The sequence below is a fragment of the Enterobacter mori genome, from assembly GCF_025244905.1.
Lineage (GTDB): Bacteria > Pseudomonadota > Gammaproteobacteria > Enterobacterales > Enterobacteriaceae > Enterobacter > Enterobacter mori_A.
On sequence record NZ_CP104285.1, the window covers coordinates 1,554,377 to 1,783,966 of the forward strand.

General features: G+C 55.6%; 217 protein-coding genes, 4 tRNA genes, 1 other RNA gene, 3 pseudogenes and 1 riboswitch (2 of these 226 only partly in view). Of the genes and pseudogenes, 130 read left to right on the forward strand and 95 right to left on the reverse strand.

Going from position 1 to position 229,590, the window contains the following annotated elements; translation table 11 throughout:
- From pflA to ycaO, 4 genes are all read right to left on the reverse strand, one after another.
- Positions 1-387, reverse strand: the 5' portion of a protein-coding gene (pflA, locus tag N2K86_RS07275; protein WP_010429226.1) for a pyruvate formate lyase 1-activating protein. 354 nt of this gene lie to the left of the window's left edge; 387 of the gene's 741 nt are visible here — the first part of the coding sequence; its start codon is at positions 385-387; the stop codon falls past the left edge of the window.
- A gap of 203 nt (positions 388-590) precedes the next feature.
- The gene (pflB, locus tag N2K86_RS07280) at positions 591-2,873 is read right to left on the reverse strand and encodes a formate C-acetyltransferase (protein ID WP_089597765.1); all 2,283 of its coding nucleotides are present in this window, start codon (positions 2,871-2,873) and stop codon (positions 591-593) included.
- A gap of 51 nt (positions 2,874-2,924) precedes the next feature.
- Positions 2,925-3,782 (reverse strand): formate transporter FocA, encoded by an 858-nt coding sequence (focA, locus tag N2K86_RS07285; protein ID WP_260660985.1) that lies wholly within the window; start codon positions 3,780-3,782, stop codon positions 2,925-2,927.
- 404 nt (positions 3,783-4,186) lie between these two features.
- Complete coding sequence (ycaO, locus tag N2K86_RS07290) at positions 4,187-5,947, reverse strand: 30S ribosomal protein S12 methylthiotransferase accessory factor YcaO (RefSeq protein ID WP_260660986.1); 1,761 nt, start codon at positions 5,945-5,947, stop codon at positions 4,187-4,189.
- Positions 5,948-6,074: 127 nt separating this feature from the next.
- On the opposite strand from ycaO, the gene N2K86_RS07295 reads away from it, so the two are divergent.
- The 13 genes from N2K86_RS07295 to N2K86_RS07355 all read left to right on the forward strand — a co-directional run bounded on the left by N2K86_RS07295 (position 6,075) and on the right by N2K86_RS07355 (position 21,005).
- Positions 6,075-6,767 carry a DUF421 domain-containing protein gene (locus N2K86_RS07295; protein ID WP_260660987.1) on the forward strand — a complete coding sequence of 231 codons (693 nt, stop codon included), beginning with the start codon at positions 6,075-6,077 and terminating at the stop codon, positions 6,765-6,767.
- A gap of 162 nt (positions 6,768-6,929) precedes the next feature.
- Entirely contained in the window at positions 6,930-8,018 is a 1,089-nt protein-coding gene (gene serC, locus N2K86_RS07300; protein ID WP_260660988.1) for a 3-phosphoserine/phosphohydroxythreonine transaminase, read from the forward strand.
- A gap of 68 nt (positions 8,019-8,086) precedes the next feature.
- Entirely contained in the window at positions 8,087-9,370 is a 1,284-nt protein-coding gene (gene aroA / locus N2K86_RS07305) for a 3-phosphoshikimate 1-carboxyvinyltransferase (RefSeq protein WP_260660989.1), read from the forward strand.
- A gap of 185 nt (positions 9,371-9,555) precedes the next feature.
- The gene (gene cmk, locus N2K86_RS07310) at positions 9,556-10,239 is read left to right on the forward strand and encodes a (d)CMP kinase (protein ID WP_010429248.1); all 684 of its coding nucleotides are present in this window, start codon (positions 9,556-9,558) and stop codon (positions 10,237-10,239) included.
- A 111-nt stretch (positions 10,240-10,350) separates the two neighbouring features.
- Positions 10,351-12,024 (forward strand): 30S ribosomal protein S1, encoded by a 1,674-nt coding sequence (gene rpsA, locus N2K86_RS07315; RefSeq protein WP_010429251.1) that lies wholly within the window; start codon positions 10,351-10,353, stop codon positions 12,022-12,024.
- 170 nt (positions 12,025-12,194) lie between these two features.
- On the forward strand, positions 12,195-12,482 hold the full coding sequence (gene ihfB, locus N2K86_RS07320; RefSeq protein ID WP_003858233.1) for an integration host factor subunit beta: 288 nt from the start codon (positions 12,195-12,197) through the stop codon (positions 12,480-12,482).
- A gap of 213 nt (positions 12,483-12,695) precedes the next feature.
- A complete protein-coding gene (locus tag N2K86_RS07325) occupies positions 12,696-14,960 on the forward strand; it encodes a ComEC family protein (protein WP_260660990.1) in 2,265 nt (754 codons plus the stop codon).
- A 36-nt stretch (positions 14,961-14,996) separates the two neighbouring features.
- A complete protein-coding gene (gene msbA / locus N2K86_RS07330; RefSeq protein WP_260660991.1) occupies positions 14,997-16,748 on the forward strand; it encodes a lipid A ABC transporter ATP-binding protein/permease MsbA in 1,752 nt (583 codons plus the stop codon).
- Positions 16,745-17,722, forward strand: a complete 978-nt coding sequence (gene lpxK, locus N2K86_RS07335; RefSeq protein WP_260660992.1) for a tetraacyldisaccharide 4'-kinase — start codon at positions 16,745-16,747, stop codon at positions 17,720-17,722. The genes msbA and lpxK overlap by 4 nt, the downstream gene beginning before the upstream one ends.
- Before the next feature lie 44 nt (positions 17,723-17,766).
- A complete protein-coding gene (locus N2K86_RS07340; protein ID WP_260660993.1) occupies positions 17,767-18,996 on the forward strand; it encodes a winged helix-turn-helix domain-containing protein in 1,230 nt (409 codons plus the stop codon).
- 45 nt (positions 18,997-19,041) lie between these two features.
- Positions 19,042-19,224: a protein YcaR gene (gene ycaR / locus N2K86_RS07345; protein WP_260660994.1), complete on the forward strand. Its 183-nt coding sequence runs from the start codon at positions 19,042-19,044 to the stop codon at positions 19,222-19,224.
- Entirely contained in the window at positions 19,221-19,967 is a 747-nt protein-coding gene (gene kdsB / locus N2K86_RS07350) for a 3-deoxy-manno-octulosonate cytidylyltransferase (protein ID WP_260660995.1), read from the forward strand. Before ycaR ends, kdsB begins: the two co-directional genes overlap by 4 nt.
- A gap of 144 nt (positions 19,968-20,111) precedes the next feature.
- Positions 20,112-21,005: a YcbJ family phosphotransferase gene (locus N2K86_RS07355; protein WP_260660996.1), complete on the forward strand. Its 894-nt coding sequence runs from the start codon at positions 20,112-20,114 to the stop codon at positions 21,003-21,005.
- Here the strand turns inward: N2K86_RS07355 and elyC are convergent.
- Positions 20,982-21,761, reverse strand: a complete 780-nt coding sequence (gene elyC, locus N2K86_RS07360; RefSeq protein WP_260660997.1) for an envelope biogenesis factor ElyC — start codon at positions 21,759-21,761, stop codon at positions 20,982-20,984. The two genes, N2K86_RS07355 and elyC, sit on opposite strands and share 24 nt — an antisense overlap.
- A gap of 124 nt (positions 21,762-21,885) precedes the next feature.
- Here elyC and cmoM point away from each other — a divergent pair, with 124 nt between their 5' ends.
- From cmoM to N2K86_RS07395, 7 genes are all read left to right on the forward strand, one after another.
- Positions 21,886-22,665, forward strand: a complete 780-nt coding sequence (cmoM, locus tag N2K86_RS07365) for a tRNA uridine 5-oxyacetic acid(34) methyltransferase CmoM (protein WP_212473691.1) — start codon at positions 21,886-21,888, stop codon at positions 22,663-22,665.
- A 3-nt stretch (positions 22,666-22,668) separates the two neighbouring features.
- Positions 22,669-23,991: a chromosome partition protein MukF gene (gene mukF, locus N2K86_RS07370; RefSeq protein WP_006809372.1), complete on the forward strand. Its 1,323-nt coding sequence runs from the start codon at positions 22,669-22,671 to the stop codon at positions 23,989-23,991.
- Complete coding sequence (gene mukE / locus N2K86_RS07375; RefSeq protein ID WP_003858208.1) at positions 23,972-24,676, forward strand: chromosome partition protein MukE; 705 nt, start codon at positions 23,972-23,974, stop codon at positions 24,674-24,676. The genes mukF and mukE overlap by 20 nt, the downstream gene beginning before the upstream one ends.
- Complete coding sequence (gene mukB, locus N2K86_RS07380; RefSeq protein ID WP_260660998.1) at positions 24,676-29,124, forward strand: chromosome partition protein MukB; 4,449 nt, start codon at positions 24,676-24,678, stop codon at positions 29,122-29,124. The genes mukE and mukB overlap by 1 nt, the downstream gene beginning before the upstream one ends.
- A gap of 178 nt (positions 29,125-29,302) precedes the next feature.
- Positions 29,303-31,126 carry a L,D-transpeptidase gene (gene ldtD / locus N2K86_RS07385; protein ID WP_260660999.1) on the forward strand — a complete coding sequence of 608 codons (1,824 nt, stop codon included), beginning with the start codon at positions 29,303-29,305 and terminating at the stop codon, positions 31,124-31,126.
- 175 nt (positions 31,127-31,301) lie between these two features.
- On the forward strand, positions 31,302-31,853 hold the full coding sequence (locus tag N2K86_RS07390) for a YcbK family protein (RefSeq protein WP_185805582.1): 552 nt from the start codon (positions 31,302-31,304) through the stop codon (positions 31,851-31,853).
- A 20-nt stretch (positions 31,854-31,873) separates the two neighbouring features.
- The gene (locus tag N2K86_RS07395; RefSeq protein WP_089598364.1) at positions 31,874-32,521 is read left to right on the forward strand and encodes an MBL fold metallo-hydrolase; all 648 of its coding nucleotides are present in this window, start codon (positions 31,874-31,876) and stop codon (positions 32,519-32,521) included.
- Between the two features lie 50 nt (positions 32,522-32,571).
- On the opposite strand, the gene N2K86_RS07400 is transcribed toward N2K86_RS07395, so the two are convergent.
- The 4 genes from N2K86_RS07400 to pncB all read right to left on the reverse strand — a co-directional run bounded on the left by N2K86_RS07400 (position 32,572) and on the right by pncB (position 38,380).
- The gene (locus N2K86_RS07400; RefSeq protein WP_202774146.1) at positions 32,572-33,762 is read right to left on the reverse strand and encodes an amino acid aminotransferase; all 1,191 of its coding nucleotides are present in this window, start codon (positions 33,760-33,762) and stop codon (positions 32,572-32,574) included.
- 184 nt (positions 33,763-33,946) lie between these two features.
- Positions 33,947-35,005 carry a porin OmpF gene (gene ompF / locus N2K86_RS07405; protein ID WP_313771640.1) on the reverse strand — a complete coding sequence of 353 codons (1,059 nt, stop codon included), beginning with the start codon at positions 35,003-35,005 and terminating at the stop codon, positions 33,947-33,949.
- Between the two features lie 605 nt (positions 35,006-35,610).
- Positions 35,611-37,011 carry an asparagine--tRNA ligase gene (asnS, locus tag N2K86_RS07410; RefSeq protein WP_260661000.1) on the reverse strand — a complete coding sequence of 467 codons (1,401 nt, stop codon included), beginning with the start codon at positions 37,009-37,011 and terminating at the stop codon, positions 35,611-35,613.
- A 166-nt stretch (positions 37,012-37,177) separates the two neighbouring features.
- Positions 37,178-38,380, reverse strand: a complete 1,203-nt coding sequence (gene pncB, locus N2K86_RS07415; protein WP_260661001.1) for a nicotinate phosphoribosyltransferase — start codon at positions 38,378-38,380, stop codon at positions 37,178-37,180.
- A 254-nt stretch (positions 38,381-38,634) separates the two neighbouring features.
- On the opposite strand from pncB, the gene pepN reads away from it, so the two are divergent.
- Positions 38,635-41,247 carry an aminopeptidase N gene (pepN, locus tag N2K86_RS07420; protein ID WP_260661003.1) on the forward strand — a complete coding sequence of 871 codons (2,613 nt, stop codon included), beginning with the start codon at positions 38,635-38,637 and terminating at the stop codon, positions 41,245-41,247.
- Between the two features lie 51 nt (positions 41,248-41,298).
- Here pepN and ssuB read toward each other — a convergent pair whose 3' ends face one another.
- From ssuB to ssuE, 5 genes are read right to left on the reverse strand one after another with little or no spacing between them, the layout of a single operon-like run.
- Positions 41,299-42,069 (reverse strand): aliphatic sulfonates ABC transporter ATP-binding protein, encoded by a 771-nt coding sequence (ssuB, locus tag N2K86_RS07425; RefSeq protein ID WP_260661004.1) that lies wholly within the window; start codon positions 42,067-42,069, stop codon positions 41,299-41,301.
- The gene (gene ssuC / locus N2K86_RS07430) at positions 42,066-42,857 is read right to left on the reverse strand and encodes an aliphatic sulfonate ABC transporter permease SsuC (RefSeq protein ID WP_023311016.1); all 792 of its coding nucleotides are present in this window, start codon (positions 42,855-42,857) and stop codon (positions 42,066-42,068) included. The genes ssuB and ssuC overlap by 4 nt, the downstream gene beginning before the upstream one ends.
- Before the next feature lie 9 nt (positions 42,858-42,866).
- The gene (ssuD, locus tag N2K86_RS07435; protein ID WP_010429320.1) at positions 42,867-44,012 is read right to left on the reverse strand and encodes an FMNH2-dependent alkanesulfonate monooxygenase; all 1,146 of its coding nucleotides are present in this window, start codon (positions 44,010-44,012) and stop codon (positions 42,867-42,869) included.
- Positions 44,009-44,971, reverse strand: a complete 963-nt coding sequence (locus tag N2K86_RS07440) for a sulfonate ABC transporter substrate-binding protein (protein WP_260661006.1) — start codon at positions 44,969-44,971, stop codon at positions 44,009-44,011. Before N2K86_RS07440 ends, ssuD begins: the two co-directional genes overlap by 4 nt.
- A complete protein-coding gene (gene ssuE, locus N2K86_RS07445; protein WP_010429323.1) occupies positions 44,964-45,539 on the reverse strand; it encodes an NADPH-dependent FMN reductase in 576 nt (191 codons plus the stop codon). Before ssuE ends, N2K86_RS07440 begins: the two co-directional genes overlap by 8 nt.
- 248 nt (positions 45,540-45,787) lie before the next feature.
- Between ssuE and pyrD the strand changes: the two genes are divergently transcribed.
- Positions 45,788-46,798 carry a quinone-dependent dihydroorotate dehydrogenase gene (pyrD, locus tag N2K86_RS07450; RefSeq protein WP_126543613.1) on the forward strand — a complete coding sequence of 337 codons (1,011 nt, stop codon included), beginning with the start codon at positions 45,788-45,790 and terminating at the stop codon, positions 46,796-46,798.
- 165 nt (positions 46,799-46,963) lie between these two features.
- The gene (gene zapC / locus N2K86_RS07455) at positions 46,964-47,506 is read left to right on the forward strand and encodes a cell division protein ZapC (RefSeq protein WP_260661007.1); all 543 of its coding nucleotides are present in this window, start codon (positions 46,964-46,966) and stop codon (positions 47,504-47,506) included.
- Here the strand turns inward: zapC and N2K86_RS07460 are convergent.
- On the reverse strand, positions 47,503-48,612 hold the full coding sequence (locus tag N2K86_RS07460; protein WP_260661008.1) for a YcbX family protein: 1,110 nt from the start codon (positions 48,610-48,612) through the stop codon (positions 47,503-47,505). The genes zapC and N2K86_RS07460 overlap by 4 nt on opposite strands.
- Positions 48,613-48,710: 98 nt before the next feature.
- Here N2K86_RS07460 and rlmKL point away from each other — a divergent pair, with 98 nt between their 5' ends.
- The 6 genes from rlmKL (at position 48,711) to rmf (ending at position 56,635) form a co-directional block, all read left to right on the forward strand.
- Complete coding sequence (gene rlmKL / locus N2K86_RS07465; protein ID WP_260661009.1) at positions 48,711-50,819, forward strand: bifunctional 23S rRNA (guanine(2069)-N(7))-methyltransferase RlmK/23S rRNA (guanine(2445)-N(2))-methyltransferase RlmL; 2,109 nt, start codon at positions 48,711-48,713, stop codon at positions 50,817-50,819.
- 12 nt (positions 50,820-50,831) lie between these two features.
- Positions 50,832-52,739 carry an ABC transporter ATP-binding protein gene (locus N2K86_RS07470; RefSeq protein WP_260661010.1) on the forward strand — a complete coding sequence of 636 codons (1,908 nt, stop codon included), beginning with the start codon at positions 50,832-50,834 and terminating at the stop codon, positions 52,737-52,739.
- Positions 52,740-52,751: 12 nt separating this feature from the next.
- Entirely contained in the window at positions 52,752-54,005 is a 1,254-nt protein-coding gene (pqiA, locus tag N2K86_RS07475; RefSeq protein WP_260661011.1) for a membrane integrity-associated transporter subunit PqiA, read from the forward strand.
- Positions 54,006-54,009: 4 nt separating this feature from the next.
- Positions 54,010-55,650, forward strand: coding sequence for an intermembrane transport protein PqiB (pqiB, locus tag N2K86_RS07480; RefSeq protein WP_260661012.1), 1,641 nt, complete (start codon positions 54,010-54,012; stop codon positions 55,648-55,650).
- Positions 55,647-56,213, forward strand: a complete 567-nt coding sequence (pqiC, locus tag N2K86_RS07485; protein WP_260661013.1) for a membrane integrity-associated transporter subunit PqiC — start codon at positions 55,647-55,649, stop codon at positions 56,211-56,213. The genes pqiB and pqiC overlap by 4 nt, the downstream gene beginning before the upstream one ends.
- A 254-nt stretch (positions 56,214-56,467) precedes the next feature.
- A complete protein-coding gene (rmf, locus tag N2K86_RS07490; protein WP_010429337.1) occupies positions 56,468-56,635 on the forward strand; it encodes a ribosome modulation factor in 168 nt (55 codons plus the stop codon).
- Between the two features lie 71 nt (positions 56,636-56,706).
- On the opposite strand, the gene fabA is transcribed toward rmf, so the two are convergent.
- Complete coding sequence (gene fabA, locus N2K86_RS07495; protein ID WP_010429339.1) at positions 56,707-57,225, reverse strand: bifunctional 3-hydroxydecanoyl-ACP dehydratase/trans-2-decenoyl-ACP isomerase; 519 nt, start codon at positions 57,223-57,225, stop codon at positions 56,707-56,709.
- A 68-nt stretch (positions 57,226-57,293) separates the two neighbouring features.
- On the reverse strand, positions 57,294-59,054 hold the full coding sequence (locus tag N2K86_RS07500) for a Lon protease family protein (protein ID WP_260661014.1): 1,761 nt from the start codon (positions 59,052-59,054) through the stop codon (positions 57,294-57,296).
- A 186-nt stretch (positions 59,055-59,240) separates the two neighbouring features.
- Here N2K86_RS07500 and matP point away from each other — a divergent pair, with 186 nt between their 5' ends.
- Positions 59,241-59,693, forward strand: coding sequence for a macrodomain Ter protein MatP (gene matP, locus N2K86_RS07505; protein WP_010429344.1), 453 nt, complete (start codon positions 59,241-59,243; stop codon positions 59,691-59,693).
- A gap of 64 nt (positions 59,694-59,757) precedes the next feature.
- Here matP and ompA read toward each other — a convergent pair whose 3' ends face one another.
- Together ompA and sulA are read right to left on the reverse strand one after the other, a co-directional pair.
- Complete coding sequence (gene ompA / locus N2K86_RS07510) at positions 59,758-60,813, reverse strand: porin OmpA (protein WP_010429345.1); 1,056 nt, start codon at positions 60,811-60,813, stop codon at positions 59,758-59,760.
- A gap of 355 nt (positions 60,814-61,168) precedes the next feature.
- On the reverse strand, positions 61,169-61,678 hold the full coding sequence (gene sulA / locus N2K86_RS07515) for an SOS-induced cell division inhibitor SulA (protein ID WP_260661642.1): 510 nt from the start codon (positions 61,676-61,678) through the stop codon (positions 61,169-61,171).
- Positions 61,679-61,895: 217 nt separating this feature from the next.
- Here sulA and N2K86_RS07520 point away from each other — a divergent pair, with 217 nt between their 5' ends.
- Positions 61,896-62,522: a TfoX/Sxy family DNA transformation protein gene (locus tag N2K86_RS07520; RefSeq protein WP_042719042.1), complete on the forward strand. Its 627-nt coding sequence runs from the start codon at positions 61,896-61,898 to the stop codon at positions 62,520-62,522.
- On the opposite strand, the gene yccS is transcribed toward N2K86_RS07520, so the two are convergent.
- Positions 62,479-64,641 carry a YccS family putative transporter gene (yccS, locus tag N2K86_RS07525; protein WP_260661015.1) on the reverse strand — a complete coding sequence of 721 codons (2,163 nt, stop codon included), beginning with the start codon at positions 64,639-64,641 and terminating at the stop codon, positions 62,479-62,481. The genes N2K86_RS07520 and yccS overlap by 44 nt on opposite strands.
- Before the next feature lie 18 nt (positions 64,642-64,659).
- Positions 64,660-65,106, reverse strand: coding sequence for a YccF domain-containing protein (locus N2K86_RS07530; protein WP_100165146.1), 447 nt, complete (start codon positions 65,104-65,106; stop codon positions 64,660-64,662).
- 123 nt (positions 65,107-65,229) lie between these two features.
- Here N2K86_RS07530 and helD point away from each other — a divergent pair, with 123 nt between their 5' ends.
- Positions 65,230-67,284, forward strand: a complete 2,055-nt coding sequence (helD, locus tag N2K86_RS07535; protein WP_260661017.1) for a DNA helicase IV — start codon at positions 65,230-65,232, stop codon at positions 67,282-67,284.
- A gap of 43 nt (positions 67,285-67,327) precedes the next feature.
- Here the strand turns inward: helD and mgsA are convergent, their stop codons facing one another.
- Together mgsA and csgI are read right to left on the reverse strand one after the other, a co-directional pair.
- Positions 67,328-67,786 (reverse strand): methylglyoxal synthase, encoded by a 459-nt coding sequence (gene mgsA / locus N2K86_RS07540; protein ID WP_008499922.1) that lies wholly within the window; start codon positions 67,784-67,786, stop codon positions 67,328-67,330.
- An 80-nt stretch (positions 67,787-67,866) separates the two neighbouring features.
- The gene (csgI, locus tag N2K86_RS07545) at positions 67,867-68,529 is read right to left on the reverse strand and encodes a curli synthesis inhibitor (RefSeq protein ID WP_260661018.1); all 663 of its coding nucleotides are present in this window, start codon (positions 68,527-68,529) and stop codon (positions 67,867-67,869) included.
- 171 nt (positions 68,530-68,700) lie between these two features.
- On the opposite strand from csgI, the gene N2K86_RS07550 reads away from it, so the two are divergent.
- Positions 68,701-69,114, forward strand: coding sequence for a CoA-binding protein (locus N2K86_RS07550; RefSeq protein WP_260661019.1), 414 nt, complete (start codon positions 68,701-68,703; stop codon positions 69,112-69,114).
- A 35-nt stretch (positions 69,115-69,149) separates the two neighbouring features.
- Here N2K86_RS07550 and hspQ read toward each other — a convergent pair whose 3' ends face one another.
- Both hspQ and rlmI read right to left on the reverse strand, forming a co-directional pair.
- On the reverse strand, positions 69,150-69,467 hold the full coding sequence (gene hspQ / locus N2K86_RS07555) for a heat shock protein HspQ (protein WP_010429359.1): 318 nt from the start codon (positions 69,465-69,467) through the stop codon (positions 69,150-69,152).
- A gap of 60 nt (positions 69,468-69,527) precedes the next feature.
- Positions 69,528-70,718, reverse strand: a complete 1,191-nt coding sequence (rlmI, locus tag N2K86_RS07560) for a 23S rRNA (cytosine(1962)-C(5))-methyltransferase RlmI (RefSeq protein WP_260661020.1) — start codon at positions 70,716-70,718, stop codon at positions 69,528-69,530.
- Between the two features lie 222 nt (positions 70,719-70,940).
- Here rlmI and N2K86_RS07565 point away from each other — a divergent pair.
- Positions 70,941-71,036: pseudogene (locus N2K86_RS07565) on the forward strand (AraC family transcriptional regulator); the annotation flags it as partial.
- Between the two features lie 11 nt (positions 71,037-71,047).
- Positions 71,048-71,329, forward strand: coding sequence for an acylphosphatase (gene yccX / locus N2K86_RS07570; RefSeq protein WP_260661021.1), 282 nt, complete (start codon positions 71,048-71,050; stop codon positions 71,327-71,329).
- On the opposite strand, the gene tusE is transcribed toward yccX, so the two are convergent.
- Entirely contained in the window at positions 71,326-71,655 is a 330-nt protein-coding gene (tusE, locus tag N2K86_RS07575) for a sulfurtransferase TusE (RefSeq protein WP_260661022.1), read from the reverse strand. The genes yccX and tusE overlap by 4 nt on opposite strands.
- A gap of 88 nt (positions 71,656-71,743) precedes the next feature.
- A complete protein-coding gene (yccA, locus tag N2K86_RS07580) occupies positions 71,744-72,403 on the reverse strand; it encodes an FtsH protease modulator YccA (RefSeq protein WP_260661023.1) in 660 nt (219 codons plus the stop codon).
- 269 nt (positions 72,404-72,672) lie between these two features.
- Between yccA and N2K86_RS07585 the strand changes: the two genes are divergently transcribed.
- Complete coding sequence (locus tag N2K86_RS07585) at positions 72,673-74,301, forward strand: ABC transporter substrate-binding protein (protein WP_260661024.1); 1,629 nt, start codon at positions 72,673-72,675, stop codon at positions 74,299-74,301.
- A 144-nt stretch (positions 74,302-74,445) separates the two neighbouring features.
- Positions 74,446-74,533: transfer RNA gene (locus N2K86_RS07590), tRNA-Ser, on the forward strand.
- Between the two features lie 171 nt (positions 74,534-74,704).
- Here the strand turns inward: N2K86_RS07590 and N2K86_RS07595 are convergent.
- A complete protein-coding gene (locus N2K86_RS07595; RefSeq protein ID WP_260661025.1) occupies positions 74,705-75,541 on the reverse strand; it encodes an alpha/beta fold hydrolase in 837 nt (278 codons plus the stop codon).
- A 297-nt stretch (positions 75,542-75,838) separates the two neighbouring features.
- Between N2K86_RS07595 and N2K86_RS07600 the strand changes: the two genes are divergently transcribed.
- Positions 75,839-75,926 (forward strand) — tRNA-Ser (locus N2K86_RS07600).
- 44 nt (positions 75,927-75,970) lie between these two features.
- Here the strand turns inward: N2K86_RS07600 and N2K86_RS07605 are convergent.
- Genes N2K86_RS07605 through hpxO form a run of 3 tightly spaced genes read right to left on the reverse strand, consistent with a single transcriptional unit; the run spans position 75,971 to position 79,124 of the window.
- Positions 75,971-76,906 carry a PDR/VanB family oxidoreductase gene (locus tag N2K86_RS07605; RefSeq protein WP_260661026.1) on the reverse strand — a complete coding sequence of 312 codons (936 nt, stop codon included), beginning with the start codon at positions 76,904-76,906 and terminating at the stop codon, positions 75,971-75,973.
- Between the two features lie 11 nt (positions 76,907-76,917).
- Entirely contained in the window at positions 76,918-77,952 is a 1,035-nt protein-coding gene (gene hpxD / locus N2K86_RS07610) for a molybdenum cofactor-independent xanthine hydroxylase subunit HpxD (RefSeq protein WP_260661027.1), read from the reverse strand.
- Between the two features lie 17 nt (positions 77,953-77,969).
- A complete protein-coding gene (hpxO, locus tag N2K86_RS07615) occupies positions 77,970-79,124 on the reverse strand; it encodes an FAD-dependent urate hydroxylase HpxO (protein WP_260661028.1) in 1,155 nt (384 codons plus the stop codon).
- Positions 79,125-79,363: 239 nt separating this feature from the next.
- On the opposite strand from hpxO, the gene uraD reads away from it, so the two are divergent.
- Together uraD and uraH are read left to right on the forward strand one after the other, a co-directional pair.
- Entirely contained in the window at positions 79,364-79,864 is a 501-nt protein-coding gene (gene uraD, locus N2K86_RS07620; RefSeq protein WP_260661029.1) for a 2-oxo-4-hydroxy-4-carboxy-5-ureidoimidazoline decarboxylase, read from the forward strand.
- Positions 79,861-80,184, forward strand: coding sequence for a hydroxyisourate hydrolase (uraH, locus tag N2K86_RS07625; RefSeq protein WP_126543634.1), 324 nt, complete (start codon positions 79,861-79,863; stop codon positions 80,182-80,184). The genes uraD and uraH overlap by 4 nt, the downstream gene beginning before the upstream one ends.
- On the opposite strand, the gene guaD is transcribed toward uraH, so the two are convergent.
- On the reverse strand, positions 80,164-81,480 hold the full coding sequence (gene guaD / locus N2K86_RS07630) for a guanine deaminase (protein ID WP_260661643.1): 1,317 nt from the start codon (positions 81,478-81,480) through the stop codon (positions 80,164-80,166). The genes uraH and guaD overlap by 21 nt on opposite strands.
- Before the next feature lie 102 nt (positions 81,481-81,582).
- On the reverse strand, positions 81,583-83,079 hold the full coding sequence (locus tag N2K86_RS07635) for an NCS1 family nucleobase:cation symporter-1 (protein ID WP_260661030.1): 1,497 nt from the start codon (positions 83,077-83,079) through the stop codon (positions 81,583-81,585).
- A gap of 144 nt (positions 83,080-83,223) precedes the next feature.
- Here N2K86_RS07635 and N2K86_RS07640 point away from each other — a divergent pair, with 144 nt between their 5' ends.
- From N2K86_RS07640 to puuE, 3 genes and pseudogenes are all read left to right on the forward strand, one after another.
- Positions 83,224-83,940: a GntR family transcriptional regulator gene (locus N2K86_RS07640; protein WP_260661031.1), complete on the forward strand. Its 717-nt coding sequence runs from the start codon at positions 83,224-83,226 to the stop codon at positions 83,938-83,940.
- A pseudogene (locus N2K86_RS07645) lies at positions 83,940-84,813 on the forward strand (aspartate/glutamate racemase family protein); the annotation flags it as partial. The gene N2K86_RS07640 and the pseudogene N2K86_RS07645, both read left to right, overlap by 1 nt.
- Positions 84,734-85,633, forward strand: a complete 900-nt coding sequence (gene puuE, locus N2K86_RS07650; RefSeq protein ID WP_407065281.1) for an allantoinase PuuE — start codon at positions 84,734-84,736, stop codon at positions 85,631-85,633. The pseudogene N2K86_RS07645 and the gene puuE, both read left to right, overlap by 80 nt.
- A 69-nt stretch (positions 85,634-85,702) precedes the next feature.
- On the opposite strand, the gene hpxZ is transcribed toward puuE, so the two are convergent.
- From hpxZ to hpxW, 4 genes are read right to left on the reverse strand one after another with little or no spacing between them, the layout of a single operon-like run.
- Entirely contained in the window at positions 85,703-86,089 is a 387-nt protein-coding gene (hpxZ, locus tag N2K86_RS07655; protein ID WP_260661033.1) for an oxalurate catabolism protein HpxZ, read from the reverse strand.
- On the reverse strand, positions 86,086-87,483 hold the full coding sequence (locus tag N2K86_RS07660) for an AtzE family amidohydrolase (protein ID WP_260661034.1): 1,398 nt from the start codon (positions 87,481-87,483) through the stop codon (positions 86,086-86,088). Before N2K86_RS07660 ends, hpxZ begins: the two co-directional genes overlap by 4 nt.
- Entirely contained in the window at positions 87,480-87,668 is a 189-nt protein-coding gene (gene hpxX / locus N2K86_RS07665) for an oxalurate catabolism protein HpxX (protein ID WP_260661035.1), read from the reverse strand. Before hpxX ends, N2K86_RS07660 begins: the two co-directional genes overlap by 4 nt.
- Positions 87,669-87,678: 10 nt before the next feature.
- Positions 87,679-89,262 (reverse strand): oxamate amidohydrolase, encoded by a 1,584-nt coding sequence (gene hpxW / locus N2K86_RS07670; RefSeq protein WP_260661036.1) that lies wholly within the window; start codon positions 89,260-89,262, stop codon positions 87,679-87,681.
- A 143-nt stretch (positions 89,263-89,405) separates the two neighbouring features.
- Between hpxW and hpxU the strand changes: the two genes are divergently transcribed.
- From hpxU to hpxK, 7 genes are all read left to right on the forward strand, one after another.
- Positions 89,406-90,245: a MurR/RpiR family transcriptional regulator HpxU gene (gene hpxU / locus N2K86_RS07675; protein WP_260661037.1), complete on the forward strand. Its 840-nt coding sequence runs from the start codon at positions 89,406-89,408 to the stop codon at positions 90,243-90,245.
- A gap of 191 nt (positions 90,246-90,436) precedes the next feature.
- Positions 90,437-91,219, forward strand: a complete 783-nt coding sequence (locus tag N2K86_RS07680) for a transporter substrate-binding domain-containing protein (RefSeq protein WP_260661038.1) — start codon at positions 90,437-90,439, stop codon at positions 91,217-91,219.
- 4 nt (positions 91,220-91,223) lie between these two features.
- The gene (locus N2K86_RS07685) at positions 91,224-91,889 is read left to right on the forward strand and encodes an amino acid ABC transporter permease (RefSeq protein WP_260661039.1); all 666 of its coding nucleotides are present in this window, start codon (positions 91,224-91,226) and stop codon (positions 91,887-91,889) included.
- Positions 91,889-92,545 carry an amino acid ABC transporter permease gene (locus N2K86_RS07690; protein WP_080328162.1) on the forward strand — a complete coding sequence of 219 codons (657 nt, stop codon included), beginning with the start codon at positions 91,889-91,891 and terminating at the stop codon, positions 92,543-92,545. Before N2K86_RS07685 ends, N2K86_RS07690 begins: the two co-directional genes overlap by 1 nt.
- Positions 92,526-93,263, forward strand: a complete 738-nt coding sequence (locus N2K86_RS07695) for an amino acid ABC transporter ATP-binding protein (protein WP_260661040.1) — start codon at positions 92,526-92,528, stop codon at positions 93,261-93,263. Before N2K86_RS07690 ends, N2K86_RS07695 begins: the two co-directional genes overlap by 20 nt.
- Before the next feature lie 13 nt (positions 93,264-93,276).
- Complete coding sequence (locus N2K86_RS07700; RefSeq protein ID WP_260661041.1) at positions 93,277-94,518, forward strand: pyridoxal-phosphate-dependent aminotransferase family protein; 1,242 nt, start codon at positions 93,277-93,279, stop codon at positions 94,516-94,518.
- Positions 94,515-95,741, forward strand: coding sequence for an allantoate amidohydrolase (hpxK, locus tag N2K86_RS07705; RefSeq protein ID WP_260661042.1), 1,227 nt, complete (start codon positions 94,515-94,517; stop codon positions 95,739-95,741). The genes N2K86_RS07700 and hpxK overlap by 4 nt, the downstream gene beginning before the upstream one ends.
- Here the strand turns inward: hpxK and N2K86_RS07710 are convergent.
- A complete protein-coding gene (locus N2K86_RS07710; protein ID WP_041910574.1) occupies positions 95,738-96,853 on the reverse strand; it encodes an ABC transporter ATP-binding protein in 1,116 nt (371 codons plus the stop codon). The genes hpxK and N2K86_RS07710 overlap by 4 nt on opposite strands.
- 321 nt (positions 96,854-97,174) lie before the next feature.
- Here N2K86_RS07710 and N2K86_RS07715 point away from each other — a divergent pair, with 321 nt between their 5' ends.
- From N2K86_RS07715 to N2K86_RS07740, 6 genes are all read left to right on the forward strand, one after another.
- Positions 97,175-98,389: an extracellular solute-binding protein gene (locus N2K86_RS07715; protein WP_041910573.1), complete on the forward strand. Its 1,215-nt coding sequence runs from the start codon at positions 97,175-97,177 to the stop codon at positions 98,387-98,389.
- Positions 98,390-98,446: 57 nt separating this feature from the next.
- Positions 98,447-99,751: a carbohydrate ABC transporter permease gene (locus tag N2K86_RS07720; protein WP_041910572.1), complete on the forward strand. Its 1,305-nt coding sequence runs from the start codon at positions 98,447-98,449 to the stop codon at positions 99,749-99,751.
- A gap of 11 nt (positions 99,752-99,762) precedes the next feature.
- Complete coding sequence (locus N2K86_RS07725; RefSeq protein WP_260661044.1) at positions 99,763-100,614, forward strand: sugar ABC transporter permease; 852 nt, start codon at positions 99,763-99,765, stop codon at positions 100,612-100,614.
- A gap of 2 nt (positions 100,615-100,616) precedes the next feature.
- On the forward strand, positions 100,617-101,819 hold the full coding sequence (locus N2K86_RS07730) for a glycoside hydrolase family 53 protein (protein WP_260661045.1): 1,203 nt from the start codon (positions 100,617-100,619) through the stop codon (positions 101,817-101,819).
- 29 nt (positions 101,820-101,848) lie between these two features.
- Positions 101,849-103,906, forward strand: a complete 2,058-nt coding sequence (locus N2K86_RS07735; RefSeq protein WP_260661046.1) for a beta-galactosidase — start codon at positions 101,849-101,851, stop codon at positions 103,904-103,906.
- A gap of 131 nt (positions 103,907-104,037) precedes the next feature.
- Positions 104,038-104,280 (forward strand): glucose PTS transporter subunit EIIB, encoded by a 243-nt coding sequence (locus N2K86_RS07740; RefSeq protein WP_072250618.1) that lies wholly within the window; start codon positions 104,038-104,040, stop codon positions 104,278-104,280.
- 104 nt (positions 104,281-104,384) lie between these two features.
- Here the strand turns inward: N2K86_RS07740 and N2K86_RS07745 are convergent, their stop codons facing one another.
- Complete coding sequence (locus N2K86_RS07745; protein ID WP_260661047.1) at positions 104,385-105,650, reverse strand: maltoporin; 1,266 nt, start codon at positions 105,648-105,650, stop codon at positions 104,385-104,387.
- 269 nt (positions 105,651-105,919) lie between these two features.
- Here N2K86_RS07745 and N2K86_RS07750 point away from each other — a divergent pair, with 269 nt between their 5' ends.
- Positions 105,920-106,996, forward strand: a complete 1,077-nt coding sequence (locus N2K86_RS07750; protein WP_260661048.1) for a LacI family DNA-binding transcriptional regulator — start codon at positions 105,920-105,922, stop codon at positions 106,994-106,996.
- A gap of 42 nt (positions 106,997-107,038) precedes the next feature.
- Here the strand turns inward: N2K86_RS07750 and N2K86_RS07755 are convergent, their stop codons facing one another.
- On the reverse strand, positions 107,039-108,040 hold the full coding sequence (locus N2K86_RS07755) for a magnesium transporter (protein WP_260661049.1): 1,002 nt from the start codon (positions 108,038-108,040) through the stop codon (positions 107,039-107,041).
- A gap of 60 nt (positions 108,041-108,100) precedes the next feature.
- Positions 108,101-108,270, reverse strand: a riboswitch (M-box (ykoK) riboswitch).
- A 160-nt stretch (positions 108,271-108,430) separates the two neighbouring features.
- Between N2K86_RS07755 and N2K86_RS07760 the strand changes: the two genes are divergently transcribed.
- Positions 108,431-108,934: a DedA family protein gene (locus tag N2K86_RS07760; RefSeq protein ID WP_260661050.1), complete on the forward strand. Its 504-nt coding sequence runs from the start codon at positions 108,431-108,433 to the stop codon at positions 108,932-108,934.
- A gap of 1 nt (position 108,935) precedes the next feature.
- On the opposite strand, the gene N2K86_RS07765 is transcribed toward N2K86_RS07760, so the two are convergent.
- Positions 108,936-109,685: an SDR family oxidoreductase gene (locus tag N2K86_RS07765; protein ID WP_260661051.1), complete on the reverse strand. Its 750-nt coding sequence runs from the start codon at positions 109,683-109,685 to the stop codon at positions 108,936-108,938.
- Between the two features lie 100 nt (positions 109,686-109,785).
- Here N2K86_RS07765 and N2K86_RS07770 point away from each other — a divergent pair, with 100 nt between their 5' ends.
- On the forward strand, positions 109,786-110,145 hold the full coding sequence (locus N2K86_RS07770; RefSeq protein ID WP_260661052.1) for a winged helix-turn-helix transcriptional regulator: 360 nt from the start codon (positions 109,786-109,788) through the stop codon (positions 110,143-110,145).
- Between the two features lies 1 nt (position 110,146).
- Here N2K86_RS07770 and N2K86_RS07775 read toward each other — a convergent pair whose 3' ends face one another.
- Positions 110,147-110,941, reverse strand: coding sequence for an SDR family NAD(P)-dependent oxidoreductase (locus tag N2K86_RS07775; RefSeq protein ID WP_260661053.1), 795 nt, complete (start codon positions 110,939-110,941; stop codon positions 110,147-110,149).
- A gap of 125 nt (positions 110,942-111,066) precedes the next feature.
- The gene (locus tag N2K86_RS07780) at positions 111,067-111,510 is read right to left on the reverse strand and encodes a winged helix-turn-helix transcriptional regulator (protein ID WP_260661054.1); all 444 of its coding nucleotides are present in this window, start codon (positions 111,508-111,510) and stop codon (positions 111,067-111,069) included.
- Positions 111,511-111,662: 152 nt separating this feature from the next.
- Here N2K86_RS07780 and agp point away from each other — a divergent pair.
- Positions 111,663-112,903: pseudogene (gene agp, locus N2K86_RS07785) on the forward strand (bifunctional glucose-1-phosphatase/inositol phosphatase).
- Positions 112,904-112,936: 33 nt separating this feature from the next.
- Here agp and N2K86_RS07790 read toward each other — a convergent pair.
- Positions 112,937-113,164, reverse strand: coding sequence for a YccJ family protein (locus N2K86_RS07790; protein WP_008499832.1), 228 nt, complete (start codon positions 113,162-113,164; stop codon positions 112,937-112,939).
- Between the two features lie 20 nt (positions 113,165-113,184).
- The gene (gene wrbA / locus N2K86_RS07795) at positions 113,185-113,781 is read right to left on the reverse strand and encodes an NAD(P)H:quinone oxidoreductase (protein ID WP_006809323.1); all 597 of its coding nucleotides are present in this window, start codon (positions 113,779-113,781) and stop codon (positions 113,185-113,187) included.
- Between the two features lie 391 nt (positions 113,782-114,172).
- On the opposite strand from wrbA, the gene N2K86_RS07800 reads away from it, so the two are divergent.
- The gene (locus N2K86_RS07800; RefSeq protein WP_059354485.1) at positions 114,173-114,343 is read left to right on the forward strand and encodes a general stress protein; all 171 of its coding nucleotides are present in this window, start codon (positions 114,173-114,175) and stop codon (positions 114,341-114,343) included.
- Between the two features lie 117 nt (positions 114,344-114,460).
- Positions 114,461-115,381: a DMT family transporter gene (locus N2K86_RS07805; protein ID WP_260661055.1), complete on the forward strand. Its 921-nt coding sequence runs from the start codon at positions 114,461-114,463 to the stop codon at positions 115,379-115,381.
- A gap of 110 nt (positions 115,382-115,491) precedes the next feature.
- Here N2K86_RS07805 and rutG read toward each other — a convergent pair whose 3' ends face one another.
- From rutG to rutA, 7 genes are read right to left on the reverse strand one after another with little or no spacing between them, the layout of a single operon-like run.
- On the reverse strand, positions 115,492-116,814 hold the full coding sequence (rutG, locus tag N2K86_RS07810; protein WP_260661056.1) for a pyrimidine utilization transport protein G: 1,323 nt from the start codon (positions 116,812-116,814) through the stop codon (positions 115,492-115,494).
- 21 nt (positions 116,815-116,835) lie between these two features.
- Entirely contained in the window at positions 116,836-117,327 is a 492-nt protein-coding gene (rutF, locus tag N2K86_RS07815; RefSeq protein ID WP_407065274.1) for an NADH-dependent FMN reductase RutF, read from the reverse strand.
- A gap of 12 nt (positions 117,328-117,339) precedes the next feature.
- On the reverse strand, positions 117,340-117,930 hold the full coding sequence (locus N2K86_RS07820; RefSeq protein WP_260661058.1) for a malonic semialdehyde reductase: 591 nt from the start codon (positions 117,928-117,930) through the stop codon (positions 117,340-117,342).
- A 9-nt stretch (positions 117,931-117,939) separates the two neighbouring features.
- Entirely contained in the window at positions 117,940-118,740 is an 801-nt protein-coding gene (gene rutD, locus N2K86_RS07825; protein ID WP_260661059.1) for a pyrimidine utilization protein D, read from the reverse strand.
- Positions 118,741-118,747: 7 nt separating this feature from the next.
- Positions 118,748-119,134, reverse strand: a complete 387-nt coding sequence (rutC, locus tag N2K86_RS07830) for a pyrimidine utilization protein C (RefSeq protein ID WP_010429508.1) — start codon at positions 119,132-119,134, stop codon at positions 118,748-118,750.
- Between the two features lie 11 nt (positions 119,135-119,145).
- Entirely contained in the window at positions 119,146-119,835 is a 690-nt protein-coding gene (rutB, locus tag N2K86_RS07835) for a pyrimidine utilization protein B (protein ID WP_260661060.1), read from the reverse strand.
- Entirely contained in the window at positions 119,835-120,926 is a 1,092-nt protein-coding gene (rutA, locus tag N2K86_RS07840; RefSeq protein WP_032638703.1) for a pyrimidine utilization protein A, read from the reverse strand. Before rutA ends, rutB begins: the two co-directional genes overlap by 1 nt.
- Before the next feature lie 245 nt (positions 120,927-121,171).
- Between rutA and rutR the strand changes: the two genes are divergently transcribed.
- Complete coding sequence (rutR, locus tag N2K86_RS07845; RefSeq protein ID WP_260661061.1) at positions 121,172-121,810, forward strand: HTH-type transcriptional regulator RutR; 639 nt, start codon at positions 121,172-121,174, stop codon at positions 121,808-121,810.
- On the opposite strand, the gene N2K86_RS07850 is transcribed toward rutR, so the two are convergent.
- Both N2K86_RS07850 and putA read right to left on the reverse strand, forming a co-directional pair.
- Complete coding sequence (locus N2K86_RS07850; RefSeq protein ID WP_260661644.1) at positions 121,807-122,202, reverse strand: lysozyme inhibitor LprI family protein; 396 nt, start codon at positions 122,200-122,202, stop codon at positions 121,807-121,809. The genes rutR and N2K86_RS07850 overlap by 4 nt on opposite strands.
- Positions 122,203-122,303: 101 nt before the next feature.
- Positions 122,304-126,266 carry a trifunctional transcriptional regulator/proline dehydrogenase/L-glutamate gamma-semialdehyde dehydrogenase gene (gene putA / locus N2K86_RS07855; RefSeq protein ID WP_260661062.1) on the reverse strand — a complete coding sequence of 1,321 codons (3,963 nt, stop codon included), beginning with the start codon at positions 126,264-126,266 and terminating at the stop codon, positions 122,304-122,306.
- A 422-nt stretch (positions 126,267-126,688) separates the two neighbouring features.
- On the opposite strand from putA, the gene putP reads away from it, so the two are divergent.
- Both putP and N2K86_RS07865 read left to right on the forward strand, forming a co-directional pair.
- Positions 126,689-128,197: a sodium/proline symporter PutP gene (putP, locus tag N2K86_RS07860; RefSeq protein WP_260661063.1), complete on the forward strand. Its 1,509-nt coding sequence runs from the start codon at positions 126,689-126,691 to the stop codon at positions 128,195-128,197.
- Between the two features lie 72 nt (positions 128,198-128,269).
- Complete coding sequence (locus N2K86_RS07865) at positions 128,270-128,689, forward strand: DUF3574 domain-containing protein (RefSeq protein WP_260661064.1); 420 nt, start codon at positions 128,270-128,272, stop codon at positions 128,687-128,689.
- 70 nt (positions 128,690-128,759) lie between these two features.
- Here N2K86_RS07865 and N2K86_RS07870 read toward each other — a convergent pair whose 3' ends face one another.
- Complete coding sequence (locus N2K86_RS07870; protein ID WP_260661065.1) at positions 128,760-129,944, reverse strand: NupC/NupG family nucleoside CNT transporter; 1,185 nt, start codon at positions 129,942-129,944, stop codon at positions 128,760-128,762.
- Positions 129,945-130,195: 251 nt separating this feature from the next.
- On the opposite strand from N2K86_RS07870, the gene efeU reads away from it, so the two are divergent.
- The 4 genes from efeU to phoH all read left to right on the forward strand — a co-directional run bounded on the left by efeU (position 130,196) and on the right by phoH (position 134,774).
- Positions 130,196-131,029, forward strand: a complete 834-nt coding sequence (efeU, locus tag N2K86_RS07875) for an iron uptake transporter permease EfeU (protein ID WP_028012665.1) — start codon at positions 130,196-130,198, stop codon at positions 131,027-131,029.
- Between the two features lie 40 nt (positions 131,030-131,069).
- Entirely contained in the window at positions 131,070-132,197 is a 1,128-nt protein-coding gene (gene efeO, locus N2K86_RS07880; RefSeq protein ID WP_260661066.1) for an iron uptake system protein EfeO, read from the forward strand.
- 5 nt (positions 132,198-132,202) lie between these two features.
- Complete coding sequence (gene efeB, locus N2K86_RS07885; protein ID WP_260661067.1) at positions 132,203-133,486, forward strand: iron uptake transporter deferrochelatase/peroxidase subunit; 1,284 nt, start codon at positions 132,203-132,205, stop codon at positions 133,484-133,486.
- A 499-nt stretch (positions 133,487-133,985) separates the two neighbouring features.
- Positions 133,986-134,774, forward strand: a complete 789-nt coding sequence (gene phoH, locus N2K86_RS07890; protein ID WP_008503509.1) for a phosphate starvation-inducible protein PhoH — start codon at positions 133,986-133,988, stop codon at positions 134,772-134,774.
- 153 nt (positions 134,775-134,927) lie between these two features.
- Here the strand turns inward: phoH and N2K86_RS07895 are convergent.
- The 3 genes from N2K86_RS07895 to N2K86_RS07905 form a co-directional block, all read right to left on the reverse strand.
- Positions 134,928-135,015: transfer RNA gene (locus tag N2K86_RS07895), tRNA-Ser, on the reverse strand.
- 136 nt (positions 135,016-135,151) lie between these two features.
- Positions 135,152-135,829 carry an isochorismatase family protein gene (locus N2K86_RS07900; RefSeq protein ID WP_260661068.1) on the reverse strand — a complete coding sequence of 226 codons (678 nt, stop codon included), beginning with the start codon at positions 135,827-135,829 and terminating at the stop codon, positions 135,152-135,154.
- A gap of 20 nt (positions 135,830-135,849) precedes the next feature.
- The gene (locus N2K86_RS07905) at positions 135,850-136,710 is read right to left on the reverse strand and encodes a pirin family protein (RefSeq protein ID WP_260661069.1); all 861 of its coding nucleotides are present in this window, start codon (positions 136,708-136,710) and stop codon (positions 135,850-135,852) included.
- A gap of 109 nt (positions 136,711-136,819) precedes the next feature.
- On the opposite strand from N2K86_RS07905, the gene N2K86_RS07910 reads away from it, so the two are divergent.
- A complete protein-coding gene (locus N2K86_RS07910; protein WP_260661070.1) occupies positions 136,820-137,725 on the forward strand; it encodes a LysR family transcriptional regulator in 906 nt (301 codons plus the stop codon).
- Positions 137,726-137,852: 127 nt separating this feature from the next.
- On the opposite strand, the gene N2K86_RS07915 is transcribed toward N2K86_RS07910, so the two are convergent.
- Both N2K86_RS07915 and N2K86_RS07920 read right to left on the reverse strand, forming a co-directional pair.
- A non-coding RNA gene (locus tag N2K86_RS07915) (RtT sRNA) lies at positions 137,853-137,991 on the reverse strand.
- A 45-nt stretch (positions 137,992-138,036) separates the two neighbouring features.
- A tRNA-Ser gene (locus N2K86_RS07920) sits at positions 138,037-138,124 on the reverse strand.
- Positions 138,125-138,356: 232 nt separating this feature from the next.
- On the opposite strand from N2K86_RS07920, the gene ghrA reads away from it, so the two are divergent.
- From ghrA to N2K86_RS07940, 4 genes are all read left to right on the forward strand, one after another.
- Complete coding sequence (gene ghrA, locus N2K86_RS07925; RefSeq protein ID WP_260661071.1) at positions 138,357-139,295, forward strand: glyoxylate/hydroxypyruvate reductase GhrA; 939 nt, start codon at positions 138,357-138,359, stop codon at positions 139,293-139,295.
- A gap of 84 nt (positions 139,296-139,379) precedes the next feature.
- On the forward strand, positions 139,380-140,117 hold the full coding sequence (locus tag N2K86_RS07930; RefSeq protein WP_260661072.1) for a phosphatase: 738 nt from the start codon (positions 139,380-139,382) through the stop codon (positions 140,115-140,117).
- A gap of 19 nt (positions 140,118-140,136) precedes the next feature.
- The gene (locus N2K86_RS07935) at positions 140,137-140,691 is read left to right on the forward strand and encodes a TorD/DmsD family molecular chaperone (RefSeq protein ID WP_260661073.1); all 555 of its coding nucleotides are present in this window, start codon (positions 140,137-140,139) and stop codon (positions 140,689-140,691) included.
- A gap of 96 nt (positions 140,692-140,787) precedes the next feature.
- Positions 140,788-141,270, forward strand: a complete 483-nt coding sequence (locus N2K86_RS07940; RefSeq protein ID WP_143350036.1) for a DUF1097 domain-containing protein — start codon at positions 140,788-140,790, stop codon at positions 141,268-141,270.
- A 43-nt stretch (positions 141,271-141,313) separates the two neighbouring features.
- Here the strand turns inward: N2K86_RS07940 and csgG are convergent, their stop codons facing one another.
- Genes csgG through csgD form a run of 4 tightly spaced genes read right to left on the reverse strand, consistent with a single transcriptional unit; the run spans position 141,314 to position 143,661 of the window.
- Positions 141,314-142,147 (reverse strand): curli production assembly/transport protein CsgG, encoded by an 834-nt coding sequence (gene csgG, locus N2K86_RS07945; RefSeq protein WP_010429561.1) that lies wholly within the window; start codon positions 142,145-142,147, stop codon positions 141,314-141,316.
- Between the two features lie 26 nt (positions 142,148-142,173).
- A complete protein-coding gene (gene csgF, locus N2K86_RS07950) occupies positions 142,174-142,590 on the reverse strand; it encodes a curli production assembly/transport protein CsgF (RefSeq protein WP_010429564.1) in 417 nt (138 codons plus the stop codon).
- A gap of 26 nt (positions 142,591-142,616) precedes the next feature.
- Positions 142,617-143,006, reverse strand: coding sequence for a curli production assembly/transport protein CsgE (gene csgE, locus N2K86_RS07955; protein WP_260661074.1), 390 nt, complete (start codon positions 143,004-143,006; stop codon positions 142,617-142,619).
- Between the two features lie 4 nt (positions 143,007-143,010).
- Complete coding sequence (gene csgD, locus N2K86_RS07960; protein ID WP_010429571.1) at positions 143,011-143,661, reverse strand: biofilm master transcriptional regulator CsgD; 651 nt, start codon at positions 143,659-143,661, stop codon at positions 143,011-143,013.
- Between the two features lie 758 nt (positions 143,662-144,419).
- On the opposite strand from csgD, the gene csgB reads away from it, so the two are divergent.
- From csgB to ymdB, 5 genes are all read left to right on the forward strand, one after another.
- On the forward strand, positions 144,420-144,875 hold the full coding sequence (gene csgB / locus N2K86_RS07965; RefSeq protein ID WP_260661075.1) for a curli minor subunit CsgB: 456 nt from the start codon (positions 144,420-144,422) through the stop codon (positions 144,873-144,875).
- 39 nt (positions 144,876-144,914) lie between these two features.
- The gene (gene csgA, locus N2K86_RS07970) at positions 144,915-145,364 is read left to right on the forward strand and encodes a curli major subunit CsgA (protein WP_260661076.1); all 450 of its coding nucleotides are present in this window, start codon (positions 144,915-144,917) and stop codon (positions 145,362-145,364) included.
- Between the two features lie 60 nt (positions 145,365-145,424).
- Positions 145,425-145,757 (forward strand): curli assembly chaperone CsgC, encoded by a 333-nt coding sequence (csgC, locus tag N2K86_RS07975; RefSeq protein ID WP_238459505.1) that lies wholly within the window; start codon positions 145,425-145,427, stop codon positions 145,755-145,757.
- 164 nt (positions 145,758-145,921) lie between these two features.
- Complete coding sequence (locus N2K86_RS07980) at positions 145,922-146,242, forward strand: type 1 fimbrial protein (protein WP_260661077.1); 321 nt, start codon at positions 145,922-145,924, stop codon at positions 146,240-146,242.
- Between the two features lie 77 nt (positions 146,243-146,319).
- Positions 146,320-146,862, forward strand: coding sequence for an O-acetyl-ADP-ribose deacetylase (gene ymdB / locus N2K86_RS07985; protein WP_260661078.1), 543 nt, complete (start codon positions 146,320-146,322; stop codon positions 146,860-146,862).
- 36 nt (positions 146,863-146,898) lie between these two features.
- Here the strand turns inward: ymdB and mdoC are convergent, their stop codons facing one another.
- Positions 146,899-148,035: a glucans biosynthesis protein MdoC gene (mdoC, locus tag N2K86_RS07990; protein ID WP_260661080.1), complete on the reverse strand. Its 1,137-nt coding sequence runs from the start codon at positions 148,033-148,035 to the stop codon at positions 146,899-146,901.
- A 273-nt stretch (positions 148,036-148,308) separates the two neighbouring features.
- Between mdoC and mdoG the strand changes: the two genes are divergently transcribed.
- The 3 genes from mdoG to N2K86_RS08005 all read left to right on the forward strand — a co-directional run bounded on the left by mdoG (position 148,309) and on the right by N2K86_RS08005 (position 152,677).
- Positions 148,309-149,844 (forward strand): glucans biosynthesis protein MdoG, encoded by a 1,536-nt coding sequence (gene mdoG / locus N2K86_RS07995; RefSeq protein WP_010429591.1) that lies wholly within the window; start codon positions 148,309-148,311, stop codon positions 149,842-149,844.
- A complete protein-coding gene (gene mdoH / locus N2K86_RS08000) occupies positions 149,837-152,365 on the forward strand; it encodes a glucans biosynthesis glucosyltransferase MdoH (protein WP_260661081.1) in 2,529 nt (842 codons plus the stop codon). The genes mdoG and mdoH overlap by 8 nt, the downstream gene beginning before the upstream one ends.
- An 84-nt stretch (positions 152,366-152,449) precedes the next feature.
- Positions 152,450-152,677, forward strand: a complete 228-nt coding sequence (locus N2K86_RS08005) for a YceK/YidQ family lipoprotein (protein WP_010429597.1) — start codon at positions 152,450-152,452, stop codon at positions 152,675-152,677.
- 7 nt (positions 152,678-152,684) lie between these two features.
- Here N2K86_RS08005 and N2K86_RS08010 read toward each other — a convergent pair whose 3' ends face one another.
- The 3 genes from N2K86_RS08010 to N2K86_RS08020 all read right to left on the reverse strand — a co-directional run bounded on the left by N2K86_RS08010 (position 152,685) and on the right by N2K86_RS08020 (position 155,439).
- A complete protein-coding gene (locus N2K86_RS08010) occupies positions 152,685-153,059 on the reverse strand; it encodes a MysB family protein (protein WP_100167059.1) in 375 nt (124 codons plus the stop codon).
- Between the two features lie 86 nt (positions 153,060-153,145).
- A complete protein-coding gene (mdtG, locus tag N2K86_RS08015; protein WP_260661082.1) occupies positions 153,146-154,375 on the reverse strand; it encodes a multidrug efflux MFS transporter MdtG in 1,230 nt (409 codons plus the stop codon).
- Positions 154,376-154,512: 137 nt separating this feature from the next.
- Positions 154,513-155,439, reverse strand: a complete 927-nt coding sequence (locus N2K86_RS08020) for a Kdo(2)-lipid IV(A) acyltransferase (protein WP_260661083.1) — start codon at positions 155,437-155,439, stop codon at positions 154,513-154,515.
- Positions 155,440-155,658: 219 nt separating this feature from the next.
- Between N2K86_RS08020 and trhO the strand changes: the two genes are divergently transcribed.
- Positions 155,659-156,708: an oxygen-dependent tRNA uridine(34) hydroxylase TrhO gene (trhO, locus tag N2K86_RS08025; RefSeq protein ID WP_260661084.1), complete on the forward strand. Its 1,050-nt coding sequence runs from the start codon at positions 155,659-155,661 to the stop codon at positions 156,706-156,708.
- A gap of 37 nt (positions 156,709-156,745) precedes the next feature.
- On the opposite strand, the gene N2K86_RS08030 is transcribed toward trhO, so the two are convergent.
- From N2K86_RS08030 to mdtH, 9 genes are all read right to left on the reverse strand, one after another.
- On the reverse strand, positions 156,746-157,324 hold the full coding sequence (locus N2K86_RS08030; RefSeq protein WP_260661085.1) for a YceI family protein: 579 nt from the start codon (positions 157,322-157,324) through the stop codon (positions 156,746-156,748).
- Position 157,325: 1 nt separating this feature from the next.
- Complete coding sequence (locus tag N2K86_RS08035) at positions 157,326-157,892, reverse strand: cytochrome b (RefSeq protein ID WP_260661086.1); 567 nt, start codon at positions 157,890-157,892, stop codon at positions 157,326-157,328.
- Positions 157,893-158,118: 226 nt separating this feature from the next.
- Positions 158,119-158,232, reverse strand: coding sequence for a DUF2770 family protein (locus tag N2K86_RS08040; RefSeq protein WP_260661087.1), 114 nt, complete (start codon positions 158,230-158,232; stop codon positions 158,119-158,121).
- Between the two features lie 50 nt (positions 158,233-158,282).
- Entirely contained in the window at positions 158,283-159,401 is a 1,119-nt protein-coding gene (gene solA, locus N2K86_RS08045) for an N-methyl-L-tryptophan oxidase (RefSeq protein ID WP_260661088.1), read from the reverse strand.
- Positions 159,402-159,517: 116 nt separating this feature from the next.
- Positions 159,518-159,772, reverse strand: a complete 255-nt coding sequence (gene bssS / locus N2K86_RS08050; RefSeq protein ID WP_260661089.1) for a biofilm formation regulator BssS — start codon at positions 159,770-159,772, stop codon at positions 159,518-159,520.
- Between the two features lie 273 nt (positions 159,773-160,045).
- Complete coding sequence (dinI, locus tag N2K86_RS08055) at positions 160,046-160,291, reverse strand: DNA damage-inducible protein I (protein WP_260661090.1); 246 nt, start codon at positions 160,289-160,291, stop codon at positions 160,046-160,048.
- Positions 160,292-160,365: 74 nt separating this feature from the next.
- Positions 160,366-161,412 (reverse strand): dihydroorotase, encoded by a 1,047-nt coding sequence (gene pyrC / locus N2K86_RS08060; protein ID WP_221549650.1) that lies wholly within the window; start codon positions 161,410-161,412, stop codon positions 160,366-160,368.
- Positions 161,413-161,538: 126 nt separating this feature from the next.
- Positions 161,539-162,099: a lipoprotein gene (locus N2K86_RS08065; RefSeq protein WP_010429621.1), complete on the reverse strand. Its 561-nt coding sequence runs from the start codon at positions 162,097-162,099 to the stop codon at positions 161,539-161,541.
- Between the two features lie 124 nt (positions 162,100-162,223).
- Positions 162,224-163,432 carry a multidrug efflux MFS transporter MdtH gene (mdtH, locus tag N2K86_RS08070; protein WP_260661091.1) on the reverse strand — a complete coding sequence of 403 codons (1,209 nt, stop codon included), beginning with the start codon at positions 163,430-163,432 and terminating at the stop codon, positions 162,224-162,226.
- A 237-nt stretch (positions 163,433-163,669) separates the two neighbouring features.
- Here mdtH and rimJ point away from each other — a divergent pair, with 237 nt between their 5' ends.
- The 4 genes from rimJ to murJ all read left to right on the forward strand — a co-directional run bounded on the left by rimJ (position 163,670) and on the right by murJ (position 167,505).
- Positions 163,670-164,254, forward strand: coding sequence for a ribosomal protein S5-alanine N-acetyltransferase (gene rimJ / locus N2K86_RS08075; RefSeq protein ID WP_010429626.1), 585 nt, complete (start codon positions 163,670-163,672; stop codon positions 164,252-164,254).
- A gap of 9 nt (positions 164,255-164,263) precedes the next feature.
- Complete coding sequence (locus N2K86_RS08080) at positions 164,264-164,914, forward strand: YceH family protein (protein ID WP_260661092.1); 651 nt, start codon at positions 164,264-164,266, stop codon at positions 164,912-164,914.
- Positions 164,915-164,916: 2 nt separating this feature from the next.
- On the forward strand, positions 164,917-165,840 hold the full coding sequence (locus tag N2K86_RS08085; protein ID WP_260661093.1) for a Gfo/Idh/MocA family protein: 924 nt from the start codon (positions 164,917-164,919) through the stop codon (positions 165,838-165,840).
- Between the two features lie 129 nt (positions 165,841-165,969).
- The gene (murJ, locus tag N2K86_RS08090; protein ID WP_260661094.1) at positions 165,970-167,505 is read left to right on the forward strand and encodes a murein biosynthesis integral membrane protein MurJ; all 1,536 of its coding nucleotides are present in this window, start codon (positions 165,970-165,972) and stop codon (positions 167,503-167,505) included.
- Between the two features lie 59 nt (positions 167,506-167,564).
- On the opposite strand, the gene flgN is transcribed toward murJ, so the two are convergent.
- The 3 genes from flgN to flgA form a co-directional block, all read right to left on the reverse strand.
- The gene (flgN, locus tag N2K86_RS08095) at positions 167,565-167,990 is read right to left on the reverse strand and encodes a flagella biosynthesis chaperone FlgN (protein ID WP_260661095.1); all 426 of its coding nucleotides are present in this window, start codon (positions 167,988-167,990) and stop codon (positions 167,565-167,567) included.
- 4 nt (positions 167,991-167,994) lie between these two features.
- Positions 167,995-168,288 (reverse strand): flagellar biosynthesis anti-sigma factor FlgM, encoded by a 294-nt coding sequence (gene flgM / locus N2K86_RS08100; RefSeq protein ID WP_010429637.1) that lies wholly within the window; start codon positions 168,286-168,288, stop codon positions 167,995-167,997.
- A 93-nt stretch (positions 168,289-168,381) separates the two neighbouring features.
- On the reverse strand, positions 168,382-169,041 hold the full coding sequence (gene flgA, locus N2K86_RS08105; RefSeq protein ID WP_260661096.1) for a flagellar basal body P-ring formation chaperone FlgA: 660 nt from the start codon (positions 169,039-169,041) through the stop codon (positions 168,382-168,384).
- A 157-nt stretch (positions 169,042-169,198) separates the two neighbouring features.
- Here flgA and flgB point away from each other — a divergent pair, with 157 nt between their 5' ends.
- The 11 genes from flgB (at position 169,199) to flgL (ending at position 179,096) form a co-directional block, all read left to right on the forward strand.
- The gene (gene flgB / locus N2K86_RS08110) at positions 169,199-169,615 is read left to right on the forward strand and encodes a flagellar basal body rod protein FlgB (protein ID WP_010429643.1); all 417 of its coding nucleotides are present in this window, start codon (positions 169,199-169,201) and stop codon (positions 169,613-169,615) included.
- A 3-nt stretch (positions 169,616-169,618) separates the two neighbouring features.
- Entirely contained in the window at positions 169,619-170,023 is a 405-nt protein-coding gene (gene flgC, locus N2K86_RS08115; RefSeq protein ID WP_010429647.1) for a flagellar basal body rod protein FlgC, read from the forward strand.
- Positions 170,024-170,034: 11 nt separating this feature from the next.
- A complete protein-coding gene (gene flgD / locus N2K86_RS08120) occupies positions 170,035-170,745 on the forward strand; it encodes a flagellar hook assembly protein FlgD (protein ID WP_260661097.1) in 711 nt (236 codons plus the stop codon).
- A 26-nt stretch (positions 170,746-170,771) separates the two neighbouring features.
- A complete protein-coding gene (gene flgE, locus N2K86_RS08125; RefSeq protein ID WP_260661098.1) occupies positions 170,772-172,022 on the forward strand; it encodes a flagellar hook protein FlgE in 1,251 nt (416 codons plus the stop codon).
- A 20-nt stretch (positions 172,023-172,042) separates the two neighbouring features.
- Positions 172,043-172,798 carry a flagellar basal body rod protein FlgF gene (locus N2K86_RS08130; protein WP_010429655.1) on the forward strand — a complete coding sequence of 252 codons (756 nt, stop codon included), beginning with the start codon at positions 172,043-172,045 and terminating at the stop codon, positions 172,796-172,798.
- 11 nt (positions 172,799-172,809) lie between these two features.
- Positions 172,810-173,592, forward strand: coding sequence for a flagellar basal-body rod protein FlgG (gene flgG / locus N2K86_RS08135; RefSeq protein ID WP_000625853.1), 783 nt, complete (start codon positions 172,810-172,812; stop codon positions 173,590-173,592).
- A 57-nt stretch (positions 173,593-173,649) separates the two neighbouring features.
- Complete coding sequence (gene flgH, locus N2K86_RS08140; RefSeq protein ID WP_126543703.1) at positions 173,650-174,348, forward strand: flagellar basal body L-ring protein FlgH; 699 nt, start codon at positions 173,650-173,652, stop codon at positions 174,346-174,348.
- A 12-nt stretch (positions 174,349-174,360) separates the two neighbouring features.
- On the forward strand, positions 174,361-175,458 hold the full coding sequence (locus N2K86_RS08145; protein WP_238459521.1) for a flagellar basal body P-ring protein FlgI: 1,098 nt from the start codon (positions 174,361-174,363) through the stop codon (positions 175,456-175,458).
- Positions 175,458-176,411, forward strand: a complete 954-nt coding sequence (gene flgJ, locus N2K86_RS08150; RefSeq protein WP_221549659.1) for a flagellar assembly peptidoglycan hydrolase FlgJ — start codon at positions 175,458-175,460, stop codon at positions 176,409-176,411. The genes N2K86_RS08145 and flgJ overlap by 1 nt, the downstream gene beginning before the upstream one ends.
- Before the next feature lie 75 nt (positions 176,412-176,486).
- Positions 176,487-178,127, forward strand: coding sequence for a flagellar hook-associated protein FlgK (gene flgK / locus N2K86_RS08155; protein WP_010429667.1), 1,641 nt, complete (start codon positions 176,487-176,489; stop codon positions 178,125-178,127).
- Between the two features lie 15 nt (positions 178,128-178,142).
- Entirely contained in the window at positions 178,143-179,096 is a 954-nt protein-coding gene (gene flgL, locus N2K86_RS08160; protein WP_260661099.1) for a flagellar hook-associated protein FlgL, read from the forward strand.
- 76 nt (positions 179,097-179,172) lie between these two features.
- Here the strand turns inward: flgL and N2K86_RS08165 are convergent, their stop codons facing one another.
- Positions 179,173-180,387: an MFS transporter gene (locus N2K86_RS08165; RefSeq protein WP_260661100.1), complete on the reverse strand. Its 1,215-nt coding sequence runs from the start codon at positions 180,385-180,387 to the stop codon at positions 179,173-179,175.
- A 67-nt stretch (positions 180,388-180,454) separates the two neighbouring features.
- On the opposite strand from N2K86_RS08165, the gene N2K86_RS08170 reads away from it, so the two are divergent.
- Complete coding sequence (locus N2K86_RS08170; protein ID WP_407065276.1) at positions 180,455-181,432, forward strand: LysR family transcriptional regulator; 978 nt, start codon at positions 180,455-180,457, stop codon at positions 181,430-181,432.
- A gap of 40 nt (positions 181,433-181,472) precedes the next feature.
- Here the strand turns inward: N2K86_RS08170 and rne are convergent, their stop codons facing one another.
- A complete protein-coding gene (rne, locus tag N2K86_RS08175) occupies positions 181,473-184,631 on the reverse strand; it encodes a ribonuclease E (RefSeq protein ID WP_260661102.1) in 3,159 nt (1,052 codons plus the stop codon).
- 572 nt (positions 184,632-185,203) lie between these two features.
- On the opposite strand from rne, the gene rluC reads away from it, so the two are divergent.
- Complete coding sequence (gene rluC / locus N2K86_RS08180) at positions 185,204-186,151, forward strand: 23S rRNA pseudouridine(955/2504/2580) synthase RluC (protein ID WP_048956765.1); 948 nt, start codon at positions 185,204-185,206, stop codon at positions 186,149-186,151.
- Between the two features lie 99 nt (positions 186,152-186,250).
- Here the strand turns inward: rluC and N2K86_RS08185 are convergent, their stop codons facing one another.
- Entirely contained in the window at positions 186,251-186,835 is a 585-nt protein-coding gene (locus N2K86_RS08185; protein WP_211446007.1) for a Maf family protein, read from the reverse strand.
- 140 nt (positions 186,836-186,975) lie between these two features.
- Here N2K86_RS08185 and yceD point away from each other — a divergent pair, with 140 nt between their 5' ends.
- The 14 genes from yceD (at position 186,976) to ptsG (ending at position 199,302) form a co-directional block, all read left to right on the forward strand.
- Positions 186,976-187,497, forward strand: a complete 522-nt coding sequence (gene yceD, locus N2K86_RS08190; RefSeq protein WP_014883375.1) for a 23S rRNA accumulation protein YceD — start codon at positions 186,976-186,978, stop codon at positions 187,495-187,497.
- Positions 187,498-187,513: 16 nt separating this feature from the next.
- A complete protein-coding gene (gene rpmF / locus N2K86_RS08195) occupies positions 187,514-187,687 on the forward strand; it encodes a 50S ribosomal protein L32 (RefSeq protein WP_003857964.1) in 174 nt (57 codons plus the stop codon).
- Positions 187,688-187,767: 80 nt separating this feature from the next.
- Positions 187,768-188,802: a phosphate acyltransferase PlsX gene (gene plsX, locus N2K86_RS08200; RefSeq protein WP_010429690.1), complete on the forward strand. Its 1,035-nt coding sequence runs from the start codon at positions 187,768-187,770 to the stop codon at positions 188,800-188,802.
- A gap of 6 nt (positions 188,803-188,808) precedes the next feature.
- Positions 188,809-189,762: a beta-ketoacyl-ACP synthase III gene (locus N2K86_RS08205; protein ID WP_260661103.1), complete on the forward strand. Its 954-nt coding sequence runs from the start codon at positions 188,809-188,811 to the stop codon at positions 189,760-189,762.
- Positions 189,763-189,777: 15 nt separating this feature from the next.
- Positions 189,778-190,707 carry an ACP S-malonyltransferase gene (gene fabD / locus N2K86_RS08210; RefSeq protein WP_260661104.1) on the forward strand — a complete coding sequence of 310 codons (930 nt, stop codon included), beginning with the start codon at positions 189,778-189,780 and terminating at the stop codon, positions 190,705-190,707.
- Positions 190,708-190,719: 12 nt separating this feature from the next.
- A complete protein-coding gene (fabG, locus tag N2K86_RS08215) occupies positions 190,720-191,454 on the forward strand; it encodes a 3-oxoacyl-ACP reductase FabG (RefSeq protein ID WP_080327518.1) in 735 nt (244 codons plus the stop codon).
- Positions 191,455-191,608: 154 nt separating this feature from the next.
- The gene (gene acpP, locus N2K86_RS08220) at positions 191,609-191,845 is read left to right on the forward strand and encodes an acyl carrier protein (protein ID WP_003857954.1); all 237 of its coding nucleotides are present in this window, start codon (positions 191,609-191,611) and stop codon (positions 191,843-191,845) included.
- 91 nt (positions 191,846-191,936) lie between these two features.
- Positions 191,937-193,178 carry a beta-ketoacyl-ACP synthase II gene (gene fabF, locus N2K86_RS08225; RefSeq protein ID WP_023335279.1) on the forward strand — a complete coding sequence of 414 codons (1,242 nt, stop codon included), beginning with the start codon at positions 191,937-191,939 and terminating at the stop codon, positions 193,176-193,178.
- 121 nt (positions 193,179-193,299) lie between these two features.
- Positions 193,300-194,109 carry an aminodeoxychorismate lyase gene (pabC, locus tag N2K86_RS08230; protein ID WP_260661105.1) on the forward strand — a complete coding sequence of 270 codons (810 nt, stop codon included), beginning with the start codon at positions 193,300-193,302 and terminating at the stop codon, positions 194,107-194,109.
- Positions 194,110-194,111: 2 nt separating this feature from the next.
- Positions 194,112-195,134: a cell division protein YceG gene (gene yceG, locus N2K86_RS08235; protein ID WP_260661106.1), complete on the forward strand. Its 1,023-nt coding sequence runs from the start codon at positions 194,112-194,114 to the stop codon at positions 195,132-195,134.
- Complete coding sequence (tmk, locus tag N2K86_RS08240; protein ID WP_260661107.1) at positions 195,124-195,765, forward strand: dTMP kinase; 642 nt, start codon at positions 195,124-195,126, stop codon at positions 195,763-195,765. Before yceG ends, tmk begins: the two co-directional genes overlap by 11 nt.
- Positions 195,762-196,766 carry a DNA polymerase III subunit delta' gene (gene holB / locus N2K86_RS08245; RefSeq protein WP_260661108.1) on the forward strand — a complete coding sequence of 335 codons (1,005 nt, stop codon included), beginning with the start codon at positions 195,762-195,764 and terminating at the stop codon, positions 196,764-196,766. Before tmk ends, holB begins: the two co-directional genes overlap by 4 nt.
- A 10-nt stretch (positions 196,767-196,776) precedes the next feature.
- Complete coding sequence (locus N2K86_RS08250) at positions 196,777-197,571, forward strand: metal-dependent hydrolase (protein WP_260661109.1); 795 nt, start codon at positions 196,777-196,779, stop codon at positions 197,569-197,571.
- A gap of 297 nt (positions 197,572-197,868) precedes the next feature.
- Positions 197,869-199,302 (forward strand): PTS glucose transporter subunit IIBC, encoded by a 1,434-nt coding sequence (gene ptsG / locus N2K86_RS08255; RefSeq protein ID WP_010429721.1) that lies wholly within the window; start codon positions 197,869-197,871, stop codon positions 199,300-199,302.
- Between the two features lie 173 nt (positions 199,303-199,475).
- On the opposite strand, the gene fhuE is transcribed toward ptsG, so the two are convergent.
- On the reverse strand, positions 199,476-201,662 hold the full coding sequence (fhuE, locus tag N2K86_RS08260) for a ferric-rhodotorulic acid/ferric-coprogen receptor FhuE (RefSeq protein WP_260661645.1): 2,187 nt from the start codon (positions 201,660-201,662) through the stop codon (positions 199,476-199,478).
- Between the two features lie 351 nt (positions 201,663-202,013).
- On the opposite strand from fhuE, the gene hinT reads away from it, so the two are divergent.
- The 8 genes from hinT to N2K86_RS08300 all read left to right on the forward strand — a co-directional run bounded on the left by hinT (position 202,014) and on the right by N2K86_RS08300 (position 208,099).
- Positions 202,014-202,373, forward strand: a complete 360-nt coding sequence (hinT, locus tag N2K86_RS08265; RefSeq protein WP_010429724.1) for a purine nucleoside phosphoramidase — start codon at positions 202,014-202,016, stop codon at positions 202,371-202,373.
- Between the two features lies 1 nt (position 202,374).
- Positions 202,375-202,749: a YcfL family protein gene (locus N2K86_RS08270; RefSeq protein WP_260661110.1), complete on the forward strand. Its 375-nt coding sequence runs from the start codon at positions 202,375-202,377 to the stop codon at positions 202,747-202,749.
- 10 nt (positions 202,750-202,759) lie between these two features.
- Positions 202,760-203,407 (forward strand): penicillin-binding protein activator LpoB, encoded by a 648-nt coding sequence (lpoB, locus tag N2K86_RS08275; protein WP_089599887.1) that lies wholly within the window; start codon positions 202,760-202,762, stop codon positions 203,405-203,407.
- Positions 203,388-204,212 carry a thiamine kinase gene (gene thiK / locus N2K86_RS08280; protein WP_260661111.1) on the forward strand — a complete coding sequence of 275 codons (825 nt, stop codon included), beginning with the start codon at positions 203,388-203,390 and terminating at the stop codon, positions 204,210-204,212. The genes lpoB and thiK overlap by 20 nt, the downstream gene beginning before the upstream one ends.
- 11 nt (positions 204,213-204,223) lie before the next feature.
- Positions 204,224-205,249 carry a beta-N-acetylhexosaminidase gene (gene nagZ, locus N2K86_RS08285; RefSeq protein ID WP_260661112.1) on the forward strand — a complete coding sequence of 342 codons (1,026 nt, stop codon included), beginning with the start codon at positions 204,224-204,226 and terminating at the stop codon, positions 205,247-205,249.
- Positions 205,250-205,283: 34 nt separating this feature from the next.
- Entirely contained in the window at positions 205,284-205,826 is a 543-nt protein-coding gene (gene ycfP, locus N2K86_RS08290; protein ID WP_260661113.1) for an alpha/beta hydrolase YcfP, read from the forward strand.
- A 235-nt stretch (positions 205,827-206,061) separates the two neighbouring features.
- Complete coding sequence (locus tag N2K86_RS08295) at positions 206,062-207,366, forward strand: NAD(P)/FAD-dependent oxidoreductase (RefSeq protein ID WP_260661114.1); 1,305 nt, start codon at positions 206,062-206,064, stop codon at positions 207,364-207,366.
- A 193-nt stretch (positions 207,367-207,559) separates the two neighbouring features.
- Positions 207,560-208,099: a glycine zipper 2TM domain-containing protein gene (locus N2K86_RS08300; RefSeq protein WP_029485037.1), complete on the forward strand. Its 540-nt coding sequence runs from the start codon at positions 207,560-207,562 to the stop codon at positions 208,097-208,099.
- Positions 208,100-208,158: 59 nt separating this feature from the next.
- On the opposite strand, the gene comR is transcribed toward N2K86_RS08300, so the two are convergent.
- Positions 208,159-208,794, reverse strand: coding sequence for a TetR family copper-responsive transcriptional repressor ComR (gene comR / locus N2K86_RS08305; RefSeq protein ID WP_260661115.1), 636 nt, complete (start codon positions 208,792-208,794; stop codon positions 208,159-208,161).
- Positions 208,795-209,037: 243 nt separating this feature from the next.
- On the opposite strand from comR, the gene bhsA reads away from it, so the two are divergent.
- On the forward strand, positions 209,038-209,295 hold the full coding sequence (gene bhsA, locus N2K86_RS08310) for a multiple stress resistance protein BhsA (protein WP_006174713.1): 258 nt from the start codon (positions 209,038-209,040) through the stop codon (positions 209,293-209,295).
- A gap of 72 nt (positions 209,296-209,367) precedes the next feature.
- Here bhsA and ldtC read toward each other — a convergent pair whose 3' ends face one another.
- From ldtC to N2K86_RS08325, 3 genes are all read right to left on the reverse strand, one after another.
- Positions 209,368-210,333: a L,D-transpeptidase LdtC gene (gene ldtC / locus N2K86_RS08315; protein WP_260661646.1), complete on the reverse strand. Its 966-nt coding sequence runs from the start codon at positions 210,331-210,333 to the stop codon at positions 209,368-209,370.
- 142 nt (positions 210,334-210,475) lie between these two features.
- Positions 210,476-213,922 (reverse strand): transcription-repair coupling factor, encoded by a 3,447-nt coding sequence (mfd, locus tag N2K86_RS08320; protein WP_260661116.1) that lies wholly within the window; start codon positions 213,920-213,922, stop codon positions 210,476-210,478.
- 149 nt (positions 213,923-214,071) lie between these two features.
- On the reverse strand, positions 214,072-215,145 hold the full coding sequence (locus N2K86_RS08325) for an acyltransferase family protein (RefSeq protein WP_260661117.1): 1,074 nt from the start codon (positions 215,143-215,145) through the stop codon (positions 214,072-214,074).
- A gap of 257 nt (positions 215,146-215,402) precedes the next feature.
- Between N2K86_RS08325 and lolC the strand changes: the two genes are divergently transcribed.
- From lolC to cobB, 5 genes are read left to right on the forward strand one after another with little or no spacing between them, the layout of a single operon-like run.
- On the forward strand, positions 215,403-216,602 hold the full coding sequence (lolC, locus tag N2K86_RS08330) for a lipoprotein-releasing ABC transporter permease subunit LolC (protein ID WP_260661118.1): 1,200 nt from the start codon (positions 215,403-215,405) through the stop codon (positions 216,600-216,602).
- On the forward strand, positions 216,595-217,296 hold the full coding sequence (lolD, locus tag N2K86_RS08335) for a lipoprotein-releasing ABC transporter ATP-binding protein LolD (RefSeq protein ID WP_010429765.1): 702 nt from the start codon (positions 216,595-216,597) through the stop codon (positions 217,294-217,296). Before lolC ends, lolD begins: the two co-directional genes overlap by 8 nt.
- Complete coding sequence (gene lolE / locus N2K86_RS08340) at positions 217,296-218,540, forward strand: lipoprotein-releasing ABC transporter permease subunit LolE (RefSeq protein WP_260661119.1); 1,245 nt, start codon at positions 217,296-217,298, stop codon at positions 218,538-218,540. Before lolD ends, lolE begins: the two co-directional genes overlap by 1 nt.
- A 54-nt stretch (positions 218,541-218,594) precedes the next feature.
- Positions 218,595-219,506 (forward strand): N-acetylglucosamine kinase, encoded by a 912-nt coding sequence (gene nagK / locus N2K86_RS08345; protein WP_260661120.1) that lies wholly within the window; start codon positions 218,595-218,597, stop codon positions 219,504-219,506.
- A gap of 14 nt (positions 219,507-219,520) precedes the next feature.
- Positions 219,521-220,342: a Sir2 family NAD+-dependent deacetylase gene (gene cobB / locus N2K86_RS08350; protein WP_260661121.1), complete on the forward strand. Its 822-nt coding sequence runs from the start codon at positions 219,521-219,523 to the stop codon at positions 220,340-220,342.
- 34 nt (positions 220,343-220,376) lie between these two features.
- On the opposite strand, the gene potD is transcribed toward cobB, so the two are convergent.
- The 4 genes from potD to potA are packed head-to-tail and all read right to left on the reverse strand — an operon-like array spanning position 220,377 to position 224,185.
- Complete coding sequence (gene potD / locus N2K86_RS08355) at positions 220,377-221,411, reverse strand: spermidine/putrescine ABC transporter substrate-binding protein PotD (RefSeq protein WP_126543729.1); 1,035 nt, start codon at positions 221,409-221,411, stop codon at positions 220,377-220,379.
- Positions 221,408-222,199, reverse strand: a complete 792-nt coding sequence (potC, locus tag N2K86_RS08360; protein WP_193939989.1) for a spermidine/putrescine ABC transporter permease PotC — start codon at positions 222,197-222,199, stop codon at positions 221,408-221,410. Before potC ends, potD begins: the two co-directional genes overlap by 4 nt.
- A complete protein-coding gene (gene potB, locus N2K86_RS08365) occupies positions 222,196-223,053 on the reverse strand; it encodes a spermidine/putrescine ABC transporter permease PotB (protein WP_260661122.1) in 858 nt (285 codons plus the stop codon). The genes potC and potB overlap by 4 nt, the downstream gene beginning before the upstream one ends.
- On the reverse strand, positions 223,037-224,185 hold the full coding sequence (gene potA, locus N2K86_RS08370; protein WP_260661647.1) for a spermidine/putrescine ABC transporter ATP-binding protein PotA: 1,149 nt from the start codon (positions 224,183-224,185) through the stop codon (positions 223,037-223,039). The genes potB and potA overlap by 17 nt, the downstream gene beginning before the upstream one ends.
- A 237-nt stretch (positions 224,186-224,422) precedes the next feature.
- Here potA and pepT point away from each other — a divergent pair, with 237 nt between their 5' ends.
- Together pepT and N2K86_RS08380 are read left to right on the forward strand one after the other, a co-directional pair.
- Positions 224,423-225,646, forward strand: a complete 1,224-nt coding sequence (gene pepT / locus N2K86_RS08375; protein ID WP_260661123.1) for a peptidase T — start codon at positions 224,423-224,425, stop codon at positions 225,644-225,646.
- A 95-nt stretch (positions 225,647-225,741) separates the two neighbouring features.
- Positions 225,742-226,233, forward strand: a complete 492-nt coding sequence (locus N2K86_RS08380; RefSeq protein ID WP_260661124.1) for an REP-associated tyrosine transposase — start codon at positions 225,742-225,744, stop codon at positions 226,231-226,233.
- A 90-nt stretch (positions 226,234-226,323) separates the two neighbouring features.
- Here the strand turns inward: N2K86_RS08380 and N2K86_RS08385 are convergent, their stop codons facing one another.
- The 3 genes from N2K86_RS08385 to phoP form a co-directional block, all read right to left on the reverse strand.
- On the reverse strand, positions 226,324-227,445 hold the full coding sequence (locus tag N2K86_RS08385) for a ribosomal protein uL16 3-hydroxylase (RefSeq protein ID WP_260661125.1): 1,122 nt from the start codon (positions 227,443-227,445) through the stop codon (positions 226,324-226,326).
- Between the two features lie 91 nt (positions 227,446-227,536).
- A complete protein-coding gene (gene phoQ / locus N2K86_RS08390) occupies positions 227,537-229,000 on the reverse strand; it encodes a two-component system sensor histidine kinase PhoQ (RefSeq protein ID WP_211445989.1) in 1,464 nt (487 codons plus the stop codon).
- On the reverse strand, positions 229,000-229,590 hold the 3' portion of the coding sequence (gene phoP / locus N2K86_RS08395) for a two-component system response regulator PhoP (RefSeq protein WP_042718899.1). Its footprint extends 81 nt past the window's final position; 591 of the gene's 672 nt are visible here — the last part of the coding sequence; the start codon falls outside the window, past its right edge — the gene reads right to left on this strand; its stop codon occupies positions 229,000-229,002. The genes phoQ and phoP overlap by 1 nt, the downstream gene beginning before the upstream one ends.

Sequence of the window (229,590 nt, forward strand, 5' to 3'; positions counted from 1 at the left end):
GAGCATGACCAGATCGGTCACTTCGAGCAGTTCATCAATAACCGGATCGTAGCGGCGTACAAAGCCATTAGTGTCGAGACAGGTATGGATGCCTTCCTTGCGGCAGGCACGGAACCAGTCCCGGACAAATTCAGCCTGCAGAATGGCTTCACCGCCGGACGCCGTCACGCCGCCGCCGGACGCGTTCATAAAGTGGCGGTAGGTCACCACCTCTTTCATCAGATCTTCAACGGTCACTTCTTTACCGCCGTGGGTATCCCAGGTGTCACGGTTATGGCAGTAGAGGCAGCGCATCAGGCAGCCCTGGAAAAAGGTGATAAAGCGGATACCCGGGCCATCGACGGTGCCACAGGATTCAAAGGAGTGAATGCGACCAATAATTGACATTGCGGTGATATCTCCAGCATCGGCCCGTCCGGGACCTGAGTATGCACAGCTCAAAACCGGCTGTGTTAAGTCTGTTTTGGCTGTTATCCATCAAGTATAGATAGCGGACAAAAGAGACTGAGGCGGAGAGGGTGCTAAAAAGGCCCCACTTGCGTGGAGCCTTTATTGTACGCTTTTTAACGCGTTATTTCAGTCAATTCCAGTTAAATGGACTGAGTGAAAGTACGGGTGATAACGTCCTGCTGCTGTTCTTTAGTCAGGGAGTTAAAACGTACTGCGTAGCCAGATACGCGGATGGTCAGCTGAGGATATTTCTCAGGGTGTTCCATCGCGTCGAGCAGCATTTCACGGTTCATCACGTTCACGTTCAGGTGCTGACCACCTTCGATGGACGCTTCGTGGTGGAAGTAACCATCCATCAGACCCGCGAGGTTAGTTTTACGCACTTCGTCGTCTTTACCCAGCGCGTTTGGCACGATAGAGAAGGTGTAAGAAATACCATCTTTCGCGTAAGCAAACGGCAGTTTAGCAACGGAGGTCAGAGAGGCAACAGCACCTTTCTGGTCACGACCGTGCATTGGGTTAGCACCTGGGCCGAATGGCGCGCCAGCACGACGACCATCTGGGGTGTTACCGGTTTTCTTACCATACACAACGTTAGAGGTGATGGTCAGAACAGACTGAGTCGGGATAGCGTTACGGTAAGTGGTCAGTTTCTGAATTTTCTTCATGAAACGTTCTACCAGGTCAACCGCCATGTCATCAACGCGAGAGTCGTTGTTACCAAACTGCGGGTATTCACCTTCGATTTCGAAGTCTACAGCCAGGCCGTCTTCGTCACGAATTGGTTTAACTTTCGCATATTTGATTGCAGACAGGGAGTCAGCAGCAACGGACAGACCAGCGATACCACACGCCATAGTGCGGACAACGTCACGGTCGTGCAGCGCCATCAGAGAGGCTTCGTAGCTGTACTTGTCGTGCATGTAGTGGATAACGTTCAGTGCAGTGACGTACTGTTTAGCCAGCCAGTCCATGAAGTGATCCATGCGGTCCATCACTTCGTCGAAGTTCAGAACGTCGCCTTTGATCGGCTCAGACTTAGGACCAACCTGCATTTTCAGTTTTTCATCAACGCCGCCGTTGATTGCGTACAGCATGGTTTTCGCCAGGTTTGCACGCGCACCGAAGAACTGCATTTGTTTACCAACAACCATTGGGCTTACGCAGCAAGCGATAGCGTAATCGTCGTTGTTGAAGTCCGGACGCATCAGGTCATCGTTCTCGTACTGCAGAGAAGAAGTGTCGATGGACACTTTAGCGGCGAATTTCTTGAAGTTCAGAGGCAGTTTTTCAGACCACAGAACGGTGATGTTCGGCTCCGGAGAAGGACCCATGGTGTACAGGGTATTCAGGAAGCGGAAGCTGTTTTTGGTTACCAGAGTACGGCCGTCAACGCCCATACCGCCGATTGATTCTGTTGCCCAGATTGGGTCACCGGAGAACAGCTCATCGTATTCAGGGGTACGCAGGAAGCGAACCATACGCAGTTTCATGACCAGATGGTCAATCATTTCCTGAGCGTCTTGCTCGGTGATTTTGCCTGCTTTGATATCACGTTCGATGTACGCATCCAGGAAGGTGGATACGCGACCGAAGGACATTGCTGCACCGTTCTGAGACTTAACCGCGGCCAGGTAGCCGAAGTAGGTCCACTGGATAGCTTCCTGAGCGTTGGTAGCAGGACCAGAGATATCGCAGCCATATTTAGCAGCCATCTCTTTGATCTGGCCCAGTGCGCGGTGCTGTTCAGCGATTTCTTCGCGCAGACGGATAGTCGCTTCCAGGTTTACGCCGTTTTCCAGGTCAGACTGCAGGGAAACGAACTGTGCGTATTTGTCTTTCAGCAGGAAGTCGATACCGTACAGCGCAACGCGACGGTAGTCACCGATGATACGGCCACGGCCATACGCATCTGGCAGACCGGTCAGAACGCCAGATTTACGGCAGTTCAGAATGTCTTTGGTGTAAACATCGAATACACCCTGGTTGTGGGTTTTGCGGTATTCGGTGAAGATTTTTTTCAGCATTGGGTCCAGCTCGCGGTTATACGCTTTGCAGGAACCTTCAACCATTTTGATGCCACCGAACGGGATGATTGCGCGTTTCAGTGGTGCTTCAGTCTGCAGACCAACGATTTTCTCAAGGGCTTTGTTGATGTAGCCAGCATCGTGAGAAGTGATGGTGGAAGCAACGGAGGTGTCAAAATCAACTGGCGCGTGAGTGCGGTTTTCCAGTTTAACGCCTTCCATTACGCTGTCCCACAGCTTGGTGGTCGCGTCAGTTGCGCCAGCCAGGAAGGATTCGTCACCTTCATACGGGGTATAGTTTTTCTGAATGAAGTCACGTACGTTTACTTCATTCTGCCAGTCACCTTTCGCAAAACCTTCCCAGGCTGTGGCTAACTTTTCATTAAGCTCGGACATGTAACACCTACCTTCTTAAGTGGATTTTTTATTTACTGCCTGAGACAACCCTTAATGATGGTCGTCGCCACGCAGGTAAATGACCCAGTATGTCAACCCAACTAACAGACCCCCACCGATAATGTTCCCGATAGTGACAGGGATCAGGTTATCAGTAATGAAGTTCATGATAGTCAAGTGAGAGAAACTTTCCGGATTTGAACCAATCGCAGTCCAGAACTCCGGGCTCGCAAAGTTGCGGATAACAATCCCCATTGGGATCATGAACATATTCGCAATACTGTGCTCGAAGCCGCTGGCAACAAACATCGCAACCGGCAGAACCATAATCATGGCTTTGTCCATCAGGCTACGACCCGAGTAGCTCATCCAGACGGCCAGGCAGACCATCAGGTTTGCGAGGATGCCGAGAGCAACAGCTTCGATAAATGTATGATGCATTTTGTGGTCAGCGGTTTGCAGGACGTTTAGCCCCCAGCCACCGTTGGCGGTCATGTACTCGCCAGAGAGCCACATCAACAGAACAAAGAGCAGACAGCCAATCAGGTTACCAACATAGACGTTTAGCCAGTTGCGCGCCAGTTGACCCCAGGTAATTCTTCCGCTGGCTTTCGCCACAACAATCAGCACCGTAGAGGTGAAGAGGTCGGCGCCGCAGATGACGCAAAGAATCAGACCCAGCGAGAAGCAAATGCCGCCAATCAGTTTGGCCATGCCGAAAGGCATCCCGGCAGTACCGGTGGTGGCAGTGATGTAGAAGACGAAAGCGATTGAGATGAACACACCGGCCGTGATCGCCAGATAGAACGTCTTCATCGGGTGTTTCGTTGCTTTATAGACACCTGCTTCTTCGGCAACTTTTGCCATTGCAGCTGGGAGTAAAAGATCAAAAGGGTTGTCAGCTTTCACACTAACTCTCTCTTTATTAAGTCGGCGACGAGATACTAACAAAGCATTATAGAAGAGAAATTGATATAGATCATATCTCGCCTGGCTTATAGGCCCGCAGTGTGTATGGATTTACAGCGAATGCGGAGTAAGTATTTGATTATCCGTATAAAAATAAATTTTAAAAGTTATGAAAAGAGTTGAATTATTTCGTTTGGCCTCCCGAAAACAGTTAATTAATATGGAGTATTTACCATAAAAAGTAACAATAAAGCGTGGGTAAATATTATTATATTCACCCATATTTAACTTTATTATTACAATCAACAGTCATTGCCGAAAAAATAAAAAACGGGGCAATGAAATTGCCCCGTAATATAGCCCAGACGATTGAATACGCCTACATCTGGTAATGTTATGTGCGCTTATTTTGACCAGTAAGCGGCTTTCGCCTTCTGTAATTTTTCATACGCTTTCAGCAGCGACTGATGCGCCGGGAAGGCTTTCAGATCGCTATCAACAGCCTGCAGGCCATAGAATGGCGCTTCGCCGCTCAGCGCCGCGCTGGCTGCTTCGACCGCGTCTGCACCGTACATACGAACAAAGGCATTCAGGTACTGCAGAGGTTCACGATCCTCTTCCTGCGCGAGCAGCAACAGCGTCTGAAGACAGCGGTAGTAGTTGGTGCGCTCGGCTGAGAAGACGGACTGGTTGAACTCCATGGTCCACTCGGTCCAGGCCAGGGCCTGATCCAGATCGCCACCCGCGAGAGCCAGCATCGCTTTCAACTCACCAATACGCAGGGTGTACCAGCCGTTGTCTTTACCGGTCGCCAGACCCAGCAGTTCACGCACGCGGGTGAAGTCATCGTGACCTTCCTCATCCAGTTGGGCGATCAGGTTCAGATAATCTTCTTTTTCCCACTCGCTGCCCGGCAGAGCCAGCAGCGTTTCGCGCAGGTGCGCGCCCATGCTGTTATTTGCCAGCCACAGATCTTCAGCCGGGTAGATGTCGGACATGCCCGGAACAATAATGCGGCACGCGTAGACGCCGAGGTGTTCGTAGTCAGCAATATAGACGTCCTGGTCTTCCGCTTTGAAGATTGCCATCAGCGTGGCGAACTCTTCTTCCGTGGTACCGGCAAAACTCCAGTCCACGAACGGATAGTCTGCATCCTGCTTAAACATGTCCCAGGAGATCAAACCGCTGGAGTCGATGAAGTGGGTTTCGAGGTTGGTATGCTCGGCCACTTCTTCATCGTCAAAGGTTGGTGGGGTGAACACGTCGAGATCTTTCAGGCTACGGCCCTGCAGCAGCTCGGTGACGGTACGCTCCAGCGCCACGCCGAAGTCCGGGTGCGCGCCGAAGGAGGCGAAGCAGGTACCGTTGGTTGGGTTAAACAGCACCACGCAGATAACGGGATATTTGCCGCCCAGCGAGCCGTCATAGGCAAAGATTGGGAAACCTTCTGCTTCCAGCTTAGCGATGGATTCCACCACGCCCGGATAGCGCGCCAGCACGTCTGCCGGAATTTCAGGCAGGCTAATGGATTCGGCGATGATGCGGTTTTTGATGTGACGTTCGAAGACTTCAGACAGACCCTGCACGCGCGCTTCATTGCGGGTGTTACCGGCGGACATACCGTTAGACACATACAGGTTACCGACGATGTTCATCGGGATGTAAACGGTCTTTTCGTCAGACTGGCGGGTAAACGGCAGGGCGCAGATACCGCGATCCTCATTACCGGACTGCAGATCGATCAGCATGCTGGCAGTCAGTTCGTTATCTGGATCGTAGAACGCACGCAGGCGTGCGTCGAGAATGCCTTCCGGCAGTTCGTCATCTTCGGTCAGCGGGAACCATTTTTCGTTCGGATAGTGAACGAACGGGCCATTAGCGATGGTTTCGCCCAGCCAGAAGTCAGCGAAGAAATAGTTAGTGGACAGACGCTCAAAATACTCACCCAGCGCAGAGGCCAGTGCCGCTTTTTTTGTTGCGCCTTTACCGTTGGTGAAGCACAGGGCACAGTCTTTATCGCGAATATGCACGGACCAGACATGCGGCACCGGATTGAGCCAGGAGGCTTCTTCGATATTAAAGCCCAGGTCGGTCAGTTTCTGCTGGAAGCGAGCGATGGAATCTTCCAGTGCGGCGTCTTTGCCGGGGATAAACGTTTGAGTCATGGCGTTCACTTTTATCGTACGTAAAGCGCGCAATGATACGGGTTTTGCGTGACGGGTGCTATCTCCGGCGAAAATAAAAGCCTGAGCTATGCTTATAGCCAGTAACCTACTGTTAAGGCATAGAAAAATGAAAGCTTTCGATCTCCAGCGGATGGCGTTTGATAAAGTCCCTCCCGAGTTTTTAGGCGAAGTCGCGCTGCGCAGCCTGTATACCTTTGTACTGGTCTTCCTGTTTCTCAAGATAACCGGCCGTCGCGGCGTGAGGCAGATGTCGCTCTTTGAAGTGTTGATTATCCTGACGCTGGGATCGGCGGCGGGAGATGTCGCGTTTTACGACGATGTGCCGATGGTGCCGGTGTTTATCGTTTTTGTCTCACTGGCGCTTCTTTACCGTCTTGTGATGTGGCTGATGTCGAAAAGCGAAAAGCTGGAAGATTTTTTCGAAGGAAAGCCGGTGGTCATTGTGGAAGACGGGCAGCTAGCCTGGGAAAACGTGCAAAGCGCCAATATGACCGAATTTGAGTTCTTTATGGAGCTGCGTCTGAATAGCGTTGAACAGCTCGGTCAGGTGCGGCTGGCGATCATGGAAACCAACGGGCAGATCAGCGTCTATTACTATGCTGACGATGACGTTAAGCCCGGCCTGTGTATCCTGCCGGATATGTTGATAGAGAGGTTCAAGGTTGTACCTGAAACAGGGGAGTATGCTTGCATAAAATGTAGTCATGTTGTGGGAATGCATGCGGGCGATCGTCAATTGTGCCCCCGCTGTGCAAATCCGGAATGGACGAAGGTTAGCCGAGCCAAACGTATCACCTGACAGCCATTTTGTCGGTTTTGTGACGGCGAGGTGGTAGATTGTATTGTGTGACGATGAGCACATTTTCCCGGTCAAAAGTTTTAGACATTGCGGCGCGTGTCACTGAATGATAAAACCGATATCCACAGTTATAACTTATGGCTTTTAGCGTGGTGAGGGGAAATGGCTCAAGTCTTTAATTTCAGTTCAGGTCCGGCAATGTTACCGGCAGACGTGCTTAAACAGGCTCAACAGGAGCTGTGTGACTGGAACGGTCTGGGTACGTCGGTGATGGAAGTTAGCCACCGTGGTAAAGAGTTTATTCAGGTGGCTGAAGAGGCAGAAAAGGATTTTCGCGATCTGCTGAACATTCCCTCGAACTACAAAGTATTGTTCTGCCACGGCGGTGGGCGCGGTCAGTTTGCCGGTATCCCGCTCAACCTGCTTGGAGACAAAACTACCGCTGATTATGTGGACGCGGGCTACTGGGCGGCCAGCGCTGTCAAAGAAGCGCATAAGTACTGCACGCCAAATGTCATCGACGCCAAAGTGACCGTTGACGGCCTGCGCGGCGTTAAGCCGATGAGAGAGTGGCAAGTTTCTGATAACGCAGCCTATCTCCACTACTGTCCGAATGAAACCATTGACGGTATCGCCATCCACGAAGAGCCAAACTTTGGTGAAAACGTGGTTGTTACCGCGGACTTCTCTTCGACCATTCTTTCCACGCCGCTGGATGTTAGCCGTTACGGTGTGATCTACGCCGGCGCACAGAAAAATATCGGCCCTGCAGGGCTGACTATCGTAATTGTGCGTGAAGACCTGCTGGGCAAAGCACACAAATCCTGCCCGTCGATTCTCGATTACACCGTGTTGAACGATAACGATTCTATGTTCAACACGCCACCCACGTTTGCCTGGTACCTTTCCGGCCTGGTCTTCAAATGGCTGAAGCAAAACGGCGGCGTGGCGCAGATGGATAAGGTTAACCAGCAGAAGGCTGAACTGCTGTATGGCGTGATCGACAAGAGCGATTTCTACCGTAACGATGTGGCCATCGCTAACCGTTCCCGTATGAACGTGCCGTTCCAGCTGGCCGACAGCAATTTGGATAAAATCTTCCTGGATGAGTCCTTCGCTGCGGGTCTGCACGCGCTGAAAGGCCACCGTGTGGTGGGCGGCATGCGTGCCTCCATCTATAACGCTATGCCGCTTGAAGGCGTCAAAGCGCTGACCGATTTCATGATCGACTTCGAACGTCGTCACGGTTAATTTGCTGTTATTCACCCCCGCAGCATCCCTGCGGGGTTTTTATTATGTTGAGTTGAGAGTTTAGTTTCATGGAATCCCTGACGTTACAACCTATCGCGCGGGTAGATGGCACCATCAATCTGCCTGGTTCAAAAAGTGTCTCGAACCGCGCTCTGCTGCTGGCAGCTCTGGCAAACGGCACCACCGTCCTCACAAACCTGCTGGACAGCGATGACGTACGCCATATGCTCAATGCGCTGAAAGCGTTGGGCGTTCATTACACTCTCTCTGACGATCGTACCCGTTGTGAAGTCACCGGCAACGGTGGCGCATTACGTTCCGCTGAAGAGCTTGAGCTGTTTCTGGGTAATGCGGGTACCGCGATGCGTCCGCTGGCGGCAGCCCTGTGTCTGGGCAGCAACAATATTGTGCTGACCGGCGAACCGCGTATGAAAGAGCGTCCGATTGGCCATCTGGTCGATGCCCTGCGACAGGGCGGCGCGCAGATTGACTATCTTGAGCAGGAAAATTATCCACCACTGCGTCTGCGCGGAGGTTTTACCGGCGGTAACGTCGAGGTGGACGGCAGCGTTTCCAGCCAATTCCTGACGGCACTGCTGATGACCGCGCCGCTGGCACCGCAGGATACGGTTATTAGCATCAAGGGCGACCTGGTTTCTAAACCGTACATTGATATCACGCTGCACCTGATGAAAACCTTCGGCGTTGAGGTGGAAAACCAGTCTTATCAGCGCTTCGTGGTGCGCGGCGCGCAGCAGTACCAGTCTCCGGGCAACTACCTGGTTGAGGGGGATGCGTCATCCGCGTCCTATTTCCTTGCCGCGGGGGCGATTAAAGGCGGTACGGTAAAAGTGACCGGCATTGGGCGCAACAGCGTGCAGGGCGACATCCGTTTCGCTGACGTGCTGGAAAAAATGGGCGCGGTTGTCACCTGGGGTGATGACTTCATCTCCTGTACACACGGCGAGCTGAACGCCATCGACATGGACATGAACCATATCCCGGATGCGGCGATGACCATCGCCACGGCGGCGCTGTTTGCCACAGGGACCACCACGCTGCGTAATATCTACAACTGGCGCGTAAAAGAGACGGACCGCCTGTTCGCGATGGCGACCGAGTTGCGTAAAGTCGGCGCGGAGGTGGAAGAGGGCGAAGACTACATTCGCGTGACCCCGCCGGCAAAACTGCAGTTTGCGGAAATCGGCACCTATAACGACCACCGTATGGCGATGTGCTTCTCGCTGGTGGCGTTGTCCGACACGCCTGTGACCATTCTTGATCCGAAATGTACGGCGAAAACGTTCCCGGACTACTTCGAACAGCTGGCGCGCATTAGCACACTTGCCTGATACCCTCATGCCGCATCATCCGATGCGGCATTTCCTTACGCTTCCTGACGAACATTCCCGCTCATTTCTTCTACACTCTGCTTCTATCGTTCTGTAATTTGCACGCAAAGGTAACAGTTGTGCACGTTGGCGCGTATAATGCGCGGCGTTCATGTAAACGGTATGCCTTATTTAAGGAGAAAAAGATGACGGCACTTGCCCCGGTAATCACCATTGATGGGCCTAGTGGCGCAGGGAAAGGTACTCTGTGCAAAGCGATGGCAGAAGCATTGCAATGGCATCTTTTAGATTCGGGAGCAATCTATCGCGTGCTGGCTCTGGCTGCGCTGCATCATCATGTGGATGTAGCCTCTGAAGAAGCGCTGGTACCGCTGGCTGCGCATCTGGATGTGCGTTTTGTTTCGACTGATGGCAACCTTGAAGTGATCCTGGAAGGAGAGGACGTCAGCGGGGAAATTCGTACTCAGGAAGTCGCTAACGCGGCCTCCCAGGTCGCGGCCTTCCCGCGCGTTCGCGAAGCCTTGCTGCGCCGCCAGCGTGGTTTCCGTGAAGCCCCAGGTCTGATCGCCGACGGACGCGATATGGGAACGGTGGTATTCCCTGATGCGCCAGTGAAAATTTTCCTCGACGCCTCTTCGGAAGAACGTGCGCAACGCCGCATGCTTCAGTTGCAGGAAAAGGGGTTTAGTGTTAACTTTGATCGCCTTTTATCCGAGATAAAAGAGCGCGATGACCGCGATCGTAACCGCGCCGTCGCCCCACTTGTTCCTGCAGAAGATGCATTAGTGCTGGATTCAACCAGTTTAACTATTGAGCAAGTGATTGAAAAAGCGCTACAATATGCGCGCCAAAAACTGGCACTCGCGTAATCGCGACCGATTTAGCAGTACCCCCGCTGCAATGGATTGACGGCGGGTATGTGAAACAACCCCATCCGGCACGGAGCCAGGTGGACGTTAATATTAACCTGAAGATTAAACATGACTGAATCTTTTGCTCAACTATTTGAAGAATCCTTAAAAACAATCGAAACCCGTCCGGGTTCCATCGTTCGTGGTGTTGTTGTTGCTATCGACAAAGACGTAGTACTGGTTGACGCCGGTCTGAAATCTGAGTCCGCCATTCCGGCAGAGCAGTTCAAAAACGCCCAGGGCGAGCTGGAAATCCAGGTTGGTGACGAAGTTGACGTTGCTCTGGATGCAGTAGAAGACGGCTTCGGTGAAACCCTGCTGTCCCGTGAGAAAGCTAAACGTCACGAAGCTTGGATCACGCTGGAAAAAGCTTACGAAGAAGCTGAAACTGTGGTCGGTGTTATCAACGGCAAAGTTAAAGGCGGCTTCACTGTTGAGCTGAATGGTATTCGTGCGTTCCTGCCAGGTTCACTGGTAGACGTTCGTCCAGTCCGTGACACCCTGCACCTCGAAGGCAAAGAGCTTGAGTTCAAAGTAATCAAGCTGGACCAGAAGCGTAACAACGTTGTTGTATCCCGTCGTGCCGTTATCGAATCCGAAAACAGCGCAGAACGCGATCAGCTGCTGGAAAACCTGCAGGAAGGCATGGAAGTCAAAGGTATCGTTAAGAACCTCACTGACTACGGCGCATTCGTTGACCTGGGCGGCGTTGATGGCCTGCTGCACATCACCGACATGGCGTGGAAACGCGTTAAGCACCCAAGCGAAATCGTGAACGTGGGCGACGAAATCACTGTTAAAGTGCTGAAGTTCGACCGCGAGCGTACTCGTGTATCCCTCGGCCTGAAACAGCTGGGCGAAGATCCATGGGTAGCTATCGCTAAGCGTTACCCAGAAGGTACTAAACTGACTGGTCGCGTTACCAACCTGACTGACTACGGCTGCTTCGTTGAAATCGAAGAAGGCGTTGAAGGCCTGGTGCACGTTTCCGAAATGGACTGGACCAACAAAAACATCCACCCATCCAAAGTTGTTAACGTTGGTGATGTAGTGGAAGTGATGGTTCTGGATATCGACGAAGAACGTCGTCGTATCTCCCTGGGCCTGAAACAGTGCAAAAACAACCCATGGCAGCAGTTCGCGGAAACCCACAACAAGGGCGACCGTGTTGAAGGTAAAATCAAGTCTATCACTGACTTCGGTATCTTCATCGGCCTGGACGGCGGCATCGATGGCCTGGTTCACCTGTCTGACATCTCCTGGAACGTTGCAGGCGAAGAAGCAGTACGTGAATACAAAAAAGGCGACGAAATCGCTGCAGTTGTTCTGCAGGTTGACGCAGAGCGTGAGCGTATCTCCCTGGGCGTTAAACAGCTCGCAGAAGATCCGTTCAACAACTGGGTTGCACTGAACAAGAAAGGCGCAATCGTAAACGGTAAAGTGACTGCAGTTGACGCTAAAGGCGCAACCGTAGAGCTGGCTGACGGCGTTGAAGGTTACCTGCGCGCTTCCGAAGCTTCACGTGACCGCGTTGAAGATGCCACTCTGGTTCTGAGCGTTGGCGACGACGTTGAAGCTAAGTTCACCGGTGTTGACCGTAAGAACCGCGCAATCAGCCTGTCTGTTCGTGCTAAAGACGAAGCTGATGAGAAAGATGCAATCGCAACTGTTAACAAACAGGAAGATGCAAACTTCTCTAACAACGCAATGGCTGAAGCTTTCAAAGCAGCTAAAGGCGAGTAATATCAAGTTCTCACCATCATTTACGCTGTAACACATTTACAGCGAGAAGGATGAGGAGCAGACTTGACAGATTGCAGGATTCGTCCTGTAATCAATAACAAAGGGCGGCTACGGCCGCCCTTGTTTAATGAGCTGTTCAGCTAATTGGTTTGAAAGGAACCGGAGGAATCATGACCAAGTCAGAATTGATTGAAAGACTTGCCAGTCAGCAACCGCACATCCCTGCAAAGGCTGTGGAAGATGCTGTTAAAGAGATGCTGGAGCATATGGCCACCACTCTTGCCCAGGGCGAGCGCATTGAAATCCGCGGTTTCGGTAGTTTTTCTCTGCACTATCGTGCTCCACGTACCGGGCGTAACCCGAAGACTGGCGATAAAGTTGAGCTGGAAGGCAAGTACGTTCCGCACTTTAAGCCGGGCAAAGAACTGCGCGATCGCGCCAATATTTACGGCAACTGAGTTTTAGCCATCGTGGCTAAACTGGGTTTAAAAGAAAGCACCTGCGGGTGCTTTTTTTGTGCCTCTCGTCTGTGTTTTTGAATACGCCACGCATTTCCATTCTGGCTTTTCTGCAAACCGCTAAAAACGTTGCAGCGTCCGCCGTAACGCCATATTTCCCTCTCTGACGACACGCCACTCTCACGGCATACTGCCCGAAACAGGGAGGTATAAATGGGGATCCACATTGTCAGTGCTTGCGCCATTCTGGCCATTATTCAGCTCTATTGGTTACCTGTTTTACCGGAGCCAGAGAGCGTCCGAATGATGATTGCCGCAGGGATCGCGTTAGCCGCGCAGCAAAGAAGATGGCTAACGTTCTCAGGCATCGGGTTGCTCTTTTTCTGCTGGGGCGTATTAGCGGCGCAGGAGAGCGTTTGGCCCTTGAATCATCTCACGACAGGGCCGCAGCATGCGGAGGTGGTCATTACAGCAACCGACGGCGCAACAATGCATCAGGGAAACATTGTCAGCCTCAACGGAAAACGCTGGTGGGGCGTCACTGGGGTGACGCTGTATGGCAATTACCTGCCCCAAAAGGTGTGTGCCGGTCAACGCTGGGCTATGACGCTGCGTCTTAGAGCGGTACATGGTGAATTAAACGACGGTGGCTACGATTCGCAAAAAAATTCTTTTGCCCGACATCAAACGCTGAGCGGGCGTTTTACGCATGCTGAGGTTGTTGACGCACGCTGTAGCCTGCGTTCACGGTATCTGGGCTCACTGCAAAACGCACTTACAGCATACCAGTGGGGGCCGGTGATCCTTGGGCTGGGGATGGGGGAGCGCCTGAATGTACCGCACGAGATAAAAAATCTCATGCGCGAGACAGGAACAATACACCTGATGGCGATTTCGGGTCTGCACATCGCGCTGGCGGCGTCCATCGTCTGGTTACTGGCAAGAGGACTGCAATATTTCCTGCCGAGCCACGCTATCCATTGGCAGTTCCCCATGTTTGCAGGTCTGTGTTTTGCTGCTTTTTATGCATGGTTAACGGGGATGCAACCGCCCGCAATGCGCACGGTTGTCTCTCTCTCGGTGGTGGCTGCGCTGCGGATTAGCGGCCGTCAATGGTCTCCCTGGCAGATCTGGTTAGCCTGCGTGGCGGCAATTCTGATTTTTGATCCTGTTGCTGTTCTGTCGCAAAGTTTTGCGTTGTCGGCGTTTGCGGTCGCTGCATTAATTTTTTGGTACCAGTGGCTACCGCTTCCGAACGGGCACTGGAGCCGACGAATAAAACCTCTGGCAAATCTCATCCATCTGCAAACAGGGATGCTGTGCCTGCTGCTTCCGCTGCAGGTGCTGATATTTCATGGTTTCAGCCTGTCTTCATTCCTCGCGAATCTGTTTGCTGTTCCGCTGGTCACGTTTGTTTCCGTGCCGCTGATCCTTCTCGGTATGCTGCTCCATCTTTTCCCGCTGGCGTTACTGGAGAACGCTGTCTGGTATGCGGCCGATAAGTCTCTGGCAGGGTTATTCGGGTTGCTGACTCGCTTGCCGGACGGCTGGCAGGATGTCGATGAACGTTGGCAATATCTGACGCTGCTACCCTGGCTTGCCATTATCGGCTGGCGTTTTCGAAGCTGGAAAGTTCTACCAGCTGTTTGTCTGACAGCAAGTATTATGCTCGCACTTCCCTTGTGGCGAACGGATAAAACTGACAGCTGGACGCTGCACATGCTGGATGTCGGGCAGGGGCTGGCAATGGTGATTGAACGTCAGGGGAGGGCTATTTTGTACGATACCGGGCTGGCCTGGCCGGGGGGCGATAGCGGGCAGCAGTTGATCATTCCATGGTTACGCTGGCATCACCTTAAGCCAGAAGGGGTGATCCTGAGTCATGAGCATCTCGACCACGCGGGGGGGCTGACATCGCTGCAAAAAGCCTGGCCCGAAATGTGGGTCAGGAGTCCGCTGTACCAGGATGGACATCTTCCTTGTTTTCGAGGGCAGCGGTGGCAGTGGCAGGGGCTAACGTTCAGCGTTCACTGGCCGCCTGAAGAAGGGCACGCCAAAGGAAACAACCGCTCCTGCGTGGTTAAGATCGACGACGGTGAGCAGAGCATCCTGCTGACCGGGGATATTGAAGCACAGGCTGAAATGACAATGCTGAGCCACCGCTGGCGCTATCTTGCGTCTACACTCATTCAGGTACCTCATCATGGCAGCAACACCTCGTCTTCCATGCCGTTGGTGCAGCGTGCCGAAGGGAAAATAGCGCTGGCCTCTGCAGCCCGCTATAACGCGTGGCATTTTCCATCCGCGAAAGTGGTGCGACGCTACGGTAAAGAGGGATATACCTGGCTAGACACCCCTCATTCTGGACAAATATCGGTGACATTTTCACAACATAACAGGCAGATCCGACGCCTGCGAGAACACAATTTACCGCGTTGGTATCATCAGTGGTTTGGCGCGCCCGTAGATAACGGGTAGAATATGCGGCTATTTCAACAAATGCTGGTTTTTTGAATGCATAACGACAAAGATCTCTCCACGTGGCAAACGTTCCGCCGACTCTGGCCGATGATTGCCCCTTTCAAAGCAGGCTTGATCGTGGCGGGCGTAGCGTTAATCCTCAACGCGGCCAGCGATACTTTTATGCTATCGCTCCTCAAACCGTTACTGGATGACGGTTTTGGTAAAACGGATCGCTCAGTGCTGCTATGGATGCCGCTGGTGGTTATTGGGCTGATGATCTTACGCGGTATTTCCAGCTATATCTCCAGCTACTGTATCTCCTGGGTATCAGGAAAAGTGGTCATGGCCATGCGTCGCCGACTCTTCGGTCACATGATGGGCATGCCGGTCTCATTCTTTGATAAACAGTCTACGGGCACGCTGCTGTCACGTATTACCTACGATTCAGAGCAGGTGGCATCATCGTCCTCCAGCGCGCTGATTACCGTGGTCCGTGAAGGCGCATCGATTATCGGCCTGTTTATCATGATGTTCTATTACAGCTGGCAGCTGTCGCTTATCCTGATCGTGCTGGCACCGATTGTCTCCATTGCTATCCGCGTCGTCTCCAGGCGTTTCCGCAATATCAGTAAGAATATGCAGAATACGATGGGGCAGGTCACGACCAGCGCTGAACAGATGCTGAAAGGCCATAAAGAAGTGTTGATCTTTGGTGGTCAGGAAGTTGAAACCAAGCGCTTTGATAAGGTCAGCAATAAAATGCGTCTGCAGGGAATGAAAATGGTGTCGGCCTCCTCTATCTCCGACCCTATCATTCAGCTGATTGCCTCACTGGCACTGGCATTTGTTCTGTATGCAGCGAGCTTCCCGAGCGTAATGGAGACCCTGACAGCAGGGACCATCACCGTTGTATTCTCGTCCATGATTGCGCTGATGCGCCCGCTGAAATCCCTGACCAACGTGAACGCGCAGTTCCAGCGCGGGATGGCAGCATGCCAGACGTTGTTCAGCATTCTGGACTCCGAGCAGGAAAAAGATGAAGGTACGCGCGTGATTGAGCGTGCAAACGGAGACGTTGAATTCCGCAACGTGACCTTTACCTATCCAGGCCGCGAAGTGGCTGCGCTGCGTAATATCAACCTGAGGATTCCAGCAGGTAAAACCGTTGCGCTGGTGGGCCGTTCCGGCTCGGGTAAATCAACCATTGCCAGCCTGATGACGCGTTTCTACGACATTGATGAAGGCGAAATCCTGTTAGATGGACATGACCTGCGGGAGTATACCCTGCAGTCGCTGCGTAACCAGGTTGCACTGGTTTCTCAGAACGTGCATCTGTTCAACGATACGGTTGCCAACAACATCGCCTATGCGCGTACTGAAGAGTACAGCCGTGAGCAGATCGAGAATGCCGCACGCATGGCGTATGCGATGGACTTCATCAACAAGATGGATAACGGTCTGGATACCATCATTGGTGAAAACGGCGTGCTCCTTTCCGGTGGTCAGCGTCAGCGTATCGCCATTGCGCGTGCGCTGCTGCGCGATAGCCCAATCCTGATTCTGGATGAAGCGACGTCCGCGCTGGATACTGAATCTGAACGCGCTATTCAGTCAGCGCTGGACGAACTGCAGAAGAACCGTACCTCTCTGGTGATTGCGCACCGTCTGTCGACCATTGAACAGGCTGATGAAATCGTGGTTGTTGAAGACGGCGTGATTGTCGAGCGGGGTAGCCATGCCGATCTGCTCGCCCATCGTGGCGTCTACGCTCAGCTTCATAAGATGCAGTTCGGTCAACAATGATTGCGCGCATCTGGTCCGGTGAATCACCACTGTGGCGACTGCTTCTGCCGCTCTCCTGGCTGTATGGTCTGGTGAGCGGTGCCATTCGTCTGATGTACCGCCTGGGGCTGAAGCGCGCCTGGCGCGCACCGGTTCCGGTTGTGGTGGTCGGTAACCTGACCGCAGGTGGGAACGGCAAAACGCCGGTGGTGATCTGGCTGGTGGAGCAGTTGCAAAAACGCGGTATTCGCCCAGGGGTTGTATCGCGCGGCTATGGTGGTAAAGCGACGCACTATCCCCTTCTGCTTACGGCGGATACAACAACTGCCGAAGCGGGTGATGAACCTGTCCTGATCTCTCAGCGGACAGGTGTGCCGGTTGCGGTCTCACCGGTGCGCAGCGACGCCGTTCAGGCGCTTCTTGCCGGGCACGCGGTGGACATCATTATCACCGACGATGGCCTTCAGCATTACGCGCTAGCGCGTGATAAAGAGATTGTGGTCATCGACGGTGTGCGCCGTTTTGGCAACGGCTGGTGGCTGCCCGCCGGGCCGATGCGTGAACGCGCGTCGCGCCTTCAGTCCGTTGATGCGATCATTGTTAACGGTGGCCAGGCAAAGCCTGGGGAAATCCCTATGCATCTTCAGCCTGGCAGGGCGGTTAACCTGTTAACGGGCGAGCGTAAGGCGGTTGAACAACTGCCTGCGCTGGTGGCGATGGCGGGTATTGGCCACCCTCCGCGCTTCTTTGCGACGCTGGAGCAGTGCGGTGCCCGGCTGGAAAAACGCGTTCCGCTGGCCGACCACCAGGCGCTGGTGGAAGGTCAGGTAGACGCCCTGACCGTCCCCGGGCAGTCGCTGATCATGACCGAAAAAGATGCGGTGAAATGCCGCGCCTTTGCGAAAGATAACTGGTGGTATCTGCCGGTTGACGCTGAACTCAGCGGCGAGCAGCCGGAACACTTGCTCAAGGAACTGATTGCGTTGGTGCAGTAAAGGCTTACGCGGTTCTGGTGGTGCTTTGACTGACAGGAAAACGCATGTCTTTACCGCAACTCTCGCTAACAGCTGCACGTCATTTACACCTTGCCGCGCAGGGGCTGCTTAAAAAGCCTCGCCGTCGCGCACTACCCTCTGACATTCTCTCCACCGTGCAGCGCATGTCGTTGCTGCAAATCGATACCATCAACATCGTGGCACGAAGCCCTTACCTGGTGCTCTTCAGCCGCCTGGGAAATTATCAGCCGCAGTGGCTGGACAATGCGCTTAGCCAGGGTGAGCTAATGGAATACTGGGCACATGAAGCCTGTTTCCTGCCCCGCAGTGATTTCGCGCTGATTCGTCACCGCATGCTCTCTCCGGATAAGATGGGCTGGAAATATCGTCAGGAGTGGATGCATGAACACGCCGCTGAAATTGAGCAGCTTATCGCGCATATTCAGGAAAACGGTCCAGTGCGTTCGGCTGATTTTGAACACCCGCGCAAAGGCACCAGCGGCTGGTGGGAGTGGAAGCCGCACAAACGTCATCTCGAAGGGCTGTTCACCTCTGGAAAAGTCATGGTGATTGAGCGGCGTAACTTTCAGCGCGTATACGACCTGACGCACCGCGTGATGCCGCACTGGGACGACGAGCGTGACCTGCTTACGCAGGAAGCGGCCGAAGCCATCATGCTGGAGAACAGCGCCCGCAGTCTGGGGATTTTTCGCCCGCAATGGCTGGCAGACTACTACCGACTCCGTCAGCCCGCGCTAAAACCCTTGCTGGAGGTGTGGCAGCGCGAGCAGCGCGTCATACCTGTCACTGTCGAAACGCTGGGCGAGATGTGGCTGCATGCCGATTTGCTCCCGCTTTTACCTCAGGCGCAGGAAGGTAAGCTCCAGGCCACACACAGCGCGGTACTGTCACCTTTCGACCCGGTCGTCTGGGACAGAAAGCGGGCCGAGCAGCTGTTTAATTTCAGCTACCGGCTGGAGTGTTACACCCCCGCGCCAAAACGCCAATACGGCTACTTCGTTTTGCCTTTGCTGCATAAAGGGCAACTGGTGGGACGCATGGATGCCAAAATGCACCGCAAAACCGGGACGCTTGAAATCATCGCGCTGTATCTTGAAGACGGGGTTAAGGCGACGGCGACCCTGGAGAAAGGATTATCATCCGCCATTAGCGAATTTGCGCGCTGGCAAGGGGCGAGCAGCGTGACGCTGGGCCGTATGCCGGACGGGCTGTTTACGACCTGCCGAAGTGGTTGGGAAACAGACACTCCCTGAAAAGGGAATGTGTTAAGCTTTAGCGATAACCCATACGGAGGAACTATGGATCACCGTTTACTTGAAATTATTGCCTGCCCGGTGTGCAACGGCAAACTCTACTACAGCCAGGATAAACAAGAACTGATTTGCAAGCTGGACAGTCTGGCTTTTCCGCTGCGGGACGGTATTCCGGTCCTGCTGGAAAATGAAGCCCGTTCCCTGGTGGCAGAAGAGAGCAAGCTATGAGTTTCGTTGTCATTATTCCAGCGCGCTATGCATCAACGCGTCTGCCGGGTAAACCGTTGGTAGATATCAACGGCAAGCCAATGATTGTGCATGTCCTGGAGCGTGCGCGTGAATCGGGTGCTGACCGCGTCATCGTGGCAACCGATCATCCGGACGTGGCACAAGCGGTTGAAGCGGCGGGCGGTGAAGTGTGCATGACTCGCGCCGATCACCAGTCCGGCACTGAGCGTCTGGCGGAAGTGGTTGAGAAATGTGGTTTCAGCGATGATACGGTCATCGTCAACGTGCAAGGCGACGAGCCGATGATCCCGGCGGTTATTATTCGCCAGGTGGCGGAAAATCTGGCGCAGCGTCAGGTTGGCATGGCCACCCTCGCGGTACCCATTCATCATGCTGAAGAAGCATTTAACCCGAATGCAGTGAAGGTGGTCATGGATGCCGAGGGCTATGCGCTCTATTTCTCACGCGCGACCATCCCCTGGGATCGCGATCGCTTTGCGGTATCAAATGAGACCATCGGTGATTCATTCCTGCGCCACATTGGGATCTACGGCTACCGTGCGGGCTTCATTCGCCGCTATGTCAACTGGTCACCGAGCCCGCTGGAGCATATTGAAATGCTGGAGCAGCTCCGCGTGCTCTGGTATGGCGAAAAAATCCACGTAGCCGTTGCCAAAGAAGTCCCCGGAACGGGCGTTGATACGCCGGAAGATCTTGAGCGCGTTCGCGCCGAATTGCATTAATCTTCTTGCCTCCATCCCTCCTTTCGGGGGGATGTTCTCACCCCACAATTTTTCCTTTCTTACCCATTATTGATCTCTTCCGGGTGACATACGTTGCTCACGCGCTCATTATAAAAGCAGTAGACTTAATGGGGGTAATCTCATATGGAACAGCTGCGTGCCGAACTGAGCCATCTGCTTGGCGAGACGTTGAGCCGAGTCGAGTGTGTGAATGAAAAGGCGGATACCGCACTTTGGGCGCTGTATGACAGTCATGGAAACCCAATGCCTCTCATGGCCAGAAGCTTTACTTCACCCGGCGTCGCCAGACAGTTGGCATGGAAAATGTCGATGCTGGCAAGGGAGGGTACGGTGCGAATGCCGACGGTTTACGGTGTCATGACGCATGAGGAACACCCCGGCCCGGATGTCCTGCTCATTGAGCGCCTGCGCGGCGTCTCTGTGGAAGCCCCGGCGCGCACGCCGGACCGCTGGGAACAGCTGAAAGATCAGATCGTCGAAGCGTTACTGGCCTGGCACCGGCAGGATAGCCGCGGGCTCGTCGGCCCGGTCGACAGCACCCAGGAAAACCTGTGGCCGCTCTGGTATCGTCAGCGGGTCGAAGTGCTGTGGGGAACGCTTAACCAGTTCAACAACACCGGTTTAACCATGCAGGACAAACGCATTCTGTTTCGCACCCGCGAGTGCTTGCCTGCGCTGTTTGAGGGCTTTAACGACAACTGCGTGCTGATACACGGCAATTTTACCCTGCGCAGCATGCTGAAAGATCCCCGCAGCGACCAGCTGTTGGCGATGGTTGGGCCGGGCATTATGCTCTGGGCACCGCGCGAGTACGAACTGTTCAGACTCTGCGACAGCGCCTCTGCGGAAGGTTTGCTCTGGCACTATCTGCAACGGGCACCTGTCGCGGAGGCATTTCTCTGGCGGCGCTGGCTCTATTTGCTCTGGGATGAAGTGGCGCAACTGGTGAATACCGGACGGTTCAATCGCGCCAACTTCGACCTGGCGACAAAATCACTCTTGCCCTGGCTCGCATGACGCGCCTTTCAGCCATTGCCAGAGGCGTCCGAGCGTCTCGTAACCGACACGGTCGCTGTGCATCAACCAGACCGGGGACGGGATTGCTCGTTCCCACGGGTTAAGCGGCGCGTTGATCGCTATCTGGTTAGCCGGTGCGGGTAGGGGATGTAATCCCTGTTTCTCGAAGAATATCATTGCCCTCGGTAAATGCGACGCCGATGTCACGAGCAGGAACGGCACATCGCCGATGGCCTGCTTCACCGCGGCGGCTTCCTCTTCGGTGTCTTTTGGGCTGTCCAGGGTGATGATAGACGAACGCGGCACGCCCAGTGATTCAGCGACGCGTGCGCCGGCCTCCGCCGTACTCACCGGGTTTGTTTGTGCGGCGGCTCCGGTGAAGATCATTTTCGATCCCGGATTAGCAAGCCACAGGCGGATACCTTCGTTCAGGCGCGGCAGGCTGTTGTTGATCAGATTAGAGCTGGGTGCCCAGTTCGGATCCCAGGTATACCCACCACCCAATACCACGATGTACTCCACTTTCTGATTTCCCTGCCAGGTCGGGTACTTATTTTCGATAGGGCGTAACAGACCATCCGCGACCGGCTGCAGGCTCAGCAGCAGCAGCATCAGCCAGCCGAGCGTGATAAGCGTTTTGCCACTTTTCTGAAAGCGACTGAACCACACCAGTGCCAGCCCCAGCGCGATGAGAAGCAGCAGCAGGGGAAGGGGAAGCATCATGCCTCCGATGTATTTTTTTAGGGTAAAAAGCATCCTTTTTGGTTCCTTTTTTAACCATACAGCAGGCGATTACCCGTGATATTACACCAGAGTGGTTCATTCTCCGCGCGGGTGTGACAAAATAGCGGTTTTGCAGTGAGCGAGTGGAACCTTCCCAATGCGGGATCGCAATTTTGATGACATCGCGGAAAAGTTTTCGCGCAACATTTATGGCACCACCAAAGGTCAGCTTCGTCAGACGATCCTCTGGCAGGATCTGGACAAGCTGTTGGCGGAGATGGGTGACCGACGGTTGCGCGTGCTTGATGCCGGTGGCGGGGAAGGTCAGACTGCAATTCTGATGGCGCAGCGGGGGCACCACGTCACGCTTTGCGATCTTTCTGCCGAGATGGTTACTCGCGCCGAACGCGCGGCAGAAGAGAAAGGTGTGAGCGACAACATGCATTTTATACATTGCGCCGCTCAGGACATTCCCCAGCATTTGGAAACGCAGGTTGATCTGATATTGTTTCATGCTGTACTCGAATGGGTCGCGGAACCGCAAGCCATGTTAAAAACGCTGTGGTCGATGTTGCGTCCGGGCGGTGCGTTATCGCTAATGTTCTACAATGCAAACGGTCTGCTGATGCGAAACGTGCTGGTGGGCAATTTTGGCTACGTGCAGCAGGGGATGTATAAAAAGAAACGGCGCACGCTATCGCCGGATTTCCCACGTGAACCGCAGCAGGTCTATGGCTGGCTGGAGGAGATTGGTTGGGAGATCACCGGTAAAACAGGCGTGAGGGTGTTTCATGATTATCTGCGTGATAAACAAAAACAGCATGACTGTTTAGACGCCTTAACAGAAATAGAAACGCGGTATTGCCGCCAGGAGCCTTATCTGAGCCTTGGTCGCTATATACACGTCACCGCGCGCAAGCCGCAGAAGCAAGGATAATCTATGAGTGAATTTTCCCAGACAGTCCCCGAACTGGTTGCCTGGGCCAGGAAAAACGATTTCTCCATCTCGCTGCCGGTAGACAGACTCTCCTTCCTGCTGGCGGTTGCCACGCTGAACGGCGAACGGCTGGATGGTGAAATGAGCGAGGGTGAACTGGTGGATGCGTTCCGCCATGTCAGTGATGCGTTTGAGCAAACCAGCGAAACCATTAGCGTGCGTGCCAACAACGCAATCAACGATATGGTGCGTCAACGTCTGCTGAACCGCTTTACCAGCGAGCAGGCGGAAGGAAACGCCATTTATCGTCTGACGCCTCTGGGGATCGGCATTACCGATTACTACATTCGCCAGCGCGAGTTTTCGACGCTGCGTCTCTCCATGCAGCTCTCGATCGTGGCGGGCGAGCTTAAGCGCGCCGCCGACGCGGCAGATGAAAACGGTGACGAATTCCACTGGCACCGCAACGTTTACGCGCCGCTGAAGTACTCGGTGGCTGAGATTTTCGACAGCATCGATCTGACCCAGCGTCTGATGGATGAACAGCAGCAGCAGGTGAAAGACGATATCGCTCAATTGCTGAATAAAGACTGGCGTGCAGCCATCTCCAGCTGTGAACTTTTATTGTCAGAAACCTCCGGTACGCTGCGTGAGCTGCAGGATACGCTGGAAGCCGCAGGCGACAAGCTTCAGGCCAATCTGCTCCGCATCCAGGATGCGACCATGGCGCACGACGACCTACACTTTGTCGACCGTCTGGTCTTCGATCTGCAAAGCAAACTCGATCGTATTATTAGCTGGGGCCAGCAGTCGATCGACCTGTGGATCGGCTACGACCGACACGTGCATAAATTTATCCGTACCGCGATCGATATGGATAAAAACCGCGTCTTCGCTCAGCGTCTGCGTCAGTCGGTACAAACCTATTTCGATGCCCCGTGGGCGCTGACCTACGCGAATGCCGACCGTCTGCTGGATATGCGCGACGAAGAGATGGCGCTGCGTGATGAAGAGGTTACCGGTGAATTGCCACCGGATCTGGAATACGAAGAATTTAACGAAATTCGCGAACAACTTGCGGCGATGATCGAAGAACAGCTCGCTGTCTACAAAACCAGACAAGCACCGCTGGATCTTGGTCTCGTGGTGCGCGACTATCTGGCGCAATATCCTCGTGCGCGGCACTTTGACGTTGCCCGCATCGTAGTAGACCAGGCGGTGCGCCTGGGCATCGCGCAAGCAGATTTCACCGGACTGCCGCCGAAGTGGCAGCCGATCAACGATTACGGAGCCAAGGTACAGGCGCATGTCATTGACAAATATTGAACAAGTGATGCCAGTGAAGCTGGCACAGGCGCTGGCGAATCCGTTATTTCCGGCGCTGGACAGCCAGCTGCGTGCCGGTCGTCACATTGGTCTTGACGAGCTGGATAATCACGCTTTTTTGATGGACTTCCAGGAATACCTGGAAGAGTTTTACGCGCGCTACAACGTGGAGCTGATTCGCGCGCCGGAAGGGTTTTTCTACCTGCGCCCGCGCTCAACCACGCTGATCCCGCGTTCCGTGCTCTCCGAGCTGGATATGATGGTCGGCAAAATTCTCTGCTACCTCTACCTCAGCCCGGAACGTCTGGCGAATGAAGGGATTTTCACTCAGCAGGAACTCTACGATGAACTGCTGTCGCTGGCAGATGAAAGCAAACTACTGAAGCTGGTGAACAACCGTTCGACAGGTTCCGATCTTGACCGTCAGAAATTACAGGAAAAAGTTCGCTCTTCCCTGAACCGTCTGCGTCGTTTGGGCATGGTCTGGTTTATGGGCCATGACAGCAGCAAATTCCGCATTACGGAATCCGTCTTCCGCTTTGGCGCCGACGTGCGCGCGGGTGACGACGCCCGTGAAGCGCAGCTGCGCATGATCCGCGACGGTGAAGCGATGCCGGTGGAAAACCATTTGCAGCTCAATGATGAGCATGAAGAGAATCAGCCGGATAGCGGGGAGGAAGAGTAATGATTGAACGCGGTAAATTTCGCTCACTAACGCTGATTAACTGGAACGGCTTCTTTGCCCGAACCTTCGATCTGGATGAGCTGGTGACGACGCTCTCCGGCGGTAACGGTGCGGGTAAATCCACCACCATGGCGGCATTTGTGACGGCGCTGATCCCCGATTTGACGCTGCTGCACTTCCGTAACACCACCGAAGCGGGCGCGACAAGCGGCTCTCGTGATAAGGGTCTGCACGGTAAGCTGAAGGCCGGTGTCTGTTATTCGGTGCTGGACGTCATCAACTCCCGTCACCAGCGCGTTGTGGTGGGCGTGCGTCTGCAGCAGGTTGCCGGTCGCGACCGTAAAGTGGATATCAAACCGTTCGCCATCCAGGGGCTGCCAACGTCCGTGCAGCCGACGGCGCTGCTGACGGAAACCCTGAACGAACGCCAGGCGCGCGTACTGACGCTGCAGGAGCTGAAAGACAAGCTCGAAGCCATCGAAGGCGTGCAGTTCAAACAGTTCAACTCCATTACCGATTACCACTCCCTGATGTTCGACCTGGGCGTGGTGGCGCGACGTCTGCGCACGGCATCAGACCGTAGCAAATACTACCGCCTGATCGAAGCGTCTCTGTACGGCGGTATCTCCAGCGCGATTACCCGCTCCCTGCGCGACTACCTGCTGCCGGAAAACAGCGGCGTGCGTAAGGCCTTCCAGGATATGGAAGCCGCGTTGCGTGAAAACCGCATGACGCTGGAAGCCATTCGCGTTACCCAGTCTGACCGCGACCTGTTTAAACACCTTATTAGCGAAGCCACTAACTACGTGGCGGCGGACTATATGCGTCACGCCAACGAGCGCCGCATTCATCTCGATCAGGCATTAGAGTACCGTCGTGAGCTGTTTACCTCGCGTAAACAGCTGGTGGCCGAGCAGTACAAGCACGTCGAAATGGCGCGCGAGCTGGGTGAGCACAACGGTGCCGAGGGTGACCTGGAAGCGGATTACCAGGCCGCCAGCGATCACCTGAACCTGGTGCAGACCGCACTGCGTCAGCAGGAAAAAATCGAGCGCTATGAAGCAGACCTCGATGAGCTGCAAATTCGCCTTGAAGAGCAAAACGAAGTGGTGGCTGAAGCCGCCGACATGCAGGAAGAGAACGAAGCCCGTGCCGAAGCCGCCGAGCTGGAAGTGGATGAGCTAAAAAGCCAGCTTGCCGATTACCAGCAGGCGCTGGACGTGCAGCAGACGCGTGCTATTCAATACAATCAGGCCCTGCAGGCGTTACAGCGCGCCAAAGAGCTGTGTCATTTGCCTGACTTAACGCCAGAAAGCGCCGATGAATGGCTGGATACTTTCCAGGCAAAAGAGCAGGAAGCCACTGAGAAACTCCTGTCACTCGATCAGAAAATGAGCGTCGCACAAACGGCGCACAGCCAGTTTGAACAGGCTTACCAGCTGGTGGTGGCGATTAACGGTCCGCTGGCGCGTAATGAAGCCTGGGACGTCGCCCGCGAACTGTTGCGCGACGGGGTGAACCAGCGCCATCTGGCTGAGCAGGTTCAGCCGCTGCGTATGCGCCTCAACGAGCTGGAGCAGCGCCTGCGCGAGCAGCAGGAAGCCGAGCGTCTGCTGGCGGAATTCTGCAAGCGTCAGGGGAAAAATTACGATTTCGACGAGCTTGAGGCTTTGCATCAGGAGCTTGAAGCGCGTATTGCGGCACTTTCAGACAGTGTATCCAACGCCAGCGAACAGCGTATGACGCTGCGCCAGGAGATGGAGCAGCTTCAGTCCCGCTCGCAAAAACTGTTGCAGCGTGCGCCGGTCTGGCTGGCAGCTCAAAGCAGCCTGAGCCAGCTTAGCGAACAGTGCGGCGAAGAGTTTGAGTCCAGTCAGGAAGTGACAGAATACCTCCAGCAGCTACTGGAGCGCGAACGCGAAGCGATTGTTGAGCGTGACGAAGTGGGTGCCCGCAAGCGCGACGTCGATGAAGAGATTGAACGCTTAAGCCAGCCGGGCGGTGCGGAAGATGCGCGCCTGAATACCCTGGCAGAGCGTTTCGGCGGTGTACTGCTGTCCGAAATTTATGACGATGTTGGCCTGGATGATGCGCCGTACTTCTCCGCGCTGTATGGCCCGTCGCGTAATGCAATTGTCGTCCCGGATCTGTCGCTGATTTCTGAGCAGCTGGCAGGACTGGAAGATTGCCCGGAAGATCTCTACCTGATCGAAGGCGATCCGCAGTCGTTTGATGACAGCGTATTCAGCGTCGACGAGCTGGAAAAAGCGGTGGTGGTGAAAATCGCTGACCGTCAGTGGCGCTATTCTCGCTTCCCGGAACTGCCGCTGTTTGGCCGCGCCGCGCGTGAAAACCGTATTGAAAGCCTGCACGCCGAGCGTGAAACGCTCTCTGAACGCTTTGCAACGCTGTCGTTTGACGTGCAGAAAACCCAGCGTTTGCACCAGGCATTCAGCCGCTTTATCGGTAGCCATCTTGCCGTGGCCTTTGACGCGGATCCGGAAGCAGAAATTCGCAAGCTCAATACCCGTCGTGGTGAACTTGAGCGCGCGATTGCTAATCATGAAAGTGACAACCAGCAGAGCCGCGTCCAGTTTGAACAGGCGAAAGAGGGCGTCGCCGCCCTTAACCGCATCCTGCCGCGCCTGAATCTGCTGGCTGATGACACGCTGGCTGACCGCGTAGATGAAATCCAGGAACGTCTGGATGAAGCGCAGGAAGCCGCGCGTTTTGTACAACAGCACGGTAATCAGCTGGCGAAGCTGGAGCCGGTCATCTCCGTTCTTCAAAGCGACCCGGAGCAGTTCGAGCAGTTAAAAGAAGATTACGCCTGGTCACAGCAGGTGCAGCGTGAAGCGCGTCAGCAGGCGTTTGCCCTGACGGAAGTGGTACAGCGTCGCGCCCACTTCGGCTACTCCGATTCAGCAGAAATGCTGAGCGGAAACAGCGATCTGAATGAAAAGCTGCGTCAGCGCCTGGAGCAGGCTGAAGCCGAGCGTACCCGCGCGCGTGAAGCCATGCGTACGCATGCCGCACAGCTGAGCCAGTACAGTCAGGTCATGGCCTCGCTGAAAAGCTCCTTCGATACCAAGAAAGAGCTGTTGAACGATCTGCACAAAGAGCTGCAGGATATTGGCGTTCGTGCCGACAGCGGTGCGGAAGAACGTGCGCGCATTCGTCGCGATGAACTGCACAGCCAACTGAGCAACAACCGAGCTCGCCGCAATCAGCTCGAAAAAGCGCTGACCTTCTGCGAAGCGGAGATGGACAACCTGACGCGTCGCCTGCGCAAGCTGGAGCGCGACTATCACGAAATGCGTGAGCAGGTTGTCACCGCGAAGGCGGGCTGGTGTGCGGTGATGCGCATGGTGAAAGACAATAACGTTGAACGTCGTCTACACCGTCGCGAGCTGGCCTATCTTTCCGGGGACGAACTGCGTTCCATGTCGGATAAAGCGTTGGGTGCACTGCGTCTGGCGGTGGCGGATAACGAACACCTGCGCGACGTGCTGCGTATGTCGGAAGATCCGAAGCGTCCTGAGCGCAAAATCCAGTTCTTCGTGGCCGTTTATCAGCACCTGCGCGAACGTATTCGTCAGGATATCATCCGTACCGACGATCCGGTCGAAGCCATCGAACAAATGGAAATCGAGCTGGGTCGCCTGACGGAAGAGTTGACCTCCCGCGAGCAGAAGCTGGCTATCAGCTCCCGCAGCGTGGCGAACATCATCCGTAAGACCATTCAGCGCGAACAGAACCGTATCCGCCAGCTGAACCAGGGCCTGCAGAGCGTGTCGTTTGGTCAGGTTAACAGCGTGCGTCTGAACGTGAACGTACGTGAGGCTCACTCTACGCTGCTGGACGTGCTGTCTGAACAACACGAACAGCACCAGGATCTGTTCAACAGCAACCGTCTGACCTTCTCTGAAGCGCTGGCGAAGCTGTATCAGCGCCTGAACCCGCAGATCGATATGGGCCAGCGTACGCCGCAAACCATTGGTGAAGAGCTGCTGGATTACCGTAACTATCTGGAGATGGAAGTTGAGGTTAACCGGGGTTCCGACGGCTGGCTGCGTGCGGAATCGGGTGCGCTGTCGACGGGTGAGGCTATCGGTACCGGTATGTCGATTCTGGTGATGGTTGTCCAGAGTTGGGAAGATGAAGCGCGTCGTCTGCGCGGTAAAGACATCTCGCCATGTCGCCTGCTGTTCCTTGATGAAGCGGCGCGTCTTGATGCCCGCTCCATCGCTACGTTGTTTGAACTTTGCGATCGCCTTGATATGCAGCTCATCATCGCAGCACCGGAAAACATCAGCCCGGAAAAAGGGACGACTTACAAACTGGTACGTAAAGTATTCCAGAACAGCGAACACGTACACGTTGTCGGGTTACGCGGTTTTGCACCGCAACCACCAGAGTCATTACCGGGTACGGCAGACGCCTCCTGAGGTGTTTTGTTACAAAGCGCGGCGCAGTAGCGCCGCTTTTTTTTTACTCTTAGCTTGTGCTTACGGCTGCGTTATCTTTAAACTTCTTTACATAAGGTAAGCCAACAGCAATTGTGCCTACCTATAATGAAAGAAAGCCCCAATGTGATGGGCGTGTCGTGAAAACAGGGGGCAAGGGATGTTGCTAAAGAAAAATCGTGGTCGTCAGCTGTCAGTGCTAAGTTTGTGTCTGGCAATGACGTTTGCTCCACTGTTCACCGCGCAGGCTGATGAGCCTGAGGTTGTACCGACTGACAGCTCTGCAACAATGGGTTCTCAGCCGACGTCGTTGTCACAGCCGCTGGAGCAGTCTCCAGCAACGGCCATTATGGCCGGTATTACGCCGCTACCTGAAGGTATCGACACAGAGTCTGTTCGTCAGCAGCTGCAGTCCGGGCTGCCGTCAGGATATACACCTGCCTACATTAATCAGCTCACGCTGCTTTATGCCGCGCGTGATATGAAGCCGATGTGGGAAAACCGTGATGCGGTGCGTGCTTTCCAGCAGCAGCTGGCAGAGGTGGCGATTGCTGGTATTCAGCCGCAGTTTACAACGTGGGTTGAACTTCTGACCGATCCTTCCGTGACCGGGCAGGCGCGTGACGTGGTTCTCTCAGATGCCATGATGGGGTATCTCCAGTTTGTGGCGGGTATTCCGGTAAATGGCAATCGTTGGTTATACAGCGAAAAACCGTACAAACTGGCGACGCCAGCCCTGTCGGTCATAAACCAATGGCAACTGTCACTGGATAATGGCGACCTGCCGCGCTTTATCGCAAGCCTTGCGCCTGCACATCCGCAATACGCCACAATGCACCAGTCGCTGCTTGAGCTGGTTGCGGATTCGCGTCCGTGGCCGCAACTCCGGGCGACCGCGACGCTGCGTCCGGGGCAGTGGAGCAGTGATGTTCCTGCACTGCGCGAAATTCTCAAACGTTCCGGCATTCTGGATAATGGGCCAAAAATTGCGCTTCCTGGCGATGACGGTCAAAGCGTGGCCGTGAGCCCGTCGGCACCGGTAAAAGAGACCAGCGTAGCTCCGCTAAGCTCAAAGCCTGCCGCGTATGACCGCGAGCTGGTTGCGGCAGTTAAGCAGTTCCAGTCTATTCAGGGGCTGGGTGCCGATGGCGTAATTGGTCCGTCAACACGCGACTGGCTGAATGTTTCTCCGGCACAACGGGCGGGCGTACTGGCGCTGAATATCCAGCGTTTGCGCTTGCTGCCAGGCACGCTGTCTACCGGCATCATGGTGAATATACCGGCGTATTCGCTGGTCTACTACCAGAACGGGAGCGAAGTGCTGGCTTCGCGTGTGATTGTCGGGCGTCCCGATCGTAAAACGCCAATGATGAGCAGCGCGCTGAATAATGTGGTGGTTAACCCGCCGTGGAACGTCCCGCCAACGCTGGCTCGTAAGGATATCCTGCCTAAGGTCTGGAACGATCCAGGGTATCTGGAACGCCACGGGTATACCGTGATGCGCGGCTGGAACAGTAAAGAGGCGATAGATCCCTGGATGGTCGACTGGTCAACGATAACGGCGTCGAATTTACCGTTCCGCTTCCAGCAGGCTCCGGGCGCCCATAACTCGCTGGGGCGCTATAAATTCAACATGCCAAGTTCAGATGCAATCTATCTGCATGATACGCCGAACCACAACCTGTTCCAGAAAGATACGCGCGCGCTCAGTTCAGGTTGCGTTCGTGTGAATAAGGCCTCTGAGCTGGCGAATATGCTGCTGCAGGATGCGGGCTGGAACGATACGCGGATTTCAGATGCGTTGAAACAAGGTGATACCCGTTACGTTAATATTCGACACAACATTCCGGTCAATCTTTACTATCTGACGGCGTTTGTCGGCGAGGACGGGCGCACCCAGTACCGTACAGATATTTACAATTATGATCTCACTGCGCGATCCGGCGCACAAATTTTGCCAAAAGCTGAACAATTAATCAGGTAAATGAAGTAGTTCGGGCAAATTGATTGTCGTAAGTTATGGTGAATACGGGGCGATCTGGCTGTAAGCCGCGTATTCACTGGGGTTGGGCGCCTTGACGTAAGCTGTTTTGACAGTTAAGGTGCCCTTCGTGCGCTAAGCATATTTACGATTTCATTGACCTGTAGACCTGATTATCATGGACAAATTTGACGCTAATCGCCGCAAATTGCTGGCGTTAGGTGGTGTTGCGCTCGGCGCAGCGGCCATCCTTCCGACGCCAGCATTTGCCACCCTCTCGACACCACGTCCGCGTATATTAACGCTCAACAATCTTCATACCGGTGAGTCGCTTAAAGCGGAGTTTTTCGATGGCAGAGGCTATATTCAGGATGAATTAGCAAAACTTAACCATTTTTTCCGTGATTTCCGCGCGAATAAAATAAAAGCCATCGATCCTGGACTATTTGATCAGTTATTCCGCCTTCAGGGCCTGCTGGGAACCAGCAAGCCGGTGCAGCTCATTTCAGGATACCGTTCACTCGATACCAACAATGAACTGCGCGCCCACAGCCGTGGGGTAGCGAAAAAAAGCTATCACACTAAAGGGCAGGCAATGGATTTCCACATTGAAGGCGTTTCGTTAGCCAATATTCGCAAAGCCGCGTTATCTATGCGCGCAGGTGGTGTAGGATATTACCCACGTAGCAACTTTGTGCATATTGATACCGGGCCGGTTCGGCACTGGTAATAACGAAACACAGGAGCAGTATGAACTATCGTATTATTCCGGTTACCGCGTTCTCCCAGAACTGTTCATTGATCTGGTGCGAGCAAACCAAACTGGCCGCGCTTGTTGATCCCGGCGGTGACGCTGAGAAAATCAAGCAGGAGGTCGCAGCAAGCGGCGTCACGCTGATGCAGATTTTGCTCACTCATGGTCATCTTGACCATGTAGGTGCTGCGGCTGAACTGGCTGAACACTACGGTGTGCCGGTGATCGGCCCGGAAAAAGAAGATGAGTTCTGGCTGCAGGGATTACCCGCACAAAGCCGCATGTTTGGCCTTGATGAGTGTCTGCCATTGACGCCCGATCGTTGGTTAAACGAAGGAGATCGCGTTACCGTAGGGAATGTGACTTTACAGGTGTTGCATTGTCCTGGGCATACGCCAGGCCATATCGTCTTCTTTGATGACCAGTCACGTCTGCTGATTTCCGGCGATGTCATTTTCAAAGGTGGCGTAGGACGCAGCGATTTCCCGCGCGGCGATCACGGACAGCTGATTCAGTCGATTAAACAAAAGTTATTGCCGCTGGGTGATGACGTAACGTTTATCGCAGGACACGGTCCGATGTCGACGCTGGGCTATGAACGGCTCCATAACCCGTTCCTTCAGGATGAAATGCCTGTCTGGTAACCAGAATAAAAAAAAGCCTGCATTATGCAGGCTTTTTTTATGGGCGCAAATTACAGTACGGCGACAATCGCTTCGCACAGTGGCGCCATGTTGTCAGGCGTCATGCCTGCAACGTTCACGCGGCCAGATGCTACGGCGTACACGCCAAACTCTTCACGCAGACGCAGAACCTGCTCTTTAGTCAGGCCGCTAAACGAGAACATGCCGTTCTGTTTGATGATAAAGCTGAAGTCGCGGTCCGCGCCTTTCTCAGCCAGAGTATTCACGAACAGCAGGCGCATGCGCTGAATGCGCTGGCGCATATCGTTCAGCTCTTGTTCCCAGATCGCGCGCAGGGCATCGTTGCTCAGGATGGTGGCAACAACAGACGCACCGTGTGCCGGTGGGTTAGAGTAGTTAGCGCGGATCACGGACTTCATCTGGCTGAACGCACGATCGACGGTCTCTTCGTTTGCCGCGACCAGCGTACAGGCACCTACGCGCTCATTGTACAGGCCGAAGTTCTTGGAATAGGAACTCGCCACGATCAGTTCCTGATGCACGGCTGCGAACGCGCGCAGGCCTTCCGCATCTTCTTCCAGACCACGGGCAAAGCCCTGATAGGCGAAGTCAAACAGCGGCAGCCAGCCTTTCTCCACGGACAGCTTAGCCAGGTGTTCCCACTGTTCCAGCGTCGGGTCGATACCGGTTGGGTTATGGCAGCAACCGTGGAACAGCACCACGTCACCTGCCTGCGCTTCGCTCAGGCTTGCCAGCAGGCCGTCAAAGTCGAGAGCGTGGTTTGCCGCGTCGTAGTAAGCATATTCACGCACTTCCAGACCCGCAGAGTTAAAGACGCTCTTGTGGTTTGGCCAGCTTGGGTTGCTCACCCATACGCGCTTAACAGAGGTGTTTTTCGCCAGGAAATCCGCCGCAACGCGCAGCGCGCCGGTACCGCCAGGGGTTTGTGCTGTGCGAGCGCGTTTGCTGCTCACAATTTCGCTGCCTTTACCGAACAGCAGTTCCTGAGTGCAGCGACCAAATTCAGGGATACCATCAATACCGAGGTAGTTTTTGGTGGTTTCGTTTTCCAGCAGATACTGTTCAGCTTTTTTAACGCTGGTCAGGACCGGGGTTTTGCCGGTTTCATCTTTATATACACCAATACCCAGGTTGATTTTGCCAGGGCGGTCGTCGGCACGAAACAGATCGGCCAGGCCCAGAATAGGGTCGGCAGGAGCGGCGGTAATGTTCTCAAACATGACGAAGTTCCATTGTGATTACAGAAGTGAAATCCGCTATCAGGTTAACGGTAGATTTACAAAATGCCAACCGTTTGCGACGAAAAGCGTGCGGCTTTTCAAAAGACGCCATTATTTTCTGTCGGGCATAAAAAAACAGGGCCGAAGCCCTGTTCATTAAGCATATAACAAAGTGGTGTACTGATTAGAACTGGTAAACCAGACCTACAGCAACGGTATCATCGCTGTTGATGCCCAGCTTGTTGTCGTTTTTCAGCTGGTTGATCTGGTAGTCAACATAGGTGGACATGTTTTTGTTGAAGTAGTAAGTCGCACCGATGTCGATGTAGTTGATGTAGTCTTCGTCACCGATACCTTCTACGTCTTTCGCTTTAGATTTGTAGTAAGCGATGGATGGACGCAGGCCGAAGTCGAACTGGTACTGAGCGACAACAGAGAAGTCCTGAGATTTGTTAGCGAAGCCGTTGCTGCCCAGACGAGCCGCGTTACGCATTTCGCCGTACAGCGCTGCCAGGTAGATGTTGTTCGCATCGTATTTCAGACCGGTTGCCCACTGCTCAGCTTTATCGCCTTCGCCCCACTGCAGGGTCTGCTGGTTGTTGGTACGGTCAGCCGCGCCGTAAGCACCGACGATGCCGAAGCCGTCGAACTCATAGCTCAGAGAGGTTGCCCAGCCGTCACCGTTAGAACGTACTGCGTCAGTGCGCTCATTTTTGCCCAGGTACTGAACGCCAAAGTTCAGACCGTCAACCAGGCCGAAGAAGCCGCTGTTACGGTAAGTCGCCAGACCACCGGTACGACCAGAGAAGAAGTTGTCGCTTGCGCCAGTGTCGCCACCGAATTCTGGCAGCATATCGGTGATACCGATTGCATCATAGACCAGACCGTAGTTACGACCGTAGTCGAAGGAGCCTGCGTCACCGAATTTCAGACCTGCGAATGCCAGACGGGTTTTGTTACCGGACTGTGCATCAGCGCCTTCAGAGTTGTTACCCTGGAAGTTGTATTCCCACTGACCGTAGCCAGCCAGCTGGTCGTTGATCTGGGTTTCGCCTTTGAAGCCCAGACGAGCATAAGTCATGTCGCCATTGTTGCCGTCATTATCAGAGAAGTAATGCAGACCAACAGCTTTCCCGTAAAGATCTAATTTGTTGCCGTCTTTGTTATAGATTTCTGCAGCGTTTGCTGCACCGGCTACCAGCAGGGCAGGGATAACCACTGCCAGGATATTGCGCTTCATCATTATTTATTACCCTCATTGGTTTTTTTATGACACTCGCCACTGCCGTCAATAAATTCTGTCAATAAATATTTCCGGAACTATTGATGAGAGTTAGGTGTCTTTATGTATCTGACAGGCATCTTTCCATTCATAGAACCGTTTCGCTAGCCTGAAAGTGCTACAATTCTCAAGATTGAGTTACAAAAAGAAATAATGTGTAACTAAATGTGTGTTTTTGGGGACTTTGTGAACCATCTCAAATTTCAGAGAGGCTTGGTTAATTAAGAGGCGGTTTTATTCCTATATATATGAATTGCTTATATTTAATTTGGCTAAAGGCAATTCATATAAACAGCAATTAAACGGCTCATCTTTTCTTATGACCGCGAAAGGACTTCTGGATGGCTGTGAAATTGAATAAAAAATATGCTATTGCTTGAGAATTAAATAATCACAATAAGACTGTGGGGTATTTTTTATTCATAGATATTTCATGGAAACAAAACGTAACAGCTAGTGCTTTTGACGGGGTTGTCTTTTAAAGAGGCTGACTTTGCGCTGACATAAACTGACATTGCAGAATAAAATAATGGCCAGCATGTGCTGGCCATTATCATTGATGCGGGTTAGAAGCTTGCGTTACGCGGCGTACGTGGGAACGGAATCACATCACGGACGTTCTGAACACCGGTTACGTAAGCAATCAGACGCTCAAAGCCCAGGCCGAAGCCTGAATGCGGAACAGTACCGTAACGGCGCAGATCGCGATACCAGCTGTAGTCAGCCGGGTTGAGACCCATCTCTTCCATACGGGAATCCAGGACGTCCAGACGCTCTTCACGTTGCGAACCCCCGATGATCTCACCGATGCCTGGTGCCAGGACATCCATTGCGGCAACGGTTTTACCGTCTTCGTTAAGGCGCATATAGAAAGCCTTAATGTCTTTCGGGTAGTTTTTCACGACAACCGGTGCTTTGAAGTGTTTCTCTGCCAGATAGCGCTCGTGCTCAGAAGAAAGATCCACGCCCCAGTAAACCGGGTTCTCGAACTTCTCGCCGCACTTCTCGAGGATGGCAACCGCATCGGTGTAATCCACCTGCGCGAAGTCAGCGGAAACAAAGCGCTCCAGACGGGCAATCGCGTCGTTATCCACGCGCTCAGCGAAGAATTTCATGTCGTCTGCACGTTCTTCCAGAACGGCTTTAAACACGTATTTCAGCATGGCTTCCGCCAGGCCTGCCACATCATTGAGATCGGCAAAGGCCACTTCTGGCTCCAGCATCCAGAATTCCGCCAGGTGGCGGCTGGTGTTGGAGTTTTCTGCGCGGAAGGTTGGGCCAAAAGTGTAGATCTTCGACAGCGCACAGGCATAGGTTTCACCGTTAAGCTGGCCGGATACCGTCAGGAAGGCTTCTTTACCAAAGAAGTCTTTGTCGTAATCCACTTTACCTTCCGGCGTACGCGGCAGGTTTTCCATATCCAGCGTGGAAACGCGGAACATCTCACCCGCACCTTCAGTGTCGGACGCGGTGATCAGCGGCGTGGATACCCAGAAGTAACCCTGCTCATCGAAGAAACGATGCAGCGCCTGCGCCAGCGTGTGACGAACGCGGGCCACCGCACCGATCAGGTTGGTGCGTGGACGCAGGTGTGCCACTTCGCGAAGGTACTCAATGCTGTGGCGTTTTGCTGCCATCGGGTAGGTATCTGGATCTTCCACCCAGCCGGTGACTTCAATCGCAGAAGCCTGAATTTCGAAGCTCTGTCCCTGACCCGGCGATGCGACAACCACGCCAGTGACGATGACGGAACAGCCCGTTGTCAGGTGCAGAACCTCATCATTGTAATTGGGCAGAGAATTATTAATGACGGCCTGTACAGGATCAAAGCAGGAACCGTCATAGACGGCGAGGAAGGAGATGCCAGCTTTAGAATCTCGGCGGGTACGCACCCATCCGCGCACGGTGACTTCTTGGTCAACGGCGACACGGCCCTGGAGTACGTCGGCTACAGGCACAACGCTCATAATATTCTCTCTGTTAATTGTCGGAAATGATAAACACTTGTCCGCCCTTATGGGGGGATATCTATGTTACCTGGCATCCGCCATCAGACAAGCAGATTTCGCAGTCTTAAGAGAAGAAATAAGAAATAAATAAGAAGTGGGGAGCCTTTACGGCTCCCGAAAGCGGTTAACTGGCTTTTTTAACCTGAGGCAGATCGAAGGCTTTGCGCAATGCGCGGACAAAGGCCTTGTCATGACAGATGGTTTTGCCCGGACTATCAGAGAGTTTTGCCACCGGCTTGCCGTTACATTCCACCAGCTTTATGACGATGTTCAGAGGTTTTACCTGTGGAATATCGCAGGTCAAACGGGTGCCAATACCAAAGCTCAGATTCACTCTGGAGGAGAAGTGGCGGTAAAGATCAACCGCTTTGGCTAAATCAAGGTTATCAGAGAAGACCAGGACTTTCGTCATCGGGTCAATGCCCAGCTTCTCGTAATGGGCAATGGCCTTTTCACCCCATTCCACCGGGTCTCCGGAGTCATGGCGTAAACCCTGATAACGCTCAGCAAATTCAGGACCGAAGTCGCGCAGGAAGGCATCCATCGTGATGCAGTCGGTGAGGGCGATCCCCAGTTGATTCGGATACTCATCCAGCCATGCGGCCAGAGCCGCGCGCTGGCTATTGGCAAGGTCAGGGCTGATCTGCTGATGCGCCTGGAACCACTCGTGTGCCTGAGTGCCCATTGGCGTCAGGTCCAGACGACGCGCAAGGTCGTAATTACTGGTGCCCACAAACCACGGCTCCTGCTGAAGACGTTTAACGATAGCCTGCTGTACTTCGCGAGAAAAACGGCGGCGAGTGCCAAAGTCCATCAGGCGGAAGCGGGACATATCCATACCTTCGGTCAGGTGGGAAAATTCAACCAGCTTATTTTCCAGTGAGGCAACCGCCTGCTCGACGCCGGTTTCCGGCGAACGGTAGCGGTGGGCTAACTCGCTGATCACGGCCAGCAGCGGCACTTCCCACATGATCACTTCACGCCACGGACCTGCAAGGCGGATATTCAGCTTGCCATTATCATTAGTCACCGTGACCTGCTCTGGCTTGTAGCGGAAGTCGCGCAGCCAGGTAAGGTAGTCAGCTTTAAAGAAGGGCAGGCCGGAAAGCCAGTGATATTCGTCGTCCTGCAGCGCCAGATGCTGCATAGCATCGACCTGTTCACGAATGGAATCCGCGTAGATACCCAGCAAGTCGTCGCCCCGGCAGCGAAACTCCGCCGCAACATGAACGTCATGGTAATGGTGGAAAACGGCTTGCTGCATATGCAGTTTATACGCGTCGGTATCCAGCAACGTATGCAGAACCGGAGAAGCGAATTGAGTCATAGGTGCGCTGTAGCATCCTCTCACGGGAGCGTTTAGTACAATAAACAACTCCGGAGTATACCTGTTTTAGTGATTTATTGAACCCCGATCACAACATAAGCGCTCTTTATGGTCGAGAGCATTTCGTGCCCCGTGTTATACAAATGTAGCGAAAAAAGCGTTTCTGCCTGAAAAGATGAACATTCTGCATAGCGCGTTTTACACAACAGGAATATATTGAAACGTTACTCGACAAACGATGCATAAGGTTTTCTATGACACAACAGCCACAAGCCAAATACCGCCACGACTACCGTGCGCCGGAATACCTGATTAGCGATATCGATCTGACTTTTGACCTGGATGCCACAAAAACCGTTGTGACGGCGGTAAGCCAGGTGACGCGCCACAGCGCGACGGCCGTACCGCTGCGTCTGGATGGTGAAGACCTGACGCTGGTTTCCTTACATATTAATGATGAACCCTGGTCAGACTATAAAGAAGAAGGCAACCAGCTGGTCATCGACAACCTGCCGGAACGCTTTACGCTGCGCATCGTGAATGAAATCAGCCCAGCCGCCAACACGGCGCTGGAAGGGCTCTACCAGTCAGGCGTAGCCCTGTGTACCCAGTGTGAAGCAGAAGGCTTCCGCCACATTACCTGGTATCTGGATCGTCCGGACGTACTGGCGCGCTTTACCACCAAAATCATTGCCGATAAAACCTTATATCCGTTCCTGCTCTCCAACGGTAACCGCGTGGGGGAAGGCGAACTGGAGAATGGCCGTCACTGGGTGCAGTGGCAGGATCCGTTCCCGAAACCGTGCTACCTGTTTGCGCTGGTAGCGGGTGATTTCGATGTCCTGCGCGACACCTACAAAACCCGTTCTGGTCGCGACGTGGCGCTGGAATTGTTTGTTGACCGCGGCAACCTTGACCGCGCGCCGTGGGCGATGACCTCGCTCATCAACTCCATGAAGTGGGACGAAGAGCGCTTCGGCCTCGAATACGATCTCGACATTTATATGATCGTCGCCGTCGACTTCTTCAATATGGGCGCGATGGAGAACAAAGGTCTTAACGTCTTTAACTCCAAATACGTGCTAGCGCGTACCGATACCGCCACCGACAAAGACTACCTTGATATCGAACGCGTCATCGGGCACGAATATTTCCATAACTGGACCGGTAACCGCGTCACCTGCCGCGACTGGTTCCAGCTGAGCCTGAAAGAGGGCTTAACCGTCTTCCGCGACCAGGAGTTCAGCTCCGATCTGGGCTCCCGCGCTGTGAACCGCATCAACAACGTGCGCACCATGCGCGGCCTGCAGTTTGCGGAAGATGCCAGCCCAATGGCGCACCCGATTCGTCCGGATAAAGTCATCGAGATGAACAACTTCTACACCCTGACGGTGTATGAAAAAGGGGCAGAAATCATTCGTATGATCCACACCCTGCTGGGCGAAGAGAATTTCCAGAAAGGGATGCAGCTCTACTTCGAGCGTCACGACGGCAGCGCCGCCACCTGCGACGACTTCGTCCAGGCGATGGAAGACGCGTCCAACGTGGATCTGTCCCATTTCCGCCTCTGGTACAGCCAGGCCGGTACGCCTGTTGTGACCGTCAAAGACGACTACAACCCGGAAACCGAGCAGTACACCCTGACCATCAGCCAGCGCACACCGCCAACGGCCGAGCAGGCAGAGAAACAGCCGCTGCACATTCCGTTCAGCATTGAGCTGTACGATAACGAAGGCAAAGTGATCCCCCTGAAGAAGGGCGGTCACCCGGTACACAGCGTGCTTAACGTCACCCAGGCGGAGCAGACGTTTATTTTCGATAATGTTTACTTCCAGCCGGTACCTGCGCTGCTGTGCGAATTCTCTGCGCCGGTAAAACTGGAGTACAAGTGGAGCGATCAGCAGCTGACGTTCCTGATGCGTCACGCGCGCAATGACTTCTCTCGCTGGGATGCAGCGCAGAGCCTGCTGGCAACCTATATCAAGCTGAACGTGAACCGTTATCAGCAGGGCCAGCCGCTGACGCTGCCGGTTCATGTTGCGGATGCCTTCCGCGCGATCCTGCTGGACGAGAAAATTGACCCGGCACTGGCGGCTGAAATTCTGACCTTACCGTCCGCGACTGAAATCGCCGAGCTGTTCGAGATTATCGACCCGATTGCGATTGTCGCAGTCCGTGAAGCGCTAACCCGGACGCTGGCTGCCGAACTGGCGGATGAGTTGCTGGCCATTTACAACGTCAACAAGCTGGATGCGTACCGTGTTGAGCATGCAGATATCGGCAAACGTTCCTTGCGCAATACCTGTCTGCGCTATCTGGCCTTTGGTGAGGTGGAACTGGCGAACACGCTGGTCAGCAAGCAGTATCACGAAGCCGATAACATGACCGACGCGCTGGCTGCGCTCGCCGCAAGCGTTGCCGCCGAGTTGCCGTGCCGTGATGCGCTAATGCAGGAGTACGACGACAAATGGCATCAGGATGGTCTGGTGATGGACAAATGGTTCATTTTGCAGTCCACCAGCCCGTCTGCCGATGTGCTGAGCACCGTACGTCGCCTGCTGAAACACCGCTCGTTCACCATGAGCAACCCGAACCGCGTCCGCTCTCTGATTGGCGCGTTTGCCAGCAGCAACCCGGCCGCGTTCCACGCCGAAGACGGCAGCGGTTATCAGTTTATGGTGGAAATGCTGGCCGAACTGAACAGCCGTAACCCGCAGGTGGCGTCACGTCTGATTGAGCCGCTGATCCGCCTGAAACGCTACGATGCGAAGCGCCAGGCGAAGATGCGCGCCGCGCTTGAGCAGCTGAAAGGGCTGGAAAACCTGTCCGGGGATTTGTACGAGAAGATAGCTAAGGCGCTGGCCTGACAGAAAGCTTTACCCTCCCTCTCCCTGTGGGAGAGGGCCGGGGTGAGGGCATCAGGCATTAGCCTTGGCTCGCTGTAACTCTGTACCCCCGCGCTTCATCACCCGATCCAACACTTCCGCCTCCAGCTCCGCAAGTTTTGCCGAGCCCACGCGGCGAGGGCGCGGGATATCCACCGTCAAATCCAGACCAATCTTCCCGTCTTCTATCAGCAGCACCCGGTCCGCCATCGCGACGGCCTCGCTCACGTCATGCGTCACCAGCAGTACCGTAAAGCCATGCTCCTGCCACAGGGACTCAATCAAATCCTGCATTTCAATCCGCGTCAGCGCATCAAGCGCGCCGAGCGGTTCATCAAGCAACAGCAGGCCGGGACGGTGAATCAACGCGCGCGCCAGCGCCACGCGCTGTTTCTGTCCCCCTGACAGCGCAGCAGGCCACTCGCCTGCGCGGTTTTCCAGCCCGACGGCGGCCAGCGCCTGACGTGCGTTATCCCGCCAGTTGCCCTTCAGACCGAGACCGACGTTGTCGATAACCGTTTTCCACGGCAGCAGGCGCGCGTCCTGAAACATCATGCGCGTATCGTCCTGAATATTGGCCAGCGGCGTTGTCCCTGCCAAAATTTCACCGCCGTTGGGAGCTTCCAGCCCAGCCAGAAGGCGTAGCAGCGTACTCTTGCCGCCGCCGCTGCGTCCGACAACGGCCACAAATTGTCCGGCGGGAATATGCAGATCCAGCCCGTTGAGAATAGTATTTTCGCCGTAGCGTTTGGTGACGCCGTTAAGCAGTAACGGCGTCCCCTGGTTCAGTCGTGCAGTATTCATGCTTTTGCCTCCTGAAGGGTATAGGCCGGGTTCCAGCGTAGCCAGCTGCGCTCCAGCCACTGGGCGCTGACGTCGGCGAGTTTGCCGAGCAGGGCGTAAAGGATGATGGCCACCACCACCACGTCGGTTTGCAGGAATTCACGGGCGTTCATCGCCAGGTAGCCGATACCGGAGTTAGCTGAAATGGTTTCCGCCACAATCAGCGTCAGCCACATCAGACCGAGCGCAAAACGCACCCCAACCATAATCGAGGGCAGGGCGCCCGGCAGGATCACGTGTATAAAGAGAGAAAAACCGGACAAGCCATAACTTCGCGCCATCTCGACCAGACCGCGATCGATATTGCGGATGCCGTGCCAGGTGTTGATGTAAATCGGGAACAGCGTGCCCAGCGCCACGAGGAAGATCTTGGCGCTCTCATCAATCCCAAACCACAGGATAACCAGCGGGATCAGCGCCAGATGCGGCACGTTGCGCAGCATCTGTATAGACGTATCCAGCAGCCGCTCACCCCAGCGCGAAAGGCCGCTGATCAGACCCAGAACCAGACCGATGCTGCCGCCGATGGAAAACCCAATCACGGCGCGCCAGGAACTGATCGCCAGATGTTGCCAAAGCTCTCCGCTCACGCTCAGCGACCAGAACGCTTCTACGACGCCCTCCGGAGAGGGCAGAATGCGGCTCGACAGCCAGCCGGTGGACGACGCGAGCTGCCAGAGGGCCACAATGCCGACGGGTAAAAACCACGGCGCGGCGCGCAGCAGCCATTTTTGTGAGGTGGCAGACATGGTCACTCCTTAGCTCTGCGCGGCTTTGCGTGGAATAAATTCGTTCGCCACGGCTTCGCCCTGAAGCTGGAGTTGCTGCGGCTGCGGAATTTCCGGGATGGCGACATCCAGATGAGGGAACAGCAGTTCGCCCACTTTGTAGGCTTCTTCCAGATGCGGGTAACCGGAGAGGATAAAGCTGTCGATGCCCAGGTCAGCGTATTCATTAATCCGCGCGGCCACCGTTGGGCCATCGCCGACCAGCGCTGTACCTGCGCCGCCGCGTACCAGACCGACACCCGCCCACAGGTTCGGGCTGATCTCCAGGTTCTCGCGCTTGCCGTTGTGCAGAGACGCCATCCGGTGCTGCCCGACGGAGTCGGTTTTAGCAAACGCGGCCTGCGCCTTCGCGATGGTCTCATCGTCCAGATGCGAGATCAGACGGTCGGCAGCCTGCCAGGCTTCTTCATTGGTTTCGCGGACAATCACATGAAGGCGAATACCGAAACGCACCTTGCGACCGTGGGCTGCCGCTTTGGCGCGGACCTGGGCAATTTTTTCTTTCACCAGCTCAGGCGGCTCGCCCCAGGTCAGGTAGAGATCGACCTGCTCGGCGGCCAGATCCTGGGCCACATCCGACGATCCGCCGAAATAGAGGGGAGGGCGCGGCTGTTGCACTGGCGGGAAGTAGAGTTTCGCATCGCGAACGTGAATATGCTTGCCTTCGAAGGTGACGGTTTCACCTTCCAGCAGGCGTCGCCAGACGCGGGTGAATTCGGCGGAGGCTTCGTAGCGCTCCGTGTGATCGAGGAACACGCCATCGCCCGCCAGCTCCTGCGGATCGCTACCGGTGACAAGGTTAAACAGGGCGCGACCGTTGGACAGTCTGTCCAGCGTTGCCGCCTGACGCGCCGCAACGGTGGGGGAAACCACGCTTGGACGTAAGGCGACCAGGAACTTCAGACGTTGAGTGACCGGGATCATCGATGCGGCGACCAGCCATGCATCCTCGCACGAACGTCCGGTTGGGATCAGCACGCCGGTGAAACCGATTCGGTCCGCCGCCTGCGCAATCTGCTGCAGATAGCCATGGTCTACCGGGCGTGAGCCCTCTTCTGTACCAAGATAGTGCCCATCACCGTGGGTGGGTAAAAACCAGAAAAGATTCAGACTCATGATTTAGCTCCTTCTTTGCCAGCGGGTTGCCAGATGCGGTCACGAATATCGACCTTTTTGGGTACCAGACGATTTTGATAGAAGAGGTCAGCGGTTTGTTGCTGAAGGGCCGCGACGTGCGCGTCAACCGGTGTAATGGTGGTCGGCGGACGATGGTTGAGATAGCTCGCGATAACCGGCTCCGGTAGACCCATGGTTTTTGCCAGCAGGGTAATGCTTTCCTGACGCTGGCTCTGGGTCAGGGCATCGGCCTGGGTAAAGGTATCCAGAACGCCCTGAATGAATGCGCCGTTTTTCTCCGCGTAAGGACGTGCAGCGAGATAGAACGAACCGGTTTGTTTCAGCGTGGTGCCATCTTTCAGCACCCGCACGCCACCCTGCAGTAAGGCTGCGGAGTAATAAGGATCCCAGATGGCCCAGGCATCCACGTTCTTCTGCTGGAATGCGGCGCGCGCGTCGGCAGGCGTCAGGTAAACGGGCTGAATGTCGGTGAACTTAAGCCCGGCCTCTTGCAGGGCGCGCAGCAGCAGGTTGTGTGAGCTGGAACCTTTCTGGAAAGCTACTTTATGGCCTTTAAGATCGGCAACGCTTTTAATGTCGCTATTTTCAGGTACCAGAATGACCTCGGCTTTCGGTTTAGCGGGTTCGACGCCCACATAGACCAGATCGGCCCCGGCAGCCTGAGCAAAGATAGGCGGAATATCACCCGTGCTGCCCAAATCGATACTCCCGACGTTCAACGCCTCCAGCATCTGTGGGCCTGCAGGGAACTCCACCCAGGAGAATGTGGTGTTCGGGAAGCGTTTTTCCAGAAGCTGGTGGCTTTTCGCCAGCACCATGCTGACGCTGCCTTTCTGATAGCCGATGCGCAGGCTTTCCGGTGCGGTTTCCGCCGCATAAGCCAGCGACGACAGAGCCATCAGCCCTGCCAGCCCGATGCGTGTCAGTGTCTTAAACATGAGCGACTCCTTGCGACGGATTAAAAGCGGGAACCTGGATATCCCGACGATGCAGCGCATGCCAGAACGTTTCCAGTGCGGCATCAAGGCGGGTTTGCAGATTCGGCGTAAAGTGGGGTTTGTGTTGATAGTCGATGACCTGTGAATCATCTGCGAAAACGCCATGCAGGATCTCCTGCGCTTTCAGGGCATTCAGCACCGGTTTCAGGGCGTAATCCACGGCCAGTAAATGGGCAACCGTACCGCCCGTAGCCAGCGGCAGCACCACTTTGCCGTCCAGCGCGCGCTCCGGAAGCAGGTCGAGCAGGGTTTTCAGTGCGCCAGAAAAAGAGGCTTTATAAATGGGAGTCGCCACAATTAAGCCATCTGCCCCCTTGAGTTGCTCGATCAGGGTTTTAAGCGCGGGGCTGTCGAAACGGGCATAGAGCAAATCTTCAGGTTCGAAGTTATGCAGATTCCAGTGGCACACTTCCACATCCAGAGCAGTGAGTTTTTCACGGGCATATTCCAGCAGAGCGCTGGAACGCGAGGGGAACCGTGGACTACCGGCCAGGGTGATGACGCGCATGTTTGCTCCTTATAACTAATTGTTTGCTTTTATCTAACATTCATAACAATTTTAAGGAGTGTGACATCGCCGGGTTATTCCACTAAATGATTTATCTGCAATTTAAATGCGAAAAAGTGCATAAGAAATCGGCGTGGAAGTAAACGTTTGCGTTTTGCGCGACTTTTTTGCCGCAGGTCAATTCCCTTTCCGGGCGGGATCGCACATAATCCCCTCCCGGTTTGCACACCGGGAATCCAGGAGAGTTCATGTACTACCCCTTCGTTCGTAAAGCCCTTTTCCAGCTCGATCCTGAGCGCGCTCATGAATTTACATTCCAGCAATTACGTCGTATTACAGGCACGCCTCTGGCTGCTTTGGTGCGTCAAAATGTGCCGGAAAAACCTGTCCAATGCATGGGCCTGACCTTTAAGAATCCGCTGGGCCTGGCGGCCGGTCTGGATAAAAATGGCGAATGTATTGATGCCCTGGGCGCGATGGGGTTTGGCTCCATCGAAATCGGTACCGTTACGCCGCGTCCGCAGTCGGGTAACGACAAGCCGCGTCTGTTCCGCCTGGTAGAAGCTGAGGGTCTGATCAACCGTATGGGCTTCAACAACCTTGGTGTCGATCATCTGGTGGAGAACGTTAAAAAATCCCATTTTGATGGCGTATTAGGCATCAATATTGGTAAAAATAAAGACACGCCGGTAGAGCAGGGCAAAGATGACTATCTGATTTGTATGGAAAAAGTCTATGCCTATGCCGGTTATATTGCGGTGAATATTTCTTCACCCAATACCCCAGGCCTGCGTTCATTACAATATGGCGACGCGCTGGACGATCTTCTGAGTGCCATTAAAAATAAACAAAACGAACTCCAGGCGATCCACCATAAATATGTTCCGGTCGCGGTTAAGATCGCGCCGGATCTTTCTATTGAAGAATTGATCCAGGTTGCCGACAGTTTAGTGCGTCATAATATTGATGGAGTGATAGCAACCAATACGACGCTCGATCGTTCTCTCGTTCAGGGAATGAAAAACTGTGACGAAGCGGGTGGGTTAAGTGGCCGTCCGGTACAATTAAAAAGTACGGAAATTATTCGCGCACTGTCTGCTGAATTACAGGGACGTCTGCCCATTATTGGCGTGGGCGGTATCGACTCTGTTATCGCTGCCCGCGAGAAGATGGCTGCCGGGGCATCACTGGTGCAAATTTATTCCGGCTTTATTTTTAAAGGCCCGCCATTGATTAAAGAAATCGTTACTCATATCTAATCTTTTCTCCTAATCAGACAACCAGGGCTTTATTTCCGGCCCTGGTTGTTTTATATTCCGTCACTGTTGCTTATTTAGTCATTATAGTCTTTTATTAATGGTGTTATAAACGAGGCGGCAAACAGGACATTTTTAGTACAGGACGTTTGGGGACGGGAGAGACACATGCGAATTAAACCTGACGATAACTGGCGCTGGTATTTTTGCGACGAGCATGATCGAATGATGCTCGATTTAGCCAATGGCATGTTGTTTCGTTCACGTTTTCCGCGTCGAATGTTAACCCCGGACGCTTTCTCGCCGTCAGGCTTTTGCGTGGACGATGCTGCGCTTTATTTCTCCTTCGAAGAAAAATGCCGCGACCTGACGCTCTCAAAAGAACAGCGCGCTGAGCTGGTCCTGAATGCGCTGGTGGCCATCCGTTTCCTGAAACCGCAAATGCCAAAAAGCTGGCATTTTCTTGCACACGGCATGAGCTGGACCCCGGCAACGGGCGATGCGGCAAGCGTCAATCTGAGCGATACCGCAGAAGAGGTGAATTTACTGGTCGTTGAACCCGGTGAAAACGCCGCGCTCTGTTTGTTAGCGCAGCCCGGCGTGACCATCGCCGGGCGAGTTATGCAGTTAGGAGATGCGATTAAAGTCATGAATGACAGGCTGAAACCCCAGCTGCGCGTTGATTCGTTCAGCCTTGAACAGGCCGTTTAAGCTTCCAGCTGGACGGACGTTTTCGGCACACAACTGCAACATAAAATCGTACCGTCATCACCTACCGCCGATTTCTTCAGCGCTGTAACTTCACCCTCGACCAGTTTGATTCGACAGCATCCGCAAATACCTGCCCGACAGGAGTAAGGTACGCGGATCCCTGCCTGTTCCAGTTGCTCAAGTAATACCTGCTGATTGTTGCCACGGATAACTTTACCCTGCCAGTGAATATCGACCCCTGACGAGGGTGCGGACTCGATATCAACAAACTCCTCTTCCTGGCTGGAACCATAAATCCTGGCGGGACCACGGGTGAGGATTTCTACTTCGTCACCGACGCGGATCACACCGCTGGAGCGTGGAATGAGGTTCTGACCGAAATCCACATCACCGTTGTCCTGGGCGGTACGGAATGACTGCAACGTTTTCAACGGTTCGCCGGAAGGATGTTTTTGGCCTTTTTCTGGGCTGACAGTGGTGAAAATGCAGCGACTACAGGGCTTCACCACGTCGAAAATAACGCTGCCAATTCGGATCACCTTCCAGGTATCTTCGTCCCAGGCGTCTGAACCCGTCACCACCAGGTTCGGACGGAACTGTTCCATCTGAACGCTGGCTTTGCAGCGGCGCTGTAAATCACGCAGCGAGGCTTCGTTGGTCAGCAGGAACGGGAAGCCATCGGCGAAGGAGAGGGGAACGGCGTCATGGCGCTTCACGCGACGCGTCAGTTCAGGCCCAACCCAGCGCAGCTGCACGTCGCGGGAGAAGAAACCGCTCAGCCAGCGGTTAATTTCATCCGGAGCGATGCGCGCGGTAAAATGATTTCCCCACACTTCCGTCGGCGCGTCGACAGGTGCAAAATCGGCAAAGCGAATCACTACGCTGGAACCGTCCGGCGCGGTCAGGTGCAAACCATCATGAAGAGGGGAAGGGGTAAAGCGAACCATCTGCGGGAACTGGCGTGCGGTAATAAACGTACCGTCAGGCTCGGTGACCATAAAAATGCGATCGAAGGCGAATCCGCTCATGTCGGCCAGCGCGTGAGAGACGCCGATGCCGCGCATGGATTTCACCGGATGAATAAAAAGCCTGGATAACGTCGCCACTGCACACTCCCACAAATGAAAATAAGCCTTCAACTTTATGACATACACGCCATATTAGCTATAATGCGCGACAATTTTCTAAGAGTAAAAGTGACGATATGAATTCTCTGTTTGCCAGTACGGCCCGTGGGCTGGAAGAGCTGTTAAAAACTGAACTGGAAGGCCTGGGCGCGCAAGAGTGTCAGGTGGTTCAGGGTGGTGTCCATTTTGAGGGCGACACGCGGCTTATTTACCAGAGCCTGATGTGGAGCCGTCTGGCGTCGCGCATCATGCTGCCGATGAAGGAGTGCAAGGTCTATAGCGACCTGGATCTCTATACCGGCGTACAGATGATCGACTGGACAGAGATCTTCACGCCAAATGCCACCTTTGCGGTGCATTTCAACGGCGTGAATGACGAGATCCGCAACAGCCAGTACGGTGCCCTGCGCGTAAAAGACGCCATTGTGGACTGCTTCACGCGTAAAAATAAGGAACGACCAAACGTCGATCGCGAAAATCCGGATCTGCGTATTAACGTCTGGCTGAACGGCGACACGGCGAGTATCTCTCTCGATCTGAGCGGCGCGGGTCTGCACCTGCGCGGCTACCGCGATCGTACCGGTATGGCGCCAATTAAAGAAACGCTGGCCGCCGCCATCGTAATGCGCTCCGGCTGGCAGCCGGGCACGCCGCTGCTCGACCCAATGTGTGGTTCCGGTACGCTGCTGATAGAAGCAGCCATGCTGGCAACTGACCGTGCGCCGGGGCTGCACCGCGGTCACTGGGGCTTTAAAGGCTGGGCACAGCACGATGAAGCACTCTGGAAAGAGGTCAAAGACGATGCGCAGACCCGCGCGCGTAAAGGCCTGGCGGAGTACACCTCCCACTTCTACGGTTCGGACAGCGACCCTCGCGTCATTGAACGTGCGCGCAGCAACGCCCGTCGCGCCGGTATCGGTGAGCTGGTCACCTTCGAAGTGAAAGATGTGGCGAACCTGACCAACCCGCTGCCAAAAGGTCCGTACGGCACCGTCATCAGCAACCCGCCATACGGCGAGCGTCTGGACAGCGAGCCGGCGCTGATTGCCCTGCACAGCCTGCTGGGCCGCAATATGAAAGATTACTTCGGCGGCTGGAATCTTTCCCTGTTTAGCGCCTCACCGGAGCTGCTGAGCTGCCTGCAGCTGCGCGCCGATCGCCAGTTTAAGGCGAAAAACGGACCGCTGGACTGCGTGCAGAAAAACTACCATCTGGCAGAAAAAGCGGCAGACAGCAAGCCGTCCGGCGTGGCGGAAGATTACGCCAACCGCCTGCGCAAGAACCTGAAGAAATATGAGAAGTGGGCGAAGCAGGAAGGGATTGAATGCTACCGCCTGTACGACGCCGACCTGCCGGAGTACAACGTGGCGGTTGACCGCTACGCGGACTGGGTGGTGATTCAGGAATATGCGCCACCGAAAACTATTGATGCGCAAAAAGCGCGTCAGCGTATGCTGGACGTTATTGCGGCAACCATCGCCGTGCTGGGCATTACGCCGAACAAACTGGTACTGAAAACCCGCGAGCGCCAGAAGGGCAAAAACCAGTATCAGAAGATGGGCGAGAAGGGCGACTTTATCGAAGTGGGCGAGTACAACGCACGCCTGTGGGTAAACCTGACCGACTATCTTGATACCGGCCTGTTCCTTGACCACCGTATCGCGCGCCGCATGCTGGGTCAGATGAGCAAGGGCAAAGATTTCCTCAACCTGTTCTCCTACACCGGCAGCGCCAGCGTGCATGCGGGTCTGGGCGGCGCGCGCAGCACCACCACCGTGGATATGTCCCGCACCTATCTGGAATGGGCGGAGCGTAACCTGCGTCTGAACGGCCTGACCGGACGCCAGCATCGCCTGATGCAGGCCGACGTGCTGGGCTGGCTGCGTGATACCGACGAGCAGTTCGATCTGATCTTTATCGATCCGCCGACCTTCTCCAACTCCAAGCGTATGGAGGATAGCTTTGATGTTCAACGCGATCACCTGCGCCTGATGACCGACCTGAAACGCCTGCTGCGTAAAGGCGGCACCATTATGTTCTCGAACAACAAACGCGGCTTCCGCATGGATCATGAAGGCTTAGCCACACTGGGACTGAAAGCGCAAGAAATCAGCCAGAAAACGCTGTCTCAGGACTTTGCCCGTAACCGTCAGATCCATAACTGCTGGTTAATCTCAGCGGTCTGAAAGGAAATATAAATGTCACTAATTAGCATGCACGGCGCCTGGCTGTCTTTCAGCGATGCGCCCCTTCTCGACGATACTGAACTGCACATTGAAGATAACGAACGTGTTTGTCTGGTAGGCCGTAACGGCGCGGGTAAATCCACGCTGATGAAGATCCTGAACCGTGAGCAGGGTCTGGATGACGGCCGTATCGTTTACGAACAAGATCTGATTGTTTCTCGACTGCAGCAGGATCCACCGCGTAACGTGGCGGGTACCGTCTACGACTTCGTGGCGGAAGGGATCTCTGAACAAGCCGAATACCTGAAGGGCTATCATGAAATTTCGCATCTGGTGATGACCGACCCAAGCGAAAAAAATCTTAATGAAATGGCGCGCCTGCAGGAACTGCTGGATCATCACGGCCTGTGGCAGCTTGAAAGCCGTATCACTGAAGTGCTGGACCAGTTAGGTCTGGATGCGGATATGGAGCTGGCATCACTTTCCGGAGGTTGGCTGCGTAAAGCGGCACTGGGTCGCGCGCTGGTCAGCGGTCCGAAAGTCCTGCTGCTGGACGAACCGACCAACCACCTGGACATTGAAGCCATCGACTGGCTGGAAGGGTTCCTGAAGACCTTCAACGGCACCATCATCTTCATTTCGCACGACCGTTCGTTTATCCGCAACATGGCGACCCGCATTGTCGATCTCGATCGCGGCAAACTGGTGACCTATCCTGGCGATTACGACACCTATCTGCTGGAAAAAGAAGAAAACCTGCGCGTAGAAGAGCTGCAAAACGCTGAGTTTGACCGCAAGCTGGCGCAAGAAGAGGTCTGGATCCGCCAGGGTATCAAAGCCCGCCGTACCCGTAACGAAGGCCGCGTACGTGCGTTAAAAGCGATGCGTAACGAGCGTAGCGCCCGCCGTGAGGTGATGGGTAGCGCGAAGATGCAGGTGGAAGAGGCATCCCGCTCGGGCAAAATCGTCTTTGAGATGGAAGACGTGAATTACCAGGTAGACGGCAAAGTGCTGGTAAAAGACTTTTCCGCTCAGGTTCAGCGTGGCGACAAGATTGCCCTTATTGGCCCTAACGGCTGTGGTAAAACCACGCTGCTCAAACTGATGTTAGGCCAGCTGCAGGCTGATAGCGGTCGCGTTCACTGTGGTACGAAGCTGGAAGTGGCCTACTTCGACCAGCACCGTGCGGAGCTTGATCCGGACAGAACGGTGATGGATAACCTCGCTGAAGGTAAGCAAGAAGTGATGGTTAACGGTAAGCCGCGCCACGTGCTGGGCTACCTGCAGGACTTCCTGTTCCATCCGAAACGTGCAATGACGCCGGTACGCGCGCTGTCTGGCGGCGAGCGAAATCGTCTGCTGCTGGCACGTCTGTTCCTGAAGCCTAGTAACCTGTTGATTCTCGATGAACCAACCAACGATCTGGATGTCGAAACGCTGGAATTACTGGAGGAGTTAATCGACGGTTATCAGGGAACCGTGATGCTGGTGAGCCACGATCGTCAGTTTGTTGATAACACCGTGACCGAGTGCTGGATTTTTGAAGGTGAAGGTCGGATTGGTCAATACGTGGGCGGTTATCATGACGCGCGTGGACAACAAACCCAGTCGCTGCTGCAAAAACAGGCAAAATCCAAAAGTTCACCGGAACCGGTCATAGCAAAAGCAGAAACTGTCAAAAAATCTCCTGCTAAAATGAGCTATAACCTGCAGCGCGAACTGGAAGGCTTACCTCAGCGTCTTGAAGAACTGGAAGCAGCTCTTGAAACGCTGCAAATCCAGGTTGCTGATGCGTCATTCTTTACGCAGCCGCACGACTATACTCAGAAAATATTGGCTGAACTGTCCGCGGCTGAAAAAGCCCTGGAAGAAGCATTTGAGCGCTGGGAGTACCTCGAGTCTCTGAAAAACGGCGCATAACAGGGATTAACTATGTGTGACCAGCACCACGCCGACAGGCATATATTATGCTCGCAATGCGATATGCTCGTGGCGTTGCCAGAGCTTGGTCACGGACATAAAGCCCTGTGTCCACGTTGCGGCGCAACGTTGACGACGGAGTGGGACGCGCCCAGGCAGCGTCCCACTGCTTATGCCCTTGCTGCATTGTTCATGCTGCTGCTTTCCAATCTCTTCCCCTTCATCTATATGAAGGTCGGTGGGATGACAAGCCAGGTGAATCTGCTTGAAATCCCGTGCGTAATGTTCTCGGAAGATTACGCCAGCCTTGGCACCTTTTTTCTGCTGTTTGTCCAGATAGTCCCGGCGTTTTGCCTGGTCGTTATTCTGTTGCTGGTCAACCGCGTCAGGATGCCCACCGCCTTAAAAATCAGACTCGCGCGTATCCTTTTTCAGCTCAAAAGCTGGGGAATGGCCGAGATCTTTCTGGCGGGGATTCTGGTCAGTTTCGTCAAGCTGATGGCCTATGGTGATGTTGGAATTGGCAGCAGTTTTATTCCCTGGTGCCTTTACTGTGTATTACAGCTGCGCGCCTTCCAGTGCGTGGACAGGCGATGGGCGTGGGATGACATCGCGCCAGCACCGACGCTTGCGCAGACGGTGAAGGTCGGGGTGCCCGGTATCCGTCAGGGTCTGCGCTCTTGCTCATGCTGTACCGCCGTGCTGCCCGCCGATCTCAACGTGTGTCCGCGCTGCGAAATGAAAGGTCACGTTCGTCGTAAAAATAGCCTGCAGTGGACGATGGCGTTGCTGGTCACGTCGATCATGTTCTATCTGCCCGCCAATATTCTGCCGATTATGATCACCGATTTGCTCGGTGACAAAATGCCCTCGACGATCCTCGCCGGGGTAATACTGCTGTGGGGCGAAGGATCCTATCCTGTCGCCGGCGTGATTTTCATTGCCAGCATTATGGTGCCTACCCTAAAAATGATCGCCATTGCCTGGTTGTGCTGGGACGCAAAAGGCCACGGCAAACGCGACAGCGAACGCATGCACCTGATCTACGAAGTTGTTGAATTTGTTGGCCGCTGGTCAATGATTGATGTGTTTGTGATTGCCGTTCTCTCTGCGCTGGTGCGCATGGGAGGGCTGATGAGTATTTATCCCGCAATGGGAGCGCTAATGTTTGCGTTGGTCGTCATTATGACCATGTTTGCGGCCATGACCTTCGACCCTCGTTTATCGTGGGATCGTGAGCCCGAGTCAAGCCATGAGGAAGAGTAAGAGCATGGAAAATAAGAGTGGAGAGGCGAAAGTGCAGAAGGTCAAGAACTGGTCTCCGGTGTGGATTTTCCCCATCGTAACCGCGCTGATCGGTGCATGGATCCTGTTTTATCATTACAGCCATCAGGGACCGGAAGTGACGCTTATCACCACCAATGCAGAAGGTATTGAGGGGGGCAAAACCACCATCAAAAGCCGCAGTGTGGATGTGGGCGTGGTGGAAAGCGCAACCCTGACGGATGATTTAACGCACGTTGAAATCAAGGCGCGTTTAAATTCCGGTATGGAAAAATTGCTGCATGGCGACTCGGTTTTTTGGGTGGTTAAACCGCAGGTAGGACGTGAGGGGATCAGCGGGTTGGGAACGCTGCTGTCCGGCGCCTATATTGAGCTGCAGCCGGGTAAGAAAGGGAGCCAGCCGGAACAATACGAGCTGCTGGACTCTCCGCCGCTTGCGCCACCGGATGCGAAAGGCATTCGCGTGATCCTGGACAGTAAAAAAGCGGGCCAGCTCTCGCCTGGCGATCCCGTGCTGTTCCGCGGCTATCGCGTGGGTTCAGTTGAAACCAGTACGTTTGACCCGCAAAAACGCACCATTAGCTATCAGCTCTTCATCAATGCGCCAAACGATCGTCTGGTTACCAGCAACGTCCGCTTTTGGAAAGACAGCGGGATCGCGGTAGATCTGACCTCGGCGGGTATGCGTGTCGAAATGGGCTCCCTGACCACGCTGTTTGGCGGTGGCGTCAGTTTTGATGTGCCTGAAGGGCAGGATTTGGGCCAGCCGGTTGCAGAGAAAACGGCGTTCAGACTCTTTGACGATCAAAAAAGTATTCAGGATGCGCTGTATACCGACCATATCGACTATCTGATGTTCTTTAAGGATTCGGTACGTGGCCTGCAGCCGGGGGCTCCCGTTGAGTTCCGGGGAATTCGTCTCGGTACGGTTGGGCAAGTGCCGTTCTTTGTACCAGGACTCAAGCAGATGCTGGATGATGATTACCGCATTCCGGTCCTCATCCGTATCGAACCCGAGCGTCTGATCAATCAGATTGGTGAAAACCAGGACATCGGTGAACATATTACCGATCTCATGAACCGTGGCCTGCGCGGCTCGCTGAAAACCGGTAACCTCGTCACCGGTGCGCTGTATGTGGATATGGATTTCTATCCTAAAGCGCCGCCGATTACCGGTATACGTGAATTCGGTGGCTATAAAATTATCCCTACGGTCAGCAGCGGTCTGGCGCAAATCCAGCAGCGTCTGATGGAGACCCTGGATAAGATTAACAATCTGCCACTGAATCCGATGATTGAAGCCGCAACGGGATCGTTGCATCAGAGTCAGGCTACAATGCAACGTCTGCAGACCACGCTGGATAATATTAACAAGCTTACCGCAAGCCAGAGCATGCAGCAGCTGCCGCAGGATATGCAGAAGACACTGCGTGAACTCAACCGCAGTATGCAGGGCTTCCAGCCGGGTTCAGCGGCGTACAACAAGATGGTGGCCGACATGCAACGTCTTGATCAGGTCTTACGTGAACTGCAGCCGGTGCTGAAAACGCTCAATGAGAAGAGCAACGCACTGGTGTTCGAAGCGAAAGATAAAAAGGATCCTGAGCCGAAGAGGGCTAAACAATGAAAAAATGGCTAGCGATTGCAGGAGCGATGGTACTAACAGCCTGTAGCTCGGGTAGTGATAACAAAAGCTACTATCAGTTACCGCTGACGACCCAGGTTGGAACGCAGAGCACCGCCTCGCAGGGCAACCGCCTGTTATGGGTGGAGCAGGTAGCGGTGCCGGATTATCTGGCGGGTAACGGCGTGGTGTATCAAACCAGCGATGTTCAGTACGTGATTGCCAACAATAACCTGTGGGCCAGCCCGCTGGACCAGCAGCTGCGCAATACGCTGGTGGCGAATCTCAGCAGCCAGCTTCCCGGCTGGGTTGTCGCGTCGCAGCCGCTGGGAAGCGACCAGGACACGCTTAACGTCAACGTGACGGGTTTCCACGGCCGGTATGATGGCGTTATCGTGGTGAGTGGAGAGTGGCTGTTGAATCATCAGGGACAGCTGATTAAGCGTCCGTTCCATCTGGAAATGAAGCAGCAAAAAGATGGATACGATGAGATGGTGAAAGTGCTTGCCCAGGGCTGGGCACAGGAGTCTGCGAGTATCGCCAGAGAGATTTCCAGACTGCCATAAGTAAAATTCATCGACAAAAGCCGCCGTCAGATATTCGCTGATTGCGGCTTTTTTTTCGTTTTGGCTTCAGGTTGTTACTTGTGCTGCATCACATTTTTTGTACAAATGATCTTCTGCTTAGCTCACAAATATGACACCCGTATGAATTTTGAACGTTGACGCTGAGCCTAATTCGGGTTATTCGTTAACTGTGCTTGCACACTTTGCAATCACTGTTTTCTTTCCACCAGACAAAAGAATGAGGGAAACGAGGCATGAAGAGACAGAAACGAGATCGCCTGGAAAGGGCTCATCAACGTGGTTATCAGGCTGGCATCGCCGGACGTTCTAAAGAAATGTGTCCCTATCAGACTTTGAACCAAAGGTCTCAATGGTTAGGGGGCTGGCGAGAAGCCATCGGAGACAGGGCAGTACTTGCTTGATAGCGTCTCTTTAAAAAAGAAACCTCCGCAGAGCGGAGGTTTCGCCTTTCTGAAGCAGCTAAAAGCTGGGCTTAGAAAGCAGAGGTATCCTGGAACAGACCCACTTTCAGATCGTTCGCAGTATAAATCAGACGACCATCTACCAGCACTTCACCATCCGCCAGGCCCATGATCAGACGACGGTTAACGATGCGCTTGAAGTGGATACGGTAGGTCACTTTCTTCGCGGTAGGCAGTACCTGACCGGTGAATTTCACTTCACCCACGCCCAGCGCGCGGCCTTTGCCTTCGCCACCGAGCCAGCCCAGATAGAAGCCAACCAGCTGCCACATCGCATCGAGGCCCAGGCAGCCCGGCATTACCGGATCGCCAATAAAGTGGCAACCGAAGAACCACAGGTCCGGGTTGATATCGAGTTCTGCTTCTACGTAACCCTTATCGAAGTTACCGCCGGTTTCGGTCATTTTCACGACACGGTCCATCATCAGCATGCTTGGGGCCGGTAACTGTGGGCCTTTAGCGCCAAACAATTCACCACGACCAGAGGCAAGAAGGTCTTCTTTTGTATAGGATTCGCGTTTATCTACCATGTTCTCAGTAAGCCTTATTTTAGTGAAGGACGCAGGATAGCTAACACGTGTACGCTGAACAAGTCCGATCAGTTCGAACTAAACCAACTTAACCAGCGTAACGGCCAGGGATAACGATGACGAGCATCCGGCTGTGTTGCCTGAGCAATGCGCTCCTGAATGGTCTGCATCAGAGTAGTTTGACCCTCGCCATCCCATACCAGGTTTGTCAGTAAGGGTAGTGCATCCTCAATGCCTTCGATGGCCCACAGGGTGAATTGTTCCTGTTCCACCGCATCAAGCAGTGCCTGGCTCAGGCTCAAATGGCGCGCGTTTGGCGCAGGGATAATAACGCCCTGTTTGCCGTTTAGCCCACGCTGCTGACAAATGGAGAAGAAACCTTCGATTTTTTCGTTCAGACCACCGACTGGCTGGGCGCGGCCAAATTGATCCACGGAGCCCGTAATGGCGATGTTCTGATTAATCGGGACTTCCGCCAGGGCGCTGATTAAGGCGCAAAGCTCGGCCATTGAGGCGCTATCGCCATCGACTTCACTGTAGGACTGCTCGAACGTCAGGGACGCAGAGAAGGGGATCTGCTGCTCAAGCTGCAGCTCGGACATCAGGAAAGCCTGCATGATCATCATGCCTTTAGCATGAATGTTTCCACCCAGCTCCGCTTTCCGCTCAATATCCGTAAATTCACCGTCGCCAATGTGAACAACACAGCTGATACGGGAAGGTTCGCCGAAAGCACGAGGGTGACCGGGAAACTCAATCACGGACAAGGCGTTAATCTGACCGATTCGTTCGCCTTCGGTCTCGACCAGAATCTGTTCCAGCAGGATTTCATCCTGCATGCGGTCCGCAAGATAGCCTTCGCGCCACTCCCGCTGGGCAAGCATCTGAGTCAATTGTTCGCCTGTGAAAACGCCTTGGCCGCTGATCACACCCACTTCACGCAGCTGTTTGCCGATCCAGAGTGGGCAAAGCGGCAGGGTTTCCTGGTCTCCGGTATAGCGAACCGCCTCACGGATAAGACCTGACCACGCGTCAGCGGCAGGAGTTGGCAGAGCAAAGCGTTTTGCCACCGCCATTACCCACTGGCACCACTGCGCCATATCATCCGCATCGGCAATTTGAATGTTGTCTTCGTATTCGCTGTAAACCGCCTGATCCGCCAGCTCTGGCTCCATTTCCTGGAAGTCGGCCAGAGATTCACGATCGCCCGTCAGCACAACGGTTAAAGAGAGCGGCATTGACGGGATGGATACAGGCAGAGGGCGAGACTCGTCATAGCCTATCCAGTCGAAGCGCTGCTGGCTAACGATCGTTTTCAGACGCATCCACAGCAGCGGTTGCGACATCAGGGTGCGCAGAGAAATAATAAGTACGCCGCCATTTGCGCGATGCACCAGCCCAGGCTGCAGGGAGAGCTCACCGTTAAACTGACGAAGACAACCAAACAGTTGTTCTGCTTCGACCCAGTTTGCGGTAACCACTTCGCCCTGCGCTGCAAAACGGTCATCAGCCTGCGTAGCGGGGGCGAAAGTGACATCATGCCCTGTGATACGATACTCGCCGCCGAAAACAGCATTCGCTTCCGGTTTAAGCTCGCGCATGGCATCACCCAGAAGCGTCAAATACTCGGCTTCTTCCGGGGCTTTGAGCAGCATGAAGGGAGATGTCGCCCATGGGCTTAACACCTGCTCCAGTGCGTAATGCAAACGCGGTTGTGTATCGCTAAGTATGAATTCGTGTTCTTGTGCGAGGTCTGGCTGTGCAAACAGTTCCTGATAGCTCTCGGTATCCGGAACCAGGTCACGCCATGCTAGTTTCGTAATGGTCAAAGTTGATGTTTTTTAGTCAGATGTAAAACCGTGGAGTATACCGTAAGCGGGGGGCTCTTCCCAAGCAGGATTGGGGATTTCGGTGAGTGAATCTCAAGCGATGTTTCACAGGATATGATTTCTTTTCAGCAGATTGCCAAAAAACTGATATTCTGAACAGAGTTACGTGGTAACACTGAGATCGCAATGAAATATCAACAACTGGAAAATCTCGAAAGCGGCTGGAAATGGAAGTACCTGGTCAAAAAGCACCGTGAAGGGGAGCTGATCACCTGCTACATCGAAGCCAGCGCTGCGCAAGAGGCCGTGGATATTTTGCTGACCCTCGAAAATGAACCGGTACAGGTGAATAGCTGGATTGAGAAGCATATTAATCCCGCCCTGTTAAACCGGATGAAGCAAACTATCCGTGCACGGCGAAAACGGCATTTTAATGCTGAGCATCAGCACACCCGTAAAAAATCAATCGACCTGGAGTTTATGGTCTGGCAGCGTCTGGCGGGGCTAGCGCAACGGCGAGGGAAAACGCTGTCGGAGACCGTGGTACAACTGATTGAAGATGCCGAGCATAAAGAGAAGTATGCCAGCCAGATGTCCACGCTGAAGAACGATCTTCAGGCTTTGCTGGGTAAAAAGTAGTTTCTTATTTTTCTTCAGACAATAAAAAACCCCGCATGGCGGGGTTTTTTTATAAGACGATAACTTATGCCGCAGGCTGAGTTACAACGTCTTTGATACCTTTAACTTCGATCTCAACGCGACGATCTGGTGCCAGGCAGTCGATCAGTGCAGCGCGAGCTTTCACGTTGTCACAGGTAGAACCGGTCACTGGGTTAGATTCGCCCATACCACGTGGGGAGATCTTGTTAGCTGGGATACCTTTAGATACCAGGTAATCAACTACAGACTGAGCACGTTTCTCAGACAGTTTCTGGTTGTAAGCGTCAGAACCGATACGGTCGGTGAAGCCCAGAACCACTACAGAACCATCTTTAGGATCCAGGTTGCTCAGCTGGGTGTACAGCTGATCCAGTGCCTGCTGACCTTCTGGTTTCAGGGTAGCTTTGTTGAAGTTGAACAGAACGTCAGACTTCAGAGTGAAGTGCTTGGTCTGTACTTCTGGAGCTGGAGCCGGAGCTGGAGCTACGATTGGTGCAGCATCTTCCTGCTGACCGAAACGGTAAGAAACACCAACGCTCAGCATGCCGTTGTCTGGACGAACGCCAACGGTAGCACCGTCACCAATGTTGTTAACCCACTGGTATTCCAGACGGGTAGCGATATCACGGGTCATAGCCCACTCAACGCCACCAGCGAATACTGGGGAAACACCGGTGTCATGGTCGTCGCCAGCGATGCTGTTGCTGGAGTCTGCACGCCATACCATGCCGCCCAGACGGGTGTACACGTCCAGATCGTCAGTTACTGGGTAACCCAGTTTAGCGGTGAGCTGTACGCCTTGAGCTTTAAAAGCGCCGTTTACGTTGTCGCCTTTGTATGGCATACGACCTAACCAGTCGTAACCCATTTCAAAACCAACATACGGGTTAACCTGATAGCCACCGAACGCGCCTGCACCCAGCTGGCTCTCGTGAGTCGGGCCATCGTTGTTCAGGCTGCTGTTGTACCAGCCGGTGTCATGGAACTGAGACCAGCCCAGTTTACCACCTGCATACCAGGTATTATCTTTCGGAGCGGCCTGCGCTACGGTAGCGAAGCCAGCCAGTGCCACTGCAATCGCGATAGCTGTCTTTTTCATTTTTTGCGCCTCGTTATCATCCAAAATTTGCCATGAAGATCTCTGCAGAGAAATCACGGTTAAATCCTTCACCGGGGGGCGTGGTCAAATATAAATCTACCGATATCTTCGGCTTAGGCCGAGCACCCCTGGCGATGTAAAGTCTACAACGTAGATGAAAACTTACAAGTGTGAAGTCTGTCAGGCATATGAAAAAAAAAGTTCCGTATACCTAATATTTAACATTTTTTGAACGAAAATTGTGCAGCAAAATTAACGAGAACCGCTCCAGACAAGCCTTGCCGAAGATTTGACGCGTTGAACTATTTCTGCATCTTATGGTCGAAAAAAATTCCAGGAAAAGTCCTAATTTCACTCAATGATACAAATTTGAGTGAATTTTTAGCCCGGAATGTTGTCCTCTGCGATAAGAATCTGCACGAACCGGTCGCATAATAAACCCCATCGCGTGACCTTCTTCCGCTGCTTCCGTCAGTCTCAGGTGTTCCTCTTCCGACAGTTCATCAGGCAGCCATCCGATCACCACACTGTAATTCCCTGTACGTAAGGCCCGGATCATTGAATCTACCGTATCGCAGGGTGAGAGTTGGTTAATCTGCATCACTTTCGCCAGCGGCAGGCCCGCAGACTGAACCCACTCGCGGCTCAATTTTTGTTGTGGCGTCAGCCAAAGCTGCCAGCGTGATTGCTGACCAAGCTGCTGCAACAGCGGCAGTAATAAGAGTTGCGTCAACAGAGGCTGGTCTTCACGATAAACCACTTCACTGATAAGCCCTGTAGAATCACGCCCGACGGATTTCTGCGCGACATTGCCAGCGGTAGAAGAGAGAGATGTTGAGCGATTTGCATAGCCTGAAGTGTACATATTCATTCCAGCCCTGTAGTTACTGTATGGATATACAGTAACCCCTGTATGCATAAAGATCAACCTCATTTTCGGAAAGAGACTCGCAAATTTCACCCATTCTTGGTGCGCCATAAAAAATCATCTTGCCCTCCAGCAATAAGTTGCCTATTTTCCTGCTAACGGATCCGTTAGTGATAAATATCGTTGTTAATAATTGATTTTTAATGGAATTATCATGAAAAAGATATCTTATGAGCGGATTTATAAATCGCAGGAATACCTCTCACCGTTAGGCGAAATTCATCATCGGGCGCTATTTGGTGGGTACACCCTGGCGGTGGATAATGCGGTGTTCGCGATGGTGTCGGAGGGTGAACTCTACCTCCGAGCCTGTGAAGAAAGTGCCAGGTATTGTGTCAAAAACGCCTCTTCGTTTCTGACGCTAATGAAACGAGGCCGTCCCGTCCTGCTTAATTACTATCGGGTGGACGACGGGCTTTGGCAGGACAGGGACAAATTGCTCCAGCTTTCCTCCTTTGCTCTCGACGCGGCAAGGAAAGAGCGCTGCCAGCGCCATCAGCGCAACCGGCTAAAAGATCTTCCGAATCTGACCTTTCAACTTGAGGTGCTGCTTTTAGAAGCAGGCATCACTAATGAGGAAACCTTACGGGAACTGGGTGCCAGGAAATGCTGGCTGAAGATGAGGTCCAAAAACAAGGCCTTAAGTATTAAGGTGCTGTTCGCGCTGGAAGGTGCCATTGAAGGGCTACATGAAGCGGCGCTCCCGGCCGACATTCGCCGGGAGCTGACAGAGTGGTTTAATGCGCTGCCTGAGAGTCAGGAGCATCATTCCTCAAGGTAGCGATCTGCTGTTGTAGCCGGCAGATTTCCGGCAGCAGGGCAATCAGCAGGCCGATTTGCTGCAGGACCAGCGGTGCTTTGTTGTCGGCGCCCGGGTCAAGGTGGGCAATACGTTGGGCCAGTTCATCCAGCGATTGTTGAACGCGCGGCTCATCGGCTGGCCGATGATGTAGTGCATCATCGACGTAGCAGACAGCATCATCCAGTAAGGCGAGAATGCCCGGATTGGTCAGTTTCTCACGGTGTGCGCCCAACGTAGAAATATAGCTAGTGAACGTATGATTCAGACACAGCAGACGAAAAGCAGTTTCCCGAATTTCCGCGGTGGCGCGCGGTTCCGTGGACATGTTCGAGACCACCGACGCCAGTTCGGCATCGCTGTTATGCGCATCGCGCCGGGCAATGCGATAAGCAAGGCGGTTATCGCGACCCTGGTGGTATTGCTCAAGGATCGCATCAAGGTACCGGCAGTTTGCATTCATCGCCCTGTCTAACACGCGCGGCAGATTACGAAAACGCCAGTCGGGCCAGATGAAACTCACCGCCGCCCAGGCGATAGCGCAGCCAATGAGCGTGTCGATCACGCGGGGCAGGGCAACTTCAAACCCTTCACCCAGCAGGTTAAAGCACAGTAAAACCAGCAGCGTGATGAACATCGTCGCGTGGGCGTATTGCACATTACGGAAGGCGAAGAACAGCACGCCGGTAATGACGATCAGCACCAGTTGGCCCTCGATGGACGGCACGAAATAGAGCACCGGAAGGCCAATGGCGACGCCTACCAGCGTCCCAATAATACGTAACGCCAGGCGGTGGCGTGTGGCGTTATAGTTGGGCTGACAGACAAACAGGCTGGTGAGCAGGATCCAGTAGCCGTGATGTAAACCGGTTATTTGAATAAACGCGTAACCCACGCACAGCACCAGTGACATTCTCACCGCGTGACGAAACAGAGCGGATTCCGGCGTAAAATTGCGGCTCAGCCGCAGCCACATGCCGCTAACGCTATGCACACTGTCATCAGCAAGCTGATTATCGGCATCGTTGCCCGGCAAGGCCATCGCCTGTTCGGATTCAATGGTCGCCAGCTGAGCATCGATTGCCCGCAGGTTATTAAGCAAAAAACCCAGCGCTTTTATATGTTCCGGTGCGGTTCCACTGGCCTGCACGCGGTCGATGGCCGCATCAAGATGGCTAAACGCGCGCTCAAACCGCGGGTCATGCTGATAGGGCGTCCGCAGTAAAATTGAACGCGCTAGCTGCTGACACGCCTGAGATTGCATGGAAAGTAAGCGCTGGAATCGGAACATCACGTCGCTGTAGCGGAACGTTTCACGCAGGGCGGCATACTGAACGTGTGAAGAGCTGGCACGCTCATGGATGTCCTGCGCGGCAAAGTAGTAGTGAAGCGTTCTTCGCGTCCCGCGTTGGCCGCGGTCTCCGCGCAGGCGGGTCAGCAGGGAGGCTTTGGTCTGGTTCAGCGTGGCGACTAACTGGCCGTTTGCCAGCGCCAGATCGTAAAGAGGGGCCTGGCTTTCCTCTTCAATATCCGGGTCAAACAGCCGGGATTTCAGCTCCAGATAATGCGCCAGCTGCTCATAGCTGCGAGCAAGATTATCCTGCAGAGGGCGCACCGGGAAGATGAGGTGCCCTGTTAACGTCAGCAGGTTATACCAGATAGCCCCCAGCAATAGCAGCACAGGTTGCTGGTACCATTGATCGTACAGGGACACACCCAGCATGGTGTAAATAGCAATCAGCAGTGCGCCAAATGCGATGGTGGCATAACGCTGTCCAAGCCCGCCGAGCAGAATAAAGCCGCTGGTGGAGAGCGTAAGGCCTAAGGCAAACAGCCAGGGCCACGGGAAGAGCAGCTCGACAGATGCGGACGCAATAAAGAAACAGACAAGAGTGATAACCAGGTTGCGCAGACGCCCGGCCAGACGGTCATCGAGGTCCGCAAGCGCCCCCGCAACCACCCCTAACGTGAGCGGAATCGTGAGCTTAACGTCATTCAGCCACCACGGCAGGGCAACGGTGCCACAAAGGGCGATAAAAATTCTGACGTTATAAAGCCAGATGCTGTTCCAGGTATAATTGCGAAGCAGTGGGCTTAGCATGAGCGCGGCCAGTCCTTATTACTGAAAACGACGGCGAGCATTGGCCTCACGCGCGGCTTGCGCCACCTCAACCGGGACGACCCTACGTCCAACCGGCCACAGGGCAATGACGGCAATTTTAAAGTTAGCGATCCCAACAGGAATGCCAATGATTGTCACGCACTGGGCGATACCGGCAAAAATGTGCATCAGGCACAGCCACCAGCCAAAGAAAATCAGCCACAGAATATTCAGTACGGTGCCGCCGGTATTCATCAGCGCGTTTTTACCTTCCGGGTTCAGCTCATCAACGTGGACAGCCTCATTACCGTAGGGAATAAAGGAGAGTTTGGTGATTTCCCAGCAGGAGCGTGTCAGCGGCAGGGTAAAGATAAGCACGATGCTGACCAGAGTGGCAAAAAGCCAGGAAAGGGTGGTGGCAAAACCGCCCAGCACAAAATTCAACACATTCAGAACGGTACGCATAAACCCTCACTTCCTTTCGATAAAATTAACGCCCATTGATTGTAACGTTTTTTTAGGCTGGAGCACCTTAAAACTGGCAGTTAAACTATCAGGCAAATTATCTCTTCGTGGATCCGGCTGGATATGGAACTGAAAGCAACGTCAATGGGCAAACGCCTGGCTCAACACCCTTACGACAAGGTTGTGCTCCTTAACGCGGGAGTGAAAGTCTCCGGGGAACGCCACGAATATCTCATTCCCTTCAATCAAATGTTGGCGATCCACTGTAAGCGAGGGCTGGTGTGGGGCGAGCTGGAGTTCGTTTTGCCTGCCGATAAAGTGGTGCGCCTTCACGGCACCGAGTGGGGGGAAACCCAGCGTTTTCATCACCATCTGAATACGCTCTGGCAGCAGTGGAGCCAGGATATGAGCGTGATTGCCGCCCAGGTTCTGCAGCAGGTACTGGATGAAATCGCGAAGAGCGATGCCCAACACACGTGGCTCACGCGCCAGCAGACTGCGGGTCTGCAGCAAAAAATAAAACAGGCGCTGACTGCATTGCCGTTCCCGGTGGCGCGACTCAATGAGTTTGACAATTGCCGCGACGCATGGCGGAAGTGTCAGGCATGGCTGAGTGATATTGATAAAAGTCGCCTTGCGCATAACCAGGCCTGGACCGATGCCATGCTCACCCAATACGCTGATTTCTTCAGCACGGTCGAGTCTTCGCCGCTTAACCCTGCGCAGGCGCGTGCGGTGGTCAACGGTGAACAGTCTCTGCTGGTGCTTGCGGGTGCCGGGAGCGGTAAAACGTCGGTGCTGGTGGCTCGCGCAGGCTGGCTTCTGACCACTGGGGAGGCCGTTGCAGACCAGATTTTGCTGCTGGCATTTGGTCGCAAAGCGGCACAGGAGATGGACGAACGTATCCAGGCGAGACTGCATACCCAGGATATCTCGGCCAGAACGTTTCATGCGCTTGCGCTGCATATCATTCAGCAGGGCAGCAAGAAAGTCCCGTCCATCAGTAAACTGGAAAACGACACGCAGGCGCGCCAGACGCTGTTCATCAAAACGTGGCGGCAGCAGTGCAGCGAGAAAAAAGCACAGGCAAAAGGCTGGCGTCAGTGGCTGGAGGAAGAGCTGAACTGGGAGGTGCCGGAAGGCAGTTTCTGGCAGGATGACAAGTTGGCACGTCGGCTCGGCTCGCGTCTCGATCGTTGGGTCAGCCTGATGCGCATGCACGGTGGTTCACAGGCCGAGATGATTGAAAGCGCGCCGGAGGCGATTCGCGCGGTGTTTTCAAAGCGCGTGAAGCTGATGGCTCCGATGCTAAAAGCCTGGAAAACGGCACTGAAAGAGGAGAACGCCGTCGATTTCTCCGGGCTTATCCATCAGGCCATTATCATTTTAGAGAAGGGGCGTTTCGTCAGCCCGTGGAAGCACATACTGGTGGATGAGTTTCAGGATATCTCTCCGCAGCGTGCCGCGCTGCTCTCGGCGCTGCGGGCGCAGAACAAACATACGTCGCTGTTTGCGGTGGGGGATGACTGGCAGGCCATCTATCGCTTTAGCGGGGCGCAACTTTCACTGACGACAGCGTTTCACCACTATTTTGGCGAAGGCGATCGCAGCGATCTGGACACCACCTACCGCTTCAATGCGCGCATTGGCGAAATAGCCAACCGCTTTATTCAGCAGAACCCGCACCAGCTGACCAAACCGCTTAACAGCCTGACGCCGGGGGATAAAAAAGCGGTCACCCTGTTAACAGAAGATCAGCTTGAGCCGCTACTGGATAAACTGAGCGGCTACGCGAAACCCGACGAACGCATTCTGGTGCTGGCACGCTATCATCACCTCAAACCGGCCGCGCTGGAAAAGGCCGCTACACGCTGGCCGAAACTTCAGCTCGATTTTATGACTATCCACGCCAGCAAAGGGCAGCAGGCAGATTATGTGATTGTGGTGGGGCTTAAAGAGGGCAGCGACGGTTTCCCGGCCCCGGCCCGCGAGTCGGTGATGGAAGAGGCCCTGCTGCCGGTGCCGGAAGATTTCCCGGATGCGGAAGAGCGACGTCTGCTGTATGTGGCGATAACCCGCGCGCGTCATCGCGTATGGCTGTTGTTCAATAAAGAGGTGCCATCCGTGTTTGTCGATATTTTGAAGAGTATTGATGTGCCGGTAGCGAGAAAGCCGTAGCGGGATTGCCGGGTCAGGCGAAGCCGCCACCCGGCAAAAAAAGTTATTTCAATCTTTCGGAAAGATAACGCTGATAGTCCGGAATAAGGATATCAACCGGCGAGTTAAACTGCGGCGATTCGATGATGAAATCCGCCGTGGACAGGTTCGTCGCCACCGGAATATTCCACACCGTCGCCAGGCGCAGCAGCGCTTTAACATCCGGATCGTGCGGAACTGCGTTCAGCGGATCCCAGAAGAAAATCAGCACATCAATTTTCCCTTCCGAAATCTGTGCGCCTACCTGCTGATCGCCGCCCATCGGGCCGCTCAGCATGGCGTTCACTTCCAGCCCCGTTTCGCGCTGGATCAGATTGCCGGTTGTACCGGTCGCTGAGAGGGCGTGCTTTTCCAGCAAAGACTGATGGCGGCGAACCCAGTTAAGCAGCATTTGTTTACAGTGATCGTGCGCAACCAGAGCAATGTGTTTGCGTTCCGGGAGCGTGCGTGTTGTCAGTTCCATAATCATATCCATCAGGTTAACTGACTACACGATGACGGGAACCGCCTGATGCTGCAAGAGAAAGGCGTAAAAAATGTGGATTACGACGAAGGTTGTTGTTTTGCCCACTGCAAAAAGCGGGCGCGCGTATCGGGATCGGCCTGCTGGAACCAGAATTTCAGGCGTTGCTCCGTCAGCGTCTGGGACTGAGGCGGAATAACATCCAGCTCTGAAACACCGGATAACAGCGTACTGTCGTCGGCCATCATGGTGGCAAACTGCGGAAGAGAGGCGCGTTTACCCGCTTTGTTATAAGACTCGGTTGCGGCCTCGTAGTCCGTGCCTTTTGGCGAGGTGGTTAGCGCCAGAATATCAAGCTTCACCGGAATCGGCATCGAATCCCCATCCAGCAGCTCAACGCGCGGGGCTGCGTCAAAAGCAACGGACTCTTTTTCGCTTTCAAGCCGTGGCAGGGTAATGTTTACCTGACTGACCCGCTGGGTATTAAAGCTGATAATCAGTGGGGGAGAGATGTACATCCGTTGTTCATGATTCGCAAGGCCGATCGTTTTTTCTACCCGAAATACCAGCTGATGCGGCCCGTTATCCAGTTCGATGCTCTCTGCGCCACGCAATAATGAACTGGAAACTTTTTTCCCGTCCAGCACCAGCAGGTCAATATCAGTCGAGAGCCGAAGCGTGGTTGCAAAAACGCAAACCGGCATCACTAGCGCAATCACAGCAGAGACAATGCCGGTTTTCATAGGTGACTCCAGTTGAAAATTATGCTCGCAAGAATGTATCAAAATTTTTCGATAATCACGTTTACTAACATATAGACATAAATCACCGTTTTGCCCTCATACATCTGTATGGGATGAATGGTTGAGATGTGCGCTTTGGCGTACACTTTGAAAAAAGCCAGGAGAAAAAGCATGAGAGAGAATGATATCGCCGAGATTTTGACATCCACGCGCACGATTGCGCTGGTGGGTGCCAGCGATAAACCGGATCGTCCAAGTTATCGCGTGATGAAATACCTTCTCGATCAGGGCTATCACGTCATCCCCGTTTCGCCGAAAGTGGCGGGAAAGACGTTATTAGGCCAGCAGGGCTACGCCACGCTTAGCGAAGTACCGGAAAAAGTGGACATGGTAGATGTGTTTCGTCATTCCGAGGCGGCATGGGGCGTCGCGCAGGAGGCGATAGCCATTGGTGCGAAAACGCTGTGGATGCAGTTGGGCGTCATCAATGAACAGGCTGCGGTGCTGGCTCGCGAGGCGGGTTTACAGGTGGTTATGGACAGATGCCCGGCGATTGAAATCCCCCGGCTGGGGCTGGCGAAGTAAAAAAAAGGCCCGATTACCGGGCTTTTTTTACACGCTCAGTTGCGCAGGCGCGGCGCCTGCAACTGCTTGCGGATAGTCTGCGCTAATTCATCCATCGTGGGTTGCTCCGGATGTTCATCCTGCAGCTCACTGCTTAACTGCGCCTCAGCAAGATAGGTGTGAACGGGTTGCCCGTCGTCACCTTCCATCACCACGTGGTACCAGGGCGCGGCACGAAGCTCTGCATCAACCGCCAGCTCGTCGGCTGACGGTTCGTCAAGGGAATACTCCGGGTCGATATCCACGACCACACCCAAATACCCAAGCAAGGTGTGGCGGACCTGCTGGCCGATACCGAATTTGCTGGCAATCATAGTCACCTCCCGGGAAACATTACTTACACACGATGTGAGGGCAATATTTCTCTTTTCAAGTTACATGACGCGACAGGCAAACCCTTTCAGATAGAGCCCTTCCGGGTAGGTAGCGATCACCGGATGATCGGCCGCCTGACGGAACTGCTCTATAAATTGTACATCACGACCAGCATCTATTGCGGCATCGGCGATGATTTTCTGAAATAAATCTGTGGTCATCAGGCCGGAGCAGGAGAAGGTCAGCAGCACGCCGCCAGGGTTCAACAACTGGATAGCCAACATGTTGATATCTTTGTATCCACGGCAGGCGCCCATCAGCTGGCTTTTGTTTTCCACAAACTTAGGCGGATCCATCACGATGACGTCGAACTTCTCGCCCCCATCGCGATATTTACGCAGCAGCTTGAAGACGTCATCGCGAACAAACTCGGCTTTGCTCAAGTCCAGCTTGTTGAGCTCGACGTTCTGTTTCGCCACGTCCAGCGCTTCCTGCGAGGTGTCCACGCTGACAACCTGGGCACAGCCGCCCATCAGCGCTGAAACGGCAAAACCGCCGGTATAGGAGAAGCAGTTCAGCACGCGTTTGTCGGCAACATACTGACGCGTAGCCAGACGGCTATCGCGCTGGTCGAGGTAGTAACCTGTTTTGTGGCCACCCTGAATATCCACCAGCAGCTTCATGCCGTGTTCTTCAATCGGCAGCAGGGCAGGCGGCAGTTCGCCGGTCACAGGGCCTTGCGTCAGCTCCATACCCTCTTTTTTGCGCACCGCCACATCGCTGCGGTCGTAAATGGCGCACTGCGGGAACAGCGTTTGCAGCGCGCTAATCAGCGCGGCACGCTGATACTCAGCCCCGGCGCTCAGGAGCTGCAGCACCAGGAAGTTACCGAAACGGTCAATGGTGACGCCCGGCAGACCGTCGGACTCACCGGCAATCAGGCGGTAGCTGTCCAGCCCGTCGCGTTTTGCCAGCCATTCGCGCCACTGCTGCGCCTGCTGCAGGCGGCGGACGAAGAAGTCGATATCGATGGTTTCATCTTTATCGAAGGTCCAGACGCGGGCACGGATCTGGGACGCTGGCGAGTAAGCGCCTCGCGCTAACCATTTCCCCTGATGGTCAACGATATCAATGGTTTCACCGAGGCTGGCTTTGCCTTCCATACGGGCAACCGCGCCGGAAAAGACCCAGGGATGACGGCGCAGTAATGACTTCTCGCGCCCTTTGGCTAACACTAAACGTACACTCATAATTTGCTATTCTGTCGATTTCAGGAAATGGCGCGTAGATTACCACATTCAGCAAGGCGCAATCATCTGCGGATACCGTTGAGCGTTTCGGCACAAAATCAAATCGCTTAGGCACATTACGGCACTGCGGCGGGATAAGGATATTTCCCGCGAAGACAATGATGCTGCCCGCTGATGCCGGTAACCCAAATGGCGAAAAATCACCTGCTGGTGCTGTGCAAGGGCGAAATCGCATTACAATGTGGGTATCTTTCCAGCTCTCGTTTCACCGCACGTTTCCGGCAACACTATGGCTGTTTGCCGAAAACGCTACGTTAAGGAGAAGAAAAATGTCAAAAGTCTGCACCATTGCCTGGGTTCACGGCGTTGTTCAGGGCGTCGGGTTCCGCTACAGCACCCAGCGCGAAGCGGTTGAGCTTGGGCTAACGGGATATGCGCGAAACATGGATGACGGCAGCGTTGAAGTGGTCGCCTGCGGCGAAGCGGAGCAGGTCGACAAGCTGGTGGCGTGGCTGAAAGCGGGTGGGCCGCGCAGCGCGCGGGTTGATAAGGTCTTAACGGAACCGCATCAACCCGGTCGGGAATATATGAACTTCGGTATTCGCTATTAAATGCACTTTACCGGTTTAGGCAGGCCGGCAATTTTGGTGGCCTGTTTTGCCGGGCCTTTCGGGAACAGACGGTACAGATAGCGGCTGTTGCCTTTCTCTTCACCGAACTTATTAGCCATCGCTTTGACCAGCATGCGGATGGCCGGGGAGGTGTTGAATTCAAGATAGAACTCGCGGACAAAACGCACCACTTCCCAGTGTTCGGGGGAGAGGATGATACCCTCTTTCTCCGCAATCACCGCTGCCAGCGCTTCGCTCCACTGACCACTCTCTTTGAGATAACCGTCGTTATCGGTCTCGATCTCTTTGCCTTCAAAACTCAACATAATCATTCACGCATCAGTCAAAAACCGCAGCAGTGTATCAAAAAACAAAGCCCCGCATAAGCGGGGCCAGGTTTACATTGCTGTGGCTTTAATCGCGGCTGGCGAAGCCCAGGATGCTCAACAGGCTGACGAAGATGTTGTACAGCGACACGTAAAGGCTCACAGTCGCGCGGATATAGTTCGTCTCACCGCCGCGAATGATGTTGCTGGTTTCAAACAGGATCGCACCTGAAGAAATCAGAATAAACACGGCGCTAATCGCCAGGTGCAGGGCAGGCAGCTGCAGGAAGATGTTTGCCACCATACCCACCAGCACGACCACGACACCCGCCATCAGCATACCGCCGAGGAAAGACATGTCCTTACGGGTAGTCAGCACGTAGGCCGAGCAGCAGAAGAACACCAGCGCGGTACCGCCCAGCGCCATCCCGATAAGGTCGCCCATACCGGCAGACAGATATGCATTCAGCATTGGCCCCAGGATGTAGCCCAGGAAGCCAGTGAAGGCAAACGCAGACAGAATACCAACCGGTTTGTCAGCGGTTTTGTAGGTCAGGAACATCAGACCATACATCCCCACCAGCGTCAGGATCAGCCCCGGAGACGGCAGCATCAGCACGGTGCTGGCGGTGGCAATGATCGCAGAAAACGCCAGCGTCAGGCTAAGCATGAAATAGGTATTGCGCAGCACCTTGTGGGTACTGAGTAGCGATGTGCGGTCGCGTGAAGACGTAATTATACGATCCATGAGTCACTCTCTTATGACAGATGTAATTAACGGCAAGAATAGGAAACGGCGCGCCAGTCTCAAAGTGGTTTTACCCATCTTTACTCAGCACGTTAGCGCTGATGCTGGTTATTTCTTCTGTGAAAATCATTTCCCACAGGATGAACAGCGGATTGCGAATTTTATTCAGATCAACCTCTTATAGGTTACTGAAAAATATTGCCTTATTTCAATGCGGGCGCTAAGAGTTATTCCCGGATCGTCATAAAACAGACAATAAGGCGAAGGACATGAAACCACAAACACGCACTAACTTTACACTCTCTTTGTTAACCGCGGCCATACTGTGCACCAGCACGGCAAGCTGGGCGGCTAACGTGCCGGCAGGAACGCAACTGGCAGAGAAGCAGGAACTGGTCAGGAACAACGGCAGTGAACCTTCATCGCTTGACCCGCATAAAGTCGAAAGCGATGTCGAATTCAATATTATCAGCGATTTATTCGAAGGGCTGGTCAGCGTTTCTCCGAACGGTGATATCCAGCCGCGGCTGGCGGAGAAATGGGAGAACAAAGACAACACCGTCTGGACGTTCCATCTGCGTCCTGGCATCACCTGGAGCGACGGTACCGCCATGACTGCAGAAGATGTGGTCTGGAGCTGGCAGCGTCTGGTCGACCCAAAAACCGCCTCGCCGTACGCCAGCTATCCTGGCAACATGCACATCATCAACGCCGCAGAGATTGCGCAGGGTAAACAAGCGCCCGATAAACTGGGCGTGAAAGCCATCAACGACACCACGCTTGAAGTCACGCTCACCCAGCCAAATGCCGCTTTCCTGGCGATGCTGGCGCACCCCTCGCTGGTGCCAGTGGATAAAGTGCTGATTGGTCGTTTCGGAGATAAATGGACCAAACCCGAGCATTTCGTCAGCAGCGGTGCTTATAAACTGTCGCAGTGGGTGGTCAACGAGCGCATTGTGGCCGAGCGCAACCCGCGCTACTGGGATAACCCGCATACCGTTATCAATAAAGTGACGTACCTGCCCATTACCTCTGAAGCCTCGGATGTGAACCGCTATAAGGCCGGTGAAATCGACATCGTTTATACGGTGCCGATCAATCAGTTCGCGCAGCTCAAGAAAACGCTGGGCAGCGAACTGGATGTTTCTCCACAGCTTGCCACGTACTGGTATGAGTTCAACACCACTCGTCCACCGTTTAATGATGCTCGCGTGCGTAGGGCGCTGAACATGGCGCTGGATAAAGACATCATCGCGGAGAAAGTCTTAGGGCAGGGGCAACGTCCGGCGTGGCTCGTCAGCCAGCCGGATATCGGCGGTATCACGCTAAAAAACCCGGATTACGCCAGCTGGCCGATGGAAAAACGCATTGCCGAAGCCAAAAAACTGCTGGACGAAGCCGGTTTTAACGCCAGCCACCCGCTGAGCTTTAATCTGCTCTACAACACGTCTGAATCGCACCAGCGCATTGCCATCGCGGCCAGCTCAATGTGGAAGAAAAATCTCGGCGTGGAGGCGAAGCTGCAAAATCAGGAGTGGAAAACCATGCTGGATACCATGCACACCCACAACTTTGACGTGGTGCGCTACGCCTGGATTGCGGATTACGATGATGCGGCGACGTTCCTCAACAACTACCGTACCGGAGACAGCGAAAACACCAGCCAGTACAGCAACCCTGAGTATGACCAGGCGTTAGTCAATGCAGCGAAAGCGAAAACGCCGGAAGAGCGCGGCAAGTTCTACCAGCAGGCAGAGGATCTTTTAGGGCGCGACGTGCCTGCGATCCCGGTCTATCACTACGTGCGTACGCACCTGGTGAAACCCTGGGTGGGCGGATTCACGCCGGATAAGCTGGGGTACTACTACACCAAAGATATGTACATCAAGAAGCACTAAGCCTGAACGCTGCATTTTGTGCTGAGAAAATGGCCAATACGTTGTCAATTCAACCGATTAAACGCGTATTGGCTATTTTTAAAGCGAACGAATGCCGTGGCTCTTTACAGCACGCAGAGAGGTGTTTATAGTTCGCCTCACTTAGGAAGCGTGGCCGAGCGGTTGAAGGCACCGGTCTTGAAAACCGGCGACCCGAAAGGGTTCTAGAGTTCGAATCTCTACGCTTCCGCCAAACATAAACCCCAGGTTACTCGTTAACCTGGGGTTTTTCTTTTGGATTAGCCAAAATGTGTTCATCAGATAATCAGTTTTCCGCCCTTTCCGGGACGGGCTGGTTATCGCTGCGCTTAAACCTTACTGTAGGCAGGGTAAGCGCAGCGCCACCCGGCAAGAAAGGTGACGTCTAAGAGCGGATAAAGGCCAGAATGTCCGCGTTGATGGTATCCGCATGGGTGGTATGCATCCCGTGCGGGAAGCCCGGATAAATTTTCAGTACGCTGTTCGCCAGCAGCTTGTCCTGCAGTAGCGAGGCATTTTTATACGGCACGACCTGATCGTCGTCGCCCTGCAGCACCAGTACGGGCACCGTGATGGCTTTTAAATCCTCCGTCTGGTCGGTCTCTGAAAACGCCTTAATTCCCTCATAGTGAGCCCTGGCACTTCCGATCATTCCCTGACGCCACCAGTTCTGAATGGTGCCCTGCGACACGTCGGCCCCGTCCCGATTAAAGCCGTAGAAAGGACCGCTGGCGACGTCGAGGTAAAACTGGGCGCGGTTAGCCGCCAGCGCTTTGCGGAAGCCGTCGAAAACCTCAATGGGCGTCCCACCGGGGTTAGCGTCCGTTTTTACCATCAGAGGCGGGACGGCGCTGACGAGCACCGCTTTGGCGACGCGCCCCTGCGGTTGCCCGTACTGCGCAACATAGCGGGCGACCTGGCCGCCACCGGTGGAGTGGCCGACGTGCACGGCGTTGTGCAGGTCCAGGCTTTCAACCACGGCCGACGCATCGGAGGCATAATGATCCATATCGTGGCCTTCACTCACCTGATCCGAGCGCCCATGGCCACGACGGTCGATAGCGATAACGCGATAGCCTTCCGCAAGGAAGAAGAGCATCTGGTTATCCCAGTCATCGGCGCTCAAAGGCCAGCCGTGGTGGAAAACAATGGGTTGCGCCTCTTTTGAACCCCAGTCTTTGTAGAAAATGTTGACGCCGTCTTTCGTTGTTACGAATGCCATACCGCAAACTCCTCAGTTAAAGGCAAAATGATCGCGGGCTGAAAGGCTCGAATCCTCATAGCCCTGATTGATCCGGCTTTTTCACGTTCACCGTACCGGTAGAACGTTTAAAGTGTAGGAGAAATACTGGGAGTAGAAGGTTTCATTACCGTTTAAGGCAGCCATACACCCGCTGGCTGCGGGGGAACAGGCTTTACGTTTTACACCTCGGCTGAATAAGTGTTGCGCAGTCACGTAGAAATCGAAAAATTCCTGCTTTACATCGCGCCTGGAGGTGTTTATAGTGCGCCTCACTTTGGAAGCGTGGCCGAGCGGTTGAAGGCACCGGTCTTGAAAACCGGCGACCCGAAAGGGTTCTAGAGTTCGAATCTCTACGCTTCCGCCAAATTCGAAAACCCTGCGATAGCAATATCGCAGGGTTTTTTCGTTTTACAACGCAATCACCAGTTCCCCCGTATGGCTCCGCGAACAGCACAGCGCCACCAGCTGTTTTGGCGCGCCTTTTTCCGCCTCCGACTGCACGCTATCCCGGTGATCCACCACGCCGTCGACCACCGGCGTCAGGCACGCGCCGCAGATCCCCATTTCACACGATAGCGGAACGTCCACGCCGTTTTCCTGCAGCACCTGGGCGATAGTTTTATCCGCAGGCACCGGCCAACGCTCGCCGGTGGAGGCCAGTTTGACCGTAAAGATCTCGCCCGCGACACCGCTTGTGACAGGGGCTGCAGGCTGAAACGCCTCGCTGTGAAGATGGGCGTCATCCCATCCCTTCGCTATAGCCACCTCTCGCACTTTTTCCATAAAACCCGCTGGTCCACACACCCAGGCATGAAATCCCACCTCCGGCACCGGAAGATGCTCACCCAGCGTTGTACGCGGACTGGCGGTATGAATGATGCACTCACCGCACTGCGAGAGTTCGCGCGCAAACGCCGCGCTTTCGCGGTTTCTGATGTAATAGTGCAGCGTAAACGGTGTTCCGGCCGCCTTCATCTGCAGGGCCATCGCATACAGCGGCGTAATGCCAATGCCCGCCGCCAGCAGCAAAACCCGCTCTGCCTGAGCAAGCGGAAACAGATTGCGCGGGGCCGAGATCGTCAGCTTCTGCCCGGGACGCAGCGTCTCGTGAACGTAGCGCGACCCGCCGCGCGAGGCGGTTTCCCGGCCCACGCAGATAAGATAGCTCTCGTCCTCACAGGCCCCGGTCAGGGAATATTGGCGCACCACGCCGCAGGGCAGGTGGACATCAATGTGCGCGCCGGGCTGCCACGGCGGCAGTGCTTTACCGTCTTCAGACACCAGCCTGACGGCGAGGCTTTTGTCACCCTCACGCCACAGCCCGTCAACAATCACGCTCAGCATATCGGCCTCCGTCATACCAGGAAAAATTCGCCGAAGCCCATCTTCTTTAGTCCCCGGCGGTAGGCAATCGAGCTTTTATCCGCCGGGATATGAGCCTCCAGCGTCAGATCCAGCGGCAGGCTTTCCGGGCGCTGGGTTTCCACCATCAGCCGATCCTCTTCAAAAATCCGTAGGTTAAAGGCATGCACATCTTCCACCGGAATATGCAGGTCAAAATTGCGTGCAATAGGGGCGAACATGCGGGTCACGCGCGATGACACGGGCGACGCGGCGTTCATGATCGCCAGTCGCGATTCTCCCGGAAAATGAATCGTCAGCGTGGCGGTAAAGGGCAGATGCATTTCAAAATGGCGCAGCCACTGGAAGCCTTCCGGGGCCTGCACACCAGAACTGGCAGGATAGTTGCTCACGGAGCTCCAGTAATCGGCGACAAAGCCAAATGCGGTCTCGTGCGGCTGATAGGCGGGCACAAGCTGATTATCGGGATCGGCAAAGGTATCAGTATGGATCCACGCAAAGTGCGCCACGTCCAGAAACCCTTCCACCTGACGCCCGGCGAAGCCGTTCACCTCAAACGCCGGGCAGTTGATCTGCTGAAATCCGTCGTCATTCCAGTGCGGCATGGTGGGCAGCGGAGCAGGATTGTCCGGGTCAAAGGCCAGACAGGTCCAGATCAGCCCGAAGCGCTCCTCCACGGCGTAGTTAATCAGGTTCAGCTTCGCCGGAACGGGCTGGTCGGGGCTGGACGGAATACGGTTGCAGCGGCCGTCCTCCCCGAAGCGTAAGCCGTGATAGGGGCAGATAATCCCGTGCTCATCGTGAAAGCCGAGCGTCAGCGGCACGCCGCGGTGCGGGCAGACGTCACGGGCGACCACGACCTGGTCGTGGATCCGGTAAATCACCAGCTGTTCATCCAGCAGGGTCGCCTTGACGGGCGCCGGGCCGACATCGCAGGCGCGTGCAACCGGATGCCAGCATTTCGCCAGGCGCAGCCAGTCCTCTGGCTCAAACGTGCAGTGGGCGGGTGGAGTAGGTTCTCTTTTCATCGTTGTCCCTCTTGCGTTCAGCCTAACGGGCCGCCCTGAATGGTCTCGCACAGACCGTTGATGATGCGCTCTCCGGTCTCCTCTTTGAGCTCCTGATACCAGGCCTGCGTCAGCGCCATGTCTTTGCCGTGGGTGACGTCGCAGCGTTTACGCGCCTTCAGCACCAGGTCGCGCACCCGGTCACAGCGCAGCGCTTCGTACTGCCGCAGCGCCAGCGTAATGCTGTGATTTTCACGCAGGCATTCCCCCAGCACCACGGCGTCTTCCATCGCCGCGCAGCCGCCCTGGCCGATATCCGGCGTGGTGCTGTGCGCGGCATCACCGAGCAGCGCGACGTTGCCGCGGACCAGGCTGTCGAACGGCTCAATATCGTGGATTTCAATGCGGTTGGTGGTTTCAGGATCCAGCGCCGCGATAAGCTTCTGCACCGGCGGCGCCCAGCCGCGGAAGTAGCCCGTGAGATCGGCGAGCAGGGTAGTACGGTCCTCCGCCAGGCCCGCGGGCAGGGGCACATCAAAAAAGAAGTAAAACCGTCCGCTGGAGACGGGCATCAGCGACACGCGTTTTCCTTCGCCAACGAAGGTGGTCCACTGGTGAGCCGGGGCGATCTCTTCGTCAATCTTCACCAGCCCGTTCCAGTTTACGTACCCGGCGTAGCGGCGTTCCGGCGTATAGCCCAGCACATACGGGCGCACGGCAGAGTGGCTGCCGTCGGCGGCAATCAGAAAATCGCCTGTTGCCGTGGTGCCATCGGTAAAGGTCACGCTCACGCCTGCATCGTCTTCATGGACGTGTTCCACGCGCTTGCCGAACTGCACCTTGTCGCGACCCCAGAAGTCCAGCATTTCGCGCTGGAGTTCAGCACGCGAGACGGGGCAGGGACGCCCGCCGGTACGCTCAATCAGCGGGGCAAGGCTAAAGCGGGTCAGGGTCTCGCCGCGCCGGTAATCCTTGTAGGCCATAAAACGCATCGGACCGCCGTAGGTCTCGATGATGTCGCCCATGCCGAGGTGCTGCATGCATTTCACGCCGTTCGGCCAGATGGAGATGGCCGCCCCGACGGGCCTGATCTCGCTTACGGCTTCAAACAAGGTACAGTCGATGCCCGCTTTCTTCAGCGCGACGGCGGCGCTCAGGCCGCCAATTCCCGCACCAATAACGATTGCTTTCATGCTTCTCTCCTTTTGCAGGGTGTAAAAACATTCAGCAATTTGCGTACCAGGCTGCAGAGTGGCGAAAACGGCGTTGTGAGAGGTGAGTTTGCACTGCTAAGGTGCGCAAACGCGGTGAAGGTGCCTTTTTATGAACCAATAATTTCCTGTTCAGCCATACGGAATCGACTGTTTCACCGCGGCAACAAGAGTGGCGTGGTTTGTGCAACAACCCGGAGGATGACAATAAAGGAGACACTATGATCGCACTGCACGACTTCAATCATCTTCCTGAGATAGACGCTCTCGCGCTGCTCCACCCCTGCGTGGCGCTCCCCGGCTGGGCTGAGGCACTGGTTCGCGGGCGGCCTTACTCGAGCCGGAGTGAAGTGTTCAGCACGGCGAAAGCGCTGACGCAAAACTGGGACGACGCGGCGCTAGCGCAAGCCCTGAGCGCCCATCCGCGCATCGGGGAAAAGCCCGCAGGTTCACAGGCGGAGGCGGCGCTGTCGCGTCAGGAGCAGGGCGCGGTGAATGAAGGCGATGCTGACCTTGCCCAGGCGCTGCGCGAGGGGAATGCCCGCTACGAAGCTCGCTTCGGGCGCGTCTTTCTGATCCGCGCGAAGGGCCGCAGCGGCGAGGACATTTTACAGGCGCTGCACACGCGGCTTGAGAACAGCGATGCGCAGGAAATCCGTGCCGCGCTGGAACAGCTACGGGAAATTACGTTACTCCGTCTGGAAGGAGTCATTAGCGAATGAGCACACTCAGCACCCATATTCTGGATATCTCGACGGGTAAGCCCGCTGAGGGCGTGACGGTTCATCTCGAACGGGAGGGCGAAATCATGGCGACGGGCGTGACCAACGTAAATGGTCGTATCACCGAATTTGTCCCTTTCCTGCCAAAAGGCCGCTATCGGCTGGTGGCGGAGATCGGCGCGTGGTTTAGCGAAACCGGTCGCGATACGCTCTACCCCTGCGCGCAAATTGATTTTGTGACGGGAGAAACGGCGGGTGAGCACTTCCACCTGCCGTTTGTGATTGCGCCCGGCGGGTGGTCAACCTACCGGGGGAGTTGACCATACCCGTTCGCCGTTTACCCAGGTCTCGCTGATGTTGCGCTCGTCGCCCAGGGTCATCAGCACAAAAAGCTGCTCGTAGATATCCTGACAGCGGCGATTGCGCAGGCGCTGCAGCGGGGTTACGCCAGGATCGATAACCACGAAATCCGCCTCTTTGCCGGGCGTGAAGTTGCCAATCTTATCGTCCAGCCTGAGGGCGTGCGCGCCGCCCAGCGTGGCGTGGTAAAACGCCTCGCTGGCGCGCAGGCGATAGCTCTGAAGCTGGCCCACCTTGTAGGCTTCGCCCAGGGTGCGCAGCATGCTGAAGGTGGTGCCCGCACCGACGTCGGTGCCGATGCCCATCCGGACCTTGTGCTGCCAGCAGGCGGGCAGGCGAAACAGTCCGCTGCCGAGAAACAGGTTAGAGGTGGGGCAAAACGCCACCGCCGAGCCGGTGTCATGCAGACATTGCCACTCGCTGTGGTGAAGATGAATCGCGTGGGCAAACACGCTGCGCTCGCCGGTCAGGCCGTAGTGGTGATACACGTCCAGATAGCGCTCATGTTCCGGCCAGAGGTCGCTCACCCAGGCCACTTCGTTGGGGTTTTCGCTCAGGTGGGTCTGCAGCCAGGTGTCCGGGAACTCCTCTCTGAGCAGGCTGACCGCCGCCAGCAGTTCGGGTGATGAGGTCGGGGCAAAGCGCGGCGTAATCGCATAGCCCAGCCGGCCCCGGTGGTGCCAGCGCTGAATCAGCTCCCGCGTCTGCCGGTAGCTCTGCTTCGCGTCTTCGCTCAGGTAGTCCGGCGTGTGTCTGTCCATCATCACCTTTCCGGCGATAAGGCGCATGTTGAGGCGCAGGGCTTCGGTAAACAGCGCCTCGACCGATTCCGGATGCAGCGTGCAAAACACCAGTGCGGTAGTGGTGCCGTTGCTTACCAGCTGGTTAATAAAGAATTGGGCGATCTCTGTCGCGTAGGCCTCATCGGAAAACTGGCTCTCCACCGGGAAAGTGTAGGTGGTCAGCCACTCCAGCAGCTGTTCGCCAAAGGCGCCGATCATCTCCGTTTGCGGATAATGGACGTGGGTGTCGACAAAACCGGGCAGCAGCAGCCTGCCGCGCAGGTCGGTGTAGCCCTTGTGAGGGTCAAGATACTGCTCGCCCTCCTGCCACGGCATCTGCGCCAGAATTTTCCCGCTCTGTATAAACAGCAGCCCGTCCTCAAGGTAGCGCGCGTGCCGGGCAATCGCGTCTGCGCTGTCGCAGACCTGGGCAATATCAAAAAATGCGCCGCGGATCGCTGTCTGGTAATCCATCATGGTTCCTGCCTTTGTTTTTGCGTAGCGGGGTGATAAGGCGCAGCAAGAACGGTGCCAGAATGAACGGGCCGCAGATACGCTGCGGCCGGAAGGAGGGGATTACTCTTTTTGCGTCGCTACGCGGGAGCTGAACGACGTCGCACCTGCCGTCTCGCGATCTTCCCGCGCCAGCCAGCGGTAGGTCACGCCGCCGAGGAAGACGCCGATGAACCAGCTGAAGTTCGCCACCTCATGCAGGGCCGGGATAAAGCTAATCACCAGGCCCACGGCAACGGACGGGATCAGCGCGCCAATGGCTTTCGGGTTAAAGCCGTTGCGGTACCAGTATTTGCCCTTTGGCGTGTCGTCGAACAGATCGTCGACCGACACCTTGCCGCGTTTAATCAGGTAGAAATCGGCAATCAGAATGCCGAACAGCGGGCCGATGAACGCCCCGAGCACGTCCAGGGTGTAGTGGATAAGCTCCGGCGAGTTGAACAGGTTCCACGGGGTGAGCAGGATAGAACCGACGGCGGCAATCATTCCCCCGGTGCGGAAGCTGATTTTCTGCGGCGAGCAGTTAGAGAAATCAAACGCCGGCGAGACGAAGTTGGCGACGATGTTGATCCCAATGGTGGCGGTGATCATCGTCAGCAGGCCAATCGCCACGGCCAGATCGTTACCCACGCGGCTGACGGTTTCGATCGGGTCGGTGATCATGCGGCCAAACAGCGACTGGGTGCCGGAGACAATCACCACGGTGACGATGGAGAACAGCAGGAAGTTAAACGGCAGCCCCCAGCGGTTGCCGCGGCGGATCTCGCCCATGCTTTTCCCGTAGCGGGAGAAGTCGCCAAAGTTGAGCAGCGGGCCGGAGAAGTAAGAAACCACCAGCGCGGTCGCGGTGATCATCTGCCAGGTCTGCTCGCCCGCGCTCAGGGATTTGCTGGCGAGGGTGAAGGAAATACCGTCAAAACCGGTCTTGTATACAATCCATCCTGCGAGAGCCAGCATCACCACGTAGACCGCCGGACCGGCGATATCAATAAAGCGCTTGATGGCGTTCATGCCGTGCCAGAAGACCATCGCCTGCAGGACCCACATGATGGCAAAACAGATCCAGCCCAGAGTCGACAGGCCGAGGAACGCCCCGGAGGTGAGCGAAGAGAGCGACGGCCAGAACTTCAGCGCCACCAGCATCAGGGCATTGGCGGCCAGATAAGTCTGGATGCCATACCATGCAAAGGCGATAAGCCCACGGATCACCGCAGGAATATTGGCCCCGAAGACGCCAAACGCCTGACGGCAGATCACCGCATAAGGCACGCCCGCCATCTGGCTCGGTTTTGCCACCAGGTTGGCGCAAAGCTGCACAATGCAAATCCCCACCAGCAGGCAGAGCAGCACCTGCCAGCTTGCCAGTCCGAGCGTAAAGAAGCTCGCGGCGACAACATATCCCCCCATGCTGTGCACGTCCGACATCCAAAACGAAAAGATGTTGTACCAGCTCCAGTTCTGGTCACGCGTCGGTGCCAGATCCTCATTGCAAAGACGTGGGCTGTAGACCGCACCGGAATCAGCGGCCGTACCCTGCTGCGTGTTTTGACTGTTTGGCATGAAACCTGCTCCTGTGAATGAAAACCCGTTGAGTGGGAGTGCAGACGGTGTTGCAGGATCCAGGCCAAAATAATAAATCTTGTATGCAATATTTTATTTTTATGTATACGATTCGATAACGAAGAGTAAAAGACGGAGTGGTGAATGAACAACATAAACGCCCTGCAGACCGCGCCAGACCTGCATGACAAAGATGAATCCATCTTCCAGGCGCTGATGACCGCGATTGTCGAACATCAGCTGCTGCCGGGGAGCAAACTGCCGGAAGAGGCGCTGGCCGAGGTGTTTGGCGTGAGCCGCACGGGCATCCGTAAGGTGCTGCAGCGACTCGCGGCTGTGCAAATGGTCACTTTAACGCCCAAGCGTGGTGCACACGTCGCCAGCCCGACGGTGGAAGAGGCGCAGCACATCTTCCGCACCCGCGCCCTGCTGGAGGTCGCTAACCTGCCGGACGTGCTGGCCCGCTGCCAGCCGCCGCACCTTGCCGCGCTGGAGGCCATTATTCGCCAGGAGCAGCAGGCGCACGAGGCGTACGACGGCCCGGCGGCGATCCGCCACTCCGCTAATTTTCACATTCAGCTGCAGGCCATCTCCGGCAACCAGGTGCTCACGGAGATGGTGACCAGCCTGAGCCAGCGATCTTCGCTGGTGATTGCCACCTGGGGCGCGCCGTGGCGTCAGGGCTGTCGCTGCAACGATCACGAGCAGCTTGTGGATCTGCTGCGCCAGAAGGCGCTTGAGCCATTAAGCGATGCCCTAATGCACCATTTTGAACATATCGTCGCCAGCCTCTGCTTCGAGCGGGCGGGCGAGTGCCTGCCTGATTTTGCCCGGCTGTTCGCCGGCCACAAGGAGTCGTAATGTCATCTGTCTGTATACAAGTGATCAACCCTAACACCAGCCTCGCGATGACGGAAACCATCGGCGCGGCGGCCCGTGCGGTAGCGGCGCCGGGGACGGAGATCCTCGCGGTCTGCCCGAGCGCGGGGGTGCCGTCCATAGAAGGCCACTTCGATGAGGCCATCGCCGCCGTGGGGGTTCTCGAACAGGTCAAGCTCGGCAGACAGCAGGGCGTGGATGGTCACGTCATCGCCTGCTTTGGCGATCCGGGCCTGCTGGCGGCGCGCGAGCTGGCGCAGGGGCCGGTGGTGGGCATTGCCGAAGCCGCCATGCATATGGCGACGCTGGTGGCGACGCGCTTTTCGGTGGTCACCACGCTGCCGCGCACGCTGATCATTGCCCGTCATCTGCTGCACCAGTATGGCTTTCACGATCGCTGTGCGGCGCTGCACGCTATCGATCTCCCGGTGCTGGCACTGGAAGACGGCAGCGGTCTGGCGCAGGAGAAGGTGCGCGCGCGCTGTATACAGGCGCTGAAAGAGGACGGCTGCGGCGCCATCGTGCTCGGCTGCGGCGGCATGGCGACGCTGGCGCAGGAGCTGACCCGCGAGCTGCGCGTGCCGGTGATCGACGGCGTCAGCGCGGCGGTGAAGATGGTGGAGTCGCTGGTGGCCCTGGGGCTGTCGACCAGCAAGCACGGGGATCTGGCGTACCCGGAGAACAAAGCGTTAAGCGGGCATTTTCAGGCATTGAATCCATTTTAATTTTTTGGGGGGTGGCAATGGGGCTTTTTGAACAGGATTATCCGCGGGATCTGCGCGGCTACGCGGGCAACCCGCCGCACGCGCGGTGGCCGAATCAGGCGCGTATCGCCGTGCAGTTTGTGCTCAATTACGAAGAGGGGGCGGAAAACCACGTTCTGCACGGCGATGCCGGTTCCGAACAGTTCCTGTCGGACATCATCGGCGCGGCCAGCTACCCGGACAAACACATGTCGATGGACTCCCTCTACGAATACGGCAGCCGCGCCGGGTTCTGGCGGATCCACAATGAATTTCAAAAGCGCGGCCTGCCGCTGACGGTCTTTGGCGTGGCTATGGCGCTGGCGCGTCACCCGGAGATCGTTGAGGCTATCAGGGATGCGGATTATGACGTGGTCAGCCACGGCTGGCGCTGGATCCACTATCAGCACATGGACATCAGCCAGGAGCGCGAACACCTGCATAAAGCGGTGCAGGTGCTGACCGACCTGTTCGGCAAGCCGCCGACGGGCTGGTACACCGGGCGCGACAGCCCCAACACCCGCCAGCTGGTGGTGGAGCACGGCGGCTTCGACTACGACAGCGACTACTACGGCGATGATTTGCCCTTCTGGACGGTGGTGGCCTGCAGCGACGGCACCCGCAAACCGCACCTGATTGTGCCCTATACGCTGGATGCGAACGACATGCGCTTCGCGACCGCGCAGGGGTTTAACACCGCCGAGCAGTTTTATACGTACCTGAAGGACAGTTTTGACGTGCTGTACGAAGAGGGAGAAAGCGCGCCGAAGATGATGTCCATCGGCATGCATTGCCGTCTGCTCGGGCGGCCGGGGCGTTTTCGCGCGCTACAGCGGTTCCTGGATTACGTGCAGCAGCACGAGCGGGTGTGGGTTTGTACCCGCCAGCAGATTGCCGACCACTGGCGGGATGTGCATCCGTTTCAGAAGTAAGCGTGCCGTGTTTAGCCGGGTGGCGGCTGCGCCTTACCCGGCCTACAAGACCTCGTATTCCTGGTGGCATTACACCATCAAACTCACCTGCGCCGCCACGATGCGCCACCCGTAGGCAAACCGCACCCACGTCTGCTGCTGACGGCCAATGCGTTCCGTGCCCTCCCGGGTAAACTCGGTGCTGCACACGGCATAATTTTCACCGAAGGTGGTAATCACGGTGTGACGCAGAGTCCGCTGCAGCCCGGCGGCGGGACGCGCCGCGCGAAAGGCGCGGATTTCATCAATCCCGTACAGGTTTTCACCCGCCCCCAGACGCACCGTGTTTTTGTCGTGCCAGAACAGCTCGTCCAGCACCGCAACGTTGTTGCTGACCAGCGCGTCTTCATAGCGGTAAAACGCGGCGGTCACCTCGGCAACCACCCACGGCAGGTTAATGTCATCGTGATTTATCATGCTGCCACCTCCGCCGGACGGGCATCGGTGATGCCGCTCTCTTCCAGTACGTGCGCAACGCGCAGGCAGGCCTGCTCGTTAAACGGCGCCGCAATCAGCTGTAGGCCAATCGGTGCACCCTGGACGGTGCGCAGCGGAACGGTGGTCACCGGCAGGCCCAAAAATGATATCGGCTGGGTCAGCATCCCCATGCTGGCGCGGACGGGGAGCGGCTGGCCGTTAATCTCCATGGTCTGCTCACCCGCGAGCGTCGCGCTGCGCGGCGTTGCCGGAGCGATCAGCACGTCGGTCTGCGCGAACAGGGTGCTAAATGCCTGCCGGGCGTGCGCGCGAAACCGCTGGGCCTGAATGTACCAGGCGGAGGGGATCATCGCGCCCGCCAGCAGCCGTTCGCGGGAATGCGGCTCAAAACGCTCCGGCTCGCGGCGAAGCGCGGGCAGGTACTGGTTTCCCCCTTCGGAGGCGCTGATGATAAACGCCGCGGAGCGCGCCAGCTCGGCGTCCGGAAACTGCAGCTCATCCTGCGCGTCGAGCGCCTTCGCCACCCGCGCCACGGCGTCTCTTGCATCCGCATCGCACCAGGTGGTGAAGTAGCCGCCGAGCACCGCGCAGCGCAGGCCGTCCAGACCGCGCTCGAGCAGGGGGCGCGTCTGCTCGCGCGAGCTCTCTGCCTGAAAACCGTCGCTGCCGTCCCGCCCCTGCAGCGCGTCATACACGGATGCCAGGTCGCACACGCGGCGGGCAAAGGGGCCGATATGATCCAGGCTCGCGACAAACGGATGGCTGCCGGATCGCGACAGACGGCCAAAGGTGGGCTTCAGGCCATAGATGCCGCACAGGGAGGCCGGAACGCGAATCGAGCCGTTGGTGTCGGTACCGAGCGAAAAGTGCACCAGCCCGGCGGCCACGGCGGCGGCCGATCCGCCGGACGACCCGCCCGCAACGCGCCTCAGGTCGTGCGGGTTACGCGTGGTACCGTAGTGGCTGTTTTCTGTGGTGAAGCCGTAAGCGTAGGCGTCCATATTCACCATTCCGGTCAGCAGCCCGCCCGCGCTGCGTAGCTGGCGCACGGCGAAGCTGTCAGCGGCGGCGGCAGGGCGCTGGCTGAACAGCTCGGCCCCGGCAAGGGTGGTGTGACCGGCAACGTCGAACAGGTTTTTTACCGCGTAGGGCACGCCCGCCAGCGGCGGCAGGGGGCGCTTCTCGCGGCGCAGAGTGTCGATGCTCTCGGCCTCGGCGAGCATGCGTTCTTCCGTCACGGTGGTCCAGGCGTTGATCTGCGGGTTCACGCGCGCAATCGCCTCCAGCGTCTGGCGGGCAATCTCGCGAGCGCTCAGTTCGCCTGCGCTCAGCGCCTGCTGGATCGCGCTGATACTCATCTCGTGTAGCCTCATGCTTTGTATACTCCTGCGATCTCCAGACGGTCATCAAGCGGCAGCGCCATCAGCGGGGCGGCCAGGGTGGCAATGCGGCTGAACTGCAGCTGCAGCTCGGCACGGCGCGCATCGTCCAGCGTCACGCCGAGCACGGACTCCATTTGCGCCAGATACGCCTGCCAGTCGGGTTGTACGTTGTTCATTATTATCTCCTCAGAATCCGGCGGCCGCGCCGTTGCTGCGCGGGTCAAACGCCCCTTCGAACAGCCCGTTGGGGTGGCGGACAATCGCGCCCGCGTGGCCCATCGCTTCACTGAAGTCAGGGAACATTTCCACCTCATGTCCGAGAGCCTGAAGCCGTGAGACCGTCTCAGCGGTAAAGCGTCCTTCCAGCTTTAACGTGTCCGAGGTTTGTCCCCAGGTACGTCCCAGCAGCCAGCGCGGGCGGGAAATACTTTCCTGTAACGGCACGCCCTGAATCGCGTAGCGGGTAAAGAGCGCGGCCTGGGTTTGCGGTTGTCCGTCACCGCCCATCGAGCCGTAGACCATCACGCGTCCGTCTTTCAGCCGCGCCGCGGCCGGGTTCAGGGTATGGAAGGGCTGCTTGCCCGGCGCGAGGGCCAGAAAATGAGCGGGATCGAGGCTGAACGATGCGCCCCGGTTCTGCCAGACGATGCCGGTGTCCGGCAGCACCACGCCGCTGCCGAACTCGTGATAGATACTCTGGATAAACGACACGGCAAGCCCGCTGTTATCCATCACTCCCATCCACACCGTATCGCCGGGGCCTTTCCCGGTCCCCCACGGCGCGGCGCGGTTGCCATCAACTTTGTCGGCAAGCGCCTGAAGGGCGGCGGGCTCCAGCAGGCTCTGAACATCGGTTTGCAGCTCGCGCGGGTCGGTGATGTGGGCATCGCGCAGGCCAAAAGCCAGCTTGGTGGCTTCAACGATGCGGTGAATGGTGTCGGCGTCGTCGGCCTCCGCCATATTCAGGCGATCGGTGACACCGAGTATCGCCAGCGAGACCAGCCCCTGCGTCGGCGGGGCGTGGTTATAAATTTCCCCCTGCTGATGCTCCAGCTTCAGCGGCACGGTGCGCCGGGCAACGTGCGCGTGTAAATCGGCCAGCGTCACGGGCAGGCCCAGCGTCTCCATACCCTGCGCCAGCACCTCCGCCAGCGGGCCGCGATAAAAGCTGTCCAGACCGTCTTCCACCAGACGCGTCAACGTCGTGGCCATGGCGGGTTGGTAAAAACGGCTCCCGGCCTGCAGCGGCTTACCGTCCACCAGCCAGGTTTCTGCAAAACCGGGAACATCCTTCAGCTCGTCGAATTTACTGGCCGTGGCGTGGGCCTGAGATGCCGTGACCGGCGTGCCGTTTTGCGCATAGTCAATGGCATCGGCCAGCAGGCGGGCCAGCGGCAGCGCCTTGCCGGTCATCTCGCGCGAAACCTTCAGCGCCTCGTCCCAGCCGCTCACCGTACCGGCGACGGTCAGCGCCGCACGGGGCCCGCGATGGGGAATATGCGCCAGACCGTCGTAGGCGGCGAGCGTTGCGCGCGATCCCGCCGCGCCGCTGGCGTCAATGGCGACAGGTTCGCCTTCCGGCGGCACGATAAGCCAGAAGCCGTCGCCGCCCAGCCCGTTCATGTGCGGGTAAACCACGGCAACGGTGGCCGCCGCGGCGACCATCGCTTCTATCGCGCTGCCGCCTTCGCGCAGCACCGACAGCGCGCTCTGGCTGGCAAGATGGTGGGGCGCAACGGCCATGCCGTGCGTGGAGACATTACTTTGCATGAAGCATCCTCATAACCCTGAAAGTCACAAGGTGCTGCAAAAGCTGTTCCAATTCTGAAAGAAAAGTTTCAGTAAACTGGCACGCATAATGAATACGTATAATAAAAGGTACAATGTGATGAAACAAAAGTTACAGAGGCGCTATGGAACAACTGGATGAACGTCTGAAAGCACAGTACCCGTCGCTGTCGCCGCAGGAGCAGCGGGTGGCGGATTTTATATTCGACCATTTTGACGATCTGATTAGCTACAACAGCGCCGAGCTGGCGCAGCTGAGCGGGGTGTCGAAAGCCACGGTGAGCCGTCTGTTTAAGCGTCTGGGCTATGAGAAATATAAGGACATGCGCGACGAGCTGCGCACCCTGCGCCAGAGCGGGATGCCGCTCACCGATAACCGCGACGCGGTGCAGGGCAATACGCTGCTGGCGCGCCACTACAAGCAGGAGATGGCGAACCTGACCCAGTGGGTCAATGCCCTCGACGCGCAGCAGTTTGCCGACGCCATGGCCTGCATGGTGAAGGCGCGGCGCATTGTGATTATCGGCATGCGTAATGCCTATCCGGCGGCGCTCCACCTGCGTCAGCAGCTGCTGCAGGCGCGCGGTCAGGTGCTGGTCCTGCCTCAGCCGGGGCAGAGCCTGAGCGAGGAGCTGGTGGACTTAACGCCGGACGATCTGGTGGTCATGATGGCCTTTCGCCGCCGACCGCGCATCATTCGCCCGCTGATGCAGCAGCTTCAGAGCAGCGGTATTCCTGTGCTGCTGATGTGCGAGCCGCAGGCCCACAGCCTGTTTCCGCTGGCGAGCTGGCAGCTCTGCGCCCCGCTGGACAGCGTCTCGGCCTATGACAGCTACGCCTCAGTCAACAGTCTGATCAACCTGCTGGCGAACGCCTTCCTGCATGACATTCTCGATAAAGGCCGTCCGCGCATTCACGAGATCGCCTCCCTCTACCAGCAGCTGGACGAACTCGAGCAACGATAATGGGGCATCAGGCTGGTGCTTTGCATTAAAATGGTGCATGGCGGCGGGGCGAAAATGGAGAGCATTTTCGCCCCGCCCGCGTTTTATCAGGCTTTATGAGAAAAATCCCCGCTTCGGCTTATCTGGCACATTAGTTGCAAAATCACATTCAAAGAATCTTTTGTTTCATGTTAACGTTACGGGGAAGCACCATGAAAAAATTGTTGATTGCACTGGCCGGGGCCGCATGTCTCTTCACACAGCTGCCGGCAAAGGCTGACCAGCTTCAGGATATTGAAAAACGCGGCACTATCCGCATTGCCGTTCCGCAGGACTTCCCGCCGTTTGGCTCGGTAGGGACCGATCTGCAGCCGCAGGGCTATGACATCGACATGGCGCGCTATCTGGCCAAACAGATGAAGCTCAAGCTGCAGCTGGTGCCGGTGACCAGCGCCAACCGCGTGCCGTACCTGCAAACCGATAAGGTGGATCTGGTCATATCCAGCCTCGGTAAAAACCCGGAGCGCGAGAAGGTGATCGACTTCAGCCGCGCCTACGCGCCGTTCTTCCTCGGCGTGTTTGGTCCGAAAGGGGCCGAGCTGAAAGACGCCGCCGCGCTGAGCGGAAAAACCATCGGCGTGACGCGCGGGGCGGTGGAGGACATGGTGCTGACCGGCCTGGCGCCGAAAGACGCGAACGTGAAGCGCTACGAAGACAATAACACCACGCTCTCGGCCTACCTCTCCGGGCAGGTGCAGTACGTGGCAACCGGCAACCTCGTGGTGGCGGCCATTTCGCGCCAGAATGCGGACAAAGCCCCGGTGCCGAGCTTTATGCTGAAAGACTCGCCGTGCTTTATTGGCCTGAAGAAAAACGAACCGGCCCTGAAGGCAAAAGTGGACGCGCTGATTGAGCAGGGCATCAAGGACGGGACCCTGAACGGCCTGTCCGAGCAATGGCTGAAGGCTCCGCTGCCGGCAAGCCTCGGCGTATAAGTCTATGGCTGAGCAACTCGATTTTTCAGCGCTCTGGCCGTACTGGCCGGAGCTGCTGGCGGGGCTGTGGGTCACCGTTCAGCTGACGGTGATGGCAACTATCGGCGGGCTGGCGACAGGGATTTTCGGGGCGGCGATCCGCAGCGGACGCACCACCTGGTTCAGTCGGATCTGGGGCGCGTACGTGGAAATCATCCGCAACACGCCGTTTGTGGTGCAGCTGTTTTTCATCGTCTTCGGGCTGCCGAATCTGGGGCTGAAGATGACGGCGGGGGAAGCGGCGCTGCTGGCCATGGTGGTGAACCTTGGCGCCTACAGCACCGAGATTATCCGCGCGGGCATTCAGGTCACGCCGAAAGGGCAGTGGGAGGCCGGGCGCGTGCTGGGGCTCACCCGACTGCAGACCTTTATTCGCGTGGTGCTGCCGCCCGCGCTGCAGCGCATTTATCCGGCGCTGGTGAGCCAGTGCATCATCGTGATGCTCGGCTCGTCGGTGGTGTCGCAGGTCTCCTATGAAGAGCTGACCTTCGCCGCCAACCTGATCCAGTCCAGAACGTTTCTGAGCTTTGAGGTTTATCTGGTGACAACCGGCATTTACTTAGCGCTGTCGATAACCCTGCGCCAGCTGATGATGGCGGCAGGACGCAAATGGCTGGGGGTGAAGGCATGATGACCACCTTTACCGACTGGGACATTATTCGCAACCTGCTGCTGGCCGGACGCTGGACGGTGCTGCTCTCGCTGGTGGCGTTTGTCGGCGGGGCGGCGGTGACGCTGCCGCTCCTGCTGCTGCGCCTGACGGGCGGGCGCACGGTGAAGCGTATCATCCGCGGCTACATTGAGCTGTTTCAGGGCACGCCGCTGCTGATGCAGCTGTTCCTGGCCTTCTTTGGCGTAGCGCTGTTCGGCATCGACGTCTCGCCGTGGACCGCCGCCTCGCTGGCGCTGACGTTTTACACCAGCGCGTTTCTGCTCGATATCTGGTACGGCAGCATTCGCGCGTTGCCGAAAGGCCAGTGGGAAGCGTCGCGCTGCCTGGGGCTGACCTTCGGCCAGACCCTGTTTCGCGTCGTTGCCCCGCAGGCGCTGCGCATCGGCATCGCGCCGACGGTCGGTTTTGCTGTGCAGGTGATCAAAGGCACCGCGCTGGCGTCGATTATCGGCTTTATCGAGCTGACCAAGGCCGGGACCATGCTGACCAACGTGACCTATCAGCCGTTTAAGGTCTTTGCGCTGGTGGCGCTGGGCTACTTTATTCTGTGTTATCCGCTGTCGCGCTACAGCCGCTATCTGGAGACGAAATTCAATGCCTCTCATCACCATTAATCAGGTGCAGAAGTACTACGGCGATAACCACGTGCTCAAGGGTGTCGATCTGGATATCGACATGGGCCAGGTGATCTCCATTATCGGGCGCAGCGGATCGGGCAAAAGCACGCTGCTGCGCTGCATCAACGGCCTGGAAGGGTATCAGGACGGCAGCATCAAGCTTGGCGGCATGACCGTTACCGACCGGGATTCCCAGGCGCGCGAAATCAGCCGCTCGGTCGGGATGGTGTTCCAGAGCTTCAACCTGTTTCCGCACATGACGGCGCTGGAGAACGTGATGCTCGCCCCGCGTCGGGTGCTGAAGAAAAGCGCAGCCGAATGCCGGGCGCTGGCGCAGCAGATGCTGGAGAAAGTGGGCTTAGGCGATCGCCTGGATTACTACCCGTCGAGCCTCTCCGGCGGCCAGCAGCAGCGCGTGGCGATTGCCCGGGCGCTGGCGATGTCCCCTAAGGTTTTACTCTGCGACGAGATCACCTCCGCGCTCGACCCGGAGCTGGTGGGCGAAGTGCTCAAGGTGCTGGAGCAGCTGGCGGCCGAGGGGATGACGCTCATACTGGTTACCCATGAAATGAATTTTGCCCGCGAAGTGGGCGACCGCGTGGTGTTTATGCACCAGGGGAAAGTCTGGGAACAGGGCGACAGCAAAACGCTGTTCGCCAACCCGCAGACCACGGAACTGAAGCAGTTCATCTCCTCCGTGCGCGGCCTCAACTGATAAGGACTGACAAATGGATATCGCACGCTTTCCGCAAATCAACCCGCCTCAGCGCCTGCTGATGGGACCGGGCCCGATCAACGCCGACCCGCGCGTGCTGCGCGCCATGTCGAGCCAGCTGATCGGCCAGTACGATCCGGCCATGACCCACTACATGAACGAGGTGATGGCGCTCTATCGCGGGGTGTTCCGCACCGAAAACCGCTGGACGATGCTGGTAGACGGCACCTCCCGCGCGGGGATTGAGGCGATTCTGGTCTCCGCCATCCGCCCGGGAGATAAGGTGCTGGTGCCGGTCTTTGGCCGCTTCGGCCACCTGCTGTGCGAAATTGCCCGCCGCTGCCGCGCGGAGGTGCATACCATCGAGGTGCCGTGGGGCGAGGTATTCATCCCGGACCAGGTCGAGGATGCGATTAAGCGTATTCGTCCGCGCCTGCTGCTGACCGTGCAGGGCGACACCTCCACCACCATGCTCCAGCCGCTCGCCGAGCTCGGTGACATCTGCCGCCGCCACGACGTGTTGTTTTATACCGATGCCACCGCGTCGCTCGGCGGTAACGCGCTGGAGACCGACGCCTGGGGGCTGGATGCGGTCTCGGCCGGGATGCAGAAATGCCTCGGCGGCCCGTCGGGCACCTCGCCGATCACCCTGAGCCCGCGTATGGAGGAGGCGATCCGCCGCCGCAAATGCGTTGAGGAGGGCATTCGCACTGACGCCCATCGCGACGGCGACGACGAGATGATCTACTCCAACTACTTCGATCTCGGCATGGTGATGGACTACTGGGGACCGGAGCGGCTGAACCACCACACCGAAGCGACCACCGCGCTGTTTGGCGCCCGCGAATGCGCGCGGCTGATCCTGCAGGAAGGGCTGGATAACGGCATCGCCCGCCACAGGCTGCACGGCGATGCGCTGCTGAAGGGCATTCAGGCGATGGGGCTGGAGACCTTCGGCGATCTGAAGCACAAGATGAACAACGTGCTGGGCGTGGTCATTCCGCAGGGCGTCAACGGCGACCAGGTGCGTAAGCTGATGCTGGAGGATTTCGGGATTGAAATCGGCACCTCGTTTGGCCCGCTGCACGGCAAAGTGTGGCGCATTGGCACCATGGGCTACAACGCGCGCAAAGACTGCGTGATGACCACCCTGAGCGCGCTGGAGTCGGTGCTGAACTACCTGAAATTCACCACCACCCAGGGCGCCGCCATGCAGGCAGCGTGGGACCACTATCGCCGAGAGACGCCGCAATGAGCCCGGCGGCAGAACGGGTGATGGCGCGCGCCGATGCGCTGGCCGCCATCAGCGAAACCCCGGACGCGCTGACAAGGGTTTACCTCTCTACGCAGCATCTGCAGGCCAACCAGCTGGTCGGAGAGTGGATGCGCCAGGCGGGCATGACCGTCTGGCAGGACAGCGTGGGCAATATTTGTGGGCGCTATGAGGGTGCACAGGAAGGGGCGCAGGCGGTGCTGCTCGGTTCGCATCTTGATACCGTACGCAATGCGGGGCGCTACGACGGCATGCTTGGGGTGCTCACCGCCATCGAAGTGGTGGACAGCCTGCACCAACAGGGGCTGCATCTGGCCCAGGCCATTGAGATTGTCGGCTTTGGTGACGAAGAGGGAACCCGTTTTGGGATCACCCTGTTAGGCAGCCGGGGCATAACGGGCACCTGGCCGCAGGGCTGGCTGGAGACGTGTGATGCCAGCGGCATCAGCGTGGCGCAGGCGATGGTGCAGGCGGGGCTCGATCCCGCCCGCGTGGCGCTTGCGGCACGCCGTCAGGCCGATTTCAGCGCCTGTCTGGAACTGCATATCGAACAGGGCCCGTGTCTGGAGCAGGAAGGCCTGGCGCTGGGCGTGGTGGAAGCCATCAACGGCGCGCGCCGCCTAAACTGCCGCTTCACCGGCGAGGCCGGGCACGCGGGTACCGTACCGATGGCTCACCGTAAGGATGCCCTGGCCGCAGCCGCCGAATGGATGGTGCTGATCGAAAACACCACGCGACAGCAGGGCGGTAATCGGGTGGCGACGGTCGGGGAACTGCGCTGCCTGCCCGGTGCGGTCAACGTTATTCCGGGCGAGGTTGCGCTCTCTCTGGATATTCGCGGCCCGCAGGATGCCCCGCTTGACGCGTTGCTCGCGGAGCTGCTGGCGCAGGCGGAAACCATTGCCGCTCGTCGCGGGCTGAGCTTCAGCGCCGAGGAGTTTTACCGTATCGCCGCCACGCCGTGCGATGCGCGTTTGCAGGCGCTGCTGGGACAGGCCGTTGAATCGGTGCAGGGGCGCTCTTTATCGCTGCCGAGCGGTGCCGGGCACGACACCATCGCGCTGGCAGAACGCTGGCCGGTGGGCATGTTGTTTGTGCGCTGCAAAGGGGGCATCAGCCACCATCCGGCGGAATCGGTGATGGCTGAAGATGTCGCGCTGGCGATTGAGGCATTTAAGGGCGCGGTTGAGAGGCTGGCGAGCTAGGCCACCGAACGCACCGCATCTTCGATATCTGCACTGACGCGGACATCCTGTTCGTCAAAGACCATGCAGTGGCGATCGTCGAAGGCCACATCAATCTTCTGCCACGGGGCGAACTGCACGTCTCCTGGCAGCAAGATTTTAACGTTGTCGTGACCGTAGCACTGACCAAACAGGTAGGTGTTGTTCCCGAGTCGTTCCACCACTTCACAGTTAAATTCCAGTCCCGTACCCTGGCGAGTGTCGGTGGTCAAATGTTCCGGACGAATGCCCAGCGTCACCTGGCTTCCCGGCGTCAGCGGCGTGGTGGTCAGGGCAAGCGTCAGCGACTTCTGCTGCGACAGCCGCACCGTCAACGCGCCAGGCTGCCATGCTTCAACCGTGGCGGGCAGGAAGTTCATCTTCGGTGAGCCGATAAACCCGGCAACGAACTTGTTCACAGGCTTATAGTAGAGCTCCATCGGCGCGCCTATCTGCTCGACCTTGCCGTAGTTCATCACCACAATTTTATCCGCCAGCGTCATGGCCTCAATCTGATCGTGGGTGACATACACCATGGTGGTTTTCAGTTCCTGGTGCAGACGGGCGAGGTGCAGGCGCATCTCCACGCGCAGTTCGGCATCCAGGTTGGACAGCGGTTCATCGAACATAAAGACGCGCGGGTTACGGACGATAGCGCGGCCAATCGCGACGCGCTGGCGCTGGCCGCCGGAGAGCTGTTTGGGTTTGCGGTCCAGCAGGTGGGAAAGCTGCAGCGTTTTGGCGACCATCTCGACCTGATGTCTAATCTGATCTTTCGGTACTTTATTCACCTTCAGCCCGTAGCCCATGTTTTCGGCCACCGTCATATGCGGATAGAGCGCGTAGGACTGAAAGACCATCGCCACACCCCGATGGGAAGGGGCGACGTCGTTCATCACCTCGTTACCGATCAGCACTTCACCGTCGCTTATCTCCTCCAGCCCGGCAATCATGCGCAGCATAGTGGATTTGCCACAGCCGGAAGGCCCGACGAATACGGCAAACTCACCGTCCTCAATATCAAGATTAACGTTGTGGAGCGTGACGGTGTCGCCAAAGCGCTTGGTGACATTCCTCAATTGTATGTTCGACATCAGTGTTCCCCAGGTAAACCGCCGAGTATGTTTTACGTATAACAATTGTGTTCAACGTGGCCGGACGGTGCAATTTGTCTGCCTTGACTATAACTTCCAGCATTCATGCGCCCTATACAGATATTCCATTAATGTTATGACGATCACACAACTTACAGTTTTATGTAGAGTTATCATGATGTGAAGGGTAGCGTATAACCAACCAAAGGCATTTGGTGTCAGACGTACAACGCCAGTTTTATCGGGATATATAGCGGGGTTTGTAGGGCGTCAGATGCCATAACAACCATAAAATTGTTATACCTTCACATGAGGTTGATAATGAAAAAGAACATACTCGCTGCTCTGATCCTCTCTACGCTCGCGGTACAGGCTCACGCCACCGCGCAGCTTAACGTCTGGGAAGACATCAAGAAGTCGTCCGGTATTAAAGATGCGGTCGCGGACTTTGAAAAACAGTACGACGTGAAGGTCAACGTGCAGGAAACCCCTTACGCACAGCAGCTCGAAAAACTGCGTCTGGACGGCCCGGCAGGGATTGGCCCGGATGTGCTGGTCATCCCTAACGATCAGCTGGGCGGCGCCGTCGTGCAAGGGTTATTGACCCCCCTGAATCTGGAGGCTAAGCAGACCGAACAGTACACCCCGGCCTCGATTAACGCCTTCAAAATGGATAACGCCCTCTACGGTGTGCCGAAAGCGGTTGAGACGCTGGTGCTGATCTACAACAAAGATCTCATCGACAAGCCGCTCAACTCGCTGCAGGACTGGTATGACTTTTCTAAACAGCAGCGCGCAAAAAACCAGTACGGTCTGCTCGCCAAGTTCGATCAGATTTACTACAGCTGGGGCGCAATCTCCCCGATGGGAGGCTACATCTTCGGTCAAAACGGCAAAGGCGGCTATAACGCCAGCGACGTCGGCCTGAACAAGCCGGGCGCGGTAGAAGCCGTGACGTACCTGAAAAAATTCTACGCTGACGATATTTTCCCGGCCGGGATAGTCGGTGACAACGGCCTGAACGCTATCGACTCCCTGTTTACCGAGAAGAAAGCGGCAGCCGTCATCAATGGCCCGTGGGCGTTCCAGCCATATGAAGCGGCAGGCATCAACTACGGCGTGGCGCCGCTACCCACGCTGCCGGACGGCAAGCCCATGAGCTCCTTCCTCGGCGTAAAAGGCTACGTCGTTTCCACCTGGAGCAAGGACAAAGCGCTGGCGCAGAAATTTATCGAATTCATCAACCAGCCGCAGTACGTGAAAACCCGCTACGTGGCCACGCGGGAGATCCCGCCGCTGACCGCAATGATTGACGACCCGGTTATCAAGAACGACGAGAAGGCGAGTGCCGTTGCGGTACAGGCCGCGCGCGCCACCGCCATGCCGGGCATCCCTGAAATGGGCGAAGTCTGGGGGCCGGCCAACGCCGCGCTGGAGCTGAGCCTGACCGGCAAACAGGATCCCAAAGCCGCGCTGGACAGCGCAGAGAAACAGGTCCAGATGCAAATCGAAGCCATGCAGGCCAGCAACCAGTAATTTTCTGACGTCGCAGAACGGGAGGCCACTCTCCCGTTTTATTGAAAGGAGTTGTCTGTGAGTATCATCCCGGAAAATTTTGCCAGACCGCACGGGGCCGGGCGTCACGCCTGGACCGGCCTGCTGCTGGCGGTCATCCCCGGCTTCGGCCAGTTCTATCATCGCCAGTGGCTGAAGGGCGTTATCTTCCTGGTGCTGCTGGCCAGTTTTATCGGCGTTTTTGCCGATTTCCTGCGCGAAGGGCTTTGGGGGCTGGTGACGCTGGGGGAGGAAGTGCCGCGGGATAACTCCATCTTCCTGCTGGCAGAAGGGATCATCAGCGTACTGATCGCCGCATTTGGCGTGATGGTGTATTACCTGTCGATGCGCGATGCGTGGGTGAATGGCAGAAAACGCGATGAAGGGCTGGCGCTAAACAGCGTGCGAAAACAGTATCAGATGCTGCTGAGCGACGGCTTTCCGTATCTGATGATCACGCCGGGCTTTATTCTGCTGGTGTTTGTGGTGGTCTTCCCGATCCTCTTCGGTTTTGCCATCGCCTTTACTAACTATAATCTTTACCACACGCCGCCGGCTAAGCTGGTGGACTGGGTTGGGTTTAAGAACTTCATCAATATCTTCACGCTCTCCATCTGGCGCTCAACCTTCTTTGACGTCCTGCAGTGGACGGTTGTATGGACGCTGCTCGCCACCACGCTGCAATGTACCGTGGGCGTGCTGCTGGCTATCCTGGTGAACCAGAAAGACCTGCGCTTTAAGCCGCTTATCCGCACCATCTTCATTCTGCCGTGGGCGGTGCCGGGTTTTGTCACCATTCTGGTGTTTGCCGGAATGTTCAACGACTCCTTCGGTGTGATAAACAACGCCATTCTGGCCTTCTTCGGCATTGCGCCAAAAGCCTGGATGACGGATCCGTTCTGGACCAAAACGGCGCTGATCCTGATGCAGACCTGGCTCGGCTTCCCGTTTGTTTTTGCCATGACTACCGGCGTGCTGCAGGCGATCCCGGACGATCTGTACGAAGCCGCCACGATGGACGGGGCCAGCAGTGCGACCAAGCTGCGCACCATCACGCTGCCGCTGGTGCTTTACGCCATTGCGCCAATACTGATTACCCAATACACCTTCAACTTCAATAACTTCAACATCATCTACCTGTTCAACAACGGCGGGCCAGCGGTGGTGGGGTCCAATGCGGGTGGGACAGATATCCTGGTGTCGTGGATCTACAAGCTCACCATGTCGTCGTCGCAGTACGCGATTGCGGCGACCATCACTATCCTGCTGTCGATCTTTGTCGTCGGCCTGGCGCTGTGGCAGTTCCGCGCCACCAAATCTTTCAAAAACGACGACATGGCGTAAGGGACGTAACAATGGCTCAATCACAAAGTATTAAACGTGAGAAGTGGGTACGCCTCTCGCTCTCCTGGCTGGTTATCGTGCTGGTGTCGACGATTATCATTTACCCGCTGGTGTGGACGGTCGGCGCGTCGTTCAACGCAGGTAATAGCCTGCTCAGCTCCTCAATTATTCCTGAGAACTTTTCGGTGCAGCACTACGCCGACCTGTTTAACGGCCAGGTGAACTACATGACCTGGTACTGGAACTCGATGAAGATCAGCTTCCTGACCATGGCGCTGACCTTAATCAGCGTCAGCTTTACCGCCTATGCCTTTTCGCGATTTCGCTTTAAGGGACGCCAGAACGGGCTGATGCTGTTCCTGCTCCTGCAGATGATCCCCCAGTTCTCGGCGCTGATTGCCATCTTCGTGCTGTCGCAGCTTTTGGGCCTCATCAACAGCCATCTGGCGCTGGTGCTGATCTACGTGGGCGGCATGATCCCGATGAATACCTACCTGATGAAAGGCTACCTCGACGCCATCCCGAAAGACCTGGATGAATCCGCGCGCATGGACGGGGCCAGTAATTTCCGGATTTTCATCGAAATTATCATGCCGCTTTCGAAGCCGATTGTGGCGGTGGTGGCGCTTTTCTCCTTCACCGGGCCGCTGGGGGATTTCATCCTCTCCAGCACTATTTTGCGCACCCCGGACAAATACACCTTACCCATCGGGCTCTATAACCTGGTGGCGCAAAAAATGGGTGCCAGCTACACCACCTACGCGGCAGGTGCGGTATTGATTGCGGTGCCGGTCGCGATCCTCTACCTGGCCCTGCAAAAATACTTCGTCTCCGGCCTGACCTCCGGGAGTACCAAAGGATAATCATGAAAAGTCTCAAACCTGCTTTACTTGCCGTTTGCCTCTCATGTGGCCTTGCCGCGAGCGCGTTTGCTGCGGAGGCGGTGAAAACCCGTCCTTTTAACGCCATGCCGGCGGATTTTATTAAGGGGGCGGACATTTCGACCCTGCTGGAAGCGGAACAGCATGGTGCCAAATTTTATAACCAGCGCGGCCAGCAGCAGGACGCGATTGCGATCCTCAAAGCGAACGGCGTGAACACCGTGCGCCTGCGCCTGTGGGTTGACCCTAAGGATGCCGACGGCAACACCTACGGCGGCGGCAGTAATAATCTCGAAAACACGATTGCGCTGGCGAAGCGCGTGAAGGCGCAGGGCATGAAGCTGCTGCTCGATTTCCACTACAGCGATTTCTGGACCGACCCGGGCAAACAGTTCAAGCCAAAAGCCTGGGAGAAGATGGACTACCCGCAGCTGAAAACGGCGATCCATGACTACACTCGCGACACCATGGCCCGCTTTAAGAAAGAGGGCGTGCTGCCCGACATGGTGCAGATAGGTAACGAAATCAACGGCGGAATGTTGTGGCCAGAGGGAAAAAGTTGGGGGCAGGGCGGCGGCGAATTTGACCGCCTGGCCGGGCTGCTCAACGCCGCGATTGGCGGGCTAAAGGAGAACCTGACCGACGGAGAGCAGGTGAAAATCATGCTGCATCTGGCCGAAGGCACCAAAAATGACACCTTCCGCTGGTGGTTTGATGAAATTACGAAGCGGAACGTGCCGTTCGATATCATCGGCCTGTCGATGTATACCTACTGGAACGGCCCGATTAGCGCGCTGAAGTCCAATATGGATGACATCAGCAGGCGCTACAACAAAGACGTGATTGTGGTGGAAGCGGCCTACGGCTATACGCTGGAGAACTGCGATAACGCCGAGAACAGCTTCCAGGCGAAAGAAGAAAAGGACGGCGGCTATCCCGGCACCGTTCAGGGTCAGTACGATTATATTCACGATTTAATGCAGTCCGTTATTGATGTGCCTGACCGTCGCGGCAAGGGCATCTTTTATTGGGAACCGACCTGGATAGCCGTTCCGGGCACCACGTGGGCCACCAAAACCGGCATGAAATATATCCATGACGAGTGGAAAGAGGGTAACGCCCGCGAGAATCAGGCGTTATTTGATTGTCAGGGGAAAGTGCTGCCGTCAATAACGGTATTTAACTAGTTTTTATCTCCATTCAGGACGTTTTAAATATGAATAAATTTGCGCCTTTAAGTCCAAAGGTCGCGGCGTTATTGCATGGCGCCGACTACAACCCGGAGCAATGGGAGAATTACCCCGGTATTATTGAAAAAGATATCGCCATGATGCAGCAGGCGAAATGTAATGTCATGTCGGTGGGGATATTTAGCTGGGCGAAACTCGAGCCGCAGGAAGGAGAATATGATTTTGCCTGGCTGGACAGCATTATTGAAAAACTCTATGCGGCGGGCATTCATATATTTCTCGCTACGCCGAGCGGCGCGCGTCCGGCATGGATGTCGCAAAAATATCCGGAAGTTCTGCGCGTCGGGCGCAACCGCGTCCCCGCGCTGCACGGCGGGCGACATAACCACTGCATGTCGTCTCCGGTCTACCGCGAAAAAACGATGAACATTAACAGCCTGCTGGCGGCGCGCTATTCGCATCATCCGGCGGTACTGGGCTGGCATATCTCCAACGAGTACGGCGGCGAATGCCACTGTAGACTGTGTCAGGAACGCTTCCGCGACTGGCTAAAGGCGCGCTACAAAACCCTCGACGCGCTGAACCATGCGTGGTGGAGCACCTTCTGGAGCCATACCTACACCGACTGGTCGCAGATTGAGTCCCCCGCGCCGCAGGGGGAAGTGTCGATTCACGGCCTGAATCTCGACTGGCGCCGCTTCAATACCGCGCAGGTCACCGATTTTTGCCAGCATGAGGTGGCGCCGCTGAAGGCCGCCAATGCCGAACTGCCGGTGACGACCAACTTTATGGAGTATTTCTACGATTACGACTACTGGCAGCTGGCGAAAGCGATCGACTTTATCTCCTGGGACAGCTACCCGATGTGGCACAAGGAGAAAGACGAAACGCAGCTGGCCTGCTATACCGCCATGTACCACGACATGATGCGCAGCCTGAAGGGCGGTAAACCCTTTGTGCTGATGGAGTCCACGCCGAGCACCACTAACTGGCAGCCGACCAGCAAGCTGAAAAAGCCGGGCATGCATATTCTTTCCTCTATCCAGGCGGTGGCGCACGGGGCGGATTCGGTGCAGTACTTCCAGTGGCGTAAGAGCCGCGGGTCGGTGGAGAAATTCCACGGGGCGGTTATCGATCACGTGGGGCATCTTGATACCCGCGTCGGGCGTGAAGTGACGCGTCTGGGGGAGATGCTTGCGCGTCTGCCTGATGTGGTGGGGTGCCGCACCGACGCGCGCGTGGCCATTATCTTTGACCAGCAAAACCGCTGGGCGCTGGACGATGCCGAAGGCCCGCGCAACATGGGGATGGAGTACGAAAAAACCGTCAACGAACACTATCGTCCGTTCTGGGAAAAGGGCATCGCGGTCGACGTCATCGACGCTGACGGCGATCTGAGCCGCTACGCGCTGGTGATTGCCCCCATGCTCTACATGGTGCGCGAAGGTTTCGCCGAGCGGGCAGAAGCCTTTGTGGCCGCGGGCGGGCATCTGGTGACGACCTACTGGAGCGGGGTAGTGGATGAGACCGACCTCTGCCACCTCGGCGGTTTCCCGGGCCCGCTGCGCAAGCTCCTCGGCATCTGGGCGGAAGAGATTGACTGCCTGGGTGACGGAGAGCGCAACCTGGTTCAGGGGCTTGCGGGCAATGCGGCGGGCCTGCAGGGGCCGTATCAGGTCAGGCATCTGTGCGAGCTGATCCATACCGAATCCGCACAGGCGCTGGCAACCTACCGGGATGATTTCTACGCCGGTCGCCCTGCGGTGACGGTCAACCGCTTCGGCAAAGGCAAGGCGTGGCACGTGGCCTCGCGCAACGACCTGCCGTTCCAGCGCGATTTCTTCGCCGGGATTATTGACGAGCTGGCGCTGCCGCGCGCGGTCGAGGGGGATTTCCCACCGGGCGTGGTCGCGACGGCGCGTACGGATGGCGAAACCACGTGGGTGTTTGTGCAGAACTACACGGCCCAGCAGCAGCTCATCACGCTGCCGCAGGGGTACACCGACTGCATGAACGATGCCGCCGTTGCGGGCGATACCGTGCTGCTCCCCTGGGACAGCCGGGTGCTCAAGCGTAAAGCGTAGTTGATTTTCTCCCTCTCCCCGTGGGAGAGGGTTGGGGTGAGGGCATCAGACCGCACCGTCCTGGCAACAAGGCACAGAACGCCTGCTCTACGAGCGGGCATTTTTTTATCTACATAACAGAGAGGCGTATTATGGACAGTCAAATTACCCAGCGTTTAATTCCGGCATTTGGCGGCGACGATAATATCGAGCACGTCGAAGCCTGTATTACCCGCCTGCGCGTGACGGTAAAAGATTTAAATAAGGTCGATTCACAGGCGTTACAGAATGAGGGTGCGCTGGGGGTGATTATTATCGGCCAGCAGGTGCACGCTATATTCGGCAGGCAGTCTGATACATTACGGAAATTATTAGACGAACATTTTAATCAGTAAATATAAAAAAGGGATAGCCAACGTAATGGCTATCCCTGAGCAGAGATATAGGCTGCAAATAGCTGGAGATACAATAATGATTAACGCTTTTTAAAAATGAAAACTTACCACCAGGCTTCGACCTGTACCCCAAAGTTCCAGGTATTATTCGCGGTGCCATCTTCGAAGGATTGCCCTTTTTCGGAATCATTCAGGTAAGAGGCAAAGACGCGCAGTTCAGGACGCGACATAAAATCAGGTCCATCTGCCAGCCCCAGCGCGAGGGTGTACTTCTCGCCGCTCTGCTTGTACTTAGAGCCGTCGGTGTAGGTATCTTGCTGGTAGAATCCGCCCACTTCGCCAATCAAACGCACGTATTCGGTGAACTGATACTGCGCGCGCCCCACCAGCGATACCAGGCGGGATTTGTCCGTGTACTGCGTGGTGTCGTCCGCCGAGCCCCAGGTCAACACGTGGTTGAAGGAGAATTTGTCGGTAATCGGAATTAAGCCGGTGTTAATCACGCGGTAGCCGGTGGCGTCGTTGACGTAGTTCCACATGTCGTACCAGCCGCCACCCTGAGACACCATGTTCTGGGCCAGACCTTTATTGGCGTACTGCAGCACCAGCTTGTTATAGCCGCCAAACATATCCTGGCTGATCTCACCGGTGACCATCACGCCGTTATCGGCCTCGTACAGCCCGCCGTACTCTTTCTGCTTGTTGGTCGGGTTTGGCATGGCGTAATCAATGCCCACTTCCGTCCACGCGCCCGCCCACGGCTTCCAGCCCGCATAGCGAAGGTCGATGTAGTTGATGTTAACGTCGCTGTCGCCATCCACGCGATAGTCCACGTCGTTAGCATCGCCGCGGATCCACGCAACGGAGACTGCGCCCGGGCCAAGCGTGTAGTTCTCGATACCCGCACCGGAGCCGGAAATATTCCAGTATTTGGTATCAATGATGTGCAGGTCATGGCGCTGGTAGTAGCGCTTACCGCCCCAAATCGCCGCATTGGGATCCCCGGGGATCAGCCCCTTGATCTGCAGGTTAAGCTGGCGCAGGCCGAACTGGGCATCGTCATCTAAGGTGGTTTCATTGTCGTTGGAGCCGTCTGAGACCATGCTCACCATGCTGTCGAGATAGAAACTGACGTCGTTCTTTTTGTACACCTCGGAGCCCAGCTCCAGCTCGCCGTAGGTGTCGGCCTCGTTACCCAGACGGCCAATTTTGTTCTTTTGCCACTCCTCCATCCCACCATCCCGTGAGACGCCCACGCCGGAGCGAAGATATCCATGAAAATCAATCGGTACTGAAGACGCTGCAAACAGCGAAGGAGATGCCAGTGCGGCAGCCAACGCAACAGATACAGAGCGGATCGTCGTGTTCATTGTAACCCTCTTATTGTTTTGTAATACGTTCACAAATCCGCTGTCATAAAATGCCTAAACCCGCTAACTGGCAATTACGCGATCCTAAATGTGTGATTAACTGCAAATAAAATAGACAATTTTGTGACGAGTAATGAGATTGGACACAAATTATGTCATTGTGAGCGTCGTACTTTTTGATGGCGTTATGCCCACGGCGAGAGGGTGGTGAGCGTTTTTTTTCAGCACCCCTGTTACAATCAGCGCATAACAACATAAGGAACCGGACCATGAAGTCGAAAAGCGCAACGTTAGAGGACGTGGCACGCCATGCGGGCGTCTCCTATCAGACCGTGTCCAGGGTACTGAATAAATCTGCCAATGTATCCGACGCCACGCGCAGCAAGGTGGAGAAATCCATAGAGTTATTGCGGTATGTACCCAACCGACTGGCTCAGCAGCTGGTGGGCAAGCAGAGCCAGACCGTTGGGCTGGTGACGATTTCGCTGGCGCTGCACGCGCCTTCGCAGGTTGCGGCGGCGGTGAAACGCTATGCCAATGTGGAAGGTTACCAGGTTCTGATCTCCATGATTGATGAGAACGTCAACCACAGTATTCAGGATTCTATCAACGAGCTGAAATCCCAGCTGGTGAGCAAGGTGATCATCAACGTGCCGCTGGAGGCTGAAGCGGCGCAGAAAATCGCCACCGACAACGACGATATCGTCTGCCTGTTTCTTGATGTAGACCCGTACAGTTCCGTGTTTAACGTTTCGTTTAACCCGGCGGATGGCACCCGCGCCAGCGTCAAATATCTCTACGAACTGGGGCATCGGGATATTGCCCTGCTGGCGGGTCCGGCATCCTCCGTATCGGCGCAGCTGAGGCTAAAAAGCTGGATCGAAACCCTCAAGGGTTACGGCCTGGAGCCTGCGGCGGTGATCCGCGGAAACTGGGACGCTCAGAGCGGTTACGCCGGTGCCTTGCAGATGCTGCGTGAAGCGGGGCAATTTACCGCCGTGCTGGTGGCTAACGACCAGATGGCGCTCGGCGTGCTGAGCGCGTTCCATCAGCAGCAGATTTCAATTCCAGGCGAAAAGTCGGTAATTGGCTACGATGACACCTATGAAAGTGCGTTCTTCTACCCGGCGCTGACGACGGTATCGCTGGATTTAGATCTGCAGGGTAAAGAGGCGGTACGCCGCATACTGGACAGCGGTGAAGATAATGCCCAGCGTATGTCCTCGATTTTACCTGCTCGTCTGGTGGTGCGGCAGTCCACCGGGCCAAAAGGGGAGAAGGGGAAAAACCTGCAGGCGCTTGCCCAGCAGCTGCGTGAGATCGCGCATCAGCTCGGCGATGGTTAGCTGAGCGAGCACCTCATTCGAATGAATGAGGTGCTCACATGATCACTCCAGCCCCAACGTGTACTGGGCGATTTTGAAGTAGATAATCAGCCCCGTTCCGTCGATGAGCGTCGCGATAAACGGCGCGGAGACGACCGCCGGGTCAATGCCGCAGCGCTTGAGCACCATCGGGATCACCGACGACACAATCGCACTCCAGAGCGTAATGCACACCAGCGTCAGGCTGACGATAAGCGTGATTTCCAGCCCAATCCCCATCATCCAGGCGCGGATACACCCGGCAATCCCCAGCGTGACGGCAATCATCAGCGAGGTGGTCATCTCTTTACGCAGCACGCGGCCAACGTCGCGCAGACGCACTTCCCCCAGCGCCATGGCGCGCACCAGCGTGGAGGTGATCTGCGTCCCGCTGTTGCCGCCCGTGCCGATCAGCAGTGGAATAAAGAACGCCAGTGCGATGGCGGACTCCAGCGCCTCTTCAAAATGCTGGATCACCGAGCTGGTGTAGGCTTCCGCGACAAACAGCAGCAGCAGCCAGACGGAGCGTTTCTTCCACAGGCTGAAGGCGCTGGTTTCCAGATAGGGCTTCTCCAGCGGCAGCGTCGCCCCCTGAAGCTGAGCATCTTCGGTGACGTCATCTTCCAGCAGATGGGCGATTTCGCGCTCGGTCAGGCAGCCGACGAGCTTGCCGTGGGTGACTACGGGCACCACATCCGCGTCGCCGTGCGCCAGCAGTCCGGCAACGTCGGCTCGTTCATCCTCCGGTTTGACCTGCAAAAACTGCGAAATCATCAGCGATTTCACCGGCTGTACCGTGTCGGCGGTCTGCAGCAATTTACGCACGGCAATCATGCCCGCCAGGCGGCCATTGTCTTCAATAAAAATATGAGACGGAATATCGTCGTCTTTCAATTTTTCGAAGAATTGCTCGCGCGCCAGCGCCACGCATAATGAAATATCGAGGACAATAAAATCGGTATTCATATATTGCGCGATCGCGCTGTCATTGAATGCCAGGTTTTGGTTGTGAATAGCGTAAGACATAGTGAATTCCCTTTGAATAATAACATCTCTCAGGGGCGAGCAAGACAGGGCATGTCGAAGAGGAGATCCCCACGTCCTGGGTTCAGCACTGTACACCGTATCCCGTGAGGGAAGTTATACTGACAAAGCCTTGATTCGACAGTGCCTGTTTTACCCTGTGCCGGTTCTCTCGAACCCACCAGAGCGATAACGTGTATTTGTACAGGAGCCTCGCCATAACGAGATCGTTGTAAAACGTGAGGGATAATACGCTTATTTAATTTTACCGCTCAGAAAATTAAATAATGTTTAAGAACGGTTTAGGCGTATCTTTATTAATAAAGCGTTGAAGGTTTATTTAAGATAATTCATTTCTAATGGAGGATTAAATAATCAGCGGGGGAGAGGGAAATGGCGTGGTTTGATAATCTGCTGAATCATTTTGCGCTCTATCCGGCACATCTGTTCGCGCTGTTATTCGTGATGGCGCTGAGTAAATCGACGGTGCTGATCTCCTCCGTGCTGCCGCCCGCGTCGGTGATGCTGCTGGCGGGCATTACCGTCAGCCAGGGGAGCATGCATCCTGCGCTGGCGTGGCTCGCCGTAGCGATGGGGGCAACGGCGGGGTCGGTGCTGAATTACCATATCGGCCAGCTGATGGGGCATACCCGGATGGTCACGCGCTTCACGTCGAAGCATGCCGAAAAATTTTTACGGGTTCAGCATCAGTTGCAAAAGAACGGTGAAATCGCACTGTTTACGTCGCGCTTTCTGGCGGTGCTGCGTTACATCGTGCCGCTGGCGGCGGGGATGCTCAGGCTGAACGCAGTCAAAGTTTACGCCGTCAGCCTGCTTTCCGCCTGCGCGTGGGCGGCGCTGTATGTCGGCGCGGTCACCGGCATCAGCGCCTTTTGAATTACAAACTCCCCATTCCGCCGTCCACCAGCAGCTCCGTGCCTACCGTGTAGCTCGACTCGTCGGAGGCCAGATAGAGCGCGGCTTTTGCCAGTTCCGTCGTCGAGCCCATTCTGCCGAGCGGCACCAGTTTGATGACCTCTGCCATCATTGCGTTAAGCGCCTCTTCGCTTAGTCCCGTCTTCGTAAAGGCCGGGGTTTCCACCGGACCGGGGCTCAGGCCGTTGACGCGGATCCCGCGCGGCAGCAGCTCCGCCGACAGCGTTCGCGCCAGCGACAGCAGGGCGGCCTTGCTCGCAGCATATACGCTGCTGGTGGGCAGGCCGATGCGAGCGCTCACGGAGCCGCAAAGGATCACCGAGGACGGGTTATTCAGCAGCGGCAGCAGTGCCTGGATTAAAAAGAACGGTCCCTTCAGGTTGATGTTCATCAGACGGTCCCAGGCCTCTTCCTGCCAGGCTTCCAGCGGCGCGTGCGTCACGTCGCCGGCGTTGAGAAATACCGCGTCCAGGCGTGGCCAGCGGGCGGCGAGGGTTTCCGCCAGCGCTTTTTGCGAGGTGATATCTCCCGCATCGGTCGGGATCACCCAGGCCTTATCGCCCAGAATGCGCTCTGCTTCGGCGAGGGTGTCCGGGTTACGTCCGGTCACGGCGACGCGTGCCCCTTCAGCGATAAACGCCTGCGCGGTAGCGAGACCGATGCCGCTAGTGCCGCCGGTAATCAAGGTATACTTATCGGTTAAACGACCCATGTTCTTCTCCTGAAATGTCACTGGAGAAAGCACTATAGAAACGTTAGTATCGAAAGGAAACCAGGTACCAAATGGATACTAAAGAGGCAAGAGGTGTGCTATGGCAGAAATGCTGGAGGGGTGTTGCGAAAAAAAATCTGAGGCGTATACCTGCCCGATGACGCAGTTTGTGAACCTGATATCCGGTAAGTGGGCGATCCCGATCCTCTATCGCCTGATTGTCTTTAACTCGCCCGTGCGCTTTGGCGATCTGCTGCGTGCTGCTGCCCCCATCACCCAGAAAGAGCTGACGAAGCAGCTGCGCCTGTTTGAGCAGCGCGGGCTGGTGACGCGGACGGTCTACCCGGAAATCCCGCCGCGCGTGGAGTATCAGATCACCGGGCTGGGGTTAACCCTGCAGGACGCACTCTCGCCGCTGGCCGCCTGGATGAGCGAGTATGGCGACCAGCTTGAGCGTTAGGCTACTGTTTTACGTAGCGCGGTGCCGGAATGCCGGTGCGCGCGCTGTTGAATAGCTCAAGACGCGCCGCTTCGTAGCGCTCCCACAGGCCTGCGTCATGCATCGGCGGGATGGTGATCGGTTCGCCCTGATCCAGACCCGCCAGCGACGCATCCACCATATCGTCGGTGGTCATCACCGATCCTTCCGGCAGATCGTTCACCGTGACGCCCGAATGGCTCCAGATTTCTGTTGCCGTGGCGGCGGGCAGCACGGCCTGAATGCGCACGTTGCTGTCGGCAAATTCTTCCTGTAACCCGCGGGTAAAGCTCAGTACCCACGCCTTGGTGGCGCTGTAGAGCGCGCTGCCGGCGCGGACGTGCAGGGCCAGTACGGATGCGATATTGATCAGCGTGCCGCGGTTGTTCTGCGCCAGGTGGGGCAGGATGGCGTAGGTTAAACGCATCAGCGCCGTGGTGTTCAGGGTGTTGATGGCCTGATGCTGCGCCACCTCGCCCGCGAGGAACGGTGCCATCTGCGCGGTGCCCGCGTTGTTAATGAGCGTATCAATGGCGGTATTGCTGCGCAGCTCCTCTTCCACGGCGCGGATCCCGGTCTCGTCGGTGAGATCGGCCACCAGAATATCGACGGCCACGCCATAGCGTGCGCGCAGGTCGGCAGCGAGGGTTTTCAGGCGATCCTCGCGGCGGGCAACCAGCACCAGGTTAGCACCGCGAGCGGCAAGGCGATCGGCATAAACGGCACCAATCCCTGAAGAGGCGCCCGTAATCAGGGCAGTGGTGATTTGCGTAGTCATCGTGTGTTACCTCAAAGCAAAGTGGGTTGTTTGGTTTCAATATGAAACTGAATTAACTCTCTGCCATTTGGTTTTATAATGCAACCATTTTGGCGGGCATTTTGTGCTTTTGCCCTCGGGAAGGATCAGGTGGGGAGTTTAGCCACGATCTCTTCAGGCGTCAGTTCGCGCCCATCGTCGGCGATAAGCAGCAGTTTACGCAGGGGTTTACGCTGTTCGTTATCAACGAGTACGGTGCCGCATTCGTTTTCAGCAAACAAAAACTCATTCCCCCACTGGGACAGGGCCACCAGCACCGTCTGCAGGGCGCGCCCTTTATCGGTCAGGACATATTCCTGCCAGGCGCTGCCGTCGGACGCGGGCTGAAGCCGGAGGATCTCTTCGTCGACCAGCAGTTTTAGCCGCGTGGTCAGCATGTTTTTCGCGATACCGAGGCTTTTCTGGAACTCGCCGAAGCGCTTAATCCCGCGCAGCGCGTCGCGAACAATCAGCAGCGACCACCAGTCGCCGATGATATCCAGCGAACGGGCGACGGGGCAGGTGCTCTCTTCAAGGCGGGTACGTTTCACAGCGAATTCTCCGGTGGGGTGTGGTTTTATTATAAAACTAATTGGCGTACTCCGTAAGCACGTTAATCATCAGTTTGAGAAATGCTTCCCGGAAAATTGTCACGAATCTGTCACACTGAACGCGACATTTTAAAACGAGTGAGGAATTAGGGATGAGAAAAGCACTACTCGCGCTGGCAGTCGCCGGTTCCATTTCAGCAACGTTTGGCGTGCAGGCGCAAGAGACGCCGGAAGGGTATCAGCTGGAGCAAGTTTTAATCATGAGCCGTCACAACCTGCGCGCGCCGCTCGCTAACAACGGCAGCGTGCTGGAGCAGTCCACGCCGAAGCAGTGGCCGGAGTGGGAGGTGCCGGGCGGTCAGCTCACCACCAAGGGTGGCGTGCTGGAAGTCTATATGGGCCATTACATGCGCGAGTGGCTGGCGCAGCAGGGGATGGTGAAGACGGGAGAATGTCCAGCGGCGGATAGCGTTTATGCTTATGCCAACAGCCTGCAGCGCACCGTCGCCACCGCGCAATTCTTTATCACCGGCGCATTCCCGGGCTGCGACGTTCCCGTGCACCATCAGGAAAAAATGGGCACCATGGATCCGACCTTCAATCCGGTGATTACCGATAACTCGCCGGAATTCCGTGAAAAAGCCCTCAAGGCGATGGAGACGGAGCGGCAGAAAATGCAGCTCGCAGAAAGCTACAAGCTGCTGGAGCAGATGACGAACTACGCGGATGCTCCGTCCTGCAAAGAGAAAAAGGTCTGCTCGCTGGCGGACGCGAAAGATACCTTCAGCGCCGACTATGAAAAAGAGCCGGGCGTATCCGGGCCGCTGAAGGTAGGTAACTCGCTGGTGGACGCGTTCACGCTGCAGTATTACGAAGGCTTTCCTGCCGACCAGGTGGCCTGGGGCGAAATCAAGACCGACCAGCAGTGGCGCGTGCTGTCGAAGCTGAAGAACGGCTATCAGGACTCGCTGTTTACCTCAACCGAGGTGGCGCAAAACGTGGCGAAACCGCTGGTGAAGTATATCGATAAAACGCTGGTCACCGAGCAGGCGAAAGCGCCGAAGATCACCCTGCTGGTGGGGCATGACTCGAACATCGCGTCGCTGCTGACGGCGCTGGATTTCAAACCGTATCAGCTGCACGATCAGCAGGAACGTACCCCGATTGGCGGCAAAATTGTCTTCCAGCGCTGGCACGACAAAAATGCTAACCAGGAGCTGATGAAAATCGAGTATGTCTACCAGAGCTCGGAGCAGCTGCGTCACGCGCTGTGCTGTCGCTGGAATCCCCAGCACAGCGCGTGACGCTGGAGCTGAAGGGCTGCCCGGTGGATGCGAACAGCTTCTGTCCTGTCGATAAATTTAACGCGGTGATGAATAACGCGGCGAAGTAAAGGAGAACCCCCCGCTGCGGCGGGGGGAAACGCTTAGACGTTTTTACGTTCGATGGTTTGTTCGCCCCAGAAGAGCGAGTCTTTATCCGTTTTTTCGAAGGCGCGCACCAGCACCTCATCGTTACCTTCCTCCCAAATCTGCTCGGCCAGCTTTTCATCGTATTTCGCGACTTCAAAGATAGCTTCGGCAATCTCCGGAGAGGTGTTGCGTAAACTTGCCCATTCGCCCACGTGGTGAGCTTTGGATTCTTGAGTTGGCATGCTTGTCCTCCTGTTGGGTGTTAGCCGTTCAGTTTTTTGGCCAGACCCGCGACATATTCACCCTGATAGCGGGCGATAGACAGTTCTTCATTGCTTGGCTGACGTGAGCCATCTCCACCGGCAATGGTGGTTGCGCCGTAAGGCGTACCGCCGCGCACCTGGGAAACGTCAAACAACTCCTGCGCACCGTAGCCAATCGGCACAATCACCATCCCATGATGAGCAAGGGTAGTCCAGGTTGAGGTAATCGTCTGCTCCTGACCGCCGCCTGTGCCGGTAGAGCTGAATACGCTGGCGAGTTTGCCGTAGAGCGCCCCGGATGCCCAAAGCCCGCCGGTTTGATCGAGGAAGGTGCGCATCTGGCCTGACATATTGCCAAAGCGGGTCGGGGTGCCGAAGATAATGGCATCATAATCTGCCAGCTCCTGCGGGGTGGCGACCGGGGCGTTTTGTGTTTTTCCCCCGGCTTTTGCGAAGGCTTCCGCCTGCATGGTTTCCGGTACGCGTTTCACCACAACCTCAACGCCATCAACTCTGTTTGCACCTTCTGCTACCGCGTGAGCCATGGTTTCAATGTGTCCATACATGGAATAATAGAGCACCAGAACTTTTGCCATTTTGCATCACTCCTCGTTGGTTTTTCTGACAGCGGATCGCTGCGTTCTTTTAAAGATATGCCATCACAGCCAGACTGCAAAAATGAACGGCATTTCTTTGATTTATAACAATATGATTACAAAAAAGTCTTTGTAGTAAAATGAAACAACTTTCTGTCAGTCGAATTTTGAAATGATAAGAAAGGCTTATGAGTCACCGTCGCGTCGTCTCACCCAAAAGACTGAGATCATGTTGCAGAATATTACCTCTGGCTTGCTGGATAGCCGCATTCCACTAAGCTTAGTTTCACGCGGCACAGATAAAGGCACTGTCCTTGAGTCGCGAGGTGAAAGAATCCTCTTTTACTGAATGCAATATGATGTCTAATGTTTCATACTCTGGAGGTTAGAGATGGCAAACCATCGTGGTGGTTCAGGTAATTTCGCTGAAGACCGTGAAAGAGCATCAGAAGCAGGTCGTAAAGGTGGCCAGTCTAGCGGGGGGAATTTCAAAAATGACCCTCAGCGCGCATCAGAGGCTGGTAAAAAAGGGGGCAAAAATAGCCACGGCAGCAGCAAGTAACACGCCGGGTTGAACCCCTGCCGCCGGGATCCCCCGGCGGTTTTTTTATTTCTGCAACATTGAACTGTAACCAAAGGCAACGCACACTAGAGAATTGATCTAAATTGCGAGTGCCGCATGTCTGTCTCACGCTTCAAATTCTCCGTAAAACCGCAGGAAGCCATCCTCATTCTCATCACCATGTTCTGGGGCGGGACGTTCCTGGCCGTTCAGTACGCGGTGACCCTCAGCGATCCGTTCTTTTTTGTTGGCCTGCGCTTTGCGACGGCGGCGCTTGCCGTAGGGCTAATTTCGCTTAAAACGCTTCGGGGGCTGACGCTTAAAGAGCTTAAGGCCGGCGTGGCGATTGGGGTGGCGATAGCGATGGGCTACAGTCTGCAGACCTGGGGTTTACAGACTATCTCCAGCAGCAAATCCGCGTTTATTACCGCCATGTATGTGCCGCTGGTGCCGCTACTGCAGTGGCTCTGTCTCGGCAGAATTCCGGGCCTGATGTCCTGTATCGGCATCGTGCTGGCGTTTATCGGTCTGATCTTACTGGCCGGGCCGGAGAACAACCTGCTGGCGCTGGGGCCGGGCGAAATCATCACCCTGATTGGGGCGATTGCCATTGCGGCGGAAATTATTCTGATCAGCGCCTGGGCGGGCAAGGTGGACGTCAAACGGGTGACGGTGGTGCAACTCGCGACCGCGTCGCTGGTGGCGTTTGCGACAATGGTGCCGGCAGGGGAGTCCGTACCGCCGATGTCCACCGGGCTGGTTGTGGTCGCACTGGGGCTGGGGATCTTCAGCGCCATTATTCAGGTCACCATGAACTGGGCGCAGCGGAGCGTGTCGCCAACCCGGGCGACGGTGATCTACACCGGTGAACCGGTCTGGGCGGGCATTTTCGGGCGACTGGCCGGGGAGCGTCTGCCGCTGCTGGCCCTGGTAGGCGCGGCATTTATTGTCGCCGGGGTGCTGGTGAGCGAGCTAAAGCTAAAAAAACGACGTAAGGCGATTGCCGGAGTCGGCGCTGAACAAGGGGCAGATAGCTAACAACGTGCACGCTGCCCGTTTTGCCCGGCGGCGCTACGCTTGCGCGGGCCTACAACTGGCATGTAGGCCGGCTTAGCGAAGCGCCACCCGGCAAGAAAGCGGCACTGATTTTAGGTGGACGGAGTGATGGCTTCCCCTTGCGCTTCATCCCCTTTCCGACGGCTCAGCAGGGCGTTAAGCAGGATCGCGCCGAAGGTCGCGGTGCCAATCCCGCCAATCGTAAATCCGCCCAGCGTGAGGGCAAAATCGCCCGCGCCAAGCACCAGCGTGACCGCCACCATAATCAGATTGCCGTTCTGGCTGAGATCGACCCGATGCTGCACCCAGATGCGCGCCCCGGCCACGGCGATCAGCCCAAACACCACAATCGATGCCCCGCCGATAACCGGTGACGGAATGGTGTGGATCAGCGCGCCGAACTTCGGTGAGAAGCCGAGCAGTATCGCCATCACCGCTGCTGCGACGAAGACCAGCGTGGAGTAGACTTTGGTGACCGCCATCACGCCGATGTTTTCGGCATAGGTAGTGACACCGCTGCCGCCCACGGAACCGGAGAGCATGGTCGCCAGCCCGTCACCGACGAACGCGCGCCCCATATACGGATCCATACTGCGTCCGGTCATTCCCGCTACAGCCTTCAGGTGACCCAGGTTCTCCGCCACCAGGATAACGGCGACAGGCGCGATAAGCATCATCGCCTGAGTATTAAAGGTGGGGGAGGTGACCTGCGGCAGGCCGAACCAGGCAGCCTGGTGCAGCAGCGTAAAATCAACCGGTTTGCCCAGGCCAAAAACGTTCGCCAGCAGGGCATAAATCATACAGGCGACAATCAGCCCAACCAGGATCAGCAGTCGCTGGACCATACCTTTGGTAAACACCGCCACCACGCCGATGCACATCACCGTGATCACCGCCATCCAGCTTTCAAACGGCGAGGCGGAGACGCTCCTGACCGCAATCGGTGCGAGGTTCAGGCCAATCGCCATCACCACGGCGCCCGTCACGACGGGAGGCATCATTCGCTCTATCCAGCGCGTGCCGATCTTCATCACCACCAGACCAATCAGGGTGTACACCAGGCCGCAGGCGATGATGCCGCCGAGGGCCACGCTCAGGTTGGGGTTGATCCCCTGGCCGTTAAACCCGGTGGTGGCAATGACGACGCCCACAAAGGCGGCGCTGGAGCCGAGATAGCTGGGCACGCGCCCGCCGGTGACGAAAAAGAACAACAGGGTGCCGATACCCGACATCAGAATAGAGAGGTTGGGATCGAGTCCCATCAGCATTGGCATCAGTACCGTGGCGCCAAACATCGCAACCGCATGCTGGACGCCCATCACCATCGTCTGCCCGAGCGGGAGGCGTTCATCCGGCGCGACCACGCCTGCGTCTGTGGAGGTCGATTTCAACTGCCAGTGGGGAAATCCGAACATGGTCTGTCTCCTTAAGGCGGGTTAACAGGCGGGTCGCATAAGCGCGTGGTAGCCGCGGTCAAACCACACCAGCCCTTGCGGCGCGGGGTGGCGGATAATCGAAACAATGTCGCAAAACAGAATGTCGTGGGTACCGACGCTGACCACCTGGCTGATGCGGCAGTCAAACGAGGCCAGCGCGTCCTCAAGGCGCGGGCAACCCGTGTCGCCCGTCTGCCAGCGGGCGGCGGCAAAGCGTTGCTCCATCGGCGTTTTCCCGCCAAACAGGTTAGATAAAGGCTCCTGTCCGGCGCTCAGGGTATTCACGCAAAGGGTGCGGTTTTCGCTGAACGTCGGCCAGACGGACGCGCCGCGGTTCAGGCACACCAGCAGGGTGGGCGGTGAATCCGTGACGCTGCACACCGCGCTGGCGGTGAAGCCTGCCATCCCCGCGGGGCCGTCGGTGGTGATGATGTTGACTGCCGCGCCGACGCAGGCCATGGCGTCGCGAAAGGTTTGTTTATCCGGTGTCATCACGATCGCTCCTTACGCCAGCCCGCAGGCATCGTCGAAGGTCAGACGCGGCAGGCGCCCGTAAAGTTTGCTGGTATCGCCATAGCCAATGTTGATCAGCAGATTGCTTTTAAGCGTTGTGCCGGTGAAAAAGGTCTCATCGACTTTTTGGCGGTCAAAGCCCGACATCGGGCCGGTGTCCAGCCCCAGGGCGCGACAGGCGAAAATCAGGTATGCAGCCTGCATTGAGCTGTTGCGAAAGGCGGTCTCTTCCGCATGCGCGGGGCTGGTAGTAAACCAGCTCTTTGCATCGCCGTGCGGGAACAGCTCAGGCAGGCGCTCGTAGAACTCTCCGTCCCAGGCGACAATGGCCGTGACCGGGGCGGTGAGCGTTTTCTCGAGGTTGCCGCTGGAGAGCGCCGGGCGCAGTTTCTCTTTTCCTTCTGCACTTCGCACAAATACAATCCGCGCCGGGGAGCAGTTGGCGGAGGTGGGCCCCCATTTCATCAGGTCGTAGATTTCGTGCAGCGTTTCGTCGCTGACAGGAATATCCTGCCAGCCGTTATGGGTGCGGGCGCCGGTGAACAGCGTTTCCAGCGCGGCGGGGGTAATGGCTTCGCTCATCAAAGCTCCTTATAAAACGGGTTCAGGACTGTGCAGCAGGCTGGCAAGCCCGTTCAGCAGTAAGGTGTTAAAGGTGTCCGGCTCGGTGACGTTGCAGGCGTGCCCGCCCTGGCGCATCACCACGCTGTGGCTGTGCGGGATTGCCGCCTGCAGCTCAGACGAGCAGACAGCGGGCACCAGCCTGTCATCGGCAGAACAGATGATCTGTACCGGGCAGCGAATGCGTGCGGCAGGGCGTCTGAAGTCGGCTTTTTTCAGTGCGCTCAGTCTTCGCAGCAGATTGGTTTTGCCCTGGAAATGGGCCAGCGCCAGCGCTTCTTCTGCCTCCAGACGAGGCGCGCGGGCGGCCATCCAGTCTGCCGGGTAGAGAAACAGCGGCTGCGCCTCGACCCAGGCCTGCGCGCCGCCGGAATGCAGCAGACGTTCGCGAACGTCAAAACAGCGGCGGGTATGGGCGTTCAGGGTGAGCCAGCCGTTAATACACACCAGCGCAGAAAGCGCGTCGGGTTTGTCGATCGCCAACTGCAGGCCGACCAGCGCCCCCAGCGCGTGACCCACGACGCTGTAGCGGGCAATGCCGGCATCAGCCAGCGCCTGGGCCAGCTCGTCCGCCATCTGCGCAAGGCTGTATCCTTCCGGCAGGGTGTCGGGATTATTCCCCGTTCCCCGCTGGTCATAGCACACCACCTGATACTCCTTTTCCAGCGCGGCGAACTGGGGCAGCCAGTAGCTGCCGCTGCCCCCAAGACCGGCAATCAGCACTACCACGGGCGCGCCCTCGAACGGGGGCGGCGAGACGGAAAGTTTCATATCTGTCTCACTTAGCGATGTGCGCAACGGTGGCAATCTCAACCAGCGCCTCTGGCTTCACCAGCCCGCACTGAATGCAGAACCGGGCCGGCTTATCGCCGGGGAAGAACTCGGCGTAGATCTCGTTAATCGCGGCGTAGTTTTTCCAGTCGGTGATAAAGATGCTGTTGAAGGTCACGTCCTCCATCGTGCCACCCGCGGTTTCGATCACGGTTTTGATCGTCTCCAGTACGTGGCGGGTTTGCGCCTTTGGGTCGTTGATAAACACCACGTTGTTGTCTTTATCAAACGGCAGCGTGCCGGAGACATACACCACGCCGTCGGCAAGGGTGCCGGGAACAAACGGGGCAATGGGCGTGCTGGTGCCCGGCGGAATAATCACGGATTTTGGCATCAGGTGTCTCCTCAGGCGATGCGGGCGAGCGGGGGATTCAGGGCGTCGCAGAAATCCGCAACGTTACTGACCCAGCCAAAAAAGGTTTCGATATTGAACAGGGCCGCTTTCTGGGCGAATTCCGGCCCGGCCTGATGAGTCGCGTCTTCCAGCACCACGCCAAAATACTCGAGGAAAAAGCCGTCGCGCAGGGTCGACTCCACGCAGACGTTGGTCGCGATCCCGGTAAACACCAGGTGGCGAATGCTCCGGCTGCGCAGCAGGCTGTCTAGCGGGGTGTTGAAAAAGCCGCTGTAGCGCGGTTTCGGCAGGACGATATCGCCCGCCTGCGGGACCAGTTCGTCCACCAGCTGATAGTCCCAGCCGCCCTTCGCCAGCAGCTTGCCCTGCAGTTCGGGCCGCTTGCGCATGGTTTTCAGGGCGTTCGACTTGTGGAAGTTGGGCGAGCCGGGGCCGCCAGCTTCGACGTACTGGTCATCCCAGCCGTTCTGGAACCAGATAATGAGCATGCCCGCAGCGCGCGCGGCGGCGACGGCGGTTTTGATGTTTTCAATCACCGGCTGGGTAGTGGAGACATCGAACCCCGCCAGATCAAGATAGCCGCCCTGGCTGGCGTAGGCGTTTTGCATGTCCACCACGATCAGCGCGCTCTGCTGTGGCGCGAAGGTAATGGCTTCCGGGCGTGCGTTAAGGGTTGACATTACGCCACCTCCTTCGTGACGGCAGGGATGTGGGCGCGGCACTGCATCAGCGGCTGGATGCGCTCGCCGAAGGTTTCCACGCCGGTGAGGAAATCATCGAAGGTCAGCAGGACGCCTTCCGCGCCGGGTACGGCCGCCACTTCGTCAAGCATTCTGGCGACGCTGGCGTACGAGCCGACCAGGGTGCCCATGTTGATATTGACCGCAGAGGTCGGGTCGGCCATCTGACGAACGTTGGTGTCCGCGCCGGAGCGGGTATCCTTCTGGCTCTGCTCGGTGAGCCAGCTCAGGGCCTCCTCGTCGGCGCCGTCCTTATAGCGCTCCCATTTCGCGCGCGCGGCGTCGTCGGTTTCGTCGGCAATCACCATAAACAGCACGTAGGAGCCCACGTCGCGCCCGGTTTTGTCGGCGGCTTCTTTCATGCGCGCGGCGGTCGGTGCGAAGGCGGCAGGCGTGTTCACGCCTTTACCGAAGCAGAAGTTGAAGTCGGCGTATTTGGCGGAGAACTCCATCCCCGCGTCGCTTTGTCCGGCGCAAATCACCTTCATCGGCACCGAGGGCTGCGGGCTGACGCGGCAGTCGTTCATGGTGAAGAAGTCACCCTTGAAATCGCTTTTGCCGGTACCCCACAGATCGCGCAGGACCTGCACGTATTCGGTCAGGTAGTCGTAGCGACGCGAGAAGTAATCGTCACCCGGCCAGAGCCCCATCTGCTCGTACTCGGGTTTCTGCCAGCCGGTGACCAGGTTGACGCCAAAGCGCCCGCCGGAGATGGAGTCGATGGTGGACGCCATGCGCGCCACGATAGCCGGCGGCAGGGTGAGGGTGGCGGCGGTGGCGTAGATTTGGATCCGCGAGGTGACCGCCGCCAGTCCGGCCATCAGGGTAAAGGACTCCAGGTTGTGATCCCAGAATTCGGTTTTGCCGCCAAAGCCGCGCAGCTTGATCATCGAAAGCGCAAAGTCGAAATGGTAGTGCTCCGCTTTCTGCACGATGGCTTTGTTCAGCTCAAAGGTCGGCATGTATTGCGGTGCAGCGGTCGAGATAAGCCAGCCGTTGTTGCCGATAGGTACAAATACGCCAATTTTCATCACGAACCTCTCTTCATTACGTCGCAGGTGTAACGGTGTTTTTGCAAAGGGAGTGCCAGTTTTGAAAATGGCATTGTTATTAATGTGTTAAGCATTAGTTGACGGATTGATGTGGCTAAATGTGGACTAACTGGTCAAAAACATTGCACAGAAAACAGGCATTCATGCGCGATCGGAGTGCAGGATGTCGTGGCGAGACGGGGGTTTTGCTATGCTGAGTCCAACGCAGAATAAGGAGAGCGGGAATGACACAAGGCGCAGTGAAGACACCAGGTAAACGTTCGCAGGCGGTGAGTGCCAAGAAAAAGGCGATCCTCAGCGCGGCGCTGGAGACCTTTTCGCAGTTTGGCATCCACGGCACGCGCCTCGAACAGGTGGCGGAGCAGGCCGGTGTGTCCAAAACTAATCTGCTCTACTACTATCCGTCAAAAGAGGCGCTCTATATTGCGGTGATGCAGCAGATCCTCGATATTTGGCTCGCGCCGCTGAAGGCGTTCCGCGAAGAGCTGGCCCCGCTGGTGGCGATCAAAGAGTACATTCGCCTGAAGCTGGAGGTCTCGCGCGATTACCCGCAGGCATCAAGGCTGTTTTGTCTTGAGATGCTGCAGGGCGCGCCGCTGTTGCAGGCTGCGCTGACGGGAGATTTAAAGCAGCTGGTGGATGAAAAATCGGCGATTATCGCCGGATGGGTCGCCAGCGGAAAGCTGGCCCCCGTTGATCCGCAGCACCTGATCTTTATGATTTGGGCCTCCACCCAGCATTACGCTGACTTTGCGGCCCAGGTCGAGGCGGTGACCGGAAAAACGCTCCAGGACGAAGCGTTTTTCCACAGCACCCTGGAAAACGTGCAGCGGATGATTATCGAAGGGATCCGCGTGCGTTAGTTTCCCGGCGGGAGAGGGCAGCTTAAGTCGCCCTCTTCACACTGCATCAGCGAGGCCAGAAACGCTTCACGCTCCACGGTTTTCTCCGCCAGACACTGATTCACGATCATCGGCTGAACGCTGCCGCCTTCCGTCCCCGAACCGATAAACGCACAGTCCGCGTCGCGCAGGGCAATCCACGCCTGCTGCGCCTTTTTCAGCAGCTCGCGCTGGGGGGCTTCCGCACGCTTGATGGCGGCCTGATACGTCTGGTTGAGCTTTTTATCGGCAGCCTGATACTGCTGCGCGCTACAGGTATTCAGTTCAAGCTGAGTGGTCGCTTTGTCGCACTCGTCGGCCAGCGCGCTGGCGCTGAGCAGCAGTGCTGCGCCTGCAAGAAATACTCTTTTCATCATTCCCTCCGTGTAAAAAAGCCGGATGCGCTGCGCTTATCCGGCCTGGGGTGATTTTGTAGCCCCGGTAAGCGTAGCGTCACCGGGGAGAGTTTACACGATTAACCGATGGTCATCAGGCTGGCGTTACCGCCTGCCGCCGCGGTGTTGACGCTGAGCGAGCGCTCCACGTACAGACGCTCCAGCAGCAGGTTGGTTTCCCCGCGCGCAAAGCCCTGCACGGAAACGATGGCACCGCTGCGGGCCGCAACCTGCTCGCACAGTTCGCGCAGCTGGTCGGAATCACCGTGGTAAATCACCGCATCAAACGGCTGCGTCAGCAGCGCATCGGCCTTCGCAAAGCGAATGCGGGCCGAGACCGCTTTTGGCAGCTGTTTGGCGAGGTCGCGATGCAGCGCATCTTCCGGCCACAGCACTTCACACCCGGTTGCCATCGCGGCAGCCAGCTGCACCAGCGCGTCCTGCTCGTTATCGGCCACGCACAGTACGCGCTCGCGCGGCATCAGCGCCCAGGTGTTGCGTTCGCCGGTTGGACCCGGCAGCAGACGCTGGGTGCCCGCCTGCGCCAGTTCGCCGTACTGCTGGGCGACGGCACGCAGTTCAGAACGTTTTTCCGCCCAGGCGATCAGCGCCTCCAGCGGCTGGGTCAGCACGGTTTTCACCTGCGTATCCACCGGATAGTGTGCGTCCTGACGCGCCAGCGTTACGCCCAGCGCGTTCTCCGGACGGTTTGCCAGCAGACGGTACAGGTAGAGCGGGCCACCCGCTTTCGGACCGGTGCCGGAGAGACCTTCACCGCCGAACGGCTGCACGCCCACGACTGCGCCAACCATGTTGCGGTTGACGTACAGGTTGCCGACTTTTGCATTGCCGGTAACTTGCGCAATGGTTTCGTCGATACGGGTATGCACGCCGAGCGTCAGGCCATAGCCGGAGGCGTTGATCTGCTCAACCAGCTCGTTCAGGTTGTTACGGTTGTAGCGCACCACGTGCAGGACCGGGCCGAAGACCTCTTTTTTCAGCTCGTCGAAGCTTGCCAGCTCAATCAGCGTTGGCGGCACAAAGGTGCCGGTCCGCCATTCGCGGGCATCTTCGCTGTTCTCGCGCACCGCCTGGAACACCGGACGGCCTTTCGCGCGCATGGTCTGAATGTGGTTTTCGATGTTGGCTTTGGCTTCCGCGTCGATCACTGGCCCGATGTCTGTGGTGAGACGGCCCGGGTTGCCCATGCGGCATTCGGCCATCGCGCCGCGCAGCATCTTCAGCGTGTGGTCCGCGACGTCGTCCTGCAGGCACAGCACGCGCAGGGCGGAACAGCGCTGACCGGCGCTGTCGAACGCGGAGGCCAGCACGTCGACCACCACCTGCTCGGTGAGCGCGGAGGAGTCAACGATCATGGCGTTCATCCCGCCGGTTTCCGCGACGAGTGGAGTAGGACGACCTTGCGCATCCAGACGGGTTGCTATGTTGCGCTGCAGCAGAGAGGCCACTTCGGTCGAACCGGTAAACATGACGCCGCGCACTCGGTTATCGGAGGTCAGTTTGGCGCCGACGGTTTCACCGCGGCCCGGCAGCAGCTGAACCACGCCCGCAGGCACGCCGGCTTCCAGAAGAATGTTGATGCCCTGTGCGGCAATCAGCGGGGTCTGCTCTGCCGGTTTTGCCAGCACGCTGTTGCCTGCGGCAAGCGCGGCGGCAATCTGGCCGGTGAAGATCGCCAGCGGGAAGTTCCACGGGCTGATACACACAACCGGCCCCAGCGGACGATGGGTTTCGTTATCGAAATCATCGCGCACCTGACCGGCGTAGTAGTGCAGGAAATCGACCGCCTCGCGGACCTCGGCAATGGCGTTGCTGAAGGTTTTACCCGCTTCGCGCACCAGAATGCCGATGAGCGACTGCATCTGATCTTCCATCAGCACTGCGGCGCGTTCCAGAATGGCGGCACGTTCCTGCGGCGGCGTGGCGAACCAGATTGGCGCGTTGTTGACCGCGCTGTCCAGCGCCTGATCCACTTCCGCCTCGGTGGCTTCACGCACGTAGCCGACGATATCTTTTGGCTCTGCCGGGTTGATGACCGGCTGCATTTCCCCGTCCTCGACGGACTGCTCAAGGATCGGTTTCGCCTGCCATTTCTGCAGTGCGCTGTTGAGCAGGGCAGAGGAGAGGGACGCCAGACGATGTTCGTTGGCGAGATCCAGACCCGCAGAGTTGACGCGGCCTGCGCCATACAGCTCGCGCGGCAGGGCAATCTTCGGATGCGGCAGGCCAATCTGGCCTTCCTGCGCCGCCATCTTCTCAACGGCCTGCACCGGATCGGCCACCAGCTCGTCCAGCGGCAGGGTGGTGTCGGCAATGCGGTTAACGAAGGAGGTGTTCGCGCCGTTTTCCAGCAGACGACGCACCAGGTACGCCAGCAGAGTTTCGTGCGTACCCACCGGAGCATAGATGCGGCACGGGCGATTCAGCTTGCCGTCCGCCACTTTACCGGTGACCTGCTCGTACAGCGGTTCACCCATGCCGTGCAGGCACTGGAACTCGTACTGGCCCGGATAGTAGTTTTGTCCGGCCAGGCTGTAGATTGCCGCCAGCGTATGCGCGTTGTGGGTAGCGAACTGCGGATAGATCAGGTTCGGCACGCCGAGCAGTTTTTTCGCGCAGGCGAGGTAAGAGACGTCGGTGTAAACCTTACGGGTATAAACCGGATAGCCTTCCAGCCCGTCCATCTGGGCGCGCTTGATTTCGCTGTCCCAGTAGGCCCCTTTCACCAGACGGATCATCAGGCGACGGCGGCTGCGGCTGGCCAGGTCAATCAGGTAATCAATGACGAACGGACAGCGCTTCTGGTAGGCCTGGATAACAAAACCGATCCCGTTCCAGCCCGCCAGCTCCGGCTCGAAGCACAGTTTTTCCAGCAGATCGAGGGAGATCTCCAGACGGTCGGCCTCTTCGGCGTCGATGTTAATGCCGATGTCATACTGGCGCGCCAGCAGGGTCAGGGACTTCAGGCGCGGGTAGAGCTCTTCCATCACCCGGTCGTACTGCGCGCGGCTGTAGCGCGGGTGCAGCGCGGAGAGCTTAATGGAGATGCCCGGACCTTCATAAATACCGCGACCGTTGGACGCTTTACCGATGGCGTGGATCGCCTGCTGGTAAGAGACCATGTAGGCCTGCGCGTCGGCGGCGGTCAGCGCCGCTTCACCCAGCATGTCGTAGGAGTAGCGGAAACCTTTATCTTCCAGCTTGCGGGCGTTCGCCAGCGCTTCGGCAATGGTTTCCCCGGTGACGAACTGCTCGCCCATCAGGCGCATCGCCATGTCCACGCCCTTGCGGATCAGCGGCTCGCCGCTCTTACCGATGATGCGGTTCAGGGAGCGGGAGAGGTTGGCTTCGTTATGGGTCGAGACCAGTTTGCCGGTAAACAGCAGGCCCCAGGTGGCCGCATTGACGAACAGCGACGGGCTGCGGCCAATGTGGGAATGCCAGTTGCCGTTGCTGATCTTGTCGCGGATCAGCGCGTCGCGGGTGGCTTTATCGGGAATACGCAGCAGCGCTTCCGCCAGGCACATCAGCGCCACGCCTTCCTGAGACGAGAGGGAAAACTCCTGCAGCAGACCCTGAACCATCCCGGCGCGGCCGGTGGCGGTTTTCTGGTTACGCAGCTTGTCGGCTAACTGATACGCCAGGCTGTGCGCCTGTGCGGCAATAGCTTCCGGCAGGCGAGCCTGCTCCAGCAGCATCGGCACCGCGTCGGTTTCGGCGCGGCGGTAGGCGCCGGTAATGGCGGCACGGCTGACGGACTGCGGCAGGATCTGCTCGGCAAATTCAAGGAACGGCTGATGGTTCTCGTCCCCAGCGGCGGGCGCTTCCTCGCTTTCGTTTGCTGCACCGGCCAGCAGGGCAGGCAGCTCTGGCAGGCCCTCATCGCTCTCGAGTCTTTCGAGATAGTTAAAAATCGCCTGCTTAATTAACCAGTGCGGCGTGCGGTCAATGCGGGTTGCTGCGGTCTTAATCCGTTCGCGGGTCGCGTCATCCAGCTTAACCCCCATGGTGGTCATACCCATGCCAAAGCTCCTGTTGTTCTTTAATCGTGTTTGGTCGTTAGCGTGAAATATCCCCCATGTTGCAACTTTGTGCAACCGTGTTAAATGTGACCTGGTTTGCAACCCGGAAAATGAATGGATTGTTAACGAATGGTTAGCTGGAAAAACGCGCTGGCTTTTGGGCGGGAGGCCTGTTTTTATGCGGGAGTTAACACTTTTTAAAGGTGCAACCCGTAAAAGCGTGAGCGAGTGCAACCTATATGAAACTCGTATCAAACCAGGGATGAAATTGATGTAAATGCAGTGTTAAATCGTTTGTCAGCGGGATGCGCATACGGCAGGATAGCGCGCCCAACAGAAACACAAGATACATTCACCTCGTTCCGGTGATCATATAACAAGGCAGCCCGGATGGCTGTCGCTCGACATTTTGGAGAATTTGAATGGCTATTAGCACACCGATGCTGGTGACATTTCTCGTTTATATATTTGGCATGATCCTGATAGGGTTTTTGGCATGGCGTTCAACAAAGAACTTTGATGACTACATTCTGGGCGGACGCAGTTTAGGCCCAATGGTGACCGCACTCTCTGCGGGCGCTTCCGACATGAGCGGCTGGCTGCTGATGGGCCTGCCGGGCGCGATTTTCATCTCCGGTATTTCTGAAAGCTGGATCGCCATCGGTCTGACCGTCGGCGCGTGGATCAACTGGAAGCTGGTGGCAGGCCGTCTGCGCGTGCATACCGAGGCCAATAACAACGCCCTGACGCTGCCGGACTACTTCACCGGACGCTTTGAAGATAACAGCCGCATCCTGCGCATTATCTCTGCGGTGGTTATCCTGCTGTTCTTCACCATCTACTGTGCCTCCGGCATTGTGGCCGGTGCGCGTCTGTTCGAAAGCACCTTCGGTATGAGCTATGAAACTGCCCTGTGGGCCGGTGCGGCGGCAACCATCCTCTATACCTTCGTGGGCGGTTTCCTGGCGGTAAGCTGGACCGACACCGTGCAGGCGAGCCTGATGATTTTCGCCCTGATCCTGACCCCGGTGATTGTCATTTTCACCGTCGGCGGCTTTGCCGATTCGCTGGAAGTGATCAAGCAGAAGAGCATTGAAAACGTCGACATGCTGAAAGGGCTGAACTTCGTTGCCATCGTGTCGCTGATGGGCTGGGGCCTGGGCTACTTCGGCCAGCCGCATATCCTGGCGCGCTTTATGGCGGCGGATTCTCACCACACCATCGTTCATGCGCGTCGCATCAGCATGACGTGGATGATCCTGTGTCTGGCGGGGGCATGTGCGGTCGGCTTCTTCGGTATCGCGTACTTCAACAACAACCCGGCGCAGGCGGGCGCGGTGAACCAGAACGCCGAGCGCGTGTTCATCGAACTGGCGCAGATTCTGTTTAACCCGTGGATTGCCGGTATTCTGCTCTCCGCGATCCTCGCGGCGGTGATGTCCACCCTGAGCTGCCAGCTGCTGGTCTGCTCCAGCGCAATCACCGAAGACCTCTACAAAGCCTTCCTGCGCAAGGGCGCGAGCCAGAAAGAGCTGGTCTGGGTAGGGCGCTTTATGGTGCTGCTGGTGGCGCTGGTGGCGATTGCGCTGGCGGCCAACCCGGAAAACCGCGTGCTGGGCCTTGTGAGCTACGCGTGGGCGGGCTTTGGTGCGGCATTTGGTCCGGTCGTGCTGTTCTCCGTCATGTGGTCACGTATGACCCGTAACGGCGCGCTGGCGGGGATGATCATCGGTGCGGTGACCGTTATCGTCTGGAAACAGTTCGCGTGGCTGGGCCTGTACGAAATCATTCCGGGCTTCATCTTCGGCAGCATCGGTATCGTGGTGTTCAGCCTGCTGGGTAAAGCACCGTCTGCTTCTATGCAGAAACGCTTTGCTGAAGCCGACGCGCATTACCACTCTGCGCCACCGTCTAAGCTGCAGGCAGAATAATTTTCCCCTCACCCTAACCCTCTCCCCGAAGGGGAGAGGGGATAGTCCTTTCACCTATGTGAGTCTTCATCAATGAGAATGAAAACAGGGTTAATGGCGGCGGCATTATTGATGCTGGCTGGCTGTACCGCGCCATCGCAGCACGCGGCGGTCGAGAGCTGCAAAGCGGATAATCAGATGCAGCAAACCACGCTCTATTTCGGACTGAATCGTCCGGCCGGGGCGCAGATCACAGGCAACGAATGGCAGCAGTTTGTTGACCAGGACGTGACGCCACGCTTTCGCGATGGCTTAACGGTATTTGATGCCCGCGGGCAGTGGCTGGGGAACGACGGAAAAGTGGCGCGTGAGCCCAGCAAAGCGTTGATGCTGATCCACGGTAAAGACGCGCAGAGCGAGAAGAATATCGAAGCGTTACGCGGGATCTATAAGTCTCGCTTCGCGCAGGAGTCGGTGATGCGCGTCGACCAGCCGGTGTGCGTGCAGTTTTAATGAAAACGGCGGGATAACCCGCCGCTGTTGTACCGTAGGCCGGGTAAGCGAAGCGCCACCCGGCAATACATCAAAGCACCAACCCCGCAAAGCTCGCAGACAGCAGGCTCACCAGCGTCGCACCGTACACCAGACGCAGACCAAACCGCGATACCACGTTCCCCTGCTGCTCGTTCAGGCCCTTAATCGCCCCGGCCACAATGCCGATGGAGGCGAAGTTCGCAAACGACACCAGGAAGACGGACAAAATGCCCAGCCCGCGCGGTGACATCTGATGGGCCATTTTTTGCAGCTCGATCATCGCCACAAATTCATTCGCCACCAGCTTGGTTGCCATAATACTGCCCGCATTTAAGGCATCGCTCAGCGGGATCCCCACCAGCCAGGCCAGGGGATAAAACACATAGCCCAGGATCTGCTGGAAGCTCATGCCAAATACGCTGGAGAAGAGGGCGTTAACGGCGCTAATAAGCGCGATAAAACCAATCAGCATCGCCAGAATAATCATCGCCACCTTAAAACCGGCCAGAATATACTCGCCCAGCATTTCAAAGAAGCTCTGGGATTCATGCAGTTTTTCCAGCTTGATATCCGGCTCCGCTTCCGGGCGCGCCGGGTTGATGACAGAGAGAATAATAAATGTGCTGAACATATTCAGAATAAGTGCCGCGACGACAAATTTGGCGTCGAGCATGGTCATATAGGCACCGACAATCGACAGGGAGACCGTCGACATTGCCGTGGCCGCCATGGTGAAGAGACGACGAGAGGAGAGATCGCCCAGTACACCCTTGTAGGCAATGAAGTTTTCTGACTGACCGAGGATCAGCGAGCTTACCGCGTTAAAGGATTCCAGCTTGCCCATACCGTTCAGCTTTGACAGCAGCGTGCCGATTACCCGAATAAAAATCGGCAGGATCCGCCAGTGCTGAAGAATACCAATCAGCGCGGAAATAAAAATAATCGGACACAGCACGCCGAGGAAAATGAATGCCAGCCCTTTTTCACCCATACCGCCAAAGACGAAATTCGTCCCTTCGGCCGCAAATTTAAGCAGGGATTCGAAGAAACCGGCGACATATTTAATAATAAACAGCCCGCTTTCTGCGTGCAGGAAAAAGAATGCCAGCACGATTTCAATAACGATCAGCTGTAAAACAAAACGAATGCGAATTTTTCGGCGGTCGAAACTCACCAGCCAGGCAAGCGCAAGAATAATCACCAGCGCCAGCAGGAAATGGATAATCTTAAACATGGGATATTTTCGGTTGGTTTTTGAGGCGGATATTTAGCCACAGCACTGGTTAACCGTAAATGGGCATTTTTATTATAACTTATAAACTTATCGGTAACGGCGGCAACTATTAACAGGCTTTGCGTTTACAACTCGTCATCAAATCACCACACATTTCGCTTGTGTTTCCTTTCGCCGTAATGATAATCACTATCACAAGAATTTACCTTTCTTTGCATCAGTTGACCGCGATAAACATTTAAGGTGTCGGCATGTTTGTTCCATTTCTCATTATGTTACGTGAAGGCCTTGAAGCGGCCCTGATTGTCAGCCTTATCGCCAGCTATCTGAAGCGCACCCAGCGTGGGCGCTGGATTGGCGTGATGTGGGTTGGCGTCTTCCTTGCCGCGGCGCTCTGCCTGGGCTTAGGTATCCTCATCAATGAAACCACCGGCGAATTCCCGCAGAAAGAGCAGGAGCTGTTTGAAGGTATCGTCGCCGTGATTGCGGTGTTCATCCTGACGTGGATGGTCTTCTGGATGCGCAAAGTTTCCCGCAACGTGAAGGTGCAGCTGGAGCAGGCGGTGGATAACGCCCTGCAGAAGGGGAATCACCACGGCTGGGCGCTGATCATGATGGTCTTTTTCGCCGTGGCGCGCGAGGGTCTGGAATCGGTTTTCTTCCTGCTGGCGGCATTCCAGCAGGACGTGGGCATCTGGCCGCCGCTGGGCGCTATGCTCGGTCTGGCAACGGCGGTGGTGCTGGGCTTTCTGCTCTACTGGGGCGGCATTCGCCTCAACCTGGGCGCCTTCTTTAAGTGGACCAGCCTGTTCATTCTGCTGGTGGCCGCGGGGCTGGCGGCAGGAGCGATCCGCGCCTTCCACGAGGCGGGCCTGTGGAACCACTTCCAGGACGTGGCGTTCGATCTTAGCAACGTTCTCTCCACCCATTCACTGACCGGCACCCTGCTCGAAGGCATCTTCGGCTACCAGGAAACGCCGAGCGTCAGCGAAGTGGCGATGTACTTTATCTATCTGGTTCCGGCGCTGGTGCTGTTCGCGATGCCGCCGCGTACCGGCTCGCAGGCGTCGCGCGTTGCGCCGTAATTATTGTTTTAGTTACAACATACTTTTTAAGGGAAGAGTCATGGCAATTCAGTTTCGTCGTAGTGCATTGTGCGCAGGCATTGCCGCGCTGTTCGCTTCTGCATTCGCTGCGCAGGCTGCGGATATTCCGCAGGTAAAAGTCACCGTTAACGATAAGCAGTGTGAGCCGATGATCATCACGGTTAACAGCGGTAAAACCCAGTTTATCATTCAGAACCACAGCCAGAAGGCGCTGGAGTGGGAGATCCTCAAAGGCGTGATGGTGGTGGAAGAGCGCGAGAACATCGCGCCGGGCTTCAGCCAGAAGATGACCGCCAACCTGCAGCCGGGTGAATACGACATGACCTGCGGCCTGCTGACCAACCCTAAAGGCAAGCTGATCGTCAAAGGTGCAGCGACGGCGGACGCGGCCAAAGGCACGGCCCTGCTGAGCCTGGGCGAGGCCATCACCGCCTATAAAGCCTACGTCACCAAAGAGACGGCGGACCTGGTTGCGGGCACCAAAGCCTTTACCGACGCGGTGAAAGCCGGGGATATCGAAAAAGCGAAATCCCTGTACGCGCCAACCCGTCAACACTACGAGCGAATCGAGCCGATTGCCGAGCTGTTCTCTGACCTCGATGGCAGCATCGATGCCCGTGAGGACGATTACGAGCAGAAGGCCGCCGATCCGAAATTCACCGGCTTCCACCGTCTGGAAAAAGCCCTGTTTGGCGACAACTCCACCAAAGGGATGGACAAATACGCTGAACAGCTGAATACCGACGTGCTGGAGTTGCAAAAGCGCATCAGCGAGCTGGCCTTCCCGCCGTCGAAAGTGGTGGGCGGCGCGGCCGGTCTGATTGAAGAAGTGGCCGCGAGCAAAATCAGCGGTGAAGAAGATCGCTACAGCCACACCGATCTGTGGGACTTCCAGGCCAACGTCGACGGCGCGCAGAAAATTGTCGATCTGCTGCGTCCTCAGCTGCAAAAAGAGAACGGCGAACTGCTGGCGAAAGTGGATGCCAACTTCAAAAAAGTTGACACCATCCTGGCGAAGTACCGCACCAAAGACGGGTTCGAAACCTATGACAAACTGACCGACGCTGACCGTAACGCGCTGAAAGGCCCGATTACTACCCTGGCGGAAGATCTCTCCCTGCTGCGCGGCGTTCTGGGTCTGGACTAAGCACGATGAACGAGCATGACGAGCACGACGTGGCGGAACCTTCCCGACGTCGTTTGTTAAAAGGGGTAGGGGCGCTTGGCGGCGCGCTTGCCCTGGCAGGCGGCTGCCCGGTGGTGCATGCGGCTAAACCGCAGAGTGCCCCCGGCACGCTGTCGCCGGATGCGCGCATGGAGACGCAGCCGTTTTATGGCGAACATCAGGCGGGCATTCTGACGCCGCAGCAGGCCTCCATGATGCTGGTGGCGTTTGATTCGCTGGCCAGCGATAAGACCGATCTGGTGCGTCTGTTCCGCCTGCTGACAACGCGTATTGCGTTTCTCACCGCGGGCGGTCCGGCACCGGAAACGCCAAATCCGCGTATGCCGCCGATGGACTCCGGTATTCTCGGGGCATTTATCGCCCCGGATAACCTGACCATTACCGTGTCGGTGGGAGAGTCGCTGTTTGATGACCGCTACGGCCTGGCAAAACAAAAGCCGAAAGCGCTGCAAAAAATGACGCGCTTTCCGAACGACTCCCTCGACGCGGCGCTGTGCCACGGCGATCTGCTCCTGCAGATTTGCGCCAATACCCAGGATACGGTGATCCACGCCCTGCGCGATATCATCAAGCACACGCCGGATCTACTGAGCGTTCGCTGGAAGCGGGAAGGGTTTATCTCTGACCATGCTGCCCGCAGCAAAGGCAAAGAGACGCCGGTTAACCTGCTGGGCTTTAAAGACGGCACGGCCAACCCGGACAGCAGCGATGCGGCGCTGATGAAAGACGTGGTATGGGTGACGGCCGATCAGGGGGAACCGGCGTGGGCCGTTGGCGGCAGCTATCAGGCGGTGCGCATTATTCAGTTCCACGTGGAGTTCTGGGACCGCACGCCGCTGAAAGAGCAGCAGACCATTTTTGGCCGCGACAAGCAGAGCGGGGCACCGCTGGGCATGAAGCACGAGCATGATGTGCCTGACTATGCGAGCGATCCGGATGGTGATGTCATCGCTCTCGACAGCCATATTCGCCTTGCCAACCCGCGCACCAGTGAGACGCAGTCGAGCCTGATGATGCGTCGTGGATACAGCTACTCGTTAGGCGTGACCAACTCCGGTCAGCTTGATATGGGTCTGCTGTTTGTCTGCTATCAGCACGATCTGGAGAAAGGTTTCCTGACGGTGCAAAAGCGGTTAAACGGCGAAGCGCTGGAAGAGTACATTAAGCCCATCGGCGGCGGTTATTTCTTTGCCCTGCCAGGCGCGCGTGAGCGGAACGCGTACCTCGCTCAAGGGCTGATCGAAGCCTGATAATCGTCCCTGCGATAGTTCGCGGGGACATTATTTTTTCATATGACTATCTTCTTGTTATATTTCTGTAATATTTCTATATAAGACTGAATTCACTGAAGGTGCAGTCTTAAAAGTTGCATTCAGGTAAAATAAATGTTGCATTTATGATAACTCCTGATGTACTTAAGATAAGACAGCGGTAGTTCCCGGCAGTGATGCTGAATCACTATGGAGATCGCGAATGGTTGCGTCCTGTACTGGACAAGGTAAACATAACAACCGCAGCACCCGGCGCGGAGGCTCAGACTCCGGCAGCGATTTCCTCACCACTAAATTCTCCCCTTCACCTCAAGAATCTGATTCCACCGACGTGCAGACTGGTGCGCGTAGCTATTCTGTATCGTCATCCGGTAAAGCAAGCAATGGCTTACAAGGAAGCCAACCCTCTGATGTTCGTGCGCATAATCGTGCCGACGCTGGCGCGTGTGATGAATACCAACAACTCAAGGTGCTATCCATGGGAAGACAAAAAGCAGTGATCAAAGCTCGTCGCGAAGCAAAACGTGTGCTGAGACGGGATTCACGTAGCCATAAACAGCGTGAAGAAGAATCGGTCACCTCGCTTGTGCAGATGAGTGGCGTAGAAGCAATTGGCATGGCCCGAGACAGCCGTGATAATTCTCCAATTGTTGCGCGCAATGAGGCTCAGGCGCACTACCTGAATGCTATCGAGAGTAAACAGCTCATCTTTGCAACCGGTGAAGCCGGATGCGGGAAAACCTGGATTAGTGCAGCCAAAGCGGCGGAAGCGCTGATCCATAAGGACGTGGAGCGCATTATTGTTACCCGTCCGGTACTGCAGGCTGATGAAGATCTCGGCTTCTTGCCCGGAGATATTTCGGAGAAGTTTGCCCCATACTTCAGGCCCGTTTATGACGTGCTGGTGAAGCGATTGGGTGCATCCTTTATGCAGTACTGCCTGCGACCAGAGATTGGTAAGGTGGAAATCGCGCCGTTCGCCTATATGCGCGGACGTACATTTGAAAATGCGGTCGTCATTCTTGACGAGGCTCAGAACGTGACCGCTGCGCAAATGAAGATGTTTTTAACGCGCCTCGGGGAGAATGTGACGGTTATCGTTAACGGCGATATTACCCAGTGTGACCTGCCGTCCGGCGTGAAATCCGGATTGAGCGACGCCATGTCACGTTTTGAGGAAGATGAGATGATTGGGGTGGTACGCTTCACTAAAGATGACTGCGTGCGCTCTGCGCTGTGTCAGCGCACGCTGCAAGCGTATTATTGAGTTTGTTGTTGTGTTCAAGGCCCGGGAAACCGGGCTTTGTTTTTTGTGCGGGCTTTTTGTCGGGTGGCGCTGCGCTTACCCGACCTACAATAACGCATGCGTGCTACATGCGAAAAAAAAGCCCGCATTTTCATGCGAGCTCTTCTTTAAATATGGCGGTGAGGGGGGGATTCGAACCCCCGATACGTTGCCGTATACACACTTTCCAGGCGTGCTCCTTCAGCCACTCGGACACCTCACCATATTGTTTTGCTGCCTGACCGCTTGGGGGCAACGGGGCGCTACTATAGGGAGTTGCGCTAAAACGGTCAAGCAGATTTTCTGTATTCGTGTGCGTTCGGTTAAGCCTTAATCAGCTCTTGTCGCAGCACGGGTTATTAACGCTGTGAATCGAGCACTTCGCTGTTTTTCACCACTTCCTGTGCTTTGCCGTAGCTTTCGATCAGCAGCTGGTAAGCCGGGAAGATGTGGGTGTACACTTCCGCCCACTCCGCCGCATCTTCACGGTTCCAGGTACGCTGGATCTCGGAGGCCACAGCCGCCGTATCCATTGGCACCACACCGGCCTGCACCACGCGCGCCAGGGTGATCTCCTGCGCCATTTTGCTGTAGGTACCGGAGGCATCAATCACCGCAAACACCTTATACCCGTCCGCCACCGCGCTGATCGACGGGAAGGCCATGCAAACGCTGGTAATGGTGCCCGCAATGATCAACGTCTTGCGTCCGGTGGCTTTTACCGCCTCAACAAACTCCGGGTTGTCCCAGGCGTTGATTTCACCTTTGCGGGCAACATACTGCGCATGCGGTGCGTTAGCGTGGATCTCCGGGATCAGCGGTCCGTTCGGCCCCTGTGGAACGGACGCCGTAGTGATCACCGGGATTTTCGCCAGGGTAGCGATTTTTGCCAGCGCTGCCGCACGAGCACGCAGTTCCGGCATTGGCATATCACCGACGGTCTGGAACAGACCGCTCTGGTGATCGATAAGGAGCATCACAGCATCGTTCACATCGATGACCGGACGGGTTCCATTAAAATTCGCAGGTGTAGACATGTTCTTCTCCTTTATTACGTTCAGAGCTGGCCGAAGCGGCCGGAATTGAAATCACGAATAGCTTCCGCGATCTCGGTTTTAGTGTTCATCACAAACGGGCCATAGCCGACAATGGGTTCATTGAGCGGCGCTCCGGCCATCAGCAGCACTTTGGCATCGCTGCTTGCCTCCAGGTGCAATTTGTCACCTTCCTGACTCAGCACCACTAACTGGGCTTCTCCTGCCTGAGCAGTGCCGTTCACCGTAACGCGACCTTCCAGCACTACCAGCGCCGTGCTCCAGCCCTCCGGCTGAGTGAGCGTAAGATGGCTTCCCTGATTAAGGGCGAGATCCCAGACGTTCAGCGGCGAAAAGGTATGCGCAGGGCCGGTAATATCGTTGTAGCGTCCGGCGATAACCCGCACTGTTCCGCTGTTGTCCGGTAGTGCCACAACCGGGATGTCGCTTTTGGTGATGCTCTGGTAGCCCGGCGTCGCCATTTTGTCTTTGGCTGGCAGGTTGACCCAAAGCTGCATCATTTTCAGTTCGCCGCCTTTCTGCGAGAACGCGCTGGAGTGGAACTCCTCGTGCAGGATGCCTGCACCTGCCGTCATCCACTGCACGTCGCCCGGGCCAATGACGCCACCTTTACCCGTGGAGTCGCGATGCTCCACTTCACCGGAATAGACGATGGTGACCGTTTCAAAACCTCGATGAGGATGTTGGCCTACGCCGCGTTTCGCCCCATCTGCCGGAAAGGTGTGCGGACCCGCGTAGTCCAGCAGCAGGAACGGACTCAGCGGCTCGCCGTGGGTTTGATAAGAAAACATCGAACGAACCGGGAAACCATCGCCAACCCAGTGCTGGCGGGGAGCGGTATAAACGCCTGTTACGTTTTTCATGATTAACTCCTGATGTTCTGTTGATGTAATTAGCTTATATTCAGGGTTAATATCCCGGTAGATAGTGAAAATGGCATTCACTGTTCTGAAAATGGAACGATGAGGATTTATGCAGGATCTCAATGACTTCGTCTGGTTTGTGAAGGTAGTGGACTACGGTGGCTTTGCGGCGGCGGGAAGGGCGCTCGACCAACCCAAGTCCAAACTGAGCCGCAGGATCGCGCAGCTGGAAGAGCGGCTTGGCGTGCGGTTGATACAGCGCACTACGCGGCAGTTTACGGTGACGGAAGTGGGGCAGACTTTCTATCAGCACTGTAAGGCAATGCTGATAGAAGCAGAAGCGGCAGAGGAGGCCGTTGCTGCGCTGCAGGCTGAGCCGCGCGGCGTCGTCAGAATCACCTGTCCCGTCACGTTACTGCACGTCCACGTGGGACCGATGCTGGCGCGGTTTATGGTGCGCTACCCCGGGATTCATCTCCAGCTTGAGGCCACCAATCGACGGGTCGATCTTGTTGGCGAAGGCATTGATGTGGCGATCCGCGTGCGTCCGCGTCCGTTTGATGACAGCGATCTGGTCTTAAGGGTGCTGGCTGACAGGGGGCATTGCCTGGTGGTGAGTCCGCAGTTGATTGAACGTATGGGTAAACCTCGAATGCCTTCCGAGCTCAGTGAATGGCCCGGTTTAAGTATGGGGGCCGGTAAACAGGTGCATAAATGGGAACTCAGTGGTCCAGAGGGGGCGAAAGCGGAGATCCACTATGCACCGCGCTTTATTACCACCGACATGCTGGCACTGAGGGAAGCGGCGATGGCAGGCCTGGGCGTTGTGCAGTTGCCGATATTGATGGTGAAGGATCAGCTTGCGTCAGGGGAACTGGTACGGGTGCTGGACGCGTGGGAACCCCGACGGGAAGTGATTCACGCGGTTTATCCTTCGCGGCGCGGCATGCTGCCATCGGTCAGGACGCTGGTGGATTTTCTGACCGAAGAGTATGCGCGGATGGTTGAAGAGTAGTTTTTGTAGGTCGGGTAAGCGCAGCGCCACCCGACATAAAGAGCGCAGGGAGTCTCAAGGTTCGAATCCCCAGGTGCGATCCAAAAGAAAAAAGCCCGTACTTTCGTACGAGCTCTCATCTCAAATATGGCGGTGAGGGGGGGGATTGACTCGCTTCGCTCGCCCTGCGGGCAGCCTGTTCGCTGCGCTCTCAGTCTGTCCAACTGGCTGTCGCCAGTTGTCGAACCCCGGTCGGGGATTCTCATCCCCCCCTTTTCGGAGAAAATAAAAGAAAAAAGCCCGTACTTTCGTACGAGCTCTCATCTCAAATATGGCGGTGAGGGGGGGATTCGAACCCCCGATACGTTGCCGTATACACACTTTCCAGGCGTGCTCCTTCAGCCACTCGGACACCTCACCATATTGTCATCCCGTTGTCGTCGGGACGGGCGCTAATGTAAGGAAAAGCCGAACTGCCGTCAACCCACTTTTTCAGTAATTTAGCGTGTTTAGACAAACTTCAAGCAACCTGACTCCTAAATGTGCACAAAGCGTCTCTTTTATCAACAACGCGATTTCCAGATAAATTTGTTATGCTGGCAATCCACTTGAAAATGAAAACAAAACAGCGCAATAAAAGGCAGGAATAAACATGGATATTCTCTTCTATCACCCTACATTTGATACCGCTTACTGGATTGACGCACTTACGGCGGCGCTGCCCGGCGCACGCGTACGCGAGTGGAAGCGTGGCGATAATGAACATGCCGACTATGCGCTGGTCTGGCACCCGCCGGTTGAGATGCTGCAGGGCCGCAAGCTGAAGGCGGTTTTCGCCCTGGGCGCGGGTGTTGATTCGATCCTCAGTAAACTGAAAGCGCATCCAGAAATGCTGCCGGAAAATATACCGCTGTTCCGTCTCGAAGATACCGGAATGGGTCAGCAGATGCAGGAATATGCCGTGAGCCAGGTGCTGCACTGGTTCCGCCGCTTCGACGATTATCAGGCCTTTAAACAGCAGGCCCACTGGGAGCCGCTGCCGGATTATCGACATGAAGATTTTACCGTCGGGATCCTTGGCGCAGGTGTGCTCGGCTCAAAAGTGGCAGAAGCACTTGCCCCGTGGGGCTTCCCGCTGCGCTGCTGGAGCCGCAGCCGTAAGGATTATCCGGGCGTTGAGAGTTTTGCCGGAACGGATGAGCTTCCTGCATTCCTGAAAGGGACACGCGTGCTTATCAACCTGTTGCCGAATACCGCCGAAACGGTGGGCATTATCAATAGCACCCTCCTGAACCAGTTAGCCGCGCAGAGCTATTTAATGAACCTTGCTCGCGGGGTCCATGTCGTGGAAGGCGATCTGCTGAAGGCGCTGGACAGCGGAAAGCTAAAAGGCGCCATGCTGGATGTCTATAGCCGTGAGCCGCTGCCCGCGGAAAGCCCGCTGTGGGCGCACCCGCGCGTGGCGATGACGCCACATGTGGCTGCCGTGACGCGTCCGGCAGAAGCGGTGGCGTATATATCGCATACCATCAGCGAAATGGAAAAGGGCAACCCGGTGACCGGACAGGTCGACAGACAACGAGGCTACTAACGGAAACCCGGCGTTCGCCGGGTTTTTGCTAATATTCGCCGCTGATAACTGCTATCCTTTGGAAAAACCGCAGAGGAGAGAAAGATGTATCCCGTAGACCTGCATATGCACACCGTCGCCAGCACCCACGCGTATAGTAACCTCCATGATTATATCGCTCAGGCAAAGCTCAAGGGCATCAAGCTTTTTGCGATTACCGATCATGGCCCGGATATGGCGGATGCGCCGCATTACTGGCATTTTGTGAATATGCGGATTTGGCCACGTCTGGTGGACGGTATTGGGATACTGCGCGGCATTGAGGCGAACATCAAAAATATCGACGGTGAGATCGACTGCACCGGCCCAATGGTGACCTCTCTTGACCTTATTCTTGCCGGTTTCCATGAGCCGGTCTTTGCACCTCAGGATAAAGACACCAACACCGCGGCGATGATTGCCACCATTGCCAGCGGCAATGTGCACATTATTAGCCACCCCGGTAACCCGAAGTATCCGATTGATATTCAGGCTGTCGCGCAGGCGGCAGCGAAACACCGCGTGGCGCTGGAGATTAACAACTCTTCGTTTGTTCATTCGCGTAAGGGCAGTGAAGCCAACTGTCGCGAAGTGGCTGCCGCCGTGCGTGATGCGGGGGGAATGGTGGCGCTGGGGTCCGATTCTCATACCGCGTTTACGCTGGGTGATTTCAGTGAGTGTATGAAAGTATTAAATGACGTTGGTTTCCCGGAAGCGCAAATCCTGAACGTGACGCCACGCCGCATGCTCGATTTCCTCGAGTCGCGCGGAATGGAACCGATTGCCGAATTTGCCGATCTTTAATTGTGTAATGGAATAAAAAATGAACGAGTTCTCCATCCTTTGCCGCGTGCTGGGTACGCTCTATTATCGCCAGCCGCAAGACCCGCTGTTGGTTCCGCTTTTCACGCTGATCCGTGAAGGTAAGCTGGCGCAGAACTGGCCGCTGGAACAGGATGATTTGCTGGAACGTCTGCAAAAAAGCTGCGACATGCAGCAGATTTCAACGGATTACAATGCGCTGTTCGTCGGTGAAGAGTGCCGTGTTTCGCCGTACCGTTCTGCCTGGCAGGAAGGGGCGACGGAAGCAGAAGTGCGTGCGTTTCTCTCCGAGCGCGGGATGCCGCTGAGCGATACGCCAGCCGATCACATCGGTACGCTGCTGCTTGCGGCCTCATGGCTCGAAGACAACGCCGGTGATGACGAGAATGAAGCCATCGAAACCCTGTTCGACACGTACCTGCTGCCGTGGGTGGGGACGTTCCTGGGTAAAGTCGAAGCCCATGCCACCTCGCCATTCTGGAGAACGCTGGCACCGCTGACGCGTGATGCGATTGCGGCGATGTGGGATGAGCTCGAAGAAGAAAATGAAGAGTGATTTTGATCACAAAAATTCTGCAACGATACATTTCAACTTGCACGTAATGTGCTTTTGATCGCATTTCTATGGCGCGCTTCTGCTAAGATGCGCGCCATGAACATATTACTTTGTATTGCACTGACAACAGGCATTCTCTCCGGTATCTGGGGATGGGTAGCCGTGTCTCTCGGATTGCTCAGCTGGGCCGGGTTCCTCGGCTGCACAGCCTATTTCGCCTGCCCGCAGGGCGGGGTAAAAGGGCTATTCATCTCCGGATGTACCCTGATGAGCGGTGTGATTTGGGCGCTGGTGATCATGAAGGGCAGCGCGCTGGCGCCGCACCTGGAGATTCTGGGCTATGTCATGACGGGCGTGGTCGCATTTTTAATGTGTGTCCAGGCAAAGCATTTGCTGTTGTCGTTCGTACCGGGAACGTTCATGGGGGCCTGCGCGACCTTTGCAGGGCAGGGGGACTGGAAGCTGGTCGTTCCCTCGCTGGCACTGGGACTTCTTTTCGGTTATGCCATGAAAAACAGCGGCCTGTGGCTGGCAGCGCGGCGAGAAAAAGCGCAAAACATCACTGCGGTGAGTGAATAAAAAAAGGCGAGACAGGGATCTCGCCTTTTTTATGCGCTTTCGATCAGGATTCCGGCGGCACCGACATATCGCGGTATTTTACCAGTACCGGGTTTTGCGCCTCTGATTTGTTCTGCAGATCCCACAGCCCGCGATCGATACCATCGTTAATCAGGAAGATCACCCCGGTTTCGATAGCCGACATCAGACACAACATCACCGGTTCGTTAGAGGTATACCCAATTTCACCCTCCAGCAAACGCTGATAGTCGATAAAGCGGAATACCCCGGCCTGAACTTCATACGAGAGAATGGTTTTGCTGGTGTTCACGGAGGATAAGATCTCACCCGTGCTCACGTTAACCACGCGCAGGTTGACGGCAATCTGGTCGAGTTGATACTGGGTGTCAGCACCGATACCGAAGTAACGCGCGCCAGCCCCCCCCGATTTCACGTTACTTTCGTAACCAATAATCGAGCCTTCCACCATGATATTGGCCGCGGTAAGCGACTGAAGTGGCATACGATTATTCACGCCAACGGTTCCATTTTCCTGTGCGGCGCGGATGATTTTTCGTTCATTCAGCAGGTTTTGCAATCCCTGGCGTTCCAGGGGGATAAACCAGCGTGAATCCTTCAGGGCAGTGACCAGCATGGCGGTTGCACTCTGCGGCACGGCCGTAGAGAAGTTACTTGCCGGATACGGTTTGAACTGTCCTGTTTCATCCTGAATGTTATAGACCGAGACAAATATCTTACCGGTTGGTGTCGGCAGATGGGTTAAATCGCGGTAGCTTTGTGCCCGAGGCATTAATGTTGGCTTAGCGGCTTCTTTGGGGGGAGCAGTTAAACAACCGCTCAATAAGCACACTGCAACAATGATCAAAAAGCGCTGCATGATAATTGTCCTTATTTTGAGGTTGTTTAAAAATCAGTCGAACTGGTTTGCAAACCCGACACCTGGATTGTCGATGTTTTTCCGGTTTTGCGATCCGTTACGTTCAACTGAAGCTGCCCATCTTTGTTGGCGATATCGACAATAAAGTCGTTAGTCACCATGCGGCCGGGTTTACCGGTATTAATATTGGTTAGTAAGCCACCTAATATTTGCGACTGGATGGCCTGGGTGAAGTTATCCAGCGCTGACGGGGTTTCGATACCGAAATCGTCGTCAAAGCTTGGGTCTTTGTAAGAGTTTTGAGCCTGGGCTTCGTTAAGCATGAATGCCCCGTTGTTCGGGTTGCCGCCAAAATTAGGGTTGCGGAACTGGAAGGTCATATTCCCGGCCCAGCTTAGTGGTGCAATGAGCATTAACGAAATCACTGTGTGTGCGAGACGCATTACAGCCTCCGAAATAAGTATCGTTGCTAGAACTCATCTTTTGCTAAATCGCCTGTACTCAGCAGGGCTTTATCTAACTGCAGACGATTAATAGCTTCTTCTGTTTGTGCCAGGGCAAAAGCGACGTTCTGATCGAAGTCTCTTTTGGTGGGGAACAGGAAGGTCTGGTAAATAACATCCTGATTGGCTGTTATTGTGATCCAGCTTCCCCACCGCGCACTGGGCCGTTCGTTGATTGTTAAGTTACCGGTGTAGTCACTTTCCCATTTATCGCTGAAGGCTCGGTAGAAATCGTGCCCAATGGATGTAACGGTGTGGTCGGTTAACAATCCGGGAACCTCAACTTCCACTGCCTGGAGGTTCCCGGCCGCAAGCAGGAAACCTGCTGCAGCAATCCAACTCAACGTGCGTTTCATGCTATTAACGCCTGAGGTTATCGTTTGCCCATGAAACTGCCTGAGTCCGGTTTTTAACAGCTATCTTCTTGAAAAGATTATAAAGATGCGTCTTGACCGTATTTTCGCTGATAAATAACGAACGGGCGATTTCAATGTTTGAAGCACCAATGCGCAACTTGTTCAGGATCTCTTTCTCACGATGCGTCAGCAGTGCAGACTCTGTACTGTTGTAGCGATAATTTCCGGAGTGTGTAATGAGGTAGCTGGCAAGCTTTTGCGAGAAATAGCATTCGCCTCGCAATATGCCCTGCAAGCCTTCCACAACACGATTCTCTTCTTCAGTGACGTAGAACACGCCATTGATATGCGGCCAGCTTTCAATATCTCTAAAAGGATACTCATCAGGGGTATTCAATAATAACACGCGGATATTATTGTTTTTCCTGCTTAAGTTATCTTGCCAGTAATGGATCAGCTTTTTATCCGCTTCCATCATATCGAGAAGAATGATACTGCCAGGTGCAATGTCATCAAAAGAACGTTGAATATTATGCAATTTCCCGTTCAATGAAAGAGATTGCTTTAAATGCTGCAATAATGCTGTCGCTTGTAAAGAAGGTTTGGTGATCAACAATAATGTATGACCATGTAAACTATGGACTTCATTAAACATGATGAAACCCCACTTTATTTATGACACCTGGCAGCTATCCCTTTTTAATAGATAAGGAATACCAGAAGCACTGACAGATGTGGCACTGCTGTGTGTAGAATCAAACCATTCCTCCAGAGGAGGATGGAAATAAAAATAAAATGACTTACTACTGTTTTCAATCTAGCTATTACAAACGTTAAAGCAAGTGTTAATCATGTAACTAAATGTAAAATTCAATATTAAATTGTGTATTTGGAGTAATAAATTAGTTTTTGTTTAAGATAAAAGTTGTACATGAGAATAACACTGCACACATTTTAAAAATCATACAAATAATTTTAACTTCATGAAAAATAGGTTGATTTATAATTCTAACCTCACCGGTGAAAGGTATGAGATACATAAGAAAACTAAGCCTTCTCTCATCAGGGCATTCCTTCTTAAGAAAACTCGCTCTGTGTGACAAGGTTTTCAAATTGTCTCGCTCAGGTGTGGTGAAGCCAGGTCGCGTAAGGCTGGACAAGAAACCTGCCATTGTACAGCATCGGCGAGAGACGATTTTTTTTCTCCCGCTAAACCTAACGTCTGTCAGCGTATTTTTACCGGAATTAATACTTTGAGGTGAAGTCATTAATTAAAATAAGCCGCGCGGGTGAGATATTTAAATTGTTTCGGCGGACATACTCTTTTTCGTAACGCGGCGTTAACAACAAAACGATTCGCGTTTATGCATGAAGAGACGTTATTTTGTGTATAGCCAGGTCCAGGGTGACAACATGAAAAACAGAACGTTATTTATGATGTTTACATTACTGGGTGTGCCTGGATTTGTAACCGCAGGCGGTTCGGACTTAGCCGGTTCTGAATATAATTTTGCGGTTAATGAATTAAGTAAGTCTTCCTATAATCAGGCAGCCATTATTGGTCAACAAGGTGCAGGTAATAATACTGATATTCGTCAGGATGGTTCTAAATTACTGTCCGTTGTCTCTCAGGAGGGTGGAGGCAATAGAGCGAAGGTTGATCAATCAGGAACATACAATCTTGCTTATATCGATCAGGATGGAAACGGTAATGACGCGAGTATTAAGCAAGAAGCGTTTGGTAATACCGCAATGATTATCCAAAAAGGGTCGGCTAACAGAGCGAGTATTACGCAGTATGGTACGCAGAAAACAGCAGTTGTAGTGCAGAGACAGTCACAAATGGCCATTCGCGTTATTCAACGTTAGGGCGTTGTGGCGACTTAATCAATCCGATGGGGGTTTACCATGAAACTTTTTAAAGTGGCAGCAATTGCAGCAATCATCGTTTCTGGCAGTGCTTTCGCAGGTGCGGTACCTCAGTTTGGCGGTGGTCATGGCCACGGTGGCGGTAATAGTGGCCCTGACTCAACCCTGAGCATTTACCAGTATGGTGGCGGCAACTCTGCGCTTGCTCTGCAAACGGATGCCAGAGATTCTGATCTGACCATTACCCAACATGGCGGCGGTAACGGCGCTGATGTTGGACAAGGTTCTGATGATAGCAGCATCGATCTGCTGCAAAAAGGCTTTGGTAACAGCGCAACCATTGACCAGTGGAACAGCAAAGACTCCGTTATCAACGTCAAACAGTTTGGCGGCGGCAACGGCGCGGCAGTGGACCAGACAGCATCTGGATCAACTGTTACCGTCCATCAGGTCGGCTTTGGCAACAATGCGACCGCACATCAGTACTGATTTCAAATCTGTGCTACAAAAAAACAGGGCATTTGCCCTGTTTTTTTTCGGGAGTTCATCATGAATACGTTAATACTCCTTGCTGCGCTTTCCAGCCAAATAACCTTTAAAACATCGCAGCAGGGAAATATGACCACCATTATTCCTCAGGTCACCCTGACGCACGCGTGTGATTGCCAGGTTCAAATTTTGTCCGTTCGCCAGGGGGAGGGAGGACAAAGTACCTCACGCCAGCAAAACACCTTCTCTATACCCGCTAATCAGACGATTGATTTAATGAGATTGAGTTTAAATATTGGCACAGGGGATACGGTGAAAATTACGGTCACCGTCTCTGACGGAAAATCGCTGCATTTATCACAACAATGGTCGCCGGCAGAGCGCTCGCTTTAATCATTCACAAAATCAATGGTTTGGGAATGTGGCGGGAGTTGAAAGGTGTAACTATGATGTTATCAGGAGCTGAACATGTTTCGCTGTTCAATTACCTGATATCGCGTTGTCATACTGGAGCGCTTTTACCCCTCAAGGATGATTTATTTTGAGGAGTACAACTTGTGACCAAATCTACCGCTCTGCTCATCTCAGGTTTTAGCCTGATCGCCTCGGTTTATATGACACCCGCATTTTCAGCAACGATTGTTGAAGGCGGTGTTATCCATTTCCGTGGTGCCATTGTTGCCGATCCCTGTGAGATTACCCCTCAACATCGTCAGTTTGTGATGTCCTGCCCCGAAAATAACCGTATTCAGACCCGAACGGTCAGCTATGAGGATGCACTGAATGGGCGCTCGGCCTATCCAGGGCTGACAACCGTGAGTATGCAGTATCTCAATCCTGAAAAAACGCTGGCCGTTGTTAAGGTGGAATATCGCTAGCCGTTTTAAACGATAGTTTTTTCTGACCCTCCCCTCTGCGATACACTTAAGAAAAAGGCGGGTAGCAGGGGGAATGTATGAGACCGCAAATCGACATTATTCACGGCGATATCACAACGTTACATGTTGATGTGATCGTCAATGCAGCGAATTCATCTTTGCTGGGGGGAGGCGGCGTGGATGGTGCCATTCATCGCGCTGCGGGACCGCAATTGCTTGAAGCCTGTAAGGCCGTACGTCAACAACAGGGGGAATGCCCGCCGGGGCATGCCGTGATTACGCTGGCAGGGGATCTGCCCGCCAAAGCCGTTATTCACGCCGTGGGACCGGTGTGGCAGGGGGGCGATCACCACGAGGCACGGATCCTTGAGGATGCTTACCGTAACTGCCTGCGCCTCGCTGCGGACAATGGCTATAAAACCCTGGCGTTTCCTGCCATCAGCACCGGTGTTTATGGCTATCCCAAAGCGGCTGCCGCGACCATTGCGGTGAATACCGTGTACCACTACCTTTCCCTGAAGCCCATGCCGGAAAAGGTCATCTTTGTCTGTTTCGACGAAGAAACCACGCATCTCTACCAGAGACTTCTGACCCAGCGGGGAGAAGAACTGGACGGCTGATACAAAAGCGGCGCCGTATTGGCGCCGCTTTTTTGATCACGCTTTAACCTGTGGTTTTCCGGAGAAGAGGAACCGCAGTAGCGGGATACGCAAGTGGATCTCGTACAGCACGACGGCAATCCCGATCACGAAGACCAGCCCGGTGAAGAAGCCCAGCGTGTTGGAAGCAATATGCGGGGTGATGTAAGCGCCGAAGAACAGCGTCAACGGGTGATGCACCAGATAAATGAACAGTGACGCGTTGACGAAATAGGTGACGCGACTGGATTTAAAGTTCAGCAGGCGATGACCGAGGGCAAACACCACGTTCACCATCCACAAGCCGAGCAGCATGGTAATGACACTCTCCGTTTCGTACATCCACGCATCACCGCTGCCGTAGCGCTGATTGAGAAGATAGGCCACGAAGGCAAGAGCAGCACCGACGGCACACCAGGGCGACGGTTGGGTAAACAGCGCTTTTAACTGCGGATAGACAAACGCCAGCGCTCCCACCAGGAAGAAAGGAATATAGAACAGCGACTGCATCACCACGAAATTAAACAGCCCGTCGCTCAGGATGGGGGGATAGACTATGAACAGCGTGCGTCTGATGGCCGCGTAGAGAATCCCCAGCACCAAAAAGAGCAGGGACAGTTTACCGAGCGTTATGTTGGCAAAGAAAGTCTCTGACGTCGCGCTTAAATGACGGCGCAGACGGCTAAAGATGACCAGACTGACAGTGGTAAGAACCACCAGAACCAGCAGGAACCAAAGGTGTGAAACCAGCTCCCAGACCAGCGTATTGTATTTTTCATACAGCGACAGGTTAGACCAATTTTCCGCTTTGCCTTTCACATACTGCAGCATAATGAATTGCGGCAGCGTCAACAGCGGGATGGCGGTGAGCATCGGTATGCCGACGCGCTCAACGCGCACCTTCCACCATCGCTTAAGCGGGTAGCGCAAAAACAGCATATAAGAGAAGTAGCCGGATATGACAAAAAACACCTGCATACGGAAGGCGTGTATGAAGTCATTAAACAGCGTCAGCCACCAGGAGGGCATTTGGCTGTTTACGTGCCACGTGTGGCTCGAATAGATCAATGAAATGTGAAATGGGATCCCCAATAGCATCAGCCATGCCCGGATCGAGTCGAGGAAATATTCACGTTGTACGGGTGTTGTGCTCATATAACTCAGTACATTCTCAGACTAATCGCCTTATCCCTAAGACGCATAATGGTTACATTCGAAGCCAACCCTACACCAAGACCGACACCCTGTCTCCAGGATAAGCACGCAAAGTGAAAAGCGGGTTCTTTCATTTGCTTAATCCCTGAGCCAGCGAGCTGAACAAAGCAGTGATAATGTTGTCGGATTGCCTGAGTTTCCATTAAAATGGATCGGATCGATATAAGCACACAAAGGGGGAAGTGCTTACTTATTATGAAACATAAATCACAAATGATGAAAATGCGTTGGTTGGGTGCGGCAGTGTTGTTGTCCCTGTATACCTCATCGGCCTGGTCCTTTACCATCGATGACGTTGCTAAACAGGCCAAGTCTATGGCTGGCAAGAGCTACGAAGCGCCAAAAAGTAACCTGCCCTCCGTTTTCCGTGACATGAAGTACGCGGACTATCAGCAGATCCAGTTCAATCACGACAAAGCATACTGGAACAACGTTAAAACCCCGTTCAAGCTTGAATTTTATCATCAGGGTATGTATTTCGACACGCCTGTTGCTATCAATGAAGTGACGGCAACCGCGGTACGTAAAATCAAGTACAGCCCGGATTATTTCAATTTCGGCGATGTGCAGCACGACAAAGACACGGTTAAGGACCTGGGCTTCGCTGGCTTCAAGGTGCTTTACCCAATTAACAGCAAAGATAAAAACGACGAAATCGTCAGCATGCTCGGTGCCAGCTACTTCCGCGTGATTGGCGCGGGGCAGGTATACGGGCTTTCCGCGCGTGGTCTGGCTATTGATACCGCGCTGCCATCAGGTGAAGAATTCCCACGCTTCCGCGAGTTCTGGATCGAGCGTCCAAAACCAACGGATAAACGTCTGACAATCTATGCGCTGCTGGACTCCCCTCGTGCGACAGGCGCATACCGCTTCGTGATCATGCCAGGACGCGACACCGTCGTTGACGTGCAGTCCAAAGTTTACCTGCGCGATAAAGTGGGCAAGCTGGGCGTTGCGCCGCTGACCAGTATGTTCCTGTTCGGGCCGAACCAGCCGTCTCCGGCGACCAACTTCCGTCCGGAGCTGCATGACTCTAACGGTCTCTCTATCCATGCCGGTAACGGAGAGTGGATCTGGCGTCCGCTGAATAACCCGAAACACCTCGCGGTGAGCAGCTTCGCAATGGAAAATCCGCAGGGCTTTGGTCTACTGCAGCGTGGCCGTCAGTTCTCTCGCTTTGAAGACCTGGACGACCGTTACGATCAGCGTCCAAGCGCCTGGGTAACCCCGAAAGGTGACTGGGGTAAAGGGAAAGTCGAGCTGGTTGAAATTCCAACCAACGACGAAACCAACGATAACATCGTCGCTTACTGGACCCCGGACCAGCTTCCGGAAGCCGGTAAAGAGATGAACTTCAAATACGCTATCACCTTTAGCCGTGACGAAGACAAACTGCATGCGCCGGATAACGCGTATGTGATGCAGACTCGCCGTTCAACAGGTGATGTGAAACAGTCAAACCTGATCCGTCAGCCTGACGGCACCGTCGCTTTCATCGTGGACTTCGCGGGCCAGGATATGAAAAAACTGTCCCCGGATACCGCCGTGACTGCGCAGGCGAGCATCGGTGATAACGGTGAGATCGTTGAAAATGCCGTACGTTACAACCCGGTAACGAAAGGGTGGCGTTTGACCCTGCGCGTGAAAGTGAAAGATCCGAAACAGACCACTGAAATGCGCGCCGCGCTGGTCAGCAACGATCAGCCGCTGAGTGAAACCTGGAGCTATCAGCTACCTGCCAATGAATAATACATCTGAATATATTGATGCCATGCCGCTGACGGACATTGAAAAAGCGGCACTGCCTAAAAGCGACATCCGTGCGGTACACACCGCGCTGGATGGCGATCATCGTCAGTTTACACGTGATGATGATACGCCGCTGGGGTCAGTAAAGGCGCGTCTGGAGCAGGCCTGGCCAGACTCGCTGGCAAAAGGACAGTTGATTAAAGACGACGAAGGGCGCGACCAGCTTCAGGCGATGCCGAAAGCCACGCGTTCTTCTATGTTCCCCGATCCCTGGCGCACCAACCCGGTGGGTCGCTTCTGGGATCGCCTGCGCGGACGTGACGTCACGCCGCGCTATCTGTCGCGTCTGACCAAAGAGGAGCAGGCCTCAGAGCAGAAGTGGCGTACTGTCGGAACGATCCGTCGCTACACGCTGTTACTGCTGACGCTGGCGCAGACGGTGGTGGCAACCTGGTACATGAAGACCATTCTGCCGTATCAGGGCTGGGCGCTGATCAACCCGGCTGACATGGTAGGCCAGGATATCTGGGTCTCCTTCATGCAACTGCTGCCGTACATTCTGCAAAGCGGCATTCTGCTGTTGTTCGCCGTTCTCTTCTGCTGGGTCTCGGCGGGTTTCTGGACCGCGCTGATGGGCTTCCTGCAGTTGCTGATGGGGCGTGATAAATACAGTATTTCAGCGTCAACGGTCGGGGATGAACCCCTCAATCCTGAGCACCGTACTGCGCTGATTATGCCTATCTGTAACGAAGACGTTGACCGCGTGTTTGCGGGGCTGCGCGCAACCTGGGAGTCTGTTAAGGCGACCGGTAACGCAGAGCATTTCGACGTTTACATCCTGAGCGACAGCTACAACCCGGATATCTGCGTAGCAGAACAAAAAGCCTGGATGGAGCTGATTGCGGAAGTGCAGGGCGAAGGGCAGATTTTCTACCGCCGCCGCCGCCGCCGTGTGAAGCGTAAAAGCGGTAACATCGATGACTTCTGCCGTCGCTGGGGTAATCAGTACAGCTACATGGTGGTACTGGATGCCGACTCCGTGATGAGCGGTGACTGTCTGAGCGGTCTGGTCCGCCTGATGGAAGCCAATCCGAATGCCGGTATCATTCAGTCCTCGCCGAAAGCGTCCGGAATGGACACGCTTTACGCACGTTGCCAGCAGTTTGCGACCCGTGTGTACGGCCCGCTGTTTACGGCTGGTCTGCACTTCTGGCAGTTGGGTGAATCCCACTACTGGGGCCACAATGCGATTATCCGCGTGAAGCCGTTCATTGAGCACTGTGCGCTTGCGCCGCTGCCGGGTGAAGGGTCTTTTGCCGGGTCGATTCTGTCGCATGACTTCGTGGAAGCAGCGCTGATGCGTCGTGCTGGCTGGGGCGTCTGGATTGCCTACGACCTGCCAGGCTCATACGAAGAACTGCCGCCGAACCTGCTGGATGAGCTCAAGCGTGACCGTCGCTGGTGCCACGGTAACCTGATGAACTTCCGCCTGTTCCTGGTGAAAGGGATGCACCCGGTTCACCGTGCGGTATTCCTGACCGGCGTGATGTCCTATCTCTCTGCACCGCTGTGGTTTATGTTCCTGGCGCTGTCGACTGCCTTACAGGTGGTTCATGCCCTGACGGAGCCGCAATACTTCCTGCAACCGCGCCAGCTATTCCCGGTGTGGCCGCAGTGGCGTCCGGAGCTGGCGATAGCGCTGTTTGCGTCGACAATGGTGCTGCTGTTCCTGCCTAAGCTGCTCAGTATCATCCTGATCTGGTGCAAAGGCTCGAAAGAGTATGGCGGTTTCTGCCGCGTGACACTCTCGCTGCTGCTGGAAGTGCTGTTCTCCGTGCTGCTGGCTCCGGTGCGCATGCTGTTCCATACCGTATTTGTGGTCAGCGCGTTCCTGGGCTGGGAAGTGGTCTGGAATTCACCGCAGCGTGATGACGACTCCACCCCATGGAGCGAAGCCTTCATGCGTCACGGTTCGCAGCTGCTGCTCGGTCTGGTGTGGGCTGCGGGGATGGCGTGGCTGGATCTGCGCTTCCTGTTCTGGCTGGCACCGATTGTCTTCTCGCTGATCCTGTCGCCGTTTGTGTCCGTGATCTCCAGCCGTTCGACGGTGGGACTGCGTACCAAACGCTGGAAGCTGTTCCTGATCCCGGAAGAGTATTCTCCGCCGCAGGTGCTGGTGGATACCGACAAGTACCTGGAGCAGAACCGCAGCCGTTCGCTGGATGATGGCTTTATGCACGCGGTGTTTAACCCGTCATTCAACGCCCTGGCGATGGCAATGGCGACCGCGCGTCACCGCGCCAGCCAGGTGCTGGAGATCGCCCGCGATCGCCACGTTGAGCAGGCGCTGAACGAGACGCCGGAAAAACTCAACCGCGACCGCCGCTTGGTGCTGCTGAGCGACCCGGTCACCATGGCGAGGCTTCACTATCGCGTGTGGTCTGCTCCGGAGAAATACTCTTCGTGGGTGGGCTACTACAAAGAGCTGAAGCTGAATCCGCTGGCGCTGAAAGCGAAATAAACTGCTAAGTAGGGCGGGTAAGCGAAGCGCAACCCGCCAAATAAAATACCGGCTGCGAGGCCGGTATTTTTTTAGAGGTAAAGAATGAAAATAATTGTCGTGGTGTTGATGACATGCCTGCTCAGCGGCTGCGGCAGCATTATCAGCCGCACTATTCCGGGACAAGGTCACGGGAATCAGTATTATCCCGGCGTTAAATGGGACGTTCGAGATTCCGCATGGCGCTATCTGACCGTGCTCGATCTGCCGTTTTCGCTGATCTTCGACACGCTATTGCTGCCCATCGACGCCAGCCATGGGCCTTACGAGTAATGAGAGCTTAACGTTCGTCCCACTCATCGGCTGCGGTCTGGCCCTCTTCGGTGTCCAGCGGCGGTTCGAGTTGAAATTCACCCTCATCCCATTCATGCAGGGTATTTTCTTCAAGCCATTCCTGGCGTAATTCAATTTCGTCATAATCGCCGTCAAAGACGGCCTGAGCACCTTCACCGCTCAATATCGGCAAACATTCTCCCTCTTCACCGTCATCGGCAAAGAATTCGGCCTGCCACATAATATCGCCGTCCTGCAGGACATACTTTTGGATATTGAGTTGTTGCACGTCAGCATCTTCTTCCTCAATGCCGGGATTATCGGCGAGGAATTCTTCACGAGCGGCATCAATAGCTTCTTCCAGCGTGGCGTACATGGTCATCGGTGTCTTCCTGTTTTTCATGAAGGTATTCAGGGAAAGAATAGCTGATTCTCTGATTTTGCAAGTATGAATGCGAAAATAAGCCGTCAGGCATTTGTGTTATTCAGTCCAGAACGCAACGTCCTGGTTAAACTGAAACAGGAGTAAATGGCGTTAAACAGCACGACACCGGCTGTGACGATAAAAACGGCGCGAAAGCCGAAGCTGGCGGAAATTCCTGCCCCGACAAGCGGCCCGGTGACGTTGCCGATATCACGAAACGACTGGTTATAGCTAAAAATACGTCCGGCGATTTGGTTCGTTGAGTTGTAGACCAGCAGGGTCTGTACGGCAGGTAATAACGCACCGTCTGCCGCGCCGAGCAAAAAGCGCAGCAGGCCGAGTTGCCAGGGAGACTGCACCATCGCCATCGGGATGAGTAACAGAACGGAAATCACCAGCGCACAAATCAGGATCTTTTCGGGCCCAACGCGGTCGCCGAGTTTTCCCAGCCCTGGTGCACTTAGCAGTGCCGCCACGCCAGGTACTGATGCGATCAGCCCGCTGATAAAGGCTATATTACTGACGTTGCCCGCCAAATCGCGCACGTACAGCGTTAAAATTGGGGCTATCGACCCGGTCGCTACCTGAATGATCATGGTCGTCACGAACAGGCTCAACACCAGTTTGGGGTTTTTCAGCGAGGTAAGAACATCCCGGGCATGAAGCATCTCTTTTTTGGCGACTGGCGTGAATTTTTCACGGATACAGAGCAAGGTGACGACGAAGCAGAGGAACAGCACGCTGGCGGTGATGAAAAAGACGGGCCGCAGGCCGTAGCTATCCGCCAGTAAGCCGCCCGCCAGAGGTCCAAGAAGCGCACCGCTGACGCCACCCGTTGAGAGCGTACCGAGCGCCCAGCCGCTTTTATGGCGTGGAATTTGTGTGGCAATCAGGGCGTTAGCATTGGGAATGAATCCGCCCAGCAGGCCAAGCAATGCGCGCAGCACCAGGAACTGCCAGACGTTTTGCGCCACGCCCATCAGCGCCATAATGATGGCCATCCCCAGCGCTGAGCGCAGCAGCATAATTTTACGCCCCTTGCGGTCGGCAAGGCCGCCCCAGAATGGCGACGCGATAGCGGAGAACAGGAAGGTGATGCTAAACACCAGACCCGACCACATGTTGAGCGCGCTGTGGCCCGTTACGCCAAGCTGTTCAACGTAGAGAGGCAGGAAAGGCATGACCAGGCTGAACGCCGCGCCCGTCAGAAAGCAGCCGAGCCAGGCAACCGCGAGGTTACGTTTCCAGTTTATGGGAGCATCTGAGGGTGACATAACTCTCCGCAATTAAGATACAGTGCGCCGGGAAGGAGAAGTAATAAGCGTGCTAATTATGCGCCTGGGTCAGGATTGCCGCAATGAGGGGGGCTTTAAAAGCTAAAACAGCATGCGGCCCGGAGGCCGCATGACAATCAGTATCGGGAGGGAACGCCCTGCGGGCGCGTTTTAAAGCGGCGATGGAGCCACATGTACTGCTCTGGTGCCAGCATGATGCATTTCTCCACAATACCGTTCATCCAGCGCGCAGTGGTTTCTGCGTCGTCCAGAGGAGGCGTGAGTTCAGGCTCAAGCATGATGAGCTGATAGCCTGAACCATCCGGCTTGCGGCGTGGGACAAAAGGAACAATTGCCGCTTTAGACATCCGGGCGAGCATCCAGGTCCCCGTGGTGGTCGCCGCTTCTTCGACGGCAAAAAAGGGCACAAACACGCTGGATTGCGGGCCGTAATCGTGATCGGGGGCGTACCAGACTACTTCACCGGATTTGAGGGCGCGGATCATGCCCTTCAGATCTTTACGGTCAATCATGCTTTTATTAGAGCGCATGCGGCCATTGGTCTGGATGAGATCGATGACCGGATTGTCATTCGGTCGATATACGCCAATACCAGGCGCCTGCATGCCAAACATACGCGCGCCGATTTCAAGCGTCAGGAAATGGACGCCAATCAACAGTACGCCGGTCTGATTAGCCTGCAAAGTGTGCACGGGCTCCATACCTGTTCCGGCAACTTCCGTCCAGCGGGCCATTCTTTTGTCCGACCAGAACCATGCAATGCCTGTTTCCATCAGCCCCATGCCAACGGATTCGAAATTTTTAACCACCATATCGTGACGCTCTGTCTCACTCATCTGCGGAAAACAGAGTTCGAGGTTGCGGTAAGCAATCCTGACGCGGCGTTTCATGAATTTCCGGGCAACGTGGCCGATCCCTTTACCGAGGCGGAAAATAACCGGGTAAGGAAGTTGTACGATAAGCCACAACAAGCCAATGCCAATCCAGGTCAACCAATAGCGGGGATGCAAAAGGGCGGCAGTAAATTTCGGTAACTGGGTCATGTCTGTCCTGTGTTCTTACGTCCTGAATGGCTATTCTCGCATTTTTTAGTACGTAGCCAAAATGTCTGTCATCGAAACGTGCACGAATGCAGCAATTGTTAATCCTGGTAAATCAGGAAGAGAGAAATGTAGCGTAAATTGTGTGGATGTAAATTAGCTTTGTTTGCTATATGATGCCGACCGATTTTAATTCTCTAACGATTGCAGGACTTGTACACCATGCCAGTGTTACACAACCGCGTATCGAATGAGATGTTGAAAGCGCGTATGTTGGCTGAAACCGAACCGCGCACGACAATCTCATTCTACAAATACTTCACTATCAACGATCCACAAGCGACTCGTGATGAACTCTATCAGGCGTTGACTGCACTCAATGTCTTCGGGCGCGTCTATCTGGCGCGTGAAGGCATCAATGCGCAGATCAGCGTGCCGGAAAGTCACGTCAACGCCTTCCGTGATTTTCTCTACGGCTTCGATCCGGCGCTTAATGGTCTACGCCTGAACATTGCGCTGGATGATGACGGGAAATCGTTCTGGGTTCTGCGCATGAAAGTGCGTGAGCGTATCGTGGCTGACGGAATTGATGATCCCAGCTTTAATGCGGGTGACGTCGGGGAATACCTGAAGGCCGCTGAAGTGAACGCAATGCTTGACGATCCTGATGCGGTCTTTATCGATATGCGTAACCACTATGAGTATGAAGTGGGCCATTTCGAGAACGCGATGGAAATTCCGGCGGATACCTTCCGCGAGCAATTGCCGAAAGCGGTTGAAATGATGCAGGAACATAAAGACAAAAAGATCGTGATGTACTGCACCGGCGGGATCCGCTGTGAGAAGGCCAGCGCGTGGATGAAGCACAACGGTTTCAACAAGGTCTGGCACATCGAAGGTGGCATCATTGAGTATGCTCGCCGCGCGCGTGAGCAGGGCCTGCCGGTACGCTTTATCGGCAAAAACTTTGTCTTTGATGAGCGCATGGGGGAGCGTATTTCCGACGACGTGATCGCCCACTGCCACCAGTGCGGAACGCCTTGCGATACGCATACCAACTGCAAAAACGACGGTTGCCACCTGCTGTTTATTCAGTGTCCAGCCTGCGCTGAGAAATTTAACGGCTGCTGTAGTGAGCTGTGCAGCGAAGAGAGCGTGTTGCCGGAAGAAGAGCAGCGTCGCCGTCGCGCAGGTCGCGAAAACGGGAACAAGATTTTTAATAAATCCCGCGGCCGTCTGAATACCAAACTGGGTATTCCCGACCCTGAGTAATGATTATGCCCGGCGGAAAATACCGCCGGGCCTGGTTTTATCCCTTCTGCTGAACGCCTTCCACGGAAATTATCAGTTCAACATCCTGAGATGCCGGGCCTAAATCCGTGGTGATGTTAAAGTCTTTCAGGTGAATTTTACCTGCAGCTTCAAAGCCTGCACGTTTCCCGCCCCACGGATCATCACCCTGACCGAGCAATTTCGCATTAAGAGTGACGGGTTTCGTTACACCATTAAGCGTCAGGTTGCCGGTAATATCCAGCTTGTCACCGTCCTTTTTCACGCCGGTAGATGCGAATGTTGCCTGCGGGAATTTCGATACGTTCAAAAATTCTGCACTGCGTAAATGTTTATCACGCTCGGCGTGATTGGTATCCACGCTATTGGTATTAATGGTGACATTGACTTTATCCGCTGCCGGATTTTTTTCGTCAAAAGTAAAGTTGCCATCAAAATCGTTAAAGGTGCCATATAGCCAGCTATAGCCAAGATGCTGAATACGGAAATTGACGAAGGCATGCTGGCCCTCTTTATCAATTTTATAATCAGCCGCAACAGCAGAACCGGTGGTGAATAACAGTGAACCTAAGGCGATGCCCAGCAGGTGTTTTTTCATTTTATGCTCCAGAGTCAGAAGACGAACGGCCAAGCATGCGCTTCAGCGTGTCGTCTTTATCGATAACGTGATGTTTGAGGGCCGCGAGCCCGTGAAGGACAGAAAGAATAACCACGCTCCAGGCCAGCCACAGATGGACAACGCCAGCGGTATCCGCCTGGACGCCAGCATCGCTGAGTGTGGCGGGAACGTCAAAAAGACCAAAGACGCTGATCGGCTTGCCATCCGCAGTTGAAATAAGGTATCCGCTAATCAGAATGGCAAAAAGCAGGGCGTAGAGAGCAATATGGGCCGCGACAGCGCTCACGCGCGTGAATTTCCCGTGGGTTTTCGGCGCGGGTGGCGGTGGGGAAATATGTCGCCAGACTACGCGAACCACAAGACCCATCATCAACAGGACACCTATGCTTTTATGCAGTTCAGGTGCCTGGTGATACCAGCCGTCATAATAGCTTAACGTGACCATCCAGAGCCCAAGCCCGAACATAGCATATACCGCAAGCGCGAATATCCAGTGCAAACCTATGGATATCATTCCGTAGCGATGGGGGGTATTACGCAATTGCATAGGAGGTACCAATCTAAATCATTCGAGCAATAAAAATGAACGGGAACAGAGGATATTGCAACTGAAATAAGTAGATAACGTTTTTAATTTAATTTATTTCAGCGTATTTGAAGGTGTTGCGTGGATGTATTTCAAAAGCTTCGAGCAATAAAACTCAGGTGGAATCAGTGGGTGCGTTAAAAAATAATTAACCTCAAGAAGTGTCAATAAACGTCAGCGTTTCTTTTCAATAAAATACAATGTAAATAACATCAATGATTGCCAGAAGTGCCCACAACAACAGATAGAGCATAAAATGCTCGCGAATATTATTGACGAGTAATTCGACGATCCTGCGCATCTTGTTTCCTCAGATAAAAGAGGCTCCGCAGTTCCGGAGCCTGGCGGGTATTATCCGTCAAAACGTGAGAGCGAGAAGGGCTGCAGATCAAATGGCGGCGTAATACCCTGAGCAAACTGCGCGGCAATTTCGCCAAGCACGGAGGCGAACTTGAAACCGTGGCCGCTGAGCCCGGTAATGAGCAGCGTGTTGTCATGCCCCGGCAGGGTATCAATGATGAAATCTTCATCAGGCGTATTGTCATAGGTGCAGGCCGCGCCGTAGAGCAAGCCGCCAACGCCCGGCAGGATAGTGCGCAGGAACATGAACGCTTCTGAACCATCCTGAGGGTACGCGCCAAAGGGTTTGCGTTCCTCAGGCGTGGAGATAATTTGTCCGCCGTTGTGTTTGCCAATCTTAAGTGCGTCCTTCTCTGACGGGAAGCCATAGAATTGATCGCCGTTCGGTAACTCGCCGGTGAATGCCGGGAATTTATTCTGCGCACTGTAACGACCGTCGGACTGGAACCAGGAGAAGACTTTACGCACGGGCTGAATGGGCAGATCCGGGAGCAGTTTTGTTACCCAGGTTCCGGCGCTGATCAGCAGTCGAGACGCAGAATAGTCTCCGTCAGCGGTGGTGACGGTGACACCGTCAGCATGATGGGTTATGCCGCTCACGGGGCAGTTGAACAACTGGGCACAGCCTGCTTTTGCCGCCAAATCAATCCAGGTCTTAATAGCCGCTTCACAATGCAGTACGCCTGAGTTGGCTTCAAACAGTCCGATGTAATCATCCGGAACGGCGATCTCCGGCCAGCGTTTCATAATGCCGTTCGCATCCAGACGTTCAACATCAAGATTAAATTCCTTCGCGCTTTGTTCCACGTTCGCAAGAAATGCAGAACTGGTCGGGCCAAGGTTGATAATCCCCGTGCGGTCAAAAATGCGTTCCTCGGTCAACTTTGCCAGTTCATCCCACAGCGTCTGGGCACGTAAGACCAGCGGGACATAACGCTCTCCTTCACCATAGGCGTGGCGAATAAGACGGGTATCACCGTGATGGCTCCCTTCCGCGTGCGGAGGAAGGTGCGCATCAATCATCAGAACCTTCAGACCGGCCTGCGTTGCGTAATAACCGGCAGCAGAACCTACGGAACCGCTGCCAATAATGATTAAGTCGTATCTCATATGCATCTCGTTAACTCACGCTTTGTTAGCAGAGTAATTAACTATGCGGGCTGACACAAGGGAGAAATAAATAAGGCACCCCGTGGGTGCCTGTTGAGTGAAAAATGGGCATCGCACTAATGCCGTTTATACTCATTTTCCTGATAGTCGCCAGATTCTATTTTTGCGATACCTGCTTCTAAAATAGAAATAAACTGACGGGCGACGTCTGTTGTAAGCCACAGCGTCTGTCCAACTTCCGCTTCGTCACGGTTGAGTTGATTTGGGGTCTGGTAGTGCAAACGCAGCATCAGCGCATCGTAGCTATCTACGGTACTGATATCCCAGCCGACAAGCGGGTGGGTCTGGATGACATCACTATTCTTTTCCATTATAACCCCCTAAATGCGTGTTAGAAGACAACGGCTTTGAGGTTCAATGCATGTTTTTCTGAAAGCATCTTCAGTATACAAGTAATAAGGGCTCCGAAGAGAAAAATAAACAGCTGGCAACACATTTTTCTGCGTTTTAGGATTGTTCGAACAATAAAACACCGTCTTGTTCACGATTTTCTAAGAAGATGCTGAAATAATTTGAACTTATCCAGGATAAAAAACAAAAAAAGCCGGGGCGACCCGGCAAAACAAAACAATGAGGGAGCAAGGTTAATCCGTAATGAACCAGTCGTCGGCGCTTTCCCACGTTTCCTGCAGGATTTCGCTGATACGATCTTTGTCTTCTTTTGCACCGCCGATGACGGAGAGGTTGTTTGCGGCCGCGTAACGTACCGTTACGGCGCCATCATTTTCAGGAAAGGTGCTGTGAATACGACGGGATAACTCGCCCGCCAGCGCATCGAGTGCGCCAGCAGGCAGAACGGTTGTTTTGGCAATGGTGACTTCAATACGCATAAATGCCCCCTGTGTAATATACTGTTTATATATACAGGTATATTATGGATTTGACAACAAGAGGCATTGATTTTTTAACGTTTTACCGTCCAGTGTACGGTTTCACCGGCCAGGAATGGGATCAGCGTGTCATCCGTCAACGGAATCGCGTCGTCCACCTGGCTTGCTTTGCGCTCCAGCTCGATGAAGGTCTCATTGACCGGCAGACCATAGAAGCGTGGGCCGTTGAGGGAGCAGAACGCTTCAAAATGTTCCAGGGCATTCATCTCTTCAAACACGGTGGCATAGCTTGCCAGCGCCGTCGGCGCGTTGAAGCAGCCAGCGCAGCCGCAGCTGGCCTCTTTACGGTGACGCGCGTGCGGGGCGGAGTCCGTTCCCAGGAACGCGCGGGAGAAACCGCTGGCAACCAGTTCACGCAGGGCTTGCTGGTGGATATTGCGCTTAAGGATCGGCAGGCAATAGAGGTGAGGGCGCACGCCGCCAACCAGCATGTGGTTACGGTTAAACATCAGGTGCTGAGGCGTGATGGTGGCGGCGATAAGATCGTTGCCATCGCGAACATATTCTGCGGCATCTTTGGTGGTGATGTGTTCAAACACCACTTTGAGGGCAGGCAGACGCTGGCGCAGCGGTTCCATTACCGTTTCGATAAACCGGGCTTCACGGTCGAAGATATCAATCTCGGCGTGCGTCACTTCCCCGTGTACCAGCAGCGGCATGCCCAGTTTTTGCATCCGTTCCAGAACGGGCATGATGGCATCAATGCTGGTCACACCATGGCTGGAGTTGGTGGTGGCATTGGCCGGGTAGAGTTTCGCCGCGGTGAAGACGCCTTCGTTAAACCCGCGTTCCACTTCGTTCGGGTCGAGTGAATCGGTCAGGTAACAGGTCATCAGCGGGGTGAAATCATGCCCCGCCGGAACGGCGTCAAGAATACGCTGGCGGTAAGCCATCGCGGCATCGACGGTCGTGACTGGCGGGACCAGGTTAGGCATAACAATCGCGCGGCCATAAATTTCGCTGGTGTAGGGCACGACGGTTTTCAGCATATCGCCATCGCGCAGATGGATATGCCAGTCGTCAGGGCGGCGGATTTTAAGAACCTGGGGTTGTGCAGTCATGGAAGCTCCGGCTTGTCAGGAATCAGTCATAAGGATGGCTGTTTTTGCCGGACACAAATCATAAGCGGAAACGTTTTCGTTTGCACACTTTTCTGCGAAAAAAAAGGCGCTTCCGCGCCCTTCAGGTTAATCGGTGAAAGGAATAATGATTTCTCCCGGTTTCACCTCTATCCCTTTTGCATATTTTTTCGCGAGCGCTTCACCCTTACTCTTGTCTTCGCTTAAGACATAGGCGGGTTGCTGGTTAAAGTAATTACGCAGCGACTGATTCAGATAAGGCATCAGGGTTTGCAGTACCGGCTTCATTTTGTCCGGCGTGACGACCGCATCGACGATCTCCATTTCCTGCAGGAAAATGGCCCCTTTCTCTTTGTTGAAGACCGGCAGCGCCTTGAGCTTCAGCTTAATATCGGCTTTCTGGTTGCCAAATAATGAGGTCATATCCAGCGTTGCGTCACCGGAAAGGGTGACTTTGTTCGGCTCTTCACGTCCAATCTGACTGGCGAGATTGCTGAGGACGATATGTGCATCGGCAAGGCCCGGGACGCCGATGTCTTTGGCAAAGTTATTATGTTTTTCCAGCGCCTGATTAATTTCCTGCTCACTGACGGTGTACTGCGTAAGCTGGTTACAGCCTACCAGCAGGCCACTCACAATTAACGCAGCGGCAATGACAATCTTCTTCATAATGTTCCTCAACGAAAAATCGGCGCATCTGTCCTGATACGCCAGTATGTCAGTGTGAATAGGGAGAAACCAGCAGAAAAAACTGAGAATTGAGGCGGGAAAGGACGCCCGCCAGAAAGAAGAACTAGGCGCCAGGTTCGAGCATGCCGCTCGCGCTGCGCTTCTGGCTGAATTGCCACCACAGAGCCAGCAGGGTCATAAAGCCCACCACGCCGAGCATCATCCACGGCAGTTCCGGCTGGCTTAGCGCTTTACCGGCGTCGAACAGCCAGCCGCCTCCGGCATAGCCCAGCGCACCGCCAAGGGCGAGCCCAAGTCGACTGAACCCCATATAGCTGCCACGCGCGCGCGCGTCGGCAAGCGAGGCACTTAGCGTCTCACGCGCGGGTTCGGCAATGATCGAGCCGATGTAGAAGGTGCAAATCAGCATGAACAGCTGCTGCAGCGAATTCACGAGCCCGATGGGCATCATGCTCAGCGTCATCAGCAGAAGCCCTGCCATCAGGCGATGCTCCAGACGAAAGCGGCGCTCGCTCCAGCGGGCGATCGGGTAGAGGAGCGTCAATGACAGACAGGCCTCAATGGCATACATCCACTTCACGGCGGCAGGGGTTCCTGCAATGTCGTTAACCATGATCGGCAGCATCAGCATAACCTGCACCGCCAGCATGTAGTACCCCGTCAGGGTGAGCACATAGGTGACAAAGCGTTTGTCGCGCAAAACGCGGCCCAGGCCTTCTCGCACCGGTGCTTTCACCGTCGACAGTTTCCACGCGGGCAGGAACAGACCATTGAACAAGGCGCAGAGAATAAACAGCACCGCACCGGTCGCACAAACCAGACGGAAATCATACTGCAGGAGCCAACTGCCCAGCAGCGCGCCAATCACCGCGCCCGCGCTGTCCTGCATCATCAGAATCGAGAAGAAGCGTCCCCGGTGCTGCGGACGGATCAACTTCACCACCAGCGCGGTACGCGGTGGATCGAACAGGGTGCCGCCAATCCCTGAGAGGAAGCAGGAGAACCACAGCAGCCAGGGCTCGTGAGCTATTGCCATCGTGGCAAAGCCTGCCGCGCGTAACAGCATGCCGGTAACAATCATCGGTTTAGCGCCGAAGCGGTCAGCAATGGCCCCGCCAAAGACGCCCAGCCCCTGCTGGACAAACTGGCGCAACCCCAGCGCAATGCCAACCATTAATGCCGCCCAGCCCATCTGATCGACAAAGCGGATCGAAATAAGCGGAAAAACGACAAAAAAGCCGAGCACGACCAGCATGTTATCGACGAGCAGGAAATATTTACCCAGGCTCCTGGCCTGTGATACGCGGGACATTTTCCCTCCAGGGAAAATAAGAAGGTGAGCACGCTAACATTCTGCGGTGTCGCCGCGCTTTTTCCCACCCCTGAGCGTGACAATATTTTTTTATCAAAAGGGTGCTTTGATAGAGAGTTCTCATCGAAAAATGTGAAAAGAGGTCAAAATGGTATGTCACTGTTTTCACAGACGGCGCAGGCGCAGGTATAGTAAAGCTAATGGGTAGAACAGAAGTGACGGGAAGGAGTGGTATCGATGTTTGGCTATCGCAGCAATGTGCCAAAAGTGCGTCTGACAACGGACAGGCTCGTCGTTCGTCTGGTGCATGAGCGTGATGCCTGGCGTCTGGCGGATTATTACGCCGAGAATCGCCAGTTTTTAAAACCCTGGGAACCCGTTCGGGATGAAAGCCATTGTTACCCCTCAGGCTGGCAGGCGCGTCTCAGTATGATCGCGGAATTTCACAAACAGGGCAGCGCGTTCTATTTCGCGCTGCTGGATCCGGAAGAAAAAGAGATTATCGGCATCGCCAATTTTTCTAACGTAGTGCGCGGATCGTTCCACGCCTGTTATCTCGGCTACTCCATTGGTCAGAAATGGCAGGGGCAGGGGCTGATGTTTGAGGCGTTAACGGCGGCGATCCGCTACATGCAACGCACGCAACATATCCACCGTATTATGGCAAACTACATGCCGCATAATCAGCGCAGCGGGGATTTGCTGGCGCGCTTAGGCTTTGAGAAAGAGGGCTACGCCAAAGACTATCTTCTTATCGATGGCGAATGGCGCGATCATGTTCTCACCGCATTAACCACCCCGGACTGGACTGCAGGTCGTTAAGGAGAAAAGATGAAATATCAGTTAAGCGGTGCAGAAGCGCGCGTTGTCGGCAGCCTGCTGGAAAAACAGATCACCACGCCGGAACAGTATCCGCTTTCGGTCAATGCCGTGACGATGGCCTGCAACCAAAAAACCAACCGTGAGCCGGTCATGAACCTCAGCGAGCATGATGTTCAGGACGTGCTGGATGCGCTGGTTAAACGCCACTACCTGCGCACCGTCAGCGGTTTCGGTAATCGCGTCACTAAATATGAACAGCGCTTTTGTAACTCTGAATTTGGCGACCTTAAACTCAGTAGCGCCGAGGTAGCGGTGATCGCGACGCTGCTGCTGCGCGGGGCACAAACCCCGGGGGAACTGCGGACGCGAGCTTCCCGCATGCATGAGTTCAGCGACATGCAGGAGGTCGAACAGACGCTTGAGGGGCTGGCTGCTCGTGAGGATGGCCCTTACGTGGTGCGTCTGGCGCGCGAGCCGGGAAAACGCGAAAGCCGCTATATGCATCTCTTCAGCGGTGACGTTGAAGCCGCTAGCGCGATGGCTGAATCGGATCTCCCTGCAGGCAATGATAGCCTTGCCGCGCGCGTAGAGGCGCTGGAAGAAGAGGTCGCCGGGCTAAAACAGCGTCTGGATGCGTTGCTGGTACATCTGGGAGACTAACAGTGAAAAAATTACGCATTGGCGTGGTCGGTCTGGGCGGTATCGCGCAAAAAGCGTGGCTACCGGTTTTGGGCGCAGCATCTGACTGGACGCTGCAGGGGGCCTGGTCGCCCACGCGTGAGAAGGCCGAGCGCATCTGTGAAACCTGGCGCATTCCGTATGCCGGCTCGCTTCAGGCGTTAGCCCGCGAGTGCGATGCGGTATTTGTGCATACCTCAACGGCAACGCACTATCAGGTGGTGAGTGAACTGCTTAACGCGGGTGTCCACGTCTGTGTAGATAAGCCACTTGCTGAAAATGTTCAGGATGCCGAACGGCTGATTGAGCTTGCCGCGCGCAAAAAGCTGACGCTCATGGTGGGCTTCAACCGCCGCTTCGCGCCGCTTTATCAGCAGCTTAAGGCGCAGTCGGGCACGCTTGCCTCGCTGCGGATGGATAAGCACCGCACCGACAGCGTCGGGCCGAACGATCTGCGTTTCACCCTGCTGGATGATTATCTTCACGTCGTGGATACGGCGTTATGGCTGACGGACGGCAATGCACAGCTGAAAAGCGGCACTCTGCTGACAAACGATCAGGGGCAGATGGTCTATGCGGAACACCACTTTGCCGTTGAGCATCTTCAGGTGACCACCAGCATGCACCGTCGGGCCGGTAGCCAGCGTGAATCCGTGCAGGCGGTGACCGACGGCGCGCTGGTCGACATTACGGACATGCGTGAGTGGCGAGAAGAGAAGGGCAACGGCGTGGTGACGCTGCCCGTTCCCGGCTGGCAGAGCACGCTGGAGCAGCGCGGTTTTGTCGGGTGTGCTCGTCACTTTATCACCTGCGTGCAAAATCAGACGGTTCCTGAAACCTCCGGCGAGCAGGCGATTCTGGCGCAGCGCATTGTGGAAAGGCTCTGGCGCGACGCCATGAGTGAATAACTCGCTGTAACATCTGCGGATAGTAATTCGTTGAAATCCGGTTAGACTAAGCGCCGCTTGTTGGCTTTGCCGGGTGGCGCTTACGCTTACCCGGTCTACAAATCCGTATGGTTCTGGAAATTCACGTTAATGAACTTATTAAAATCGCTGGCGGCCGTCAGCTCGATGACCATGTTTTCCCGCGTGCTCGGCTTTGCGCGCGACGCCATTGTGGCAAGGGTATTTGGTGCAGGGATGGCCACGGACGCCTTTTTCGTCGCGTTCAAATTGCCGAACTTATTACGCCGTATTTTTGCGGAAGGCGCTTTTTCCCAGGCTTTCGTGCCGATTCTCGCAGAATATAAAAGCAAGCAGGGCGAGGACGCGACCCGCGTTTTTGTCTCTTACGTCTCGGGGCTACTGACCCTGGCGCTGGCGGTGGTGACCGTCATCGGGATGCTGGCCGCGCCCTGGGTGATTATGGTGACGGCACCGGGCTTTGCGGATACGGCGGATAAATTTGCCCTGACCTCGCAGCTGCTGCGTATTACTTTCCCCTATATTCTGCTGATCTCGCTGGCCTCGCTGGTGGGGGCGATACTCAATACCTGGAACCGCTTCTCCGTCCCGGCGTTTGCGCCGACATTCCTTAACGTCAGCATGATCGGCTTTGCGCTGTTTGCCGCCCCGCATTTCAACCCGCCGGTGCTGGCGCTGGCCTGGGCCGTGACCGTGGGCGGCGTGCTGCAGCTTGCATATCAGCTGCCGCACCTGAAGAAAATCGGCATGCTGGTCCTGCCGCGTATCAACCTTAAAGATGCCGGTGCGATGCGGGTTATTAAGCAGATGGGGCCCGCGATCCTCGGGGTTTCCGTCAGCCAGATCTCGCTCATCATCAACACCATTTTTGCCTCTTTCCTGGTGTCAGGCTCGGTCTCCTGGATGTACTACGCTGACCGTCTGATGGAGTTTCCATCCGGCGTGCTGGGCGTGGCGCTGGGGACGATTCTGCTCCCGTCGCTCTCCAAAAGCTTTGCCAGCGGCAACCACGATGAGTATTGCCGCCTGATGGACTGGGGGCTGCGTCTCTGCTTCCTGCTGGCGCTGCCGAGTGCGGTGGCGCTGGGGATTCTGGCGAAACCGCTGACGGTGTCGCTGTTCCAGTACGGTAAATTTACCGCCCATGACGCCGCCATGACCCAGCAGGCGCTAATTGCCTATTCGGTAGGGTTGATGGGGCTGATTGTCGTGAAAGTGCTGGCGCCGGGATTCTATTCACGCCAGGACATCAAAACGCCGGTAAAAATCGCCATTGTGACGCTGATTATGACCCAGTTGATGAACCTGGCGTTTATTGGTCCGCTGAGACATGCCGGGCTGGCGCTGTCGATTGGTCTGGCGGCCTGCCTGAATGCCGGGCTGCTGTACTGGCAGCTGCGTAAACAAGATATTTTCACGCCGCAGCCGGGCTGGGCGCGTTTTCTTGTGCGTCTGGTGATCGCGGTGCTGGTGATGTCGGCGGCATTGCTGGGCATGCTGTATGTCATGCCGGACTGGTCAGCGGGTACCATGCCATTCCGCCTGATGCGCCTGATGGCCGTTGTGGTGGTCGGCGTGGTGGCATACTTCGCCACGCTCGCGGTGTTGGGATTCAAGGTGAAAGAGTTCACCCGCCGGACGGCATAAACGCCAAAAGGGGAGTTCACCTTATGGTGCTCCCCACAGCCTGATTTGCCGCTAAGGCGTCAAATCGAAATCTTTTTCCCGCCCGTAATCCGTGCCGCGGCCGTCTGACCATCCGCACCGTACAGCCCAGGCTCTTTATGTGGCTTTAATACTTCCAGAGCCTGCTGATTACGCACCATCTGCCCCTCAAGTAACCAACCGTTATGCTGGTTGAGATCGCGCAGATGCTGGGTTTTTTCCGTAATCGTTTGCCAGCGTTCGACAATTTCATCGTTGGCGCTGCGCTTCTGATCCTGTTCAGCGCGTCGCTGATGCTCAAGGTAATCCAGCGTCGCCAGAAGCGAACTTTTGTCTTCAGTAATGCGTTGCAACGCGCTGCCGTTGATTTGACCCGAAGACAGGTGTTGTTGTTCAGCATCCATTACCGTTTTCAGGTCGTTCAGGACAACCGTCATTTGATCCAGTATTTCTGACAGTCGACTCATACGGTTATTTACTCTGTAAGAAACTCTGCGCTTCCTCGATCAGCGCGTCAGCGATTTTGCTTGTATCCATTTTCAGCTCGCCGTTACGAATGGCCGTTTTCAGCGCTTCAACACGTTCCATGTTGATATCGCTGCTGCCCGGCTGCATCAGTTTGGACTGCGCGTCGCTTAAGGTCACGCTGGTGCTGTTAGCCGTAGACGGTTTTTCCAGACGCGTTTTCTGCGCGGGTGCGTCATTCGTTTCGCGAGGTTGTACAGTACTAACCGGCTTCAGGGCTGATGTACGATCAATGCTCATAGTGTTGTCCTCATCGAGGGTTCGCGGCGTTTGCGCCTGACATCATCATTAGTTGAATATTTATCGGCAGGCACCGCGAAATCTTTAAAAAGATTATAGGTTAATCAGAATATTCCCATCAGAATCGACGGTCCCGCTAACCACCTGGCCTGAAGACATTCTGACCCGGGCATTTTGCGCCACGGCGGCATTGTTTAATGCCTTACCTTCACTGTTGATACTAAAGCCGTCTCCGTTGGCAACCACCATCACCTGTTGACCCGCTTTCACCCGCCACGCTTTACGCAGCATGGAGAGTTGAATGGCCTGGCCTGGTGCCATATCGCGCAGGCTGACCGCGTCCTGTGCCTGGTTTATGTCCAGCATCGTTCGCGGCGGAAGCTGATCCAGTCGACCGCGCTTAAGCGTCACGCTGCTGGCCTGCAGTACGCTGCCGCGGGCAATGGGCGCGGCGGCAACAACATAATTTCCCGTCGCCTGAACCGCAACCTGTAAATAGCGTTTTTCGTTGGTGCAGCGCGCCAGCACGTTCACGTTACCCCACAGCTTTGTCGCGCCGGTCACGGTGAATGAGGGCTGCTCGCAGGAGGGATAGAGATTGGACGGCGTGCGCACGGTGACGCTGACTTCATCGCTAAAGCCCGCCAGCTGCTGTGCAAAAAAGGCCGTCAACTGAGCCTGTAAGTTTTCAGCCTGCGCCAGAGGGCTTAAAAGCAATAAGGTTGCCGCCAGGCCTCGTTTTATCGTCCGCATTGCACATCCCACCGTTTCCAGAATTGAGAGGATTCTACCCGCAGTGGTTTTACATCAACGCAATAAATAGCGACGCATTTTGCGCTTATTCCGTCGATAGGGGAGACGGGGTGAGATTTAAGCTGTGAACTGAAATTTTGCCATCAGCGGAGGAGACATGCTCGATAAACTCGACGCCGCGTTACGTTTTCAGCAGGAAGCGCTCAATTTACGCGCCCAGCGGCAGGAGATTTTAGCCGCCAATATTGCCAACGCTGATACCCCGGGGTATCAGGCGCGCGATATTGATTTTTCCAGTGAACTTAAAAAAGTGATGGAGCGTGGACGTGCCGAAGGAACGGGTGTCGCACTTGCACTGACATCCTCACGCCATATTCCTGCTCAGGCGATGACCGCGCCAACGACCGATTTACTTTATCGCATTCCCGACCAGCCATCGCTTGACGGCAACACCGTCGACATGGACCGGGAGCGTACGCAGTTCGCCGATAACAGCCTGCAGTACCAGACGGGCCTGACCCTACTCGGCGGACAAATTAAAGGCATGATGACCGTCCTGCAAGGGGGCAACTAATCCATGGCTTTGCTGAATATTTTTGATATCGCCGGTTCGGCGTTAACGGCACAGTCCAAGCGTCTGAACGTTGCCGCCAGTAACCTCGCTAACGCCGACAGCGTAACCGGTCCTGACGGACAGCCCTATAAAGCGAAACAGGTGGTCTTTCAGGTCGATGCTGCACCGGGTGCGGCAACAGGCGGCGTGAAAGTCTCTGACGTGGTGGAGAGCCAGGCACCGGATAAGCTGGTGTATGAACCGGGCAACCCGCTCGCCGATGCCAGTGGTTACGTGAAGATGCCTAACGTGGATGTGGTCGGTGAGATGGTGAACTCGATGTCCGCCTCGCGCAGCTATCAGGCAAACGTCGAAGTGCTCAACACCGTGAAGAGCATGATGCTCAAAACACTCACGCTCGGCCAGTAAAGGAGACACGCATGTCCATTGCCGTCAGTATGAATGACCCAACGAATACGGGGGTCAGCGGTGCCAGTACGACCTCCGGTTCCAGCTCCCTGACCGGAAGCAGTGCTAACGATCTGCAAAGCAGCTTTTTAACGCTGCTGGTGGCGCAGCTGAAGAACCAGGATCCTACCAACCCGATGCAGAACAACGAACTGACCACGCAGCTTGCGCAGATCAGTACCGTGAGCGGCATTGAGAAACTGAATACCACGCTCGGCTCCGTCTCCGGTCAAATCGACAACAGCCAGTCTTTGCAGGCAGCCAACCTGATTGGTCACGGGGTGATGATCCCGGGGACCACCATTCTGGCGGGTACCAGCACCACCGATGGCACCTCAACTACCACTACCACGCCGTTTGGCGTTGAGCTGCAGCAGGCGGCTGACAAAGTGACCGCGACGATCACCGACTCGACCGGTGCCGTGGTACGCACCATCGACATCGGTGAGTTGAAAGCAGGTGTGCATACCTTCACCTGGGATGGCAGCCTGACCGACGGCACCAAAGCGCCAAACGGTTCCTATAAGGTGGCGATCAGCGCCAGCAGCGGGACCACCCAACTGGTTGCGCAGCCGCTGCAGTTTGCACTGGTTCAGGGCGTCATCAAAAGTAGCGATGGCAACAAACTGGATTTGGGTACCTCTGGTACCACCACACTCGACGAAGTTCGGCAGATTATCTAAGCCTTTACACTTATCAGGAGTAAGTCATGGCCTTTTCTCAAGCGGTCAGCGGCCTGAATGCTGCGGCCACCAACCTGGACGTCATTGGCAACAACATCGCCAACTCCGCGACCTATGGTTTTAAATCCGGTTCGGCCTCGTTTGCCGATATGTTTGCAGGCTCTAAAGTCGGCCTGGGCGTGAAAGTCGCGGGCATCACTCAGGACTTTACCGACGGTACTACCACCAATACCGGTCGTGGCCTGGACGTTGCCATCAGCCAGAACGGTTTCTTCCGTATGGTGGATTCCAACGGCTCTGTTTTCTACAGCCGTAACGGCCAGTTTAAGCTCGACGAAAACCGTACCCTGGTGAACATGCAGGGGATGCAGTTGACCGGCTATCCGGTTGCGGGTACGCCACCAACGGTGCAGACCGGTGCGAATCCACAGGCGATTACCATCCCTAACACCCTGATGGCCGCGAAGGCGACCACAACGGCAACCCAGCAGATCAACCTGAACTCCACGGATGATGCGCAGACTGCCGCTTTCGATGCGACTAACCCGGATACCTACAACAAAAAAGGGACCGTGACCGTATTCGATACCCAGGGTAACGCCCACAATATGTATGTCTACTACGTCAAAACAGCAGACAACAAATGGGATCTGTACACCCAGGACGGTAGCGTTGCCGGTTCGCCAGCAACCAAAGCCGCTCAAATGAACTTTGACAGCAACGGTAACCTGGCGGGCGTGTACAACTACAACGCGGCTGGCGTACTGAGCGGAACGCCAAACGCCACCCCGGCTATCAACATCACTACCGGGTCGGTGAGCGGCGCGACGCCTGCGACGTTCTCTCTGAGCTTCCAGAACTCCATGCAGCAGAATACCGGTGCCAACAACGTTGTCGGGACCACCCAGAACGGCTACAAGCCGGGCGATCTGGTGAGCTACCAGATTAACGACGACGGTACCGTTGTGGGTAACTACTCCAACGAGCAGACGCAGGTGCTGGGCCAGATCGTGTTGGCAAACTTCGCCAACAATGAAGGGCTGCAGTCAGAAGGCGATAACGTGTGGTCTGCCACCCAGTCTTCGGGCGTTGCGCTGCTCGGCACGGCGGGTACCGGTAACTTCGGTACGCTGACCAACGGCGCGCTGGAAGCCTCTAACGTGGACCTGAGTAAAGAGCTGGTGAACATGATTGTCGCGCAGCGTAACTACCAGTCGAACGCGCAGACCATCAAAACGCAGGATCAGATCCTCAACACGCTGGTTAACCTGCGTTAAGCGGCTAACAGGAACGCGCAATGGATCACGCAATATATACAGCGATGGGCGCGGCAAGCCAGACGCTCAATCAGCAGGCCGTTACCGCCAGTAACCTGGCTAATGCCTCTACGCCGGGCTTTCGCGCGCAGCTTAATGCGCTGCGTGCAGTGCCGGTCGAAGGGCTTTCATTGCCTACGCGTACGCTGGTGACGGCATCCACTCCCGGTGCCGATATGACGCCGGGCCAGATGGATTACACCTCGCGTCCATTAGACGTTGCCCTTCAGCAGGACGGCTGGCTGGCGGTGCAAACGGCAGACGGCGGCGAAGGCTATACCCGTAACGGTAATATCCAGGTGAGCGCAACCGGGCAGTTGACCATTCAGGGCCATCCGGTGATGGGCGAAGCCGGTCCGCTTACGGTACCGGAAGGCTCAGAGCTGACCATCGCGGCAGACGGCACCATCTCGGCGTTGAACCCGGGCGACCCGGCCAATACCGTTGCGCCCGTCGGGCGTCTGAAGCTGGTAAAAGCGGAAGGCAAAGAGGTGCAGCGCGGCGATGACGGCATGTTCCGTCTGACCCAGGCGGCACAGGCCACCCGTGGCGCTACGCTCCAGGCTGACCCGAGCATTCGCGTGATGTCCGGCGTGCTGGAAGGCAGTAACGTCAAGCCGGTTGAAGCCATGACCGACATGATTGCCAGCGCCCGCCGTTTTGAAATGCAGATGAAAATTATCAGCAGCGTGGATGAAAACGCGAGCAAGGCTAACCAACTTCTGGCTATGAGTTAACAGGACTCCTTATGATCAGTTCTTTATGGATCGCGAAAACAGGCCTGGACGCGCAGCAAACCAACATGGATGTGATTGCCAACAACCTGGCAAACGTCAGCACCAATGGTTTCAAGCGTCAGCGTGCGGTTTTCGAAGATTTGCTTTATCAAACCATTCGCCAGCCGGGTGCTCAGTCTTCTGAGCAAACGACGCTGCCGTCCGGTTTGCAGATTGGTACCGGCGTGCGTCCGGTGGCGACCGAGCGTCTGCACAGCCAGGGCAACCTGTCTCAGACCAACAACAGTAAAGATGTGGCCATTAAAGGGCAGGGCTTCTTCCAGGTGCAACTGCCTGACGGTACCTCGGCCTATACCCGTGATGGCTCATTCCAGGTGGATCAGAACGGTCAGCTGGTGACGGCGGGCGGTTTCCAGGTTCAGCCTGCAATCACCATTCCGGCGAATGCCCTGAGCATCACTATCGGGCGCGACGGTATCGTGAGCGTCACCCAGCAGGGTCAGGCCGCGCCCGTTCAGGTTGGACAGCTCAACCTGACCACCTTCATGAACGATACCGGCCTGGAAAGCATTGGTGAGAACCTCTACACCGAAACCCAGTCCTCCGGTACGCCAAATGAGAGCACGCCGGGGCTGAACGGCGCGGGTCTGCTGTATCAGGGTTATGTTGAAACCTCGAACGTTAACGTGGCGGAAGAGCTGGTGAATATGATCCAGGTTCAGCGCGCGTATGAAATTAACAGTAAAGCAGTGTCGACGACCGACCAGATGCTGCAGAAACTGACGCAACTCTAAGGTGCAGTCCGGTGCGGTCAACGCCGCACCGGCTCCCTGTTTTCGAAGATGAAGGCAATGCAAAAAAACGCGGCGTTTCGTTATCCGATACTGACTGTTCTGGCCGTAACCCTCAGCGGGTGTGCCTGGATCCCGTCTAAACCATTGGTCGAGGGTGCGACGACCGCCCAGCCCGTTCCCGGCCCTGCGCCCGTGGTGAACGGCTCCATTTTCCAGACCGCACAGCCGATTAACTACGGCTATCAGCCGCTGTTTGAAGATCGTCGCCCGCGTAACGTCGGCGATACGCTGACCATTGTGCTGCAGGAAAACGTCAGTGCGAGCAAAAGCTCGTCGGCGAACGCCAGCCGCGATGGCAAAACCAATTTTGGCTTCGACACCGTTCCACGCTATCTGCAGGGCCTGTTCGGCAATGCGCGTGCGGATGTTGAGGCGTCTGGCGGCAATACCTTTAACGGTAAAGGTGGCGCGAACGCCAGTAACACCTTCAGCGGCACGCTGACGGTGACGGTTGACCAGGTACTGGTTAACGGCAATTTACACGTTGTGGGTGAAAAACAGATCGCCATTAACCAGGGCACTGAGTTCATTCGCTTCTCCGGTGTGGTTAACCCTCGCACCATCAGCGGCACCAATACCGTACCGTCCACCCAGGTGGCGGATGCGCGCATTGAATACGTCGGTAACGGCTATATCAATGAAGCGCAAAATATGGGCTGGCTGCAGCGTTTCTTCCTTAACTTATCGCCGATGTAAGCGAGGTGACCCATGTTTAAAACGATCTTCGCCGTGGCGCTGGCGCTGGTGGCAACCTTCGCTCAGGCTGACCGTATTCGCGACCTGACCAGCGTTCAGGGCGTGCGTGAGAACTCGCTAATTGGCTATGGCCTGGTGGTGGGGCTGGACGGTACGGGTGACCAGACCACCCAAACGCCGTTCACCACCCAGAGCCTGAACAACATGCTTTCGCAGCTTGGCATTACTGTGCCTGCGGGGACCAACATGCAGCTGAAAAATGTGGCTGCGGTGATGGTGACCGCGTCCTATCCGGCGTTCGCGCGTCAGGGGCAGACCATCGACGTGGTGGTCTCTTCCATGGGTAACGCCAAAAGCCTGCGCGGCGGCACGCTGTTGATGACTCCGCTTAAGGGCGTCGACAGCCAGGTCTATGCCCTGGCGCAGGGTAACATTCTGGTTGGTGGTGCCGGTGCCTCAGCGGGCGGGAGCAGCGTGCAGGTGAACCAGCTGAACGGCGGGCGCATCACCAACGGGGCCATCATCGAGCGCGAGCTGCCGACCCAGTTTGGGGCAGGAAACACCATCAACCTGCAGCTCAACAATGAAGACTTCACTATGGCGCAGCAAATTGCCGACACCATCAACCGCAGCCGCGGCTATGGTAGCGCCACGGCGCTGGACGCGCGTACCGTGCAGATCCGGACCTCTTCGGGTAACAGCAACCAGGTGCGTATGCTGGCGGATATCCAGAATATGGAAGTGAACGTGCCGGTGCAGGATGCCAAAGTCATCATCAACTCACGCACCGGGTCGGTGGTGATGAACCGCGAAGTGTCGCTGGACAGCTGTGCCGTGGCGCAGGGTAACCTCTCCGTGACGGTGAACCGCTCTGCCAACGTCAGCCAGCCGGACACGCCATTTGGTGGCGGTCAGACGGTGGTGACACCACAAACGCAGATTGATTTGCGCCAGAGCGGCGGCTCGCTGCAAAGCGTGCGTTCCAGCGCGAACCTGAACAGCGTGGTGCGCGCCCTGAATGCGCTGGGCGCGACGCCGATGGATCTGATGTCGATTCTGCAATCGATGCAAAGTGCAGGTTGCCTGCGCGCGAAGCTGGAAATCATCTAATGCTGACCGATAGCAAACTGCTGACCGGTGCCGCCTGGGATGCCCAGTCGCTGAACGAACTGAAAACCAAAGCAGGCAAAGACCCGGCGGCGAATATCCGCCCGGTTGCCCGCCAGGTGGAGGGGATGTTCGTACAGATGATGCTGAAAAGCATGCGTGAGACCCTGCCGAAAGACGGGATGTTCAGCAGCGATTCCACGCGGCTTTACACCAGCATGTATGACCAGCAGATTGCGCAGCAGATGACCGCAGGTAAAGGGCTCGGACTGGCTGACATGATTGTCAAACAGACCGCTGCCGCGCAGGGTATTCAGCCTGAGGATCAGCCGCAACAGGTGCCGATGAAGTTCGACATCGAAACGGTGACCAGTTATCAGAACCAGGCGCTGACGCAGATGGTGCGTAAGGCTATGCCGAAGCCCGCAGAGACGCGCGACGAGCCGCTCTCTGGCGACAGTAAAGACTTCCTTGCGCAGCTTTCTCTGCCTGCGCGGCTGGCCAGCGAGCAGAGCGGGGTACCGCATCACCTGATCCTGGCCCAGGCGGCGCTGGAGTCGGGCTGGGGCCAGCGTCAGATCCGTAAGGAAAACGGCGAACCGAGCTTCAACATCTTTGGCGTGAAAGCCACCTCCAGCTGGAAGGGGCCGACAACCGAGATCACCACTACCGAATACGAAAACGGCGCGGCAGTGAAGGTTAAAGCCAAATTCCGTGTTTACAGTTCCTACCTTGAAGCATTGTCAGATTATGTCGGCCTGTTAAGCCGAAATCCGCGTTATACCGCCGTGACGCAGGCATCGACGCCGGAGCAGGGCGCGCAGGCATTGCAGAATGCGGGATACGCTACCGATCCGAACTATGCGCGCAAGCTCACCAGCATGATCCAGCAGCTGAAATCGATGGGTGAGAAGGTGAGTAAAGCCTATAGCACCGATATTGAAAATCTGTTCTGAAAGTTCTCAAGTCCCGGTGGAGGCTGCCGATAACCTTCATCAGGACTCGTGTCTGAAAGTATAAAAGGAACCCCCATGTCCAGTTTGATTAACAGCGCCATGAGTGGCCTCAGTGCGGCACAGGCGGCACTTAATACCGTAAGTAATAATATTTCAAGCTATAACGTGGCAGGTTACACCCGCCAGAACACCATTCTGGGCGCGGCTAACAGCACGCTGACCGGCGGTGGCTGGGTGGGGAACGGGGTTTATGTCTCCGGCGTGCAGCGTGAGTATGACGCCTTCATTACCAACCAGCTGCGCGCCGCACAGACGCAGAGCAGCGGGCTGACAACGCGCTATCAGCAGATGTCAAAGATTGACGACGTGCTGTCTGATACCACCAACTCGCTCTCAACCACGCTGCAAGATTTCTTCAAGAGCCTGCAAACGCTGGTGAGTAACGCCGAAGATCCGGCAGCGCGCCAGACGGTGATCGGCAAAGCGGATGGCCTGGTAAACCAGTTTAAAACCAACGATCAATATCTTCGCGATCAGGATGCCCAGGTGAACACCGCGATCACCACTAGCGTGGATCAGATCAACAACTATGCGAAGCAGATAGCCAACCTTAACGATCAGATTTCCCGTCTGACCGGCGTTGGCGCAGGCGCATCGCCAAATGAACTGCTCGATCAGCGCGATCAGCTGGTGAGCGAGCTGAATAAGATTGTGGGTGTGGACGTGACCGTGCAGGACAGCGGTACGTACAATATCTCCATCGCGAACGGTTATACCCTGGTGCAGGGCAGCACTGCCAGCCAGCTGGCTGCGGTGAAATCCAGTGCTGACCCGTCACGCACCACGATTGCCTACGTGGATGCAGCGTCTGGAAACGTTGAGATCCCGGAAAAGCAGATCACCACAGGGTCACTGGGTGGACTGTTGACCTTCCGTTCTGAAGATCTGGATAAAGCGCGTAACACCCTTAACCAGATGGCGTTGGCGTTTGCCGACGCGATGAACACACAGCATGAAGCCGGGTTCGACGCCAACGGCGACGCGGGCGGCAAGCTGTTCGACTTCGGTTCACCTTCCGTGCTGAGTAACAGCAAAAATACCGGCAGCGCGTCGGTAACGGCGAGCGTAACGGACAGCTCTGCGGTTCAGGCGACGAACTATAAAGTTGAGTACAACGGGACCAACTGGACGGTCACGCGTCTGTCTGACAAAACCAGCTTTACGGCTACGCCGGACGGCAGCGGTAACTTGTCGTTTGACGGTCTGAACGTGAACATCACCGGTGCGGCCAACCAGAAAGACAGCTTCATCGTGAAACCGGTGAATGACGTCATTATGAATATGGACGTCGCGATTAGCGATGAATCCAAACTGGCGATGGCCTCCGCCAGCGACAGCGGCGATAGCGACAATACCAACGGCCAAAAACTGTTGGATCTGCAGAGCGCGAAGCTGGTGGGGAATAACAAAACCTTCAACGATGCCTATGCGTCACTGGTCAGTACGGTGGGGAGCACCACGGCATCGCTGAAAACCAGCAGCGCTACGAAAGACAACGTGGTGACGCAGCTGACCAAACAGCAGCAGTCGATTTCCGGGGTTAACCTGGATGAAGAATACGGCAACCTGCAGCGCTATCAGCAGTACTACCTGGCGAATGCGCAGGTTCTGCAAACGGCAAGCACGCTGTTTGATGCGTTGATCAACATTCGCTAAGGCCGGGGTTAAAAAATGCGTATTAGTACTCAAATGATGTATGAGCAGAGCATGCGCGGAGTGACGAACTCCCAGAGTCTCTGGCTGGGCTATGGCGAGCAGATGTCAACCGGCAAGCGCGTAAACCGTCCTTCCGATGACCCGATTGCGGCTTCTCAGGCCGTTGTGCTCTCCCAGGCGCAGACGCAGAACAGCCAGTATGCGCTGGCGCGTTCTTTCGCCACGACCAAGGTATCGCTGGAAGAGAACGTGCTGAAAGAGGTGACGAATGCGATTATCACCGCGCAGGAAAAAGTGGTTAACGCCGGTAACGGAACCCTGAGCGATGATGACCGACAGTCGCTTGCCACCAACCTGCAGGGTATCCGCGATCAGCTGATGAACCTGGCAAACAGCACCGATGGCAATGGACGCTATATTTTTGCGGGTTACAAAACGGAAGCCGCGGCTTTCGACCAGACGACCGGCACCTATAACGGCGGCGCTACGCCAATCAGCCAGCAGGTTGACGCCGCGCGTACCATGCAAATCAGCCACACGGGCAGTGAAGTTTTCGATACCTTCACCAGTAACGCGAAACCGGAACCGGACGGCAGCGCGCCGGAAACCAACCTTTTTAAGATCCTGGATACCGCTATCGCTGCGCTGAATACGCCGGTTGAAGGCGACCAGACAAAAGCCGATGCGTTTACGGCGGCGATGGATAAAGCCAACCGTGGCCTGAGCAACTCGCTGAACAACGTGCTGACGGTACGTGCTGACCTGGGGATTAAACTGGATGAACTGGGCAAACTGGATTCGCTGGGTGATGACCGTGCTTTGGGCCAAACGCAGCAGATGAGCGACCTGGTCGATGTGGACTGGAACTCGGTGATCTCTTCTTACTCTATGCAGCAGGCGGCCCTGCAGGCTTCCTATAAGGCGTTTAGCGATATGCAGGGGATGTCGCTGTTCCAGATGAATAAATAACGTCTTGACCTCTTAGAACATGTCTTGAAACTGGGCATGTTTTGACTGCCCAGTCCGCATGGACTGGGCATTTTTTTTACACGGTTTCAGCCTGAGCGGATGTTACCCGGGCGTTTTCGATCAGTCTGATGACCAGGGCAATAACGCCGCACAGGGTTGCCAACGCCACCACGCCAGACCAGCCAGCCAGTGTATAAATTTTGCTGCCGAGCGCCGAGCCTAGCGCCATTCCGATGAACACCACCGTAAAGAGCAGGGCGTTCAGGCGGCCGCGTGCCTGCGGTTCAAGGCTGTAGACCAGATTCTGGTGTGCCACCAGGCTTGACTGCAGGCCCAGGTCAAAACCGACGGCGGAGACGGCAATCAGGATCAGTTGTCCGTGGACGCCGAGGGCGGGCATCAGGAACATCAGCGCAAACGAGACGGTGACGAGCGCGGCACCCAGCTGTGTCACTTTTCCTGCACCCAGTCTATCCGCCAGCCCGCCTGCCAGCGGCGCGGCTAATGCCCCGGCGGCACCTGCGATACCAAACCCGCCCGCCACGGCGCTGCCCAGGTGGTAGCGTTCCAGCAGCATCACGGCCAGCGTTGACCAGAATGCGCTAAAGGCAATCGACAGAAAACCCTGAGCCAGCGCCGCGCGACGCAGTGCCGGGTAACGACGCCACAGATGCTCCATGGAACGCATCAGAGCGGGATAGCTCAGCGTGGAGTGAATAGCAAAACGTGGGAGTACGGCCCACATCACCGCGCCGACAAAGGCAATGCTTGCTGCAGCCAGCTGATACATCATCCGCCAGCCAAAGGCTTCACCGACCACGCCGCTGACGGTTCGCGACAACAATATGCCCAGCAGCAGACCTGTCATGACGGTACCCACGGTTTTCCCCTGTTTACCTTCAGGGGCGAGGATAGCGGCAGCGGGAACGATATCCTGCGCCATAGTGGCGGCCATGCCAATCAGCAGGCTTGCCAGCAGCAGCGAAGGGAGTTGCCCGGTGAGACTACAGCCCAGAAGAAACAGTGCCAGGGCGGCACTTTTAATCAGAATCAGCGTCCTGCGGTCATGACGATCGCCAAGCGGCAGCAGGAAGAGGATGCCGAGCGCGTAGCCGGCCTGGGTCAGCGTCGGAACCAGGCCCATTCCTTCAATACTCAAATGAAGGTCTGCGCCCATCAGCGGCAGCAAAGGCTGTGCATAGTAAATGGATGCCACGCTGAAACCCGCACCCAGAGCCAGCATTAAAATCACCCAGCGGCTCACGGCATGGGAGGCAGTTGTTGTGTTCATAAGACGTTCCTCAGTCATAGTGTGAGGCTATTTTTTATCACCACGCCTTGCGGCGGTAGACGGGCCGATGGTAAAACGCTTATACGTTAAACGTATGGCAGAGGAAAGTATGAAGCGAGTTGAGCGTATAGACAGGGTTGAATTGATGCGAACTTTTGTTCGCATCGTGGAAACCGGCTCGCTCTCGGCAGCGGCAAGGCAGCTCTCGACGACTCAGGCCACGGTAAGTCGCCGTTTGCAGTCGCTGGAAACTTTACTGGGGGCTCGCCTGCTGCTGCGTACCACCCATGCCACCAGGCTCACTGACGACGGTGAACGCTGTTATCAGCATGCCCGGCGGGTGATTGACAGCTGGCTTGCGCTGGAAGATGAAGTCGGGCAGGCGGAGGATGAACCGGTTGGGGTATTGCGGGTGCGGGCACCGCACGCCTTTGGTCAGGAACAGCTTCTGAAACCGTTGACGGAATTTTTGCAGCGCTATCCTCAGCTTTCCGTTGAGTGGATGTTGAATGATAAGTCGGTGGATTTCCTCAGCGACAATATTGACTGCGCAATCCGCGTGGGTGCCGAGGTCGATCCCGCGACGGTTTCCGTACAGCTGGCTGAAGTGCCACGCTCCGTCGTCGCCTCTCCGGCGTTGCTGGCTCGTTTCCCAAAAGTTAGTAAGCCAGAGGATTTGCAGGCGCTGCCCTGGATTGCCATCAGTACCTTCTACCAGCGACATGTTGAGTTGTTTGATGGTGCAGCGCAGCCGACACGCATTGCCATTACGCCGCGTCTGAGCACGGACAGCCTGTACGTGGCGCGAAATACGGCTCTGACCGGGCTGGGGGTGGCGCTGGTATCAAGCTGGACGGTGAAAGAGGATATCCAGCAAGGGCGCTTGATCCCTCTTCTGCCAGAGTGGCAACCCACGGCGCTGCCCGTCCATCTGGTTTATCCGTGGTCGCGGTACTATCCGGCGCGCTTGCGTCGTTTTCTGGAGATGATGAAGCAGGTGATGCCGGGTATAGCCGGAATGAGAAAGCCGGCAAATGCGCAATAAAAAAGCCGACCCTGAGGTCGGCTTTTCGTCTTAACGCGTGTTACTCAACAGACTGGGGGCGGGTTGCCGGTGCAGTCGCCTGATGTGTCGCGCTGTGACCACCTGCGGAACCTTTGCCGTCAAAGTTGAACTCCGGGCGAACCCAGTCGCTTTGACGCGGTGCTTCCGGCACGTACTCCGGCGCAGGTGCGCGAGTCATGGGTGCCGTTGCAACGTGTGCTGCCGCTGGCGCAGCAACCACTGGCGATGGTTTCACCTCTGGCGCTGGTTTCACCTCTGGCGCTGGTTTCACCTCAGGCGCTGGAGCTTCTTCGGCTTCACGAACCGGTTCAACATCAAGTTCAACCTCCTGAACCACGTCTTCTGTCACCGTTTCGATAACAGCGTCAGCGGTGTCTTCAACCGGCGCGGCGGCTTCAACTTCTTCAGCAACCTCTTCGGCCACGACCGTGTCTTCTTCGGCGATGAACTGCGGTGCGGCATCAACCGGAGCAGCAATCACTTCAGGATGGGTGGTTTCCACTTCAACCACGTGTGGGACTTCGGCTTCCACAGCCTGCGGCTCAATCACCTGCGGCTCAACCACCGCCGCTGCTGCCGCCACAACGTCTTCAGCTGCAACTACAGGTGCAATCACCTCTTCGGTGACAGACTGTTCTTCAACAATCTGCTCCGGGCGAGCAACCGGGTAGCGGATCCAGACTTTACCGGAGGCCATTTCAGGTGACGCACATGCGATGGCTAACGGCATTGGAGACTGAGTCGGGTAACGCTCGTCACGATAACGGCGACGACGCTGACCGCTCACGCGCAGGTGACGAGGAGAACGACGTGAACGACGCGGCATACCTGCGTTATCACGACCTTCGCCGTTATCGTCCTGCTCGGCGTTGTTCTCTACCACCGCTGGCAGATCAACTTTCGCCAGTTGGGTCTGCGGCGCGCTTTCGGCGACGGTTTCCGTAACAACAGCTGTCTCTTCGGTAGTTTCAGAAGCAAAACGGACCTTCTGATTCAGCTGGCGCTGCTTACGACGCGGCATAACCTGAGTACGTTCTTCCTGCTCAGCGTCTTGCTGTTCAACAGGTTCTTCGCGGTTCAGGTTCTTAACTTCCTGCTGCGCCTGACGCTTCTCGTCGTTGCGACGACGATTGCGCTCGCGGCGAGGCTGCTGCTCGTCGCGCTGTTTGCTCTTCTCGGACTCATCGCCCGCCGGTTGGCGAATTTCGCGATCTTCAACATTCTGCTGTTGTTTCTCGCGACGGTTGCGACGGTTTTCTTCGCGTTGCTCACGGCCTTCGTTGTTGTCAGAACGGTTGTCGCGACGCTCGTTACGATCGCTACGGTCATTACGATCGCGGCGGTTGTTCTGACGCTTGCGACGATCCTGCTGACGCTCAGGCTTCGCTTCTTTCGGCGCTTCTTTTGGCTGCTCCGGCTGAACTTCTTCGCCAGCAAACATCTTCTTCAGCGCGCCGAAGAAGCGGCTCAGAAGACCTGGTTGCTCTGGCTGGGCTTTCGCCACGTCTGGCGCAGGTTTTTGCGCAGCAGGTTTAGCCGCTGGTTTTTCCAGCACGGCTTCCGGCGGTGCTTCCGGCATAATGAAGGTGGCTAATGCAGGCTGCTCAGGCAGTTTACGCTCGGCAGGCTCTTCATCGGATGGCAGTGCCATCTCTTCTTCATGCAGCTTCGGCAGCAAGTAGCTGAGGGTGGTCGTCTCTTCGCCCTTACGCACACGCAGCACGTGATAGTGCGGGGTCTGCATCTGGTCGTTTGGCACGATGATGCAGCGAACGCCGCCCTGACGGGCTTCGATTGCACTTACCGCTGCACGTTTTTCGTTAAGCAGGTAAGAGGCAACGGGCACCGGCACAATGGCGTGAACTTCTTTAGTGTTCTCTTTCAGCGCTTCTTCTTCAATCAGACGCAGAATAGAGAGGGACAGCGATTCGTTATCACGCACGGTACCGGTACCGGAACAGCGCGGGCAAACGTGATGGCTGGACTCACCCAGTGATGGACTCAGACGCTGACGGGACATCTCCAGCAGGCCAAAGCGTGAGATATGACTGATCTGGATACGCGCCCTGTCCTGACGCACCGCTTCGCGCAGACGGTTTTCAACCGCACGCTGGTGACGAACAGGGGTCATGTCGATAAAGTCGATAACGATCAGACCACCCAGGTCGCGCAGGCGGAGCTGGCGGGCGATTTCATCAGCGGCTTCAAGGTTGGTGTTGAAGGCGGTCTCTTCGATATCACCACCGCGGGTTGCACGCGCGGAGTTGATGTCGATAGCGGTCAGCGCTTCGGTCGTATCGATAACGATAGAACCACCGGATGGCAGACGCACTTCACGCTGGAAGGCGGATTCAATCTGGGATTCAATCTGATAGTGGCTGAACAGCGGGATTTCACCGGTGTACAGTTTGATTTTGCTGGTGAAATCCGGACGACCCAGCGCGGCGATGTGCTGGCGAGCCAGCTCAAGCACTTTCGGGTTATCAATCAGAATTTCGCCGATGTCCTGACGCAGGTAATCACGGAAGGCACGCACGATAACGTTGCTTTCCTGGTGGATCAGGAACGGAGCAGGGCGGCTTTCTGCTGCTTTCTGGATAGCTTCCCAGTGCTTCAGACGGAAGCTTAAGTCCCACTGCAGCGCTTCGGCAGATTTGCCTACGCCTGCGGTACGCACGATAAGCCCCATGCCGTCCGGCAGCTCAAGACTTGCCAGCGCTTCTTTCAGTTCGGTACGGTCATCACCTTCGATACGGCGAGAGATACCACCCGCACGCGGGTTGTTTGGCATCAGAACCAGATAGCTCCCCGCCAGGCTGATAAAGGTAGTCAGTGCGGCACCTTTGTTGCCACGTTCTTCTTTATCAATCTGGACGATAACTTCCTGACCTTCACGCAGAACATCTTTGATGTTTGGGCGGCCATGGGCGTTGTAGTTGGCAGGGAAATATTCGCGGGCGATTTCTTTAAGAGGGAGGAAACCGTGACGCTCAGCACCGTAATCGACAAATGCAGCTTCAAGGCTTGGTTCAATGCGGGTGATTTTACCTTTGTAAATGTTCGCTTTTTTCTGTTCGTGTCCAGGACTTTCGATATCCAGATCGTACAGGCGCTGCCCATCCACAAGGGCGACACGCAACTCTTCTTGCTGAGTTGCGTTGATTAACATTCTTTTCATCGTAACTTACTCGTTATTCTTACATTGACGACAAAGCTGCGGGCAAGGTGACGCTTTCCGGGGTATGAACCGATGGCCTCGTGTCTGTTCACGTCGCCAACCTCACGGTTGTCGCTCGCTTAAGAGGCGCAGAGTGTCGGTTGCCTGTATTTCATACGGAAACACAGCGCAATTATCAGGGGAATTGCCTGGGTAGAACTCTCCAGAAAACAATCCTTATACCGGGAAGTACTGCAACCCGCAGCCCGCTAACTGCCTGAAAGATCAATACGTCTTACGCCATTGCTGCGTGGATGATCGGTCAGACAAAATTGGTCATTCCGTCGACATCCTTACTTAACCTGGATTTAACACGGAAAACGGCCTCATTATTCCACTGCTCGCCGGGTTATAGCAAGATGACTTTTACCAATTATCACCCGGTTACTCACAGTTTCTTCACTTCGAGGTGGCGATTGGTTTAATAACCACCAAATCGATTGCGCGAAACGGGGCGCAGGCCGGATAAAAGTAAATATAAGCATAGAAAAATGAGTGGCGCTAATGGCTGACGATATTTAGAATCGCCAACCATGAAAACAGAGACTCCAGCCGTAAAAATTGTTGCTATCGCGGATGACTATGCGGGGCAACGCATCGATAACTTTTTACGCACCCAGTTGAAGGGCGTGCCAAAAAGTATGATTTACCGCATCCTGCGCAAGGGCGAGGTGCGGGTTAACAAAAAACGCGTGAAGCCTGAGTATAAGCTCGAAGCCGGTGATGAGGTGCGTATCCCGCCGGTGCGCGTCGCTGAACGTGAAGAAGAGGCGGTTTCGCCTAAGCTGCAAAAAGTGGCTGCGCTGAGTGACGTCATCCTTTATGAGGATGACTATATTCTTGTGTTGAACAAACCGTCTGGTACAGCCGTACACGGCGGCAGCGGCCTGAGCTTTGGGGTGATTGAAGGACTGCGCGCGCTTCGACCGGAAGCCCGTTTCCTGGAGCTGGTGCATCGTCTGGATCGTGATACCTCCGGCGTGCTGCTGGTGGCGAAAAAGCGTTCTGCGCTGCGTTCTTTGCATGAGCAGCTTCGCGAAAAAGGGATGCAGAAAGACTACCTGGCGCTGGTTCGTGGTCAGTGGCAGTCCCATGTAAAAGTGGTGCAGGCGCCACTGTTGAAAAATATTCTGCAGAGCGGCGAGCGCATTGTGCGTGTGAATCAGGAAGGGAAACCGTCCGAGACGCGCTTTAAAGTTGAAGAACGCTATGAGTTTGCCACGCTGGTGCGCTGCAGTCCGGTGACGGGGCGTACCCATCAGATTCGCGTGCATACCCAGTTTGCGGGCCATCCTATTGCGTTTGATGACCGCTATGGCGACCGCGAGTTTGATAAACAACTGGCAGGCACGGGGCTGTCGCGTCTGTTCCTGCATGCGGCTGCGCTGAAGTTTACCCATCCTAATACGGGGGAAGTCATCCGTATTGAAGCGCCGCTGGATGAGCAACTGAAACGCTGTCTTAAGATTCTGCGCGGCTGATTTTGTGCCGGGTGGCGCTGCGCTTACCCGGCCTACATGATTTTCTCCCTCTCCTGTGGGAGAGGGCCGGGGTGAGGGCATCAGGCCGCAACGGTCCAGTCACATCGTCAGCGGATTACACTCTTCTCGCCTTAACATCTGGCACAGTGCAATCAACGGCAATCCGACCAGGGTATTCGGGTCACGACCGTCCAGCTTGTCGAACAGCGCAATCCCCAATCCTTCACTTTTAAAACTTCCTGCACAGTTGAGTGGACGTTCCCGGCGGACATAATCCGTTATTTCTTGCTCGCTGAGATGGCGAAAGTGCACGTCGAACGGCTCGCATTCCGTTTGCAGGTGGCCTGAGGCGGAGTTATAGAGCGCCAGTCCTGTATAAAAGGTCACGATAGTGCCACGCGCGCGCAGAAGCTGCTGGCAGGCGTTCTCTTCCGTATGCGGCTTGCCGGTGATCTCTCCGTCCAGTACACAAACCTGATCGGAGCCTATAATCAAATGGGCGGGATAACGTGCGGCCAGCGATTGTGCTTTCTCTTGTGCGAGACGGGTCACCAGATGACGCGGGGATTCGCCCGGCTGTGGCGTTTCGTCAACGTCGGGGGCTGCGCATTCGAACGGGATCCCGAGCTTTTCCAGCAGCATTCGACGGTAGGGTGACGTGGAGGCGAGAACGAGATTTGGCATATTTTTATCACCAGATATAGCGTATCGATGCCAGCCATTTTAAACTACAGGCCGCAATGTGTGCGAATAATTGGCAAAAGGCAGCTCTGGTTGCCTTTTTCTTTGACTCTATGACGTTACAAAGTTAATATGCGCGCCCTATGCAAAAGGTAAAATTACCCCTGACTCTTGATCCGGTTCGTACGGCTCAGAAACGCCTTGATTACGAAGGTATCTATACTTCCGATCAGGCTGAGCGTATTGCCGAATCCGTAGTCAGTGTGGACAGTGATGTAGAATGCTCCATGTCGTTTGCTATCGACAACCAGCGTCTCGCCGTTTTAACCGGTGATGCTAAGGTGACGGTAACCCTCGAATGTCAGCGTTGCGGGAAACCGTTTGTACAGCATGTTCACACAACGTATTGTTTCAGTCCGGTTCGTTCTGACGAGCAGGCTGAAGCACTCCCGGAAGCGTATGAGCCGATTGAGGTTAACGAATTCGGTGAAATCGATCTTCTGGCTCTGGTTGAAGATGAAATCATCCTCACCTTGCCAGTAGTTCCGGTGCATGATTCTGAACACTGTGAAGTGTCCGAGGCGGACATGGTCTTTGGGGAACTGCCTGATGAAGCGCAAAAACCAAACCCATTTGCCGTATTAGCCAGCTTAAAGCGTAAGTAATTAAGGAGTAAGGTCCATGGCCGTACAACAGAATAAACCAACCCGTTCCAAACGTGGCATGCGTCGTTCCCATGACGCGCTGACCGCAGTTACCAGCCTGTCTGTAGACAAGACTTCTGGTGAGAAACACCTGCGTCACCACATCACCGCTGACGGTTTCTACCGCGGCCGCAAGGTTATCACTAAGTAATCACGCGTTAGCGTGATTAGGCTTAGTGAGGATTTCCCCGTGCAAACGGGGAAGTTACCGAACCAGGCTGCGACGATACCTTGACACGTCTAACCCTGGCGTTAGATGTCATGGGGGGAGATTTTGGCCCTTCCGTGACAGTGCCTGCAGCATTGCAGGCACTGAATTCTAATTCGCAACTCACACTTCTTTTAGTCGGCAATCCCGACACTATCACGCCATTACTTGCAAAAGCTGACTTCGAACAACGTTCACGTCTGCAGATTATTCCTGCACAGTCAGTTATTGCCAGTGATGCCCGGCCATCGCAGGCTATTCGCAATAGCCGTGGCAGCTCTATGCGCATTGCGCTGGAGTTGGTGAAAGAAGGGCGAGCGCAGGCTTGCGTCAGTGCGGGCAATACCGGCGCGCTGATGGGGCTGTCGAAATTATTGCTCAAACCCATTGAGGGCATTGAGCGTCCGGCGCTGGTGACGGTGTTACCGCATCAGCAAAAGGGCAAAACGGTGGTGCTGGATCTCGGTGCTAACGTTGATTGTGATAGTACAATGCTGGCTCAGTTTGCCGTGATGGGGTCGGTGCTGGCTGAAGACGTAGTGGGAATTCACAATCCCCGCGTTGCGTTACTGAATATTGGTGAAGAAGAGACCAAAGGCCTGGACAGCATTCGTGACGCTGCCGAATTGCTCAAACAGGTTCCCTCCATCAACTATATTGGTTATCTCGAAGCTAATGAGTTGCTGACGGGTAAGACAGATGTATTAGTGTGTGATGGCTTCACCGGAAACGTAACGTTGAAGACTATGGAAGGGGTGGTGCGAATGTTTCTCTCTCTGCTGAAATCGCAGGGGGAAGGTAAAAAAAGCGCCTGGTGGCTGATTTTATTAAAGCGTTGGTTACAAAAAAGCCTGACGCGGCGATTCAGTCACCTCAACCCCGACCAGTATAATGGCGCCTGTCTGTTAGGATTGCGCGGCATTGTGATTAAGAGTCACGGTGCGGCCAATCAGCGAGCCTTTTCCGTCGCGATAGAACAGGCAGTGCAGGCGGTGCAGCGACAAGTTCCTCAACGGATTGCCGCTCGCCTGGAATCTGTATTAGCTAAAAGTGACTGAGCGTACATGTATACGAAGATTTTAGGTACCGGCAGCTACCTGCCAACACAAGTGCGTACCAACGCCGATCTTGAAAAAATGGTAGATACGTCTGACGAGTGGATTGTCACGCGCACAGGTATCCGTGAACGTCGTATCGCCGCGCCAGACGAAACCGTGTCCACCATGGGTTACGAAGCCGCACAGCGCGCTATCGAGATGGCGGGCATCGATAAAGAACAGATTGGCTTGATCGTGGTCGCGACCACGTCTGCCACGCATGCCTTCCCAAGCGCAGCGTGTCAGGTGCAGAACATGCTCGGCATTAAAGGCTGCCCGGCATTTGACGTTGCTGCCGCGTGCGCAGGCTTCACCTACGCGCTGAGCGTTGCCGATCAGTATGTTAAATCTGGCGCTGTGAAGTATGCGCTGGTGATCGGCGCTGACGTGCTGGCGCGTACCTGTGATCCAACCGATCGCGGGACGATCATTATTTTTGGTGATGGTGCGGGTGCGGTGCTGCTGGGGCAGTCCGAAGAGCCGGGCATCATCTCCACGCATCTGCATGCCGACGGTAGCTACGGCGAGCTGTTGACCTTGCCAAACGCCGATCGCGTTAATCCGGAAAACTCCATTCACCTGACAATGGCAGGTAATGAGGTGTTCAAGGTGGCGGTGACTGAGCTTGCACACATTGTTGATGAAACGCTTGAAGCGAACAACCTTGAACGCTCTGCGCTCGACTGGCTGGTGCCGCATCAGGCGAACCTGCGCATCATCAGCGCTACGGCTAAAAAGCTGGGCATGTCGATGGATAACGTTGTGGTGACGCTTGATCGCCATGGCAACACCTCTGCGGCGTCGGTACCGTGCGCATTTGATGAAGCGGTACGCGATGGGCGAATCAAACGGGGCCAGTTGGTCTTGCTTGAAGCCTTCGGTGGCGGTTTCACCTGGGGTTCCGCGCTGGTTCGTTTCTAGGATAAGGATTAAAAAATGACGCAATTTGCTTTTGTGTTCCCGGGGCAGGGCTCTCAAACCGTTGGAATGTTGTCTGAAATGGCAGCAAACCATCCGATTGTTGAAGAGACTTTCCGTGAAGCTTCTGATGCACTGGGTTATGATCTGTGGGCGTTGACTCAGCAGGGTCCGGCCGAAGAACTGAACAAAACCTGGCAGACTCAGCCAGCGCTGCTGACCGCGTCCGTTGCGCTGTGGCGTGTATGGCAGCAGCAGGGCGGCAAAGCGCCTGCACTGCTCGCGGGCCACAGCCTCGGTGAATACTCTGCACTGGTGTGTGCAGGAGTGATCGCCTTTGCTGACGCGGTACGTCTGGTGGAACTGCGCGGTAAATTCATGCAGGAAGCGGTGCCAGAAGGCACGGGTGGCATGTCTGCTATCATCGGTCTGGATGATGCTGCGATTGCAAAAGCGTGTGAAGAATCTGCTGAAGGTCAGGTGGTTTCACCGGTAAACTTTAACTCGCCGGGCCAGGTCGTTATCGCCGGTCATAAAGAAGCGGTTGAACGTGCCGGTGCAGCCTGTAAAGCCGCTGGCGCGAAACGTGCGCTGCCACTGCCAGTCAGCGTTCCGTCACACTGCGCGCTGATGAAGCCAGCCGCTGACAAACTGGCGGTTGAGCTGGAAAAAATTACGTTTAACGCACCGACGATTTCTGTTGTAAACAACGTCGATGTGAAATGCGAAACCGCGCCGGAGGCAATCCGTAACGCACTGGTTCGCCAGCTTTACAGCCCGGTACAGTGGACCAAAACCGTTGAGTTTATGGCGTCACAGGGCGTTGAGCATCTTTATGAAGTCGGTCCAGGTAAAGTCCTCACCGGCCTGACAAAACGTATTGTTGATACCCTGACTGCCTCGGCCATTAACGAGCCGGAAGCACTGTCAGCGGCACTCGCGCAATAAAAGAGGAATACCATGAGTTTTGAAGGAAAAATCGCACTGGTTACCGGCGCAAGCCGCGGTATCGGGCGTGCAATTGCTGAAACACTGGTTGCGCGCGGCGCGAAAGTGATTGGTACAGCAACCAGCGAGAAGGGTGCTCAGGCCATCAGCGAGTATCTGGGTGCGAACGGTAAAGGTCTGGTACTCAATGTGACCGAACCAGCATCTATCGAATCTGTTCTGGAAAATATTCGCGCAGAGTTTGGCGAAGTCGATATTCTGGTCAATAATGCCGGGATCACGCGCGACAACCTGCTGATGCGAATGAAAGATGATGAGTGGAACGATATTATCGAAACCAACCTGTCATCTGTATTCCGTCTGTCAAAAGCGGTAATGCGCGCTATGATGAAAAAGCGTCATGGTCGTATTATCACTGTTGGTTCTGTGGTTGGTACCATGGGAAATGCTGGTCAGGCTAACTACGCTGCGGCGAAAGCAGGTCTGATTGGCTTCAGTAAGTCGCTGGCACGTGAAGTCGCGTCCCGCGGTATTACTGTAAACGTTGTTGCTCCGGGCTTTATTGAAACGGACATGACGCGTGCGCTGACCGATGATCAGCGTGCGGGTACGCTGGCGGCAGTTCCGGCGGGTCGTCTTGGCGACCCTAAAGAAATCGCCAGCGCGGTTGCATTTTTAGCCTCTGACGAAGCGGGTTACATCACTGGTGAAACCCTTCACGTCAATGGCGGGATGTATATGGTTTAATCACGATGAAAAATATTTGCGTTATTGTAGGGGTTGGCCTCAAAATAACGTAAAATCGTGGTAAGACCTGCCGGGATTTAGTTGCAAATTTTTCAACATTTTATACACTACGAAAACCATCGCGAAAGCGAGTTTTGATAGGAAATTTAAGAGTATGAGCACTATCGAAGAACGCGTTAAGAAAATTATCGGCGAACAGCTGGGCGTTAAGCAGGAAGAAGTTGTGAACTCCGCTTCCTTCGTTGAAGACCTGGGCGCAGATTCTCTTGACACCGTTGAGCTGGTAATGGCTCTGGAAGAAGAGTTTGATACTGAGATTCCGGACGAAGAAGCTGAGAAAATCACCACCGTTCAGGCTGCCATTGATTACATCAACGGTCACCAGGCGTAAGTGAACATCTCCAGGCGGTCATTCGACCGCCTGAGTTTTATCTTTTTTAGTCCCACGAATCTCTTTTTTTATCCCTCCCTGGAGGACAAACGTGTCTAAGCGTCGTGTAGTTGTGACCGGACTTGGCATGTTGTCTCCTGTCGGCAATACCGTAGAGTCCACCTGGAAAGCTCTCCTTGCCGGTCAGAGCGGCATCAGCCTAATCGACCATTTCGATACTAGCGCCTATGCAACGAAATTTGCTGGCTTAGTAAAGGATTTTAACTGTGAAGAGATCATCTCGCGCAAAGAACAGCGCAAGATGGATGCCTTCATTCAATATGGAATTGTCGCTGGCGTTCAGGCCATGCAGGATTCTGGCCTTGAGATTACGGAAGAGAACGCGACCCGTATCGGCGCCGCTATCGGCTCCGGGATCGGCGGTCTTGGCCTGATCGAGGAAAACCATACATCTCTGATGAATGGCGGACCGCGTAAGATCAGCCCGTTCTTCGTTCCGTCCACGATTGTTAACATGGTGGCAGGTCACCTGACCATTATGTTCGGTTTGCGTGGGCCAAGCATTTCCATCGCGACCGCCTGTACGTCCGGCGTACATAACATCGGCCAGGCCGCGCGTATCATTGCGTACGGCGATGCAGATGCTATGGTTGCGGGCGGTGCTGAAAAAGCCAGTACCCCACTGGGTGTTGGCGGTTTTGGTGCGGCGCGTGCGCTGTCTACCCGTAATGATAACCCGCAGGCGGCGAGCCGTCCGTGGGATAAAGACCGTGACGGCTTCGTGCTGGGCGACGGTGCGGGTATGATCGTACTGGAAGAGTACGAACATGCGAAAAAACGCGGCGCGAAAATCTATGCTGAAATCGTTGGTTTCGGCATGAGCAGCGATGCTTACCACATGACGTCTCCTCCGGAGAACGGTGCGGGTGCTGCGCTGGCGATGGAAAACGCGATTCGCGATGCGGGTATTACCCCAGCACAGATTGGCTACGTTAACGCGCACGGTACTTCTACCCCTGCAGGCGATAAAGCTGAAGCTCAGGCGGTTAAGTCTATCTTCGGTGAATCTGCCAGCCGCGTAATGGTGAGCTCCACGAAATCCATGACCGGTCACCTGTTAGGTGCGGCGGGTGCAGTAGAGTCAATCTACTCCATCCTTGCGCTGCGCGATCAGGCTGTTCCGCCAACCATCAACCTGGATAACCCGGATGAAGGTTGCGATCTGGACTTCGTTCCTCACGAAGCGCGTCAGGTTAGCGGTATGGAGTACACCCTGTGTAACTCCTTCGGCTTCGGTGGTACTAACGGCTCTCTGATCTTCAAAAAGATCTGAGCCTGACTGCACGATAGCTATTAAAAAAGGTCCGCTTGTCGGGCCTTTTTTATTAAGCGTAATCCCCTTGTCCGGTTACAGACATCCTGCCAGACTGAACTCCCACGCATCAGGAGACATCATGTATTTGATCAATGGCCTTGAGCAGGAGAATCTGCCTGCCAGCGATAGAGCAACGCAGTTTGGTGATGGCTGCTTTACGACGGCGCGAATTATTGACGGGCAAGTATGCCTGCTCGACGCGCATATCCGCCGTCTGCAAACGGCCTGCGAAACCTTAATGATCCCCTTTCAGCACTGGGACACGCTGCGGCGAGAGATGAGCCAACTGGTGTCAGAGAAGAGTAGTGGCGTGCTAAAAGTCATCATCAGTCGCGGCAGCGGAGGGCGGGGTTATAGCGGGGCCAGCTGTGAGAACCCCACGCGCATACTCTCCGTATCCGCTTACCCTGCACATTATGATAGCTGGCGCAAAGACGGCGTCACGCTGGCGCTGAGCCCAATACGACTGGGCCGCAATCCCATGCTGGCCGGAATTAAACACCTCAATCGCCTTGAACAGGTGCTGATTCGTACTCATCTTGAACAGACGAACGCTGATGAGGCGCTGGTTCTTGACAGCGAAGGGTTCATTACGGAATGCTGTGCGGCTAATTTACTCTGGCGGAAGGGCCGTGATGTCTTCACACCTTCACTGGAGCAGGCTGGGGTGAAGGGCATTATGCGTCAGTTTTGTTTGCAACAGTTGGCACACTCGGGTTTTCGCATTGTCGAAGTTAGCGAAAGGGAAGAGGCGTTACTGACCGCGGATGAAGTTATTGTTTGTAACGCGTTGATGCCTGTTTTACCCGTCCGCGCCTATGGCCAACAGGTCTGGTCATCGCGCGAACTGTTTCATTTTTTAGCCCCGTTATGTGAGCAAACCAGATAGTCATGAAGAAAATGTTGCGCTTTGTTCTCCTCCTCATCGTTGTGCTGGGTATCGCTGGCGGCGCGGGAGTGTGGAAAGTCCGTCAGCTGGCGGACAGTAAAATCCTGATTAAAGACGAAACGATTTTTACCCTTAAAGCCGGTACCGGGCGCATTGCGCTGGGTGAGCAGCTTTACGGGGATAAGGTCATTAACCGCCCGCGCGTCTTCCAGTGGTTACTGCGCCTTGAGCCTGAACTGTCTCACTTCAAAGCCGGTACGTATCGCTTTACCCCTGGGATGACCGTCAGGGAGATGCTCCAGCTGCTGGAGAGCGGTAAAGAGGCCCAGTTCCCGCTGCGGTTTGTTGAAGGTATGCGTTTAAGCGATTACCTCAAACAGCTGCGTGACGCGCCGTACATCAAACACACGCTGAAAGATGACCGCTACGAGACGGTCGCCGAGGTGCTGAAATTCGAACACCCTGAGTGGGTGGAGGGCTGGTTCTGGCCTGATACCTGGATGTACACGGCGGGCACAACGGATGTTGCTATCCTGAAGCGCGCGCACAAAAAAATGGTCGCGGCGGTGGAGTCAGCGTGGGAAGGGCGTGTAGATGGCCTGCCATATAAAGATCAAAACCAGTTCGTCACCATGGCCTCGATCATTGAAAAAGAGACGGCCGTTGCGACAGAGCGCGATCGGGTCGCTTCCGTATTTATAAACCGTCTGCGCATCGGCATGCGGCTGCAAACCGATCCCACCGTCATTTACGGTATGGGCGAGAGTTATAGCGGCAAGATATCCAGAAAAGATCTGGAGACGCCAACAGCGTATAATACCTACGTGATCGCAGGCCTGCCGCCAGGCCCGATTGCGACGCCGAGTGAAGCCTCATTGCGAGCCGCGGCGCACCCGGCCAAAACGCCGTATCTCTATTTTGTGGCTGACGGGAAAGGGGGGCATACCTTTAATACCAACCTTGCCAGCCATAATCGCTCTGTTCAGGACTATCTGAAGGCACTTAAGGAAAAAAATGCGCAGTAAATACATTGTCATTGAGGGACTCGAAGGGGCGGGTAAAACTACCGCCCGCAACGTAGTGGTTGATACGCTAAAAGCGCTTGGCGTTGCGGACATGGTATTTACCCGTGAACCGGGCGGTACGGAACTGGCTGAAAAGCTGCGTAGCCTTGTGCTGGATATCAAATCCGTTGGCGACGAGATCATCACTGACAAAGCCGAAGTGTTAATGTTCTACGCGGCGCGCGTGCAGCTGGTAGAAACGGTAATCAAACCTGCACTGGCAGAAGGTAAGTGGGTGATTGGCGATCGTCATGACCTGTCGACCCAGGCGTATCAGGGCGGTGGTCGGGGGATTGACCAGACGATGTTAGCAACGCTGCGTGACACAGTGCTCGGTGATTTCCGTCCCGACCTGACGCTCTATCTGGACGTGACGCCCGAAGTCGGTCTGAAGCGTGCCCGCGCGCGCGGTGAACTGGACCGCATTGAGCAAGAGTCTTTTGACTTCTTCAACCGTACCCGCGCGCGCTACCTTGAACTGTCGGAGCAGGATGCTTCCATTCGTACTATTGATGCAACACAGTCTCTTGAAGAGGTGACGCGCGCTATTCAGAAGACGGTCGCGCAGTGGCACCAGGAGCAGCAGGCATGAAATGGTATCCATGGTTGCGCCCGCACTTTGAGCAGTTGATCAACAGCTATCAGGCGGGGCGGGGCCATCATGCGTTACTGATTCAGGCATTGCCAGGAATGGGCGATGATGCGCTGATTTACGCCATCACCCGTTTCCTGATGTGTCAGCAGCCGGAAGGGCATAAAAGCTGCGGTAAATGCCGTGGCTGCCAGTTGATGCAGGCGGGCACACATCCGGACTATTACACGCTGGAGCCTGAAAAGGGCAAAAGCACGCTCGGGATTGACGCCGTGCGTGAAGTCAGTGAAAAACTGTATGAACACGCGCGGCTTAACGGAGCCAAAGTTGTCTGGCTGAAAGATGCCGCGCAGCTTACCGAGGCGGCGGCAAACGCGCTGCTCAAAACCCTGGAAGAGCCACCGGAGAAAACCTGGTTCTTCCTGTCATGTCGTGAACCGGGAAGATTACTGGCGACACTGCGCAGCCGCTGCCGTCTTCACCACCTCGCAGTACCTCAGGAAACATGGGCGCTCACCTGGATTGAACGCGAAGTGACGGCGTCACAAGACGCAGCCCTGACTGCGCTGCGTCTGTGCAGCGGTGCGCCAGCGGCGGCTCTGGCGTTGCTTCAGGCGGATGTCTGGTCGCAGCGTGAAACGCTGTGTCGTGCCGTCGAGTCCGCACTGGATAGTGGCGACTGGTTGAGTTTGCTGCCTGCCCTGAACAGCGATCAGGCGACCGAGCGCCTGCACTGGCTGGCCGCTTTACTGCTGGATGCGCTCAAACTTCAGCAGGGTGCAACGCTTCTGACCAACCTCGACGTCTGGCCGCTGGTGAACACCCTGGCGAATCGCCTGTCGGGCGTCTCCTTGCGCGCTATCCTTCATGATGTTTGCCAGAGTCGCGAACAACTTTTGACAGTAACCGGTCTTAATCGCGAGCTTTTACTGACAGACCAGTTACTGCGTATCGAACACTACCTGCAACCAGGCGTGATACCGCCTGTTTCCCATCTCTGAGAGAGACATTATGTTTTTAGTCGACTCACACTGCCATCTTGATGGCCTGGATTATCAATCTCTGCACAAAAACGTCGATGACGTGCTGGAAAAAGCCGCCGCACGCGATGTCAAATTCTATCTGGCCGTGGCAACTACGCTGCCGGGCTACCGCTCCATGCGCGAACTGGTCGGCATTCGCGATAACGTCGTCTTCTCCTGCGGCGTTCATCCTCTGAACCAGGATGAAGCGTATGACGTGGAAGATTTACGTCGCCTGGCGGCAGAAGAGGGCGTGGTGGCGATGGGTGAGACCGGGCTTGACTATTTTTACACGCCGGAAACAAAAACCCGCCAGCAGGAATCTTTCCGCAACCATATCCGCATTGGCCGCGAGCTGAACAAACCCGTCATTGTGCATACCCGCGATGCGCGCGCCGATACGCTGGCGATCCTGCGGGAAGAAAAGGTGACGGATTGCGGTGGCGTACTACACTGTTTCACAGAAGACAGAGAAACGGCGGGCAAGCTGCTTGATTTGGGGTTTTATATCTCGTTTTCGGGGATCGTGACGTTCCGTAATGCTGAGCAGCTGCGCGATGCTGCGCGTTATGTTCCGCTCGATCGCATTCTGGTGGAAACAGACTCGCCGTATCTGGCGCCGGTACCGCATCGCGGCAAAGAGAACCAACCAGCGATGACGAGAGACGTGGCTGAGTATATGGCCGTTCTGAAGGGGGTCAGCATTGAAGAGCTGGCTCGTGCGACGACGGAAAATTTCTCCACGCTGTTCCACATCGACCCCGCCCGCCTGCAATCTGTCTGATACACCTGTTTTTTTTAGGCTCGTAATTAATAAACAAAGCGAGTAAAGTTCACCGCCTCATTTGGGGCGGTGATGGTGTTTTTAGACACATCCAGACATGCTTTTTGTAAATATCTGCAAGTTTTTTGGTCGTCTTGAACTGAAACGTGATAGCCGTCAAACAAACCCAGAGGGAATTATTTTACTCTGTGTAATAAATAAAGGGCGCTTAGATGTCCTGTCCACGGCACGGTACTCCCCCCGGGCCAATGCGTGAAAGCGTAAAAAAAGCACAAATACTCAGGAGCACTCTCAATTATGTTTAAGAATGCATTTGCTAACCTGCAAAAGGTCGGTAAATCGCTGATGCTGCCAGTATCCGTACTGCCTATCGCAGGTATCCTGCTGGGCGTCGGTTCTGCTAACTTCAGCTGGCTGCCAGCCGTAGTTTCCCACGTGATGGCCGAAGCAGGCGGTTCTGTTTTTGCTAACATGCCGCTGATCTTCGCGATCGGTGTTGCTCTGGGCTTCACCAATAACGACGGTGTATCTGCACTGGCCGCAGTGGTTGCCTACGGCATCATGGTGAAAACCATGGCGGTGGTTGCGCCGCTGGTTCTGCATTTACCGGCTGAAGAGATCGCCGCGAAACACCTGGCGGACACCGGTGTACTGGGCGGTATCATCTCCGGTGCGATTGCAGCGTACATGTTTAACCGCTTCTATCGCATCAAGCTGCCTGAGTACCTGGGCTTCTTCGCGGGCAAGCGCTTCGTTCCGATCATCTCTGGTCTGGCAGCGATTTTCACTGGTGTGATCCTGTCCTTCATCTGGCCACCAATCGGTTCCGCTATTCAGACCTTCTCTCAGTGGGCTGCTTACCAGAACCCGGTTGTGGCGTTCGGTATCTACGGCTTCATCGAGCGCTGCCTGGTACCATTTGGTCTGCACCACATCTGGAACGTTCCATTCCAGATGCAGATTGGTGAATTCACCAACGCAGCAGGTCAGGTATTCCACGGCGATATCCCACGTTACATGGCAGGCGACCCAACTGCAGGCAAACTGTCTGGTGGCTTCCTGTTCAAAATGTACGGTCTGCCGGCTGCTGCGATTGCAATCTGGCACTCTGCTAAACCAGAGAACCGTGCAAAAGTGGGCGGTATCATGATCTCCGCAGCGCTGACCTCGTTCCTGACCGGTATCACCGAGCCGATCGAGTTCTCCTTCATGTTCGTTGCGCCGATCCTGTACATCATTCACGCGGTACTGGCTGGCCTGGCGTTCCCTATCTGTATCCTGCTGGGTATGCGTGACGGTACGTCCTTCTCTCACGGTCTGATCGACTTCATCGTTCTGTCCGGTAACAGCAGCAAACTGTGGCTGTTCCCAATCGTGGGTGCGTGCTATGCCGTTGCTTACTACACCATCTTCCGCGTGCTGATCAAAGCACTTGACCTGAAAACCCCAGGTCGTGAAGATGCAACTGAAGACAGCAAAGCAGGCGTGACCAGCGAAATGGCTCCAGCACTGGTAGCCGCGTTCGGTGGTAAAGAGAACATCACCAACCTGGACGCGTGTATTACTCGTCTGCGTGTGAGCGTTGCCGATGTCGCAAAAGTTGACCAGCCGGGCCTGAAAAAATTGGGCGCAGCAGGTGTTGTTGTTGCAGGTTCTGGTGTTCAGGCAATCTTCGGTACCAAATCCGATAACCTGAAAACCGAAATGGATGAGTACATCCGCAACAACTAAGTTGTGATGTGGGGAGACTGAGGCAGCCGAATGGCTGCCTTTTTTATTTGTGCGGCCTGTTCAGCCAGGTGGCGGCTACGGTTTCCCGGGACTGCGCGAAATGAATCGTCACCCGGCGAGAAGCGCGCATAAAAAAGGGAGCCATTCGGCTCCCTTTTAATACGTCTGAGCGATCAGAACTGATAGCTTGCGGTCACGCTCACGTTGCGCGGCTCACCGTAGACCAGTGAACCCTGGACGTTAGTGTCGTAAGTCTTATCAAACAGGTTGTTCAGATTTCCCTGCAGAGAAAAGTTCTTCGTGACCTGATAGCGGGTGAAGAGATCAACCAGCGCATAGCTGCCTTGTTCCGCACGCCATGTACCGTAAGGGGTGACAACGTCGCTGTAAACGCGGTTTTGCCAGTTAACACCGCCACCCACGGTCAGCGCAGGCATCGCTGGCAGACGGTAACTGGTGAACAGTTTAACCGTCGTGCGCGGCAGATAAGGGTTAACGTCTTTACCGTCGCTGTCTTCAGCCAGGTAGCGCGTCGCGCCAAAGGTCATTTGCCAGTTGTCCGTCAGTGCGCCGTTAATTTCAAATTCAACGCCTTTACTTACGGTACCGTCTACGCCTTCATAAGCGGTATCGGTTGACCCCTGAATCACGCGCCCCGTACTCTGCGCCACGTTATCCTGCTCGATGCGGAAGACAGAAAGCGTCGTGGTCAGTCTGCTGTTCATCCAGTCCGACTTCAGGCCCACTTCATAATTGTTGCCGGTGATCGGGTCGAGATACCTGCCGGTGCTGTCGCGGTAGTTCTGAGGCTGGAAGATGGAGGTATAGCTGGCATAGGCGGACCAGTTATCATCAATGTCATACACAAGACCCGCATACGGCGTGGTATGGTTTTTTTCCATACCATAAGTCATCGTGTCGACGCTCCAGTTCGTATAGCGGGCACCGAGAATCAAATGCAGCGGATCGGCCAACGAAATACGTGTCGCGGCGTAGAGCGATTTCATATTCGTTTTGTCGTCCTGGGCCAGCGCCTGGGATCCCCAGTTTGTTTCCGGGAAATGGCCATCATAGTCGTAGAAATTACCGAATTCGTCCGGATACACGTTCGCCCACGCGTTGGTGTAACGGTTCGTTTGACGACTGAAGCTGCCGCCGAACATCACGGTATGCTGGCGGCCAAACAGGTCATAACCACCATCGGCGAACAGATCGACAGCATCGACCTTACGCTTCCCGCTGTTCCAGCCCGTCCCGCCGATGTAGCCGTAGTCCGGTCCATAATTCGAATAAGGCCCAACCAGCATGCCGGTTGATTTGTCCACATAGGCGTCAAGGTACAGGGCTTTACTGTCGAATTTAGCTTCAGTATGGGTGGCATTCAGCGTGGCCTGCCAGGTGTCGGCAAAGCGCTGCTTGAAGGTGGCGAAAACTTTGTTGAACTCTTTGTCGTTATAGGCCCAGTCAGGCGCGGTGCTGTGGGCGCGATCGTAATGCCTTACGCTACCGTCCGTGTTCCAGCGCGGTAAGCCGCCCCAGGTCTGGTTGTTCACGTCAATGCGCTGGTATTCGTAACCTGCCGAAAATGACGTGGTATCGCCCAGGTCCGCATCAAGAATGCCCGAGAAGAACGTTTTCTTTTGATTGTAGTTATCGAGCCAGGAGTCATTATCCTGATAGCCTGCTACGATGCGACCCCGCACATTGCCATCGTCGGTTAACGGGCTTTGCAGATCCATGACGTAACGCTGTTTGTTCCAGCTGCCGTATTCCGCAGATAAATTGCCTTTGAACTCGCGGCTGGTGGCATGTTTACGCACCATATTGATCGCTGCCGACGGGTTACCCGTGCCCGTCATCAAACCGGTCGCCCCACGCACCACTTCCACGCGCTCAAACAGGGCGGTATCCGAAAGGGCATCCCCGAGATTCCAGCGAGACTCGAAATAGGTGGGGATACCATCAATCATGTAGTTGTCTATCTCGAAACCACGTGAGTAATAGCTGCTGCGATCGGAGTCTGCGGTGTTTTTGCTGATCCCCATCGTGTTATCCATCACATCTCCCAGCGTTTGCAGCTGCTGATCTTCCATACGTTGTTCACTGACAATGGAGACTGACTGGGGGATATCGCGCTGGACCATCTGCATTTTGGTGCCGATGGTGGTGGTTTTGACGCTGTAATCCTGCTCTTCGCTGGACGCGTCTGGCTGGGAGGTACCGTCAACGACGAGTGTGTCCTCGTTTAGTGCGGCGAAACTTACGGTTGGCATCAATGCCATAGCAATACAGGCTGCCAGCAACGAAGGCGTTGCAACAGGCTGACGTTGCCCATCCCTGGTATGATTAATGAAAGACATCATCAAACCCTTAATGAATGGTGAAGGTGATATGCGTCAGTCCCTGTATCGGGCTGACGTCGTTTTCTATGTTTAAAATGCGCATGAAAATGCAAATGCGAAATATACGCATTGTGATTAACGCTGTAAACAGATGTTGCAGACCTAACTGAAATAATGTTTCAGAGAAATCTTGCGGGCAGGCGGTCACTCTCCAGCCAGCTGGTGAGCAATCAGGAAAGAAATCGAGGGAGAAGGTTGAAAGGACAGGAGAAACTCGCTCATACTCTTGCGTTGTATCGCACTGTCGTAAAGACTGTATGTGTGAATAGCGGACGCACCACGCCAGATTAAACATAAAAGGAAAAGGTCATGGCCGAAGAAACGATTTTCAGTAAAATTATCCGCCGCGAAATCCCGTCGGATATCGTCTTTCAGGATGAGCTGGTGACGGCTTTTCGGGACATTTCACCTCAGGCGCCGACGCATATCCTTATCATTCCAAATATTCTGATTCCTACCGTCAATGATGTGAAAACCGAGCATGAAGTGGCGTTAGGCCGTATGCTAACGGTAGCCGCGAAAATTGCCGAGCAGGAAGGCATCGCTGAAGACGGCTATCGTTTGATCATGAACTGCAATCGCCACGGCGGTCAGGAAGTTTATCATATCCATATGCATCTTCTGGGTGGGCGACCACTGGGACCGATGCTGGCACATAAAGGTCTTTGATATGTTAAGAGGGCGTATTGCAGCGCTGATGATAACGCTGGTGATAGCAGGATGCAGTGCGCGTCCTGCGATCCCCGTCAGCGAGGAACAGACGCTGGTGATGGAGTCCTCAGTCCTTGCTGCAGGCATTACGGCAGAGCAGCCTTCGCTGACCATTAGCGAAATCCAACCTTCTGCTTCCTCTACGCTCTATAACGAAAGACATGAGCCAGTGACGGTGCATTACCGCTTCTACTGGTATGACGTAAGAGGTCTTGAAATGCATCCGCTTGAGGCGCCGCGTAGCGTGACCATTCCGGCAAGATCGTCGGTGACGCTCTATGGCAGCGCTAACTATTTGGGTGCGCATAAGGTGAGACTTTATCTTTATCTGTAAGGGGTGATCCTTGATTAAAAATATGAGCCGTTATGTGCTCTTAAGTGCGTTTGCACTTTTCCTCGCAGGGTGTGTGACGCGTACAGAACAGCCTGCACCAGTGGATGAGGCGAAACCGGGTACAGAACAGCCGACACAGCCAACGCAGCCTGTGCCAACGGTGCCTTCTGTCCCGACGATTCCGGCGCAGCCTGGCCCAATTGAGCACCCGGACCAAACGTCCCAACCTGCGCCGCGCGTGCGTCATTATGACTGGAATGGCGCAATGCAGCCTATGGTGGGCAAAATGTTGCAGGCTCAGGGCGTGACGCCGGGAAGCGTACTGTTGGTGGATAGCGTAAATAACCGCACCAATGGTTCACTCAACGCGGGCGAAGCGACGGAAACGCTGCGTAATGCGTTAGCAAACAACGGCAAATTTACCCTGGTCTCGACACAGCAGCTGGCGGTAGCCAAACAGCAGTTGGGCTTGTCGCCGCAGGATAGCCTGGGCTCGCGCAGCAAAGCGATAGGCATTGCGCGCAACGTTGGCGCTCAGTATGTCCTCTATTCTAACGCCACCGGTAATGTGAACACGCCTTCGCTGCAGATGCAGCTGATGCTTGTTCAGACAGGTGAAATTATCTGGTCAGGTAAAGGTGCCGTTACGCAACAATAGCTGCACGCGTGACGAGGTTTTGACGCGTTATTTTCCTCAGTATCGCCTTATCGCGCCGCAGGCCCACTCCGGGCTTGGCGGCGCGAGCTGCATCATTGAGCAGGGCGAACATCGGCTGGTGCTGCGACAGCATCACGATCTCTCTGCCCCTGCCTCCCACTTTCGCCGACAGTTTCGTACGCTGAGGCGCTTGCCTGCGGATCTCGTGCCGAAGCCCTGTTTTTTTACGCAGGGCTGGATGGCGGTGGAGTATCTTGCGGGGGAGATCAAAAGCGCGCTTCCGCCTACTCCCACACTCGCCGCGATGCTGTATCATCTTCACCGCCAGCCTTGCCTGGGATGGCGGGTCACGCTGTTACCGCTGCTGGAAAAATACTGGCAGCAGGCCTCCCCCGACAGACGAACGCCATTCTGGCTTGCGCAGCTTAAACGGATGCGAAAGAGAGGGGAACCGCGACCCTTACGGCTATCGCCGTTGCATATGGACATCCACGCCGGGAATATTGTACACACGCCCGCGGGAGCCAGGCTCATCGACTGGGAGTATGCCGGAGATGGCGACGTGGCGCTGGAATTGGCGGCGGTCTGGATGCCGGATGATGCCTCCCGTGAGCAGCTTATAATGGCCTATGCCCGTGAAGCACAGATGGATGCGTTAACGCTTATGCGGCAGGTCAGGCGCTGGCGACCCTGGGTATTCATGCTGATGGCGGGCTGGTTTGAAATGCGCTATCAGCAATCAAACGACAAACACTTTATTACGCTGGCAGATGACGTCTGGCGTCAGTTACAAACTAAAGGATAAGAGAGGTTCGTGTGGGTCCAGTCATGTTGGATGTCGAAGGGTTTGAGCTGGATGCGGAGGAGCGCGACATTCTGGCGCATCCGCTGGTAGGGGGGCTGATACTGTTTACCCGCAACTACCACGATCCGGCGCAGTTGCGCGAACTGGTTCGTCAGATCCGTGCGGCGTCCCGTAACCATCTGGTGGTCGCGGTGGATCAGGAAGGCGGGCGCGTGCAGCGCTTCCGCGAGGGTTTCACCCGCTTGCCTGCCGCTCAATCTTTTGCTGCGCTGCTGGGTACAGAAGAGGGCGGTAAACTGACGCAGGATGCCGGCTGGCTGATGGCGAGCGAAATGATTGCGATGGATATCGACATCAGCTTTGCTCCCGTTCTGGATGTGGGCCATATCAGTGCCGCGATTGGCGAGCGTTCGTACCATGAAGATCCGCGCATTGCGCTGTCAATAGCCACCCGTTTTATCGACGGCATGCACTCAGCGGGCATGAAAACCACCGGCAAACACTTCCCGGGACATGGCGCAGTGACGGCAGATTCTCACAAAGAGACGCCGCGCGATCCGCGTCCGGAAGCGGAAATCCGTGCCAAAGATATGTCGGTGTTCCGTTCGCTTATCACCGATAACAAACTTGATGCCATCATGCCTGCACACGTGATTTACAGCGATGTCGATCCGCGCCCGGCCAGCGGTTCACCGCACTGGCTGAAAACGGTGCTGCGTCAGGAGCTCGGTTTTAACGGCGTCATTTTCTCCGACGATCTGTCGATGGAAGGGGCGGCAATTATGGGCAGCTACGCGGAGCGCGGGCAGGCATCCCTGGACGCAGGTTGCGATATGATCCTCGTCTGCAATAATCGTAAAGGAGCCGTCAGCGTGTTGGATAACCTGTCGCCGATCAAAGCAGAGCGTGTTACACAATTGTATCATAAAGGTTCATTTAGCCGTCAGGAGCTGATGGATTCGGCGCGCTGGAAGACGGTCAACGCCCAGCTTGAAGCACTGAATGAGCGCTGGCAGGCACATAAAGCCAGCCTGTAAACCCTCCCGGAAGGCGTAGCGTGGTGAGAAGACAATGATCATCTATTTACACGGTTTTGACTCAAACAGTCCTGGTAATCATGAGAAGGTGCTGCAGCTGCAGTTTATCGACCCGGATGTACGGCTGATCAGTTACAGTACGCGTCATCCGAAGCATGATATGCAGCATCTGCTCAAGGAAGTGGACAAGATGTTACAGCTCAACGTCGATGAACGTCCGCTGATCTGCGGCGTGGGGCTGGGGGGCTACTGGGCCGAACGCATTGGCTTCCTGTGCGACATCCGCCAGGTCGTGTTCAATCCCAACCTGTTCCCGAACGAGAACATGGAAGGTAAAATTGACCGCCCGGAAGAGTATGTCGACATTGCCACCAAGTGCGTGAGTAACTTCCGTGAGAAAAACCGCGATCGCTGTTTAGTGATCCTCTCGCGCCAGGATGAGGCACTGAACAGCAGCAGGGCGGCAGAACTGCTGCATCATTTCTATGAAATTGTCTGGGACGAGGAACAGACCCACAAGTTCAAGAATATCTCCCCGCATCTGCAGCGCATCAAAGCCTTCAAAACGCTGGGCTAAGCCACAGCCTGCCACCCGTAACCCGGTATGCGTTTGCGACCGGGTTTCTTTTTGTCCAGAATTGTCTACTTTTAAGCCATCAAAACTTGATGCATATCAATTTTGGTATGACCAATGCGCCTGACGTGTTATTCTCAATTCACCTGAATGGTTTCAGTGCTGTAACTTGTTGTTAATTAAGGGTTATTTTTATAACTTTTAGTTAACAATTGGTTAATAATTTGAGGGGGTCACGTTGACTACGCCATTGAAAAAGATAGTGATTGTAGGCGGTGGTGCTGGCGGGCTGGAGCTGGCCACACAGCTGGGTAAAAAGCTGGGTCGCGGCAAAAAAGCCAAAATTACGCTGGTGGATCGCAACCATAGCCACCTGTGGAAACCGCTGCTGCACGAAGTGGCGACCGGTTCGCTGGATGAGGGCGTCGATGCGCTGAGCTATCTGGCGCACGCGCGCAATCACCATTTCCAGTTCCAGCTGGGATCCGTGGTGGATATTAACCGTGAAAGCAAAACCATTACTCTGGCCGAACTGCGTGATGAAAAAGGCGAACTGCTGGTTCCTGAACGCAAGCTGGCGTATGACACGCTGGTGATGGCACTGGGCAGTACCTCTAACGACTTCAACACGCCGGGCGTGAAAGAGCACTGTATCTTCCTCGATAACCCGCACCAGGCGCGTCGTTTCCATCAGGAAATGCTAAACCTGTTCCTGAAGTACACCAGCAATATGGGTGCCAATGGCAAGGTGAACATTGCCATTGTCGGCGGCGGCGCGACGGGCGTAGAGTTGTCCGCTGAGCTGCACAACGCGGTGAAACAGCTGCACAGCTACGGTTACAAAGGGCTGACTAACGACGCGCTGAACGTGACGCTGGTTGAAGCCGGTGAACGCATTCTGCCTGCGCTGCCGCCACGTATTTCCGGTGCGGCGCACAATGAGCTCACCAAACTGGGCGTGCGGGTGCTGACGCAGACCATGGTGACCAGCGCTGACGAAGGCGGTCTGCATACCAAAGACGGCGAGTATATCAAAGCGGATCTGATGGTCTGGGCGGCGGGTATCAAAGCGCCTGACTTCATGAAAGAAATTGGCGGGCTGGAAACCAACCGCATTAACCAGCTGGTGACAGAGCCGACGCTGCAAACCACGCGTGACCCGGAAATCTTCGCTATTGGTGACTGTGCATCCTGCGCGCGCCCTGAAGGTGGGTTCGTGCCACCGCGTGCTCAGGCCGCTCACCAGATGGCGAGTCTGGTGCTGCACAACATCCTCGCGCAGTACAAAGGGAAGCCGATGAAGTCGTATGTCTATAAAGACCACGGTTCACTGGTGTCACTGTCTAACTTCTCCACCGTGGGTAGCCTGATGGGTAACCTGATGCGCGGCTCCATGATGGTAGAAGGGCGAATTGCACGCTTCGTGTATATCTCCCTTTACCGTATGCATCAGATTGCACTGCACGGCTACTTCAAAACCGGTCTGATGATGCTGGTCGGCCGAATCAACCGCGTCATCCGCCCACGCCTGAAGCTGCACTGATATTTCTCTCCCTCCGGGCCATCCGGAGGGGTTTTTTAGCATTTCATGCTGTGCATCACACTTTGCGTGCTTAAGAGTTCTCTCAAACACGATATATCTCCCCCTGACGCCCATTTTTTAATCCTTTGTCTTATTGGCGAGGACAGACCCCTGTTGCAAAATAGTTTCCAATAGCAACAAAGGAGGAAGTCCCGTGAATAAATCAATGTTGGCGGGTATAGGGATTGGCGTCGCTGCTGCGCTAGGTGTGGCTGCCGTAGCCGGTCTCAACGTACTTGATCGTGGCCCGCAGTATGCGCAGGTCGTTTCCGCTACTCCGATTAAAGAAACCGTGAAAACCCCTCGTCAGGAGTGTCGTAACGTCTCCGTGACTCACCGTCGTCCGGTGCAGGATGAAAACCGCATTGCCGGTTCAGTTCTTGGTGCCGTAGCCGGTGGCGTGATTGGTCATCAGTTTGGTGGCGGGCGAGGCAAAGATGTGGCGACGGTCGTGGGTGCGCTGGGTGGCGGCTATGCCGGTAACCAGGTGCAGGGCGCGATGCAGGACAACGACACGTACACCACTACGCAGCAGCGCTGCAAAACCGTTTATGACAAGTCCGAAAAAATGCTGGGCTATGACGTAACTTACAAAATTGGCGACCAGCAGGGCAAAATCCGCATGGATAAAGACCCTGGCACCCAGATCCCTCTGGACAACAATGGTCAGCTGGTACTGAACAACAAAGTGTAAAAAAGATGTTCTCTGAACTTAGCTCCTCATGCGCTCAGGCTGAGGAGCTTTTTTTTGCCTTAAAGCTTAAGCAGTTCAGGCCACAGACGCAGCGTGGTTTGCGTAATACCCTGCAGTTTTTCAAGCGTAGCCCCTTCACGGGCGCTGATGGACATACCCTGTAGAATGCAGCTCAGGTATTGCGCCAGTTCCTGCGGGCGGCAGTGCGCCGGGATTTCACCCCGCTGCTGCCGCTGGGCCAGAAACGTACTTAACGTCTCCTCCTGCATGGCATGGCGTGATTTCACCGTATTGGCAATCTCTTTAGACGAAGCAGCAAGCGTGGCGGAGGTGTTGATCATAAAACAGCCCGCGGGTGTGTCTTTGCTGGTAAAGCAGGTCGCGACGGCACAGAAATAGTCCTGCAACGCCTGCTCAACGCTTTTCTCTTCGCAAAAAAGCTGCGCTTCGTGTTTTGCCGCAAAGCGCGAGATGTATCTGTCCAGCACTGCCCTGAACAGACCCTCTTTATTGGTAAATTCCGCATACAGCGTGGGTGCCTTGGCACCGGTCGCTTCTACCAGATCGGAAAGCGAGGTTGCTTCGTACCCATGTTGCCAGAAGAGTGTCATGGCCTTATCGAGCGCCGCATCCCTGTCGAACACTTTTGGTCGGCCACGGCTTTTCTTTGCGCAACTCGTGACTTCGGTTGTCATTTGCCGTTGGTCCTCAGTTGGTTTGTTGAATGACCATTATAAAAATAAACCCATCCCGAGACCAGAGTAGTTTGCTTAAAAATAAATTAATCATATGGGTATGAAAATTAACGAAAATAAAATTAATTTAACGGTCGTTATAAAAACATGTTGACGTGTGAGCTGGATCACATCTATCATTTACCTATCGATCGTTAAGTAAATAACTTACGACGCCCAATTCATCTGCCTAAAGGTAATATCATGAAAAACGTAAAAACCCTGATCGCTGCTGCTGTACTTAGCTCACTCTCTTTCGCAAGCTTCGCCGCTGTAGAAGTACAATCTACTCCTGCTGACCAACAAAAAGTGGGTACCATCTCTGCAAACGCGGGGACAAACCTGGGCTCTCTGGAAGATCAACTGGCGCAGAAAGCGGATGAGATGGGGGCGAAATCGTTCCGTATCACCTCAGTGACCGGCCCTAACACCCTGCACGGTACTGCTGTTATTTATAAATAAGCCCGGCTAAACCCTCATTTATGCCACTGCTATAAAAAACGCCCTGCATTTGCAGGGCGTTTTTTTTGGTACTTACATTGACTGCGGAGTGGCATCTCCATGTCGCGTGACGTCGATTGGCATTCCTGACCGGGCTTCCATCGCGCGCTCCATCACCACGCTATCGGTGTTCGTATTTGATTTAAAGCTCACCATCGCAGCATTCAGTGGAATGGGCAGCGTCTGCGGATCGTCACCGAGGTGTTTTGATAATGGCTGGTGAATTTCAACCAGCCGTACGCCGCCAGGCTCTTCCGAGGCCTTAATCGGCGTGTTGATAATATTCACTTTTGTGCCCGGCGTAATCACGCTGTAGAGGGTCTTGATGTCGTCATCGCGCAGACGAATACAGCCGGAACTGACGCGCATACCGATGCCGAAATCCGCATTCGTTCCATGCAGCAGATAAACCCCACCATATGCCGCGAGGCGGATCGCGTGATGACCCATTGGGTTGTCCGGGCCCGCTGGCACGACTGCAGGCAGATCGATCCCCTGAGCTTTATAGCGTGCGCGAATATTTGCCGTGGGTGTCCAGGTTGGGTTAGCACGTTTATCCGACACGGTAGTGACCATGGTTGGCGTCAGTGTGTCGCCGCCCAGTTGGCCGATACCGATAGGGTAAACGGTCACTTCTTTTTTACCCGGCGGATAATAGTAAAGTCGAAGCTCGGCAAGGTTAATCACGATCCCCTGGCGCGGTGCATCAGGAAGAATGGTCTGAAGCGGGATCGTCAGCACGCTGCCAGCGCGCGGCACGTAAGGATCGACACCGGGGTTGGCCTGCAGCAAGGCCAGAAAGCCGACGTTATATTTTTTGGCAATGGCCTCCAGCGAACCCCCGTTATCTTCAACGACATGAAAACGGTTTTGCCCGACAACGTTGCTGCCAGGGGGGGGAAGGGGCCAGGTGTTTGCGCGAGCAGGTAGCGCAACGGCTACCGTAGCGGCAAGCGCAAGCAGGGTGATCCAGCGAGTGAAACGCGAAGCGGTCATCATCATAATCCGTATAAATGATAAGGTTATTGTTTTATAAAGAGTTAAGGATAATTATGGCGAACAGGTGTGTCGGGAAGATCGGGTGAAGTGCAAAGAGTTTGTAAATTGTCCCCCGTTAGCCAGGCGCTAACGGGGGAGAAGATTACGCGATAGCGTTCTCTTCAAGCTGGCGCATAAAGTTGCGCACCCAGTCCATGCGGGTTTTGCGTTCTGTCAGTTCCTGAGTAAAACGCAGTCGCGTCGGGCCGTCCAGGCGGAAGTGCTGCGGCTGTTTTTGCAGCAAACCAATCAACCACATCGGATCGACATGGTTTTTTTCCGCGAACTCAATCACGCCGCCTTTTTCATTTCCTTCGAGCTTACGAATGCCCAGCTTTTGCGCCTGCTGACGGAGTCGCGCAATATCCAGCAGATTTCGCGCGGCATCCGGCAGCAGCCCAAAGCGGTCGATCAGCTCTACCTTAATCTCTTCCAGCTCGTTTTCTTTTTTCGCGCTGGCGATACGTTTGTAGAATGACAGACGGGTATTCACATCAGGAATGAAATCATCTGGCAGCAGAGAAGGCATACGCAATTCCACCTCGGTTTGCTGGCTGGTTAAATCTTCCAGCGACGGCTCGCGTCCGGCTTTCAACGCATCGACGGCATTTTCCAGCAGCTCCATATAGAGCGAGAAGCCGATGGTCTCCATCGAGCCGCTCTGGTCTTCACCCAGCAGTTCACCGGCACCGCGGATCTCGAGATCATGTGTCGCCAGCGCAAAGCCTGCGCCAAGGTCTTCCAGCGAGGCAATGGCTTCCAGACGTTTTTGCGCGTCGGTGGTCATCGCTTTCGGATGTGGCGTCAGCAGCCAGGCGTAGGCCTGATGGTGCGAACGCCCGACGCGCCCGCGCAGCTGGTGCAGCTGTGCCAGGCCAAAGTGATCCGCGCGTTCGATAATAATCGTGTTCGCAGTCGGGATATCAATACCGGTTTCAATGATGGTTGTACACACCAGCACGTTGAAGCGCTGGTGGTGGAAATCATTCATCACCCGCTCCAGCTCGCGCTCGCGCATCTGCCCGTGACCGATGGCTATACGCGCTTCCGGCACCAGCTCGGCCAGCCTGTCCGCCGCTTTCTGAATGTTTTCCACGTCGTTGTAGAGATAGTACACCTGACCGCCACGCAGCACTTCACGCAGGATCGCTTCGCGCACCACCAGATTGTCATACTCGCGGACAAAGGTTTTTACCGCCAGACGGCGCGCCGGTGGCGTCGCGATAATCGACAGATCGCGCATGCCGCTCATCGCCATGTTCAGCGTGCGCGGAATTGGCGTTGCGGTCAGGGTCAGAATATCGACGTCGGCACGCATCGCTTTGATGCGCTCTTTATGACGTACCCCGAAGCGGTGCTCTTCGTCGACGATCAGCAGCCCCAAATCTTTCCACTTCACGTCGCTTTGCAGCAGCTTGTGGGTGCCGATCAGAATATCGATTTTGCCTTCACTGGCCTGTTCCAGAATTTGCGTCTGCTCTTTGGCGCTGCGAAAACGTGAAAGCATCTCGATACGCACCGGCCAGTTGGCAAAGCGGTCGCGGAAGTTGTCGAAGTGCTGCTGGGCAAGCAGGGTAGTGGGAACCAGCACCGCCACCTGCTTGTTGTTCTCCACGGCCAGAAAGGCGGCGCGCATGGCGACTTCAGTTTTACCGAAGCCCACATCACCGCACACTAAGCGGTCCATCGCCAGCGGCTGACACATGTCGCTCAGCACCGCGTTAATGGCCTGCGCCTGATCCGGTGTGGTTTCAAACGGGAAGCTGTCGCAGAACAGCTGATACTGCTCTTTATCATGCTTAAACGCATAACCTTCTTTGGCCGCACGCTGGGCGTAGATGTCCAGCAGCTCGGCCGCCACGTCGCGCACTTTCTCCGCCGCCTTCTGGCGCGCGCGCGCCCAGGCGTCACCGCCCAGCTTGTGCAGCGGCGCATTATCTTCGGCACCGCCTGCATAGCGGCTGATCAGGTGCAGGGACGAGACCGGCACATAGAGTTTGGCGTCGTTGGCATAGGTCAGCATCAGGTATTCACCTTTGATGCCGCCCGCTTCAAGAGTGGTCATCCCCTGGTAGCGTCCGACGCCGTGCTCGAGGTGAACTATCGGCTGGCCGGGATGCAGTTCGGCCAGGTTGCGGATCAGCGTGTCCGGGTTGATGGTGCGACGGCTATCCTGACGGCGACGCGCCACGCGCTCGCCGAGAAGGTCGCTTTCGCAAATCAGCGCCACGTTATTGAGCGTGTCGATAAATCCATGCTCAGCGGCACCGATCATCAGATAGCGGCCCGTTCCGGTGGCGTCGTCCAGCCGCAAAATACGCTTTGGCGCGATCTTAATGCGGCCAAGCAGTTCGCCTAACGCTTCGCGACGACCTTCACTTTCAACGGAGAACACCACCGGCCCGGTAAAGGATTCCAGAAACTTGCGCAGTTTATCCAGCGGGGATTTTTGCTGCGCCTGAATGGAGAGATCCGGCAGCGTCTGGAACGCCAGATTGGTATTGGCCGCTTTATCCGCCAGCGAGTCGGTTCTGAGCTGCATGCGCGGCCAGCGCTTCAGTTCGGCGTTGAGCTCGTCGGTGCGCAGCCAAAGCGTTTCCGGCGGCAGCAGTGGACGCATCGGATCCACGCCACGGTTCTCGAAGCGAGCGCGGGTTTCGCTTTCAAAGCGGCTGGCGCTGGCGTCAATATCCCCGGTGTTTACAATCAGCGTGTTTGCCGGGAAGTAGCTGAACAGGGCGGGCAGCGGCTCGTTGAAGAACAGCGGTTGCCAGTATTCGATCCCGGCAGGCAGCGTGCCTTTGCTGACCTGCTGATAAATGTGCTCGGCATCACGCTTCACGTCGAACCTGTCGCGCCACTGGCTGCGGAACAGCTCGATAGCGGTTTTGTCCGTCGGGAATTCATGTGCAGGAAGCAGGTTGATGGATTCTACTTCTTCCAGCGTGCGCTGCGTGTCGGCGTCGAACACGCGCAGGCTGTCGATTTCATCATCAAAGAAATCCAGGCGATACGGCTGGTCACTGCCCATTGGGTAAAGATCGAGCAGCGCGCCGCGGGTGGCGTATTCCCCGTGCTCCATCACCTGATCCACATGGCGATAACCGGCACCGTCAAGCTGCGCGCGCAGGGCATCACGCGACAGGCGCTGGCCTTTTTTCATCACCAGCGCGTGACCGTGCAGATAGCTGTGCGGGCAGACGCGCTGCATCAGCGTATTGACCGGCACAATTAATACGCCGCGCTGCATGGTCGGAAGTTGATACAGCGTTGACAGGCGTGAAGAGATGATCTCCTGATGCGGGGAGAAGCTGTCATACGGCAGCGTTTCCCAGTCAGCCAGGCTGGACACCAGGCTATCGGTAAATTGACGGATTTCGTCATGCAGGCGCAGGGCATTTTGCATATCCGGAGCAACCAGTACCACCGGGCCGGGATGGCGCTCAGCGATTTCTGCCACCAGCGTGGCGCACGCCGCGCCCGTGAGTTCGCCCAGCTGGCGTTGGTCGCCTGCTTTGACAGGCAAGGTAAAGCGATAGTGTTCAGGCATGGCTATGTCAGAGTCTCTTATGGATATACCAACAGTATTGGGGCATATCACTGATACGCAATGTCTTTATTATCCTCGATCGTTTTGCATTAGCAAATCGTAAGCGTATGGAAGGCAATTCGCCCCCTGAAAAGGGGGCGGAGAGGACATCAACGGGTCGCAGTTGACGGGGAGAGCGTAGCGGGTGGCGAGAAAAAGACATCGCCAAAGAGAGCGGTGGAAATCTTGCGTATGCCAAGTCCTACAAGGGTGCAGACCAGCAGGCTGACGAACGGATAGACCAGAATCAGCGTTAACTCGGCCCATATCGGCCAGTACGCGGCATTCATTTCACCAATCAGGAACAGGCTGAATGCCTCTATTAAAATGCGATGCGTGGTGTAAATCGCAATGGTATTCGAACCCACCACATTCAGCAGGTTTCCGGGATGGACGGCATAACGTTGCTCAACGCTGTAGAAAAGCTTCATGATCAGCACAATCGACAGCAGGGAGAGCGGGAGAGGAACGTTTGCAAACCACAGCACCACGGACACCGCTCCGAACGCGACCACCGCCAGCCAGACGCGACGTATCTCCAGCCCCTTCATCCAGGCCATAAGCTGTGCACCGTACCACGCGCCCAGGCTGTAGTAGATCATATTACGCACGACGCTGTTCATTCCCCACCACGGCAGAGGCAGGAAGTTAATGGCAATGCTCGCCAGCGCCAGCAGGCCCAGAACAGGCAGTTTCCAGCGGCTCAGCAGTTTGCACAGTGTGAAATAGACCACTAGGGCATACAGATACCACAGGCTAGTGCTGGCAGTGAGCATACCCAGAATAAAGCCCGAGACAGAGTCGGCGTAGGCCGCATTTGAGGAGGTTGCCAGTTCACGTTCCGGTGCGAGCCAGGCATTGAGGTGGGTCAGCGCCTGCCACTGCAGTATTCCCCATAGCGCCAGCACCCAGACGATGCTCCAGATGCGCTTGTCGAGGCTGGTGCGCCAGTCCACTTCATCAATGTATCGGCGGATCAGAAAGCCGGAGATAAAGAAGAACACCGGCATGCGGAACGGAGCGAGATACAGGTTAAAATAGACCCAGCATTTGGCGAGAAGCCCTGACAGCGGATGCTGCAGCCCGCTGAGATGAGGATAAAAGGTGATGACCGAGTGGTAAATCACCACCAGGCAGATGCACAGCCCCTTTATCTGATTAATCCATAATGCTTTTTGTTTCATCGGTAACCAATACCTGTTTTGCCATAAACGAACGGGCAATTGTTCTAAAATGGCAGTGAGATGTAACGGGTAACTGTCTGTATCGGGACGTTTTTCGGAAAAGGTGGAGGGTGTGCAGAGAAGAAACCGAAAGTACCACCCTGATTTATCTGAGTTTTTCGGAAAAATGATTACCAAAGCTTACGGTTTCAGTCATTTACGCTTAACGGATTCGCTTATATACTCGTGGGTCTGCTATCAGCAAACAGACGGATTTCATGTATCAACCTGTCGCACTCTTCATAGGCTTACGTTACATGCGTGGGCGCGCCGCGGACCGCTTCGGTCGCTTTGTCTCCTGGCTTTCGACTATTGGCATTACGCTTGGCGTGATGGCACTGGTGACGGTGCTTTCCGTCATGAACGGCTTTGAGCGCGAGCTGCAAAACAATATCCTGGGGCTGATGCCGCAGGCCGTTCTCTCCTCAACCAACGGTTCCGTAAACCCGCAACAGCTGCCGGAAAGCGCAGCGAAGTTACAGGGTGTCACGCGCGTTGCGCCATTAACCACCGGCGATGTCGTGCTGCAAAGCGCCCGTAGCGTGGCGGTCGGCGTCATGCTGGGGATTGATCCAGTCCAAAACGATCCGTTGACGCCGTATCTGGTTAACGTAAAGCAATCCGATCTGCAGCCCGGTAAATACAACGTCATCCTCGGCGAACAGCTTGCCGGGCAGCTCGGCGTCAACCGTGGCGATCAGCTACGCGTGATGGTGCCGTCTGCCAGCCAGTTTACGCCGATGGGCCGCCTGCCAAGCCAGCGCCTGTTCAACGTGATAGGTACCTTTGCCGCCAACAGCGAAGTCGACGGCTATCAGATGCTGGTAAACATTCAGGATGCATCGCGCCTGATGCGCTACCCTGCAGGGAATATCACCGGCTGGCGCCTGTGGCTCGATCAGCCGCTCAAGGTCGATACCCTCAGCCAGCAAACGCTGCCGGAAGGCACCAAATGGCAGGACTGGCGTGACCGTAAAGGCGAACTGTTCCAGGCTGTGCGCATGGAAAAAAACATGATGGGGCTGCTGTTGAGCCTGATCGTCGCCGTGGCGGCATTTAACATCATCACCTCGCTGGGCCTGATGGTGATGGAGAAGCAGGGTGAAGTCGCCATTCTGCAAACCCAGGGGCTCACGCCGCGCCAGATCATGGCGGTATTTATGGTTCAGGGGGCAAGCGCAGGCATCATCGGCGCGCTGCTCGGTGCCGTGCTCGGCGCACTGCTTGCCAGCCAGCTTAATAACTTAATGCCGATCATCGGCGCGCTGCTTGATGGCGCGGCGCTTCCGGTGGCTATCGAGCCGCTGCAGGTGGTCGGGATTGCGCTGGCCGCGATGGCCATTGCGCTGCTTTCTACGCTTTATCCTTCCTGGCGCGCTGCCGCCACTCAACCCGCTGAGGCTTTACGTTATGAATAAGATCCTGTTGCAATGCGACAACCTGTCCAAACGCTATCAGGAAGGCACTGTGCAGACCGACGTGCTGCACAATGTGAGCTTTAGCGTGGGCGAAGGCGAGATGATGGCGATTGTCGGCAGCTCCGGCTCAGGCAAAAGTACGCTGCTGCATCTGCTGGGCGGGCTGGATACGCCAACTGAAGGTGACGTGATCTTCTCCGGCCAGCCGATGAGCAAAATGTCCTCCGCCGCGAAAGCCGAGCTGCGTAACCGCGAGCTGGGTTTTATCTACCAGTTCCACCACCTGCTGCCGGACTTCACGGCGCTGGAAAACGTGGCGATGCCGCTGCTGATTGGCAAAAAGAAACCGGCAGAAATTAACGCCCGCGCCAGCGATATGCTGAAAGCGGTAGGGCTCGGCCATCGCGGTAATCACCGCCCGTCGGAGCTTTCCGGCGGCGAGCGTCAGCGCGTGGCGATTGCCCGTGCGCTGGTCAACAATCCGCGTCTGGTGCTGGCGGATGAGCCTACCGGTAACCTCGACGCGCGTAATGCGGACAGTATCTTCCAGCTTCTGGGCGAGCTGAACGCCTCGCAGGGCACCGCGTTTCTGGTGGTGACCCACGATCTGCAGCTGGCAAAACGCATGGGGCGCCAGCTTGAGATGCGCGACGGCCATCTGAACGCGGAACTGACCCTGATGGGAGCAGAGTAATGGCGTCACCGTTATCGCTACTCATCGGTTTACGTTTTAGCCGCGGTCGCCGTCGCGGCGGCATGGTGTCGCTTATCTCCGTGATCTCCACCATCGGTATTGCGCTGGGCGTGGCGGTGCTGATTGTCGGCTTAAGCGCCATGAACGGCTTCGAGCGCGAGCTGAACAACCGCATTCTGGCTGTGGTGCCGCACGGGGAGATCGAACCGGTCAACCAGCCGTGGAGCAACTGGAGCGATGCGCTCGCTAAAGTGGAAAAAGTACCGGGCATTGCCGCGGCCGCGCCCTACATTAACTTCACCGGGCTGGTGGAGAGCGGGGTAAACCTGCGCGCCATCCAGGTGAAAGGGGTTAACCCGGCCCAGGAAGAACGCCTGAGCGCGTTGCCGAACTATGTGCAGAACGGCGCGTGGGCCAACTTCAAGGCTGGCGAGCAGCAGATCATCATGGGTAAAGGCGTTGCAGATGCCCTGAAGGTGAAGCAGGGCGACTGGGTGTCGATCATGATCCCGAACGCCAGCGCCGATCACAAACTGCAGCAGCCGAAACGCGTGCGCCTGCACGTCTCCGGTATTCTTCAGTTGAGCGGTCAGCTTGACCATAGCTTTGCGATGGTGCCGATGGAGGATGCGCGGCAGTATCTCGACATGGGCGACAGCGTGACGGGCATTGCCATTAAGGTGAACGACGTCTTTAACGCCAACAAACTTGTGCGTGATGCGGGCAGCGTGACCAATAACTATGTCTACATCAAAAGCTGGATCGGCACTTACGGGTATATGTACCGTGATATCCAGATGATCCGCGCCATTATGTATCTGGCGATGGTGCTGGTGATTGGTGTAGCGTGCTTTAATATCGTCTCGACGCTGGTGATGGCGGTCAAGGACAAGAGCGGCGACATCGCCGTGCTGCGTACCCTCGGGGCGAAAGACGGCCTTATTCGCGCCATCTTCGTCTGGTACGGTTTGCTGGCGGGGCTGTTCGGTAGCCTGTGCGGCGTGGTGATTGGCGTGGTGGTTTCCCTGCAGCTGACCCCAATCATCAACGGGATTGAAAAGCTTATCGGCCACCAGTTCCTGTCGGGTGATATCTATTTTATTGACTTCCTGCCGTCTGAACTGCACTGGCTGGATGTTTTTTATGTGCTGGTTACAGCACTTTTACTGAGTCTGCTGGCAAGCTGGTATCCGGCACGTCGCGCAAGCCGAATTGATCCGGCGAGGGTACTAAGTGGCCAGTAATTTCGTCATGGTTTAGCGGTCTTTAGGCCGCTGGATCAAGCAGAGGAATGCATCATGTATTACGGATTTGATATTGGCGGCACCAAGATTGCGCTCGGCGTGTTTGATAAAGACCTCAAACTGCAGTGGGAAACCCGCGTTCCCACGCCGCGCGAAAGCTACGATGAATTTTTAACAGCCATTGCCGCGCTGGTGGCGCAAGCCGATGAACGCTTTGGTGTGAAAGGCAGCGTCGGCATTGGTATTCCGGGCATGCCCGAAACCGACGATGGCACGCTGTATGCCGCCAATGTTCCCGCCGCCAGCGGTAAACCGCTGCGCGCCGATCTCTCTGCCCTCCTTGAACGCGACGTGCGTTTAGATAACGATGCCAACTGTTTTGCCCTCTCCGAAGCCTGGGACGATGAGTTCCGTCGGTATCCACTGGTGATGGGGCTGATCCTCGGTACCGGCGTCGGCGGGGGTATTGTGATCAACGGTAAGCCGATTACCGGGCGCAGCTACATCACCGGCGAGTTCGGTCACATCCGTCTGCCGGTGGATGCGCTGGATGTCGTCGGGCGTGATTTTCCACTGACCCGCTGCGGCTGCGGCCAGCACGGCTGTATTGAGAACTACCTCTCCGGCCGCGGGTTTGCATGGCTTTACGAACACTTCTATCATCAGAAACTTGAGGCCCCTCAAATCATTACTCTGTGGGAGCAAGGAGATGCGCAGGCGCGTGAGCACGTAGAGCGCTATCTTGATCTGCTGGCGGTGTGTCTGGGAAATATTCTCACCATCGTCGACCCGGATCTGCTGGTGATCGGGGGAGGGCTTTCAAACTTTACCGCGATTACGGAACGGCTGTCCGGGCGTTTGCCCCGACATTTATTGCCGGTTGCCCGCGTGCCGCGTATTGAACGCGCGCGACACGGGGACGCAGGAGGCATGCGCGGAGCCGCATTCCTTCATCTCACCGATTAGTTTACGAGGTCTTTATGCTGTCGCGTCGCCAGGGTCGACTCAGCCGTTTTCGCAAAAACAAACGCCGCTTACGAGAGCGCTTGCGCCAGCGGATCTTTTTCAGAGACAGAATAATGCCAGAAGCGATGGATAAACCCAGAGTGGTGGTACTGACCGGGGCGGGGATCTCCGCCGAGTCAGGAATTCAAACCTTCCGTGCGGCAGACGGGCTGTGGGAAGAGCACCGCGTCGAGGACGTGGCGACGCCGGAAGGCTTTGCCCGCGATCCGGATCTCGTGCAGGCGTTTTACAACGCTCGCCGTCGTCAGCTTCAGCAGCCTGAGATTGCGCCGAACGCGGCGCATCTGGCGCTGGCTAAGCTGGAAGAGGTGCTGGGGGATCGTTTTCTGCTGGTGACGCAGAATATTGATAACCTGCACGAGCGGGCGGGTAACAAAAACATCATCCACATGCACGGCGAGCTGCTCAAGGTTCGCTGCGCCTGGAGCGGTCAGGTGCTGGACTGGAAAGAGGACGTGCTGCCTGAAGACAAATGCCATTGCTGTCAGTTTCCTGCGCGTTTACGCCCGCACGTGGTGTGGTTCGGCGAAATGCCGCTGGGCATGGATGAGATCTACAGCGCGCTGGCGATGGCGGACGTGTTCATTGCCATCGGCACCTCCGGCCACGTCTATCCGGCGGCGGGATTTGTTCACGAGGCTAAACTCCAGGGCGCGCATACGGTAGAGCTTAATCTTGAGCCGAGCCAGGTAGGCAGTGAGTTTGAAGAGAAGCACTATGGTCTGGCAAGTGAAGTGGTGCCAGCTTTTGTGGATAAGCTCCTGAAGGGGCTGTAGTTGTGACGGGCGACATCGCGTCGCCCGTCATATCTCAACGACCTGCTTTTAACTTCTGATAATACTCTTCATAAAGACGGCTCGCGTCACCGACGTCGTTCTGCCATTCGCCTTTGCTGACGGTATCAGCATCAGGGTACAGCGATTTATCATTTGCGACTTCAGGGCTTAATAGTTTACGCGCAGCCAGGTTTGGCGTCGGGTAGCCGATGGTTTCAGCCACCTGTTTCGCCACGTCGGGGCGCAGCAGGAAGTTAATCAGCTTCAGCGCGCCGTCCACGTTTTTCGCGTTGGCCGGAATCGACAGACTATCCATCCAGAAGATCCCGCCCTCTTTCGGCCAGACGATCTCCAGCGGCGTACCGGCCTGGCGGGCAACATACGCGGAGCCATTCCATACCATCCCCAGATTCACTTCGCCTTCCATATACGGGTTTGCCGGGTTATCAGAGTTGAATGCCGCCACGTTAGGCATCAGCTTTTTCAGCTCGTTGTAGGCCGCTTCGATCTCCTTAGGATCTGTCGTGTTGCCAGAGTAGCCGAGTTTACGCAGCGCTATCTGGAACACCTCACGCGCATCGTCGGTTAACAGCAGGCTACCTTTGTATTCCGGTTTCCACAGATCGGCCCAGCCGGTAACCGTTTTCGGATCGATAGCATCGCTGTTCACGCCAATCGCTGTCGCACCCCAAATGTAAGGAATGGAATAGTCGTTGTTCGGGTCGAACGGCTTGTTAAGCATTTCCGGGTCGAGATTACCGAAGTTGGTCAGCTTCGTTTTATCGATCTTCTGGATCATCCCCTCTTTGCGCATTTTGTCGACAAAGTAGGTGGAAGGCACGACCAGATCGTACGCGCCGTCTTTGTAGGTTTTCAGCTTGGCGTACATGGTTTCATTCGACTCATAGGTCGAGTAGATAACCTTGATGCCCGTCTCTTTGGTGAACTGTTCCAGTAGCCCAGGCGGCACGTATTCGGTCCAGTTGTAGAAGTAGAGCGTTTTGCTGTCATCAGCGTGCGCGGCACCCATGCCAAGCACCAGCGCCGCAGCGGCGAGCATTTTTTTCATTTCATTGTCCCCTGAGATTTTGTTTTGTCACGAGCAATAACCTGGCTGGCAATCACCAGAACCAGCGATAACACCAGCAGAATGGTCGCCAGCGCGTTCACCTCAGGTGAGACGCCGACTTTCACCATTGAATAGATCTTCAACGGCAGAATTTCATAGCTCGGCCCGGTCACGAAGGAGGAGACCACCACGTCATCCATCGACAGAGTAAAGCTGAGTAGCCATCCGGCCGCCACGGCAGGCATTGCCAGCGGCAGGATGATTTTACGCAGGATGGTCATCTCGCTGGCACCCAGATCCTTCGCCGCCTCCAGCATGCGTACGTCGAACCCTTTCAGACGCGCGAAGACTGTCACCACCACAAACGGCAGGCAGAAGGTGATATGCGAGAACAGCAGCGACCAGAAGCCAAGCTGTACGCCCAGCAGCATAAATAGCACCAGCAGCGAAATGGCCATGACGATATCCGGCGACATCATCACCACAAACAGCATGCCGCTAACGAACGGTTTGCCGCGAAAGCGATAGCGGTAGAGCGCTACGGCGGTGAGGGAGCCAATCAGCGTCGCGAAGGTGGCGGAGACGATCGCCATCGTCAGCGAGTGCTGAGCGGCCTGCAGCAGGCTGTCGTTGTTCATCAGCAGGCTGTACCAGTTGGTGGTAAAGCCCTGCCAGTTAATCCCGAACCGCGAGCTGTTGAATGAGTTCACGATCAAAATAACGATCGGGATATAAAGATAGGCGTAAATGGCGGTCATAAAACCGCCGCGAAGCAATCGACCGATCATTCGAGCTCCACCTTTTTATTCAGCAGGCGCGAGGCGCGCCAGTAGACCAGCAGCATCAGGCCCATCACCACCGTCAGCGTAATGCTGGTGGCCGAGCCGAACGGCCAGTCGCGTATGTTGAGGAACTGACTCTTGATCACGTTACCGATCAGCAGGTTTTTCGCGCCACCCATCAGATCCGACACATAGAACAAGCCCATCGCCGGGAGCATCACCAGCAGACAGCCCGCAATAATTCCGGGCATCGTCAGCGGAATAATGATGCGGATAAAGGTCTGCAGCTTACTGGCACCCAGATCTCTCGCCGCTTCCAGCAGCGGTTTATCCAGCTTCTCGATGCTGGAGTAGAGCGGCATCACCATAAACGGCAGCAGGATATAGACCAGACCCACAATCACCGCGCTCGGGGTAAACATGATGCGGATTGGCGTATCAATCACCCCCAGCCACAGCAGAAACTCGTTGAGGTAGCCTTTAGTGCTGAGGAAGATTTTCAGCCCGTAGATACGGATTAACGAGTTGGTCCAGAAAGGAACAATCAGTAAAAACAGCAGCAGAGGACGCACCTTTTGCGGCAGACCCGCGAGGAACCATGCGAAAGGATAACCCAGCACCAGACAGGCGAGGGTGGCAATCAGCGCCATATTGAGCGAGTGCAGCAGCACGTCAAAATAGAGCGGATCGAGCAGGCGCGCGTAGTTGTCCAGCGTAAAGACCAGCTTAACGAAGTTAGCGTCGTCGCGGGTCAGGAAGCTGGTAGCGATGATCATCAGGTTGGGTAAAAAGACAAACAGCACAAGCCAACCGACGATCGTGGCGATCACCACATTCTGGAATTTACTTGTGTTCTTCATCAGCCAGCACAACCTCCCAGCTTTCTACCCAGTTGATAACCATTTTCTGGTCAAGGGAGTGGTCGAAGTCCGGGTCATCTTCGTTAAAGAACTCGCTGACCATTACCATTTTGCCATTCTCCAGCTCGACGACAGACTCCAGCGTCATCCCTTTGTAGTTGCGCTCGCGGATATAGCCGATTAACCCTTCGGCCTCGGCATTGCCGTGAATTTCCTCGACGCGCAGATCTTCCGGGCGCAGCAGGACGTTAAGCTTTTGTCCCTTTTCAACGGGGAAATTCACCGTGATAGCGCACTCGCGACCTTCGACGCTGGCGCGCACGCGCTGGTCGTCCAGGCGTTCAATCACTGTGGCGTCGAAGATATTGATCTCACCGATGAAGCTGGCGACAAACAGGTTTTTGGGCTCTTCGTAGATTTCGCGCGGCGTGCCGTCCTGCTCGATTTTTCCGTCACGCATCACCACGATGCGGTCGGACATGGTCAGGGCTTCTTCCTGGTCATGGGTCACAAAAACAAAGGTAATACCCAGCTTACGCTGTAAGGCTTTTAATTCGTTCTGCATCTGCTTGCGCAGCTTATAATCCAGCGCGGAGAGGGATTCATCCAGCAGGAGCAGACGCGGCTTGTTGACCACGGCGCGGGCGATGGCCACACGCTGCTGCTGGCCGCCGGAAAGCTGATGGGGTTTACGCTGGGCAAACTCTTCCAGTTGCACCATCCGCAGGGCTTCGGTGACGCGCGGTGGGATCTCAGTGGCCGGTGTTTTTTGCATCCGCAGGCCAAACGCGACGTTCTCAAACACGGTCATGTGCGGGAACAGGGCGTAGCTTTGAAAGACGGTATTGACGTGTCTGTCTTCTGCGGGAACCTGAGTAATGTCCTGATTCTCAAGATGGATATGGCCGTTATCAACGCTTTCAAGTCCGGCGATAAGGCGCAGTACGGTGGTTTTGCCGCAGCCAGAGGGGCCAAGCAGCGTCAGAAACTCACCGTCATTGATGGTGAGAGTGAGGTCGGAAATAACGTCTTTACCATCAAAACTTTTACGAATTCGTTCCAGTTGCACCAGCGGTGAACGTGAACGGGATTGTGTATTCAATTTTTGCGCTGTCCCATATAGACGCCTCAGGCAGCAGACCGAAGCGGGGTTTGTGTGTAACCACCTTGGTGACTCGTAATGAGGGCGGACATTCTACGGCAATCGCCTGCAATCGCCAATCCTTGTCACTGATTCATAAGCTACATTTATAAACACAACATGACATAAACGAAAAAAGTTCTCGTTTGCGGGATAAAAGTGACCTGACGCAATATTTGCGTTTTGATGCTTATTGATAATGTTGTCACAAAAAGTGAGGGTGACTGCATGGATAAATTACTTGAGCGTTTTTTACAGTACGTTTCGCTGGATACCCAATCTAAACCGGGTGTTCGCCAGGTGCCGAGCACCGAAGGCCAGTGGAAGTTGTTAAACCTGCTTAAAGAGCAGCTTGACGCCATGGGGCTGGTCAACGTTACGTTAAGCGAAAAAGGCACTGTGATGGGAACGCTGCCTGCCAATGTCGACGGGGATATCCCGGCGATTGGCTTCATCTCCCATGTCGACACCTCTCCGGATTTTAGCGGTAAACATGTGAACCCGCAGATTGTTGAAAACTACCGCGGCGGCGATATTGCGCTGGGTATCGGCGATGAAGTGCTCTCGCCGGTGATGTTCCCGGTTTTACACCAGCTGTTAGGCCAGACGCTGATCACCACTGACGGCAAAACGCTGCTGGGGGCGGATGACAAGGCGGGCATTGCGGAGATCATGACGGCGCTGGCGGTGCTGAAAGGCAAAAATATTCCGCACGGTGATATCCGCGTGGCCTTTACGCCGGATGAAGAGGTGGGCAAGGGCGCAAAACATTTCGACGTCGAGGCCTTCAATGCGAAGTGGGCCTATACCGTTGACGGCGGTGGCGTCGGTGAACTCGAGTATGAGAACTTCAACGCTGCGTCGGTAACGATCAAGATTGTGGGGAACAACGTTCACCCAGGCTCCGCGAAAGGTGTGATGGTGAATGCGCTGTCGCTGGCGTCGCGTATTCATGCTGAAGTTCCGGCGGAAGAGAGCCCTGAAATGACGGAAGGGTATGAAGGTTTCTATCACCTGACCAGTATCAAAGGCACCGTGGACAGCGCGCAGATGCACTACATCGTTCGCGATTTCGACCGCAAGGCCTTTGAAGCGCGCAAGCGTAAGATGATGGAGATCGCGAAGAAGGTGGGGAAGGGCCTGCATCCTGACTGCTATATTGAGCTCATCATCGAAGACAGCTATTACAATATGCGTGAGAAGGTGATGGAGCATCCGCATATCCTCGACATCGCTCAGCAGGCCATGCGTGACTGTGATATTGAACCGGTTTTAAAACCGATTCGTGGCGGTACCGACGGTTCTCAGCTCTCGTTTATGGGGCTGCCGTGCCCGAACCTGTTTACCGGTGGCTACAACTATCACGGTAAGCATGAGTTTGTGACGCTTGAAGGGATGGAAAAAGCGGTGAAGGTGATAGTGCGGATAGCGGAACTTACCGCTAAAGGCTAAAAAACGCCCGGTGGCGCTGCGCTTACCGGGCCTACGATCAGAATGTAGGCCGGGTAAGGCGCAGCCGCCACCCGGCATTAAGGCAAGGAATGCCCATGTCAAACTATCGTCGCCATTACGCCCCCGGTGGCACCTGGTTTTTCACCGTCAACCTGCAAAACCGTCAGAGCGATTTGCTTACCCGCCATATCGATAGCCTGCGTTCCGCCACCTCAACGGTTAAACGCGCAAAGCCGTTCACGATCAACGCGTGGGTTATCCTTCCCGAACATATGCACTGTATCTGGACCTTACCGGAAGGCGACAGCGACTTTTCGGCACGCTGGCGGGATATCAAAAAAACGTTTAGCCGCAACATCGATATGCGCCATATCTGGCAGCCAAGATTCTGGGAACACACTATCCGTAACGAAGAGGACTATTTGCGGCATGTGGATTACATTTACATCAATCCGGTTAAGCACGGCTATGTGGGTAAAGTCAGCGACTGGCCGTATTCAACGTTTCATCGCGATGTGGCTGAAGGGTTGTATCCGGTGAATTGGGCGGGAGAGATCGAGGATTTTGCGGCAGGTGAGCGGAAGTGAAAAGCCGGGTGGCGGCTACGCCTTACCCTGCCTACAAAAGCGCGATCCCGTAGGCCCGGTAAGCGAAGCGCCACCGGGCACTAAAGCGACTCAGTCCTCAAAAAACCAATACCCGCTGTTGACCAGCGCGGCCAGCATCGCGAGGAATGACGGGTCTTCCAGAGCGTCGCCAAACGTTTCGGCGTGCAACACCTGATGGCTGGCGATGGCTTCCAGCGCCGGACGGTGCGGAGAGTCCAGCTTTTCGCCGTTCACGAAGACATCTTCACCAATGCGCAGCACGCGTAACCCACCGAGGCGAACCAGCTTGTCACCCTGCTGCAGGGCATCATAAATCTCGTCAGCTTGATAAGGCGGCTCCGGTGGTGCAACGTCCAGTTCATGACGTGACTGGCTGATAAACTCGCCAAACCACTGACGGAAATGCTCCGGCTCGTTGATCAGATCCAGCATCATGCCGCGCAGCTTATCAAGCTCTTCCGGCAGGATGTCAGCTGGGTGTTCACGCGATGGCACGTCCGGGTCGCTGTAGCGATAGCTGCCCAACTCGCGTTGCAGAACGTAGTCGGCAAATCCGCTGATCATCTCGCGGCCGCTTGGCGCGCGGAACCCCACGGAGTAGTTAAGCGAGTTTTCCAGGGAGTAGCCTTCGTGCGGGAATCCCGGCGGAATGTAGAGAATATCACCCGGCTCCAGCTCTTCGTCGATAATCCCCTCAAACGGATCCACCTGAAGCAGGTCCGGATGCGGACAGTGCTGTTTCATCGGCACTTTGTCGCCCACGCGCCAGCGACGGCGGCCGGTACCCTGAATGATAAACACGTCGTACTGATCCAGATGCGGGCCAACGCCGCCACCGGGCACGGAGAAGGAGATCATCAGGTCGTCCATTCGCCAGTCGGGCAGGGCGCGGAACGGGCGCATCAAGGCGGCGGTAGGCTCATGCCAGTTGTTGACCGCCTGCACCAGTAAAGACCAGTTATTTTCACCCAGGTGATCGTAGCTTTCGAAAGGACCGTGGCTAACCTGCCATTTTCCCTCTTGGTGGCTGACCAGGCGGCTGTCGACTTCATTTTCCATGGCCAGACCGGCCAGCTCGTCAGGGGAGATAGGGTCGACAAAATTGCTGAACCCGCGTTTAAGAACCACCGGGCGTTTTTGCCAGTAGCGCTCGATAAACTCGGGCCAGTTAAGTGCTAAGTGATATTCCATATTTTTTTATTCCGCAGGCTCTTATTGAGTCGGATTATAACGGAAGCTCAGGAGCCTGAGTGCGAGATCCGCGCATTTTTCACATAACGGGTCAAGTATCGTTCGATGTGGGATGTTGGCGGCCAAAAATAGCCTCCATTCGCGCACCGCCCAGTAAGCTTTCACCCGTTTCAATTTTGCCATCGTACTGATCGACAATCTCCCGGGCGACGGCTAACCCTACTCCCTGACCCGGACGCAGCGTATCGGCGCGTTGACCCCGGTCAAACACCACTTCTCGTTTATTGCGTGGAATGCCGGGCCCGTCGTCTTCAACTATGATGTGCAGCTCGTTATCCGTCTGACGCGCGGACACTTCCACAAACTCCAGGCAGTATTTACAGGCGTTATCGAGCAGGTTACCCATCACTTCCATGAAATCATTTTTCTCGCCCACGAAGCTGATTTCCGGCGAGATATCGAGGCTGATGTTCACCCCTTTACGCTGATACACCTTGTTCAGCGCGGAAGTGAGGTTGTCCAGTAAAGGTGCCACCGGATGCAGCTCGCGGCTCAATAACGCACTTCCTGAACGCATGCTGGCGCGATGGAGATAATAGCCAATTTGCTGCGAGATACGGCTGATTTGCTCGAGCATCACAGGCTCTGCATCATCAACGCTGAGCGTTGAGCTACGCATGGAACGCAGCGTGCTCTGCATGACCGCCAGCGGCGTCTTAAGGCTGTGCGTCAGGTCCGTGAGCGTGGTGCGGTATTTATCATAGCGTTCGCGCTCGCTTTTCAGCAGGCGGTTAAGATTACGCACCAGGCTGGTGAGTTCGCGCGTGGTTTCCGGGTTGAGCTTTTCACGATGATGTTCTTCCAGTTCGCGAACCTCTTTGGCCAGTGATTCGATCGGGCGCAAACTCCACCATGCTGCGACCCACAGCAGAGGGATAACCAGCAGAAGATTGGCGGCCAGAACATACACGAACCAACTCCAGACCATGTAAGAACGTTTAAGCTCAACCGGAATGGTGTCGATCACCACGATGGTCAGTTGCGGCATGTTCATGGTAGCTGGATAGAGATTTATGGCGACGGAGTGGGTCATCTCCGTGTCGTCGTCATCCTCGCGTATCTCATTCAGCTTTTGCTGAAGGGCGCGATCGTCATGCAGCAATGCGCTGGTTGAATTGAGATCGGCCTCAATCTCATGAAAACCATTCGTCCTGAGCCATTCCGGCCGAATGCGTTTTTTCAACCAGGGGACGTCGCGCTGAGCCCACAGCAGTTTGCCTTTTTCATCATAAATTAACGCCAGCGTTGGGCTTTGCTGGTTGAGATGCTCAGGCATATCCACGGTAATGTGGTTATCTTCCCACTTCGCCAGGGTATAAAACAGGTTACTTTCGCCGCGTAACAGACGAAAGGTTGTTTTGTCGAAGCTCACGCTATACCCGACCAGCGCCACTATCCCATAGGAAAGAGAAAGCACCAGCACCACGGCTGCGGTTGCCAGCAGAAAGCGCACCCGCAGCGAAAGGGGCAGAAAGTGTCGTGAGATCCCTTTCATTAGCGTAATTCGAACAGGTAACCCTGACCACGGACCGTGGTGATCACGTCCTGCGGGTATTGCGCCTGAATTTTTTTGCGCAAACGTCCCATCAGCACGTCAATGGTGTGGCTCTCCCGTAGCTCGGCATCCGGGTAAAGCTGGAGCATTAAGGAATCCTTGCTCACCACTTTGCCGTTATTACGGATAAGCGTCTCCATAATGGTGTACTCGAACGCCGTCAGCTTGATTACTTCATTGTTGATGGAAAATTCGCGGCGGGAAAGATCAACCTGGAATGGCGGAAGGGAGATAACCTGCGAGGCATGACCGCTGTTGCGACGTAACAGCGCCTGCATGCGCGCAGCGACTTCTTCGATATGAAACGGCTTCGTCACGTAGTCGTCCGCACCCGCGCTGAGCACTTCCACTTTATCCTGCCAGCCTTCACGGGCGGTCAGGACCAGCACCGGCAGAGAGACGTCATGGCTGCGCCAACGACGGATCAGCGAGAGACCGTCTTCATCCGGTAAGCCTAAATCGACAATGGCGATATCCGGCAGGTGTTCATTGAGATAATAATCGGCTTCTTTTGCATCTTCAGCATCGTC

Bases quoted from the DNA above. Each gene is read 5' to 3' on its own strand.
- ompF (WP_313771640.1), bottom strand. From the start codon at position 35,005: ATGATGAAGCGCAATATCCTGGCAGTGGTTATCCCTGCCCTGCTGGTA.
- ssuD (WP_010429320.1), bottom strand. From the start codon at position 44,012: ATGAGTCTGAATCTTTTCTGGTTTTTACCCACCCACGGTGATGGGCAC.
- holB (WP_260661108.1), top strand. From the start codon at position 195,762: ATGAAATGGTATCCATGGTTGCGCCCGCACTTTGAGCAGTTGATCAAC.
- trhO (WP_260661084.1), top strand. From the start codon at position 155,659: ATGCCAGTGTTACACAACCGCGTATCGAATGAGATGTTGAAAGCGCGT.
- N2K86_RS08165 (WP_260661100.1), bottom strand. From the start codon at position 180,387: ATGAACACAACAACTGCCTCCCATGCCGTGAGCCGCTGGGTGATTTTA.
- N2K86_RS08005 (WP_010429597.1), top strand. From the start codon at position 152,450: ATGAAAATAATTGTCGTGGTGTTGATGACATGCCTGCTCAGCGGCTGC.
- hpxU (WP_260661037.1), top strand. From the start codon at position 89,406: ATGGAACAACTGGATGAACGTCTGAAAGCACAGTACCCGTCGCTGTCG.
- mukE (WP_003858208.1), top strand. From the start codon at position 23,972: ATGTCATTGACAAATATTGAACAAGTGATGCCAGTGAAGCTGGCACAG.
- pncB (WP_260661001.1), bottom strand. From the start codon at position 38,380: ATGACTCAATTCGCTTCTCCGGTTCTGCATACGTTGCTGGATACCGAC.
- pabC (WP_260661105.1), top strand. From the start codon at position 193,300: ATGTATTTGATCAATGGCCTTGAGCAGGAGAATCTGCCTGCCAGCGAT.
- csgA (WP_260661076.1), top strand. From the start codon at position 144,915: ATGAAACTTTTTAAAGTGGCAGCAATTGCAGCAATCATCGTTTCTGGC.
- cmoM (WP_212473691.1), top strand. From the start codon at position 21,886: ATGCGGGATCGCAATTTTGATGACATCGCGGAAAAGTTTTCGCGCAAC.
- rutG (WP_260661056.1), bottom strand. From the start codon at position 116,814: ATGTTCGGATTTCCCCACTGGCAGTTGAAATCGACCTCCACAGACGCA.
- N2K86_RS07730 (WP_260661045.1), top strand. From the start codon at position 100,617: ATGAAAAGTCTCAAACCTGCTTTACTTGCCGTTTGCCTCTCATGTGGC.
- pqiA (WP_260661011.1), top strand. From the start codon at position 52,752: ATGTGTGACCAGCACCACGCCGACAGGCATATATTATGCTCGCAATGC.
- N2K86_RS07605 (WP_260661026.1), bottom strand. From the start codon at position 76,906: ATGCTGAGCGTGATTGTTGACGGGCTGTGGCGTGAGGGTGACAAAAGC.
- pqiC (WP_260661013.1), top strand. From the start codon at position 55,647: ATGAAAAAATGGCTAGCGATTGCAGGAGCGATGGTACTAACAGCCTGT.
- rutA (WP_032638703.1), bottom strand. From the start codon at position 120,926: ATGAAAATTGGCGTATTTGTACCTATCGGCAACAACGGCTGGCTTATC.
- phoQ (WP_211445989.1), bottom strand. From the start codon at position 229,000: ATGAAAGGGATCTCACGACACTTTCTGCCCCTTTCGCTGCGGGTGCGC.
- N2K86_RS07340 (WP_260660993.1), top strand. From the start codon at position 17,767: ATGTCTTTACCGCAACTCTCGCTAACAGCTGCACGTCATTTACACCTT.
- N2K86_RS07395 (WP_089598364.1), top strand. From the start codon at position 31,874: ATGAACTATCGTATTATTCCGGTTACCGCGTTCTCCCAGAACTGTTCA.
- rlmKL (WP_260661009.1), top strand. From the start codon at position 48,711: ATGAATTCTCTGTTTGCCAGTACGGCCCGTGGGCTGGAAGAGCTGTTA.
- flgG (WP_000625853.1), top strand. From the start codon at position 172,810: ATGATCAGTTCTTTATGGATCGCGAAAACAGGCCTGGACGCGCAGCAA.
- matP (WP_010429344.1), top strand. From the start codon at position 59,241: ATGAAATATCAACAACTGGAAAATCTCGAAAGCGGCTGGAAATGGAAG.
- N2K86_RS07775 (WP_260661053.1), bottom strand. From the start codon at position 110,941: ATGACTACGCAAATCACCACTGCCCTGATTACGGGCGCCTCTTCAGGG.
- N2K86_RS07690 (WP_080328162.1), top strand. From the start codon at position 91,889: ATGACCACCTTTACCGACTGGGACATTATTCGCAACCTGCTGCTGGCC.
- N2K86_RS07470 (WP_260661010.1), top strand. From the start codon at position 50,832: ATGTCACTAATTAGCATGCACGGCGCCTGGCTGTCTTTCAGCGATGCG.
- N2K86_RS07940 (WP_143350036.1), top strand. From the start codon at position 140,788: ATGAACATATTACTTTGTATTGCACTGACAACAGGCATTCTCTCCGGT.
- helD (WP_260661017.1), top strand. From the start codon at position 65,230: ATGGAACTGAAAGCAACGTCAATGGGCAAACGCCTGGCTCAACACCCT.
- rpsA (WP_010429251.1), top strand. From the start codon at position 10,351: ATGACTGAATCTTTTGCTCAACTATTTGAAGAATCCTTAAAAACAATC.
- N2K86_RS07765 (WP_260661051.1), bottom strand. From the start codon at position 109,685: ATGGGTCGTTTAACCGATAAGTATACCTTGATTACCGGCGGCACTAGC.
- flgB (WP_010429643.1), top strand. From the start codon at position 169,199: ATGCTCGATAAACTCGACGCCGCGTTACGTTTTCAGCAGGAAGCGCTC.
- N2K86_RS08010 (WP_100167059.1), bottom strand. From the start codon at position 153,059: ATGACCATGTACGCCACGCTGGAAGAAGCTATTGATGCCGCTCGTGAA.
- sulA (WP_260661642.1), bottom strand. From the start codon at position 61,678: ATGTACACTTCAGGCTATGCAAATCGCTCAACATCTCTCTCTTCTACC.
- N2K86_RS08380 (WP_260661124.1), top strand. From the start codon at position 225,742: ATGTCAAACTATCGTCGCCATTACGCCCCCGGTGGCACCTGGTTTTTC.
- ssuB (WP_260661004.1), bottom strand. From the start codon at position 42,069: ATGAATACTGCACGACTGAACCAGGGGACGCCGTTACTGCTTAACGGC.
- N2K86_RS07735 (WP_260661046.1), top strand. From the start codon at position 101,849: ATGAATAAATTTGCGCCTTTAAGTCCAAAGGTCGCGGCGTTATTGCAT.
- flgM (WP_010429637.1), bottom strand. From the start codon at position 168,288: ATGAGCATTGATCGTACATCAGCCCTGAAGCCGGTTAGTACTGTACAA.
- guaD (WP_260661643.1), bottom strand. From the start codon at position 81,480: ATGGATTACCAGACAGCGATCCGCGGCGCATTTTTTGATATTGCCCAG.
- ldtC (WP_260661646.1), bottom strand. From the start codon at position 210,333: ATGATGACCGCTTCGCGTTTCACTCGCTGGATCACCCTGCTTGCGCTT.
- N2K86_RS07295 (WP_260660987.1), top strand. From the start codon at position 6,075: ATGAAAGCTTTCGATCTCCAGCGGATGGCGTTTGATAAAGTCCCTCCC.
- ssuC (WP_023311016.1), bottom strand. From the start codon at position 42,857: ATGTCTGCCACCTCACAAAAATGGCTGCTGCGCGCCGCGCCGTGGTTT.
- uraD (WP_260661029.1), top strand. From the start codon at position 79,364: ATGATCGCACTGCACGACTTCAATCATCTTCCTGAGATAGACGCTCTC.
- mdtG (WP_260661082.1), bottom strand. From the start codon at position 154,375: ATGTCACCCTCAGATGCTCCCATAAACTGGAAACGTAACCTCGCGGTT.
- ssuE (WP_010429323.1), bottom strand. From the start codon at position 45,539: ATGCGCGTCATCACCCTGGCCGGTAGTCCACGGTTCCCCTCGCGTTCC.
- potC (WP_193939989.1), bottom strand. From the start codon at position 222,199: ATGATCGGTCGATTGCTTCGCGGCGGTTTTATGACCGCCATTTACGCC.
- csgG (WP_010429561.1), bottom strand. From the start codon at position 142,147: ATGCAGCGCTTTTTGATCATTGTTGCAGTGTGCTTATTGAGCGGTTGT.
- aroA (WP_260660989.1), top strand. From the start codon at position 8,087: ATGGAATCCCTGACGTTACAACCTATCGCGCGGGTAGATGGCACCATC.
- N2K86_RS07700 (WP_260661041.1), top strand. From the start codon at position 93,277: ATGGATATCGCACGCTTTCCGCAAATCAACCCGCCTCAGCGCCTGCTG.
- N2K86_RS08040 (WP_260661087.1), bottom strand. From the start codon at position 158,232: ATGCGCAGGATCGTCGAATTACTCGTCAATAATATTCGCGAGCATTTT.
- N2K86_RS08170 (WP_407065276.1), top strand. From the start codon at position 180,455: ATGGTAAAACGCTTATACGTTAAACGTATGGCAGAGGAAAGTATGAAG.
- N2K86_RS07550 (WP_260661019.1), top strand. From the start codon at position 68,701: ATGAGAGAGAATGATATCGCCGAGATTTTGACATCCACGCGCACGATT.
- mdtH (WP_260661091.1), bottom strand. From the start codon at position 163,432: ATGTCCCGCGTATCACAGGCCAGGAGCCTGGGTAAATATTTCCTGCTC.
- N2K86_RS07585 (WP_260661024.1), top strand. From the start codon at position 72,673: ATGAAACCACAAACACGCACTAACTTTACACTCTCTTTGTTAACCGCG.
- acpP (WP_003857954.1), top strand. From the start codon at position 191,609: ATGAGCACTATCGAAGAACGCGTTAAGAAAATTATCGGCGAACAGCTG.
- N2K86_RS08020 (WP_260661083.1), bottom strand. From the start codon at position 155,439: ATGACCCAGTTACCGAAATTTACTGCCGCCCTTTTGCATCCCCGCTAT.
- zapC (WP_260661007.1), top strand. From the start codon at position 46,964: ATGCGAATTAAACCTGACGATAACTGGCGCTGGTATTTTTGCGACGAG.
- rmf (WP_010429337.1), top strand. From the start codon at position 56,468: ATGAAGAGACAGAAACGAGATCGCCTGGAAAGGGCTCATCAACGTGGT.
- rne (WP_260661102.1), bottom strand. From the start codon at position 184,631: ATGAAAAGAATGTTAATCAACGCAACTCAGCAAGAAGAGTTGCGTGTC.
- pflB (WP_089597765.1), bottom strand. From the start codon at position 2,873: ATGTCCGAGCTTAATGAAAAGTTAGCCACAGCCTGGGAAGGTTTTGCG.
- lolE (WP_260661119.1), top strand. From the start codon at position 217,296: ATGGCGTCACCGTTATCGCTACTCATCGGTTTACGTTTTAGCCGCGGT.
- rutF (WP_407065274.1), bottom strand. From the start codon at position 117,327: ATGACACCGGATAAACAAACCTTTCGCGACGCCATGGCCTGCGTCGGC.
- fabD (WP_260661104.1), top strand. From the start codon at position 189,778: ATGACGCAATTTGCTTTTGTGTTCCCGGGGCAGGGCTCTCAAACCGTT.
- csgF (WP_010429564.1), bottom strand. From the start codon at position 142,590: ATGCGTCTCGCACACACAGTGATTTCGTTAATGCTCATTGCACCACTA.
- N2K86_RS07760 (WP_260661050.1), top strand. From the start codon at position 108,431: ATGGCGTGGTTTGATAATCTGCTGAATCATTTTGCGCTCTATCCGGCA.
- yccA (WP_260661023.1), bottom strand. From the start codon at position 72,403: ATGGATCGTATAATTACGTCTTCACGCGACCGCACATCGCTACTCAGT.
- hinT (WP_010429724.1), top strand. From the start codon at position 202,014: ATGGCCGAAGAAACGATTTTCAGTAAAATTATCCGCCGCGAAATCCCG.
- N2K86_RS07685 (WP_260661039.1), top strand. From the start codon at position 91,224: ATGGCTGAGCAACTCGATTTTTCAGCGCTCTGGCCGTACTGGCCGGAG.
- ompA (WP_010429345.1), bottom strand. From the start codon at position 60,813: ATGAAAAAGACAGCTATCGCGATTGCAGTGGCACTGGCTGGCTTCGCT.
- N2K86_RS07640 (WP_260661031.1), top strand. From the start codon at position 83,224: ATGAACAACATAAACGCCCTGCAGACCGCGCCAGACCTGCATGACAAA.
- bssS (WP_260661089.1), bottom strand. From the start codon at position 159,772: ATGGAAAAGAATAGTGATGTCATCCAGACCCACCCGCTTGTCGGCTGG.
- hpxX (WP_260661035.1), bottom strand. From the start codon at position 87,668: ATGAACAACGTACAACCCGACTGGCAGGCGTATCTGGCGCAAATGGAG.
- hspQ (WP_010429359.1), bottom strand. From the start codon at position 69,467: ATGATTGCCAGCAAATTCGGTATCGGCCAGCAGGTCCGCCACACCTTG.
- flgE (WP_260661098.1), top strand. From the start codon at position 170,772: ATGGCCTTTTCTCAAGCGGTCAGCGGCCTGAATGCTGCGGCCACCAAC.
- pqiB (WP_260661012.1), top strand. From the start codon at position 54,010: ATGGAAAATAAGAGTGGAGAGGCGAAAGTGCAGAAGGTCAAGAACTGG.
- N2K86_RS07740 (WP_072250618.1), top strand. From the start codon at position 104,038: ATGGACAGTCAAATTACCCAGCGTTTAATTCCGGCATTTGGCGGCGAC.
- rutC (WP_010429508.1), bottom strand. From the start codon at position 119,134: ATGCCAAAATCCGTGATTATTCCGCCGGGCACCAGCACGCCCATTGCC.
- ycaR (WP_260660994.1), top strand. From the start codon at position 19,042: ATGGATCACCGTTTACTTGAAATTATTGCCTGCCCGGTGTGCAACGGC.
- mgsA (WP_008499922.1), bottom strand. From the start codon at position 67,786: ATGGAACTGACAACACGCACGCTCCCGGAACGCAAACACATTGCTCTG.
- yceG (WP_260661106.1), top strand. From the start codon at position 194,112: ATGAAGAAAATGTTGCGCTTTGTTCTCCTCCTCATCGTTGTGCTGGGT.
- putP (WP_260661063.1), top strand. From the start codon at position 126,689: ATGGCTATTAGCACACCGATGCTGGTGACATTTCTCGTTTATATATTT.
- N2K86_RS08130 (WP_010429655.1), top strand. From the start codon at position 172,043: ATGGATCACGCAATATATACAGCGATGGGCGCGGCAAGCCAGACGCTC.
- ihfB (WP_003858233.1), top strand. From the start codon at position 12,195: ATGACCAAGTCAGAATTGATTGAAAGACTTGCCAGTCAGCAACCGCAC.
- tmk (WP_260661107.1), top strand. From the start codon at position 195,124: ATGCGCAGTAAATACATTGTCATTGAGGGACTCGAAGGGGCGGGTAAA.
- rutD (WP_260661059.1), bottom strand. From the start codon at position 118,740: ATGAAACTTTCCGTCTCGCCGCCCCCGTTCGAGGGCGCGCCCGTGGTA.
- mukB (WP_260660998.1), top strand. From the start codon at position 24,676: ATGATTGAACGCGGTAAATTTCGCTCACTAACGCTGATTAACTGGAAC.
- phoH (WP_008503509.1), top strand. From the start codon at position 133,986: ATGGGAAGACAAAAAGCAGTGATCAAAGCTCGTCGCGAAGCAAAACGT.
- N2K86_RS08205 (WP_260661103.1), top strand. From the start codon at position 188,809: ATGTATACGAAGATTTTAGGTACCGGCAGCTACCTGCCAACACAAGTG.
- N2K86_RS07725 (WP_260661044.1), top strand. From the start codon at position 99,763: ATGGCTCAATCACAAAGTATTAAACGTGAGAAGTGGGTACGCCTCTCG.
- pyrC (WP_221549650.1), bottom strand. From the start codon at position 161,412: ATGACTGCACAACCCCAGGTTCTTAAAATCCGCCGCCCTGACGACTGG.
- rutB (WP_260661060.1), bottom strand. From the start codon at position 119,835: ATGTCAACCCTTAACGCACGCCCGGAAGCCATTACCTTCGCGCCACAG.
- dinI (WP_260661090.1), bottom strand. From the start codon at position 160,291: ATGCGTATTGAAGTCACCATTGCCAAAACAACCGTTCTGCCTGCTGGC.
- N2K86_RS07755 (WP_260661049.1), bottom strand. From the start codon at position 108,040: ATGTCTTACGCTATTCACAACCAAAACCTGGCATTCAATGACAGCGCG.
- N2K86_RS07680 (WP_260661038.1), top strand. From the start codon at position 90,437: ATGAAAAAATTGTTGATTGCACTGGCCGGGGCCGCATGTCTCTTCACA.
- N2K86_RS08385 (WP_260661125.1), bottom strand. From the start codon at position 227,445: ATGGAATATCACTTAGCACTTAACTGGCCCGAGTTTATCGAGCGCTAC.
- N2K86_RS07770 (WP_260661052.1), top strand. From the start codon at position 109,786: ATGGCAGAAATGCTGGAGGGGTGTTGCGAAAAAAAATCTGAGGCGTAT.
- efeU (WP_028012665.1), top strand. From the start codon at position 130,196: ATGTTTGTTCCATTTCTCATTATGTTACGTGAAGGCCTTGAAGCGGCC.
- csgI (WP_260661018.1), bottom strand. From the start codon at position 68,529: ATGAAAACCGGCATTGTCTCTGCTGTGATTGCGCTAGTGATGCCGGTT.
- N2K86_RS08035 (WP_260661086.1), bottom strand. From the start codon at position 157,892: ATGCAATTGCGTAATACCCCCCATCGCTACGGAATGATATCCATAGGT.
- N2K86_RS07870 (WP_260661065.1), bottom strand. From the start codon at position 129,944: ATGTTTAAGATTATCCATTTCCTGCTGGCGCTGGTGATTATTCTTGCG.
- N2K86_RS08185 (WP_211446007.1), bottom strand. From the start codon at position 186,835: ATGCCAAATCTCGTTCTCGCCTCCACGTCACCCTACCGTCGAATGCTG.
- cobB (WP_260661121.1), top strand. From the start codon at position 219,521: ATGCTGTCGCGTCGCCAGGGTCGACTCAGCCGTTTTCGCAAAAACAAA.
- comR (WP_260661115.1), bottom strand. From the start codon at position 208,794: ATGACAACCGAAGTCACGAGTTGCGCAAAGAAAAGCCGTGGCCGACCA.
- N2K86_RS07710 (WP_041910574.1), bottom strand. From the start codon at position 96,853: ATGTCGAACATACAATTGAGGAATGTCACCAAGCGCTTTGGCGACACC.
- uraH (WP_126543634.1), top strand. From the start codon at position 79,861: ATGAGCACACTCAGCACCCATATTCTGGATATCTCGACGGGTAAGCCC.
- fhuE (WP_260661645.1), bottom strand. From the start codon at position 201,662: ATGTCTTTCATTAATCATACCAGGGATGGGCAACGTCAGCCTGTTGCA.
- N2K86_RS07400 (WP_202774146.1), bottom strand. From the start codon at position 33,762: ATGTTTGAGAACATTACCGCCGCTCCTGCCGACCCTATTCTGGGCCTG.
- N2K86_RS07530 (WP_100165146.1), bottom strand. From the start codon at position 65,106: ATGCGTACCGTTCTGAATGTGTTGAATTTTGTGCTGGGCGGTTTTGCC.
- ghrA (WP_260661071.1), top strand. From the start codon at position 138,357: ATGGATATTCTCTTCTATCACCCTACATTTGATACCGCTTACTGGATT.
- pyrD (WP_126543613.1), top strand. From the start codon at position 45,788: ATGTACTACCCCTTCGTTCGTAAAGCCCTTTTCCAGCTCGATCCTGAG.
- csgE (WP_260661074.1), bottom strand. From the start codon at position 143,006: ATGAAACGCACGTTGAGTTGGATTGCTGCAGCAGGTTTCCTGCTTGCG.
- yccX (WP_260661021.1), top strand. From the start codon at position 71,048: ATGTCAAAAGTCTGCACCATTGCCTGGGTTCACGGCGTTGTTCAGGGC.
- hpxW (WP_260661036.1), bottom strand. From the start codon at position 89,262: ATGCAAAGTAATGTCTCCACGCACGGCATGGCCGTTGCGCCCCACCAT.
- pepN (WP_260661003.1), top strand. From the start codon at position 38,635: ATGACACAACAGCCACAAGCCAAATACCGCCACGACTACCGTGCGCCG.
- N2K86_RS07790 (WP_008499832.1), bottom strand. From the start codon at position 113,164: ATGCCAACTCAAGAATCCAAAGCTCACCACGTGGGCGAATGGGCAAGT.
- hpxO (WP_260661028.1), bottom strand. From the start codon at position 79,124: ATGAAAGCAATCGTTATTGGTGCGGGAATTGGCGGCCTGAGCGCCGCC.
- murJ (WP_260661094.1), top strand. From the start codon at position 165,970: ATGAACTTATTAAAATCGCTGGCGGCCGTCAGCTCGATGACCATGTTT.
- mdoH (WP_260661081.1), top strand. From the start codon at position 149,837: ATGAATAATACATCTGAATATATTGATGCCATGCCGCTGACGGACATT.
- N2K86_RS08145 (WP_238459521.1), top strand. From the start codon at position 174,361: ATGTTTAAAACGATCTTCGCCGTGGCGCTGGCGCTGGTGGCAACCTTC.
- N2K86_RS07660 (WP_260661034.1), bottom strand. From the start codon at position 87,483: ATGAGGCTACACGAGATGAGTATCAGCGCGATCCAGCAGGCGCTGAGC.
- yccS (WP_260661015.1), bottom strand. From the start codon at position 64,641: ATGCTAAGCCCACTGCTTCGCAATTATACCTGGAACAGCATCTGGCTT.
- hpxK (WP_260661042.1), top strand. From the start codon at position 94,515: ATGAGCCCGGCGGCAGAACGGGTGATGGCGCGCGCCGATGCGCTGGCC.
- hpxD (WP_260661027.1), bottom strand. From the start codon at position 77,952: ATGAAAAGAGAACCTACTCCACCCGCCCACTGCACGTTTGAGCCAGAG.
- rlmI (WP_260661020.1), bottom strand. From the start codon at position 70,718: ATGAGTGTACGTTTAGTGTTAGCCAAAGGGCGCGAGAAGTCATTACTG.
- N2K86_RS07850 (WP_260661644.1), bottom strand. From the start codon at position 122,202: ATGAAAAGAGTATTTCTTGCAGGCGCAGCACTGCTGCTCAGCGCCAGC.
- lolD (WP_010429765.1), top strand. From the start codon at position 216,595: ATGAATAAGATCCTGTTGCAATGCGACAACCTGTCCAAACGCTATCAG.
- yceD (WP_014883375.1), top strand. From the start codon at position 186,976: ATGCAAAAGGTAAAATTACCCCTGACTCTTGATCCGGTTCGTACGGCT.
- N2K86_RS08325 (WP_260661117.1), bottom strand. From the start codon at position 215,145: ATGAAACAAAAAGCATTATGGATTAATCAGATAAAGGGGCTGTGCATC.
- potD (WP_126543729.1), bottom strand. From the start codon at position 221,411: ATGAAAAAAATGCTCGCCGCTGCGGCGCTGGTGCTTGGCATGGGTGCC.
- mukF (WP_006809372.1), top strand. From the start codon at position 22,669: ATGAGTGAATTTTCCCAGACAGTCCCCGAACTGGTTGCCTGGGCCAGG.
- fabG (WP_080327518.1), top strand. From the start codon at position 190,720: ATGAGTTTTGAAGGAAAAATCGCACTGGTTACCGGCGCAAGCCGCGGT.
- rutR (WP_260661061.1), top strand. From the start codon at position 121,172: ATGACACAAGGCGCAGTGAAGACACCAGGTAAACGTTCGCAGGCGGTG.
- asnS (WP_260661000.1), bottom strand. From the start codon at position 37,011: ATGAGCGTTGTGCCTGTAGCCGACGTACTCCAGGGCCGTGTCGCCGTT.
- ycaO (WP_260660986.1), bottom strand. From the start codon at position 5,947: ATGACTCAAACGTTTATCCCCGGCAAAGACGCCGCACTGGAAGATTCC.
- N2K86_RS07355 (WP_260660996.1), top strand. From the start codon at position 20,112: ATGGAACAGCTGCGTGCCGAACTGAGCCATCTGCTTGGCGAGACGTTG.
- potB (WP_260661122.1), bottom strand. From the start codon at position 223,053: ATGAAGAACACAAGTAAATTCCAGAATGTGGTGATCGCCACGATCGTC.
- N2K86_RS07750 (WP_260661048.1), top strand. From the start codon at position 105,920: ATGAAGTCGAAAAGCGCAACGTTAGAGGACGTGGCACGCCATGCGGGC.
- bhsA (WP_006174713.1), top strand. From the start codon at position 209,038: ATGAAAAACGTAAAAACCCTGATCGCTGCTGCTGTACTTAGCTCACTC.
- tusE (WP_260661022.1), bottom strand. From the start codon at position 71,655: ATGTTGAGTTTTGAAGGCAAAGAGATCGAGACCGATAACGACGGTTAT.
- ymdB (WP_260661078.1), top strand. From the start codon at position 146,320: ATGAGACCGCAAATCGACATTATTCACGGCGATATCACAACGTTACAT.
- rpmF (WP_003857964.1), top strand. From the start codon at position 187,514: ATGGCCGTACAACAGAATAAACCAACCCGTTCCAAACGTGGCATGCGT.
- lpxK (WP_260660992.1), top strand. From the start codon at position 16,745: ATGATTGCGCGCATCTGGTCCGGTGAATCACCACTGTGGCGACTGCTT.
- solA (WP_260661088.1), bottom strand. From the start codon at position 159,401: ATGAGATACGACTTAATCATTATTGGCAGCGGTTCCGTAGGTTCTGCT.
- N2K86_RS08250 (WP_260661109.1), top strand. From the start codon at position 196,777: ATGTTTTTAGTCGACTCACACTGCCATCTTGATGGCCTGGATTATCAA.
- csgC (WP_238459505.1), top strand. From the start codon at position 145,425: ATGAATACGTTAATACTCCTTGCTGCGCTTTCCAGCCAAATAACCTTT.
- efeO (WP_260661066.1), top strand. From the start codon at position 131,070: ATGGCAATTCAGTTTCGTCGTAGTGCATTGTGCGCAGGCATTGCCGCG.
- flgA (WP_260661096.1), bottom strand. From the start codon at position 169,041: ATGCGGACGATAAAACGAGGCCTGGCGGCAACCTTATTGCTTTTAAGC.
- fabA (WP_010429339.1), bottom strand. From the start codon at position 57,225: ATGGTAGATAAACGCGAATCCTATACAAAAGAAGACCTTCTTGCCTCT.
- N2K86_RS07635 (WP_260661030.1), bottom strand. From the start codon at position 83,079: ATGCCAAACAGTCAAAACACGCAGCAGGGTACGGCCGCTGATTCCGGT.
- cmk (WP_010429248.1), top strand. From the start codon at position 9,556: ATGACGGCACTTGCCCCGGTAATCACCATTGATGGGCCTAGTGGCGCA.
- flgJ (WP_221549659.1), top strand. From the start codon at position 175,458: ATGCTGACCGATAGCAAACTGCTGACCGGTGCCGCCTGGGATGCCCAG.
- N2K86_RS07910 (WP_260661070.1), top strand. From the start codon at position 136,820: ATGCAGGATCTCAATGACTTCGTCTGGTTTGTGAAGGTAGTGGACTAC.
- N2K86_RS07900 (WP_260661068.1), bottom strand. From the start codon at position 135,829: ATGTCTACACCTGCGAATTTTAATGGAACCCGTCCGGTCATCGATGTG.
- N2K86_RS07440 (WP_260661006.1), bottom strand. From the start codon at position 44,971: ATGTTTAAGACACTGACACGCATCGGGCTGGCAGGGCTGATGGCTCTG.
- N2K86_RS08270 (WP_260661110.1), top strand. From the start codon at position 202,375: ATGTTAAGAGGGCGTATTGCAGCGCTGATGATAACGCTGGTGATAGCA.
- N2K86_RS07390 (WP_185805582.1), top strand. From the start codon at position 31,302: ATGGACAAATTTGACGCTAATCGCCGCAAATTGCTGGCGTTAGGTGGT.
- csgB (WP_260661075.1), top strand. From the start codon at position 144,420: ATGAAAAACAGAACGTTATTTATGATGTTTACATTACTGGGTGTGCCT.
- N2K86_RS07695 (WP_260661040.1), top strand. From the start codon at position 92,526: ATGCCTCTCATCACCATTAATCAGGTGCAGAAGTACTACGGCGATAAC.
- N2K86_RS07745 (WP_260661047.1), bottom strand. From the start codon at position 105,650: ATGAACACGACGATCCGCTCTGTATCTGTTGCGTTGGCTGCCGCACTG.
- mdoC (WP_260661080.1), bottom strand. From the start codon at position 148,035: ATGAGCACAACACCCGTACAACGTGAATATTTCCTCGACTCGATCCGG.
- flgK (WP_010429667.1), top strand. From the start codon at position 176,487: ATGTCCAGTTTGATTAACAGCGCCATGAGTGGCCTCAGTGCGGCACAG.
- N2K86_RS07595 (WP_260661025.1), bottom strand. From the start codon at position 75,541: ATGGCATTCGTAACAACGAAAGACGGCGTCAACATTTTCTACAAAGAC.
- N2K86_RS07930 (WP_260661072.1), top strand. From the start codon at position 139,380: ATGTATCCCGTAGACCTGCATATGCACACCGTCGCCAGCACCCACGCG.
- efeB (WP_260661067.1), top strand. From the start codon at position 132,203: ATGAACGAGCATGACGAGCACGACGTGGCGGAACCTTCCCGACGTCGT.
- wrbA (WP_006809323.1), bottom strand. From the start codon at position 113,781: ATGGCAAAAGTTCTGGTGCTCTATTATTCCATGTATGGACACATTGAA.
- pepT (WP_260661123.1), top strand. From the start codon at position 224,423: ATGGATAAATTACTTGAGCGTTTTTTACAGTACGTTTCGCTGGATACC.
- N2K86_RS07715 (WP_041910573.1), top strand. From the start codon at position 97,175: ATGAAAAAGAACATACTCGCTGCTCTGATCCTCTCTACGCTCGCGGTA.
- N2K86_RS08030 (WP_260661085.1), bottom strand. From the start codon at position 157,324: ATGAAAAAACACCTGCTGGGCATCGCCTTAGGTTCACTGTTATTCACC.
- flgC (WP_010429647.1), top strand. From the start codon at position 169,619: ATGGCTTTGCTGAATATTTTTGATATCGCCGGTTCGGCGTTAACGGCA.
- N2K86_RS07520 (WP_042719042.1), top strand. From the start codon at position 61,896: ATGAAAAAGATATCTTATGAGCGGATTTATAAATCGCAGGAATACCTC.
- csgD (WP_010429571.1), bottom strand. From the start codon at position 143,661: ATGTTTAATGAAGTCCATAGTTTACATGGTCATACATTATTGTTGATC.
- ptsG (WP_010429721.1), top strand. From the start codon at position 197,869: ATGTTTAAGAATGCATTTGCTAACCTGCAAAAGGTCGGTAAATCGCTG.
- N2K86_RS08080 (WP_260661092.1), top strand. From the start codon at position 164,264: ATGAAATATCAGTTAAGCGGTGCAGAAGCGCGCGTTGTCGGCAGCCTG.
- ycfP (WP_260661113.1), top strand. From the start codon at position 205,284: ATGATCATCTATTTACACGGTTTTGACTCAAACAGTCCTGGTAATCAT.
- rimJ (WP_010429626.1), top strand. From the start codon at position 163,670: ATGTTTGGCTATCGCAGCAATGTGCCAAAAGTGCGTCTGACAACGGAC.
- nagK (WP_260661120.1), top strand. From the start codon at position 218,595: ATGTATTACGGATTTGATATTGGCGGCACCAAGATTGCGCTCGGCGTG.
- N2K86_RS07905 (WP_260661069.1), bottom strand. From the start codon at position 136,710: ATGAAAAACGTAACAGGCGTTTATACCGCTCCCCGCCAGCACTGGGTT.
- mfd (WP_260661116.1), bottom strand. From the start codon at position 213,922: ATGCCTGAACACTATCGCTTTACCTTGCCTGTCAAAGCAGGCGACCAA.
- mdoG (WP_010429591.1), top strand. From the start codon at position 148,309: ATGATGAAAATGCGTTGGTTGGGTGCGGCAGTGTTGTTGTCCCTGTAT.
- ldtD (WP_260660999.1), top strand. From the start codon at position 29,303: ATGTTGCTAAAGAAAAATCGTGGTCGTCAGCTGTCAGTGCTAAGTTTG.
- N2K86_RS07935 (WP_260661073.1), top strand. From the start codon at position 140,137: ATGAACGAGTTCTCCATCCTTTGCCGCGTGCTGGGTACGCTCTATTAT.
- rluC (WP_048956765.1), top strand. From the start codon at position 185,204: ATGAAAACAGAGACTCCAGCCGTAAAAATTGTTGCTATCGCGGATGAC.
- putA (WP_260661062.1), bottom strand. From the start codon at position 126,266: ATGGGTATGACCACCATGGGGGTTAAGCTGGATGACGCGACCCGCGAA.
- N2K86_RS07800 (WP_059354485.1), top strand. From the start codon at position 114,173: ATGGCAAACCATCGTGGTGGTTCAGGTAATTTCGCTGAAGACCGTGAA.
- N2K86_RS07325 (WP_260660990.1), top strand. From the start codon at position 12,696: ATGGGGATCCACATTGTCAGTGCTTGCGCCATTCTGGCCATTATTCAG.
- kdsB (WP_260660995.1), top strand. From the start codon at position 19,221: ATGAGTTTCGTTGTCATTATTCCAGCGCGCTATGCATCAACGCGTCTG.
- lolC (WP_260661118.1), top strand. From the start codon at position 215,403: ATGTATCAACCTGTCGCACTCTTCATAGGCTTACGTTACATGCGTGGG.
- N2K86_RS07820 (WP_260661058.1), bottom strand. From the start codon at position 117,930: ATGAGCGAAGCCATTACCCCCGCCGCGCTGGAAACGCTGTTCACCGGC.
- elyC (WP_260660997.1), bottom strand. From the start codon at position 21,761: ATGCTTTTTACCCTAAAAAAATACATCGGAGGCATGATGCTTCCCCTT.
- N2K86_RS08065 (WP_010429621.1), bottom strand. From the start codon at position 162,099: ATGAAGAAGATTGTCATTGCCGCTGCGTTAATTGTGAGTGGCCTGCTG.
- msbA (WP_260660991.1), top strand. From the start codon at position 14,997: ATGCATAACGACAAAGATCTCTCCACGTGGCAAACGTTCCGCCGACTC.
- flgL (WP_260661099.1), top strand. From the start codon at position 178,143: ATGCGTATTAGTACTCAAATGATGTATGAGCAGAGCATGCGCGGAGTG.
- serC (WP_260660988.1), top strand. From the start codon at position 6,930: ATGGCTCAAGTCTTTAATTTCAGTTCAGGTCCGGCAATGTTACCGGCA.
- flgH (WP_126543703.1), top strand. From the start codon at position 173,650: ATGCAAAAAAACGCGGCGTTTCGTTATCCGATACTGACTGTTCTGGCC.
- N2K86_RS07865 (WP_260661064.1), top strand. From the start codon at position 128,270: ATGAGAATGAAAACAGGGTTAATGGCGGCGGCATTATTGATGCTGGCT.
- hpxZ (WP_260661033.1), bottom strand. From the start codon at position 86,089: ATGATAAATCACGATGACATTAACCTGCCGTGGGTGGTTGCCGAGGTG.
- flgN (WP_260661095.1), bottom strand. From the start codon at position 167,990: ATGAGTCGACTGTCAGAAATACTGGATCAAATGACGGTTGTCCTGAAC.
- flgD (WP_260661097.1), top strand. From the start codon at position 170,035: ATGTCCATTGCCGTCAGTATGAATGACCCAACGAATACGGGGGTCAGC.
- N2K86_RS07805 (WP_260661055.1), top strand. From the start codon at position 114,461: ATGTCTGTCTCACGCTTCAAATTCTCCGTAAAACCGCAGGAAGCCATC.